We start from the raw sequence: 230,686 nt of genomic DNA on the forward strand, positions 1-230,686 counted from the left end.
GCGTTCGAGTCCGCGCTGCAGCGATCGGAGTTGAACTGGACGACCCTGCGGCCCACCGGATTCTTCTCCAACACATACGCGTGGATCGAGTCGATCCGGGCCGAGCAGGTGATTGCCGCACCCTTCGCCGATACCGCACTGCCCGCCATCGATCCCGAAGATATCGCCGAGGTCGCCGCAACTGTATTGCGTACGGACGGCCATTCCGGACGCACCTATGAACTGACCGGTCCCGCCGCGATCAGTCCGCGCCAGCAGGCCCAAGCCGTCAAAGAGGCGTTGGGAATTTCGCTGCGATTCGTCGAATTGACCCGTGAGCAGGCACGTTCCGGCATGTTGCGATTCATGCCGGAGGATGTGGCGGATGGCACGCTCGATATCCTCGGCACGCCGACGCCGGCCGAGCAGCAGGTCAGCACCGATGTCGAGCGGGTGCTCGGACGGCCCGCGACATCGTATGCCGAATGGGCGCAACGCAATCGCGCCATCTTCGGCTAACCCCTTGCCAGCGACTCGAATCTGGCACTCGCCCTTGCGATCTCGCACATCGACGCCGAGGGAGAGCAGCTTGTCGTCGAGGTAGAGGTGCCGCCGTGAGAGACGATCACCGCCCCTGGCCGCGAGCTGGGCATGACGAGTACTGGCACACCTTGTGCCGATGCGGCCGACAAAGGCGTGTTCAGTGGTGGTGGTCGTGCCTGCCGAGGGTCTGCACGGGGTCGCGCCGGGGCGAGTGCGATACGGGGCGGCTGGCCGGGCCCCACGTGGCGTTCCCGCCCGCGTCCGAGCGCCAGGGCTGTTCCGAGGGGCTGCGTCCTCGGAACAGCCCGCGGGTTTGTCCGCCCACGCCTTGCCGCAGCCGTAGGGCATCATGTCGAGCAGGCCCAAGGGCACGTTGACCCGCTCGTTGCCACAGCCGGTCGTGGAGTAGGTGACAAACACGCGATCCCCGTCGCGCAGGACGTAGGTGAGGTAGCCACGCTGCCGCCGACCGGCTCGTCCATGTCGCGCACCGAGTACCGGGCCTAGGTGTAGCCCATGAACTCGACGTAGGCGGCCACCTCGTCCCAACGGCCCGTGGTCTCAAACCACGGGCGGGCGGCCGGGCAGCGCAGTGGTCGGGTCGTTCGGCGTGGTCGTCATAGTGTCCCTCCGTGGTCCAGTGTCGGGCAGCGTCGTACGACGTCCTAGGACTCTCACCAGAACAGTCGCGCCACCGGCCGAAATTCGTCGCAGCACGGAACGCCCCCGGCCGAGCCTGCACGGACGGCTTACAAGTTCACAGACCGCGCTCTTGCTGTTCGCGCTCGTTCTCTGGGCGAGTTGGGCGTGGTCGTCGGCGACGGTGAGCGCCACGGTCTCGTCGGGGGATCAGCCGATGTCGACAGGGTCGATTTGGACGCGGAGCGGGGCGTCGGAGCGGTGGGTGCTGCGGACGGCCTGGGCGGCCGTGAGGGCGCGGGCCAGAGTGGCGCCGGAGGTGCGGTGTACGCGCAGGAGCATGCGTTCGACTTCGGCGGGGGTATCGCCGCTGTCGAAGGGCTTGCGGGCGCCGGGCGGGAGGGGTACGGGGCCGAGGATGTCGACATGGTCGGGAAGCTTTGCGGCGGAGAGCAATTCGGCGATGGAGTCGGAGGTGCCGTCGATGGCGGCCATGCGGACGGCGGGAGGGAAGCCGACCTCGGCGCGGGCGGCCACCTCGGCGCGGGCGTGGCCGACCGGATCCCAGCGCAGTAGCGCCTGGACGGTAGGTAGCGAAGGTTCGGCCATCACGATGACCTGGCCGTGATTGCGCACCAGGGTGGCCGCCGACATCCAGCGACGCAGGGCGTCCTCGGCGGCGCGCAGGTCCGCGCGGCTCAGCAGCGCCCAACCGTCGAGCAGCAGTGCAACGCCGTAGCCGCCGGGCAGCACCGGTTCGGCGCCGACGGTCGCCACGATCACCTGCGGTCCCGGTTCCACCGTGTCGAGTACGGCGCCGCCGCTGGATCCGCGAATCGGTACGCCGGGAAAGGCCCGACCGAGTTCCTCAGCGGTCCGGGCCGAACCGATCACCACCGCACGTAGCGCTCTGGAAGCACAAGCAGGACAGCGGAAGGCGGCCTCGGTGATACCGCACCAACGACATGCTGGACTGTGCGCGGTCTCGCTGCGATGCCCAGCTCGCCCATCCGGCAAGGAAAGTGGGCCATTGCAGTGCCGACATCGTGCGGGCGTACGGCATTTGGCGCAGGCCAGCGCCGGAATATATCCGCGCCGCGGCACCTGCACCAGCACCGCGGCACCTTCCTTCAGCGCGGATCGCGCGGCAGCGTAACCAACGGCGGGAATGCGGACCGCGCGCGCGACCGGGTCACGCTCCATGGCGATATCGGAGTCACCCGGCGCGCTGATGCGCGGGGAATATTTGCGCACCACAGCACGATCGGCCACCAGGTCGTGCGCCCACCCCGAATCGACCACCGCCTGGATCTCCGCCGTCCGCGCGAATCCGGCCGCGACGAATGCCGCCCCGGTGTCATGTGCCCGCAGCATCGCGACCTCGCGCGCATGCGGATACGGCGCTCGAGGCTCGGCATAGGTGTCGTCGCCGTCGTCCCAGATCGCGATCAACCCGAGATCAATTGCGGGAGCGAACACCGCACTGCGCGTCCCGACAATCACCCGTGCGGTCCCCCGCAATGCCGCCAACCACCGCCGATACCGCGCGGCCGGCCCCAACCCCGCAGCCAACCCGACCGCCGAATCCCCCACCAGCCGAACACATTCCGCCAGCACCCGATCCAGATCCCGCTGATCCGGGACAATCAGAATCACGCTGCGCCCCCGCCCCACGACAACCGCCGCCAATTCCGCCAACCGCCGCGCCCAATCCTCCCCAGGCAGCGCCTGCCACCCCGCCCGCACCCCTTTCCCCTGCCCCAGCGCCGACACAAACGCCGCCCCATGGATGTAGCGCTCCCACGGCCGCAGTTCCACACCGTCCGGCATACCGGCGCCACCCGAATCAGCCAGTACCGCAACAATATTCGCTGATCCAGCAGCAACGTCAGCGCGCTCACCCACCGACGCGTCAGCACCCTCCGGTTCCGCCTCCCCTCGTCCGTCGGCGGCCGCGACACCGTCCTGCCGTGCCGACGTCACGGCACCAGAATCCACCACCGATTCGATCGAATCCGCCGACAGCGACTCCGATCCAACACCAGCAGCCGTCACATGATCGGCCGAGCGCGAGGGCACCGGAGCAGTACCGAACCGATCGCGAACGTCGACCGCCTCGTCCTCGCCAGCCAACGTCGGCGCATCGACGGAATGATCGAGCGCCGCGACCGCATCGTCGGACGCAGCGGATTCGACAGAATCGGCCCCCGTCGCCGAATCACCCCCCGTCGGCAGGTCACGCGAATCCGCCACCGCCGCTGCGGCATTCGAAGTTCCAGCAGGCCCGACAGCGTCAGCAGCCAATGCTGCCGAATCAGTCACCAGCGTGGGATCTGGTGACGGTGAGCCGGGAGAGGACGATACGGCCGCCTTCTTCGAGCCACCGTTCTCGGTGCGCGCATGCCGGGGCGGAATCGCGAGCCGCAGAACATCCGCGCGGGTCCCTGCGTAGCGGGCCGCCACGGCGGTGGCCAGTTTCAGGATTTCCGGGGTCAGGACGCGTTCGGCGGAGACCACGCGTTCGAGTTTGACCATTTTCCCGGTGTGGTCGCTGTGCGATAGGCGGGCCAGCAGATACCCGTCGACGAGACGGCCCGCGAAACGGACGCGGACTCGGACGCCGGGTTGGGCGATTTCGTCCAGCTCAGGGGGAACCAGATAGTCGAAGTCGCGGTCCAGGTGAGCAGGCGACAGCAGCGGGAGTACCCGGGCGATCGGGTGTCCCGCTGCTGTCGAATCGTGCGTTGCCGTGGCTCCCGCCCCTGTGGAAGCCACGGCGGTGAGGTCCGCTGTGGGTTCGTGCACGCGGGCCCCCGATATGCCTACAGGCCGACGGCTGCGCGCAGCTTGTCGGCGCGCATCAGGCAGGGCCTCCCAGGACAGGTCGGCATATCCATATCGGCTACTCCTACAGGCCGACGGCTGCACGCAGCTTGTCGGCGCGCATCCGGCAGGGCCTCCCAGGGCAGGTCGGCATATCCATTTCGGCTACTCCTACAGGCCGACGGCTGCGCGCAGCTTGTCGGCGCGCATCCGGCAGGGCCTCCCAGGGCAGGTCGGCATATCCATTTCGGCTACTCCTACAGGCCGACGGCTGCGCGCAGTTTGTCGGCGCGGTCGGTGTGCTCCCAGGGCAGGTCGACGTCGGTGCGGCCGAAGTGGCCGTAGGCGGCGGTCGGCGCGTAGATCGGGCGCAGCAGGTCGAGGTCGCGGATGATCGCGCCGGGACGCAGATCGAAGACCTCGGTGATGGCCGTGGCGATACGCGCCGGATCGACCTTCTCGGTGCCGAAGGTTTCGACGAACAGACCGACCGGTGCGGCCTTGCCGATGGCGTAGGCGACCTGGACCTCGACCCGTTCGGCGAGTCCGGCCGCGACGACGTTCTTGGCGACCCAGCGCATGGCGTAGGCGGCCGAGCGGTCCACCTTCGACGGATCCTTACCGGAGAACGCGCCGCCACCGTGACGAGCCATGCCGCCGTAGGTGTCGACGATGATCTTGCGGCCGGTCAGGCCGGCATCGCCCATCGGACCACCGAGAACGAACTTGCCGGTCGGGTTCACCAGCAGGCGAATATCGGAGACATCCAGCGGCGCGGGCAGATCAAGATCGGCGAGCACCACGTCGACGACCTTCTCGCGGATATCAGGTGCCAGCAAGTTGTCCAGGTCGATATCGGCGGCGTGCTGCGTGGAGATCACGACCGTATCCAGGCGGACCGGACGGTCGCCGTCGTATTCGATGGTGACCTGGGTCTTACCGTCGGGACGCAGGTACGGCAGCACACCCGACTTGCGAACCTCGGTCAGCCGGCGCGAGAGCCGGTGCGCGAGCGCGATCGGCAGCGGCATCAGCTCGGGAGTGTCGGTGTTGGCGTAGCCGAACATCAGGCCCTGGTCGCCGGCGCCCTGCCGCTCGATCTCGTCATCCGAACCGGCGGTACGCGCCTCGTGCGAGGTGTCGACGCCCTGTGCGATATCCGGCGACTGTGCGCCGATGGCAATATTCACACCGCAGGAATTTCCGTCGAAACCCTTTGCGGACGAGTCGTATCCGATTTCCAGAACCTTTTCGCGGACAATTTTCGGAATATCCGCATAAGCCGACGTGGTTACCTCACCCGCGACGTGCACCTGGCCGGTGGTCACGAGAGTTTCCACCGCGACCCGGCTACGCGGATCCGCCGCGAGCAGGGCGTCGAGGATGGAATCGCTGATGGCGTCACAGATCTTGTCCGGATGACCTTCGGTCACGGACTCACTGGTGAAAAGGCGGCTGCCAGACGTGGGCACAGTTCTTCCCTCTCCCTCAACGGGTTACTCGTATCGGATTGCGACGGTAACGCGATGCGGCCACCGCACAACCCTTCATTCAGACTATTCCAAACCACCGACGCGACGGGGTTGACGACAGGCAACTGTCTCAGACTATTGAAATCCGTCGATATGTCGGGCCGGGGCTCCAGCCTCCAACACATCGACCAGTCCGGGTTGCGGTCGACAACAGCCTAACCATCACGCGGCGGTGTATCCACCGGACATCCTCGATGCACAGCACAAACCAAGCGCCGCAACGGGTCTCAGCGCAGCAGCGGACCGAGTGCGTCCAGCACCCGGCTCGCGAGCAATGCCTTCGATCCGTGGTCGAGCGCCTGTTCGGTGCCGTCGGCACCGAGTAGCCAGCCGTCGTTGGTGTCGACCTCGAAGGCCTTGCCCTCGCCGACCGCGTTGACGACCAGCAGATCACAGCCCTTACGCGCCAGTTTGGCCCGCGCGTGCGTGAGCACATCGCCGTGCTCGTCACCGGTCTCGGCGGCGAACCCGACGATCGCGGTTCCGGGTAGCTGACCATCACGTCGCGACTGAACGAGTCCGGCGAGAATATCGTCGGTCTTGGTCAGCGGGATCACGTCGGGCTCGTGCGCGCCCTTCTTGATCTTGGCCGCGGCCACGGTGGTCGGCCGGAAGTCGGCGACGGCCGCGGCCATGATCACCGCGTCCGCACCGAGCGCATGCTTCTCGACGGCGGTCTTGAGCTGTTCGGCGGTGGTGATGTGCACCAGATCGACGGCGGCGGGTGCGGCCATCTCGATCGTGTTGCCCGCGATCAACGTGACGTGGGCGCCGCGCTGCGCGGCGACCCTGGCCAATGCGTAGCCCTGCTTGCCGGAGCTGCGATTGCCGAGGAAACGCACCGGATCCAGCGGTTCCCTGGTGCCGCCCGCGGTGATCACCACGCGGCGGCCCGCCAGATCACGCGGGATGGCGTCGGCGCGTTCCAGCAGCAGCGTCGCCAGCCCGAAGATCTCCTCGGGCTCGGGCAACCGGCCGGGCCCCGTATCGGTACCGGTCAACCGGCCCGACGCGGGTTCCATGACGATCGCACCGTGCGCGCGCAGCGTCGCGACATTGGCGACGGTGGCCGGATGCTCCCACATCTCGGTATGCATCGCGGGCGCGAACAACACCGGACATCGGGCCGTCAGCAAGGTGGCGGTGAGTAGATCGTCGGCGCGGCCCTGTGCGGCACGCGCCATCAGATCGGCGGTCGCCGGAGCGATGACCACAAGGTCCGCCTCCTGGCCCAATCGCACATGCGGCACCTCGGGGACATCGGTGAACACATCGGTGTGCACCGGATTCCCGGACAGCGCCTCGAAGGTTGCCTTACCGACGAACTGCAGCGCCGACTCGGTGGGGATCACCCGTACCTGGTGCCCGGTCTCGGTGAACCGGCGCACGATCGAACAGGCCTTATAGGCGGCGATCCCTCCGCCGACGCCGACGACGATCCGTGTGGTCACTACGCCTCCGGCCTAGATGTGGTTGTTACTCGCCTTCGGAGTGCTCGAGCAGGTCGGAGTGGATCTCACGCATCGCGACCGACAGCGGCTTCTCCTGCAGACCCGGCTCGACCAGCGGGCCGACGTATTCGAGGATGCCGTCGCCGAGCTGGTTGTAGTAGTCGTTGATCTGACGGGCCCGCTTGGCCGCGTAGATCACCAGCGCGTACTTGGACGACGTGCGCTCGAGCAACTCGTCGATCGGCGGGTTGGTGAGGCCGACCGGAGTGTCGTATGCGGGCGCGGGCTTGATGTCCGTACTGCTCACTGAGAGGGCTCCTGCGGGGATCGGTTCTTCGGGCTGGGTGGTTTTTCCGAGAGTGCGGGTCACGAACTCGAATTTGTGCTAACGAACAACGATACCAACTGCTCACAGGCGCTGGTCACCTCGTCGTTCACTATGACGATGTCGAACTCGTCACAGGCCGCCAATTCCGTCCTGGCGGTCTCCAACCTGCGGGCGATCACCTCGGGTGATTCGGTACCCCGCGCAGTCAGCCGGGAAACCAGTTCCTCCCAGCTGGGCGGGGCGAGAAATACCAGCAGCGCCTCCGACATGGCCTTGCGCACCGACCGCGCGCCCTCGAGGTCCACCTCGACGAGCACCGGCAGGCCGGCGGCGAGCGCGTCACGCACCGGTTTCGCCGGTGTACCCGAGCGCTGCAGTCCCCCGTGGATATCAGCCCACTCGAGGAGTTCGCCCGCCGCGATCATGGCGTCGAACTCCTCCCGGGACACGAACCGGTAGTCGCGGCCGTCGACCTCCCCGGGCCGGGGGGCCCGGGTTGTCGCCGACACGCTGAAGACCAGTCGGGGCAGTCGCTCGCGGACGCAGCGGACCACGGTCGACTTGCCCACGGCCGAGGGGCCGACCAGTACTACCAGTCGACCCTTCCGCGTGTGTTCGACCACCTTGGTGGTCAGGCGAAGTCGAATCGGGCGAGCAGCGCCTTGCGCTGCCGATCACCCAGTCCGCGCAGACGCCGGGTGGGGGCGATCTCCAGCTCGCTCATGATCTCCGCCGCCTTGACCTTGCCCACCTTGGGCAGGGCCTCCAGCAGCGCCGACACCTTCATCTTGCCGAGGATCTCGTCGGTTTCGGCGTCGGTGAGGACCTGCTTCAGGTCGGTGCCGCCACGCTTCAGGCGCTCCTTGAGCTCCGCCCGAGCACGGCGAGCGGCAGCCGCCTTCTCCAAAGCAGCGGCGCGCTGCTCGTCAGTCAGCTGGGGAAGGGCCACGGTTCCTCCGTCTCATCGTTCATTGCATCAACTCCTGCCGGTAACCCAGCAGTCTCAGCGACCGTACCCACGACGTTGCCCGATTGCGAACCCACCCCCCAGGTCAGCGCATGATTCGCCGATGTCGTAAGGGTGGGCCCGGCGGGATGCGCACAGCGCGTCGATCGCTGCGGTGATCCTACCGTCGAAATCTCGAAATGCCCCGCTAGCAGGGCTTTTTCATGCCGAAAGTGGGTTAGCGGAGTGGTTGCGGCGCCAACCTGCATCAGACCAGCAACCCGTCACGTGTCCGACCTGGAATTTTCTAGGATTTTTCCGCGTGTCGCGTTGTTCTTGCGCGTGTCGGAGGCTCGAAATGACCGATTTCAGGCTTCCGTACCTCCCGAACCGACACCGGACTCGCGGATCGCCACAAAATCCTGGCATTCGCCTGGACCACAGCACGGCGGGAGCGAACGGCACTCTGTGCCGGTCCAGTTGGCTCCGTGATCGATCAGGACGCCGCCTCGGCCACCGGTATGCCCGATGGCGGGGAAATCGGCGCAGCAGGCCGCACAGCTGTTCGATATGACACGTCATCCCCGATCAACGTGCCCTCCCCCGCCCGAAACGCGAAATGGACCGACGCCGAAGCGTCGGTCCATCGCAATCGTCACGCGTCATCGCCGCAGGAAGGCGAACTCCTCCTGCAGCGCGCTCGCCTTGGCACGCAGTGCCGACACGGACGGACCGGCGCCGAGCACCTCCCGCGAAACGGTCGGCAACGCTGCGTGCAACAACGGCTCCGGCACCAGCTCACGCACGGTTTCCGGACCACCACCCTGCGCGCCGACGCCCGGCATCAGGATCGGGCCGTTGAGCTCGGTGAGATCCGGCGCTTCGGTGAGGGTGGCGCCGAGCACAATGCCGACCGAGCCGAATTCCTGGCCCGCATTGCACTGCGCCGCAGCATCGACCATGGTCTGCGCGATCGTGCGACCGTCCGCCACCACTGCCCGCTGCACCTGTGCACCTTCGGGATTCGAGGTGGCGGCGAGTACGAAGACACCGCGCCCGTTCGCCTCCGCGAGCGTCAAAGCCGGTGCGAGGGAACCGAATCCAAGATACGGCGACACCGTCACCGCATCCGAGCCGAGCGTGCCGTCGGCGAGCCAGGTCCGCGCGTAGGCATCCATGGTCGAGCCGATATCGCCGCGCTTGGCATCGGCGAGCACCAGGGTGCCCGAGGCGCGCAGCACCTCGATGGTGCGCTCGAGCACCGCGATTCCGCCGGAACCGTAGGCCTCGAAGAATGCGACCTGCGGTTTGATCAGCGCGACCCGGCCGTCGAAGGCCTCGACGCAGATCTCGGCGAAAGCCTCGACACCGTCGACATCGTCGGTGAGACCCCACGATCGGAGCAGGCCGGGATGCGGATCGATGCCGACGCACAGTGGCCCGAGATGCCGCATGGCGTGCTGCAATCGGGCACCGAAGGTCTTCACCGCACCGTCTCCTTCGTCAGCCACGCAGCACCGAATGCAGTTCCTGCAGCGAGCGCACCCCGATGCCGCCGTTGATGCTCGCCTCGATGCCCTGCACGGCCGCGGCCGCACCCTGCACCGTGGTGATGCACGGGATGTTCACCCCGACCGCCGCCGTGCGGATCTCGTAGCCGTCCACGCGCGGCCCGGAGTTGCCGTAGGGGGTGTTGAACACCATGTCGACCTCGCCGTCGCGGATCTGCTCCACGATGGTCGGCTGGTCGGCCGGCCCCTCCTCGGAGTGCTTGCGCACCTGTTCGCACGGAATTCCGTTGCGGCGCAGCATTTCCGCGGTGCCCTCGGTGGCCAGGATGCGGAAGCCGAGGTCGTTGAGGCGCTTGACCGGGAACACCATGGCGCGCTTGTCCCGGTTGGCGATCGAGACGAACACGGTGCCTTCGGTCGGCAGCGAACCGTAGGCTGCGGCCTGGCTCTTGGCGAAGGCAGTGCCGAAGTCCGCATCGATGCCCATGACCTCACCGGTGGACTTCATCTCCGGCGAGAGCAGCGAATCCACACCGCTGCCGTCGGCCTTGCGGAACCGGTGGAACGGTAGCACCGCCTCCTTCACCGCGACGGGCGCGTCGAGCGGCACGTGGCCGCCGTCGCCCTCGGCGGGCAGCATGCCCTCCTTGCGCAGTTCGGCGATGGTGGCGCCCATGGTGATCCGTGCGGCCGCCTTGGCCAGCGGCACCGCGGTGGCCTTGGAGACGAACGGAACCGTGCGGCTCGCCCGCGGATTCGCCTCGAGTACGTAGAGCACATCGTCCTTGAGCGCGTACTGCACATTGAGCAGGCCCTTGACGCCGATGCCCTTGGCCAGCGCGATGGTGGAGCGGCGCACCGCCTCGATATCGCTGCGGCCCAGGGTGATCGGCGGCAGTGCGCAGGCGGAGTCGCCGGAGTGGATACCCGCCTCTTCGATGTGCTCCATCACACCGCCGAGGTAGACCTCGTCACCGTCGCAGAGCGCGTCGACGTCGATCTCGATGGCGTCTTCCAGGAACCGGTCGACCAGCACCGGATGTTCCGGGCTGAGTTCGGTGGCCCGGGAGATGTAACCCTCCAGCGAGTCCTCGTCGTAGACGATCTCCATACCGCGACCGCCGAGCACGTAGGACGGGCGCACCAGCACCGGGTAGCCGATGCCCGCGGCGATCTTCTTGGCCTGCGCGAAGGTGGTCGCGGTGCCGTACTTCGGTGCGGGCAGGCCCGCGGCGACCAGGACGTCGCCGAATTCGCCGCGATCCTCGGCCAAATCGATGGCGGCGGCGCTGGTGCCGACCACCGGCACACCGGCGTCGGTGAGGCGCTGCGCCAGCCCCAGCGGGGTCTGGCCGCCGAGCTGCACGATTACCCCGGCGACGGTGCCGGACTCGGTTTCGGCGTGGTAGACCTCGAGCACATCCTCGAAGGTCAGCGGCTCGAAGTAGAGCCGGTCGGCGGTGTCGTAGTCGGTGGAGACGGTTTCCGGATTGCAGTTGACCATGACGGTCTCGTATCCGGCCTGCGAAAGCGTCTGCGCCGCATGGACACACGAGTAATCGAATTCGATGCCCTGGCCGATCCGGTTCGGGCCGGAACCCAGGATGATCACCTTGTCGCGTTCGCGCTGCGGCGAGACCTCCGACTCGGCGGCGGGATCGAGTTCGTAGGTCGAGTAGTGATACGGGGTTTTGGCCTCGAACTCCGCGGCGCAGGTGTCGACGGTCTTGAAGACCGGACGAATACCGAGCCGATGACGCAGTGCCCGTACGCCGGTCTCACCCGCCAATTCCGGTCGCAGCGCGGCGATCTGGCGATCGGAGAGGCCATAGTGCTTGGCGCGGCGCAGCAGCGGCTCGTCGAGTACGGGGGCGTCGATGACCTCTCGGCGCAGCTCGACCAGTCCGGCCACCTCGGCGACGAACCAGGGGTCGATGCCGGAGGCCGCGGCGACGTCCTCGATGCTCGCGCCCAGCCGCAGCGCCCGCTCGACCTGGTAGATGCGTCCCTCGGTCGGGGTGCGCAGGTCTTCGAGGATGGCTTCGGTATCGGTCCAGTTGCCGTCGCCCTGGGTCCAGAAGCCGGCGGCCTTGGTCTCCAGCGAGCGCAGCACCTTGCCGAGCGCCTCGGCGAAGTTGCGACCCAGCGACATCGCCTCGCCGACCGACTTCATGGTGGTAGTCAGCGTGGCGTCGGCACCGGGGAACTTCTCGAAGGCGAAGCGCGGCGCCTTTACGACCACATAGTCCAGGGTCGGCTCGAAACAGGCCGGGGTTTCCTTGGTGATGTCGTTGACGATCTCGTCCAGGGTGTAGCCGATGGCCAGCTTGGCGGCGATCTTGGCGATCGGGAAACCCGTTGCCTTGGAAGCCAATGCGGACGAGCGCGAGACGCGCGGATTCATCTCGATGACGATCAGGCGTCCGTCGGCCGGGTTCACCGCGAACTGGATATTGCAGCCACCGGTATCGACGCCGACCTCGCGCAGGATGTCGATGCCGAGGTCACGCAGCTTCTGGTATTCGCGGTCGGTGAGGGTCATGGCGGGTGCGACGGTGACCGAATCACCGGTGTGCACACCCATCGGGTCCACATTCTCGATCGAGCAGACCACCACGACATTGTCGCGGCCGTCGCGCATCAGCTCGAGTTCGTATTCCTTCCAACCCAGGATGGATTCCTCGATGAGCACATTGGCGGTCGGCGAGGCGGCCAAGCCGCCGCCGGCGATGCGATCGAGGTCCTCGTCGTTGTAGGCCATGCCGGAGCCGAGGCCGCCCATGGTGAACGACGGCCGCACGACCACCGGAAAGCCCAGTTCCGCAACGGTGTCGCGGACCTCGTCCATGGTGTGGCAGACCCGCGAACGGGCGCTCTCGCCGCCGACCTTGGCGACGATGTCCTTGAACTTCTGCCGGTCCTCACCGCGCTGGATGGCTTCGAAATCGGCGCCGATCAGCTCGACGTTGTATTTCTGCAGCACTCCGCGCTCGTGCAGAGCGACCGCGGTGTTCAGCGCGGTCTGCCCACCGAGAGTGGCGAGAATGGCGTCGGGGCGCTCCTTTTCGATGACCTTCTCGACGAACTCCGGCGTAATCGGCTCCACATAGGTGGAATCGGCGAATTCCGGATCGGTCATGATGGTCGCCGGGTTGGAGTTCACCAGCGATACCCGCAGGCCCTCGGCCCGCAGCACCCGGCACGCCTGGGTGCCGGAGTAGTCGAATTCGCAGGCCTGGCCGATGACGATCGGACCGGAGCCGATCACCAGGATGTGCTTGAGATCCTCGCGGCGAGGCATCAGGCTCCTTCCATGAGACCGGCGAAACGGTCGAAGAGATAGGCGGCGTCATGGGGTCCGGCGGCGGCCTCCGGGTGGTACTGCACCGAGAATGCGCGGCCGTCGACCAGGCGCACGCCCTCGACGGTGCCGTCGTTGGCGCACACATGGCTGACTTCGGCCTTGCCGAACGGGGTGTCGAACTGTTCGCCCTGTTCACCCTCCAGCGCGAAGCCGTGGTTCTGCGCGGTGATCGAGATCCGGCCGGTCTCGTGTTCGACGACCGGGATATTGATGCCGCGGTGGCCGAACTTCATCTTGTAGGTCTTGCGGCCGAAGGCGCGGCCGAGGATCTGATTGCCGAAGCAGATCCCGAACAGCGGCAGCCCCTTCTCCAGCACGCCCTGGGTGATGGCGACCGCGCCGTCCTGGGTTGCCGGGTCGCCTGGACCGTTGGACAGGAAGACGCCGTCCGGCTTCAGCTCCAGGATCTGATCGAGCGAGACGGTCGACGGCACCACATGCACCCGCATGCCACGCTGAGCGAACATGCGCGGGGTGTTGGTCTTGATGCCGAGGTCGACCGCGACGACGGTGAAGCGCGGGTCGCCGTTCGGTTCGATCGTGTACAGCGCGTCGGTGCTGACCTCCTCGGCCAGATCCGCACCCAGCATCGAGGGCTGTCCGTTGACCCGGGCCAGCAGTTCGTCTGCGTCGGCGAGCGCCGAGCCGGAGAAGATGCCTGCTTTCATCGAACCGCGGGTGCGTAGGTGGCGCACCAGGGCGCGGGTGTCGATGCCCGCGATGCCGACGATCTGCTGGCGGTCCAGCTGGTCCTGCAGGGTGCCGGTCGAGCGCCAGTTCGACGCGACGCGCGAGGCGTCGCGGACCGCGTATCCGGCGACCCAGATCTTGCCGGATTCGTCGTCCTCGTCGTTCCAGCCGGTATTGCCGATCTGCGGGGCCGTGGCCACCACGATCTGGCGGTGGTAGCTGGGGTCGGTGAGGGTCTCCTGGTACCCGGTCATCGCGGTGCAGAACACCGCCTCACCGAGTGTTTCGCCCACGGCACCGAAGGCCGTGCCGCGGAAAACCCGGCCGTCCTCCAGCACCAATGCTGCTTCTTTTGTCATCCCTCGTCGTCTCCCGTCATCGCCCTGGCCCACGCCGGGTACACCGTCTTGTCGTCACCTCGGAAACCGGTATCTATCTCGGTTCCGGTCGGCAGCTTCCAGCGAATTACCAGCACACCATCTTCCGTCATCACCTTGCCCGCATGTCCGCGTTCGGTCCGCACGGCGGTAATGGATTCCTGCGGAATCCAGATCACCGTCGCACCGTCGCGCTCGAGCAGAATCCCCCGTTCGAACCGCGTGAGTTCCGCGGTGGCCCGGAAACCCAGGTCGCCCACTGCGATCCGGTCCTGCCAGCTCGGCGCGATGGTGCTGCCGAGATACAGTCCAGTGGTCGGCTCGAGCACCTGAGCGCCGAGATCACCCGGCACATGCGGTAGTTCGCCGATGCGCGCCTCCTGACGCGCGGCTCGGTTCTGCCAGCCCCGGTACATCAGCCAGACGCACAGAACGAACAGTGCGATCAGCCCGACCACCAACAGCACTCTCATCTACGAACCTCCCACCGCCTTGCCCTCACGGGCGGTTACCCGGCCTCGGAGCAACGTCGTTGTCACCCGAGCCGGGAACGTCATGTCCTCGAACGGCGTGTTGTTCGAAATGCTGGCGAGTTCGGCGGCCCGCACCGTCCAGCTCGCGTCCGGATCGACCAGCGTGAGATTGGCCGGTTCGCCGACCTCGATCGGGCGGCCATGACCGTCGAGTCCGACGATTTCGGCCGGACGCTCGCTCATCACGCGGGCGACACCGCGCCAATCCAGCAGGCCGGGTTCGACCATGGTCTGCACGATGATCGACAGCGCGGTCTCCAGGCCGAGCATGCCGGGGCGGGCGGCGGCGAATTCGCAGCACTTGTCCTGTTCGGCGTGCGGGGCGTGGTCGGTGGCGACGCAGTCGAGGGTGCCCTCGGCCAGTGCCTGCCGCAGCGCGATGGTGTCGGAGACCTCGCGCAGCGGCGGGTTCACCTTATTGACCGCGTCGTAAGTCTCCAGGCGCGAGTCGTCGAGCAGCAGGTGGTGCGGAGTGACCTCGGCGGTGATCGAAATACCTTGGGCCTTGGCCCATTTCACCAGCTCGACGGTGCCGGCGGTGGAGGCGTGGCAGATGTGCACGCGGGCATCTGCGTCGCGGGCCAGCAGTGCGTCGCGGGCCACGATCGACTCTTCCGCGGCGCGCGGCCAACCGGCCAGGCCGAGGCGGGCCGCGGTCGGACCTTCATGTGCGACAGCGCCTTTGGTCAGACGCGGCTCTTCGGCATGCTGTGCGATCAAGACGCCGAGGGAGTTCGAGTACTCCAACGCGCGGCGCATGAGCAGCGGATCGTAGACGCAGTGGCCGTCGTCGGAGAACATGCGCACCGCGCCGACTCCGGCGGCCATGGTGCCCATTTCGGCGAGTTGCTTACCTTCCAGACCAACCGTGACCGCACCCACCGGGTACACATCGACCAGGCCGACCTCCTGACCGCGCCGCCACACGTGATCGGTGACGACCACCGAATCGGCGACGGGGTTGGTATTGGCCATGGCGAAGACGGCGGTGTAACCGCCGAGCGCCGCTGCGGCGGAACCGGTTTCGATGGTCTCGGTATCCTCGCGGCCGGGTTCGCGCAGATGAGTGTGCAGATCGACCAAGCCGGGCAGCAGGATCTGGCCCTGCGCGTCGATGACCTCGGCGTCGATAATGCCGAGATCGGTTCCGATGGCGGCGATTACACCGTCGCGCACGAGTACGTCGACCGGCTCGCCCTCGCCGTACGGCCGAACACCTTTGAGCAGCAGGCTCATGCCTTCACCTCGCTGGCGCTCGGCTCCGGCATGCGCCATGCGCACTGGCACATGATTCGCTCACTTCGTTCGCTCATGCGGCAGCCTCCTGGGTACCGACCAGCAGCCGGAACAGCACGGCCATCCGCATATGCACTCCGTTCGTCACCTGTTGCAGGATCGCCGCCTGCGGGGAATCGGCCACCGGCGAGGCGATTTCCATGCCGCGCAGCATCGGCCCCGGATGCAGGACGACCGCGTTCTCGTCGAGCAGTGCCAGCCTGCGCTCGGAAAGTCCGTAGTTGACCGAATATTCGCGCGCAGACGGGAAGAAACCGCCGTTCATCCGCTCCTGCTGCACCCGTAGCATCAGCACCGCATCTGCGCCGGGCAATTCGGCGTCGAGCGAAGGCGAGATCCGAGCGGGCCAGAGGTCCGCACCGACGGGCAGTAGCGTGCGCGGCGCGACCAGCACCACCTCGGCGCCAAGAGTATCGAGCAGAAAGACATTCGAGCGCGCGACCCGGCTGTGCAGGATATCGCCGACGATGACGATCCGCTTGCCCTCGATATCGCCGAGGCGCTGACGCAGGGTCAGGGCGTCCAGCAGCGCCTGCGTCGGATGCTGGTGGGTACCGTCACCGGCGTTGATGATGGCCGGGCCCTGCCGGCCCTCGGCGACCGCCCAGCCATCCATCCAGCGCGCGATCTGATGCGCCGCACCTGAGGCCGGGTGCCGGACGATGAGCGCATCGGCGCCCGCCGCGTGCAGAGTCAGCGCCGTGTCGCGCAGTGATTCGCCCTTGGCGACCGAGGAGCTGCTCGCGCTGACGTTGATCACATCGGCGCTCATCCACTTGCCCGCGACCTCGAACGAGACCCGGGTGCGAGTCGAGTTCTCGTAGAAGACCGTCATCACGGTGCGGCCGCGCAGCGTCGGCAGCTTCTTCACCTCGCGCCCCAGCAGCGCCTGTTCGAAGCGCTCGGCCTCGTCGAGCAATTCGGTGGCGGTGGCACGATCGAGGTCGGTCACCGTCAAGAGATGTCTCACGAGCGCACCTCATACACACTCGCTCCGGCGAGCCGGTTCACTGCGCTTCCTCCTGATGCAAGTAGACGCCGTCGCGGCCGTCGTGTTCGGTGAGCAATACAGAGATGTCCTCGCTGCGGGAGGTCGGCACGTTCTTGCCGACGAAATCCGCGCGGATCGGGAGTTCGCGATGGCCGCGGTCGATGAGCACCGCGAGTTGGACGGCGCGGGGGCGGCCGAGATCGCGCAGACCGTCGAGGGCGGAGCGCACGGTGCGGCCGGAGAAGAGCACGTCGTCGACCAGGACCACGAGTGCGTCCTCGATACCGCCCTCGGGCACCGAGGTGCGCTCGAGCGGGCGGTGCGGGCGGCTGCGTAGATCGTCGCGATAGAGGGTGATGTCGAGCGAGCCGAGTGCCGGGCGGACCCCGGAGAACTCCTCGATCTTGTCGGTGAGCCGCGCGGCCAGCGTGGTGCCGCGGGTGGGAATGCCGATCAGCACCACGCGCGGTGCATCCGGCTCGCCCGCATCGACGGCGGTCTTTTCGATGATCTGATGCGCGATACGCGCGATGGTCCGGCCGACGTCGGAGGGAGACAGCAACTCGCGTCCCGCGCTCACCCACTCCGGGGTGTGTCGCTGCGACGTTTCGGCAGCGCCGGACTTGGCGGCCCGTTCCTCGGGCACGGCCATGCCGACCTCCTTCCCCGCCTCACCGGACGGTCCGTTAAAGGATGTCTTTACGGCATGCAGCCTAGCAGCGCCGTTTGCACCGCTTTAACCAGGCATATCCCGCTGTGAGCGGGGCCACGCATGGTTCGGACACTCCGGGCATTCCGGGCGGTTCACGCTTCGCGGACCGCGATGACGACTCCGATGTCCGGATCGTTCGAAGCGACCGGCCGGTCCAGCGCGGCGACCATATCGTCCCAGCTACGGAATTCGGTATGCCAGCCGTGTTCGTCCAGCCAGGTTCTGGCATCGGCGCCGAGGCCGGTGCGCGGACGATCCGCGCCGTCAGCACCGCCGACCAGGCGTTTGAGTTCGGCGTACGGCCCGGCATTTTCGTCGACGGCGAAGCGGCTGACGCCGAAACGGCTTCCCGGAGCGGATAATTCGGTCAGTGTGGTGACCACGTGCAACGCGTGTTCGTGGGTCAGGTAGCCCAGGACACCCTCGTCTACCCAGTGCGCGGGGAGGTCCGGCCGAAATCCGCACTCCTCGAGCAGCTTTGCCCAGTCTTCGCGCAGATCGATGGCAAGCACCGCGCGGCCGCAGCGAGGTTGCGCACGTGCCGCGGCGAGGACCGGTTCCTTGAATGCGAAGAGCTCCGGCAGATCGATCTCGAATACTCGAACGTCGGCGGGCACAGCCATGCGGAATGCCCTGGTGTCCAAGCCCGCACCGATCAGCACGATCTGGCGTATCCCGTCTTCGACCGCCTCGGCGACCCGGTCATCGACGAGCCGGACACCGACCGTACGACCTTCGTAGAACATGGCCGCCACCTCTTCCAGCCGCGCCCAACGCTCGGTTCCGCCGTCGATCTCGCAGTAGGCGCGGCGGGCGGCATCGACGAACAGCTGCGCGAACGGGTCGTCGTACAAGCGGTCCGTGCGCGCCGATTCCTTCGCCCTGATGACCGCGACACCGATCGCGGTCAATGCGACACCGGCCGTCGGCGCCTTCGGATGCGTTTCGGTCATGGCTGCCTCCCCAATAGATAACTTGTCGCCCGGCTAGTAATTTGGGCACAGCGAAGACGCTAGGCTGCGACTAGCCGGTCGTCAAGCAAAAGAGAAGGACGTAATGGACGGACGTCGCAGCGATACGCGCGAGCGGATTCGTACTGTCGCAATGGAATTGTTCTCCGAACGCGGCTACGAGAAGACCTCCTTGCGCGAGATCGCCGACCGCCTCGGTGTCACCAAGGCCGCGCTGTACTACCACTTCCGCACCAAGGAAGACATCGTCGCGAGCCTCTCCGACGACCTGCGTCGTGGCATCGACGACATCGTGGCATGGGCCGAGAGCGCCCCACCCGACACGGAGCGAGCCAACGAAATCCTCACGCGCTACGGCGCGCTGCTGCACGGCATCGGCCGCAGCATGGTCCGCTTCTGGCACGAGAACCAGCCGGCCTTCCGCCAGCTCGACTTCGGCTCGAGCATGCGCTACCAGTTCCGCGTGCTCGCCGACCTGATGGCCGGTCCGGACCAGCCGCCGCTCGCCGTCTTCCGTGCGCGCGAAGCCCTGCTCGCCATCAGTTGGAGCACCGCCATGATGGGCGATCTTCCGCTCACCGACGACGAGTGCTACGCCGCGGCCGTCGATATCGCGCGAGACATTCTCACCAAGAATTGATGACCGTTTCTCGCTAGCACATATGTTCGACAGCGCGTAGATTCGACGGCATGTCGACACCGCTGCAGGGATCATTGCTCGACGGGTTCGGAGACATCGAGGTGGGCGGGCTCGATGGTGTACGCCGGACGGCGTTGAGTCATGGGGCCTGGGTGGATGTGTTGCCCGGGTGGCTGTCGGGGGCGGATGCGTTGTTCGAAAGATTGGCGGATGGGGTGCCGTGGCAGGCGGAGCGGCGGCCGATGTACGACCGCGTGGTGGATGTGCCGCGGCTGCTGTATTTCTATGAAGAGGGCGCGGAGTTACCGGACCCAGCATTGGACGAGGCACGGGAGACACTGACCGCGCACTACCGCGAGGAACTCGGTGAACCGTTCCGCACGGCCGGGTTGTGCTACTACCGCGACGGACGCGACAGTGTGGCCTGGCACGGCGATACCTTCGGGCGCGGCGCGACCGACGACACGATGGTCGCCATCGTTTCGATCGGTGCGCCGCGAGCGTTGCTGCTGCGCCCGCGCGGTGGCGGCGCAAGTCTTCGATTTCAGGTCGGACATGGCGATCTGCTGGTCATGGGCGGCTCATGCCAGCGCACCTGGGAACACGCCGTACCGAAGACGCGCAGGCCGACCGGGCCGCGAATCAGCATTCAATTTCGACCGCGCGGCGTGCGCTGACTACGCAGCGGCGTGACGGCTTGTTGACCTCAACCACGGTTGAGATAAGAAGCTGATCGCATGAGCGCAACGACAATTCAGCCCGTGGTCGCGGACACCACGGTCGACCACACCGACGACATTGCGGCGATCGAGCAGATCATCGCCAATGTCGAAACCGCGTACAACACCAACGATGCCGAACTCATGACCGCCGACTTCACCGCCAATGCGGCGGTGGTCAATGCGGTGGGTGCGCTCATGGTCGGGAAAGACGCACTGCTGGAGGCGAATCGGCAGGGGCTGGCGGGATTCCTGAAGGATCAGTATGTCCGCTACGAGGTCGCCGACATCGTATTCCTGCGGCCCGATATCGCGATCGCGCACAAGCTCGCCCGCGCGACCACCGCCGAGGGTGAGCTGATCGATATCGATCACGCGATGATCGCGCTGTACGTCCTGGTCAAAGAGAACGGTCGGTGGTGGACCGCGGCGCGGCAGAACACACTGGTCCCGCAGGCGAAGTAGCCGTCGGCTCAGGGCGTGGCGAGCCGTTCCTCGCGCGTCGGGAAACGACGGCGGCGAACGGTCGCACCGTGCGACCAGATGGCCCGCCGGACCTCCTCCGTCGAGGCACATCCGTCGAATCGGACGAGTACTTCGGCACGGGCCTGACGTGCGATATTCACCTTCCGGCGGTATTGCCGGAAAATCTGAACCTCGCCAGTGCGGTCCTCGTCCAGGTATTCGTAATCCATGCCGTAGTAGGCGTAGGTCCCGAGGGGCGCCAGCGAGGTTGCCCAGGATCGCAGCTGATCGCGTGCACCGAAAATCGTGACCATGCCGCCGATGCGGTCGATCCGTTCCCACCCGGTCGGTATATCGGCGAAATTCCAGTCGCGTTCCCCCGGTCCCTTCGCGCGCCACTCCTGCAGCTGGGCCACCGCGGCATCCAGACCGAACGTCTGCCAGCGCACCGTGCCCTGCGAACCGTCGCGGAACGGCAGTTGCCTGCGCAAAGCGACGGCGGCGGCGCGGGTGAAGACGGTCAGGTCGGCGGGAACCAGCACAATCGGATCCGAGGGCGCGGCGTCGAACGGATTGGGATCCAGATGCGCCGGATCGATGACCACGAGCGTGCCCGGGCGCCGCTGATAGGCCAGGCCCCACAGCAGTCGAGCCAGCATGCGCGCACCACGCCAATCGGAGAGCACATGCCAGGTCTCGTGGAAATGGTTGGTGGCGAATCGGAAATCGCTGCCGGGGCGCAGGCTCAGCACCGTATACACCCGCCCGTCGAGCACCATGGTACGTCGATGCAATTTCGCCATATTGTCGGTAGCCGAACCGGGGCGCGGCCGTTTGTTCTGCGCGGCCACGTTCACCTCCAGTTCTGCCTCGCGTGCATTCCAGGAGAACACGGCCGCGACGACGGGGCAACGGATTATTTTCGCGCAGTTGAACAGTGGTCCAGAGCGCAGCGGTGTGCGGCTTCCCCCGATAGATTGGCCATATGAGCAATCCTGGGGCGGGGGTTTTGGCCGTAATGCCGCTGCATACGATCAGCGAGGTCTACGGCGAAAGCGGACTGCGCGAACGACTATTGCTGGAAATCGCCGAACTATCCGATACCGAACGGCTCACCGAGGCATTGGACCTGGCTACCGAACTGCATCGCGAGGATCGTTACGGCCGCGAGCCGTATCTGAGTCACCTACTGCGCGTTGCGATTCGGATCGTCAGCCACTACGAGGTGCGGGACCCGGACGTCGTCGCGGCCGGGCTGCTGCACGATTCGGTCGAGGATCACCCGGAAGAACTGGCCGGAGCGCGTCCCGGTTCGCCGACCGATGCCGCCCTGGCCGAACTCTCGGCCCGGTTCGGCACCCGGGTCGCCGAACTCGTCGCCGCCGTCACCAATCCGGAACCGGATCCGGATATAGATCAGCACACGCAATACCGCGAACATGTGGCGACCAATCTCGATCGGGCGCCGTGGGCCCGCATCGTCAAACTCTCCGACTTCACCGACAATGGCGTCGGCATCCTCTACGCCGACGGACCGGCGATGCGCAGACTCGCCACCAAGTACCGCCCGCTCACCGATGTCTACCGCGACCTCGTCACCCGCTCGGATACCCCGCTCGCCGAGCACGTCAAACGGCATATCCTGCACCAGCTCGATAGCGCCGACGAACGTTTCGACGCCATTCTCGCCAGGGACTAGGGCCCGCGCAGTACCGATTCGACGAGCTCACGAACCGCCGCGAGCAGCCGTTCGGTCTCTCCGGCACGAGCCAGTCGCGGCACCTGTTCGCCACCCAGTGCGCCGAACAGCAGCCTGCCGACCACTTCGGCATCCAGGTCCGGGCGAGCCTCCCGCAACAGCGCAGTGATGTGCGCATCCCAGAATTCGTGGATTTCGGCGGCACGTGGATGCGGCGGGCCCTGCAGGTAGGCGACCGTCACCTCGATGTTGTCGGTCATCATTCGCACGAAGCCGTCGAAGAAGGCCAGCAGTCGCTCCCCGGCCTGCGCCCCTGGCCCCAGCGGCGGCGGTCCGCTCCGGACGGCATCCATCAAGGCGAAGGTGCTCTCGGCGATCATCTCGTGCAGTAATCCGGCGCGATTGCCGAAGCGGTGGAAGATCGTGCCCTTGCCGACACCGGCGGCCGCCGCGACCCGATCCATGGTGAGTGCGTCGGCGCCGTGTTCGGCGAGCAGGGCGGCCGTCGCGGCCAGGATCGCCTGCCGGTTACGCGCGGCATCCGCCCGTTCCCTCGGGCGTTCGTCGGTCATTCCACCACCTTCATTGACAACTTGACCGGCGGTCCATATTGTTCGAGACATCTGGACCGACAGTCAAGTTATGGAGTTAGCAATGAAAGCAATCGTAATGACGGACGTCGGCGGACCCGAGGTCCTGGTCGCCCAGGATGTCGCCGTACCGCATCCGGGCGCCGGCGAACTGGTGATCCGCGCCGAGGCGATTCCGGTGCTGTTCCCGGAGACCAAACTGCGCTCGGGCGAGTTCCCGATGCCGGTCGAAACACCGGTGGTCTTCGGTTTCCAGGCCGCCGGAGTGGTCGTCGAGATCGGGGACGGGGTCGACTCGGCATTGCTGGACCGACGCGTCGCGGTGGCCACCGCAGGCTTCGGTTCCTACGCCGAATTCGTTTGTGCACCAGCCTTTTCCGCGATCACGATCCCGGATGCCCTCTCGTCGGAAGACGCGGCGGCTGTCCTGATGGACGGATCGGTGGCACTGCCTCTGCTCGCGAAGGCGGCGCTCACCAGCACCGAAACCGTCCTGATCGAAGCCGCCGCAACAGGAGTCGGCAGCGCACTCACCCAACTCGCCAAGGAATTCGGCGCCGCGCGCGTCATCGCAACCGCTGGCGGCCCCGAAAAATCCGCGCGGGCACTGGCATTGGGCGCGGACCAGGTCATCGACCACAACGCGCCGGACTGGCCGGCCCGGCTGCGCGAAGCCCTCGACGGCACCACGCTCGACGTCGTCTTCGATTCCATCGGCGGCAGCACCGCTCGAGACCTACTGGAAACCATGACCCCGGTACGCGGCCGAATCCTAAGCTACGGCTGGCTCTCCGGAGCCCCCGCCCAGATATCCACAACAGACTTACTCCCCCACGGCCTCACCCTCACCGCCTGCGCCGGCCCGGCCTGGCTCGCCGAGGTATCGCGCTCCGGTGCCGCCGCCCTCGACCGAGCCACTTCCGGAACACTCACTCCCCGAATCGATTCCGTTCTCCCCCTCGACGAGGCGGCCAAAGCCCACCAGCTCATCGAGCAGCGCTCTCCCATCGGCAAGATCGTCCTGCGTCCCTGATGCACCGCGGATATCCGCCGCGTCGCTGCCTTCATCGAAAGTGAGTATGGTATCGAAATGGATTGTGGCCCTTGTTGTTTCCCGTGGAGCATTCGGTGCGCGGACTGCACAGTTGCACCGAGTGCATCCACCGGCTGCGTCAGGGGCGGCGAGCGAAAGCGGGGACGTGTTCTGGGAGTATCCCTCGGGCGATCAGGAATGGGGGGACGGTGCGCAGGACCGGAATTCGGCGCAGGATGCGTAGCGGCAACGGAGTCGTTGCGGCGTTGGCGATATCGATTCGGCCGGACAGGGCGGGGCGGAATACGGCGGTGTGCAGGATACGTTGCAGGCCCTGGGTGACGGCGGTCGGCAGGGTGCGGCGACGCTGCACCCTGGCCAGGTCGTGGGTGGTCAGGGTGCCCGAAGTCAACGGTGGGGCAAGGATTCTCGCGGTGGCGACGGCGTCCTGGATGGCCAGGTTGATGCCGACTCCGCCGGCGGGTGACATGGCGTGAGCGGCGTCGCCGATACAGAGCAGGCCGTCGGTGTACCACTTGGTCAGGCGGTCCAATTTCACATCGAGTAGCTTCACCTCGTCCCAGTCGCGCAGCGCATCCTCCCGGTCACGCAACCACGGTGCCGAATCGGCCATACTGCACACGATTTCGGTCACCGGACCGCGCCGGGCCGCCGCGTCGCCGCCCTTGGCGATGAGGATTGCGACCTGCCAATAGTCACCACGATCGAACATGACAGCGGCGCGGTGGGCGCTGAGCAGTCCGATCAAACCGGCGGGGTCGATATCGGTGCGCGGCAAACGGAACCACCACACATCCATCGGTGTCGGCCAACTTCGTGAGCCGAGTCCGACCTCGGCCCGCAGCACCGAGTTACGGCCGTCGCAGGCCACGGTCAGATCGGCGCGGATCTCGCTGGTTTCGCCGTCTCTGGTCCGGTAGGCGACACCGGCGACCCGGCCGTCCTCCCAAATCACTGCTGTCGCTTCGGTATTCATGCACAGCCGGAAGCTCGGCTCCCGATCGGCCGCCCCGGCCAACAGGTCCAGCAGATCCCACTGCGGCACCATCGCGATGTATTTGTGCGTACCCGGCAAATGTTCCAGGGTGAATACCGTCTGTACCGACCCGCGGATCGGCAGCTGGATCTGCTGCAGCTTGCGCGCGGGTAGTTTCGCGAACTCCTCGCCGAGACCCAGTTCATCGAGCAGGTCCAGGGTCGTTGGATGTACTGTGTCGCCGCGGAAGTCGCGCAGGAAGTCCTTGTGCTTCTCCAGAACGGTGACATCGATTCCGGCGCGGGCCAGCAGCAGCCCGAGCACCATACCCGCCGGTCCACCACCAACCACCAGGCACGTCGTGTGTTCCATTGCCCCGACCTCCCTCCGTGCGCACGCGCCGGACGGACATTCCGCGGGCGCGGATGTAGCGGTTTCCCTGGCCGACATCAATGGTAGGCCGCTCAGCCGAGCCCAAGGCCGGTAACCGTTGCAGCAGCGATCAGATCAGCGGCGCAGAACGAAAAAGTACGGCTCGGTCATCCCTCGCATATCCATCACCCCGAGCAGCGTATCGATATCCACCCGACGGAAGTGATCGATGATCGGCAGATGGTCGTAAACCATCGCGGTACTCACCGCACCGCGGTATTCGATATCGCGCAAACGTGCTGTCGGCCTGCGAGTTCGGATCGCCGGGGCGAGGAGGGGCAGTAGCTTCCGCACCGTCTGCACGCCCGCGAGCGGCACCCTACCGGCCAGACCGAGCGGCACCCGCCGGGGATCGACCGCGAAGATATTTCCCGATTCGTCGGCGAACAACAGTGGATGCACCGACTCCGGATCATCGAACTGCTTGCCGTACCAGCCGGAGGCAACCAGCACCCCGGCCATCGGATGCCCGGTATCCAGTTCCTCACCCCGCCAGCGGCCGACGGTCACCTCCGCGACCCTGGCCGCGGGCAATCTATCGAACAGCTCCCACGCCCGCTCCGTCGTGCATTCACCATCGAGCAAGTCCGCCAGATCGGACTGCGCGCTCTCATTCTCGGCCATGACCGATCTCCTTCTCGATGGCAACGTTGCGAGAATAAGGCTATCAATCTCTCATTCGGTCGGTTCAGAAGGGCGCGTCGGCTGCCAACTGCCCCACTTCCGCCAGGTAGGGGTCGAGTTCGCCGGATTCGAACCGCGACATGCCGATGACATGCCAGAACCGCCCGGCGATATTGCCCTCGAATTTGTATCGGCCATCGGGTGCGAGGGCCGCCCATCCTTCGGGCAGACCGAGCAGTATCGCGCGAATCGACGGTGCGCCATCCTCCGGCCGCGACCACAGCAGGATGTTGCCGTCATCACCGCCGCTGGCCAGCAGTTTGCCGGACGGGTCGAAGCTGAGCGACCAGACCCGGCGCTTATGCCCTTCGAGGGTATGCAGATGACGTCCGGATGCCATGTCCCACAACCGAACAACCAGGTCATCGCCCGCGGTCGCCAGTGTGCCGGTGCGGGAGTCGACCGCGGCCGTCCAGAGCCTGCCGGTGTGCCGGGTCAGCGTATGCAGTGCATCGCCGGATTCGATATCCCAGATGCGGGCGGTGGTATCCCAGGACACACTGGCGAGCCGGTCCTCGTGAAAGGCCACCGAATACACGCGGTCGCGATGTCCGCGCAGTGCGCGCAGGAATCGTCCGGAGCGCACGTCCCACAGTCGCACCACGGAATCGTCGCAGCCGGTGGCCATCAGCGCACCGTCGGCACTGAATGCGATCGAGCGCACCCGGCCGCGATGTTCGGCGCAGACGGCGTGCAGCGCACCGGTGGTGCGCACCCAGATGATCACCGTGTCGTCGTCATTGGCGGTGGCCACATAGTCACCGGTCGGGTCGAAGGCGGCGGCCCAGATCGGTGCGGATTCGACATTGATATGGCGTTCGTACAGGTCGGCGTCGAGGTTGAACAGGCTGAGCCGACCGTCGTTGACGACAAGGCCGAGCTGATGGCGGCCGAGTTCGCTGAATATCGCCGATTCGAAGGTGAGCAGGCGGTCTTCGCTGCCGATCAGTCGGCGAACCAACCGCCCGGTCACCGGGTCCCACAGTCGAACCACACCGTCGTTACCCACGCCGGAGAGCAGGGTACCGTCGGCATTGAAGCTGACCGTGCGAACCTGGCGGCCGTGGCCGGTGAGCGTATGTTTGCAGGTGCCGGTTAGGGGATCCCAGAGCCGGGTGGTGAATTGGTCGTCGGTAACGGCCAATTGGGTACCGTCCGGGCGAAAGGCGAACGGCCAGATCGAGCCGGTATGCGCGGTGAGCCGGTGTCGTAACTCCCCGGTCTCGCTGTCGCGCAGACACACCAGTCCGGCGCTATCACCGGAGGCGAGCAGTTCACCCGCCGGATCGAAGGCGAGCCAGTAGATGGCCGCGGTGTGTTCGGTGAGCGACTGCCGTTCCGCGCCGGTCTCCGCGTCCCACAGACGCAGTCCCCCATCGGTATCCCCGCTCGCCACGATCGGCAGGCTGGGGTGGAACGTCACGGTATAGACCCGCCCCGTATGACCGGGTAGGTCGCGAATCTTCCGACAACTCAACGGATCCCACAGCGCGAGCGTGCCGTCGACGCCACCGACCGCGAGCAGTTCACCGGTGGGATTGAATGCCACTCGGAATACCGAGCCGGAGGAGCCACTGAATTCGCCGCTCTCCCTGCCACTTTCGATATCCCACAGGCGCACGGCGCCATCCCGATAGGAAGCCGCGACCAGCGGTCCGCGAATATCCAAGCTGTAGATGAGTTCCCGGCCGCCACCCGCGGGACGGCATTCGTGCCGCAGTTCGCCGCTCGGCAACGTCCACAGCCGCAGCACGCCGTCGGCGTCACCGGTGGCCAGCAGATCACCGGCGGGGCTCAGCACCACCGGCCACGGCCAGTTCTTGTGCCCCAGCAGGATTCGGCGCAGTTCACCGGTGGCGGCATCCCAGATGCCGACGGTCCCGTCGCCGGATCCGGTCACCAGCACCGTATCGGTGAACGCCACCGCGAACGTCCGTGCTCGGTGCGTCTGCAAGGTGCGCAGCGGTCTCCCGGTTTCGGCATCGCAGATGAGTACGCCGCCGTCATCGCTGCCGATGGCCAGCGTACCGCCGTCCGGGTTGTAGGCGACCGGCTGCGGCAGCCGGCCGTGCCTGGCGTGGAAGCCGTGCCGGACTCCGATTGCGGCAGGCGCGAATTCGGTCTGCGCCGCGACTCCGGGCACCCACGCCGCACCGTACAGATCGGTGCCGGTCGGGGTGCCGGTGACCTCGATGAGTGCCGCCCGGGACCAGCGGCTACCGCTGGCCCGCGATCCGGTCAGATCGGTATGCACCAGGCGAGCGCGGGTGAGATCGGCCTCGCCCAGATCCGCGCCGACCAGGCTGGCCTCGTCGAGTCGGGCGCCGACCAACCGCGCACCGTGCAGAACGGCACGGTCGAGGTTCGTGCCGACCAACCGGGCACCGGTGAGATCCGCCCCGGTGAGATCGACATCGCGCAGGTCCCGATACGACAGATCCTCCCCCGCCAGACTCGCACCGCGCAGATCCGCGGTCGGTGCGGTGCGCAGCCGCGTCGCCACCCGAATGGCATTGGTGCGCGAGACTTCGTCGGCCGCCTGGTCGGCGAGCACACCTTCGGCCCAGATGCGCAGCGCCCGGTTGTCGGCGAGATCGCAGAGAAAGTCGATCGAGAGCTGGGATAGCAGCGATTGGGTCAGCGGGGCGGGCGCGGGGGTGCCGACCTCGAATTGTCCGGCGATGTGGTTGGCCACCAGCCATTCCATTACCGACGAATGGATGAAGCCGAACAGGTTGTCCTCGGTGCGCACCAGCAGGCTGCCGGAGCCGATGGCGTGCGCCGACTGTTGCACCGACATCCGGCTCGATCCGGTCAGCTCGGCCGAACCCGCTGCCACCTCGGTCAATTCGGACAGCCGCAGATACGGCTCGCCGGTTTCCCAGACGCGCAGCGCGAATGCCGTGACACCGAGCCACAATTCGTGCAGGCGCAGTCCGGGCAGCGCACCGGCCACGCCCGCGGTGCGGTCGGCCTCGTAGGTCAGCCAGGACTCCAAGATCTCCCGGTACAGCCCGGCCGGACCCACCGCCTGTTTCGCACCCGCCGCGGCCCGTAGCCGCCGCTCGTCCAGATCGGCGATGAACCCGAGCATCCTGGGATTCTGCGCCAGTCCGAGCAGATCCTCGATACCGGTGATCAACCCCATTCTGGCGTCCGCGCGGCGGATATCGCCGCCGTAGCGGTTGGTCAGGAAGGCATGGATCTGCGCGGGCGCGAAATCCTCGATGCCCACGATGCGCCGATCCTGCAGCAGACCGACGCGTTCGCCGAGGGCAGTCAGCACCTGGGCGCGGGATTCGAAGTGCTGGGTGCGGCTGGCCACGATGATCTTGGCTTTGCCGACGGCGGCCTGCAGCAGGGTTTCGAGATGGTCGGCGGCGAAGTCGTAGCTGATCCGGGTGACGAGTTCGTCGAAGCCGTCGAACAGCAACACCACCCGGCCCTCGCGCAGCATGTAGTGCAGCGCCTTCAGATCGATCCGATCCTCGCCGTGGTTGGCCAGATGTGCGGCGACCAGACCGTCGACCGAATGGGTTTTGTCCAGGGCCCGCAGGTCGATCAGGATCGGAATCAGCGCGGGCATGGTTTCGGTGATGCGGCGGGCCAACTCGCGCAGCGCGAAGGTTTTCCCACGACCGAAATCACCGAGTATCAGAATGAATCTGCCGTGGTCGGCCGCGATCACCTTCATCAGTTCGCCGACCAGATCGTCGCGGATCTGCTGGTCACCGTGTTCGAGGATCCGGAAGCGCTGCGGCACATACAGATCCGGCGGATAGGTGCGGTCCGCGCGCAATCGCGCGGCCTGGTGCGTGAGGTACTCGTCCAGATCGAGCAGGCCCTGGAATTCGGTGAAGCTGCGCACCCGCAGACCGTGGCTGGCCGCCTCCTCGCGCAGCGAACGCGGCGGCGCCGCACCGCGATACACGAGTTCGGAACCGTATTCCGGATCGTGGCCGAGGAAGTCCTCTACCACCTGCCTGGTCATATCACCGACGTGCACGCCGACGCGCCACTGGGCGATGACCTCGTCATCCTCCCTGGTGATCAGCAGATGCGGCGGCTCCACCTCGACGCGCCGGACTTTCGCACCGGGATAGCGGGTTTCGCACACCTCGGCGACGCGCTCGAGCAGCCGCCCATGCGGATCGACCGCCAGAGTTTCCGGGGGCGGTTCTGGGAGTTCGGGCTCGTCCGGTCCGAGGAGTTCGGGCTGTTTGGCCGTCGGCAGCGCCGCGGTCACCTTCAGCCAATCGAATTCGAGTTGCGCGGTGGACTCACCACCCCCGGAGAACCGGGCCAGTCCTGCGGCGGTGAGCTGGATAATCTCGTCGCGGCCCGGAGCGGCGGCGGGCAGGACGGGCAGCGTGTCGTCGAGCCGGTCCAGATGCGGACCACCGGGTCCCGGACCGTGCAGCAGCAGGTTCAACCGGCCGCCGAGCATCCGGGACAGCGTATCGGCATCGCGCAGCAGGTCCGGGTCATGGGCGGGCGTGCCGGCGCCGGGCAGCGGATCGTGCCGGACGACACCGATGCGCAACCAACCGTTCTCCTCGAACGGGCGTAGCCGCTCGGCGAACCAGGACGCCTGCGGTTCGCCGATCCGGCCGTAATCGTCCTCGGGCAGATGGGTCGCGGCCATGGTCGAATTCAATCCGGCGACCACCACCCGTAATTCGGGAATCGGGAACAGTGTCCATGGCTGTCCGATATCGAAGACGAGGTGATCCAACCCCTGATACAGCGCGCCGAACATCCGCGCGTACTGCTCGAGCTTCGGAAAATACGGCGGCTGCGGTTTACGATCGCGGGCCTCACAGCTCAGGAAGTACGCGTGGCAGGCCGGTTTGGAGACATCATGATTGCCGGGTACCACGACCAGTCGCTCCGGACCGAGGCCGAGCAGCGTACGCAATCCGCTCAGGAAGGTCAGCGCCTCGTCGACCTCGCGCGGACGGCCCGATTCGGTCATATCCCCGGACACCACGATCAAATCCGGTTTGGTCACCCCCTGATTCACCAGATGGGTCACATTGGCGTGGATGCGTGCCTGCAATTCGGCCGCGGTGCCCGGCTCGTCCGGTGCGAGCAGCCCACGGCCGAAGCGCGGACCCGCTACATGCAGCACCGAGACGCTGGTACGTGGTTCCTCACGATCGGTGGCACCCGGGAACGCAGGGGCTGCAACCGGTGTACGCCGCTGCAGCACGGATTCCGGTGTGTCCGTGATGGTTTCGACGGCGAACCGATCCGGGCCATCGTGCGGAAAGCCCGGTTCCGACGGCGGCTTGGCCCGCCCCGCGAGCAGATGTCCGATCCGCTCCAAAAGGATTCGGCGCGCCTCCTCGGCGGTGGACACCCGCACCAGGTCGAGATAGGTGATGGTGGCGAGCAGACCCTCGAGCGTGCATTCGGCGATGCGCACCGGCATCAGCTTCCCCGGATCGGTGCGGTAGGCCGCCTGCCATTCCATGGTTCCGTAATAGGAACCGAGATAGTTCTCCGACAGCACCACCAGCACCACCGCCGAATCACGAACACCGCGATCCATGAAATCGATGAAGTTGGTACCGGGCACGAAATCCCAGGCCTGGATGAGGGTGCTGTACCCCGCGGTCTCCAACTGCCAGGCCAACCATGCGGCCCATCGCTCGTCGGCCGGTGAATAGCTGATGAAGAAGTCCCGCCGCCCGCCCGAAGTCACAGCATCAGTATGCCCCGATGGGTCGCCACGCCAAACGGCAGAAGATCATTACGACGCGCACCGAATGCGGAAGTGCCCCAGCCGATATGCTGCATGATGGGGCATGTGTCCGAACAACAGGTCGATTCCGCTGCGGAGAACCCGCCGTCGAGTGCCCTGGTGTCCGCGCCGCCGAGATGGGGGCTGAGCACGCTGGATCGGGTCCGGCTCGGCCTGTTCGCGGCCGGACTGCTGTGCGTGGCGACCGGATTGCTGCCGCGCGCCGAGGCCGCCGACAATATGCGCCGGATCGGGCCGCTGCTGCTGTTCCTGTGCAGTGTGATCATTCTCGCGGAGCTGACACGGCAGGCGAAGGTGTTCGATGTGATCGCACACCGCCTGGCCATCCTCGGGCGCGGCTACTATCCGGCGTTGTTCCTGCTCTGCGTGCTTTTCGCAGCGGCGACAACGATTCTGCTCAATCTCGATACGACTGCGGTATTGCTGACTCCGGTCATGCTCGCGCTGGCGGTACCGGCTCGCATTCCGCCACTGCCGTTGGCGATGACCACACTCTGGCTGGCCAATACCGCGAGCCTGCTGCTGCCGGTCTCGAATCTCACCAATCTGCTTGCCGCCGACCGGGTTGCGCTGCGCGCCACGGATTTCGCGGCGCGGATGTGGGCGCCGCAACTGGTGTCGATCACGGCGACCATGGTGTGCCTCTGGGTCTGGTATTGGCGGCGCGGTCGACGTGAAACCGATCGGTACGTACCGCCGGAGCCGATTCGTCCGGAGAACGCCAGGGAGCGCACACTGCTCTATACGACGGCAGGCGCGTGTCTGCTGTTCATTCTTGCGATCCCGTTCGTGGGTGATCGGATCGGTATCGCCGCCACCCTGGCCGCCGCCATTGCGGTGGCCGCCTTCGCGATCTTCGACCGTTCATCGCTGCGACTAACGCTGATCCCGTGGCAGTTGCTGGTTTTCGTGGTCGGGTTGTTCCTCGTGGTGCCGACATTGAGCCGGTTCGGGCTCGCCGATGTCATGCATGCGCTGATCGGCCACGACTCCGGAGTAGTCGGGGCGTACCGTGCGGCGGGCGCAGGCGCCGGATTGTCCAATGTGGCCAATAATCTTCCGGCTTACACCGCAGGTGAGGCGGTGGTGTCCGAGGAGAATCGAAATCAGTTGCTGGCCTTGCTCATCGGCACCAACGTCGGGCCGATCGTGACGCCATGGGCGTCGCTGGCGACGCTGCTGTGCCTGGAGTTCTGCCGCACCCATGGTGTTCGGGTGCCGATGCCGCGGTTCGTGCTCACCGGGCTGGGGCTCGCGGTCGTCGCTACGACCGGCGCCGTCGCTGTGCTGCTGGCGACGGGATAGCTGGAATCGCCTCTCAGCCCGGCAGCCCCGTCACACTCACCTCGGCAGCGGCCTTCACCAGCAATGCCAACTCCGGCAGCATCTCGGTGCCTGCGGCAATGAAGTTCACTTCGCCGGCGGGGAGGTCGAGGTGGTCGTCGAGCGGTGCGCCGTCGAAATCGGTGATGTGGATACCGGATTCACGGGCCAGCAGGGTGCCTGCGGGCAGGTCGACCAAACCCGCTCGGTAACCGACGAATCCGTCGATATCGCCGCGGCTCAGCATGACCCAGCACAGCAGCGGAGACCACAGTTGGATCAGGCGACGGGAACCGGATTCCAGGGCCAGGCGCAAGGCGCGTGCAGTGGTGTCGGTGCGAGTCACCGGATAGCCCTGCAGCCAGGCCAGGGTCGGAGCGGATTCGGAGGAACGGTGCGGCGGCCGCCAGAGCGGGCCGTCCGGCCCGCTGGCGCCGGAACCGCGCACGGCGGACCAGGTGCGGTCGGCCAACGGTTCGTGGACGATGCCGAGCATCGGAACTCCGTTGTGGCACAGGGCGATACCGATTGTGCAGACGGGCAGGCCGATGGCGATGTTATTGGTGCCGTCGAGCGGGTCGACGACCCAGCACCAGGAATCGTCGACGCCATGAAGCCCGGATTCCTCGGCGAGGATGCGATGGTGTGGGAAGGCGCGGCGGATATGGCCGACGATGATATGTTCCGCACGCAGGTCCAGGTCGGTGACCAGATCACCGCTGGCGTCCTTGGTGCGGACGGTGACTGATCCGGCCAGACCCTCCCGGATCGCCCGGCCCGCCTCGATCGCCGCCGCCCTGGCCACCTCGGCAGCGGTCGTCAGAACGGTGTCCAGCCGGTCGAAGGCGCTGATCGGATCCGGATCGGCCGGCGTCGGACCATCCGGTGACAGCAATAGGTTCGCTACGTCGCCTGCTCGCATCGGTCCTCCAGTTGTTCCGGCAGGGTGGGCTCCTGCAGGTGGTCCAGCACCGTTTGCGCGGCGCGCCTGGTTTCGCCCGGGGTGCAACCGGTTCGGTGCACCCAGTGGTCGGCGGTGGCGAGAGTGCCGAGGGATCGGTCCGGTCGGCCGCGACGAACCTCGCCGAGCACCACGGTGGCCGCATCGCCCCGCACATCGGAGAGGTGAAATACCCCGTGCGGCAGGGTGTATACCTCGCCTGCACGGAAATGTTCACTGGATCGGATGCGATAGCGGACCAGACGCTCGGTCGCACGCACCACATCACCGTCGGCGCCACTATGGATTTCGAAGATGCGATGGGTTGCCCGGTCCGCAGAGCTCTCCACTTCGAGTATCTCGTTGCCGACCTCGCCGTACAAGACCACGCTGAGCAGATCCCAGCTGTGCGCGTGCATCGCCGAAGTCGTCGGACGCGACCGCAGCCCATCGGTCCAGACATGCACGCAGACGCCGAGTCCGCCGTCGCGCCACGCGGGAAAACACAAGAACCCCAACGGATGCCGGACCGCACCGATGTCGGTGCGACCGTCGAGCACCCCGGTCATGAAATCGCGAGCCCAGCGTCGCACCGCTGGCCCCGCCGCATCGGAGCCGATCAGCGTTCGTAGTCGGGCATAGTCGTTCATTCAGTACGGATTCCTCGGCTGCAGTGCGCGTCGCACGATATCGGCGACATCGCGATCGGTATAGGAAGCCGGTAGCGCGAGACCGAGCAGATCGAACAGCGCACGAGTCTGGTCGACCGACGGTTCGTCGGCGAGCGCGAGTTCCTCGCTCCTGCTCAGCGGCACCTGTCTGGCCTGCTTGAAACTCGCCACGAGTTCGCGGTTGAAGTCCCGGTAGTAGGGCTTGTCCCGTTCGAACATCAGGGCCGGAGTATTCGGATTGTCCTGTGTGACAATGACGCAACTCGACGAGAGGTCCCAGCGGAAGGTCGTCATCACCATCGAGAGTCCGACATCGATGGTCAGGAAGGTGAATCGCTGCCGGTACCAGCACGCCGCGAGCACCGTCGCGAAGGACTCCTTGCGGGTCCGCTCGGTGGTCCACAATTCGCCGGTGCGGTCGGCCTCGGGCACCAGCGAAGAGCGGAACTGCGCGTAGGTCTTGCACAGCTGTTCATTGGTCGGATCCAGCACCTCCACCTGGATCCGCAACGGACGCTGTTCGCGGCGCGCGTTCTCCACGCACTCCCGCAACGTCACCGCGCGCAGGTAGGTTCCGGTACCGCCCTTGAAAAGCCACTGTTCGGTGCCGCGCCGGGCCAGGGTATGCGCATGCCCGATCTCGGGACCGTAGAGCAACTGCACCGAGGTCGTATCGCGAATGGCCTTGGCCGACAGGTGCCGATCACGCAGCAGCGTGGTGGCCAGCAGACCGAGCACCAGCAGGATGACCGCGTTGATCAGATCCGAATCGAAGAAGCCGATATCGATCAGCGAGATCACACCGAAGATGACCGCGAGAACCAGGGCGACGAGACCGTCGATATTGTTCCGCAGCCAGATCAGCACCCGTGCCATAGGTTTTCGGCCTCCCCTAGGGTTTCTACCCAGGATAGGTGCACCTGTGTCGACGCAGCGAGCGAACGGTCAAGTCGCACTGGCGGGTCGGTGTGTGAGGGCGTCCAGTCGAGTGGCGAGGATACGGCGGGCTCGATCGTAGGGCGCCGATTCGCCGAACAGCAGCGCATCCTGGGCCGCGGTGCGTGCGATGGCGTCGAGTTCGAAGGCGAGGTCGGCGGGCTCGTTATCGGAGACGATCTCGCCGAGACCGATGGCCTCGGCAATGGTGGTTTCGTAGAGCCGCAACCAATCTCGGCGCGATGCGGCCACGGCGTCGTGCACACGCCCGGGGCGGGCGTCGAACTCCGCGACGGCGGACAGAAAGAAGCACCCGCCGCTGAAGTACGGCTTCGCGGCATAGTCCAACCAGGACTCACCGAGTGCCCGAACCCGGCGGATACCAACGGGTGCACGTCGCGCGGGTTTCACCACGTGGGCGACGAAGACCTCGACGGCCGCGCGGACGGTCGCGAGCTGGAGTTCCTCCTTGGAGCCGAAGTGCGCGAAAACGCCGCTCTTGCTGAGGTCGAGTTCGGTCGCCAAACGCCGCACGGACAGGCTTTCCAGGCCTTCGACCGAGGCGATATCCATGGCGCGGTCGAGGATGACGCGCCGAGATCGCTCACCGCGCTCCAACCGCTTGTCGACCTTGGTTTCGACGGTCATCGGCACCCACCTTTCGTCCGAGGTCGAGCATATCCGACGGACGGTCGTCCTAATTGTTTCACACTGAATTAGCTTGATCAACCGCTCATTCGGCGGCATTGACAGAACCCAAGGCAAAGAGTGATAGTACGACCGTCCACTTAGTTCGAGACCTGTGTCGCTGATCCACACCGTAATCAGCATCCTCGACGACAACTCGATCGGCGAATCTCGATGCTGAGTCGGCATATAACCAGCGGCTGAGCGCCCCGCTCGTACCTAGGACGAGCGTCCACATTCTTCAGGTGAGAGGACAGATCATGCGCGCTATTCAACAAGAGCAGTGGGGCGGGCCGGACACCATGCGACTCGCGGAGATCGCGCGGCCGACACCGCTACCCACCGAAGTGCTGGTGAAAGTCGTTGCAGCGGGGGTCAATCCGATCGACTATTTCAGCCGGGAAGGTCAGGCGTACGTCCGGGCATTGACGCTGCCCTTCGTCAACGGCTGGGATGTCGCCGGAATCGTCGAGGAGGTCGGCTACGGGGTGACCCGCTTCCGACCCGGCGACCGGGTGTACGGCATGCCGTGGTTTCCGCGCGCGGCGGGGGCCTACGCAGAATATGTGACCGCGCCGTCGCACCAATTCGCGCCCATGCCAACGGGTTCGAGTTTCACCGAGGCCGCGGCCCTGCCATTGGCCGCGCTCACGGCCTGGCAGATGCTTGTCGATATCGGGAAAGTCGCACCTGAACAGCGTGTTCTGGTATCCGCCGCGGCAGGTGGCGTCGGCCATTTCGCCGTGCAGATCGCAAAGTCGTTCGGGGCCTATGTGATCGGTTCCGCACGTGCGGCCAAACACGACTTCCTCGCCGCACTCGGCGCCGACGAGACCATCGACTACACGACGACCGATGTGGCCACGTCCGTCCGCGACGTCGATATCGTGATCCAGATGCACGGCGGCGAACCGGCGCTGCGCATGCTCGAAACCTTGCGTCCCGGTGGCATTCTCGTCAACGCACAGGCGGCATGGACACCTGGAATGGCCAAGCGTGCGTCCGAACTCGGCGTACGCGCCAGCGGCTACCTGGTGGAACCCGACCGCGCCGACCTCGAAGCACTGACCGACCTGATCGAGAAGGGGCAACTGCGCCCACACGTGGAATCGGTCCTGCCGCTGGAGCAGGCAGCCGAAGCGCACCGCTTGATCGAACAGGGCCGAACCACCGGGAAGATCGTCCTCACCGTGAGCGACCAAGACCACATGCCGGAATCTTGACCTCGAGTGCGGTTGAGGAACCAGGATCGACCGTGCCCAGGTTCGCCGAATGCGGTGCACACCATCCGTCGGTGCGCACCACGGAGCCGGGCATACCCGATTCCGCGAGACAGTCCTCGCGGTTCGCTCCCGCTGGGCCAGTACACCCACCAGCGGGAGCTCGGGCGGCTATGGCATCGGATCGCGACAGGCCATGAAACGTCAACAACCGCACACCATTTTCGGCATGCGGCTGGGCCGACGGCAATCAGGCGGAGACGGCGATCTCCCACTCGTACACGGTGAGCTCCGAGGAACCGGTGGTGTGCACCGGATCGGTGAACGCGATTTCCCTTGCGGCTTCCAGACTTTCGGCGTTGATCACATACGCACCGCCGGTGCCGTCGGTGAACCGACCGCTCTCGACCAACTGCCCGCGCTCGAGCAATTCGTTCAGGAACTGCTTGTGCGGCTCGATCACGGCCGGGTCGAACGACGGCTTCCGCATCGCCATGACCAGATACTTGTTGATCACGCCTGCGACTCCGGACGCGGCGCCCTGGTCGCCGCTGCGGCCGCGCGCACCTGCGGGGCGACCAGCACGACCTGGCCGAGCACACCGTTGACGAATCCGGGCGAATCATCAGTGGACAGCTCCTTGGCCAACTCCACCGCCTCGTCGACCGCGACAACCGGCGGAACATCGTTGGCGTGGAACAACTCCCACACCGCGATCCGCAGGATGGCCCGGTCCACGGCGGGCAGCCGGGACAGCTCCCAGTCCTTGAGGTAGGACTCGATGGTACCGTCCACCCGATCCAGATCGTCGGCGACGCCCTCGACCAGGGTGCGGGTGTAGGCATGCACCGGGGCGATCGCCTGATCCTGGGTGGCCAGTTCGGCCCGCTCGGTGAGCAGGTCGGCCGCGTCCACATCGCGGGCCTCCGCCTCGAAGAGCAGATCGACCGCCCGCCGGCGGGCCTTGTGGCGCGCGCCGAGCTTCTTGAATGTGGACTTCTTGTCTATGGGCTGTTCCGCCACAGCACTCATTATCCCTGTTCGCCGCGGCGGGCGATCAGGCGTTCACGCGGCCGAGGTAGCTGCCGTCGCGCGAATCGATACGCAGCTTGTCGCCGGTGTTGATGAACAGCGGGACCTGCACCTCGGCGCCGGTCTCCAGGGTGGCGGGCTTGGTTCCGCCGGTGGAGCGGTCGCCCTGCAGACCGATGTCGGTGTGCTGCACCTCGAGTTCGACGGTGACCGGCAACTCGACATACAGCGGCGCGCCCTCGTGGGTGGCGACCTGAACGACCATGTTCTCCAGCAGGAACCGGGCGCCGGGGCCGATGGTCTCCTCGGAGATGGAGATCTGGTCGAAGGTCTCGCCGTCCATGAAGACGTAATCCGAGCCGTCGTGGTACAGGTAGGTCATATCGCGACGGTCGACGGTGGCGGTCTCCACCTTGACGCCCGCGTTGAAGGTCTTGTCGACGACCTTGCCGGACAGCACGTTCTTCAGCTTGGTCCGCACGAAGGCAGGGCCCTTACCCGGCTTGACGTGCTGGAATTCGATGATCTGCTGGAGCTGACCGTCGATCTTCAGCACGAGGCCGTTCTTGAAGTCGCTGGTGTCCGCCACTGTTCTCGGATCTCCTAGTTCTGGATATGCGGTCTCGGTGACCGGCATCATTCGACGACGGTCAGGCCTTTGCTGGTGTTGGTGAGCAGATCCGGGCCCCCCTCGCGGACCACGAGCGTGTCCTCGATCCGGACGCCGCCGCGGCCGGGGAAGTACACACCTGGTTCGACGGTCACCGCCACGCCAGACAGAAGTGTACCGGTTCCGGTTTTGGCGATTCCCGGCGCTTCGTGGATCTGCAGTCCGACACCGTGTCCGAGACCGTGCACGAACAGCTTCCCGTGCCCGGCCGCCTCGATCACCGCACGCGCGGCCGCATCCACGTCGGTGACCGGCGCGCCGGGCTTCAGCGCCTCGCGTCCGGCCCGCTGCGCCGCCTCGACCAGCGCGTACACCTCCCGGTGCCAGTCGGATGCGGTGCCGAGTACGAAGGTGCGGGTCATATCGGAGTGGTAGCCGCCGACCACGGCGCCGAAGTCGATCTTGACGAAATCGCCGGTGGCCAGGACCGCTCCGGTGGGCCGGTGATGCGGGATGGCGGAGTTCGCGCCGGTCGCCACGATGGTCTCGAAGGCGACCGCATCGGCGCCGTGTTCGAACATCGCCCATTCCAGATCCCTGGCGACCTCGCGCTCGGTACGGCCGGGGCGCAGGCCGCCGCGTTCCAGCAGGGTCGCCAGCCCGGCGTCACCTGCGGCGCAGGCGGCACGCAACTGTTCGATCTCGTAAGCGTCCTTGACCATGCGCAGCTGTTCGACCAGCCCCGGAGTGGCGACGAATTCCAAACCGGTCTTCTGCTCGATGAATCCGCGATGCTGATCGACGGTGACGATATGGCTCTCGTAACCGACCCGGCCCAGCTGCCACTCCCCCGCGAGCTCCACGATGCGCCGGGCGGTGGCCCTGGCGATTTCGGCGCGCAGATCCGGCACCTGTTCGGCGACCTGGCCCTGATAGCGCCCGTCGGTGCCGATCACGGTGCGCTCCTCGGAATTACGCATATCCCAGGAGGTCACCAGCAGTGCGGCATTGGACCCGGTGAAGCCGGTCAGGTACCTGATGTTCACCAGATCGGTGACCAACAGCGCGTCGACCTCGTTCTCCACCAGCAGACTGCGCAGTGCGCCACGGCGCGCCGCGTAGTCGGGCCCAGGACCCGCGTGATCAGCAGACATGTCTCAAAACTACCGCCGACACGCCGCAGATCCCGCATAAAACACAGGTTTACCGGTATTCGAGCGAGGCGATCGATGTTCACATATCGATCGGTTATCCCCAATCCGGAATCGGGGGCTGCATCCGGGACCGGGAGCGGACGAGGCTGAAAGCCATGTCCCCCACCGCTTTTGTCCTGCTGCTGGCTTGGTGCTCGGTGCTCACCGCCATCGATATCCGGCAGCGCCGACTGCCAAATGCGCTCACCGTCTCAGGCGCGCTGATCATCTTCGGATATGCGCTGTTCACAACACAATTCACCGCCGCGGTGGTCGGTTCGATCTTGTTGGCGATGTCATATTTATTGGTGCACTTGATCGCACCGGCCACACTCGGGGCCGGTGATGTGAAACTGGCCGTCGGGCTGGGCGCGGTCGCCGCGCTCGGCGGTGCGCAGGTATGGGTGCGGGCGGCGCTCGCCGCACCCGTGCTGACTGCGGCATTCGGGCTCGCCGTATTGGCCCACTGGCGGATTCGGTCCGGTGCTGATCGGGCCGGACCGCATCCGCTTCCCCATGGGCCCGCCATGTGCGTCGCGACGGTGCTGAGCCTGGCGGCGGCGTATGGCTAGCCGATGCCGCGACGCCGCCGTGCCTGTCATCACGGCGGGCCGCGTACCGGAGCACCCCCGTCGACATGGGAAGATGGACAGCGTGTTGCGCTGGATAACTGCCGGAGAATCCCATGGTCCCGCTCTTGTCACCATCCTCGAGGGGATGGTGGCCGGTGTCGAGGTGACGTCCGACGAGATCTCCGCACAGTTGGCGCGCCGTCGGCTCGGGTACGGGCGCGGCGCCCGAATGAAGTTCGAGGCCGATAAGGTCACCGTCATCGGCGGAGTGCGGCACGGTCGTACCATGGGCGGACCGGTGGCCATCGAGATCGCGAACTCCGAGTGGCCGAAGTGGACGACGGTCATGTCCGCGGATCCGGTGGACGAGAACGAACTCGCCGATCTGGCCCGCAACGCACCGCTGACCCGGCCGCGGCCGGGCCACGCCGACTACTCGGGCATGCTCAAGTACAACTTCGACGACGCCCGCAATGTTTTGGAGCGGGCCAGCGCCCGCGAGACCGCCGCGCGCGTCGCAGCGGGCACGGTCGCCAGGAATTTCCTGCGCCAGGCCTTCGGCGTCGAGGTCATCTCGCATGTCGTCTCGATCGGTACCGCCGCCAATACCACCGGCATCGTGCCGACGGCCGCCGACCTGGCCGCGATCGACGAGAGTCCGGTGCGCGCGTTCGACAAGGACGCCGAGGCCGCGATGATCGCCGAGATCGAGGCCGCCAAGAAGGACGGCGACACCCTCGGTGGTGTGGTCGAGGTGGTCGTGGACGGGCTACCGGTTGGATTGGGTTCGTTCATCAGCGGCGCGGATCGGCTGGATTCGCGCCTCGCGGGCGCACTCATGGGGATTCAGGCGATCAAGGGCGTCGAGGTCGGCGACGGTTTCGAAACCGCACGCCGCCGCGGCAGCCAGGCACATGACGAGATGAAGCCGGGACCGGACGGCGTGCTGCGCTCGACCAACCGTGCCGGTGGTCTCGAGGGCGGTATGACCAATGGCGAGCCGCTGCGCGTGCGCGCCGCGATGAAGCCGATCTCGACGGTGCCGCGCGCGCTGTCCACGGTCGATATGACCACCGGCGAGGAGGCTGTGGCCATCCACCAGCGCTCGGATGTCTGTGCTGTGCCCGCCGCGGGTGTGGTCGCCGAGACCATGGTCGCGCTGGTCGTCGCGCAGGCCGCGCTGGAGAAGTTCGGCGGTGACTCATTGGTCGAGACCGTCGACAACATCACCAGCTACGTCAAGCGCATCGGCACCCGACCACACGTGCCGCAATGATCGTGCAGTCCGATCCGCGCGCACCGCGCGTGGTGCTGGTCGGACCGCCGGGGGCGGGGAAGTCGACGATCGGCCGCAAGCTCGCCAGGGAACTCGGTGTCGAGCTCTACGACACCGATGCCGGAATCGAGCGCGAGACCGGACGCACCATCCCGGAGATCTTCACCGAGGACGGCGAACCGGAATTCCGCCGGATCGAGGAGCAGGTGGTGCGTCGCGCCATCCTCGCCGAACGCGGTGTGGTCTCGCTCGGCGGTGGGGCCGTGCTGTCCGAGGACACCAGGGCACTGCTGCGCAATCGCACCGTGGTGTATCTGGAAATCAGTGTGGCCGAAGGACTTCGGCGCACCGGCGCGAGTACGCAGCGACCGCTGCTCAATGGTGCGGATCCGGGTGCGAAATATCGCGAGCTGATGCGCAAGCGCAGACCGCTGTATCGCGAGGTTGCCACGGTGCGGGTGCGCACCGACGGTCGCAGTCCGGGTCGGGTGGTGCGGATGATCATGGCGAAGCTGGGCATGGAATCAGTGCTTCCGCAAGAAGCGGAGCCCGACTCGAGCGGAACTACGCCGGACGTCGTAGCGCCGAAACCGCAGGGCAGCAATAGATCCCGAGCCCGGCGCGCCGCCAGGGCCCGGGCGGCCGCGCGTCGTCGGGCCGCCGCCGCGCAGGCCGACGGCACCGAATCCGCGGCGACCGAGCGGCTCGAGTCCAGCGGCAAGATCACCGCGGCCGGCCGGATCACGACCGATACCGCAACAGTCGATCGCCCCAAGCCCACCGGCAAAATCGCCAACGGGCGTGCCGGTTCCGAAGGATCCGGTGACCCAGCGACACCCGGAAGCCGGTCCCGCCGCACCCGGGCCCGTCGCGCCCGCGCGCGAGCGCTCAAACAATCAGCACGCACAGAATCGGAGCCGAGTACACGTGAGTGAGCGAAGCGAGCGACCCATCAGCCCAGCTGAGCAGCAGCCGACCAGCCCGACCGAGCCGAGTCGCATCGAGGTCCGCACCGCCGATCCCTATCCGGTGATCATCGGCCGCGGCCTGCTCGGCGAGCTCGTCGAGTCGGTCGTCGGCGCGACCACCGGCGTGCGCACCGTCGCGATCTTCCATCAGCCGCCGCTGGCCGAAACCGCCGAGGTGGTGCGCAAGGCCTTGGCCGACAAGGGTATCGACGCGCACCGCGTCGAAATCCCGGATGCCGAGGCGGGTAAGGATCTGGCCGTGGCCGGCTTCTGCTGGGAGGTGCTCGGCCGCATCGGCCTGACCCGCAATGACGTGGTGGTATCGCTCGGCGGCGGTGCGGCTACCGATCTGGCCGGATTCGTCGCCGCGACCTGGATGCGCGGAGTGCATATCGTGCATGTGCCAACCACGCTGCTGGCCATGGTCGACGCGGCCGTCGGTGGTAAGACCGGTATCAATACCGAGGCGGGTAAGAATCTCGTCGGCAGCTTCCACGAACCGGCCGCGGTGCTGGTAGATCTGGCGACTCTGGAGACAGTGCCGCGCAACGAGATCGTCGCGGGGATGGCCGAGATCATCAAGGCCGGCTTCATCGCCGACCCGGTGATCCTGGACTTGGTCGAGCGTGATCCGGAGGCCGCGCTCGACCCGACCGGTGATGTGCTGCCCGAATTGATCCGCCGCGCCATCCAGGTGAAAGCCGACGTCGTTGCCGCCGACCTCAAGGAAGCCAGCCTGCGCGAGATCCTCAACTACGGCCACACTCTCGGCCACGCCATCGAGCGCCGCGAGCGCTACCGCTGGCGCCACGGTGCGGCCGTGTCGGTGGGTCTGGTCTTCGCCGCCGAACTCGGCCGACTCGCCGGTCGCCTCGACGATGCCACCGCCGACCGCCATCGCAGCGTCTTGGCCAGCGTCGGCCTGCCGACCAGCTACGACGCCGACGCCCTCCCACAACTCCTCGACGCCATGCAGACCGATAAGAAGACCCGCTCCGGTGTGCTGCGTTTCGTGGTCCTCGACGGCCTCGCCAAGCCCGGCCGCCTCGAAGGCCCGGACCCCACCCTGCTGGCCGCCGCCTATTCGGCGATCGCCCGCGAGGACAGCGCCAGCAGCGGCGCGATCCTGCTGTAGTCGCGAACAGCGAAGCGGCACATCCGATTCGGTCGGTTGCGCCGCTTTTGCGTCACGATCTCGGCCGCAGGCACATTGCCGACGGCATCGGCCCGTCCGCTGGATGGGCGAGCTCAGCACCTGAACAGGCTGCGGCACATCCGGAAAAAACGAAGGCGACCCTGGCGGCCGTATCGGCCGATGAAGGTCGCCTCCAATCGAATTCGCCAGCGGCTACGCGGGAGTCGCGGCGGCGCCCGGTGCCTGGGGTGTTGACCGTTTAGCAGACTTGTTGATCTGGCGGTCGGCGATGATACGGCCGATGCCGATGCCGATGAGGCCCGGAATGAAGACCAGCAGAATGATGAAGGACGCGCCCGCCGTCAGTTCGAAGAGCAGGCCGTTATCGCCGAGATCGAAGCGGGGCAGCCAGTCGAGCAGCCACGAAACCACACCGCTGCCCAGACCCGCGGCAGCCGCGGTCTTCAGCCACAGGATGGTGAGGTCGGAGCCGTGCTCCGGATCCGGATGGACCTCACGGTCCTTGCGGCCATCCAGCACACCCCAGAACACCACCGCGGCGAGCAGCACCACCAGGCACAGCGGTCGCATCCAACTGCCCTGGGTCGGCCAGTACACCATCGCGAATCCCAACGCGGCACGCAGGAAAACGACCAGCGCACCGAGCCCGATGGCCCGCAACACCCAACCATTCATGGTCAACACCATAGCCTCGAGTCGGCCGGATCCAAATGAGAACCGGTTACAGATTTATCGCCGCGGCCATTTCCGCGTGCGGAGCCGGGCGGCCGGTGAACTGTTCGACCTGTCCGTAAGCCTGGTTCAGCAGCATCTCCAGCCCGCCCACCACGGTGTGCTCCGCCCGCGCGACCGCAACGGCAAGCGGCGTCGGCCACGGGTTGTAGATCGCGTCGAGCACCACCGGGGCTGCCGCCACCGCCTCGGCGACAACCGCGGCCGCCTCGGCCGGGATCGTGCTCACCACGGCACCGGCATCCGCACACGCCGCGCGCAATGCGTCTTTGTCGAAGCCGATCACGGCGGTGGTCATACCGAGTTGCTCCGCGAGGTCCATTGCGTTGCGCGCCCTTCTCGCATCGCGGGCGACGACGGTGACCACCTTGGCACCGAGTTCGGACAATGCGAGCAGCGCCGGACGTGCGGTTCCACCCGCACCTAGTACTACGGCCTCGGCCAACTCGCCGACACCACCGCCGCGCAACGCGCCGAGCACACCGTCGACGTCGGTGCAGTCGGCACGCCAACCCTGCGAACCGATCCGAACCAAGGTGTTCGCCGAGCCCACCAGCACCGCCCGTTCGGTGCGTTCGCCCGCATATGCCAGCGCGGCCTCTTTACCCGGCATGGTCACCGAAAGCCCGACCCATTCCGGTCCGAGCCCATCGACCAGACCGGGCAAATCCTCGGCCGAACATTCGATCCGCTCATAGGTCCAATCGAGCCCGAGCGCACGGTATGCCGCCAGATGCAGCTGCGGCGACCGCGAATGCGCGATCGGCTTACCGAGCACGGCCGCCTTGCGGGTTTGCGTCATCGCCTCACCGCCCACTGTCGAGAATTCCGCTCTGCCTGGCCTTTTCGATATTGCGCAGATGTTCGCTGTAGCTCTCGGTGAACAAGGTGGTCCCCTGTTTGTCGACTGTCACGAAGTACAACCATGTCCCCGGCTCCGGATTCTCCACGGCGCGCATCGCATTCAACGATGGCGCGGAGATAGGGGTCGCCGGCAGTCCCGGCATGGCGTAGGTGTTCCACGGCGTGCGCTTGGCCCGGTCGGCGTCGGTGGTCGCGACCTCGGTGCGGTCCAGTGCGTAGTTCACCGTCGAGTCGAACTGTAGTGGCTGGTTCTCCGCGAGCCGGTTCACGATCACCCGCGCCACCTTGCCCATATCCTGCGGCAGTGCTTCGCGTTCCACCAGCGAGGCGGCGATCAGGGTCTGGTACGGGTTCAGCTTCGTCTCGGCGCCGGACTGCAGCAAACCGGTCGACTCGTAGCTGCGCGCACTCGCGCTCACCAGCTGCTTCAGAATCTGATCCGGCGTACCACTGGGATCGAAATCCCAGGTGCCCGCGGCGATAAGACCTTCCAGCTGCCTGCTGCGGTCGGGTACGTCACGCACCCGCTGCTCGGCCCAGCTCGGCACGCCGAGGGCGGTCAGATCCGCACCCGAACCGGCGGCATCGAGCTGGTCGTAGGTGAGGCATTTCTGATTCGTACCGGTGCCGACGCAGCTGGCGTCGGCGATCTTGCGGTAGATTCCGTCCTTGCGCGAGCCGGTATTCACGTCCTGCTGATCGTGCAGCTGCCGTCCCTCGGAGACGACCAGATTGCCGACCCGCGAACTCTTGCCGAGCAGTGCCGTCACCGCCTGGGTGGACGGGCTGTGACTCGGGATCGCGTAGTAGCCGGGCTGCACCGAATTCATATTCGAATTGCGCACGGCCGCTTGGAAGAAGGCCTCACTGCTCGCGACGACGCCCTTCTTGTGCATCTCCTCCGCGATCTGGTTCGACGTATCGCCCGGATGGACCTGCACCACCACCAGCGGTCCGACCGGACCCGCGAAGTCCTCGGGCGCGCCGAACATCTTGACCACTTTCATTCCCGCGAATACCGCGGCGCCGGCGAACAGCGCCACGAACAGCGCACCGATCAGCCACAGATTCCGGCGGCGCTTCTTGCGCTCGGCCGCCTTGCGGGAGGCCGCCCGGGACCGTCGGCCGCGTGAGGGCGCACTGCGCCGACGCTCCGAGCGGGACTCCGCACGCTCCTCGTCTGTCCGGCTCCCGCCGCGCTCGGGCCTGGTGCGCCCGGAGCGCGCGGACGCGGCACCGGAGCGTCCACCCAGCCCGTCACCGCGGGCCCGCCGCGGCTCCGCTCCCTCGGTCCGCTGCGGCCGCCCACGCCGCGGTTCCCCGCGCTCGGCCCGCTGGGTCGCACGCCGCGAACGCTCGGCCGCGAGTACCTCGTCGTGATCTTCGTCGGTATAGCGCGGAATGACCGTGGTGTCGTCGTCGTAGTCCTCCCATGCCTGGTCGTTTCGCCGGTAACGCCGCTCAGCCTCGCGCTGACGGAAACGTTCCTCGGCTCGCGCCCATCGATCCGTCATGCACCGTCTCCGGAATCAGACGCCGCTTCGGCCGACTTCAACACCGCACTCCGTTCGTCCAACCATCCCTGCAGGATCGCTACGGCGGCCGCCTGATCGATCACCTGCCGCTGGCCACGCGCGCGAACTCCACTGTCCCGCAATGCACGTGCAGCTGACACCGTAGTCAAACGTTCGTCGGAAAGTCGGATAGGCACGGGGGCTATGACTGCGCGCAAACGCTCCGCGAACGCCATCGCCGCATCGGCTGCGGTCCCTTTTTCCCCGCGCAATGTCCGTGGCAGACCGACGATAACCTCGACGGCCTCGTATTCCCGCACAATTTCGGCAATTCTGGAAATGTCGCTTGCCGGTCCGGACGCGCGCTTATTCGGCTTCGCGCGCGCCACTGTTTCCACGGGCGTGGCGAGCATGCCGTCCGGGTCGCTGGAGGCGACCCCGATCCGGACACTGCCGACATCGATGCCGATCCGCCTGCCGCGGCCAGGATCGGTGTCGGGTGAGGGACGATGACTCTCCGAGTCGCCCATCACTCGGCGAGTTCGGCCACCCGGGCACGGACCGAGGCCAGACCGACTTCGATACCCGAGGGGTCCGAACCGGCGCCCTGCGCCATCTCCGGTTTGCCGCCACCGCGACCGGAAATGCTCGGGCCGAAGCTGGCGACCAGGTCGCCGGCCTTGAAGCCGAGATCCTGCGCGCTCTTGTTGACCGTCACGACGAAAGGCACCTTGCCATCGGCATTGCCGAGCAGCACGACAACCGCAGGTTCGGTGCCGAACCGGCCGCGGATATCGGTGGCGAGGGTGCGCAGGTCACCGGCGGTGACACCTTCGGGCGCGGCCGCGGCCACCAGCAGCACACTGCCGACCCGCTCGGCCTCGTCCACGAACTTGGCCGCCGAAGCGAGCACCGTGGCGATCTTGGTGCGCTCGAGCTCCTTCTCGGCCACCTTCAGCCGCTCCACGAGCTGCTCGACGCGCGCAGGCACCTCCTCCGAAGGCACCTTCAACGAGGACGCGACCCCGGCCAGCAGGGCACGCTCCTTCGCCAGATACTTATATGAGTCCAGGCCGACGAAGGCCTCCACGCGTCGCTTACCGGAACCGATCGCCGATTCGCCGAGCACGGTGATCGGGCCGATCTGTGAGGAATGCTGTACGTGCGTACCACCGCACAGCTCCATCGAGAACGGTCCGCCGATCTCCACCACGCGCACCTCGTCGCCGTAGTTCTCGCCGAACAGCGCGAGCGCGCCCATCTGCTTGGCCTTGGGCAGATCGGTGACGAAGGTGTTCACGGGGAAGTCCGAGCCGACCGCGTCATTGGAGACGGCCTCGATATCGGCCTTCTGCTGTTCGGAGAGCTGGCCCTGCCAGTTGAAGTCGAAGCGCAGATAGCCGGGCTTGTTCAGCGAACCGGCCTGCACGGCGTTCGGGCCGAGCACCTGCCGCAGCGCGGCATGCACCATATGCGTGCCGGAGTGGCCCTGGGTGGCGCCATGTCGCCAGGCCGGATCGGCTTGCGCGAGTACGACATCGCCCTCGGTGACCTGGCCCTGTTCGACGGTGGTCTTGTGCACCCACAGCTTCTTGGCGATCTTCTGCACATCGTTGACGCGCAGTTTGAGGCCCTGCGCCGTAATGGTGCCGCGATCGGCGATCTGACCACCGGACTCCGCGTACAGCGGGCTCCGGTCCAGGATCACCTCGACGTCCTGTCCGATGGTGGCGGTCGGCACCCGGACACCGCCGGCGATCAGCGCGAGAACGTGCGCCTCGGAGGTCAGCTCGTCGAAGCCGGTGAATTCCGTTGCGCCGCGGTCGACCAACTCCTTGTAGATGGACAGGTCGGCATGGCCGTGCTTGCGCGCCTGCGCATCCTCCTTGGCCATCTTCCGCTGCTCGGCCATGAGCGAGCGGAAGCCCTCCTCGTCGACCGACAGTCCGGCCTCCGCCGCCATCTCAAGGGTCAGCTCGATCGGGAAGCCGTAGGTGTCGTGCAGTTTGAAGGCGTCCGAACCCGGAATCGTCTTGCCGCCCTTGGCCGCAACCTCGTCGACGGCATCGGCGAACAACCGGGAGCCGGTATTGAGCGTCTTGAGGAACGCCGTCTCCTCACCCACCGCGACATTCTCGATCCGCGCGAAGTCGGTGGCCAGTTCCGGATACGACGGCGACATCAGCTCGCTGACGACCTTCATGAATTCGCCGATCACCGGCTTGTCCGCGCCGAGCAGCCGGGCCGAGCGCACGATTCGGCGCAGCAGGCGGCGCAGCACATAGCCACGGCCCTCATTGCCCGGGTTGACACCGTCGGCGATCAGCATGGCCGAGGTGCGGGCATGGTCGGCGATGACGCGGAAGCGGCGGTCGTCCTCGTGTTCGACACCGTAGGACCGGCCCGTCAACTCCTCGGCCTTATCAATGATCGGGCGCAGCAGGTCGGTCTCGTAGACGTTGTCGACGCCCTGCAACAGCAGCGCGATGCGCTCGACGCCCATGCCGGTATCGATATTCTTCTTGGGCAGCGATCCGACCGGCGGGTAGCCGAGCTTGGGGCTCTGCTCACCGCGGATGTCCTGCATGAAGACCAGATTCCAGATCTCCAGGTAGCGGTCCTCGTCGGCAACCGGACCGCCGTCCTTACCGTATTCGGGGCCGCGGTCGTAGTAGATCTCCGAACACGGGCCGCCCGGTCCGGGCACGCCCATATCCCAGTAATTGTCCTTGCCGTCGCGGAACTGGATCCGCTCCTTCGGGATGCCCGCGACCCGGTGCCAGATCTCGGCGGCCTCCGGATCGGATTCGTAGGCCGTCACCCAGATCCGCTCGGGATCGAAGCCGTAGCCGCCGTCCTCCTGCGACTTGCTGATCAACTCCCAGGCGAGGGTGATGGCGCCCTCCTTGAAGTAGTCACCGAAGGAGAAGTTGCCCGCCATCTGAAAGAAGGTGTTGTGCCGGGTGGTGACGCCGACCTCTTCGATATCACCGGTGCGGACGCATTTCTGCACACTGGTCGCGCGCGGGAACGGCGGCGCCTCCTGGCCCAAGAAATACGGCTTGAACTGAACCATGCCCGCGTTGACGAACAGCAGGGTCGGGTCGGCCAGGATCAGCGAGGCACTGGGCACCTCGGTGTGTCCGGCACGGACAAAATGGTCCAGGAATCGCCGTCGGATCTCGTGGGTCTGCACAGATATCCAGCCTACCGGTGCCCCGCATCCCCTTTTTCAGCGACCGGGTGGTCCACCTCCGCCGGCGGGAGCGACCCGGACCGGGTCTGCGGCGAAGTGAGCGATTATCGTCCGCGGACGATTCTGCGCAGCTTCTCGACGCGGCGTTGGATATCGCGTTCGACACCGTGATCGGTCGGAGTGTAGTAGTCGCGGCCGACGATTTCGTCGGGCGGATACTGTTGGGCCAGTACGCCGTCCGGGTCGTCGTGCGGGTATTTGTAGCCTTGGGCGTTGCCGAGAGCGGCGGCTCCCGCGTAGTGGCCGTCGCGTAGATGTGCCGGGACCGTACCCGCCTTGCCTGCCGAAATATCGGCGAGCGCGGCGCCGAGCGCGGCGGGCACGGCACCGGATTTGGGGGCCGTGGCCAGGTGGATCGTCGCGTGGGTCAGGGTTAGTTGAGCCTCGGGCATGCCGATCAGCTGCACGACGTGCGCCGCCGCGACCGCGGTCTGCAGCGCCATCGGATCGGCCATGCCGATATCCTCGCTCGCCGAAATGACCAGGCGGCGGGCGATGAAGCGGGGGTCCTCGCCCGCGCTGAGCATGCGAGCCAGGTAGTGCAGTGCCGCATCGACATCCGAGCCGCGAATGGATTTGATGAAGGCGCTCACCACGTCGTAGTGCTGGTCACCGGCACGGTCGTAGCGCACGGCCGCCTTGTCCACGCTGGCCTCGACCAGATCCACATCGACGGTGCCGTCCAACGAGGATTCCGCCGATGCTTCCAGCGCGGTGAGCGCCCGGCGCGCATCACCACCCGCGATCCGCACGATGTGCTCGAGCGCGGCCTCGGTCACCGTGTACGCGCCGCCGTAACCACGCGGGTCCGCGAGCGCCCGATCGAGCACCAGCCGGATATCGGCGTTGGTGAGCGACTGCAATTGCAGTACCAGCGAGCGCGACAGCAATGGCGAGACCACCGAGAACGAGGGATTCTCGGTCGTCGCGCCGACCAGCAGCACGATCCGGTTCTCCACCGCGGCCAGCAACGCGTCCTGCTGCGTCTTGGAGAAACGGTGCACCTCATCGATGAACAGCACAGTCTGCTCGCCCGCGGTGAGACGGCGGCGGGCCACATCGATGACCGCACGCACTTCCTTCACCCCGGCCGACAAGGCCGACAGCGCCTCGAAGCGCCGACCCGTGGCCTGCGAAATCAGCGACGCCAGCGTCGTCTTGCCGGTTCCCGGCGGTCCGTACAGCAGCACCGACGCCGCGCCCGAACCCTCGATCAACCGCCGCAGCGGCGAGCCGGGCCCGAGCAGATGCTGTTGGCCGACCACCTCGTCCAATGTCGCGGGCCGCATCCGCACCGCCAGCGGCGCGCCAGCATCGCGGCGCACCACACTGTCGATGGAGTGTCCGGACGGCACCTCGTCGCCGGGCACGTCGAATAAGCCTTCGCTCACACCGAGCACGTTACCGAGGAGCACCGACAGCTCCGGGTCCTGTGCCGATTTGCCTCGCCGACCATGGATCGGCTGTGATCGCAGCCGTGGCTGAAAACGTCGTCGTTCCGGATTCCGAGCCTTTCGCTCGACGCACTCTGCTGAAGGGTGGTGCCGCGGCGACAGTCGCCGCATTCGCGGTCGCCACGCCCGCACGCGCCGAGGGACCGGTATTCCGTCACGGCGTCGCCTCGGGCGATCCGCTGGCGAACGGTGTGATCATCTGGACTCGTGTCACCGTCTCCGACGACGCGACACCCGGTTCCGGCGTCGGCGAATCCGCGGCGGTGCGCTGGGAACTGGCCGCCGATGAGCGCTTCGCATCCGTGATCGCATCCGGAATGGCCACGGCCACAGCGGATTACGATCACACTGTCAAGATCGATGTGACCGATCTGCAGCCCGGCAGCGCGTACTTCTACCGCTTCACCGCGTTCGGCGTGCACTCCCCCGTCGGCCGCACCCGAACCGCTCCGGCCACGTCTGCCGCGGTCGATCGCCTACGCTTCGGCGTGGTGTCCTGCTCGAACTGGGAGGCGGGATACTTCGGCGCGTACCGGCATCTGGCCAATCGCACCGACCTCGACGCGATCGTGCACCTCGGCGACTACATCTACGAATACGGCCGCGGCAAATACGGCGGGCGCAGCGGCGCGGTGCGTCCACACGAGCCCGCCAATGAGATCGTCACCCTGGCCGACTACCGCATTCGGCACGCGCAGTACAAGACCGATCCGGATCTGCTCACGCTGCACACGCGGGTGCCGTTCATCTGCACCTGGGATGATCACGAATTCGCGGACAACGCGTGGTCCGGCGGTGCGAACAACCATGATCCGGCCACCGAGGGCGACTGGCAGCAGCGCCGCGCCGCCTCGGCCCGCGCCTATCTCGAGTGGATGCCGGTCCGGGCGAGCAGTTCGGGGTCCGACGTCCAGATCTATCGGCGGCTGCGTTTCGGCAACCTCGCCGAGTTGTCCATGCTCGACCTGCGCAGCTACCGCGACCAAGAGGTCGAACCGGTCGCAGGCTGGCGCGAGGTCGACAACCCGGCGCGCACCATCACCGGCAAGGCCCAAATGGATTGGCTCACTGCCGGTTTGGCATCCGCGCCGGTGCAGTGGAAGCTCGTCGGCAATTCGGTGATGATCGCGCCGCTGGTGTTCCCGCCGCTGGAACCGGCGACCACGGAGGCCATCACGACCATGGCTGGTGTGCCGCGATCCGGCGTTCCGGCCAACGCCGACCAGTGGGACGGCTACACCGCGGACCGTCGCACATTGTTCCAGTCGATCGCCGATCAGCAGATCCGCGATGTCGTCTTCCTGACCGGCGATATCCATTCCTCGTGGGCCGCCGACCTGCCCGTCGACCCGGCGGACTATCCGGGCGGGCCGACGGTGGGCGCGGAATTCGTGGTCCCGTCGGTGACTTCATCGAGTCTCGGCGAGCTGCTGAAGGCGCCACCGCGCACAGTCGCGGTCCCGGTAGAGGAGTCCGTCAAGGGGGTGAACCGGCATCTGCGGTACGTCGAGATGGAGTCGCACGGCTACGGCGTCCTGGAGGTCACCCCGGCGCAGGCACAGATGGACTGGTTCTATGTCACCGACGTCGCCGATCCCAATTCCGGCGTGCGTCACGGTGCTTCTTTCGCCGTTCGTTCCGGTGGACGCGTCGAGCCACGCCCAGGACCGGTCGCCTGATTGTCGGAAGGGTCTGCATCGGCACGACTTGCGAGACTCCACGCGATTCCAGTAGCAGAATTTTCTCGCGAAAGGTTGTCGATTTCCGTCGAGCTCGATCGTCGGAACGAATACGACGGCCCGATCGGCGGGCCGGCGCAACCCGAAGGAGCGAGATCATGAGCCAGTACCTGGTGCTGATTTACGAGGACGAAAATGCGTACGCGACCGCATCGGAGCAGGTCATGGGTGAGGTCTACCAGGCGCACGTGACCTTCCAGGAGATCGCGGGCGACGCCGTGCAGGGCGGCAACGCACTCCAGCCGACTGCTACCGCCACCTCCATCCGGCAGAAGGACGACGGCGATTTCACCGTGACCGATGCCCCGTTCGCCGAGGCCAAGGAGGCGCTCGGCGGCTACTACCTGATCGAGGCCGCGGATCTGGACGCCGCGATCGCAGTGGCCAAGCAGGTGCCCGCCCGATTCGGCGGCGTCGAGGTGCGCCCGATCATGACCTTCGACTAGCCCTGTGCCGATCGAGACCGATGCGGCTGCCGCCGTCGACCAGGCGCACCGTCGCGAATGGGCCTTCGTGCTCGCCGCGACGGTGCGGCTTGTCCGCGATTTCGACCTCGCCGAGGAATGCGTGCAGGACGCCTACGCGCGGGCTCTCACCGAGTGGGCCGCGCACGGCGTTCCCGCCAAGCCGGGCGCCTGGCTGACCACCGTCGCCCGCCGCCGCGGCCTCGACCTGCTGCGCCGCGATTCGACCATGCAGCGCGCACTGCCCATGCTGATCACCGACCTGGCCGACGACACCGCCGATCTCGCACTCGCGGAACTGGATTCGGCATCGGCCATTCCAGATGACCGGTTGCGCTTGATCAGTACCTGCTGCCACCCGGCACTGGCCCGCGAGGCCCGGGTGGCGCTGACCCTGCGTCTGGTCTGCGGTGTCACCACCGCCGAGGTCGCCCGCGCCTTCCTCACCAGCGAATCGACCATGGCGGCCCGAATCACGCGCGCCAAGAAGAAGATCGCGGTAGCGCGCATTCCGTATCGGGTGCCGTCGGTGCGCGAACTCCCCGACCGGCTCGATGCCATCTGCGCGGTCATCCACCTACTGTTCACCACCGGTCACACCGCGCCGTCGGGTGACGCGCTGGTTCGTACCGATCTGGTCGAACGTGCGCTCCAACTTGCACGAATGATGCATGCGCTCGTCCCGGACGATCCTTCCGTCACCGGCCTCCTCGCGCTGATCCTGCTCACCGATGCGCGGCGCGCCGCCCGCGTGGATACCGAAGGGCGCCTGTGCACTCTCGAACACCAAGACCGCTCCCGCTGGGATCGCGCGGCCATCGCCGAGGGCATTGCCTTGGTGAAAACCGCTCTGCCACATACGGATCGGTACACACTGCAGGCCGCCATCGCCGCCGTCCACGACGAGGCGCCGTCCTGGGCGGAAACCGACTGGCGTGAGATCACCGGACTGTACGTACTCCTGCTCCGGATCTGGCCCGCACCGGTGGCGCGCCTCAATCACGCGGTAGCAGTGGGCCTTTCCGGCAATCCGAGCCGAGCGCTCGCCCTCCTCGACGCGCTCGCCGCTGAACCGTCCCTCGCCACCTACGGCTACCTCGAAGCCTCCCGCGCGGCCTTTCTCACCCAGTTGGGCCGCATCTACGAAGCCGCCCGGGCCTACGAATCCGCTCTACTCCTGACCGAAAACACCATAGAGCGAGCCCACCTCGAATCCCGCCTTTCCGACCTCACCCGCTGACTCTGCTTGGGACTTCTCGTCGACGGTAGTCAAAGGGTGGTTGCCGTCGGCATGTCGACCCACCATTTCACTACCTTCGATGGCGAGAACCGCCCCACATCGACGCTGGAGTTTGGTTTCCTCGACCCGACCGAGGCGCCCCGGTAGACCCGAAAACCTATTCCGACCAGCGCTCTTCGAGCATCGCCGACACATCCTCGGCGAAATCCCCGACCGCGTCGTCGCCGGTGCAGCGCGCGTCTTCTGCCAGGGCGGCCCAGCGATTGATCAGGGCTTCCGAGCGCGGAACGGAGAGGCCGTGTTCGCGGGCGGCGGCGATGCGGGTGTGGTCGGCGGGCAGGAACCAGTAGGTGGTGAGCCAGACCCAGATGAGGCGGGCTTCCAGGATGCGTTCGGCGAGTACGGCGTCGTCGGCCAGGGCGGGCCAGACGCCGACGACCTCGGCGCGCCACGCTTCGACCATTTGCTTGGCGCGATCGCGGGACAGTTCGAAGTCGCAGAGGCAGCCGGGGAAGGACACCAGCGCGTAGGCGATGTCCAGGGTGGCGTCGCGGAAGCCGCCCCATTCGTAGTCGAGGAAACGTGCGCCCTCCTCGTTGAGGATCACATTGTCCGGGCACAGGTCCGACGGGCTGAATGCGCGAAAGCGACCAGCGGAAAACAGGCGATTGCCTCGAACGATCCGCTCGGCGATCTCACCAGGGACTTCGATGCCGAGTTCGCGCTGCAGCATTCCGGGCACCTCGGAGATGGCGGCCTCGGCCTGTTGCGCGATGCCGTCGACCCGGTGCACCACATCCACCCGGCGCAGCAGCGCGACAAAATCCGCTTCGCGCCCGACGGTTGCCGCATGCATCCGACCCAGCGCCTGCGCGAAGGCCATGAGCGCGTTGCGCGTCGCCGGTTCCGCACCGGATTGCAGCACCTGCGTCATCCGGGCGTTCTCTCCGAGATCACTCAGGACGAGCAGCCGGTCCGGGAGGCTGTGCGCGATCAGGTACGCGCCGGGCCGCTGATCGCGGCTGAGCGCGGTAGTGAACTGATACGACACGGCCTCGCGTAGAAACGCGGAGTCGATGCTGGCGACGCCGGGCGCTAGTCCACCCGTCGTGCGGTCCGCCGCGGATCCGCGAACCTGCTTGACGATGAGCGTCCGGGGCAGGGAGAAGGCGTTCTCTGAAACACGCACGCGTAGGACCGTCGTCCTACCACTACCGCTGAGTTCCATCGGATCGCTCAGCTTTACCGGAGCACCCATTCGCTTTGTGAGCAATTGCTGTGCTGCGGACACGACTTCGGCGGCGCGTTCGGCCAATAGTGCGGTCATCGCTAATCAAGCTACTCGCACCGGGTCACTTCTAGCGAGCGGTTACACAACCTTTCCGCGTCGTTCGGCGTGTCTGCGTCAAGGTTGCGGAACGGGCGCTGGTTGCTTGACACCATTGCGGCTGTCCGGTTTTCTCATCGTCAACTGCCGTGCGCCACACCGCAAACCAGTTGCGTCGAAAGGTCTGCAGACAATGTCCGACTCACCGTCGCCCAAGCCGAACGAACCAACTGGCTCGCCCGAACCGAGCGGCGGCGCGCCCGACGAAGGTGACGGCGAACAGTTCGCCGCGCGTCCGGGTCAGCACGAAAGCCCGAATCCGCACCCGACGGAACCCAGCACCGGACACAGCAAGCACGAGATGGCCGGCCCCGCGGGCTACCCGCAGTTCGAGGGTCCCGGCGCGGCGCAGTACGGCAGTGAACCGGTGGAGCCGCCACCGCCGGTCGGCGCGCCCGGACAACCGGGGCAGCCGAGCTACGGCCCCCCGGGAACCGGTCCCGGCTCGGCGCATCCCGCATCGATGCCCCCTGGCACGATGCCGCCCGGAGTTGCCGCAACGCCTGCTGGAGCGGTCCCGCCGGGCGCAATGCAACCCGGCTTCGATCCGGCAGGCGCATCGGCGCCCGGCCTGGCGAAGCCCGGCGCCATGCCGCCCGGTGCCGTACCTCCTGGTGCAGCGCCGCCCGGCGCAACGCAACCCGGCTTCGAATCGGTCGGCACGATGCCTCCCCCCGGCGCAATGCCTCCGGGCGCTCAGCCCGCCGCGCCGACCTACGGCTACCAATCCGCCCCCGGCGCGCCGACGACCCTCGATGTCGGCAATGCCCTGAGCTACGGCTGGGAGAAGTTCCGCGCGAATTTCGGCCCCTGGCTGGCCGTTACCGCGATCGGCGTGATCATCTATCTCGCCTTCGTGCTCATCGTCCAAGCCGTGCAACCGAATTCGCTGTTCAGTCTGTTGCTGATCTTCCTCGCGGTCATGGTCGCGATCTGGCTGCTGCAGGCCGCCATGATCCGCGGCGCTCTTTATGAAACCGACGGCAACAAACCGACTTTCGCGTCCTACTTTCATTTCGTCAACGCGGGCAATGTCCTCTTGACAGCACTGCTCGCCTTCGCGCTGACCTGGATCGGCGCGGCACTGTGCTTCGTGCCCGGTCTGATCGCCGGATTCCTGTGCATGTTCTCGCTGCACTTCGTCGTCGATCAAGAGCAGGGTCCGTTCGACGCGATCAAGTCCAGCGCGACGCTGGTCATCGCCAATATCGGGCAGGTGCTGCTACTCGGCCTCGCCGTACTGGTCATCACCTTTGTCGCCACCCTGCTGTGCGGCTTCGGCCTGCTGATCGCCGGACCGGTGTGCACGATCGCGGTGACCTACGCCTACCGGGCACTCACCGGCGGCACCGTGTCCGTGTCCTAGCCTCCGGTGCGCTGGGCGCATCCGCTCCCAGCGCACCGGAACATCGGCCCCGCAATAGAATTGGCGGTCACTTCGAGGGTAGAGACCGCATCCACCACCACTGCTTGAACCGGGCGATCGGTCCGCCTTCGCTACCCGCACGCGGGCGCAGCGCCAGCACGAGCACCCCGGCCGTGACGATGCCCGCCAGGTTCACCGCGAGCTGCCCGGCCGACATGAATGCGATATGCCACTCCCCCAGAGTCGCCGCGATTACCGCGAATCCGGCCGCGGGCACGGTGGTCACCGAGATGAACACCCCGACCAGCGCCGCGGATTTCGCGGTGACCACCGCCAACATCCCCGCTGCACCAGCCAACAGCGCGACCACCAGTGAAAACGGCCCGACCTCATAAATGAAGTCGACATTCTCGATGGTTTCCACACCGGTCACCGTGATCCAGCCGAACTGCTCCCACAGCAAGGTCGCCAACAGCGTGATGACCATCGCCACCGGAAATGCCACCAGCAGCGCGACCGCCGACTTGCGAGCGAGCATGAAATCGCGCCGCCACAGCCCCACCGAAAAGGCTGCCAGTGGCCCGAATTCCGGCCCGACCACCATCGCGCCGACGATCGTCACCGGTGAGTCGGTGGCCACGCCGACGGCCGCGAGCAGGCAGGCGATGGTGAGGAAGGCGACGAAGGTCAGCGTCAGCGAGGACTCCTCATGGGTCTGGGCGAGCAGTTCCTCCCACACCACCGCATCGGTCGGATCGCCCGGAGCCTCCTCGATGGCCCGCTCACCAGCATCGGAAATCACCGTCTCGACGGGGCCGAGCGTGATGCCGCCGGTGTGCTTGATGCCGAGCGTGGTCAGATCGGCGAGCACATCATTGGCGGCCTCACGCGCGACATCGGCCTGGATCAGATCACCGACGGGCTCGACGGCGACACCGCGCGCCAGCGTCACATGCGTGACGCCCGGGTCGGCACTCAGCACCGCCATCACCTTGTCGGTGAGTTCGGGCGGGCTGATCATGCGCAAGTGCAGCACTGGAACCCCTTGTGGTCAGCATCGATGAAACTGACCAGAAAGTACCGTTCCAGCCGCAGCCCGCGCTATTCCGAAGCGCGGCCGGCGTCGTCGCCCTCGTCCTTCTTCTTCTTCTCCGGCTTGAAGTCCAGGCCCGCTTCCTTGCGCTGCTGCGCGGTGATCGGCGCGGGCGCATCGGTCAGCGGATCCACACCGCCACCGGTCTTCGGGAAGGCTATGACCTCGCGGATCGAATCCATGCCGGCCAGCAGCGCGGTGATCCGGTCCCAGCCGAAGGCGATGCCGCCGTGCGGCGGGGCGCCGTAGGAGAACGCGTCGAGCAGGAAGCCGAACTTCTCCTGCGCCTCGTCGTGCCCAATGCCCATCACCTTGAAGACGCGCTCCTGCACATCGCGGCGATGGATACGGATGCTGCCGCCGCCGATCTCGTTGCCGTTGCAGACGATGTCGTAGGCGTAGGCCAAGGCCGAGCCCGGGTCGGTGTCGAAGGTGTCCAGCGACTCCGGCTTGGGCGAGGTGAACGCGTGGTGCACCGCGGTCCATGCCGAATGACCAAGTGCCACATCGCCACTCGCGGTCGCCTCGGCGGCGGGTTCGAACATCGGCGCATCCACGATCCACACGAACGCCCACGCGTTCTCATCGATCAGACCGCATTTGCGCGCGATCTCGCCACGAGCCGCACCGAGCAGCGCGCGCTGCGCTTTGGCCGGACCGGCAGCGAAGAACACACAGTCACCCGGTACCGCGCCGACATGCTTGGCCAAGCCCTCGCGCTCGGATTCGCTGAGGTTCTTGGCGACCGGGCCGCCGAGCGTGCCGTCCTCCTGCACCAGCACATACGCCAGCCCCTTGGCGCCGCGCTGCTTGGCCCACTCCTGCCAGGCGTCGAGCTGACGCCGCGGCTGACTCGCGCCACCGGGCATCACGACCGCGCCGACGTACTCCGCCTGGAACACCCGGAACGGGGTCTCCTTGAAGTACTCGGTGCATTCGGTGATCTCGACACCGAAGCGCAGGTCCGGCTTATCGCTACCGAAGCGGCGCATCGCCTCCGCGTAGGTCATATGCGGAATCGGGAACGGAATCTCGTAGCCGACGAGCTTCCACAGCGCCTCCAGGATCTCCTCTGCGACCAGGATCACGTCCTCTTGGCGCACGAAGCTCATCTCGAGGTCGAGCTGGGTGAATTCGGGCTGGCGGTCGGCGCGGAAGTCCTCGTCGCGGTAGCAGCGCGCGATCTGGTAGTACCGCTCGACACCGGCGACCATCAGCAGCTGTTTGAACAGCTGCGGGCTCTGCGGGAGCGCATAGAAGCTGCCCGGCTGCAGGCGCGCGGGCACCAGGAAGTCGCGGGCGCCCTCGGGCGTCGAGCGGGTCATCGTCGGGGTCTCGACCTCGACGAATTCATGATGGGCCAGCACCGCGCGGGCGGCCGCGTTGACCTTCGACCGCAGCCGGATGGCCTTGCCCGGCGCCTCGCGGCGCAGGTCGAGGTAGCGATACTTGAGGCGGGCCTCATCGCCGGGCTGCTCGTCGAGCTGGAACGGCAGCGGCGCGCTCTCGTTGAGCACCTCGAGTTCGCTGACGTTGACCTCGATGGAACCGGTCGGCAACTCTGGGTTCTCGTTGCCGTCGGGCCGCTGCTCGACCACACCGGTGACCCGCACGCAGAATTCGGCGCGCAGTTTGTGCGCCTGCGCCGCTGGCTCGCCCTCGCGGAACACCGCCTGCGCCACACCCGACGCATCGCGCAGATCGATGAAGATCACGCCACCGTGGTCACGACGCCGGGCCACCCAGCCGGTGAGGGTGACGGTCTGACCGGCATGCTCGCTTCGCAGCGAACCAGCCAAGTGGGTGCGCAGCACGGGATTCCTTTCGACGAATGTGACACCGGCAGGGCGATCCGGTGCGGTTGCCATCGTAGTGAGACACATATCCCGAGAGGAAACCGATATCGCCGCCCCGCGTGCGAAGCTGTAGACATCAGGTCGTCGGTCCGCAGGTTTGGGCCGGAACCGGGCAGTACCGCACACTTTCCCACCAGGGTGCGAGTCCTACGAGCGCCGTTCGTGGCCCGTCTCACATCCGAGTGGCCGAAGCGCAGCGCCGCAGGCGCGAGTCTCGGCCGCTCGGATGCGAGACAGCAGGGGGCCGCGAACACGCGGCGCCGCAGGCGCCGCAAATCCAACACAGAAAGCGAAGCAGATGACCTTCAACGAAGGCCTCCAGATCGACCCGGATCGGGCTTCATCCGGCGGTGGGCCCGGGATGGGCGGCAAGCTCGCCCTCGGCGGTGGTGCCGGTGGTCTCATCCTGCTGGTAATCGGCCTCTTGCTCGGCGGGGATCCGAGTTCGCTGCTCGGACAGTTGAACGGCAGCGAGAGCAGCACTGCGCAGCCCGGCACCGCGGGCACGCCCGCGCACTGCAAGACCGGCGCGGACGCCAACAAGTACGTCGACTGCCGGGTGGTGCTCACCGCACAGAGCCTCGACGCGGTGTGGGCGGCACAGCTGCCCCAGCAGACCGGCAAGAAGTATTCGAAGCCGAAATTGGTGTTGTTCTCCGGCGCGGTGTCGACCGGTTGTGGCAATGCGACCAGCGCGGTCGGCCCGTTCTACTGCCCGGCCGACCGGACCGCCTACTTCGACACCGCCTTCTTCCAGGAACTGGTCGACCGCTTCGGTTCCAGCGGCGGCCCGCTCGCCCAGGAGTACGTGGTGGCGCACGAGGTCGGCCACCACATCCAGAATCTGCTCGGCGATATCGGTCGGGCCCAGCAGGATCCGCGCGGACCGGAATCCGGCGCGGTGCGCACCGAACTCCAGGCCGACTGCTACGCAGGCATCTGGGCCCACTTCGCCGACAAGCAACCCGCCCCCGGCAGCGATCAGCCCTTCCTGAAACCTCTGTCCGACAACGATATCCGTGACGCTCTCTCCGCCGCGTCCGCCGTCGGCGACGACCGAATCCAGCGTGCCGCCCAGGGGCGCGTCAACCCGGAGGCCTGGACCCACGGTTCCTCGGACCAACGCCAGAAATGGTTCCTCACCGGCTACAAATCCGGACAGGTCCAAGCATGCGACACGTACTCGGCCTCCGACCTGAACACCCCGTCGGCCTTACGCTGATCGCCTACGGATGATCGATAATCGAATCCAGTTGGACTGTGGCACAGCGTAGATAGGGATTTCATGCGGAGAACGAAGTCGGCACTGCTGTTTCTCGTCGTGGCGCTTGCGGGCGGCTGGGGTGTCGCCTCGGCCGAACCCGCTGCCGATGCACCACAACCGCCCGCCCCGGCACTGCTGACACTCACCACCATCCCGAGCGGTTGGTCCGAGCGGGTCGACCTGCGCCCGGTGCTGCAGATCTACGCCGACGGACACGCGGTCGCACAGCCCGACGCCGCGTCCACCACCCGCGCCGCCGACACCCCACCGCAGCGGCTCACCGGCACCGTCCCCGCCGACGTCCTGAATGCCGCACTGGCGGAAACCAAATCGCTCGCCGCCCTCGACCTCGGCATGCCCAGCGCCACCGACCAGGGCACTCAGATCATCGACCTCATGCCTACGCCGCCCGACCAAGACGTCCATGTCCTCATGTACGCCCCCGACGCGACCGAGAACCTCACCTCCGACCAACAAGCCAACCGCAAGCGCTTCACCGACCTCTATCGCAAACTCGTCGACGCCTTCACCCGAGACCACTGAGCCGGTTGTCGACCTCGGTAGCGATGGCACGAGGAACGTTGCGCGCTTCGGTATCTGCGAGGCCTGAGGTACCGCAACACCGTTCGGACGTATGCCCAGCTGGAACTCCAGTGCCCCCTCTCGAAACCGAGCGGGGGCACTGGAGGACTGTTTCGGACTAGAACTGATCCTGTTCGTAGTCCGAGCTGACCAGTTCATCCGGGTGGGTCGCACCGATCACGTCCGGGGTGGACTCACCGAGTGGCCCGGTGAGGTCGTCGTTGCCCGTGCGGCTCTGGTACGGGTCCACATTGCGCGTGTGCTCGTCGTCGTTGCCGCCGCGTTGGCCGGTGGCGCCGGGGCTGCCGCCCATGAAGGAGCTCCCCGAGCCGGCCGCGCTGGTCGACGTACCTGTGCCCAAGGATGTGCCGGACAAACCCGAGACCCGGCTGATGGGCGAGACGGTGCTGCCCGGCGTGCCGGTCACCTTCTGCGTCGACGGCGAGCCCGATGTGCTCGGCGAACCGGAACGGCTTCCGATGCCGCTCATGCCCGAGATCCCCGAGGTGGTGTGCCCGGTATTGGTCGATGCCGCCATGGTGGACGTGCTCGGCGAACCGGAGGTGCTGGAACCGTCCAACAGGCCGGCGGCATTGGTCGACGCATCCTGTGCGACCGACTGCGCCTGTTCCATGATCGGCTCACCGATGTTCTGCATGACCGCCTGGGCGACCTCCTGCGGCGCAGGCAGACCGCTGGTCCCGAGCAGCTGGTTCACCAGACCGGTCAGCTCGGCGGTCTTCCCGGCCAGGTCACCGCGGGTGGCATTGGCGACCGCGACGGCCGATCCAAGATGTTCGGTCGCGGTCGCGATGAGCGCGGCCTGACCGGGCGGCGTCAGCGCCACCGGTACGAGTGCGGTTGCCTGCGTGGCGAATTCGCTCGCGATCCCGAGCAGCTGCGCATTGCCCTGCTGCACCACCGCGGCGGCCCGCTGGGTGAGTTCGGAGATGTCGATACCGCGCTGACTGGTGTCCTGCCCCTGGGTCTGCGCGGTATTGCTGGCGGCCTGCGCCTCGCGGGACGACTGGCCCTGCCACAGCTGCTCGACGGTCTGCAGACCACCCTTGCCGACCGATACCGCGGCCTCGATGATCTTGGATGACTGACTGAGTATCGCGGTCGGGTCGAAGGCTCCGATGACGCCGGTGCCGAAGCTGTTGAGCAGCTCCAAGATCGGCTGGAACAGCGTGTCGATGCCGGGAATTCCGGGAATCGACAACCCCTGCATCAGCGCCGCGACCGGATCGGACGGAATATTCGTCGCCGCCGCGGCCGCCGCAGCACCCTGGTTGCCCGCCCCGCCGAGGGCACTGCCGACCGCACTCTGCGCCTGTTGCGCCGCGCTCTGTGCCGCCTGCACCACCGGCGCAGCAGCATGGCTGATCGCGGTCTGCGCATCGGTAAGCGCCTGCGACACATCGGGGGGCACCGCACCGGACAGAATCGCGCTCGCGTCGGGGGTCGAGTTGCCGTTGAGCCCCGGCATGCCCGCTGGTATGGTCCCCAGCTGCGGCGAATCCTCGGTGATCTTGCGCGCGAGCACGAATTCGGGCGCCTCGATCGGCGGCAGATCCGCGGGCAACTGCGGCAGCGACAGATCGCTCAATCCCTGCGATACGTTCTGGAGTGCGTCGACGGCGGTGTTCTGCGTCGCGATCACGGCCTCTTCGATCGCCACGCTCTGCTGATCGGGCGCGATCACGCCGGTCGCGCCGGAATCCATCGGTCTCATGCTCCGCCTCCGACCTGGTCGGCGATCGCGTTCAGTACGCTCGCGTTGCCGAAGTCGGTGGTATCGAACGCTGCGGCCGCGGTGAACGCGGACTTCGAGAGCTTGTCGTATTTGGCCGACAGATCATTGATGTCCTTGGCCTGCAACACCTGTGCCGCGGCGAACGCCAACAGATAATCGGCGCCGATCAGACCGAATACCGGCGTGAGCGCCGCAACGTTCTGCACGGCATCGAAATTGCCCGCTCCTGCGATCTCGCCGGCCACCCCGGCATTGGTCGCCGCGAATGCTCGGACCGCATCGGTCTCCACCGAGAGATCAGCCATCGAGTTGCACCCCCCAAATCGTCGTGAACTGTAGTTCCGTGTTCATAGCGTCGATCAACATCTACTCCCTGCCCGCACCGGCAACTCGGCTGCGATCGGGCCCCTGCGCAGCTGCGAGTCGGTACCGGCGCCGCTGCGGTTGCGCTCAATATAGCGGACCCCACCGGCAAGTTTCGAGCCCAACGCAGCCACCGGAAAGGAACTGGAACAGGTTGCAAATTAGAACAAGTTCTATATTCTCGATCGCATGAAGGTCGCAGTGACCGGCGCAGCCGGCTACCTTGGCACGAATCTGCTCAGCCTGCTGGTCGAACGAGGACACGAGGTCACAGCAATCGATCGCGTCGTTCCGGAGCAGCGGACGGACCCGAACGTCACCTGGGTCTCCGGCAATGTGCTCGACCCCGAATCCATGCGCACCGTGCTCGCCGGCGCGGAGATCGTCTACCACCTCGTCGCCGTGATCACCCTGGCCGAGCAGCACGACCTGGCATGGAAGGTCAATACCGAGGGTGTGCGCGTCGTCGCCGAGGCGGCGCTGGATCTGGGCGTGCGCCGCATGGTGCACGCGAGCTCCATCCACGCCTTCAACCAGTACACCTGCGGTGGCCGCATCGATGAGACCTCGGCGCGCTCGACCGATCCCAGCCTGCCCGTCTACGACCGCTCCAAATGGGCTGGCGAAATCGAACTGCGCAAGGTGATCGAGCAGGGCCTGGACGCGGTGATCTGCAATCCCACCGGCGTCTTCGGCCCGCTCGACTACAGCACCCCGCTGTCCAGGATCAATCGCACTCTCAAGGACGCCGCCCGCGGCCGGGTACCGGCGATGATCGGCGGCGGCTTCGATCTGGTCGACGTCCGCGACGTCGCGAAGGGCCTGATCCTGGCCGGGGAGCGGGGCCGGACCGGCGAGAACTACCTGCTCGGCGGTTCGATGATCTCGATGCTCGACCTGTGTCGCACCGCGGCGGAATGCGGCGGCAAGAAGGGACCGAAGTTCTCGATCTCGCCCAAGGTCGTCAACGGCTTGATTCCGGTGCTCGAACCGATCGGCAAACTGCTCAAGACCGACATCGTGTCGAAGGCCGCACTCGGTGCGCTGGTCTCCGCCCCGATCGTCGACCACGGCAAGGCGGAGCGCGAAATCGGTTATCGGCCCAGGCCCATCGAGGAGACGGTGCGCGACCTGGTCACCTTCTTCACCGATCCGAAGCAGCTCACCGCGCCCGACGCCCGACAGATCGCTTGACACTCGTTAGAACACATGTTCGACTGGTGGGGTGCGGTGGCAAAGCCAAACCCTGGATGCCGACGACGGCGCCCTGCCCGGTCTCGACCGGGCGGGTTTCGTACGCACCGTACAGACCCCAGAATTCGAGGGCATCACGTTCCACGAGGTGCTGTGCAAGAGCGCGCTGAACAAGATGCCGGAGGCGTCGAATCTGCCGTTCCATTGGACGATCAATCCGATGCGCGGCTGTTCACACGCCTGCCGCTACTGTTTCGCGCGGCCCACCCACGAGTATCTGGATCTGGACGCGGGCCGGGATTTCGATTCGCAGATCGTGGTGAAGACAAATATCGCCGCGGTGCTGCGCAAGGAACTCGGCCGGCGGTCCTGGCATCACGAACCGGTCGCGCTGGGCACGAATACCGATCCGTATCAACGGGCCGAGGGCCGATATCGGTTGATGCCCGGCATTATTCGCGCGCTTACCGATTCCGGCACACCGTTCTCCATTCTCACCAAGGGCACGCTGCTGCGCCGGGATCTCCCGCTGCTCACGGCGGCGGCTCACCAGGTCCGGGTGAGCATCGCCGTGTCCATCGCGATCCTGGATATGGATCTGCACCGCAGCCTGGAATCCGGTACGCCATCGCCCAGGGCACGATTGGAGATGGTGCGGGCGCTGGCCGATGCCGGGTTCGAGGTTGATGTGATGGTCGCGCCGGTGATTCCATATCTCACCGATAGCCGCGCCCACCTGGACGCACTATTCGCTGCGGTCGCCGAGGCCGGGGCGGTATCGGTGGTCGCATTCCCGATGCATCTGCGCGGCGCCACCCGGGGCTGGTTCCTGAGTTGGCTGGCCGAGGCGCATCCGGCGCTGGTGCGCCGCTATCGCCAGCTCTATGGCCGCGGCGCCTATGTGACGCCAGAGTATGCCTCCTGGCTCCGCGAGCGGGTGCAGCCGCTGCTCCAGCAACACGGCCTCACCCGCGAGCACACCCCGGAGCCGCAGACACAACCCCCGACACCGCTGCCCGGCGACACGCAGCTGGCGCTCTTCGCGTAAAGCATTTCACAAGCAATTCCCGCACACGGCGGAGTAGGTTGGCCAATGGCACCTCCCATCGGACGAGGAAGTGAAGCAGGCATATGGTTTCCGACCAAAGTGATGTCGGCACAGCGAAATTGGAAAAGGTCGTAATTCGGTTCGCCGGGGACTCCGGTGACGGAATGCAGCTCACCGGTGATCGCTTCACGCACGAGGCGGCCGCATTCGGCAACGACCTCGCCACCCAACCCAACTTCCCAGCCGAAATCCGGGCGCCACAGGGCACGCTGCCCGGCGTCTCGTCCTTCCAGATCCAGATTGCCGATTACGACATTCTCACCGCGGGCGACCAGCCCGACGTGCTGGTCGCGATGAATCCCGCGGCGCTGAAGTCCAATCTGGAGGACCTGCCGCGCGGTGCCACCCTCATCGTGAACACGGACGAGTTCACCAAACGCAATCTCGGCAAGGTCGGCTATGCCACCGATCCGCTCGACGACGACACACTGAGCGATTTCGTGATCCACCGCGTGCCGATGACCTCACTCACCCTCGGCGCGACCGAGACGACCGGCGTCGGCAAGAAGGACGCTCAGCGCGCGAAGAATATGTTCGCGCTCGGCCTGCTGTCCTGGATGTACGGACGCCCGATCGGCGGCACCGAACGCTTCCTGCGCGAGAAATTCGCCGCGAAACCCGATATCGCCGAGGCGAATCTGGTCGCCTTCCGCGCGGGCTGGAACTACGGCGAGACCACCGAAAGCTTCGCAACCACCTTCGAGGTGGCCCCGGCCAAGCTCCCGCCGGGCACCTACCGCCAGATCACCGGCAATTCCGCGCTCGCCTACGGCCTCGTCACCGCGGGGCAGTTATCCGGGTTGCCGGTCTTTCTCGGCACCTATCCGATCACACCAGCCTCCGACATCCTGCACGAACTCAGTAAGCACAAGAACTTCGGCGTCACCACCTTCCAGGCCGAAGACGAGATCGCCGGCATCGGCGCGGCCCTCGGCGCTGCGCTGGGCGGCGCGCTCGGCGTCACCAGCACTTCCGGCCCCGGGCTGGCGCTCAAGAGCGAAACCATCGGGCTGGCGGTGATGACGGAACTGCCGTTGGTGATCGTCGACGTGCAGCGCGGCGGACCGTCCACCGGACTGCCGACCAAGACCGAACAGGCCGATCTACTGCAGGCGCTCTACGGCCGCAACGGGGAATCGCCGGTGGCGGTACTCGCGCCCCGCTCCCCCGCCGACTGCTTCGCCACCGCGGTGGAGGCGGCTCGAATCGCCCTCACCTACCGCACGCCGGTGCTGTTGCTGTCCGACGGCTCGATCGCCAATGGCTCTGAGCCGTGGTCGATTCCGCGGGTCACCGAGCTGGAGCCGATCGATCCGCGCTTCGAACCCGAGGCCGAGGAGGGCACGCCGTTCCAGCCCTACTCCCGTGATCCCGATACCCTCGCCAGGCCGCTCGCGGTGCCGGGGACCGCAGGTCGCGCGCATCGGATCGGCGGACTGGAGAAGGCCGACGGCAGCGGCAATATCTCCTATGAGCCCGGCAACCACGAACTGATGGTTCGCCTGCGGCAGGCCAAGATCGATGGCATCACCGTCCCCGATCTCGAGGTCGACGATCCGGACGGGCGGGCCGAACTCCTGCTGATCGGCTGGGGCAGTTCCTTCGGGCCGATCGGCGAGGCGTGTCGGCGCGCCCGCCGTCGCGGCGTCCCGGTCGCACAGGCACATCTGCGACATCTGAATCCATTGCCCGCCAACCTCGACGCCGTGCTGCGGAGCTACCGGACGGTGGTCGCGCCGGAAATGAACGGCGGTCAGCTGGCCATGCTGCTGCGGGCGAAGTATCTGGTGGATGTGCAACCGTGGACGAAGATCGCGGGCACGGCATTCTCCGCACAGGAACTCGTCGGGGTAATCGATGCGGCAGTGGACGGGTCGCTCGAGGATATGGAACACGACAAGGCGTTCGCGGCACGGGCGCGTGCCACGTACTCGACTGGGGGTAACTGATGACCATCGTCGAAACCTCGCTCGTCGGAACCGATCTGGGCCTCACCGGACTCTCGGGAGTGCCGGCCGCGGACCGGCCACAGAAGGTCAAGGACTTCACCTCCGATCAGGAGGTGCGCTGGTGCCCCGGCTGCGGTGACTACGTGATCCTGGCGACCGTGCGCGGCTTCCTCGCCGAACTGGGATTGCGCAGGGAGAACCTGATGTTCGTCTCCGGGATCGGCTGCTCGAGCCGGTTCCCGTACTACCTCGAGGCCTACGGCATCCACTCCATCCACGGTCGCGCGCCCGCCATCGCGACGGGGCTCGCGGTGACCCGGCCGGATCTGTCGGTGTGGGTGGTGACCGGTGACGGTGACGCGCTGTCGATCGGCGGCAACCATCTGATCCATGCCCTGCGCCGCAATGTGAATATGACGATCCTGCTGTTCAACAACCGGATCTATGGACTCACCAAGGGCCAGTACTCCCCGACCTCGGAAGAAGGCAAGATCACCAAGTCGACGCCGATGGGGTCGGTCGACCATCCGTTCAATACGCTGTCGGTCGCGCTCGGCGCGGAAGCCAGCTTCGCCGCGCGCGCTCTGGATTCCGATCGGGCGGGCCTCACCGAGGTGCTGCGTGCCGCCGCCGAACACCGCGGGACCTCGTTCGTGGAGATCCTGCAGGACTGCCCGATCTTCAACGACGGTTCCTTCGATGTGCTGCGCAAGGGCGATGCCGAATCCCGCCTCATCCCGCTGCATCACGGTCAGCCGATCCGTTTCGGCGCCGATGGCGAATTCGCCGTGGTGCGTGCCGGTTTCGGGCTCACGGTGGTGCGCACCGGCGAGGTCGAAGAGTCCGAGATCATCGTGCACGACGCCTACACCGACAATCCGGAGTACGCCTACGCGCTCTCGCGCCTGTCCGACCAGGACCTCGGCCACGTGGTCACCGGCATCTTCCGCGATGTCACCCGGCCCACCTACGACGATGCGGTTCGCACCCAAACCGCCATGGCGCGGGAACGCAAACCGGTACAAGAGGATTCATTGCAGTCCCTGCTCAACGGCTCGGAAACCTGGACCATCAGCTAGGCAGACCGTGCCGATCGGCGAGCTTGCCGAGGATGCGATGTAGGTCGGCACGCTCGGCGGCGCTGAGGTCCGCGGTGGTCTCGGCGTCGATCGCCTGCGCGGCGTCGAGGCATTTGCGCAGTAGTGCACCGCCGTCAGAGGTCAGGCTCAGGTTCTGACGGCGGCGATCCTCCGGGTCCCGTAACCGTTCGATCGCCCCGAGGGATTCGAGGTGGTCGGCCAGCGCGACGACCAGACTCGGCGCGACGCGCAGTATCTGCGCCATCTCCATCTGCGACGTCGGGCCGTTGGCCGCCAACACATTCAGCATCCCGGCATGCTTCGGCTTGAGCCCGAGGCTCGAAACATCGGCGCTGAAGCGGCCGGTCAGGAATGCGCCCAGCAGTCCCAGCCGGAAGGTAACGGTCTCCGGCAGCTTTTCCACCTTGACGTTCTTCATAGCCAGCATAATACTGTCCCTAAACTATTCACGATCTGAACGATTTAGGGAGTGAAAGATGCAGGAACAGAATCTCACCAGATCCGCGATTGTTGTCAATGCGGTCGGCGCGGGCATTGCCGTGGCATTCAGCGTCGCGGCACTTGTCGATCCGTCTCTGGCGATATCCGGCAGCGCGCACTCGCCCGGTGTCGACCCGTATGCACAGGCCTACGCCGCCCGCGCCATCCCCTTGGGCGCCGCGCTACTTTTCAGCCTGGTCAGCCGCCACAAGCGGGCTCTTCTACCGCTGCTGACCGTGTCGGGTGCGGTACAGCTCGGTGATGTCGCCATCGGCGCCACCCAGGGGATTCCGGGCATGATGGTCGGCGGCAGCGTGCTCGCGCTGATTCATCTCGCCACCGCGGGTCAATTGGCCCTCGGCAGGAGTCGCTCTGCCGTAGCCGCAGCCTGAGCTGCGGCTACGGATATGAGTCAGACGTGCTTGGCGAAGCCGAAGTCGATCACGGCGTCGCGTTCCTGTTCGAGTTCCGCGATGCTGGCGTCGATGCGGGCGCGGGAGAATTCGTCGAGCTCCAGGTCCTGGACGATCGAGTATTCCCCGTCCACGCAGGTGACGGGGAACGAGGTGATGAGGCCTTCGGGAATGCCGTAGGAGCCGTCGGAGGGGACGGCCATGGAGGTCCAGTCGTCGGTGTGGGTGCCGAGGGACCAGTCGTGGATGTGGTCGATGGCGGCGCTGGCCGCACTGGCGGCCGATGAGGCGCCGCGGGCCTGGATGATGGCGGTGCCGCGCTGTTGGACGGTAGGGATGAATTCCTCGCGCAGCCAGCCCTGGTCGACGAGTTCGCGGGCGGGGCGGCCCGCGATGGTGGCGTGCGTGATATCCGGATACTGGGTCGCGGAGTGGTTGCCCCAGATGGCGACGCGGGCGATATCGGCGGCGGCCGCGCCGGTCTTCTTGGCCAGCTGAGCGATCGCACGGTTGTGGTCGAGGCGGGTCATCGCGGTGAATCGCTCGGCCGGGACGTCCGGGGCATTGCTCATGGCGATGAAGGCGTTGGTATTGGCCGGATTTCCGACCACGAGCACCTTGACGTCGTCGGCGGCGCTGGCGTTGATCGCCTGGCCCTGTTCGGTGAAGATCGGGCCGTTGGCGGCCAGCAGGTCCGAACGCTCCATCCCCGCGGTGCGCGGCCGGGCACCGACCAGCAGCGCGACATTCGCGCCCTCGAACCCGACCCACGGATCGTCACTGATGTCGATCGACTCGAGCAGCGGGAACGCACCGTCCTCGAGTTCCATCGCCACACCCTCCAGCGACGCCACTGCCGCCGGAATCTCCAGCAACCGTAGCCGTACCGGCGTCTCGGATCCCAGCAGCGCACCGGACGCGATCCGGAACAGCAGGCCGTAGGCGATCTGCCCCGCACCTCCGGTCACGGCGACGGTCACGGGCGCGGTCCGGGCAGCGGTGCTCACGAGAAACTCCTTGCGATAGACGGACACTCGATCCCCACCCTAACCACTCTCACGGCACCCGAACCCCAGTGGTGAGCTACGCGACAATCCCCCCGCCACACCCATCCAACCGCACCAGCTAACGACAAGCACCCACCACGGCCGCGAAATCCGACGGAGTGCGCGCCCTTCAGCGCATGACGCAACCGCGCATCGCATGCGAACTCGCATGGCACGCCGATTCGCGTGTCGCACAACTCAACTCGCGTATCAACACAGTCCCGCGACTTCCTGATCGGTCAGGACGATCGGCGACACATAGTCCTTCGCCCGAGCCAGGCGAACAGCACGGTACAGCGGCCGCTCCTCCAGTCCGGCATCTCGGGCCTCGGCGCGCAGTTGGTGGACGAGCATGGTCGACACCGCTACGGCCGCAGCGAGTTCGCTGGCGGCCAGGGCGTCGGCCAGTTTGCGGAGGCCGAGCAGGTGGAGTTCGCGACCACTGCCCGCATCGGTGTACATCGCGAGCGGCACGACCTGCGACTCGACGCCTGCGGTCACCCGCAGGACGATGCGGCTCAAACGGGCCGGGAAAACGAGGACCTCGACGCCGTTGGCGGCCGCGATATCGACCTGACGCTCCCCGATCACCCGCCGCGCGTGAATCGTGGTCCCGGCCAACCACATCCGCCGACGGCGTAGCGCGATGGCGTATGCGACGGTAGGTGCACCGACGACGAGACCGATCGCGATCGCGATCGACCACGGCACCAGCAGCGCCGCGAGCAATGCTGCACCGATACCCACCCCTATCGCGGCAAGGGCGAGTCGCCGCAGCATGGGTGCGTAGGTCTCGGGCGCGACGAGATCGAGTCCGACCGACGGAACCGGTTGGGCTGCACCAGGATTCGTGGGTTCTACCGGCACGGCTGCCCATTCGTCGGGGTGCGGGTGTACCCCGGCACCGTACTACTCGCCCGAGCGCAGAGCGGTCGCGACGGCGGCCACCGTCTCGTCCAGTGGGATCTGACGCTGTTCACCGGTGGCCATATCCTTCAGGCCGATGGTGTTCTCGGCCAGATCCCGGTCACCGAGGACCAGGGTGAATTTCGCGCCGGACTTGTCCGCGGCCTTCAGCGCCCCTTTGACGCTTCGACCTCCGTAGGCCAGATCGACCCGGATTCCCGCCGCCCGCAACTGTGCCGCGAGCACGACCAACCGCTGCTTGGCCGCATCGCCGAGGGATACGCCGTAGACCTCGCACCGCGCCGGATCGCCCGCCGACTTGCCCTCGGCCCGCAGCGCCAGAATGGTGCGGTCCACACCGAGTCCGAATCCGATGCCGGACAGCGGTTGTCCGCCCAGTTCGGCCATGAGCCCGTCGTAGCGGCCGCCGCCGCCGATACCCGACTGCGCCCCGAGACCGTCGTGCACGAATTCGAAGGTCGTCTTCGTGTAGTAGTCCAGGCCGCGCACCATCCGCGGATTCACCACGTAGGGCACGCCGAGCGCGTCGAGATACCCGAGCACTTGCTCGAAGTGCGTCTTCGCCGACTCCGACAGGTGATCGATCATCAGGGGCGCGTTCGCAGTCATCTCGCGCACCTCGCGCCGCTTGTCGTCGAGCACCCGCAGCGGATTCAACTGTGCTCGCCGCTTGGTCTCCTCGTCCAGCGGCAGCCCGAACAGGAACTCCTGCAACAGCTCTCGATACTGCGGACGACAGGTCTCGTCACCGAGCGAGGTGATCTCCAGCCGGAAGCCATCCAACCCGAGTTCGCGATATCCGGCGTCCGCGATCGCGATCACCTCGGCATCCAGCGCCGGATCATCGATACCGATCGCCTCGACACCGACCTGCTGCAACTGCCGGTACCGACCGGCCTGCGGGCGCTCATACCGGAAGAACGGACCCGAGTACACCAGCTTCACCGGCAATTGTCCCCGGTCGAGCCCGTTTTCGATGACCGCACGCATGACACCCGCGGTACCCTCCGGCCGCAGCGTGACACTGCGCTCGCCGCGGTCGGCGAAGGTGTACATCTCCTTGGTCACCACATCGGTGGATTCACCGACACCCCGCGCGAACAAGGCGGTGTCCTCGAAGATCGGCAGCTCCACATGCCCGTACCCGGCGAGTCGGGCGGCACGGATCAAACCGTCGCGCACCGCGACGAACTCGGCCGAACCGGGTGGCACGTAATCCGGAACCCCCTTCGGGGCGGAGAAGCTGCTGGTCTTGGTCACGATGATCCAGTTTCCACCACTACGGCCCGTCAAGTCCAACCGGTTTGCCACCACCGGTTCATACAGCGTCACGACTGGTCGAAATGGCCTGCTGAGCAGTCTCAGGAATAGATGGCACAATCCTGTGCCGTACGTAACGGATACGGGAGGAACGTGGTAGTGCCGAGCAACGAACAGCGACGGGCAGCGGCGAAACGCAAGCTGGAGCGCCAGCTGGCCAACCGGGCCGACCGGGCGCGCAAGCGCAGGCGACTCACGATCGCCGGATCGGCGCTCGGCGTGGTGGTCGTGGCGGCGGCGGCCGTCGGCGTCTACTTCCTGACCAAGAGTGACGATAAGCCCGCGGCCATCAGCTGCGACTACCGAGACAGTCAGAAGCCCGCGGACAAGCAGGTGAAGAAGCCGCGCACCAGCGGCATCGAGAACACCGGCGACAATGCGAGTCTCAGCGTCAGCATGGACACCACCCAGGGCCCCATCGGCCTGACCCTGGACAACGCCAAGGCACCGTGCACCGTGAACAGCTTCGCCAGCCTGGCCGGTCAGGGTTACTTCGACAACACCACTTGCCACCGCATGACCGCGGACGAGGGCCTGAAGGTGCTGCAGTGCGGTGACCCGACCGGCACTGGCACCGGTGGTCCCGGCTACCAGTTCGACAACGAGTACCCGACCAATCGGTACAACCCCGCCGACCCCGCATTGCAGCAGCCGATGGACTACAAGCGCGGCACGTTGGCCATGGCCAACGCGGGACCAGATCCCGTCACCGGCGGTGGCACCAACGGCAGTCAGTTCTTCATCGTCTACGGCGATTCGAAACTGCCGCCGAATTACACGATCTTCGGCACCGTCGATCCGGACAGCATGGGCACGCTGGACAAGATCGCCGCCGGCGGTCAGGACAACTCCAACGGCCAGGGCGACGGCAAGCCCAACCTCCCCGTCACCATCCAGTCGGTCCGCCTCGACTGAGCTCGCCCTTTCGAGCGACCAACAAGCAGTCGCTAGCGGCCCCTACAAGCGGTCTGCAAGCAGTCGCTACGACACGCCCGATCCGAATGCCCGCTTCGTTCGGACCCGCTGCGCACAATGAGCAGCGGGCCCGACCTACCTCCCTGGACCACCCAGGGTAGGCGACCCTAATCGTTCGGTTAGGGTGTGCTAAAACCGGAGATCCTCCGAAGCTTTCCCCTGCCCGCCGGAATTGTGCGATATATGCTGTTAAGCGGCACGCCCACACGGTTGGCGCCGGGTTTTCTCGGGTAATCTCGAATAAAGGAGAACGCGTAGCGTAGGCATCTCCGGACCGGACGATCCCCAACCGGAATGCCACGCGACAAGTTCTCTGGGTGTCCACGTTTGCAGGCGGGGCACCGGCGCGGCGGACTACAGTTCGACGTGGCGGCGTCCGTGACGAAGCACCACAACATCCATAGTGATCACTGCAGCATCGGGGAGCAGCCATGTCCGAGGAACTGGACGACATCGGCCGGGAAACCGCGGCCATGATGAAGACTATGTTGCAGCTTGCGACCCTGGTCGCGCTGCGGACCCGTGAGCGTGGTCAGAAAGAAGCCGAGGCGCGCGCCAAGCAGACCGAGGCCCGCATCAAGGAGGCCCGGGAAGTCCAGATCCGAGAGGCCCGCGACGCCAAGGCAAAGGACCCACGCAATCTCGAACTGGCCCGAATGGTCGAGAAATCGGTTCCGGCCAAGGGTATTTCATTGGAGAAGGATCGTTTCTCCGCACAGGCAGAGGCCAGCCGGATGGCCGCGACGGCGTCGGCTCAGTCCAAACCACTCGTTCGTTACGACTCCCAGGAGCGTCGGCAGGCCATCGCGGCGCATCTCGCCCGGATCGGCATCGCACCAGAACTCGCGGCGGTGCGGATGCTCATCGAGGTAGGTCAGGGGCAACCGCCCGAAGAGGCCGTACGCATACGCGACGAAGCCGCCCGCGCGGCCGCTGCACGAGGTCGGGAACAGGACGCACGCGGTTTGGAACGCGTCCGACAGTAGCTGGATCCGACGCCGGAAACCGAAAACGCCCGCTGAAATCAGCGGGCGTTTCGACGTTTTCGGCTCCTCAGACGCGGAAATCGCCGATGGTCGGATCGCCGAAAAGCCCCTGGGTGGGCGACTTCAGCGGCAGTGGGCTCAGCATGTCCTTGTGGCCGTTGCGCACACTGCAGTACTTGAACGGTCCGCGGGGATCGAAGAGTTTGGTCATATGCGGATCCGCGTGGTCGAGGAACCAGATGCTCAATCCGGTGCTCGGCTCGAGCCGGTAGTGCTCCCATGCGCGCCAGAGCGCATCTAGTCGGGCCACCGCCTCGGCATGTTTCCACCACTCCGGGCACCACACCGTTTCACTGATGTCGGTGACCTGACGCCGGTACACCAGGCCGAGGTAGTTCTCGACGAAGTCCACCACATTGCTGTAGATCATGGGCTGTTGCTGCTGTTCAGTCACAGCGGCCGAACCTCCTCGATTTGACCGTATTCGGGTGGCGGAGCAGCCTTGGTCAGGTTGGGCGAGCCGAACAGGTCGGCGATCTCGGTCTTACGCCCCGGAAGATGGTGCGAGATCGACTTCTTCACGTCGTCAGCGTAGTCGCCCTCCCACCAGGGCACGGTACGCACGAGCACCGCGGGCTGGCCGGAGGTGAAGACGATCGCGCGGCCCTGTGGCAGGGTAGCCAGCGCGTTCACGGTGAATGTCTTGGACGAACCGAGTGAACGCGAATAGCTCTTGCCGCCTTTGGATTCCGAGACCGAGGACGAGATCGCGTCGTATTCGCCGATCGCCTCGGAGCGGTCGCGCAGGAAGTTCATGTCGTCGACGCCGGGACCGAGCACCTTGATATTGGCCGCCGACCACAGCGCCAGCATGCCGTCGTCGCCCCAGCAGCGCGCACCCTGGGCCCAGGACTGCAACACCGTCATCACCACGATGCCGCGTGAACCGAAGTGGCTGTACTGCTTGGGCAAATCCTTCCAGCGCACCACATTCGCCGCCTCGTCCAGGACCGCGAGCATCGGGATCGGCAACCGTCCGCCGGGCGAATGCGTGGCCTTGCGCATGGCCACATCGACCACGGCCTCGGTGAGTGCACTGACCAGCGGCGCCGCCGAACCTCGGCCCTCGAGCGAGAGGCTGTAGAGCGTGCCATTGTTCTCGATGAATTCGAGTTCGTCGAACTGCATACGGTTGTCGCCCGGCAAGATCCATGGGTGCACATTGGACAGCTGCAGGCAGCGGATCATTTTCTTCGCCGTGCCGAAAATACCGCTCTTGGTGCGCGGGTCGGCGTTGTACTGCATCGCGAGGCCCGAGGCGGTGTAGTGCTTACTCGAATTGCGCAGCAGCTCGATGGGTTCGGAGTCGTTGGGATTGGTCACCCAGTCCCAAACCTGGACGATCGGGCGACCACCGAGCGCGGCCGCCAGGAACAGCCCGGCGAGCAGATCCTCGGCCTCCGGGTCGAAGAACACATCGCCCTTGGCATCGGAACCGCTGTCGGCATCGGCGAAGTGTCCGGCCAGCCGCGCGGCCCGCATCTCCGCACCGTCGTGATATGCGTCCACCCAGGCAAGCGGATCCCAGAACCAGGTCGGCTCCTCCCCCGCGACGCCCTGCGGATCGAAGACGAAGGTGCGACTTCCCTTGGCCTCGCGCACATCTCGGGTCGCATCGACCACATCGCGCTTATTCGAGGTGGACAGCACCGGTCCGATGGCAGTCAGGATGGCGGGAATCACCCGCGAGGTCGATTTGCCCTGGCGCGGACCCCAGATGTCCAGGTGCAGATCCTCATACGAGCCGTAGAGCATCACCCCATCGGCAACACCGATGCCGATCGGCACACCCGGGCTGTCGTTGTAGCCGAGCCGCACACCGAGCATTTCGGCCTTCGACCGCACCCCGGCCTCGGTAAGCGATTTGATGGCGCTGCCGCTCCCCATCACATCGGCCTTGTCGTCCACGGAGAGCCGACCGACCGACCGACGTGCGGCGAGTTGCTTGCGCACCACCACATAGGCAACGATCGCGCCGATGACGAGCAGCACGATCACCGTGGAGGCGCGCGGCCAGTGCAGCTTCCCCTTGACCAGATCTGCGACGATCGCGATCGGGTTGACCGGAATGTCCTGCGGGGTGACAGCCATCGCGTTGCCGAGATGCAGGGCGATCCACAGGGTTCCGAGGGTCGCGAAACCGGCGTAGATCATGTAGAGGGTGATGTCGGGTCCGACGACGGCCGGATCCTGCACCTTCTTCTTTTTCGCCATGTCTGCCTCCTGTTAGGACCTAGCTATGTGGTTGTCGCTGGTGCGGGTTCAGCGGAAGGCGTCGAGCCGCCAACCTTCCGACGTACGCACCACGGTCGCGATGACCGTCGCGGGCGGCAGGGATTCCTTGCGCCCGTTCGGGTAGACGACCGTTTGCTCGATCCCGATCTTGAACTGTTGGACGTTCGGATCGGCGCTCGCGGGCGGACGCTCACCCGATGCAAAGGTGAAGGCTTCGACATGTGCCTGCGCCTTGGCCCAGTCAGCCCATTGCAGCGTCGCTTTCGGTGTCTCGATCCCGGTCGGTGTGCTGTCGAGCATGCGGATCAGGCTGGGGCCCAACCATTTCCGCGCGCGCGACAGCGAGGCGCCCTGGGCCTCGGTGGCGGGCTGCCAGGAGTAGATCTCCTTCAGCGCGGCCACCGCGACGCCGTCGGGCGTCACCGGATCGGGTGCGGGCACACCCTCCAGCAATCGGGTCGTGGACGTGGGCGGCTGCGGCGCACCGGAACCCGACTCCCGATCCGAGCCGGCGCACCCCGCACCCGACATCGCGACGCTCAGCACCAGCATCACCACCAGTTTTACGCGTGCATTGTTATTCAAGGCTAGCTGCCGGGACCGACACTTGTGCGGTCCAATCGCCGCACGTGCTTCGGCGTGTTCGCCGGCCGCGGTATCGGTTGTCGTCACAGCACCCTCCTCCCGCGGCCGTCACCCGGCACCGCGCCCTCGGTCACGCCGCTGGAATGTCCGTATGCGGCGGGCACGGATTGGATCATTCGGCCGTTGCCGGAATAGATTCCGACCTCGGCGGGGCCGCGCGGGCCGAATGAGCTGAAGACCAGATCACCGGGTTGCAGCTTGCTCAGCGGTACTTCGGCGCCCGCCTCCCACTGCTGTTCGGCGGTCCGCGGCAAGGTCACCGCGCCCGACGAGGCCGCGAACACCGCAGCCGAGGTGAGGCCGGGGCCGTCCATGCCGCCGCCGCTCGGGCCCTGCGGGCCACCGCCGCCCCAGACGTACGGCGTGCCGAGCCATTGCTGCGCCGCCTGGACGACCTGAACGCCGCCCGCCCCCTCCTGCGGGGTGAAGCGGCCATTGGAACCCTGCGCGCGGTATTGCGGTTCCATCGCAAGGATATTCGCGACGTACGGCTGGGTTTCGGCGTAGTGCGCGGCCACCTGGTTGGGCACACCGCCGGAGGCGAGTACCGCGCCTTCGCCGGCGTTGTAGGCGGCCAGGGTCAGTGCGACGACATCGCCCTGCACGCGGCCCTGGGACTCCCACGCCGTGATCTTGTGCGCGAGCGCGCACATATAGCGGCCCTGACCGATGATCGCGTCGCCGTCGTCCCAAACGCTCGCGACGCCATTGCCGTCGGCATCGATGACATAAGGCTGACCGTCATCGGGATCGATACTGGCCGCCGTGCCGGGCAGGAACTGGGCCAGCCCCTGCGCGCCTGCGGGAGAGGACGCGCTGCGCCGGAATCCGGACTCCTGCCTGCCCTGTGCGGCCAGCAGCGACGGGGTGATCTGCGGGCAGATGGAACCCGCACGCCGATACCAGATCTCGAGTTCCTGCGGCACCTTGCCCGCGGCCAGCGCACCACCCGCGGTGCCGAAGCCGCGACTACAGCGCGGGTCGGAGGAGAATGCCTGCGCGCCACCCACATCCGGGGTCGGTGCGCCGTCGAGCCAGGGCAGCGGGTCGATTTGCCGACCACCGGTGAAGCGTCCGCCCGGCACGATCTCGAAATGCAGGTGCGGGCCGCTGGACTCACCCGCCGAACCGACCCGCGCGATGGGCTGACCGGCGACGACGGTATCGCCGACGTGCACATGCACCCCGCTGTCCCACATATGGCCGTACACCGCGGAATATGCGCGACCGTTGGTGTCGACGGAATCGACGACGATCCAGTTGCCGAAACCCGAAGCGGGACCGGCCGCTACGACGCGTCCATCGGAGACCGAGTAGATCGTGGTGCCGTCGGCCGCGGCGAAGTCGACGCCCTTATGGGTGCCGCCACGTGCGCCGAATACGTCCGAGACGGTGAAGGTGCCTGCGGCCAGCGGCAGCGTCCGCCGGATCGGGCCGACACCCGCGGCCAGCGACGGCGCACCGGTGGCGGTCGAATGGGCTTGGGTAGCAGTCGGATTGCCGGTCGCACTCGTGGGAGTGGGGGTGCCCGCGACGCGGGAATTACCCGGCGCATATCCGCCGAGCGGCACCAGCATGGTCGACGAGACGAGCACCGAGGTGCCCTCGCAGGAGTCGTCCACGGCTGGCATCACGATGACGACCACCAGTGTCATCAGCCCGAGCACGCTCGCCAGCGCCAAGTAGAGGAGGGTCCGCCCGGTCACCGCATCCCCGGCAGCGCCGAACGGCCGCGGACCGAGCCGAAAAGGTTCACGTCTGCCGCCGAGATTCGTTGAGGGTGTCGGCCAGGGTGCGGTTCATCTCTGCGGCGGCGGCCAATTGTTGTTGTAGCAGTGCGACTTTGCGGCGCAGCGCCGTCGCGTCCAGGCGCTCCAGACTGGGGCCCTCGGCAGCGCGCACCCAGTTGCGCACCGAGTTGGTATGCACGCCGATCTGCTCGGCGACCACCCGGCAGGCCTCCGATTCGCTGCGTAGTTTGCCGGTAAGTGCGATGACCTGCTCGACCGCGGCCTTGCGCACTTCCGGCGACACTCTCCGATAGGACCGGTGCGGCATCATGCGCCCCACCTCCCACAGCCATCCACCGCTCTCGACAACCATGCAAGAAGCCCCCTCATGCGGCACTCCCACTGGGGGAATCGCCACCACGCGAAGTCGACTCGGTGAACTCGGAGAACCGCTGGTTGGTTTCGTGGATCCCACTCTCCTTCTCGGACAAGGTGAATTCCATATGGAACGGGATGCCGGGGCGGCGATCCTCACCGATCTTCAGTAGGAATTTGCCGGTACCCGGCGGCGACGGACGCAGCTGACCAGGTTTGAGCGCCTCGCCCGTCAGCGCTTGCGGTGCGGACCATCCGGTCACCATCTCCTCCTCGGCGGATGTGAACGGAACCACGCTGTCCAAGCGCTTGATCTCCTCGCCGGGCAGCGCGCCGAATATCTTGGCGCGCGCGCGTTCGAGGAAGCCCAGCGCCTTCGCGATGGCGGCTTCCGATCCCAGTGCTTGCAGGTCCTTGATGGTGTGGCTGATCATGATCAGCGCGGTGGCGATGGTGCGCTGCAGACGGGTCAGCTCATCGACCCGGTCGACCATGAAGTCGCCGAGGCCGAGCACCTGCCACAGCTCGTCCATCACCACCTGGAAATAGCGCTGCGGGCCGAGTTTCGCGTCGGCGAGCACATGCGCGGCCTCCACCGAGGCGAAACCGTCGGCCCAGCAGGCCAGCATCACCGCGGCCTTGAGCTTCTTATCGCCGGTAGGGATATGGGATACGTCGATGCAGACCGCGACTGCGCTGGTATCAATCGGGACGGTGGTCTGCCCGTTGAAGATCGCGCCGAACGGGCCCTGGGTCAGGGCGCGCAGCGAGCGGCGCAGGCCCTTGATGGCGACCTGGTATTCGTTCGGATCGTCGGCGCCTGCGTCGAGCTGCAATTCGTCACCGCCGGCGACGATCACCTCGAGCAGGTTCTCCATGATTGGCGGTTGATCGGGGGTATAGCCGCTGCCCGGTCGGTAGAGGATGCGCAGTGCGGTGGCGATCAGCGTCTCCTCGTAGTCGCGCACCCGCGCGCCGCGTACGAGTTCGACCAGACCGGCGATGAGCGTGACCTGGCGGGCGCGCAGGTCCTGTAGCACCTGAAGTTGCAGTGCCGGAAACTCGTCCAGCATCGGCACGACCGAACCGAGCACACCGGCGGCGAGCGGGTTGAGCTTGCCGTGGCCGTAACCGAGGTCGATCACCTGGCCACCGACCAGTTCGACCAACTTACGGTAGTCCGGTTTCACGTCGGCCAGGATCAACGGGGTGATGCCCTGCGCGATACCGCCGAGCACGATCCGGCGCACCAGCGAGGACTTACCGAAACCGTTGAGCCCCAGGACGAAAAGGCTGGGCGCGGTGATGAAGCTGCCACGCAGGAACCAGTTCATCGGATCGAAGCAGACCGGGGCGCCGGTGTGCAGATGCGAACCGAGCGGGGTGCCGATCAACGGCGCACCCGCGCCGACCGACCACGGCCACAGACCCGCCACCTGGGCGGTGGTGGCCCGATATTCGACCGGGCGGCCCACGACGTTCATCCGGCCGCCGCCGGGACCCATATAGCCGCGATCGGTGAGTTGGGCTGTGCTGCGGTCGAATCCGTCTTCGAAGACCTGTTCGGCACGCGCCGCGTAATTGCGGCGGCGGATATCATCGGTGCGGATCCGGAAGGTCGCGAATGCCGCCCGCAGGCCGGTGCCCTCCCGGCTGATCTGCTCGAGTTTGGCCCTGGTCGCATCGTCGAGCAGCGGCGGGCCGGACTGTTTGCGCTTGTCCGACCTCGCCTTTGCGCGACGGGCGGCCTTGTCCATCTGCGGCGTGCCCATGGCGCGGTCCGCGGTGTAGTCGATCTTGGCCGCGCGCTGTGCCTCGCGACTCGTCCGCGATCCATTGCGTTCCGGTCGTGCCACGCGTTCCCCCCGTGCCGTTCGTTGCGGTGCGCCATCGCGCGGGCGAGCGGTCCGAGCGCCGTCGGGACGTCCGCGCTCCGTCGAATTCCGTTCACCGCGGCCATGTTCGGACCTGATGCGACCGCGGTCCGGATGCGGCCGATCGGCACGGCCACCGTCCGCGGCTGCGGCGCCGGGTCGCGCCCGTCGCTCGGCCGCATCGCGCGACGGTCGCCGCTCCCGATCGGACGTTTCGCCGATGCCGGTCCGCTCGCCGCCACTCATCCCCGCCGGGCCTCGCGCTGCCCGCCGATCCCGGTCGGGCATCTCCTCGATGCCCGAGCGCTCGACCCGGCCTCCGGTGGGCCGCTGAGCGCGTTCGTCCGCGGGCCGCTGCAATGCCGCGTCCTCGGGACGCCGCCTGCGCCGCACCGGCGCCTCGTCCCGTTCGCGCACGGGTGGCTCGTACTCACGTGCCATGTAATGCTCACCCCGCCAAGGCTTTCGGAATTGTCGCGTGTTCCGGCAGGATCACCCCGCAACCGAGCGAGGCCGCGAAGGCCGCCGCCTGGTAGCGGTAGCACCGCCGGATCTTCAACCGCGCCTGCGTGGACAGGTCGCGGGTAATGGCTTCGATGCGCGGCAGATCACCGCGCAGGGGCTCGGTGATGGTCACCAGCGCACCGAAGCGGGTCACACCGTGACCCCGGGCTTGTTCCTCACGGGCCTGCTGGGTGGCGCCCACCCGCAAGGTCGCGGCCGCCGAGACGACACCGCGTTCACTCTGCTGGGCCACCAGCGCGTTCTTGAAATCGTCGTCGACGATTTCCGCGGCGTCGGCGGCCGAATGCGGACGGTACACGATGGCGATGCGCTTGCGCGGCACTTCGGGATTCGGCGCCAGCAGCCGTTGCAGCACTCGCTCGTCCACCGCGCCCTCGGGTGCCGCGTCCATCTCCCAGGTGACCGAACGGCCACCGTCGTGCACCAGATGATCCCACTTCTCGTCGTGTGAAACCGGTCCGGCATCGGCCCAATCCAGGCCGTGCCCTTCGGGTTCGCCCGAGGCGACCTCGAGATCGGCCTGCGAGGCCGGATCGTAGCTGCGCCGGATGAACGAAATGACCTCATCGGCCGACATCGGCTGAGCGCGCACACCCGCCTCGGCCAGCGCGGCACAGATTCCGGGGAGCCTGCGCCCGATCTCGACGGCCTCCTCGGCCGGATTCTTGCGGCGCTCGGCGGTGGTCGCCTTGAAGGTGATCGCAACGCGCGGCAGCAACTGCACCCGTTCCTGCGGCAACTCGGTGGCAAGTTCGTACATCACCTGCTGCGCCAGCTCCGGCGCTTCCGGACGGGTGATGGTGGATACCTCGGTGAGCAGCCGGTTACCCGTCTCGGGCACGGTATCGATCACCGGGACGACGGCGACGATGTCGCTGGTCTGGCCGACCGAGGCGAGAAACGTACCCCAGGCCGAGACCCAACGATCGATGACCGGCTGGTCCACGGCCTCGTGCCCCTGCGGCCAAGCCCGCAAAACCACTGTGTACTGGGCGAATTGCGGTAGGTGGATCATGCCGAAGCTGTAGCCGCCCGCGTCGATGCCCTCGTAGAGCTTCGAGGGCGCGAGCAGACCGGGTAGCCGCGTGACACCGCCCGGAATCCGCGAGAACCGGCCGCCGCGATACACGTGCTCGCCGCGGTTGCGTGAGCGCATCCAGTTGAACATCATCAATCCGTTCTCGTATCCGGAGCGGCCCCCAGTCCGCCACACCAGTGGAACCATCACGACAACGCCGGTGCCGCCCACGATCAGACCCCACTTGAAGCCGCCGACCATGGCGCAGATCAGGGCCGTGATCACGACGACGAAGCCGATGACGGTCTCTTCCCAGCGCAGACCGAAAAGGCCTGCGCTGCGCGGCTTCTGCCACAGTCCGTACGAGCGGCGCTCGTAGGTATCGCTCGTCGTCATCGTCATCGCGGAATGGTGCTCCTCCCGAGGTCGGGCGAACGGTTCGCCCAGCGGTCGCCCGCCACATCACCCATGGCTTCATCGGCTCGGTTCAGCGGCGCGGTCGCCGCGCGGGCCACGCCGATCGCACCCGCCGCCCTCGACGCACCGGACGGTACTCCCGCCCCGCCCTGCGGGACGGAGGCGCGCGGAGGTGCTCCGCCGCCACCACCGCCACCACGTGGCGGGGCCGGGCGCGGCGCGCCACCGCCGCCACGCGGACCGCCCGCACCACCCGGTGGACGCGGACCGGTGGAGGTACCGCTGACATAACCCGCCGAACCCGGCGCGGCGCTCTTCGTCGCGACGGCCTTGGTGCCCATCGCACCCAAAGCGCCCACCGCGAGCAAGGTTCCGCCGGTGGCGGTGAGACCGGAACCACCACTACCAACGATCGCGACCGCGGGCGTGACCAACCGCATCAGCGCGGGCAGCACGAACGCGACACTGCACAGCAGCACGATGGCGACCAACATCCGTTGTGCCTGTTCGCCTTCGGGCAGTCCGCCGGTATCGGTCAGCGAATCCACATGGCCCGCAGTAGTGAACGCGATCATGTAGACAATGGCGGCCACCGGCTTCCAGAGCATGAACGCGATGATCCAGCCGATCAGCTTCTGATACGACTGTTTGCCGATATTCATCCCGGATGCGGCCGCGGCCAATGGCAGCACACCGGCCGCGATGATCAGCAGACCCTGACGCACGATGGCGAGCACGATCTGTGCCAGCGCGCCCAGCAGTCCGACGATCGCGATGATCAACACCAGACCCGGCGAGAATGCCTGCAGCTTACTGGTTTTCACCATCAGCTCGGCCAGGTCCTTGGCATTGCCATTGGTCGAATCATTGATGATCCACTCGGAGAAGCGATCCGAGGCCTGAGTGCCCGCGACGATGACGGCACCCAGCATCCAGGAACTGAAAACCACCCGCGTGAACATGCGGAACGATTCGGCCGCCTCATTCATGACGGCGCCGCGTCTGGCCTCGGCCAATCTGGCGCCGGACAATATCACCGAGGCGATGAGCAGCAATATCTGCGCTTGATAGGTGTAGTCGTTGATCTTGACGAACAACGAACCCGAATCGCTGGCCGCCTCGTTGGGGACCTTCATCCAGAACGTCAACGCGAGGATGATGGCCTCACCGAGACCGTTCATCAGCGAATCGACGACCTTGCCGAAGGTCGAATCCCAGGCCTTGTCCTTGACCGCGTTCGCGGCGCTGCCCGGGTGCGAGGCGGCATTGCCCGCCTTGCACGCGGCCGACGCGGCGTCACCGAGCGAGAAGCCGGGCAGACCGACGTTGTCGAGCGTGTCGTGCAATTCGTTGCACGTATCGTCGAATCCGTATGTCTGACCGTACGCCACCGTCGGTGTCGCGATCATGACAGTGAAAATGACCGCGAGGATCGTGACAACGCGCCTCACCATTTTGTCCACCCATCGATCGAGTCGATCGTCTCGAGCGGCTGTACATCACTCGTGGACGACTTGAGTTTCCAACCACCATCGCGCCAGAGCACATTCAGTCTCATGGCTACCCAACTGCGCCCGCCGTGCAGGAAATCACGGGTCTTGCGGGCGATACGTACCACAGCGAAATCGTCACCATAGCTTTCGATTCGGAATGCATCGGAGGCGAACAACAACGGTTTGATGTTGTCGGGCAGTTCATTCGGGACCTTGCCGTCGGCGATCTTTCGGTCGCGATCGGCCTGCTCCTGGTCCGACAGGATCACCAGCTGCCGCCACAGGGCCCGATCGGTCGGACGTGCCACGGTGCGCCAGTAGATCTGCTCGGCCGCGAGCGCTGCGCCCTGCGGGGTCCGGGTGAATCCGATCGGTATGTCGTCGTCGATGCGGGTCGGGCCGTCGGTCGTCGAGAACGGGATCACCGGGCCGCTGTACACCCGCTGCCAACCCCCCTGCTCACCTGTGCCCCCCGGAGCGCCGGACAACCAGTCGGTGTCGGCGGGCTGACGCGGCGTAACCGACTCCGAAAGCGGTTGGCCGGCAGGATTGTTCGGAACATCAAAACGATGGCCGAACGAATCCACGTCGGAGCCGCTGAATCCGGCGGCCCTCCCGGCGGAGGAAGCGCTGACCGGCGCGCTGCCAGAACTCGTGCTGGTCTTCGATACCTGATCACCCCCTGCGGCGTTGTCTCGCATGGCGACCACGGTCACCACGACCGCGACGACCACGGCAAGCACCGCGCCGACGCCGAGCATCGCGAGCGGCGAATGTTTGCCTGCCGGACCGGATCCGGGCCCAGCGGTCACCATTTGGTCCACCCGTTCAACGACTCGACATATTCGGTCTGCGGGTTGTTCGAGGTTGCCGGCTTCAGCCGCCAGTCCCCCGCGTCCCAGATCATCACCAATCGCAGGGCCGCCCACAGCTGCTGGCCATCGACCACCTGGCCACGGGTGGCCAGCTGGATGATCGCGAGATCATCCGCATAGTTCTCGACCTTGAACGCGTCCGAGGCGACAAAATACTTGGTCACCTTCTCCGGCTGCTGCTGCGGGAGTTTGTCCTGGGACAGGGCCTTGTCGTAGGCGGCGATCTGCTGGGCCGAGACGCGGACCTGGCGGACGTAGAGGTCGCGGTCGGCCGGGCGGGCGTTGAGGCGGTAGGTGATCTGGGCGGCCGCGAGCACCGCCCCCTGCGGGGTGTGCGAATACCCGACGGCCAGACCGTCTTCGATGTGGGTCGGTCCGTCGGAGGTGGAGAACGGGACCGATGCGCCGTAGACCCGCTGCCAACCGTGCGGTGCGGTGGTGCCCTCTGGTGCCGCGGTCAGCCAGTCCGCGTCCGACGGCCTGCGCTGCCGGGACGGATCCTGCGGAAGCGGTTGTCCGGCAGGGTTGTTCGGTACATCGACGCGTCTGCCGAGAATATCCACCTCGGGGGTCGCGAAGCCCTCACCGCCGGAATTGGCCGCGGCGGCGGCCTTGTCGCCACCCGAACCCGAATCGTCCCGGCTCACGTACACGAATACGCCGACGACCACGATGAGCACCAGCACGGCAGCGGACGCGATGACACCGAAGGAGACGCGATCGCGCGCGTACGACTCCTTCTCACTCATGACTCCGCCTCGCTAGCGCTCGGCTCCGTCATGAGCGAAGCACGCTGCGACATGATTCGCTCGCTTCGCCCGCTCATGCCGGCGCCTCCAATTTCACTATGTCCGTGGGCAATTCATCGACCGCCTCGATGGGCCGGGCGGTCGCGTCGGGATCCGGCAGTCGTAATCTCCAGTCGTTGCCGAACCATTCGACAGTGGTGTGGTTCACCGCCTTCGAGTTGTCCGAATATTCGGTATAGACGTCGACGGCGGAAGCCGAATCGGTGTAGCCGGTGATCTTGTATCCGAGCACTCTCGGCGCATATTCGGGCGCGGCCGGACCGGTGATCGAAAGCTGCACCCGGTTGACCGACCACTCGTCTCTGGCCTTGTTCGGCACCACCTCTTGGCGCACGATATCGGCCCATTGACTGTCGGCGGCCACCGACAATCGCACCGTGTGCATGATCGCCGCCAACGCGGCACCGATCGGCGAATGCTCGAAACCCGTTGCGGCGCCGTCGGATATCTGCTTGGGCCCCTGGTCGGCACTCGGTAGTGCCACTCCTTGGAACGGCTGCCACCGCACCTGGGTCGGTACGGCCGTCAGGTTCGGGCCGGAATCGCCGTCACCGCCGCCGCAGCCGACCGCCGCCAGGAGCAGGGCAGCACCGAACGCACCCGCGGCGGGCTTGCGAATGCCGCGCCGCCACACGCCGGGTTGCTCCCGCACAACTGTGGAAATCATCCCAGGGCCGTCCCCATCCCCGTTCACGTCGGCAGGAACGCCAACGCGATCCCCGAGGCCGTGCTCGCCACAGCCGCCCCGAGCAGACTCATCAATACGCCGTGCGAGGCGTCGTTCATCGCCAGGTCGCTCCGGAACGCGATCCACAGGCGGCCGGCGGATACGATCATCCACGCCAGGCACACCAGCAGTACGAACCAGAGCAGCCAGTTCAGCAGCTGCATCAGCGGTTGCAGCACTTCGGCGGGCATCTGCTTGTAGGCAAGCAGTTCCGCCGCCGACATTCGCACGGTAGCCATCGCCGACATCAGGTTCCGATGACGGCGTTCATGATGGTGCCCGCGCTCGTCGCGACGACGCCGCCGATCATGGCTCCGGCCACCATCTTCGGCGATTCGAGCCCACCACCGGTCCACTTCTCCCACGCGAATTTGCCACCCGCGTAGGTGATTCCGCAAATACCGGAGAGCAACACGAACCAGGTGAGGTAGCGAACCAGCTGCAGGATCTTCTCCGAGCCGGGAGGCGCTTCCGGGGTCGGGTTACCGACCTGAGCCAGGACAGTGCCGTACGTGTCCTGCACGGCAAGGAGAATCATGCTCATCGGCTGCCTTTCTTGGTAGTGGCGGTCAACGGTGGTCCTCGTCGAAAGATGCACTGGTGTCCAGGTTTTCGCGCACGACCGCAACGATATCGGCTCCGAGCTCCCGGATCTCGAGCGGAACTTCCTCGAGCGGGTCGATTCTTTTCTTCTTCTGCGGTATCTCGTCGCCCGGGGTCCAGATCGGCAGGCTCTCCGGTTCGACGAGGGTCCACTCCTCGTACCACGGGACCTGCCAGACCTGACCGGCCAGGGAGCCGACCACATCGCGGTAGCGGCGGATTTCGGCGGGCATGCGCCCGGGACGAGCCGCGACCGTGATCAGACCGAGGACCTCACAGGAGCCCGCGAAACCCGAATGATGTTGGCGCAGCAGATCATGCGCACGCGTGAGTCCGGCAATGGTCTCGCGAGCCACCAGGACAACGAAGGGCGATTCGCGGTCGAAGACGCCCGGCCAGCGGCGGCCCGAATCCGCCGCGGGCGCAAGCACCCGCGCGAGGCTACTGGCTCCGGCACCGCCGTGCACACCTAGCAGCCACCACAGTGGCGCCCGGCCGACGCCGGGTACGGGACGGTCCCAAATGGGCGCGCGACGGGACTCCGGTGGGGCGACCACACCGGCCTGGGCGGCTTCGGACTGGCGACGAAGTTTCATGGCGGCCGTCATGATGCCACTCCGGCGAGCAGCCGCCCATAAGCCCGGCGCGTCTCCGAAGCCAGCGATGCGTGGCGAACGAGTTCACCGCGCGCCAGATGTGGATCGTAGGGAATCTCCCTGATATCACGAACCCAGCCGGAAAGGTGCTCACGCAAATGATCGGCAACATGTGAGTCCGCGCCGGGGAGCTGATGTGAGACAACGATTGTGGTGTCGCCGACGATGCCGCCGCCCTGCCCCTCAGCCGAAGCGCCGAACTGGTCATCGAGCCATTCCAGGGTCACCCGCAGCCGGTTCGCGGCATCGGCGCGCGCCGGAATGGCAAGTACCAGAGCGACATCCGCGTCATCCAGCAATGGCCGCAGCTGCCGTCCGGCAATCGGGTTGCCGCCGTCATAGACAGCGGTGTACCCGGCGTCATAGATCGCGCGCGCAACTGTGAGATATGTGGCACGCCGACGCAGTGGCGCGGCGTCGCGCCAGAGCAGTCCGATACCCGAACTCGCCTGCGACAGACACTCCTTCAACGGCGCAGGCTCATCGTTGCCGCGCCCGTACAACCACGATTGCAGGCTGATCGGATGCAGGTGCTCATCGGCACCGCGTAGCGCCAGATCACTGCCCGCCGCCGTGGCGTCCACCGCTACCGTCGAGGTGCCCGTCGTGCCGAGTTCACCGGCCAAGCCCAAGGCCGTGGTCGTGGTTCCCGCACCACCACAGCCACCGACCACCAGAATCGAACGCTGCGCCGGTTCCGCGGATTCGCTGTCTCCGCCCTTACGCCGCAGACGCACCACCGGAGCCTTCGAAGGCGCATGCCGGTCCGACGGATCACCCGCATCGGGCGCCTCGTCGAGCCAGCGGCTCCAGTCGTCTCCCATCGCTATCAGCTCTCCCTAATTCATCCGGCCGCGACGCCCGTGATGAGCGTGCGGCCGTCGACCACCACCGTGGTGACGGTCTGCTTGTTGTACGTGGCGGGCGCGCCGCCGGGTCGGTACTCGGTGACCTCGACCGAATACCGGTCATCGGTGATCGTCTGGATCCGCACGCAGTGCGTGGTGCCCAGCGGAATGGTGTCGATGCCGTGCTGGATCACCGCGGCCGAGGAGATATTCGAATCCGGGGCGACCACCGCCCGGACCCGCTCGCCGGAGCGTTCCACGTAGTAGGCGTATTGGAACGCCAGGATCGCGTCCGGTCCGGAGTCGGTGCCGCCGGGTTCGGCACTGCGCACGATGCGGTCGCCGCGTTCGGTCGGACAGTCGGCGATGCCTCGGGATTGGACACTGCCCGCGGTGAATTGCATCGAGGGCACGACCGGCGCGGCGGCGCGATCACCGGACGAGCGCAGAAGCAACACCGCGCCTGCGGCGGCCGCGGCCAACAGCAGCACGACCACGACGAGCACCGCGATCACCCGGGCCCGGCGCGCGGCCGGATGATCGCGCGCCTCCTGGCGCAGTGCGCGCGTCACGCGCGTCGACCGTTCGCGCGGAACGTGGTCGTGGTCGTCGTCCTCCGGCCACGGGAACTGTACAAGTTCGCCATCGCGCGGACCGACGTAGTCGTCGTCGGGACCGGGGGCGCGTCCGGCCACCCAATCCGACCATCCACCGGTGAATTCGCTGCGACTGGAGGCCAGATCGGCGGGCACCTCGTTACGTGCGCGCACCTCGTCGGGATCGTCCTCGCGAATGTAGTGCGGAAACCGGGGCGCACCGTCCTCGTCACCGGGATCCCGCAATCCCGGCTCGTCGGGGTTCGGGGCCGCTACCCCCATCTCCGGCTCCAGCGCGCCGTACCAGCGCGACAGCTGTTTGTACGACTTCAACATTCCCCCATTCCGGCAGAGCGAGGCACATGCATAATCGGACCCTCTCTGCGATCAGTTCGTGGAGAACGGGTAGGTGTTGTTTACGGTGCCGGGTACTACGGTGGGCGGAGTCGACGTCGCGCCGCCGGATGAGGTGCCACCGGCTCCTGTCCCGAACGGAAATTGTCCCGTACCGGACGAATTCGGCGTAGTCGACGCGCCGGAACTTTCTCCGAAGAATCCGGTGGTCGATTTCCTGCTGCCACCGATAGGCACAGATCCGCTGCCATATTTATCGGCCAGATCGTGTGCCGCCGCAGCGAACCAGTCCGCGACGAATCGGGTGGGCGCATCACCGGTCGCGGTGACCGCCGCCGTATTGTAGGCGCCGTGGCGCTGCACGGTATCCCAATAGCGCACCCAGGTCGTCACATTGAGCAGTTCGGTGTTATCGGTGATGTTCTGTACAACCGCGTCGAAGGCCTGAGTTACCAGTCGGGCACCGGTCGTCGGCGGCACCAACTGCGGAATCGCGCCCAGTAATTTCGTGCCGAACAGCAGGATTCCGGAGACCGGATCGGTCAGACCCGCGGTGGCCAGTTGTCTGATATCAGCCGAGTTGATGACCGACCTGACCACCGTCACGACCGCGTTCAGTCCGATCATGCCGACCTTCAGCAATGCCTGCAGTGCCGCAGGGATATTCACCGGTGTGCGCGGATCGGCGGCATCGGCCAGGCGCTGCGAAATCGACTTCTGCGGTGAAATCGACAAATTCGCCAGAGAGTTGCCTTGGACATCCTCATTGACGACTTTGGTGGCGGTTTTGATCGACGTGTATGCCAGCGCCTGGGAAATCGACACCAGTGATGCAATCGGGTCGCCACCACTCAACTCGGACTGGCCCGCAATAGACGCCACTGCCTTCAGAATCGGCGCGCCCTCCGGTGCATCGCACGCGAGATCGCCTGCGGCACAGAAACTCGCGACGCGTCCGGTGAGCGCGGCAAAATTGGGGGCCTTATCGCGCTCCGGCCCGATTCCGCCGCCACTGGCGGGCTCCTGCGGCAGTGCCGCGATGGATGCGATGCGGTCCCCTGATGTGCCCGGTGCCGGATCCGGCGTCGCCTTGCCCGGTGAGCCGGGAAATAGCGGCGCACCGGGATTGCGGGTCGGATCGGCGAACAAGGCGACCGCAGCGACCTTCTCGGGCGGTATCACGCCATGGCCCTGGCCGACCTCCTGAGCGAACATCGAGGCCACGTGCGCGCCTTGCGAATAGCCCACGATCGCGAAGCGGGTCTCGGTGCAGCGGGCCGCGACATCTTGGGCCATCGAGCGCAGCCGGAGCAGTCCGCCGATCACCGACTCCGCATACGACACCGTGCCACCGGCGGTCGCGCCGCCGAAACTGGATTCGTATGGGACATAGGCACGGTCGACCAGACTGGGGTCGGCCTTGGCCAGCATCGGCATGAAGACCGTGGAGAGCATGCCGGTATCGGTGGTCGGCGCGGCATCGGGTGACGATTCGCCTGTGCCCTGAATTCCCAAGGCGTACAGTGCCGGACACGTACCGATGGCGATGTTCGTCGACGGGCCTGCGGAATCGGACGGTTCCGCTACGGCGGTCCCTGCGGTCGCCACAGCAACGGCGAATGCGATCAGCATTCCCGAGATCCGTGCCGTGTAGTCCATCATAGCGATCCACAATCAATTCGTGTTGCCACACTTAACCAAAACGCCATGAAACGCAATAGACCGTAACAGATTCCGACTCTTGCTGCGGCTTCGACGAAAAGTTTGCGCGAACCGCCGAGTGCCGCACGGCAGTTCACGGCGTGCCATTCTGGATTATCCGACAAGTTTCCGACGGCGGACGCCGCCCCGCAACCGGTCGGCGACCCGCCGGGGATTCGAATCATCAACCTGGACTTTGCATTCCAGCGAACGCCGAACCACACCGGGAGGCAACCGCAACTTTCCATGCGGGTACGCCGGCTATGTCCAGCGAGGTTGACGGGTGGGCTCTAGGTGGCCGAGGTCACCCGGTAGACGTCGTAGACGCCCTCCACATTGCGAACCACATTCAGCAAGTGGCCGAGGTGTTTCGGATCGCCCATCTCGAAGGTGAACTTGCTGATCGCGACCCGGTCACCGTGTGTGGCGACCGATGCGGACAGGATGTTCACCTTCTCATCGGCGAGCACCTTGGTCACATCCGAGAGCAGTCGGGTGCGGTCGAGTGCCTCGATCTGGATAGCGACCAGGAAGACCGAGGACGGCGAGGGCGCCCACTCGACGTCGATGATGCGCTCGGCCTGATCGCGCAGCGAACCGGCATTGGTGCAGTCGGTACGGTGCACGCTCACCGCGCCACCGCGGGTCACGAAGCCCATGATCTCGTCACCGGGGACCGGAGTGCAGCATTTGGCCAGCTTCGCCACCGTGCCCGACGCACCGGGAATCAGCACCCCAGCGTCACCGGTCACGCGCTGTCGGCTCGGCGTCGTCGACGGAGTGGAGCGCTCGGCGAGTTCGTTCTCGACATCACCGATGCCACCGAGTTGCGCCATCAACCGCTGCACGACATGGTGCGCGGACACCTGATGCTCACCGACGGCGGTGTAGAGGGTGGAGATGTCGGTGTAGTGCAGTTCGTGCGCGACGGCGGTCATCGCGTCCACGCTCATCAACCGCTGCAGCGGCAGCCCGACGCGGCGGACCTCCTTGGAGATCTGCTCCTTACCGCTTTCCAGGGCCTCTTCGCGGCGTTCCTTGGCGAACCACTGCCGGATCTTGGCCTTGGCGCGCGGAGAGACCACGAAGTTCTGCCAGTCGCGGCTGGGTCCTGCGTTCTGCGCCTTCGAGGTGAATACCTCGACGACCTCACCGTTTTCGAGCTGACGCTCCAGTGCGACCAGCCGGCCGTTGACCCGCGCGCCGATGCAACGGTGCCCGACCTCGGTATGCACTGCGTACGCGAAATCGACCGGAGTCGACTTCTGCGGCAACGTGATCACATCACCCTTCGGGGTGAACACGAAGATCTCGGGCGACTTCAGGTCGAAGCGCAACGACTCCAGGAATTCGGCCGGATCAGCGGCCTCTCGCTGCCAATCGAGCAGTTGACGCATCCACGCCATATCGTCGACTTCGGTGGAGTCGTTGGAATGCTTGCCGCGGGTCTCCTTGTAGCGCCAATGCGCGGCGATGCCGAATTCGGCGGTACGGTGCATGTCCTGGGTGCGGATCTGCACTTCCAGCGGCTTACCGTCGGGCCCGACGACCGTGGTGTGCAGCGACTGGTAGACGCCATAGCGCGGCTGGGCGATGTAGTCCTTGAACCGGCCCGCCATCGGCTGCCACAGCGAATGCACGACACCGACCGCCGCATAGCAGTCGCGCACCTCGTCGCACAGGATGCGGATGCCGACCAGGTCGTGGATGTCGTCGAAGTCCTTACCCTTGACGATCATCTTCTGATAGATCGACCAGTAGTGCTTGGGGCGACCCTCGACGATCGCGTTGATCCGCGATGCCGCAAGCGTATTCACGATTTCCGCGCGCACCCGCGCCAGGTAGGTATCGCGCGACGGCGCGCGGTCGGCGACCAGGCGCACGATCTCGTCGTACTTCTTCGGGTGCAGAATCGCGAACGCGAGGTCCTCGAGCTCCCATTTGACCGTGGCCATACCGAGGCGGTGTGCCAGCGGGGCGATTACCTCGAGGGTTTCCTTGGCCTTCTTCGCCTGCTTCTCCGGCGGCAGGAAGCGCATGGTGCGCATGTTGTGCAGGCGGTCGGCCACCTTGATCACCAGAACGCGCGGGTCGCGCGCCATCGCGATGATCATCTTGCGGATGGTCTCGGCCTCGGCGGCGGCGCCCAGGTTGACCTTGTCGAGTTTGGTGACGCCGTCGACCAGATGCGCGACCTCGGCGCCGAAGTCCTCGGTCAGCTGCTCGAGCGAGTAGCCGGTGTCCTCCACGGTGTCGTGCAGCAGCGCCGCGACCAGTGTGGTGGTGTCCATGCCGAGTTCGGCGAGGATATTGGCGACCGCGAGCGGGTGGGTGATGTAGGGATCACCGGATTTGCGGAACTGGTGGGCGTGGCGCTCGTCGGCGACGTCGAAGGCGCGCTGCAGCAGCGTGAGATTCGCCTTCGGATACAGCTCGCGGTGCACACTGGCCAGCGGTTCGAGTACCGGTTTGACCGCCGCGATACCGCGCTGGCCGGTCATGCGCCGGGCCAGTCGGGCGCGCACCCGCCGCGAGGCGGAGGTCGGAACCGCGGCCGTGGTCCCGGGCTGACGCGCCGGTGTGGCACCGCCGCTCATCTGCGGTTTCGGCGTGGTCACATCCGCGGCGGCCGCACCATTCGATTGCGGGGCGCCTGCCGATTGCTCGACATTCGCCTCGCCCAGATGCTGAGTCATGCCACCACCTCTCCACGCCGCGATCGGACCACAGTATCCGACCGCTGCAACCGCCCAGACCACAACTTTAGTCCGCGCGCAGGTCACCTGCCCGATCCGAGGTTGCCGAGTCGGAAATGCCCCCCGGTTATGCGGGTGAATTGCGGCGCAGGCGATCGTATGCGGCGACAACGAACCGAGCGTGCGAAAGGTGCCCTATCGGCTGGTAAAAGGTTCAACAGGCTGGCGGATGCGCGATTGTCCGTCGAAGTCCGGGTCGAGCGGGGCGTGGAAGATGTCCAGCACGGTGGGGGTGATATCGACCAACGAGAAGCTGGAACTGGTCGCGCCCGCGAGGAAGTCCGGGCCGCGGGCGATGACGAAACTGCTTGTCTCGTCGGGGGTTTGGCCGCCATGGCCGCCCTTGGGCCGGTGGCCGTGGTCGGTGGTGACCAGGACGGTCCAGCGTTCGGCGGGGTTGGCGCGAGCGCGAGCATCCACGGCGGCGACTACGCGGCCGACGAGGGCGTCGATGCGGGTGACGGCGTCGCGGTACTCGCTGGACGCGCCGCCGTGCTGGTGGCCGGCGCGGTCGACCTGGTCGAGGTGGGTGAACAGGAAGTCGGGGGCGTATTTGGTGATGGCGGTGACGACGCTGTCGGTGGTGGCGGCGTCGGTGGCGCTTTCGTTGTCGTCGTCGGGGACGAGCGGGGTGGAGATGACGACGTCGGCGCGCGGATCGCCGCTGGCCGTCATGGTGGCGATCTGATCCCAGGTGGCGATGGACTGGGTTTTGAGGGTCGGATCGTGGCGTTCGAGGCGGGTGAAGACCGTCGGATATTTCGCGAACGGGGTGGCGTCGAAGTTGTTGTCGGTGATGCCGTGTTTGCTGCCCCAGACGCCGGTGAGCACGGTGGCCCAGGAGGGGCCGGAGATGGAGATATGCGGGGCGATGGAGCCGCGGCCCAGGGTGCCTTCGGCGCTGAGCCGCAACAGGTTCGGCGCCCGCACCTCCTCGATCTTGCGGTACATCGTGCCGTCGAGTCCGATGAGGACGACCTTGTCGGCTTGGGGGGCGGCCTGCGCACGCCCGGCGGCGAGGACGGTCGAAACGGCCGCGACGGCAACGGCGCCGGAGAAAAGTTGCCTGCGTGCGAGGGACGTGGTGGCTACGGTTCGCGCGCTCATATCCCGAACGATCCGGTACGACAGTGCTTTTCGGTAGCACACCGAGTGAGTGTTCATGGACGTTTCATCGGTCTCGCCATCGCCGGTCGCCTTGCTGAACAACCACTTAACTAGCGATAGCCAATAGCTATTCGCACTGCTCACGGGCGCGTTTCGGTGAGGTGAACAGCAGAAGCCGGTTGACACGCCGTCCAACGTGTGGCTGGCTGACCGCCATGTGCCCCGCTGCACCCCTTCGGATCGCCGCCGTCGCGGATCTGCATATGCGCGATGCCGTCGCGGGACGTTTCCGCCCGGACTTCCTGCGACTGAACGCCGATGTGCTGCTGCTCGGCGGCGATCTCACCGAGGGCGGTGGGCCGCACGAGACGGATCTGCTGTGCGCCGAGATCGCCGGACTCGCGATGCCGGTGGTCGCGGTGCTCGGCAATCACGATCACGATCGGCGGCTCGAATACCGCATCGCGGCCATGCTCACCGCACTCGGCGTGCATGTGCTCGACGGCGATGCGATCACGCTCGAGCTGCGCGGACGGCAGGTCGGTATCGCCGGTGTGATGGGTGGCAGCGGTGGGTTTCCCGACTACCGCGGCACCCCGACGAAGGCAGCGCCGAGCACCGTGCCCGGATGCGGCGCGGGCCGTTGGACGCACTGCGACTGCGTCAGGCGCTGGATTCGCTGGAGTGCGAAACACGTATCGCCCTGATGCATTTCGCGCCGATCATCGACACGCTGGTGGGTGAACCGCCGAAGATCTACCCGGGGCTGGGCTGTCACGATCTAGGTGCGGCCGTGGACGCGGGCGGTGCGGTGCTGGCTATTCATGGACACGCGCACGGAATCAGGACGCACTGCGGGTGGGGTACCGGTGCGGAATGTGTCCTATCCGATGCTCGGACGCACATACGCCGTTTACGAGGTGTAGAGCGCTCGCCGTAGACCCGGCGGTACGTTCTACCGCATGACGATCGCCCGGTCGCTGTTACTGTTCGCCCTTGCCGCGGTGGCCGAGATCGGCGGCGCCTGGCTGATCTGGCAGGGCTGGCGGGAACATCGCGGGCTGCTCTGGATCGCGGCGGGCGTACTCGCACTCGGCGCCTACGGCTTCGTCGCCACCTTCCAACCGGACCCGAACTTCGGCCGCATCCTGGCCGCCTACGGTGGCGTGTTCGTGGCCGGCTCTCTCGCCTGGGGCATGATCGTCGACAGATTCCGCCCCGACCGCTGGGACTACCTCGGCGCCACCCTCTGCCTCCTCGGCGTCGCCGTCATCATGTACGCCCCTCGCGACTGAACACCGCTACGTGGAAGACGTTGACGCGGTGCGCTATTCGCCGGGAGTGAAGGCCCAGACGGCGGCGGGGCGGCCGGTGGCCTTGACGCGGCGGCGTTCGGTGGTGCGTTCCAGGCCGGAGATGGCGGCCAGGGTGCGGTTCAGGTTCGCCGGGTCGGGGCGGGCGCCGAGGACGGAGGAGCTGAGTTCCACCGCGCGAGTCGCCGGGAATTCGTCGCCGGTCAGCGCTCTGGTGAACGCCATATCCTTCCAGAGCAGACGGGCCAGCAGGCCGCGAGCGGCATCGACGATGCGATTGTGGTCGAAGGCCAATTCGGGCACCGCGTCGAACGAAACCCATTGTGCGGGCCCCTCATGCGGCCCGACCACCGCCCACATGGCAATGGACAGCGTCGGCCCGCGCGGGTCGCGATTGGGTTCGTCGAAGGTCACCAACTGCCCGACCGCCCCGATCGCCGCTTCCGGTACACCCAACTTGGTATGCACCGCCCGCCGCGCCGCCACGACCAACCGCTCCCCCCGCCCGAGCAGGACCCCCGGCAGCGCCAGCTGCCCGGTGAACGGCTCCACCTCCCGCGGCGCGATACCCACGGCCACCCCGGCATCGTCGGCCCAGAACCGCAATGCCACCACATCAACCGAAACCACGGATTGCTCCACGCCACCCCATCCTGCCGCACCACGGCCGGCTTCGACCGAGTGGCACACCAACGACGTTCTAGGCAGCGGCGACGACCCGGGTCGGGATCCGGTTGCGGCGGTCCGGGCCGTCTGCGGTCAGGACTATCGGGGCACCGAGTCGACGCTCCAGCCACGGCACCGGGTCGGCTGGCATGGCCGTCAGCAGTGGATCGGCCGTGGTCAGCAGGGCGGTGAGGTCGCGTTGGTGGTCGAGGTCTTGCCAGCGGCCTGGTTCGAGGCGGTCGATTACCCCGCGCGCAGTCGCGTATCCCGTTGCGGCGTAGCCGGTTCCGCGTGCGTCCAAGTGGGTGAGAGCGAGGCCGTCGATGCCGCCGGAGACCTCGATGGCGTAGCGGAGCAGGATGGGATCGAGGTGGCCGCGTCGGAAATGGCCCTGGTAGGGGCCGGTGGTGTTGTGCGGTTCGGGGATGGACATGGTGGGGTCTTCGGTGGGAAACGGTCCGGCGCCGTGGCGGGTCAGGTAGGTGCGGGTGACGCCGAGTGTGTAAGCGGAGGAGTCGATTTCGGCGAGCAGGGCGCGTGCGTTGCGCGGCTCGACGGTGGACCAGGTGGTGTGCGGGTGGAAGCCGCGCCATTCGTCGAGGAGAACGCCCTGTGCGCCTTCGAAAATCAGGCGGCCGCGTTGCGCTAGGCGGGCGAGTTCGGTGCCGTCGACGATGCGCACGGCGGCGGCGAATTCCCGGTACATATCGACTAGATCGCGAATCGCTTCGTATCGGTGCGCGCTCGGCGCGATCAGCGGCTCGTAGTGTGCCGCCATCGCCTGTAGCTTGGCGTACAGCACGTCGGGGCGCAGGCAGTCCGAGACGGTCGGCGCATCGTATTCGAGTGCGTAACTTGCTGTTTCGCCGATGCCGCGACCGCAGGAACCGTGCCGCGAGGAACCCCTCGCATCCTCGCGCGCACGGTTGGCGGCGATATGGATCGGGGTCGTGAGCAATGCGCGACCATCGATCCGCAAGAGCGACAGCGGATCCCGCACACCGAGCGCCGCAAGCTGCCGCGATTCACCCGCCAGCGCGATCGGCTCGACCAGCATGTGCCGCGAGAGCAGAGTCGGCACACCGGAAAAGGTTCCGGATCCGAACTGCGCGAAGGTGAGATGGCGGCCGTCGGCGATGACATTGTGCGCGGCCTGCGCACCGCCGTTGAATCGCACGACCGCCGAAATATCCAGCCCCGCTATCGGTGAGCACAGCCAATCGACGGTCGCCCCCTTCCCCGCATCTCCGAAGCCGAGGTCGAGCACGATAATGTGCGACGGAATCACCTTTCACCCCGCAACAGGGCACGAAGACTCGGTCCCGCCTTGACGCCCAACGCCTTTCCGACCGAATCGGCCTCCGCCATCGACCCCACATCGCGCAGATCCGCGAGTCCGGCATGCACGTCGATGCGGTCCTCCGCCAGCCCGATGGCGAGTGCGATGAGCTCACAGACCGCGGCTGGATCGTCGAGCTTCATGAAGTTCTGGCCGAGCAACCCCCGCCAGTGTTCGGCGATCTCGGGATCGTCGAAGTAGCTCGACTGGTTCGGCAGGATGTAGTACACGTGCCAGCGCTGGGCCAGTTCCCGATAGATCGATGCGACCTCGATATCGGTGCGCACGTGATCGCCGATGACGCCGCGGATATGGCGCCCCGCCAGCTTCGCTTTGTTCAGCTCGTCGCCGATGATGAACAGGTAGCCGCGCTTACCGCGCCGCTCCAATGCGTCGGTCGCGACATGGGTGGCCATGAAATACGCGGCCAGTTCATAACTTTCGGACTTCTGCCCGCCACCACCACCCTCCAGCAGGATATTGCGCAACTGCTCGTCCATCCGGTTGTCGGATTCGAACTGCCCTACCTGCAGCGGCACGCGGTCGGTATCGGCGTCGCCGATGGCGCCGAACATGATCTGCGGATCCTGCGCATAGCCCTTGCGCTGCAGCAGCCCGTGCAATTTGCCGAGCTTGTCCTGCATGATCCGCGGCACCCGTCCCATCGATCCGGTGACGTCGAACAGCACCGCGATCGGCAGCGAGTTGCCGTGCTCGGCCGAATCCCGGCATTCACGCACGGTGACGCCGAGCGGTTCGAGCGCGGGATGCGCCCGCCAATCCGAATACGGCTGCCCCTGCATCTCCGCGGTGTATCCGAAGTCGTCCAGACCGCGACCGGCACGGAAGGTCTTGGCCGCGCGGTAGGCGGTGTCGTCCCAATGCCCGTATCCCATGTCATCACTTCCTCTCGTGAGCCTAGTTTTAGTGTATGAGACCAAAACTAAGCTCGTCAAGAGTCCGCCGACCAGGACCAAGATCATCGATCCAGCGGGATCGGCTCAGGCGTCCTGCCACTCGCGCTTGCGCGCCTCACGCGCCAGTGCCCGGTCGCGCTGCTCCTCGAACTTGAGCACATCCTTGCCGAGCTGCTCGAGGAATACGCCGAGCTCCTCACGCGCCTGTTCGCCGCGGGCGCCGAAGTCGTTGCGCTCGAAGACATTCCACTTGCGCAGCACCGGTGTGACGACCTCCTCGAGGTGCTGGCGCAGATCGTAGATGCCGTGTTTGGCCATCAGCACGCTGTTGCGACGCCAGTTCGGCATGCCCGCACCCGGCATCTGGAAGTTGCGGATGATCGCGGAGATCGCTACCAGCGCTTGGTCGGCAGCCAGATCTATGGCAGCACCGCAGAGATTGCGGTAGAAGACCATGTGCAGGTTCTCGTCGGCGGAAATGCGCTGCAGCATCCGGTCGGCGATCGCGTCGTTGCAGACCCGGCCGGTATTGCGATGACTGACTCTGGTCGCCAGTTCCTGGAAAGTCACGTAGGCGACGCCGGGCAGGAATCCGTTGTCGTCCACCCCGGTCGGGTGCTGCACCCCGGCTGTCATGCAGACCATCCGCGCATGTTCCAGCGCTACCGGGTCGACCCCGCGGGTGACGACGAGATAGTCACGCATGACGGTCCCGTGCCGGTTCTCCTCGGCGGTCCACCGCCCCACCCAGGTGCCCCAGGCGCCGTCCTGGGAGAAGGATTCGGCGATCAGTCGGTGATAGGACGGCAGATTGTCCTCGGTCAGCAGATTGGTGACCATCGCGGCTTTGGCCAGTTCACTCAACTGGGACTGCGCTGGTTCCCAATCGATTCCGCCCATCTCGGCGAAATTGCGGCCTTGGTCCCACGGCACATAGTCGTGCGGGTGCCAGTTCTTGGCCATCGATAGGTGACGGTTGAGATTTTGTTCGGCAACGGGTTCGAGTTCGGTCAGCAACTCCAGCTGTGTCAAGGTACGTGTCACGATTGGATTCCTGTCATCGGATCAGGGGTCTCTTCCAGAGTGCCCCCATTGCCGGGCCGCCGAAATCCCCTGCGGAGAATTCGTTTCGCCAGAGACACAACGGCTCACTACTGGTTATCGCGAAGACCGGCCGATACGGTATCGCCACAGCGACAAGTCGCCATCGCCGGTGACCTGACAGTCCCGCCCACCCTGCAGGATGAACATCGGTTTCCCAGCGTGGCGGCAACCGCGACCGGGTCGTATTCCGCAGATCCAACCAATACGACGCGGGCAAGTCGACCAATTGTGCCTGCCGAACGATTGCCTCGATCGGCGGTCTGCGCGGCGGCGCCACCATCGGGCTCCCACATCGGGAGATTGCGCGCTACCCGCACCGCGGGCCCAGTGCATCGGCGAGGTATCACCGGCCATGACGATCAGACTCGCCACCGACGGTTCGGCGGCCGCGACCCGTGGCGCGATCCATCTTGTGCCTGAGCACGAAGATCCGATCCGCATCGACGGCTGGGGCTCGCACGGCCGCGGCAGGCCGACGGTGCCGTCAGCGACGAGGGACTCCTGCACCTGCTGAGCCCGATCCTATTTCCGACGGCCCAGGCATCGGAGGGCGGCGGGACGTGACGCAATCGGCTCAGGAGACCGACACCAAGGCCGCTGCTGCAACCGTCTCGACAATGCAATAGAACCAGTTGGGGTAGAAGGCGACACGGTCATCGAGTGCCGCGGATACGATGCGGCCGAATGCCATTCCGCCGAGTGCGACTCCGATGGTGATCATGATTCCGGTGCGCAGGGCTCCGTTGTGGGTCGTCGCGACCGCCAGCATTGCCGCCATCGCCAGACCGAATCCGCCGTAGACGGCACGGATCTCATAGCGCGCCTCGGGTTGCTCGAGGCGAATCCCGAAGGGGCGGGTCAGTGCTGTGGGCCCCGCGAGGGCATAGACACCCATCGCGAGGAAGAACACGCCGACGACGGTGTTGACGACAGTTGCCAAGGGAACCTCCTGTTCGAGTCGCAAGGCCAGCATGCTCGACCGGAGCGGGCACCCGCTTCCACAAACGTGCGGTCAGTCGCCGTTGTACTGCAGCGAGCGCCAGGCCTCGATCGCCCAATCCAGTTGCGTCCCGGGAACACTGATCGTGACCAGCAGCAATTCACCATTGCGACGACTGGCGATCCCCTGCACGCCGACCTCCGCACCGTCCTCCGAGGGCAACCACCATCCGTCACCGGGACCGCCGCTGACCGGTTCGCCGCGATGACCCGCGGTTGCGTTGGCACCGTATTGCAGCATCGCGGCCGGCGGCGGCCCGGTTTTCGGGTCGCCGACGCGCAGGATGGTGATCTCGATCTGGCGGGTGCCGTCCCAGGCCCACCACCGATCGCCATCCCAGCCGTAGGTGAAATCGCCAGGAATGCGCAGGCTCCACCCCGATACCGGTGTGGTGTGCACCGGGCGGCGGCGGTAGCCGAGCGACACCTGGTCCGCAGCGGCGGCCCGCGCGGACAGATCGGCGGGCGCACCCGGCGCGGTGGCGGCCGAATCCCCGAGCAGCAGCCGTAATTCGTGCCAGGCCGACCACGGCAGTTCCAGCGCCGCGTCGAGCCGGTGCGCCTCGGCGAGCAATGCATCGGCCTGGTGCAGTGCGGGCGTGTCATCGGCATCCGATGGTGGCCGCCAACGCACGTCGTTCCACATGATGCCCATTGCGGTATTGCGAATCGTCGGCGCGGTCCAACCGTCCTCCCACCACGGGAAGAACGCGCGCGCGGCCACCTCGTCGCCGTCGCGGACGGCCTGGAACCAGTCCCGATCGCGCGGCCCCAACCAGCTCGCGGCCAGCCCGTCGTAGTCGAAACGGTCACTGCCGAGCGACAATCCGATCGAAACCCAGGCGCCCTCGGCAGGAACTTCGGTCAGGACCGTATCCGCAAGACTGCGGATCCACATCAGATAATCGCGCTCGACCTCGGCGCGGTCATCGCCCAGTCCGAGCGGATCCTCGGTCCCCTCGTCCCATACGATGTCGAATCGCCGACCCATTTCGTGCAGCACCGCCGCGACGTGCCGGTGATAGCCCGGCCCGGCAGACGCACAACCGGCGCTCACCACGACCTGCCCGTGTGCCGCACGAAGATCGACCGGCTCGGCCGCCGGATGCAGCACTGCCAGCAGGCGATCTCCGGAGACCTCCACCGATTTCCGCAGTGGCGCGGACGTGGCGGTCCAGCCGACCCGCGCTCCGGCCGGGCCGGTCAGCAGCCACTCCCCCACCTGATCGAGGAAGTCCGCAGCGGGCGCGCGGCATACCCCCGCCGCGTGCAACTCGATTCCCATGGATACACATCCTCGTGTCCGCGTTCGGGCGGCGAAAGTCAGGACCCTACACCTAGTCTGCGGAGGTGGGACCGAGCGGTTACTGCTCGACGAGCCGCCGACAGCCGTCCCGCCCGCCGGGCAGGCCCACGGTATCGAGCCAGCGTTCGAGTTGGCCGAGCTGCCACAGATCATCGATCTCCACCAGTACCGCGAGGAACGACAGCTGGGCGGCGGACAGCTCCGATCCGACGCCGATGGTATCCGGAAAGGCTCTGTGCAGGAAGGAAATACAGTCGGCGTGCACGGTGCTCGGATTCGCCGCCCACGCTGCTTCGATCGCGGCGGGCAGCAGCGTCTCGAAATCATCGACCCGGCTGACGAGTTCGCGGATGACATCGTGGCGCAGCCAGCCGTCCTGTCCGGGCAGATGGCGATCGAACCACCGGTCGATGACCTCCGGATGCTCCAGTGCGGCAAGCAGTTCGTCGGTGGCACGCTGTTCGGCGGCGAATGCGGGCGCGAGGGCGGCGCAGGTGCGCACACCGGGATGGGCATCGGCGAGCAGTTGCTCCGGCAGGCCACCGTTGAGGCCGGAAATCCGTGCGGCAGTGGCGCGTTCGACCGGATCCGACATGGTCGGCGCGATCTCGTCCAGCCGCTGCAGCAGCGCGGCCCGCTTCTCGGCATAGGCCGGATGCGCGGTGAGTTCGATCAGCGCCCGCAGCGCGGCCATGCGCACCGTCACATCCGGATCGTCGACGAGGGGCTCGACCGCTGCAATCACGCCGGGAACAACTGCGCGACAAGCGATCTCGTCCCTGGCCCGCATCGCCCCGCGGAATTCGTGGTCATCGATGGCGGCCAGCAAGCCCGGTGGCGTAGGAACATGTTCCACCAGAAGGGCATTCGCTGGATCGGGCCCCAATTCCAGTAGCCCGGCGCGCCTATTCGCCTTGACGCGCTGCAGATCCTCTTCGGTACGGCCGGATGGATAGGCCTCGGCATACAACTGCTCATCGGAGATCCCCGAACAACACCCCTGCGCGAAGACCTCGAGATAGTCCAGCAGCGCGACGCGCAACGGCCGCGGACCCGGATCCCACGGCAGTATGTCCTCGACCTTTCTCTCGGTATGCGGACGCGCCAGCAGTTCGGCCACGATCGCGACGAACGGCGCGGTCGCGGAGTACACACTGCCCTGATGCAGTAGCGCGGCGTCGAGATAGCCGACCGCGTCGACGCAGGACTCGGCATCACCGTCCATCAGGGCCCGCAGGTGCGCCGGAGCATCCGCCGCTGGGCCGTAGGCATGTTCCAGCTCGGCCCACTCGACATCGGCTATCGCCCGCAACACCGGATCCATCGGATTGATCATGCTGCAGCCGAGCACGTCGTTCAACTCGAGCGAAACACTTGCGTTACCCGACGTACCTAGGGCGCCGGTTCCAGATGATCGCCGATCAGCATGGTTCCCGGTCCGCGCCGCGCGCCGGGACCATGCCGCCAGTCCACATTGTCGGCGGTGAGCGGCCCGCCGCAGTCACGGCAGACCACCACACCGGAAGTGGGATGTCCGCAATCGCGATGCACGACCAGTGCGGGCGGCCCCGCAGGTCCGGCGAGCCACTTATCGCCCCACGTGATGAGCATGGTGAGCACCGGATACAGATCGCGCCCCTGCTCGGTGAGCACATATTCGTGGCGCACCGGATTCGTCTGATAGGCCCTGGCTTCGACGATCCCGTACTGCCGCAACGCATCCAGACGCGCGGTCAGGACATTGGAGGCGATGCCGAGATCGCGGCGGATGTCCTCGAACCGGTTCACCCCGACGAACAGGTCGCGCAGGATCAGCGGCGTCCACCGCTCCCCGACCACGTCGAGCGTTCGCGCGATCGAGCACACAATGTCGGACATGGCAGCTTTGGGCACCCGCCCATCCTAGTCCATTGCTTTTTGCAAGTGACTCCGTTACGTTGCGAAACAACCAACTGCGAAGGGGTGATCGAGACATGTCCGATGCTGTGGCGCGGTTTCGCGAGGCGACGGAGGCCGGCGATTTCGATGCGCTGATGACGACCCTCGCACCCGATGCCGCGCTGACCTCTCCAGTCTCGGGCAGGTTGGTCTTCCGCGGTCACCTAGATCTGCGCATCCTGCTGGCCGCGGCGTACGGCAGCCTCGGCCGGCTGCGCTGGACCGAGCACATCGGCGAGGGTGCGCGGCGAGTCCTGCTCGCCGAGGCCGCCGTCGGACCGTTCCGGATGACCGAAGCCATGGTCCTCGAATTGGCCGCCGACGGCCGCATCCGCCGACTGGAACCGCACCTGCGGCCCTGGCTCCCACTGACCCTGCTGGCGGTGAAGCTGGCGCCGCGCCTACTTCGTCATCCGGGCGTCATGCGGCGCGCGCTATCACGTTTCGACCAGCCCCGCACCAGTTAGTTCGAGTCGTCTGGTCACCCCGATATCGTCGAGGAAACGGGGGTCGTGGCTGACGACGACCAGTGCGCCCTCGTAGTTGGCCAGGGCCTGGGTGAGATGGTCGAGGCTGGGCAGGTCGAGGTTATTGGTGGGCTCGTCGAGCAGCAGCAGCTTCGGGGCCGGATCGGCGAGCAGGAGCATGGCCAGGGCCGCACGTAGGCGTTCACCGCCGGACAGGGCCGCAGCCGCGACGTCGGCGTCGGCGCCGCGGAACAGGAAGCGGGCCAGTTGGGCTCGGATCTGTTCGGCGGCGGCATGCGGTGCGGTCGCGGCGACATTCTCGAAGACCGTCCGCTGTTCGTCGAAGATGTCGAGGCGCTGCGGCAGTATGCGCCACGGCACCTGCGGCGGTTCGGCGGCGATGCGGTGCAGCAGTGTGGTTTTGCCCGCGCCGTTGCGACCGGTCAGTGCGATCCGCTCCGGCCCGGAGACCCGCAATGTCACGGTCGGGCCGCATGCCAATTCCACCTCCTCGAGATCGATGACGTCCTGGCCCGGGTAGAGCCGGGTGTCCGGCAGGTCGATCCGGATCTGTCGGTCGTCGCGCAACAGGTCCTCGGCCTGCTGCAGCTGCCCCTTCGCGGTGTCCAGCTTCTCGATGTGGTTATTTCGCAGCTTGCCCGCCGACACCTGCGCTGCGCGTTTGCGTTCGCCCATGACGATCTTCGGCTCACGTTTGTTCTCGAACATCTTCTGCCCGTAGCGGGCTCGGCGATCGAGTTTGATCCGGGTCTCGACCAGTTCGCGTGCCTGTTTGCGAACATCGCTGCGTGCGTCCCGGATTGCCGCGCGCGCCACCTCCTGCTCAGCTTCGACGATCCGCTCGTATTCGCTGAAATTGCCGCCGAACAAACGCAATTCACCCTGACGCAGTTCGGCGATGGTGGACATTCGCTCCAGCAGCTCGCGGTCGTGGCTGACCGTGAGGACGGTGCCGGAGAACTGGGCGACGACCTCGTAGAGGCGTTGACGGGCAACGTGATCCAGGTTGTTGGTCGGCTCGTCGAGCAACAACACGTCCGGATCGCGCAACAGCTCGGCGACCAGGCCGAGCAGCACCGTCTCGCCGCCGGAGAGGGTTTCGAGGCGGCGGTCCAGCTGTTCGGTCGAGTCGGCGAGATAGTGCAGGCCCAGTCGGCCGAGCAGAGCGATGGCGCTCTCCTCGACGTCCCACTGCGCGCCGACGATATCGAAGTCGGACTCGTCGCCGATGCCGGATTCGATGCGGTGCAGTGCCTTTCGCGTCTCGGCGATGCCAAGTACCGCGTCGACGCGCTGACCGTCGCCGAGCCCGAGATCCTGGCGCAGGTAGCCCAGCCGCCCGATAACCGAGATCGAACCGCGCGCTGGTGCCAGCTCACCCGCGATCAGCCGCAGCAGGGTGGACTTGCCCGCGCCGTTGCCGCCGACCAGGCCGAGGTGGCCCGGTCCGAGCACTGCGTCCAGACCGTCGAAGACGGGCGTGCCATCGGGCCAGGAGAAAGTGAGATCGGAAAGAGACAGATTGGTCATGTGGACCCCAGAGGTTGCGGCGGGAATGCGGCGCACAGGATGCGGGCCGCCCGAGTGGCTACCTCATGAGAGCAACGACATGACTCCGATCAACGGGGATAAGACCCATCTAGATTAGACACATCCGCGGATGTTGTGCCACTGATATTCCGATCACATTCTGTGTTCGGAACGCCGCGGCGGCGAAATCGGCACCCGAGCCCTCAACGCCAGCCTCGTCGACGAAGTCGCCCTCGCCCTGGTCCCCGTGCCGTTCGGCGCCGGCATCCGCTTCTTCGGCGACATCATTCCCCTCCTCCCGACAAACCCCCGAATCGTCCAGGGCGACCGAGTAACCCACCTCGACTACCCGGTCCGCCACACTGAACGCCGAACTACCCGCCGGTCCCGATCACCGCCGAGATCTCCGCCGACAGCGGATACGGCCGCTCGACCGGAAGCGCATCAGCAGCCTCGGACAACTGCCCGGCGACCACCAGCTCGTGGATCCGCCGCGCCTGAACGGTTACGTCTCGAATCTCGGTGATCCAGGTATCCACATACGCATCGACGGCCTCCCCACCGAGACCGACTTGCAGCGACCGATGGCCGAGCGGCCGGTGGTGCAGATCGCGTTCCGGATCCCATTGGATCCGAACCGGACTCGTCCGCAATCGCTGCGTCCACGCACAGCGATCCGAATACAGTTCCGGCACATAGTGACTCAGGCAGGCTCGCGCCAGTGCCCATTCGAATCCGCTGCGCGTCATGGTGATCGCGAGCACCCGCTCCTGCCCGGGCTTGCGGGCCCATCCGCACCGATACATCATCCACAGGAACGACGGTTTGATCCATGTCATCCGCTCCCGCTTGAACGGACTCACAAAAGTCCTTGCGGCCAGGGCGGGTTCGGCGATCTGCGGTGAATACGCTTGATAGACAACTACTGTCGAGTCGTCGTACGAAGCCCGAACCTGCCGCGTCGGCGCGGAAACATCCACCCCGCGATCCTCGCAGCTCGAATCCGGGCTGGCAAACCCGGCGAACCCGGCCGAACGGCCTAGACCCGCACCACCGAGGTCAACGGGTAATCGCCTTGGCGCTCCCGGCCATTGAGGAAACTCAACTCCAGCACCACTGCGGCCGCGATGATTTCGGCACCGGCGGCCTGGAACAGATCCGCGGCGGCGGCCAATGTGCCACCCGTGGCCAGCACATCGTCGAGCAGCAGAATGCGCCGCCCCTTCAGCTCGACACCGTCGGCCGGAATCTCGAGCGATGCGGTGCCGTACTCGAGGCTGTACTCACGCGAGATGACCGGCGGCGGCAACTTTCCAGCCTTGCGCACCGCCATGACACCGGTTCCCAGCGTCGCGGCAACGCCGGCCCCGATGATGAATCCGCGCGCGTCTACGCCGGCAACCAGGTCGGCATCGGGCGCGCACGCCGCGAGGCAGTCGATGACGGCCCGGAAACCCTCCGGATCGGCAAAGACCGGCGTGAGATCGGCGAAGCGAATGCCGGGAGAGGGGAAATCGTCGCGCCAGCGGGTCAGGCGTTCGACCAGTTCGGCCGCCTTATCTGTCCGCTCGGCTAGGACGTCGTCCGATTCCACCGCCGCATGCTTGCTCATCGACACCTCTCCATGGTTCCTCACCCACCGACACCTGTCACCGCTTCAACACCCAGCGGTCCATGTTCCAGCCGGTGCCCGCCTGGGTGGGCCCGGCTATGCCGTTCTGCAGACCGTTGCCGAACGCGATGGTGCGGGGTGTGACGAACAACGGAATGCTCGGCATCTCCGCCCACAGCAGGTTCTCGGCCTCGGTGCGCAGATTCAGCGTTGTGGTCGAGTTGTCGTCGCCCGCAAGCTGATCGGTGATCGAATCGTAGCGGCCGTTACCGAACCGACCGAAATTGAGCCCGCTACCAGTGCGCAACGCGCTGGTAGCGGCCACACCCGTCTCGGATCCGGCCGGACCCGGGGCCGATGCGGTGCTGCCGAGGACGGCGTCGACTTTGCCCTCGGTGAGCTGGGACGGCGTGAAATCGGCGGATCCGGCATCCACCACATTGATACCGGCCGGTTTGCATGCGTCGGCGATCATCTGCACGGTCTGCGCGCGCCGATCGTCCGGCTTCACATATCCGATCCGGATGGTCGGCTTGGCCGCACCGGCACTCGCGGCCGCCGCGGTCGCATCACCACCGCGGTACTTGTCGGCCGCGCCGATCACGTTCGGGTAATACAGCGAATCCTGCTGTGTGATACGCGAATTCAGCACCGCGGTGCCGAGTCCGGTCTTCGGCGCATCCTTGGCCTTGCCGAGCTTGTCGAACAGGTCCTGGCGCGGCACACAAAATGCGAAACCGCGCCGCGCGTCGGCCGAGGCGAACACTCCAGAAGTGGCGAGCACCAACTGCTCGGCGCCGCGCCCGGGCACGGTCCGCACCGAAAACCCGTCCAGATTGATGTCTTTCACCGATCCCGCGCCGATATCGATGACCCCGACCGCATTGTCGCCGACCTTCGCCTTCAGGTCGGCGGTCTTCGGATACACCACGATCCGCCCGGTCTCGGGCTTATTGCCCCACCAGCGCTCGTTCGCGACCAGCACCAGACCGTCCTTGGCGGAGTAGGAATCGATCCGATACGGCCCTGACGACGGGAACCGCGAGAGATCCACCTTGTCCGCGCCGATCGTCCACCCGTTGTTCCAGAAGTCGGCGATCCGCTGCAACGCGGCCTGATCACCGGACTGCACGGCCGTCACCACATTCGGCACATTCGCCACCCGAGCGGCAACATGCGCGGGCATCAACTCACCCGCGGTGAACAGGTTGCGCCACGGCAGGTAGTGGTGGTCGGCGCGGAACACGACGGTGGCGTCCTTGGATCCCGGCTGACAGTCCACCCGTTCGATATCGGCGTATCCGGCGGTGCTCGCGGCATCGAAGAGCGGAACCTGGCCGCGGTCACCGGGTTTGGTGTAGCGGCCGCTGCGCGCGGCCCAGGAGAGCACCAGATCGTCACATGACGTCGGTACCCCGTCGGAGTACACCCCGTCCGCATTGAGCCGGTACTGCACCGTCTGCGCCTCGCCCGGCACCTCTTTCGCGGTGCCGACATCGGTGTCCGCGACCTGCTGACCGTCCGGTCCGGTGTAGAAGAACCCGGTCAGCACCCGCGCGAACACCGCATCCGAGCCGGTGCTCGCACCGAGCGCGGTACCGCCGTTGTAGGTGACGATCACCGCGTCGACGGCATAGCCGATGGAGGGCACCTGATTCTGGCTGGAACACCCTGCCATCACCGTGGCTGCCACGGTGCCCGCAGCCACCGCTCCGATCAGACGTGCCCCTCGCGACTGCTTCATATATGCAAACCCCTGCCGTCGGCTGTCAGTGCCTGCGCTTGTTCCGCTTTCCGCTCGGCCGTGCGCCCGGACGCGGAGCCTGTCCGGGTTCCCGCACGGGACGCGCCCCCAGCTCGCGGCCGGTCGCCGCGACAGCGCGCCGCTCCGCCTCGGCTCCGGCACGCGCCGATGCAAGTCCGGCCCGCTTGTTGAGCACCTTCCTGGTGTGCGCCGCGACCGGACCCCAGCGCTCCTTGATCGACACCAGCAGCGGCACCGCGAAGAAGATCGACGAATACGCGCCGACGATCATGCCGACCAGCTGCACCAGCGCCAGATCCTTCAGCGTGCCGACGCCGAGCAGCCACACCGCGATCACCAGCATGCCGACAATCGGCAGGATGCCGATGACCGTGGTGTTGATCGACCGCATCAACGTCTGGTTCGCCGCGAGGTTCGCCTGCTCGGCATAGGTGCGCCGAGTCGTATTGACCACACCGCGGGTGTTCTCCTCGACCTTGTCGAAGACGACGACATTGTCGTAGAGCACGTAGCCGAGGATGGTCAACAGACCGATCACCGCGGCGGGTGTCACCTCGAAGCCGACCAGCGAGTAGATGCCCGCCGTGACGATCATGTTGAAGAACAGCGAGGCGATCGCCGCGATCGACATATCCCGTTCGAAGCGGATCGCGATATAGACCATGGTGAGCGCGATGAACACGACCAGCGCGATCAAGGCCTTCTTGGTGATCTGGCTACCCCAGGTCTCGCTGATCTCGGCGATGCTGATCGCATTGCGCGAAACGTTGCCGTCCTTGTCCTTCGGCTGGAAGGCGCTGAACAGTGCGGTCTGCAGCGCGTCGGTCTGGGTGGCGCTCAACGTGTCCGAGCGGACCTGGATGGTCTCCGCCGAGCCGGATCCCACCTTCTGCACCGTGACCGGTGCGTGGCCGATGGTCTGGGAGTAGATGTCCTCGACCTTCTGCGTGGTGGCCGTGCCCGCCGCAGGCAACTGGATACGCGAACCGCCCGCGAAATCGATGCCGAGGGTGAATCCGCGAATTCCGATGCTCAGCAACGAGATCAGCACGAACGCCGCGGTCAGCGCGTAGTAGAAACGCCGCCGACTGACGATCTTGAATCCACCGGTACCGGTATAGAGGCGCTCGAAGATGCTGTGCTTGGGCGCCTCGAAATCGTTCACCTCGTCGGCGAACGGCTCCAGGGTCGAGTTGGTCATCGTGCCGTCTCCTTCACCAGCGCATCGCCGGCCCTACGCTCCCTGGCCACTTCCTGAATCGCACCGAGCCCGTTGACCGACGGCTTCGCCCAGAACGACGAGCGCGAGGCAAGCATCATCAGCGGCGCGGTCACCAGGTACAGCACGATCACATCGAGGACGGTAGTGATACCGAGGGTGAACGCGAAGCCCTTCACCTGACCCGCGGCCAGGATGTAGAGCACCACCGAGGCGATAAGGCTGACGGTCTTACCGGAGAGGTTGGTGCGCTGGGCCCGCTGCCAACCGCGCGGCACCGCCGAACGGAAGCTGCGACCCTCGCGCATTTCATCCTTGATGCGTTCGAAGAACACTACGAAGGAGTCGGCGGTCAGACCGATACCGATGATCAGACCGGCGATACCGGCCAGGTCCAGCGTGAATCCGATCCACCGGCCGAGCAGCACGATGATGCCGTACACCGCCACACCCGAGGCGATCAGCGAGAATCCGGCGAGGAAGCCGAGCATCCGGTAGTAGAGCAGGCAGTACAGCAGCACCACCGCGAGACCGATCGCACCCGCGAGCAGACCCGCGCGCAGCGAGGACAGACCCAGCGTCGCCGAAACCGTCTCGGCCTCGGAGGTCTGGAACGACAGCGGCAACGAACCGTACTTCAGGGTGTTCGCGAGCTCCTTGGCGCTGGCCGCGGTGAAGCTACCGGAGATGGTGGTACGACCGCCCTGCTGCGGACCCGACTGCACGACCGGCGCGCTGACCACCTTCGAGTCGAGTACGAACGCGACACGCTTGTTGATGTATTCACCGGTCAGCGAGGCCCACGCATCGCTACCACCGGATTTGAATTCGAGGTTCACCTCGTGGCGCGCCTGCTGCTGGTTGAGTCCGGAGGTGGCGTCCTTGATCTCCTGGCCGTCGATGCGGCTCTTGTCCAGCAGCAAGATTTCCTTGCCGTCGGTGGAGCAGGCGACCAGCGGCAGATTCGGATCGTCGTTACCGGCCAGGGGGTCGGACTTGGTGCAATCCATCGCGGCCATCGCGGCCTGCTGCACCGTGGGGTCGGTGCTCTGCCTGGTCGCCTTGGCGTCCGCGATCTCCTTCTTCGCCTGCTCCTGCGGCGTCAGGCCGCCAGGCGGGGCCGGCGGCGAAGTCGGGGCCTGCGCGGGAAAGACGCGCGGCTGCGGGGTCGACTCCGCCGCGGGCGCGGACTCTGTGGTCGGCGCCGCCTCGGTGGTGGGCGTGGGCTGGGTCGGCACGGTGCCATCGGGGTTGAGCTGAGTGGTATCCGGCGCAGTGCCCGGCGTCGCCGTCCCCGCCGTCCCCGCGGTACCCGTCTGTGGCGTGGCCTTGCCGCCGACCGCGGGCACCGCCGACAGCACCGGACGGATGTAGAGCTTGGCAGTCGTCGCCAGCGCCTTGGCCTGGCCACCATCGTCACCCGGAACCGTGATCACCAGGTTGTCGCCGTCGATGACGACCTCGGAGCCCGAAACACCGAGACCGTTGACGCGGTTCTCGATAATCGTCTGCGCCCGGCGCAGGCTGTCCTGGTTGGGCTTGCTGCCGTCGGGGGTGCGCGCGGTCAATGTGACGCGAGTACCACCCTGCAGGTCGATGCCGAGCTTGGCGGTCGGGGAATGGTCACCGGTGAAGAACACCAGCGCATAGATCACGGCCAGCAGCACGGCGTAAACGCCGAGCAACCGGAGCGGATGCGCCGATCCCTGGGAAGGTGGCACAGTTCGTCATCTCCTAGGCGGAAGTCGAGGGTGGAACAGGCGGGCACGCACGGCCGGGCACCCGGACGGATGTCCCGCGGCGATCTGCAGCACGCGGGCTGGCCCCTTTCGAGCGACCTGCAAGCAATCGCTACGGGAGCCGGTAAACCGATCAGTCCTTGGTCAGCCGGGTCTCGGTCTGCTCCGCGGACTCCTCGATGAGACCGGCCTCGGCCTCATCGGCCACGGTCTCATCCGTGGTCTCGTCCTCGGTGCGCACATCGCGGATGGCCTGACGCAACCACGTGGTGACGACGTCCTCGGCGATCTCGAGATCGACCGTGGTGTCGTCGAGATCGACCACGGTTCCGTACAGACCCGACGTGGTGGTGACCTGATCGCCGACCTTCAGGCTTTCCTGCATGGACGTGACCTTCTCGGCCTCGCGCTTCTGACGGCGCACACCGAGGAACATGGGCACGAGCAGGGCTACCAGCAGGAGCGGAAACAGAAGTTCCATCGTCGAAGTCAGTCCCTAGTCTGTGGGTGGGAATGGGCTATTACCCCAACAGTCTGCCAGCTCATGTCCTCACCACCACACCGGCACACCCTTGACGACCCGGAATCTGGATCTCGAGCCGTCCGGGACGGCACGCGCCCCGCGACCGAGCGACAGTCGCGGGGCTGCGCAACGGAGCGCTCTAGGCGATCTTGCCGTAGGTGTAGTCGTCGAGCGGGAAGCTGACCGCCTCGCGGTGGGCATTGACGGTGCTGGTCGGACGCAGTAGCGCGGCCTCGCCGTGCTGGTTGAAGTAGTAGCTGCGGGCGGTCGCGCAGTCACCGCCGTAGAACACCGAGGAACCCAACTTCTCGGTGACGCGGTCCAGGAACCGGGTGTTGGCCTGCTCGGTCACCTCGAAGGTGGTCTCGCCGCGCCGGAACATCTCACCGAGCAACCGGCCCATGTGCTTCATCTGGGCCTCGATGGTGGTGAAGTAGGACAAGCCGCTGTAGGAGTAGGGGCTGTTGAGGCTGAGGAAGTTCGGGAACTTCGGCACGGTGATGCCCTCGTAGGCCTGGAAACGGTTGTCGCGCCAGAACTTTCCGAGGTCGACGCCGTCGCGGCCGATGATCTCGATGGCCGGGAAATTCACGTCCCACAGGTTGAAGCCGGTGGCCAGGATCAGGGTGTCGATCTCGGTCTTGTGCCCGTCGGCGGTGACGATGCCATCGGCCTCGATGTGATCGATCGAATTGGTCTCCAACCGCACATTGGGCTGGTTGAACGTCTTGAAGTACTGGTTGGAGAAAGTGGGGCGCTTGCAGCCGAAGTCGTAGTGCGGGGTGAGCTGCTTGCGAATCTCCTTGTCGCGCACCTGGGCACGCAGATGCGCCTTGGCGAGTACGCCCGCGGCCATATTCAGCGGCTTGGCCTGCTTGAAGTGCAGGACACCGACCACCATGAGCGCCTCGAGCATGCTGGTGTTGACCAGGCGCGCGGCCTTCTGAGTGGCGGGCACGCGCGCGAACAGCTTCTGCACCGGCGCGGGAATCGCGGTGTCGATCTTCGGCACGACCCAGATCGGGGTGCGCTGGAACACGGTGAGTTCCTCGGTCTTCTTCGCGGCCTCGGGAATCAGCTGCACGGCGGTGGCGCCGGTGCCGATAATGGCGGCCTTGCGACCCGAGAGGTCGAAATCGTCCTCCCACGCGGTGGTGTGGATGATCTTGCCCGCGAAGGAATCGATGCCGGGAAACGGCGGCGTGTAGGGCTGGGACAGGAAGCCGGTGGCGGTGAGAAGGTAACGGCCGGTGACGGTTTCACCGCCCGCGATGGACACGACCCAGTGCTGGTGCTCCTCGTCCCAGCGGGCGCCGTCCACCACGGTGCCGAAACGCATCCGGCGGCGCAGGCCGTACTTGTCGGCGACGTGGGCGGCGTACTTCTTGAGCTCCCTGCCCGGCGCGAACAGGCGCGTCCAATACGGGTTGGGCTCGAAGGAATACGAGTAGGTCACCGAGGCGATATCGACCGCGAGACCCGGGTAGTGATTGACATGCCAGGTGCCGCCGAGGTCGTCCTCCCGCTCCAGAATGACGAAATTGCTCAGACCCAGACGGTCGAGCTCGATACCCGCTCCCATGCCGCCGAATCCCGCACCGATCACGACCGCGTCGTATTGAGGCGCCACGTCGAACCTCCTGCTTAAACATTCCATCGGGAATGTAGGAACCATTCCTCGCGGAATGACACATCATTCCGTTTGTGAACACCGTATCATCGGACAGGTGACGAAGCCATCCACGCGTGCGCCCCGCCCAGCGGCCGGAAATGCGATCCAGCGACGCAAGGCCGAACTGCGGCAGGAGATCATCGACACCGCCTTCGTCTGCTTCGCCGAGAAGGGCTATCACGCCACCGGCATCGCCGATATCGCCAATGAATTGGGCATCGGCCATGGCACCTTCTACCGGTACTTCAGCAATAAGCGCGAGATCATCGACGTGGTCATCGACGATCTGGCCGCCCGGATCATCGAGGCGCTCGGCACCGACAACGCACCTGACGCCGCCACCTCCCTTGACGAATATCGCGCCCAGATCGACCGCATCGGCGCCGCGCTCACCCGGATCCTCGTGGACGACCGCCGCGTCGCCCAACTGCTGCTGTTCCATGCCACCGGCATCGATGACGAACTCACCGCCCGGCTCTACGGTCTGCTCGATATGGCTGACGCGCTCACCGCGGGCTACCTGTCGCACGGTGTCGAACTCGGTTATCTGCGTGCGGATCTCGACACCAAGTACACCGCAAAGGCGGTGACCGGCATGCTGCTCGCAGGCATCGTGCACGGGCTGCGCAATCCGGACGAGGCCGCGGTGCAGGAGTTGAACGAGGCGATCCGGCGGCTGCTGATCGACGGCGTGCGCAAGGACTGAATCGGCAAATCTCCAGCGGCTCGGTGAGCCGATTCCGGTTAGGGTGGACCCGGATCGACCGGCCAACGGGGGCAATACGTGTTCGGCAGAGACCGTCTAGTTCGAAAAAACCGCATTCGACGCGAGCAGGGCAGCGACCCTGGAACAATGTCGCGAGTGACCCCCGACGACGTGAGCCGAATCCACTTCGCCATGCCACCTTTGGGGCACCGCGGCTACCACGCCGATGAGGTCGACGCGTTCCTGGAGCTGGTCTCGGCGACATTGGCCGGTCAGGGTGTGCTGACCGCTGACGATATCCGGCACGTCGCCTTCGACGCCCCCCGCTTCGGTGGCCGCGGCTATCAGGCCGATCAGGTCGACGAATTCCTGGACCGGGTCCGCGTGGAACTGGAATTCCGCCAGCGCGGCTCCCGCCCTGTCCCCGTCGGCGGCAATGGTTCCGGGCCCGCCGCATTGCTCACTCCCGACGATGTGCACCGCATGCGGTTCACCCAGGCCGCTGTCGGCCGCCGCGGCTACGACACCGAAGAAGTCGATGCCTTCCTCGACCTGGTCGCGGCCACCCTCGCCCACGGCGGTCCCGGCAGCCTGACCGTCACCGACGTCCGCGCCGTCCGCTTCACCGAGGCCCGCCTCGGCACGCGCGGCTACAGCCGTGACGAGGTCGATGCCTTCCTGGATCTGGTCGTCACTGCCCTCGAACACAACCACCGCTAGACCACGGTCAGTCGAAGAGATCGAGGGTGGGGTGGGGTTCGCGGCCGCGGACTTCGATGGAGCCGAAGACGAGATCGGGCGGCGGCACGAGGCCGAGATGTTCCCAGGCGGCGGCGGTGGCGACTCGGCCGCGCGGGGTGCGGGCCACCATGCCGGCCCGGACGAGGAACGGCTCGCAGACCTCTTCGACGGTCGCGGCCTCCTCCCCCACGGCGACCGCGAGGGTCGAAACACCAACGGGCCCACCGCCGAAGCTGCGGACCAGCGCGCCGAGGACGGCGCGGTCGAGGCGGTCCAGGCCCAGGACATCCACGTCGTAGACCTCGAGTGCGGCCTGCGCGATGGGACGGGTGATCACGCCGTCGGCACGGACCTCGGCGTAATCGCGGACGCGGCGCAGCAGGCGGTTTGCGATGCGGGGGGTGCCGCGGGAGCGGCCTGCGACCTCGGCGGCGGCATCGCGGTCGATGGTGACACCGAGAATATGGGCCGAGCGCAGCAGAATGCGCAGGAGTTCTTCGGGATCGTAGAAATCCATATGGCCGGTGAAGCCGAAGCGGTCGCGCAGCGGACCGGTGAGCGCACCGGAGCGGGTGGTCGCGCCGACCAGCGTGAACGGCGCGATGTCCAGCGGAATCGACGTTGCCCCAGGACCTTTCCCGACGACCACGTCGACGCGAAAATCCTCCATGGCGAGGTAGAGCATCTCCTCGGCGGGCCGGGCAATCCGGTGGATCTCATCGATGAACAGCACATCGCCCTCGACCAGATTGCTCAGCATCGCGGCGAGATCGCCCGCGCGTTCCAGCGCCGGACCGGAGGTAATGCGCAGCGCCGTACCGAGTTCGGCGGCAATGATCATCGCCATACTGGTCTTGCCGAGCCCGGGCGGACCGGACAGCAGCACATGGTCCGGGGTACCGCCGCGTTGTTTGGCGCCGCGCAGCACCAACGCGAGCTGTTCACGGACGCGCGGCTGGCCGATGAAATCGTCCAGGGACTTCGGGCGCAGACTGGCCTCGATATCACCATCGGACTTGAGATAGCTTGCGCTGACCTGGGATTCGGCGTCCGGTTCGGGATCGTGATCCATGACGTCTTACCGATTCTTCCCCAGCGAGCCGAGCGCAGCGCGCAGCGCCTTCGACGTATCGGCGGCGGGATTTTCAGCGAGTACCGCATCGACCGCGGGTTCGGCCTGTTTGACCGGGAATCCGAGTCCGACCAGCGCCTCGACAACCTGCTCGCGCACCGGTGTGAGCACCGGCGTCGGCGTACTGCCGGGCGGACCTGCCTGCACCGGAACAAGATTCACCTTGTCGCGCAACTCGACAACCATCCGCTCGGCCCCGCGCTTGCCGATGCCGGGCACCCGGGTCAGCGCCGCGACATTGCTCTCCGCCAGCGCCTTGCGCAACGCCTCGGGCTCGAGCACCGCGAGTACCGCCATGGCCAGCCGGGGCCCGACTCCGGAGACGGTCTGCAAAAGGCCGAACAGGTCACGGGATTCGGTATCGGCGAATCCGAACAGCGTCATCGAATCCTCGCGCACGATCATCGCCGTGAACAGCCGGGATTCCTCCCCGCGGGTCAGGGTGGACAGCGTCGCCGGGGTGACATTGAGCCGGTAGCCCACGCCCGCCGCCTCGATCACCACATGATCGAGCGCGATCTCGAGCACCTCACCGCGTACCGACGCGATCACCCGCGCACCACCTTCCGTTGTTCGGCAAGCCGCTGTGTATACCGCCGTTGTGCCTCGGCGGCGCGCGCCTCCGCCTCCGCCATCCGCGCCATCAGCGGCGCCCGCCAACAATGACAGATCGCCAGGGCCAGCGCATCGGCCGCATCCGCCGGTTTCGGCGCGACCTGGAGGCCGAGGATACGCGTCACCATCGCGGTCACTTGCGCCTTGTCCGCCGTGCCGTTGCCGGTGACGGCGGCCTTCACCTCACTCGGGGTATGGAAGGCCACGGGTATCCCTCGGCGCGCGGCGGCGAGTGCGATCACGCCGCCGGCTTGGGCGGTGCCCATGGCAGTCCGCACATTGTGCTGCGCGAATACCCGCTCGATCGCGACCGCATCGGGTTTGTGCGTATCCATCCAGTGTTCGGCGACGTCGGCGACGCCCATCAGCCGGTGTGCCAGGTCCATATCCGCGGGGGTGCGCACCACGTCGACGTCGAGCGCCGTCACCTTCCGCCCCAGCCCGCCCTCGACGATGCTGAGGCCGCACCGGGTGAGTCCCGGGTCGACGCCCATCACCCGCACACGATCCCCTCTCGAAGGCACGAACAACTGTTCGAGAGTCTAGTGGACGACGCGGGCGGCCTGCACCAACGACACGATGCCCGTCCGGGATTCGGCTAGTCGAACGAGTGGTAGCAGCTCACATACGCGTAGGTGCCGGAGTCCGAATCCTCGACGACCACCTTGCCGTCCTGCAGGATTCGGCAGGTCACCGTGCCGCCACTGGATCCGCTGACAGTCGCCGACACCCGGCCCGTGCGGACGTATCCGGTCACGGTCACGGCCTTGGTCCACGGCAGCGGTGCGTCGTTGGCATTCGCGGTATCGAAATCACCACTGTTGTAGGAGATATCGGCGGTGCCGGAGCCCGAGACCTCGTAGGTGATCGAGGTTTCCTTCTTCGACTCCTTGTCCAGCCGGTAGGCGATGGATCCGAATACCGCGACGCAGCCACCGACGGTGAGCACGATCGCCAGGAAGACACCGCCGAGCACCCACGGCCACACCGGCTTGCCCTTCGGCGGCTGCGGCGGATATCCCGGGTAGCCCGGATACCCCTGCCCCGGATAACCCGGGTACTGCGGCGGTGGTTGATAAGTCATGTGCACCCCTCCTGAATCCTGCACGACCAGCTACTGGACTTTACCGGACAAGAGGTTCGGAGCCCGGGTTCACCTGTGCGGTTATCGACATGCGATCGACCGGCGTTTCAGGGTCGCCCAGGTTCATCGGAGCGAATTCACAGGCTTTCTCGAGGAACGGTCTCGACAATGCCGTAGGTGCCCGTAGTCCGTGCCCCGCTCGCCGCACCCACGACCCCCGTGACACCACCGCCGCCACCACCGCGGCTGCCTTCGGCGAATCTGAATCCGAACTATCAGAACGGCTTTCATCACGGCATATCGCTGCTGCACGGCTGGCTGCCGGTGACCGTCGAACTGGTCGCGGTGGTAGCGTTGATCCTGGCGATCGGCTGGCGGACCCGGCGCTGGCGGCTGGTGCTGCTGCCGATCTGCGTGGTGCTCGGTGCGGCGGCCGCGGTCGCCGCATGGGCGTATGTGAACGATCAGGGGCTGGCCTCGGATCCGGCGCCGGTCGAGTTGTGGGCGTGTGTCGGCGTCGCGGTCGCGGCGATCGCGGTCGCCGGGCTCGGTTGGCGCGGTGCCAGGTGGTGGCGGCGTGGCGTCTCGGTGCTCGCCATACCGCTGGCACTGTTGAGCACCGGCATCGTGCTCAATCAGTGGGTGGGCTACTACCCCACCGTGCAGTCCGCGTGGAGTGCGCTCACCGCGGGTCCGCTGCCGAATCAGACCGATATCGATGCGCTGCCCGGACTGCGCAATACCGATGTCAGCACCGGCAAGATCGTGCCGGTGCAGATTCCGGACGCGGGCAGCGGTTTTCCGCATCGAACCGAATACGTGTACTTGCCACCGGCCTGGTTCGCCGGTCCGACGCCGCCGACACTGCCGGTCGTCATGATGATCGGCGGCGAATTCAACACGCCCGCCGACTGGATCCGCAGCGGTCAGATCATGCCCGAGGTCGACAAGTTCACCGCCGCCAACGGCGGCCGCGCCCCGATCCTCGTCTTCGTCGATTCCAGCGGCAGTTTCAACAATGACACCGAATGCGTGAACGGTCCGCGCGGCGATGCCGCCGACCATCTGACCCGAGATGTGCCCAGCTATCTGGAATCTCGCTTCGGCGCCTCGGCGGATCCGGCGAACTGGGCGGTTGTCGGCTGGTCCATGGGCGGCACCTGTGCGGTCGATCTGGCGGTCATGCACCCGGAATTGGTGCACACCTTCGTCGATATCGCGGGCGATCTCGGCCCGGCCTCGGGCAATAAGGAACAAACGATCCGAAGGCTTTTCGGCGGCGCCGCCGACCGCTGGGCCGCGTTCGATCCGCTCACCGTCATGGCCGAGCACGGTCCCTATACGGGTATGGCGGGTCTGTTCGACGATCTCACCCCGCCCAAATCCGGTCCGGGATCCCGTGGTGCGCGCCAACAATCCGCAGCCGCGGACGACGACAACGTGGGCATGGGCGGTCATGACGGAGTCTTCGACACCGGTGAGGTCGGCGCCGCCGAAAAGCTGTGCGACGCAGGCCACGAGGTCGGCATCGATTGCACCATTCACACCACCCAGGGTGGCCACACCTGGCAATTCGCCTCGGCCGCGTTCACCTCGTCGTTCCCCTGGATCGTCGCCCGCGTCGGTCTCCCCGTACCCGACGCGACCTGAAACCGATTGCGCGGTCGATGAATCGACCCGCGCTCAACCCAGGACTTCGGCCGGGACGACGGACTCGGCGCGGAAGGTTCGGCGATAGGCCAGCGGTGATACGCCGATCGAATCGTGCAGATGTTGGCGTAGTGAGCTCCCGGTGGCAAAGCCGACCTCGCCCGCGATGCGGTCCACGGTCATATCGGTCGATTCGAGGAGCTGGCGGGCGCGGAAGATGCGCTGCTGGATGAGCCAGCGGCCCGGGCTCATGCCGACCTCGTCGCGGAAGCGACGGGCGAAGGTGCGCTTGCTCATTCGGGCCTGGACGGCGAGATCGTCCATGGTCAACGGCAATCGGAGATTCTCGAGGGCCCAGTGCCTGGCGGCGGCGGTGCCCGCCGAGGTCGACGGCGGCACCGGTTGTTCGATGTATTGGGCCTGGCCGCCATCACGCCACGGTGGCACGACGCAGCGCCGCGCCACCGTATTCGCGACGGCACTGCCGTGGTCGCGGCGCACCAGGTGCAGACAGAGATCTATGCCTGCCGCCGCGCCCGCCGAGGTGAGCAGGTCATCGTCGTCGACGTAGAGGACATCGGTATTCAGCAGCACCCGAGGAAAGGTGCGCCGGAACAGTTCGGCCACATTCCAGTGCGTCGTCGCCGGACGACCGTCGAGCAGTCCGGCGGCTGCGGTCACGAATGCGCCGGTACAGATCGACACGATGCGGGTGCCCGGTCGGATGCGTGCGAATGCCGCGGCCACCGGAGGCGGCAGCGTGCCATCGAGCGTCATATCGATATCGCAGGCCGGTATGACCACGGTGTCGGCGGCCGCCAGCGCCCGGCTGTCGTGCTGGACGGCGATGGCGAAATCGGCTCGGCTCGGTACCGCTGCGCCATCGATCGAGCAGGTGCTCACCTCGTACAGATCCGCGGCGGTGGCGAAGACGCGGCTCGGAATGCCGAGTTCGAACGGATACACCCCGTCCAAGGCAAGCACGACCACTCGATGTCGCGCCGAGCGCCCGTCCGTGGTGTCGACCATGGCACGATCATATCGAATATTGGCAATCGTGCCATTTCCCCGCGTCGCCGCCGACGGCAGGCTGAACGACATGAACGACACCACCATGCGCGCGATCAGCCAAGACCTGATCGGCGGCCCCGAGGTCCTGACCGAAGTCGAACTACCCATCCCGACTCCCGGCCCCGGCGAAATCCTGGTCCGGGTGCGGGCAGCCGGTCTCAACCCGACCGATTGGCGGCATCGCGGCGTCTCCGGACTCTTCCTCGGCGAACCGCCGTTCGTGCTGGGTTGGGATGTATCGGGCGAAGTGGTGGCCACGGGTATCGGGGTCACCCTGTTCGAGCCGGGCGACGCCGTCTTCGGCATGCTCCCCTATCCCTACGGACACGGCGCATTCGCCGAATATGTCGTGGGCCCCGCCCGCGCCTTCGCCCCGAAACCGGTGAACCTGGACCACATTCAGGCCGCAGCCGTCCCACTGGCCGCCCTCACCGCCTGGCAGGCCCTCATCGACACCGCGAAACTACGTGCCGGACAACGCATCCTGATCCATGCAGCAGCGGGTGGCGTCGGGCATTTCGCCGTTCAGATCGCCAAGGCGCGCGGCGCGTACGTCATCGGCACCGCCAGCGCGGCCAACCACGAATTCCTGCGCGAAATCGGCGCGGACGAGACGATCGATTACCGCACAACCGACTTCGCCGAGGCGGTCGGAGGTGTCGACGTCGCGCTGGATTCGATCGATGACGAGAACAGCCTGCGCTCGTTGCGCACACTCCGACCCGGCGGCCTACTGGTCTCGCTGCGCGCCTTCGGGGCGACCGAATTGGCCACCGAGGCAAAGCAATTGGGGGTTCGGGCGGTGCGCATGCTGGTCGAGGACGATCACGCCGGAATGATCGCGCTCGCGGAACTCGTCGAATCCGGGTCGCTGCGCCCGGCCATCGCCGGAGTCTTCCCGTTCGAGCAGGCAGCGAAGGCGCACACACTCGGCGAAACCGGCCGCACTGTAGGCAAATTGGTGCTCACAGTGCCGTGAGTCAGCGCTTCTCGCCCGTGGCTGATCAGCATGCCGGCGCCCCACCAAGTCAGGCGTCCGGCGATCGCCACGTATAGGAAGATCGCGAAGTACACCAAGCTCGCACCGTAGTCGGCAGCCCAACCTGGCATCCGATTCACCGTCGCGAATGCGGCGATGAGCAGGATGAGTCCGGTCGCGACCGCGAGCGGGGCGAGGGTGATATTCAGGTCGGTTGAATCGCCGGAACGCTCGTCGGCAAGGGATCGACTCATGATGGCTGGTCTCTTTCCGGGGCGGGACAAGTTCTCGGTGCGCAGAAGCCTGATCGGGCGGCCGCGACGGGCGGCCGCGGCACTCGATTCGCATATCAGCAATCGAGCCGCAATCGTTACACCGCAGATATCGACAGCAGCGATCAGTTGCTCCGAACCGATGGAAGGCAATCAGCCAACTTGTAGCAATCCCAATCGGTTGTATCGGACCCCCTCGGGTGCGGCATCGAAATTCCCCCAGGACAACCCGCACCCTTCGGCCGTGTTTGTGGCATGCATCACATCCGAGACCTACCATCCGAAGGATGAGCAATGTTGTGAAGGCTGTCCTAGAAGGTGGGCCGAAAGACTTGCCCGCTCGCATCGTTCCGATCACGCCGCCCGGCGTCGAGCTCAAAGTCGAATACCGCGGCGGATACGAGCACTTCAAGGTCACCAATCGGGAAGCCGATACGCCCGAGGGGCGGCTGCGGGTCTACGAATGGTCCGATCGGACACGAATCGCGGAATAACCAGTTCACGCCTGGTGCGAAACGCACTCGGGGCGGTCCGCATATTTGCGAACCGCCCCGAGGCACTGGTCGATGACGAGCCGTGTCAGTCCTGTTCCAACTGGGAGCCGACCTCGTCGGAGATGTCCACGTTGGTGTAAACGTTCTGTACGTCGTCGCTGTCCTCGAGCGCGTCGACCAACTTGAACACCTTGCGCGCGCCGTCGACGTCGACGGCGACCGATACCGACGGCTGGAAGCCGGATTCGGCGGAGTCGTAATCGATTCCGGCGTCCTGCAGCGCCTTGCGCACCGGGATCAGATCCGACGGTTCGCTGACGACCTCGAAGGAATCACCGAGGTCGTTGACCTCCTCGGCGCCCGCGTCGAGCACGGCGAGCAGCACATCGTCCTCGGACAGCCCGTTCTTCTCCAGGGTCACGATGCCCTTGCGGTGGAACAGGTAGGAAACCGAACCCGGATCGGCCATATTGCCGCCGTTGCGGGTCATCGCCACGCGCACCTCGCCCGCGGCGCGGTTGCGATTGTCGGTGAGGCATTCGATCAGCACCGCGACACCATTGGGGCCGTAGCCCTCGTACATGATGGTCTGCCAGTCGGCGCCGCCGGCCTCTTCACCGCCGCCGCGCTTGCGGGCACGCTCGATGTTGTCGTTCGGAACCGACGACTTCTTCGCCTTCTGGATAGCGTCGTACAACGTCGGATTGCCCGCCGGGTCACTGCCACCAGTGCGGGCCGCCACCTCGATGTTCTTGATCAACTTGGCGAAGAGCTTGCCGCGCTTCGCGTCGATCCCCGCCTTCTTGTGCTTGGTGGTGGCCCATTTGGAGTGGCCGCTCATTCCCTACTTCCTCCAGTCGACAGCACGTCTGATCGTGCGCACGGTACCCGCACCGGCCGGGTAGACAACTCTCTCAGCCTACTCGTCCGGTTACGGCGCGTTCCTGTGGGCGACTACTCGGCGGCGCGAACCAGATCGACGAACATCCGATGCACCCGCAAATCGCCGGTGACCTCGGGATGGAACGACGTCGCGACCACCTTGCCCTGCCGCGCCGCGACAATGCGCCCGGCGGCCGGGCCACTGGGAACCGTGGCCAGCACCTCGACCCCAGCGCCGACCCGCTCCACCCACGGCGCCCGGATGAACACCGCGCGCACCGGACCGTCGGTCAGGCCCGCGAAGTCCAGATCGGTCTCGAACGAATCGACCTGACGGCCGAAAGCATTGCGCCGCACCGTCATATCGATACCGGACAGATGCTTGGCATCGGGGCGAGTGTCGAGCACTTCGGACGCGAGCAGGATCATTCCGGCGCAGGATCCGAAGGCGGGCATACCTTCCCGCAGCCGCGCGCGCACTGGATCGAGGAGTTCGAAGACCTCCAGCAGCTTGCTGATGGTGGTCGATTCACCGCCGGGCAGCACCAGCGCATCCACCACGGCGAGCTCGGACGCGCGGCGCACCAGCACCGGTTGCGCACCGCATTCCGCGAGTGCCGCGACATGTTCGCGCACGTCACCCTGCAAGGCCAGCACACCGATGGTGGGCCGGTCGGGACTGCGCTGCGCGCCCGTTGCGGGCGAGGCGACCGATGCGTTCACGCCATGAGCTTACGAGGCGCCGCGCTGTGGCCCTGCTCACGGTGGCCGTCAACGTTGCGTCAAGACCGGGTTCATTCGCTCGAAAGCGGTCGACACTCACAGATGTGATTACGGTATTGCCGCGCAAGGCGCCCGCGCCCCGTGCGGCCGACCCGACGCGCCGGGGTTTGACCGTTTCGACCGGCTTGGCGGGGCTATCCCTCGATGCCATGGCATCGGTCGCCTACGGCCCGGAAGCGATCGTGCTGGTGTTGGCCACCGCCGGTGGCGCCGGACTCGGCATGACACTGCCGGTGACCCTTGCGATCGCCGCCTTGCTCGCCGTACTGGTCGCCTCCTACCGGCAGGTGATCGCGGCCTTTCCCGACGGCGGTGGCGCGTACGCGGTGGCGAAGCGCCATCTCGGCCACCGCACCAGCCTGGTGGCCGCGGCCTCGTTGATCATCGACTACATCCTCAATGTCGCGGTCTCGATCGCGGCCGGTGTCGCCGCCCTGACCTCGGCATTCCCGGCGCTGCACGGCTATACGGTATGGATCTGCCTCGCGATCCTGGTCGGGGTGACCGCGCTCAATCTGCTCGGCATCCGAGAAAGCGCGCGCGCCTTCATGATTCCCACGATCGTCTTCGTCGCGGGCATCTTCGCCGTCATCGTCGGCGGCCTGATGCGCTCCGAGCCGTCCGACGTCGCCACCGGGGCGACGGCCGTCGGCGATATTCACACTGTCGGAGTGTTATTGCTGCTCAAGGCATTTTCCAGCGGCTGCGCGGCGCTGACCGGTGTCGAGGCAATCGCGAATGCGGTACCCAGCTTCGACGCGCCGAAGGTCAAACGCGCGCAGCGGGCGGAGGTGGCACTCGGGGCACTGCTCGGTGTCATGTTGATCGGACTCGCCGTGCTCATCGAGAAGTTCTCGGTGCGGCCGACCGAGGGTACGACGGTGCTTTCTCAGCTCACCGAGGCGGCCCTCGGGCACGGAATCGGTTACTACATAGTGCAATTCGCAACGGTCGTACTGCTTGCACTGGCTGCCAACACCTCCTATGGCGGGCTGCCGACGCTCACCCGGGTCCTGGCCGACGACAACTGTCTGCCGCACCGATTCGCGGTCACCTCGCCGCGTCAGGTGTACCGCTACGGCGTGCTCACCCTCGGCGTAACGGCGGGGGTGCTGTTGATCGCGGCGCGCGGCAACATGAACGCACTCGTTCCGTTGTTCGCGATCGGTGTTTTCGTCGGATTCAGCATCGCTCAGGCCGGCATGGTCCGGCACTGGTGGCAGACCAAGACCGCGGCCTGGTGCTGGCGGCTCGCGCTCAACGGCTTCGGTGCACTGCTCACCGGCGTCGCCGCGATCGTCACCACAGCAATGAAATTCACCGACGGTGCGTGGTTGATCGTGCTGGTACTGCCCGCCCTGGTACTCGGTATGGAGCGAATCCGCGGCGCCTACAACAGAATCGGCGGCCGCCGCGGCAGTGGCACGATTCCGGACCAGCCACAAGCCACCGGTACGGCGATCGTGGTGCCGATCTCCGAGGTCTCCGAACTCAGCCGCGAGGCGCTCTCGGCCGCCATGTCGATCGGCAAAGACGTTGTCGCGGTGCATGTTTGCCTGCCGGGTGAATCGGTCAAGGCGTTCACCAAGGCCTGGGAGGCATGGCATCCGGAGGTCAGGCTGGTTCTGCTGGAGGACAGCGACGCCACCGTCGGCGGGCCCGTCGCACGCTATGTCCGCGAGAACTTCTCCGGACGGCGCAAGGTCGTCGTCATCGCCGAGATCGATCCGCCGACCGGCTGGGACCGGGTACTGCCAAGTCACCGCAGCGACGAACTCGAACGCGAACTACGTCGGATGACCGACACGGTGGTGTGCCACCTGCGCGTCCAGGTGGTCTGAGTCCCAGCAGGTCATCCGGTCAGCGTTTGGGCGCTCACTCCTCGCGTAAGGTGCGAATCAAGCCCTCTTGCACGACCGCCGCAACCAACTCGCCCGCACGGTTGAAAATCTTGCCGCCGGTCAGTGCCCGACCGAAACCCGCAGACGGGGAGGACTGGTCGTAGAGCAGCCACTCGTCGGCACGGAACGGGCGCAGGAACCACATGGCGTGATCGAGCGAGGCGTTCTGCGTCGGCTCGTCGGGGTGGGTGACCTTCGAGGAACCGAGCAGCGTCATATCGCTCATGTAGGCGAGGGTGCAGACGTGCACGACCGGGTCGTCGGGCAATGGATGCCGGTAGCGGAACCACACCTGCTGCGGGGAGACGACGCCGTCGCGGCGGGTCACCACATCCTGCGGCACGGTGCGGATATCCCAGTGCTCCCATTCGCGCATGGCCCACAGTCGCTCGGGGCTCATCGCGGTGCTGGCGTCGGGCAGCTCATCCGGACCCTGCACGGGCGGCATCTCGTCCTGATGTTCCGGACCCGAGTCGCCGACGTGGAATGACGCTGACATGGTGAATATCGCGGCGCCGTCCTGTACACCGGTGACCCGCCGAGTGCAGAAGGATCGGCCGTCCCGGATCCGCTCGACGAGGTACACCGTCCGCTCTTCCGGATTTCCCGGCCGCAAGAAGTAGCCGTGCAGCGAATGCACCTGGAACCGCGGCTCCACCGTCCGCACCGCCGATACCAGCGCCTGGCCGGCAACCTGTCCGCCGAATGTGCGTACGAGCTGGGTCTTGGTGGACGCGCCACGGAAGATGTCCCGCTCGAGCCGCTCGATCTCCAGCGCCTCTTCGATTGTCGCCATGAGGCCGAGATTATCCCGAGCGCCGACGCGGCCTGTCGGTGACCTCTCGGCAATGGCCGCGTCCGCCGCCCAGAACGGGGTTCGACAGCGCGGTTTGATGGAATGGATCGGTGCCGCATTTCGATCCGATCACCCAGGACGGCCTCGTCGAACTCGTCACCAACCGCATCCTCGAGCTCGACGGGCGGATGCTGACCGCCGTCGACGGAGCCGACGCGGCCGAGCCCGTGGCGATCGCCCACCGCGTCGCCACCGCACTGCGTGACACCGGACGAGCCGCCGAGGTCGTCTCGCTGCACGACTACATCCGCCCCGCCTCGCTCCGCATGGAATTCGGACGCACCGACGAAATGTCTTATCGCACCGTCTGGTTCGACTACGCCGCACTCGACCGTGAAGTCATCCGGGCGCTGCGCCACGACGCCCGCTGGCTCCCCGCGCTCTGGGACGAGGACCGCGACCGCTCGGCCCGCTCCCCCATCCGCGCCGCCGCACCCGATACGGTCCTGCTCGTGGCGGGTCCCATGCTGTTGGGCCGCGGTCTCGACTTCGATCTGACCGTCCATCTCGACATGTCCGAACCGGCCCTGCGCCGCCGCACACCACCCGACGACCGGTGGACCATCCCGGCCCTTCTCCGTCACGACCGCGACAACCCCAGCACCCCAACCTTTTTCATCCGCTGGGATCACCCCGATCGTCCGGCGCTCCGCATAGACGACACCGCTCGTCGGTAGTCGTACCCTGTCCGAGAACACAGGCCCCTCCTTTGCAATTTTGTTGGGAGACAGACAGTTCCACGTTGGGCACAAAGCATAGTTGAATGCGCATATCCGCGTAGCAACATGCATATAGTTGCTCCGTTAGCGACCCACTTCTCCGAGATCTGTACGGCAGCCCACACCGGACGCGAATCCCCCGAGGAAAGGTGCCGATATTCGCGATATGAGACGCAGCGGGGCGACGAGCACAATGCTCGCCGCCCCGCATCACCCACTCCCCCGGCCGAACCCACTGCGGCCGGGATCAGGGACTAGCCGCAGGCCGTGGACTGCTGACCGAGATTGGTCAACATGGTGCAGGCCCAACTCTTTTCGACCTTCCACTTGCCGTCCTCAGCGACGAAGGGCACATCGACGATGTTCTCTTGACCGTTGATGGTGAACTTCGCCTTGGCATCGAGTGCGTCACCGAAGGCACTCACCTCGGTGACCTCGGATTTGGCGCCCGCTTGCCGATATGCATGCGCGAGACGGGTCCAGCGCGCGGAGCAACTGGGCGTTGAGGTCGGCGACACTCGGGGTCGGCGGGAGGTTCGCATTCGACTTCGTGACGCTGGTCGAGGTCTTGGTCGGTGTGGTCGCGGTCTTCGAGTCATCGCTGCCACATGCCGACAGGCTGAGGGCGGCCACGGCGGCCAGACCCGCGATCGCGACACGTCCGGTCTTACGAAGCTTCAGCATAAGACGACTGTGAGGGCCGCGACAGCTTCTCCCCCATCACCCAGGACGAGCAACGCCCGCGGCAGTGGATCAAGCAATCCCGGTGCCGCGGGCGTCGATTCGATTCAGAGGTAGTGCCGAATCACCAACCGCGCTCGGCCAGCCGGTGATCGACCGGCAGCTCCTCGACATTGATGCCGACCATGGCCTCGCCCAGACCGCGCGAAACCTTGGCGAGCACATCCGGGTCGTCGTAGAACGTAGTCGCCTTGACGATGGCGGCGGCGCGCTCGGCCGGATTGCCAGATTTGAAGATGCCCGAACCGACGAAGACTCCCTCGGCGCCGAGCTGCATCATCATCGCGGCGTCGGCGGGGGTCGCGATACCGCCCGCGGTGAACAGCACGACCGGCAGCTTGCCGGTCTGCGCGACCTCGCGCACCAGCTCGTACGGCGCCTGCAGCTCCTTGGCGGCGACGAACAGCTCGTCCTCGGGCAACGACGACAGCTTGCGGATCTCGGCACGAATCTTGCGCATGTGGGTGGTGGCATTGGAGACGTCACCGGTGCCCGCCTCACCCTTGGAGCGAATCATGGCCGCCCCCTCGGTGATCCGGCGCAGCGCCTCACCGAGGTTGGTGGCACCGCACACGAACGGCACGGTGAAGTTCCACTTGTCGATGTGGTTGGCGTAGTCGGCGGGGGTCAGCACCTCGGACTCATCGATGTAGTCGACGCCGAGGCTCTGCAGGATCTGTGCCTCCACGAAGTGGCCGATACGCGCCTTGGCCATGACCGGAATCGAGACGGCGGAGATGATGCCATCGATCATGTCCGGATCGCTCATCCGGGAGACGCCGCCTTGCGCGCGGATATCGGCCGGAACACGCTCCAGGGCCATCACCGCGACCGCGCCGGCGTCCTCGGCGATCTTGGCCTGCTCGGGGGTGACGACATCCATGATCACCCCGCCCTTGAGCATCTCGGCCATCCCGCGCTTCACGCGGGCGGTGCCGATGGTGTTGGTGGTCTCGGGCGTGGTCACGGCAAACTCCTGAGTCATGTGCGCCAATCGGGTCGCTTGGAACTAACGCCACCGATTCTAGGCGGGCCGATCAGGCCACTTGATAGCCAGTTGGCCACCACTGGCCTTGCCCCGACCAGCGGGTCCGCGTCCGGGCCGCAACCACTGGACCGGTCGCGAGACGGATCCGTCGGGGCCGACGCAAGTCTCGCGCCGTCCCGACGAACACCCGGCAGGAACTACAGCGGGCCGACTACCAGCAACTGGGCCCAATACCCCGCGGCATCGGAACCCAACAACGGCAATAGGAAATCGAACAACAGGTAGGACATGTACTGCTTACCTTCCACACGCCAACGGACCATCTCACTGCAGTGGAAGTACCACCAGAACTCCCGGTAGCGCTCCCCCACCAGCACTACCCAGGCGGCAGCAATCCAGTCGCGACGCTATCACGATCGTGAAACACATCACAGCCGAAAGATCCAGGCGCGCACGCTGTTCACGTTCGAGGCGATCCACCGATCACCGGATAGACCGCACCTCGGGATCGGAGTCACCCGACGCCGCTTTGGCAGCTTCGGGAAGCAGTTGGTCCAGGTGGTAGGGGTAAACGGTCTCGCCGGTGTGGTCCAGGGTGACGATGTCCGCCCCGGTGCACCACTTGTTGCCGGTGATGCTGCGCCGCTCGACCGCGGTGAGATTGCCCGGCTCGGGGTCGAAGGCCGGGACGCGCAGGGCGAAGAACAGCTCCTCGGCCCGGATGAGTTCACCGTCGAAGGGGAATACCGCGACCCGCCGCCAGATGGGACCACGCAGGGCAGTCGGATCCGCGGTGTGCCCCGTCTCCTCCCAGAGTTCCCGCACCGCCGCGCTGCGCAGGGTCTCCCCAGGTTCCACGCCGCCGCCGATGGTGAACCAGAAGGAGACGTCGGGGGTCTTGGGGTCGTTGCCGCGCATGAGCAGCACGCGGTCCTGTTCGTCGAGCAGCACCACGCGCGCCGAGGTGCGGACCGTATCGACGACCAAGCCGGTCGAGGCGGCCGGGGTGGCGCGTTCGCTGATCTCGAAATATGTCGGCAGCGGCGCGGTACCGCCCAGGTGCAGGATGCGGACCGGGCGGCGGGTGCGCAGGGCGAGGGTGTCGCGCACCGCGTCGTTGTGGAAGCGACGCGCGATCAGCACTCGGGCCTCGGCATCGGCGAGTTCGGCGACCTGCTGCGGGCGCAACTGGGCGATATCGATCGCGGAAAGCGCTGCGGAGAGCTGATTTTCGATGGTTTCACGGTCGGCGCGACCCGCCCGCTCGGCCCGATCGGCGAGTGTGGTGAGCCGTTTGGCCTGCTCGACCACCGCGGAATCGGCAGTCGGGCTCGCGATGGCCACGGCGACCGACCTGGCCACCACCGCCCGTCGTGCCAGCGCACCGTCGAGGGCCTGCCAGGACTGATCCGACCGCACATGCAACCGGTCGAGCCGGTTTGCCGTCGAAGCCGCCCACAGACCGATCGCGACGACCACCGCGGCGATGAGCGCGAGTACGAGAACCGTTGTGGCGGAGAACGTAATCATCCAGCAGCCTTCATCGTGCTATCGATCATCCGGCGGCCCGCACGCGCGTATCCCCCACCGTGACGGTTTCGTAGACCCGCAGGATCTGTTCGGCGACCACCGGCCAGTCGTATTCGCCGACCACCTGATCGGCAGTGTGGATCAGGGCTTCGCGGCGCACATCGTCGGTGAGCAGGGTGTCCAGCGCCGCGGCGAGTCGAACCGAATCACCCACCGGGACGAGCATTCCCGCCGTGCCATCGCGCAATACCCGACGGAATGCGTCCAATTCGCTTGCCACCACGGCGGTTCCAGCCGCCATCGCCTCGATCAGGATGATGCCGAAGCTCTCCCCACCGAGATTCGGCGCGACGTACACATCCGCGCTGCGCATCGCCGAGGCCTTTTCCTCGTCCGACACCTGACCGAGGAAACGCAGATGCCGGGCGAGCGGCCCGGCCTCGCGGCGCAGCCGCTCCTCGTCACCGCGACCGACGATGAGGATCTCGACATCCGGATGTCTGCGCACCAATTCGGGCAGCGCACCGAGCAGGACTTCCATCCCCTTGCGCGGTTCGTCGTAGCGACCGAGGAACAGCACCGTTCCGCCCGCGCGCGGATATCCGGGCAGCATCGGGGCCCGCGCGAAGGCAGGCACGGCGACGCCGTTGGGGATCTCGACCGCGTCCGAACCGAGTGCCTCCACCTGCCAGCGCCGCGCCAGCTCGGAGACCGCGATCCGGCCGCTGATCTTCTCGTGATAGGGCCGCAGCACACCCTGAAAGGTGCTCAGCACCAATGATTTCGTGGTCGAGGTGTGGAAGGTGGCCACGATCGGTCCCTCGGCGATCTTCAGCGCGAGCATGGACAGGCTCGGCGCATTCGGTTCGTGGATGTGCAGCACATCGAAGTCGTTGCCGTCGATCCAGCGCCGAATCCTGGTGTAGGCCATGGGTCCGAAGGACAACCGGGCGACCGAACCGTTGTACGGAATCGCCACCGCGCGACCGGCCGAAACCACGAAATCCGGCAGCGGCGTGTCCTCCGATGCGGGCGCGAGCACGCTCACCTTGTGGCCGCGTTCGATGAATACCCGCGCCAATTCCACGACATGGGCCTGCACACCACCGGGGACATCGAACGAATAGGGGCAGACCATGCCGATTTTCATGGTGTCTTCTCCCCTTTGGCGCTGTCCAACCCGGCCTGCGCCGCGGCGATCCTGGCTCGCCGCTCCGCCGAAAGGTCCTGCTCCCATTGTGGCTGCAACATATGCCAATCGGCGGGATGCTCGGCGATATTGGCCGCGAACCGGTCGGCCAGCGCCTGGGTGACCGCCGCGACACCGTCCGAAACATCCAGCGGCGCTTCGGTCTTCATCCCCCAACCCTCGCGACCATCGGCATCTACGGTGAACCAGACGTGCACCGGGATAAGCGCCGCACCGGTCTCGATGGCCAGCTTCGCCGCACCCGCGGGCAGCCACGTGCGCTCGCCGTACATGGTCACCGGGACACCTTTACCGGTCAGGTCCCGCTCGCCCATCAGGCATACGACATTGTTCGCGCGCAGGCGGGCGGCCAGCGCGGTGAACGGCGGCTGCTCACCACCGGTCAGCGGGAATACCTCGAAACCCAGGCTCTCCCGGTAAGCGACGAACCGCTCGAACAGCGATTCCGGCTTCAACCGTTCGGCGACGGTCGCCAACGTGCCGCTGTGGCCGACCAACCAGACCCCGGCCGCATCCCAGTTCCCGGAGTGCGGCAGCGCAAGCACCACACCGCGTCCCCGCGCCAGGGCGGCGTCCAGATTCTCCACGCCCTCCACGAGCGAACCGGTCAGTGCCGAGTGATCCATCGTCGGCAGTCGGAAGGCTTCGCGCCAGTAGCGGGCGTAGGAGCGCATGCTCGCGCGGATCAGTTCGTCTGGGACCTCGGCCGGAGTCACACCGAGCACGCGAGCGAGATTGCGCCGCAACTGATTCGGTTCGCCACCGGCACGGAAGGCGCGATTCGCCTTGTCCGCGATCCGATTACCGCCCCAATCGAAGGCCCGCCGCGCCGTCGATTCGGGCAGCGCGCGCACAACCCGCCAACCCGCCGCATAGGCCCAATCCGTCAGTCCGGACTTGATCCGCGAGCCGACGGCTTCGGACTGGGAACTCACGACTGCGCCTCGCTGGCGCTCGGCTTCGTCGTGCGTTCCGCACGCTGGCACATGGTTCCCTCGCTTCGCTCGCTCACGACTGCGCCTCGCTGGCGCTCGGCTCCGTCGCGCACGAGGGCGCACTGTGCTGATGGTTCACTCGCTGACGCTCGCTCACGAGGGCAACTCCGTCGCGTCCGCTGGATTCTGCGGCGGTGCGGGCGGAATCACGTCCCGCGCGCCCGGCGAATTCCGGACGGCCAGCACCCGCTGGAACACCGTGATAATGCTCAACACCGCCAGAATCCACATCGCTACGTGCACGGCCCAGGTAAGCCATTCGATCCCCCAATACCCGCCGATACCGGTGAATCCGGCGCCGACCAACACAATGATCAGCCGATCCGGCCGCTCGATGAGTCCACCGTCCGCGGACAGGCCACTGGCCTCGGCGCGCGCCTTCGCGTACGAAATCACCTGGGAGGTAATCAGAACCACCAGGGTTGCGAAGAACAGCGGCCTACTGTTCTCGTGATACACCGCCCACCAGGCCAACCCGGCGAAAATGGCGCCGTCGGCGACGCGGTCGCACGTGGCATCGAGCACCGCACCGTATTTCGTGCCGCCGCCGCGCGCTCTCGCCATGGCGCCGTCGAGCATGTCGAACATGACGAACAGCCAGATCACCATGGTCCCCCAGAACAGATGTCCGGTGGGGAACAAGGTGACCGCGGCCGCGATCGAGGCGACGGTGCCGATCACCGTCACCGCGTCAGGGGTGAGTCCGGTACTGACGAGCGCTCTGCCCAGCGGCGCAGTCGCTTTGGAGAACGTCTCGCGGCCGAAGAAGCTGAGCACCCTACTCGACTTCCTTCCACGCCGCCGAAAGCAGCGCCCGAGTTTCCCGCAGCAACTGCGGCATGACCTTCACACCGCCGACGATGGTGATGAAGTTGGCGTCCCCGCCCCAGCGCGGCACGATGTGCTGATGCAGGTGGTCGGCAAGTGAACCACCCGCCACCCCGCCGAGATTCAGGCCGACATTGAAACCGTGCGGCCGCGAGACCCGCTTCATCACCCGAATCGCCTGCTGGGTGAACGACATCAGTTCGGCGCTCTCCTCGAGCGTCAGATCCTCGAGGTTGGCCACCTTGCGGTAGGGCACCACCATCATGTGCCCCGGGTTGTACGGATACAGATTCAGTACCGCGTAGACGTGCTCGCCACGGGCGATGACCAGACCGTCCTCATCCGACATCTTGGGAATATCCGTAAACGGATGGCCCGTGGTGTCTTTCGGATCGGCGGTGGCGGCCTCGGCGATATAGGACATCCGGTACGGAGTCCACAGCCGCTGCAACCGATCCGGCTCACCGGCACCGGTATCCAGGATGCTCCCCTGTTCGTCCGAGTCCGCATTCAAATCCACGAGCCCGTCCGGCACCGTGCGCTCAGTCATGCTCTGTCCGATCTGGTATGTGCGGGGCCCTCCGTGGAACGCCCGCTGCCTCCTCCGGGCCCTGACTGCTCATTCCGGGCCCTTCACCACAAAACCCTCGGCGGTCGGCGAGGCGTTCTCCCGGTTCGCGATCCATTCCACGATCGTGGCCACCGCGGCGGCGACCGGCACGCCGTTGACCTGGGTGCCGTCGCGGAAGCGGAAGCTGACCGCGCCCGCGTTCACATCGCGCTCACCGGCGAGCAGCATGAACGGGATCTTCTGCGCGGTGTTGTTGAAGATCTTCTTCTGCATCCGGTCGTCGCTGCGATCGACCTGCGCGCGGATACCCGCGTCCTGCAGCTGCTCGATGACCGAATCCAGATGCGGCGCAAAGGTTTCCGCGACCGGGATGCCGACAACCTGGACCGGCGAGAGCCAAGCCGGAAAGGCGCCTGCGTAATGTTCGGTGAGCACGCCGAAGAAGCGTTCGATGGAACCGAACAGTGCGCGGTGGATCATTACCGGCCGCTGCTTGGTGCCGTCGGAGGCGGTGTATTCCAGGTTGAAGCGCTCGGGCAGGTTGAAGTCGAGCTGGATGGTCGACATCTGCCAGGTGCGCCCGAGCGCATCCTTGGCCTGTACCGAGATCTTCGGGCCGTAGAAGGCGGCGCCGCCCGGATCCGGGACCAGCTCCAGTCCGGAGTCGGTGGCCACCTTGCGCAGAGTCTCGGTGGCCTCCTCCCACATCTCCTCCGAGCCGACGAACTTCTTCGGATCCTTGGTGGAAAGCTCGAGGTAGAAGTCGTCGAGGCCGTAGTCGGCGAGCAGCCCGAGCACGAATTGCAGTGTGCTGGTCAGCTCGGCGTGCATCTGCTCCTTGGTGCAGTAGATGTGCGCATCGTCCTGGGTCATGCCGCGCACCCTGGTCAGACCGTGCACGACACCGGACTTCTCGTAGCGGTAGACCGAGCCGAATTCGAACATCCGCAGCGGCAGCTCCCGATAGGACCGGCCGCGCGAGCGGAAGATCAGGTTGTGCATCGGGCAGTTCATCGGCTTGACGTAGTAGTCCTGGCCGGGCTTGCGGACGGTGCCGTCCTCGTTGAGTTCGGCGTCCAGGTGCATGGCCGGGAACATGCCGTCCTTGTACCAGTCCAGGTGACCGGAGACCTCGAACAGATGCCCCTTGGTGATGTGCGGTGTATTGACGAACTCATAGCCCGCGGCGACGTGGCGGCGGCGTGAGTACTCCTCGAGTTCCTTGCGGATGATGCCGCCCTTGGGGTGGAACACCGGCAGACCGGAGCCGAGTTCGTCCGGGAAACTGAACAGATCCAGCTCCAGACCGAGTTTGCGGTGGTCGCGGCGCTCGGCCTCCTCGAGCAGGTGCAGATGCTCGTCCAGGGATTCCTGCGATTCCCAGGCGGTGCCGTAGATGCGCTGCAGATCCTCGCGGTTCTGGTCGCCGCGCCAGTAGGCGGCGGAGCTGCGGGTCAGCTTGAAGGCGGGAATGAATTTGGTGGTCGGGATGTGCGGACCGCGGCACAGATCGCCCCAGACCCTTTCGCCGGTGCGCGGGTCCAGGTTGTCGTAGATGGTCAGCTCTTTACCGCCGACCTCCATGACCTCCGGATCGTCGATACCGGACTTATCGCTGATCAGCTCGAGCTTGAACGGCTCCTTCGCCAGTTCGACGCGCGCATCATCGACCTCGACCACTCGGCGCGAAAACCGCTGCGCGCCTTTGACGATCTTCTTCATCCGGGATTCCAGCTTGGCCAGATCCTCGGGGGTGAACGGCCGGTCGACCTGGAAGTCGTAGTAGAAGCCGTCCTTGATGGGCGGGCCGATGCCGAGCTTGGCCTCCGGGAACTCCTGCTGCACGGCCTGGGCCAGCACATGCGCGGCCGAATGCCGGATCACGCTGCGGCCGTCCTCGGTATTGGCGGCGACCGGCTCGACCTCGACATCGGTGTCCGGGGTCCAGGACAGATCCTTGAGCCCCTCCGCATCGCGCACCACGACGATGGTGTCCGGCCCCTTCGTCGGCAGCCCCGCCTCGCGCACCGCGGCACCCGCCGTCGTCCCGGCCGGCACCCGAACGAGGGCGACAGGGCTGATAGGTGCTGAGGTGGTCACGGCGAGAGACTCCTTGGCGTTCGCTGGCGGGCGTGTTCCCGCGCTGGTGCGGGCGGTTGCCCACGGGTCATCGTCGGAGGCGAATTGCTCCGGCGCGACCATGCTATCGGCACCCTGGCGGCCCCGCGTCGATGGACTCGGATCGCCGCGTCGCGGGTGGACCGGTGCCGTTGCGCGAGACCAAAACGTGACATCCGGCAATCGGTTCCGTCATGCGACTGCCGCCGGTTCGATGCGGTGCGTCCGTCGGCGCCGCGGACCGCCTCGTTCGGAACCGACGTCGGGTTCGACGGATTGCGCCGAGTGTGCTCTGCTCGGCCGATCCGGCGATTTCTGCCAGGTCGCGCGAACAGTTTCGCGCCACACAGCCACCATGCCGGGAAAGTGCGCGCACTGCCCATCGCGCACGTTCGGGTACGTCGCGTGGACGCCGAATACCTTGCGGGTGATCAGCTTTCGGCGGCGAGCCGAGCCAGCAGCGCCGTGCGTTCGGCGGCTGGCCGCTTCGGGCAACTGGTGCACATGTCGCAGCCGGGCACCTCGAAGACCAGGCAGCACGAGATCCGGCGGACAAAGGTCCGCCCGTCGACATCCACGAACCGCGGAACCGGCAGCTTCCCACCCACCTCGCCTGCAAGCCGCGCCCCGACCTCGGCATTCCCCGCATCGAGTGCCCGGTTCCCGATGGCATCGGCGGCAATCGCCCAGAGTGACGGCACTCCCGCACCGGAGACCGCCGCTACGGGGCCGATCACGGCGGCCAAGGTCTCCCGCAACGCCTTCGCGCAGGCGTGACCGAGCGCGGCGTCGGACTCGTGCGGTGCACCGCCGTCACCGTCGAGACCATGCCCTACGCCCGCACCCGCGACGGGGTGGAGGTGGACTCGTTCTATGCCGCCGTCGGGGCGGACCTCACAGTCGAGGCGGTCCAGGAACGGCTCCGGCGCGGGTTCCTCGTTCGCGTAGGCGCACGCGAGTTGTTCGACCAGCGCCGATGCGACCATGCACCACCAGAGCGTGCCGGAGACGCGCGGTTCGGCGGTACCCCAGGAGCGGCCCATTTCCGCGATGCGTGCCGACAGCCAGTCCGGTTCGGTCAGGGTGCGGCCGGGGACCGTGTTCACCGTTCCAGGGGACTGTGCAACCACTGCCATTCGACTCCGATCCAGCCGCCGACCAACCCGAATGTTCCCAATACCCAAAGTGTCGCGAGGACCAGCGCGAAGGTCGCCACCGCCGCGAACACCCGCATGGCCGGGCCCCGTGCGGAGTACCACGCCATACCCTGCCGGTACTTGTCACGCAGCCAGCCGAGCGCCCGGCGCGCCCAGGCGAATTCGGTGGCGAGAATGCCAAGTCCGGCGAATACGATCGCCCAGCCGGGGCCGGGATAGGGAATCGCCAAGATTCCGACGACCAGCACCGCGATGCCGATCACCGCGACCCCGACCCGGTAGGCGAGGTTCAGCGTAGGCCGCGCGGCCAGCCGGGCGCGAAAGGCGCGCCATCCGGTGCGCGTGGGTTCGGATTCCAACTCGACAGTCATCTCCATCAGCCTACGAGCGACCTGCGTGGACCCGCCCGAGCGAGGTCGGACGGGTCCAGCTGTCATCGGCTCAGACGAGTTCCGGCGTGACCCGCGCGCCGGTGTCGTCGATATGGGCGAGCCCGTTCACGGTCACCTCGATGACGCGCGCGCTGGCGATATCGAAGAACAGCCCCGACACGGTCACGCCACGCTCGGCCGTCGCCGCACGCACCGCAGGATGCCGGTGCAGCGTTTCCAACTGCACGGCCACATTGACCATGCTCAGCTGGTCGACCTCACCGAATCCGGCGGACGCGGCCGCCTGCGCCACCGGGTGCCCGAGCCGGAACCGCTCCAGGCTCGGATGGGCATGGGCGAGCCACGGTCCGATCCCCGGTCCATCATCGGTGCCGGAATGCAGCGCCTTCATGGCACCACAGGAGGAATGCCCGCACACCACGATGGATCGGACATTCAGCTCGTTGAGCGCGAAGACCAGCGCGGCCTCCACCGACGCGTCACCGCTGTCCGGCACCAGATTGCCCACGTTACGCACCGTGAACATGTCACCGGGACCGCTGTTGGTGATGACGTTCGGAACGACGCGGGAGTCCGCGCAGGTCAGGAAGAAGGTATCGGGATCCTGACGATCACGCAGTTCGTCCAGGTGCGGCCGCACCACATGGGCGTGGCTGCGGTGGTAGGCGGCCACACCCGAGGTCACTCGGTCGGTACTCGCGTCGTCGCCGCGCCAGGGGCCGAGAATCTCATCGAGCACAGCGCGCCCGAATCCGCGGGCCGGCGGACCCGCGGTCGCGTGCGCCATCCGCGCACTGCCGATTTCCACGAAATCGACTGCACCGCCAGTGCTTTCGTGCTGCCGCACCCAATCCTCGATGGCTTCGAAGGCGGCATGGTCGAGGAAGTCGACCGTCATCTCGACGGTGACGTCGACGCCTGCCGGCACTTTCGCGAATTCCGCGGACAGCTTCGGCAGCGCGAGGAAAGTGCAGGAACCATCAATGGTGAGCAGCCAGCGCTGCGAACCGGGAATCTGCTCGGCCGCGACGGAAACTCGAACGACGCGCCACAGCAGCAGCCCGAAAGCCAGTGCCAGACCGATGATCACGCCTTCCAGCAAATTCAGGAAGACCACGCCGAGGATGGTAACGGCATAGATGAGCAGATCGCCGGTGCGCCTGGCCATCTTGATGTGGGCCAGCTTCACCAGCTGGATACCGATGACGATCAGCAGGCCGGCGAGCGCGGACTTCGGAATCTGTTGCACCACCCCGGCCAGGACGACCGAGAACAGCAGAATCCAGCAGCCGTGCAGCACGGCCGAAGCACGACTGCGCGCACCCGCCTGCACGTTGGTGGCGCTGCGCACGATCACGCCGGTGACCGGCAGGCCGCCTAATAGACCCGAGAGCACATTGGCCGAGCCCTGACCGATCAGCTCGCGGTCGAAATTGGTGCGCTTACCGGTGTGCATCTTGTCCACGGCCACCGCAGATAGCAGACTCTCGACGCTGGCGATGAGCGCGATGGTCAGAATCATCAGCGCCACCGCGGACCAGTTGCCGCTGGGGATCTGCGGTAGGCCGATGGCGTCGAACAGCGAGCCGTTCAACACGATTCGCTCGGCCTCGAAGGGCAGCACCAGCGACAACACCGTGCCGACCAAGACCGCCACCAGCGGTCCCGGCACCACCCGCACCTTGGCGGGCACCCGGCGCCAGCCGAGCATGATCGCGATGACCACCGCGCCGATGATCGCGTCATCGCCGTGCAGCGACAGCAGCTGCGACGGCAACTGGGTGATGTTGTTCCAGGCGGAACTGTGCGAGGACCCACCGAGCAGCACGTGAACTTGTTGCAGCGCAATGGTTATGCCGATGCCGGCGAGCATCGCGTGCACCACCACCGGTGCGACGGCCAATGCGGCCCGCGCAATCCGGCTGAGCCCGAATAGGATTTGCAGCACACCGGCCGCGACGACAATGAACGTGGTTGTCCGCCAACCGAATTGGTTGATGGACTCGGCGACAACCACGGTCAGACCCGCAGCGGGCCCGCTGACCTGCAGTATCGAACCGCCGAGTGTGCCCGCGACGATGCCACCGATGACGGCGGCGATGAGTCCGGCGGCCACCGGCGCGCCGGAGGCGACCGCGATGCCGAGGGACAGCGGCAACGCGACCAGGAAGACCACGATAGAGGACGGCAGATCGTGGCGCAGGATCGATGTCAATCGACCGGACAGAGGTTCGGAACTGCGATGGCTCTCGCCCTGTTCAGCGGGCGGTAACGGTGGTGCGGCTACAGCGCTATCAATAGCCATTGACTTCTCCTTCGCCGACTCGGCGCGAACGCCGAGGTCGGTTGACGATCAAAATGTCCAGCAGGGCACAGACCGCGAACCGGCATCTCGCGGTGAAGCAGTTCCCGACACAGCGATGGGTCGAGATGTAAATCGCATCAAGGCTATTAGTAAAGACTTAGCAAAGCCTGAGAAGTGGCCGCAAAATGCTCGAATCCATACCTCCGAATCGGTGTGAAACGCAACACATATGTGCCGAGTTCACCTGTCGGGCCACATCATTCGACCCGACACTCGGCGACTAGACGGGCTCGGCAGCCACGCCGGGCGCCTCGGCCAACTCATCGAACGCTTCGACCGTCAGCTCGTCGTCGAACTCGGCGATACCGTCCATGGTCACCTCGATGACCCGGGCGGTCGCGAGATCGAAGAACAGTCCGGATACCGCCACGCCCCGCTCCTGCACCCCGCGCCGGACCACGGGATGGGCGTGCAACCGCTCCAGTTGCACTGCCACATTCACCATGCCGAGCTGGTCGACCGGGCCGAATCCGGCGAATGCCGCGGCATCGGCGACCGAGTGCCCGAGCCGGAACCGGTCCAGGCTGGGCCGCGCGTACTCGAGCCAGTCGCCCAGCCCCGGCCCCGTGCGAACCTCCCGATGCAGTGCGTCCATCGCCCCGCAACCGGAGTGCCCGCAGACCACCACCGCGCGCACGTCCAGCTTCTCCAGCGCATAGACCAGCGCGGCCTCCACCGAGACATCACTGCCACCGGACGGGACCAGATTGCCCACGTTGCGGACGGTGAACAGATCCCCCGGCCCGCTATTGGTGATGACATTCGGCACGATGCGAGCATCGGCACAGGTCAGGAAGAAAGTGTCGGCGTCGGGCCGGTTCCGCAATCCGTGGAGATGGGGGCGCATCAGATGGGCGTGGCCGCGGTGATAGGCGGCGATACCCGCGGCGATCGGATCCTCCCGATTACCCGTCCGCCGCCACGGCCCGATGACCTCATCGATGACCTGACGCGAGCGTCCACGTTCGGGCGGGCCCGCCACCGCGGTCGCCATCCGCGCGCTGCCGATTTCCACGAAATCGACTGTGCCACCGCCGGCCTCACGCAAACCGGCCCAGTCGGCGATCAGCTCATAGGAGGCGTGGTCGAGGAAGTCGACCGTCATCTCGATGGTCACGTCCACGTCGGCGGGTACCTTCGCCAGTTCCGCGGTCAGCTTGGGCAGCGCGAGGAAGGTGCAGGTGCCATCGATGGTGATCAGCCAGCGGCGAGCATCGGCCACCGGTTCGGCATGGATGCTCACCCGCACCACCCGCCACAGCAGCAGGGCGAAGGCGAGTACGAGCCCGATCACCATGCCTTGCAACAGGTTCAGGAACACCACGCCCAGTACCGTGGCCACGTAGACGAACAGATCGCCGTTGCGCCGAGCCAACCGGATATGGGCCAGCTTCACCAGTTGTACGCCGATGAGGATGAGCAGCCCCGCGAGTGCCGCCTTCGGAATCTGCTGCACCAACCCGGCCAGCGCGACCGCGAACAGCAGGATCCACACGCCGTGCAGCACCGTCGCAGCCCTGGTCCGCGCCCCAGCATGGGCATTGGTAATGCTGCGGACGATCACGGCCGCGATCGGCAGACCACCGAGCAGACCCGACACCACATTCGCCGAGCCCTGCCCGATCAGCTCGCGATCGAAATTGGTTCGATGGTCAGGGCGCGTCTTATCCACGGCGACCGCCGAGAGCAGGCTCTCTATGCTGGCGATCAGCGCGATCGTCACCATGGCGGTCGCGACGGCGAACCAACTGCCGGACGGTATCGCGGGCAAACCGATCGAACCGAGTAGCGAACCGTTCAGCACGACGCGCTCGATATGGGTCGGCAGCATCAGCGACAGGATCGTCGCGACCACCACGGCAACGAGCGGCCCCGGCACGACGCGGATCGCGGGCGGGACGAATTTCCAGCCGATCAGAATGATGATCACCACGAGGCCGACGAACAGATCGCCGCGGTGCACCGACATCAACTGATGCGGCAGCTGGGTGAGGCTGGCGTACGACGAACTCAGCGAGTTGCCGCCGAGCAGAATATGAACCTGTTGCAGCGCGATGATGACGCCGATACCGGCGAGCATCGCATGGACCACCACCGGTGCGATGGCGAGCGCGCCGCGCGCAACGCGACTGAGCCCGAACAGAATCTGCAATAGGCCCGCACCTATGGTGATGAAACAGGTAGCGGCCCAACCGAACTGGTGCACGCTCTCGGCAACGACAACGGTGAGACTGGCCGTCGGCCCGCTGACCTGCACGGCCGAGCCACCTAGTAGCCCGGCGACGACACCGCCGACGACGGCGGCGATGAGTCCAGCGGCAACCGGCGCACCCGAGGCGACCGCGATGCCTAGTGAAAGTGGTAGTGCGACAAGGAAAACCACAACAGAAGCGGGTAGGTCATGGCGGCCGACGGCGGCAAGACTTGCTGGAAGACTTGCGCGAAGCGGCGACGTCCGGGGTACGGGATCGGTGTCGGTGGACATTATTCTCCTTCGCCGAAACGGCGTGGAGCCGATCGGTTCATCGGTCGAACATGTACTGGCATCGAAAGCGAGCGGCGGGCGAAGCTTTCTGAGAACGCTGGGTGCTACATCTGCTCTGCATGGAGCAGCTTCGTGAAGCAGTGACCCATGACGCGAAGGTCAGGCGCAATAGTAAAGACTTCGCAAAGCACATGGAAAGGCTTATGTTGCAAATGGGGCCAACTGCTATCAAAATGTGACCCAAGTCACAGCATGTCAAACGGGATCCCGAGTCGGGGTCGGTCGGAGATGCGGCGGACACTGCGCCGATATGAAAGAAGGCCGGGCACTCGCAGTGCACCGACCTTGTCCAGTGAGTGGTCCCAGCTGGTTTCGAACCAGCGACCTTCCGCGTGTGAGGCGGACGCTCTCCCGCTGAGCTATGGGACCGAACTCGAGGTTCGAGCGGCGGCAGAGCTGCCGTTCGAACGAGATGGAACCTTAGCACGCACTACCGGCGTCCCACCAAATCGCCACCCCGACACGGGCGATCGGCTGTCGAGCTTTGCGGCTGGCGTTGCTGCGAGTTCATGAATTACAAAGTGGCGCAGCAGGTTCCGGAGGGGCCGTGCACACGTATAGCCGCGGGATAACCCATCGGGCTTCGCGGGCTTTGCCATCCGAGCGCGCGAGGTTCGGCTTCGATCCCGCCCGGCGGATTGGTCGGTCAGCACCCACCGCGATACCGCCTGCCGACGCTTCCTGCCTTACGGCGGGTTCGGATGTGGCGCAAGCGAAGGCGCGACTCGGCTGATCCGAGCGCGTTTGCCCGTGAGCGCCCCCGACCCAACCTCGCGAACAACACCTATGTAATTCATCTTCAGGCCCTTCTACCAGCGGATTTGTAGGTTGCACCGAACGTCGGCTAATGTTCTGTCTCGCACCACGGAGGGCCGCAAGCCTCCCGGAGATGCAAATGCGGATGTAGCGCAGCTGGTAGCGCATCACCTTGCCAAGGTGAGGGTCGCGGGTTCGAATCCCGTCATCCGCTCGAGGAGTAGGGCCAGGCAATAGTAAAGCCTTCCCCCTTCGCACGGTGGAGTGGCCGAGTGGTGAGGCAACGGCCTGCAAAGCCGTGCACACGGGTTCGATTCCCGTCTCCACCTCGCGCGATTAGCTCAGCGGGAGAGCGCTTCCCTGACACGGAAGAGGTCACTGGTTCAATCCCAGTATCGCGCACCACCGTTTTCCAGGTCAGGCCCCCTTTTCGAGGGGGCCTTTCTTGTTTTGCACCAGGCCCCTTGACCGACAGCGTGCACGCGGTAGCCGTGCAGCGGATATCAATGAACTAAGTGGTCGGCCCAAGGGGACGGTAGGGCGGCGCTTGATACCTCGGCGATTTCCTGGAGGCGGGGGGTGGGGATTCCTAAGCGGCTCAGTTGAATCAGGCCCTGGGAGATGACAATTATGTGGGCACTGAGGGCCGAGAGGGTGGCGGGGCCGGCTTCGGGCCGGGCGGTTCGCAGGCGGTCGGCTACGCCTTCTTCCATCGCGGTGGTTGTGCGGGCGCTGATGGTGGCGACTTCGGGGATGCGGGTGCCGAGTTGGGCGATGCTGTTGATCATGAGGCAGCCGCGGCGGTCGGGGTGTGCGGCACAGTCGGCGATGACCGCCGCGAAGAGAGCGCGGACGGCGGCGCGCGGTGAGCCGGACGCGGATGTGACGACCTCGCGGACGAAGCGAGCGCGGCGTTCGCAGTAGCGCTCGAAAGCGGTGAGGAACAGGCCGCGTTTATTGCCGTAGGCCGCGTAGATGCTGCCGTTCCCGACACCGGTCGCGCGGGATACGTCCTCCACCGATGTTTCGTCGAAACCCTTCGACCAGAACAGTTCCGTCGCGGCGTCGAGCAGGTTCGATTCATCGAACTGTCGTGGCCGTCCCATGCGCTCACCGTACCAACCGGGTCGTGATGTCGAGCACCTCACTTGTTCTGGAGGTACGCCTCCATAATACTGGTTGACATGTCCCCAAGATTCGGTGGTACGGCCCGCAGGCGGGTGGGTGTGCTGGTTTTCGACGGCGTCAAGATGCTCGATTTCGTCGGTCCCGCCGAGGTATTCGTCGAGGCGAACCAGTCGGTGGCCGGTTACGAGGTGGTACTCGTTTCGGCCAACGGCGAGGACGTGCACACCTCGATCGGTGCGCGCATACAGGTGAGCTGCGCTGCGGCCGATGCGGGTCACTTCGATACGGTCGTGATTCCGGGCAGCGAGTTGCCGGTGGAAAAGTTCGCGACCCCCGACGTTTCGGCGGCGGCGCGGCAGCTGTCGTGGCATACCCGGCGGATGGCGTCGATCTGCAGCGGCGCGTTCGTTCTGGCCCAACTCGGACTGCTCGACGGCAGGCGGGCGACGACACATTGGAAATTCACCGCCGACCTAGCACGCCGGTTTCCGTCGGTAATGGTGGAACCGGACGCGATTTTCGTGCGCGACGGCAATCTCTACAGTTCGGCCGGTGTCGCGGCCGGTGTGGATCTCGCGCTGGCGCTGGTCGAGGAGGATCATGGTGCCGATGTCGCCCGACGGGTGGCACAGTCACTGGTGGTGTACATGCAGCGTGCCGGTGGACAGTCGCAGTTCTCGGCATCACTGAGCGGGCCCGCGCCACGCAGTCCGCTGCTGCGCGGAGTCGTGGATCTGATCTGCGCGGATCCCTCGTATCCGCATACCGTGCAAAGCCTCGCCGCGCACGCGCGGGTCAGCGTCCGGCACCTGACCCGGCTGTTCCGCACGGAGCTCGAACGGTCGCCCGCGGAGTACGTCGCGTTCATTCGGTTCGGTGTGGCTCGGGATATGTTGCACGCTGGACGCAGCGTGACCGAGGCGGCGATGGCCGCCGGATACGGCAGTAGCGAGGCACTGCGGCGGGCGTTCGTAGCGCGGCTCGGCATTTCGCCGCGCAAGTATCAGCAGCGGTTCCGAACGACCGGATCGACCATCGACAGCGAGTTCGCGGCGGCCGTGTCCTGATCGGGGGTATTTAGGGCCGGTGAAGGGGGGCGCGGGGGGCAGGAAGCAGCGGAAACTGCTCTGGACACAGCGTCATTTCGAGAAAGGACCGCGATGTCCCCCGCGTCAACCCCGACCGTTGTACTCGTGCACGGCGCCTTCGCCGACGCGTCGAGTTGGTCGCCGGTCACCCGGCGGCTGCTCGACCAGGGCCACCGGGTGGTGGCGCCGCCGGTGTTCAACCGCAGCCTGTCCGGCGACGCCGCGTACATCCGGTCGGTCGTCGAACAGATCGATGGCCCGGTCTTGCTGGCCGGGCATTCCTACGGAGGCGCGGTCATCACAGTCGCCGGTGTCGCCGAGAATGTCGTCGGTCTCGTCTATGTCTCCGGCTATGCGTTGGAGGAGGGCGAGAGCCTCGGCCAATTGCAGGGCCGTTTCCCGGATTCCGAGCTGGCGGCACATCTGGTCTACACCTCGTACCCGGTCGACGGCGAAACGACCGGAACCGACGTATCCGTCGAAATCGATGCATTCCCAGCCATTTTCGCGGCCGGTGTCGATGCGCCGACGGCGCGGGTGCTCGCGGTGTCGCAGCGGCCGCTGTCGGCAACCGCATTCGGTGAGCCCGCCACCGCCGCGGCCTGGAAGACCAAGCCCGCCTGGGGGATTGTGTCCAGCGCCGACCGCACCATCAATCCGGATGTCGAGCGTTACGGCTATCGACGGGCCGCGCTGCGGGCGGTCGTCGAGATCGACGGACCGCACCTGGTGATGCAGACCCATCCGGACCGGGTCGCGGCCGTCATCACCGACGCGATCGCCGAATTGTCCTGATCCACAACACAAGAGAAAGGCACCACCATGTCAGGTAACCCGTTGGGTATCTCGCTCGAGCAGGCGGCGCAGGAGTTCGTCGACGCCACCTCGCAGCCGCCGTTCCTCTACCAGCTCGCCCCGGAAGAGGGGCGCAAGGCAGTGGATTCGGTGCAGGACGCGCCAATTTTCAAGCCCGAGATCGATGAGGAGTGGGTCACGGTCGAGGGCGGTCCGACCGGTTCGGTGCGGGCGCGCATCGTCAAGCCACAGGGTGTCACCGAGGTGCTGCCCGTGATTATCTACACCCATGGCGCGGGTTGGGTTTTCGGCGATGCGCACACCCACGATCGGCTTGTGCGCGATCTCGCCGTCGGTGCGCACGCGGCCGTTGTCTTCCCTGAATACGACCGCTCGCCGGAGGTACGGTATCCGGTAGCCAACGAGCAGTCCTACCGGGTCGCCCAGTGGATTACGACCAACGGCGCCGACCACGGTCTCGACGCGTCCCGGATCGCGGTCGCGGGCGACTCGGTCGGCGGCAATATGGCCATAGCGCTGACACTCATGGCGAAGGAGCGCGGCGACGTGTCCTTCGCGCAGCAGGTGCTGTTCTACCCGGTGACCGACGCCAACTTCGATACCGGCTCGTACCAGCAGTTCGCCGAGGGCTACTTCCTGACTCGCACAGGGATGCAATGGTTCTGGGATCAGTACACCACCAGCTCCGAAGATCGTGCGCAGATCACCGTGTCGCCGCTGCGGGCCAGCACCGAGCAGTTGACCGGGCTGCCGCCGGCATTGGTCATCACCGCCGAGGCCGATGTGCTGCGCGATGAGGGCGAAGCCTTCGCGGGCAAGCTGCGCGCGGCGGGCGTGCCGGTGACCCAGGTGCGCTACGGGGCGATCATCCACGACTTTGTGATGGTGAACGCGATGCACGACACCCACGCGGCCAAAGCCGCTGTCGCACAGGCGGTTGCGACGCTGAAGGCGGCCCTGCACACAGCGTGATCACGCCTCGTCCGCAATCAGATCAGGAGAAACTATGACCGCTCCAACCATCGTGCTCGTCCACGGCGCGTTCGCCGATTCCTCCAGTTGGAACAGTGTCATCGAACGCATACGCGCACAAGGACATTCCGTCATCGCCGCCGCAAATCCGCTGCGCGGCCTGGGCAGTGACGCGGCGTATATCGCGTCGGTTGTCGACGGTATCGAGGGCCCGTGCGTGCTCGTCGGCCACTCCTACGGTGGCAGCGTCATCACGGTGGCGGCCGAGGGGAAGGCGAACATCACCGCATTGGTCTACATTGCCGCGTTCATTCCCGACGAGAACGAGAGCGCGCTGCAACTGACCGATAAGTTCCCCGGCTCCACATTAGGGCCGACGACCCGTCCCGCGAGCTACCCGCTGCCCGACGGGAGCACGGGCACCGAACTCTATATCCGTCAGGAGGAGTTCCACCGGCAGTTCGCCGCCGACGTCCCCGCGGCAACGGCCGAACTGATGGCCGCGACACAGCGACCGGTCGCCCTTGCCGCACTGCAGGAGACGGCCACCGCGGCCGCGTGGAAGTCGGTGTCGGCATTCGCATTGCTGACCACGGACGATAAGAACATCCCCATCGAGGCACAGCGGTTCATGGCCGAACGTGCCGGGGCCGACACCGTCGAAATCTCCGCTTCGCACGCGGTCTCGGTCGCCGAGCCCGAGGTGGTCGCCGACCTGATCATCCGGTCGGTCGAGCGCTAGTTCACCTCGAACCGACTCGCGCCGCAGCCATTGCGGCGCGAGTCGGACGGCCTGTTCAGCTCGGTGCGGTGCCGGGGGTAGGGGGTTTGGTTAGGCGGGGGCGTGCGGTGTCGACGACGCCTTCCAAAGGGCGGCCCTGGGTGATGGTCAGAACGGTTTGGGCCAGTTGGGTGCAGGTGTCGTCTACGGCTTGGCGGGCGCGGTCGCGTTGGGCGGTGATGGTGGCGTGTATGAGGGCGGTCAGCGCGACCGAGCCGTTGAATGCTTGCAGGGTGATCATTTTGGCGGTCAGGTCGAGGCCGCTGAAGGCGGGGAAGTCGCGGGTCACGGCGACGATGGCGACGGTCGAAGCGATCAGGGCGCACGGCAGGGCCCCGGCCAGGTGGAAGCGCATCGCGGCCCAGGTCACGAAGGGGAAGACCAGGAAGAGCAGGTTTGCCGACACCACGGTGGCCGATACCGCGACGACGAATGTGCCCACCGCGAGCATCGCGGCCTCGATTACCCGCAATGGGCTGAGGGCCTTGGGTATGCGAATACCTTTGCCGACGAGGATGAGCGGTGCGATCAGCAGCACGCCCATGGCGTCGCCGGTCCACCACACCAACCAGGCGCCCCAGAAACCACGTGCGGAAACCACACCGGCCATGAGCAGAGTGACGGTACCGAGCGTTGCGCTGATCAGCATTGCGGCGAGGGCACCGAGGAAGACGAGTTCGAGTACGTCACGGACGCGGACGAAATCGCTGCGGAACCCGACCTTTTTGAGCAGCAGGTACGCGACCACCGGAGCGACCGTGTTGCCGAGGGCGATCATGAGGACGGCAGGAAGCGTCGGCCCGAGCAGGGCATTCACCGCCAACGCGCCCAGCGTGACCCCCGGCCAGGCACGGAGGCCGAATAAGAACAGACATGCGAGGGCGACCCCGGTCGGCGGCCACAGCGGCGTGACTTGATTGCCGACCAAGGCAAAACGCAATCCGACCTCGGCAGCCGCAAAATACGCGACCGCCGCGACAATGATCCACAGCGCCAACTCGGCGTTGCTGCGGAAACGACCCACGACGTGAGCATAGAACCGTTTCCCACGGCGATCAGGAAATATCGACAGCCTGGACAGCAACGCCGAGCCGGCAGGCACCGATGGGCCCGATTCGGCGGCCGATCGGTGGGATGGGCCGGGTTGTCGGTGGTCGGCGTTAGGCTACGGCGCACATATCGAGTGGAGCCGAGTCGTGGTCAGGGGCGCAGGTGACGGCAAGTGAGGCCGATGGGCGGGAGCGGGCTGCCGACTATGCCGATCCCGAGATGCTGGACGATATCGCCGGGGATGTGTCGTTCGATCTCGAGGAGATCAACGAGCTATTGGGGGAATTGATCGAGATGCGGGGGGATCGCAAGCGGCGCGATGCCGACATCGTGGGGTTTCGGCTCGGGGTAAGCGGGGAGGCGCCGGAGACGTTGGCGCGGATCGGGGCTCGATTCGATCTGTCGCGGGATCGGGTTCGACAGTTGCATACCCGGGCGGTGGCGCAGATTCTGCGGGAAGCGCAGCTGAGTGGACATCGGGCGGCCGAGGTATTCGGGACGCGATACCCGGTGGGGGCACGAGATCAGCAGTTGGTACGGGCGCTGTTGGTGGAAACCTATGCGACGGATACCGATCTGGCCGCCAACGAGTTGGCTTATCTGAAGCTGCGGCTGGCAGGGCATGCGGGCGAGGATGCCAAGCGGGTCGCCGGATATGTCATGCAGCGGATTATGGGGTGGCAGAAGAAGACGAACCGGCGGTTGGCGAAACTGCATGAGCCGCTGGCGACGAGTGAGCTGAATTCATGGCTGGGACAGGTCGATTGGCCCGCCTCAGCGCCAGGACCCGCTCCCCTGCCGATCGCCTCGGCGCGCATAGTCGACGGCGACGACGAAGGACGCGGGCGCTTCTATCTCGACAAGGTCGGACGCGATATCGGGTTCGATTCCGGCTTGGAGGCTCGTCTGCTTCAGACGGTGAACGCCAGTGACCTGGTCGAGACATTCCAGGAGCAACCGAGTGCGGTCACCTTCGAAATAGACGGCACGGAACGAAGCTACTACCCCACCATCGCCGCACGACTTGCCGATGGCCGCGTCGTCCTGATCGATGTCGAACCGGTGGGACATGTCGGCTTCCACATCAATCGGATCAAGTCGGCGGCAGGTCGCACCCATGCGCATGCCAACGGCTGGGGCTGGCTGGTGTGGACCGGCAGCAAGATCGGGATCCCAGATCTATTGCGGCGCAAGGTAGCCGCGGAGGCCGAGAGTCGACTGTGGGAGTTGGTCGAGCGCGGACCGGTGTACTGGTCCGCGCTGCGGCAGTTGCGTGCGGAGGTCGAGCTGGATCTGCTCGACCTGATCGCGCTGGTACTGCGCAACGAATGGCGTTGGGACCGTGCGCCGTTCCGGTTGACCGGCAACGACCCAGCCGACCACCTCAGCGCACGAACATCGCTCCCGCGATGAATGTCACGATCAGCATCATCGCGCAGTAGGTGATCAGCTGCCAGTTACCGATCGCCTTCTGCAGACTCACAATTGTGGCACGCAGGCTGGCGTCGACGCGGTGGTGGTTGTCGAGCTTGCGCTTGACCTCGGCCAGCGAGTCCGCGCGCTCCTGTGCGGACTCCTCGGCACGTTCCAGCCGGGTGGTGAGCTTTATGATCTGTTTCTGCTTGTCCCGCACGGATTTTCGAGACAGGGCCAGCGTCGTGCGTTGGTTGACCAACTCCTGGCGCTGCCGAGCGATGACGCTGGCCTGCGTCCTCGTGTGGTGTTCCCAGTCGGTCACGGTGGCCCATCCTCCTGTCATCACATCGCGGTAGCCCCATACGATTTCGCCACGCACCCAGCCGTACAGGAAATCGCGCAGTTCATAGGGTTCACGGCGCGGCAGGACGACCGCGCTGTTCGAAGTGTCCAACATGCCCTCTTCGGCCCGGTAATCGCAGGCGGGCGGCGCGAAGTCGGCGATGCCGAGCGCGGGCAGATGCCCGACCCAATAGCCCGGCGGGCACAGCCACAGCACCCCGTCACATCCGGAGGTGCGCAGCCGCGTCGTGTGGAGCTGCGCCGATTCCCGATCGAGCGGGCCGGTACGGACCTCGATGGCGTACTGCCGATCACCGCTGCGCCAGAGCACGTCCACCGGAACGTCACCCACCCGGCGGTCCACCTCCGCCACCTCGGCACCGTAGGACGCGAGCCGACCGCACAGCCAATACTTCAGCCGCTGGATATCCCATTGCGCGGCGGCACATTCCGGGCATGTGCAGCCGTATCCCCCTGCCCCAACCGCTCCGCCGACGGGTGCGCGACCATCCGGCACCCGGGTGTCCGCGACGCGACCGTCCGACAACCCCAATTCGGCGAGCATCGCCCGACGCCCGCACGCCCGCTCGACGCGCTGCTTCGTTCTCACGCGACCTCACCCCTGCCCAAAACCACCGCAGGTCAGGTACGACCTACGCCATAGATCAAGAGTGCGTCAGCTTTGGCCCGCCCGCCAGCCCCCTATACCCCGCGCTCGGGTGCGCCACAACCCGCGAATACGCTCCGACCAGCCGATGTGCGCTGTCTCACAAGCGATTTCATTGCGACACGCGAGAGCATTGCCACAGTTATTCCAGTGATTGACAGTTGCGGCCATTCCTTGGACACGGCCGATGCCGCCGAACGAGCGAACGAGAGCCGCCGCGTAACCGGACGAAAGGTGCACGGCGCGGCCGCGGCCGGTCCTCGAACCACGTCGGTACCGATCGACAGATAGAATCGGCCGGCCACGAGCGGAGTTTCGGGCGATACGGGGAAGAAGGTATGGGATGGACCACGACGAGCGGAGTGGCGAATCGATCGGCGCACTCTTGTCGAGTCTCGCGACGACCCTGCGCGAGGTGAGCAATAAACTCGACGCGGTCGCCGCCCACGTGGATGACGACCGTAACCTGGCCGGTCGCCTGGCCAAGTTGGAGGCGTGGGCTTTCCGTACCGGGGAGGATGTTTCGAAGATCGGGTCACGGTTGGAACAGGTCGTCACCGTCGAGCCCGGTGACGAACCGGCCGAACCCGCACTGCGGGGCCGCCCGGAGCCCGCCCCCGCGACCAGGGAACGGCGCGAACCGATTCCGTCACGTCGCGACCGCCTCGATGCCGTCAACGGGCGAGCCGACACCACGAGCGCGCACACCGAGGCCGGCCGCAACAGCCTCTCGGACATCACCACCGTGCTCAGCCAAACGCCGACCGGACACAACAACCGCCCCGACACCACCGGAACCAACGAGCGCCTCGAGCCCAAGACCGGCCGCAACGAGCTGGTCACGCCGACGACCGGAACCAACGGGCGCCTAGCGACCCCGACCGGACCTCTGGACGCCACGACCGGGCGCAACGAGCGGCTGAAAGCGCCCGAAGACAGCGCGCCCCGCCCCGCACGGACCGAATTCACCGCGCCGATCACCCGCACCGAACACCTCGAACCCTTCGGCCCCGCAACGCCCAACGACTCCCTGTCCCTCCCCTCGCGGACGCCGCAACCCGTGCCGCCCGCAGTTCCCCCGACCTACCGCAGCGAGCCGCTCTCCGCACCCACCGCGCGCCCCGAATGGCTCGACTCGGCTACACCCGCCGGCACCGAACCTTCCGCGCCGACCTACACCAACTCCCAACCCGCGACCACCGGCGACCGGCTCGACTACGGCTCGATCGGCTCGAGTAACGGACGTCTGGAGCCGCTCACCTCCCCGCCCCGCAACGGCTACGAATCCCCAACGCCCACAACCCGTCCCGACACCGGTATGACCGCACCACGCACCGAGGACAGCGGCGCACTGACCCCAGGCGCGCACCGCGCGGGCACCGGCGAGGACACCTCGCACGTCGACAAGCTGCAGGCCATGCTCGACGAACTCAAGCGCAACCCGCACGGCCCCTTCGGTCGCCCGGAACCCTCAGCGCCGAACGAACTACCCGGCGTGGATCCGAACTTCGCGATCCGCACCGAGGGCTGAGCGACTCACCGGCCGGACGAGTCCAGCCCGGTAAGGGTGCCGCGGATCAATTCGCGTAGCCATCGGTGGGCGTTGTCGGCGGTATTACGGGGGTGCCACGCCATGGCGATGGCGATTTCGGGGAGGGGCAGGGGAATTTCGAAGGCGCACAAGCCGAGTGCGGTGCGCGTTGTCGCGGTGAGGGCGGCGGGGACGGGGCAGATCAGATCGCCGGAGCGGACCGCTAGCAGGGCGCTGGTGAGGTCGGGGACGGTGGCCACGACGCGGCGAGTGCGGCCGTGCAGGGCCAGCCGGTCATCGATGGGTCCGCGGGCGCGACCCCGGCGGGAGATGCCGAGGTGGGCGGCAGCGGCGAACCGCGCCACCGTCACACGGTCGGTGATCAGCGGATGTTCCGGTGCGGCAACGCCGATCACGCGGTCGCGCAATACCCGCTGCACGGTGGTCTCCGGATCGGTGTGCTCGATGACGCCGACCTCGATATCGACGCGGCCGTCGCGCAGTGCGGCGGTGCTCTCGTCGCGATCCGGGAGCAGGTGCAATGTCACGCCGGGCGCCTGTGCGCGGACGGCGGCGAGCAGCGGCGTCGCCAATTCCCCGAGGACCATATCGCCCGCCTGCACGGCGAAGTCGCGCTTCAGCGTGGTCGGGTCGAGTGCGCCGCGCGGGGTGAGCAGCGTTCGTCCCCGCTCCACCAGAACGCTTACCTCGTAACGCAATTCGAGTGCGCGCGGCGTCGGCACCAGATTGCGGCCCGCGCGCACCAGCAGCGGATCGCCGAGCACATGACGCAGCCGGGACAGCGTTCGGCTCATCGCGGGCGCCGAAGTGTGTAGCCGCTCGGCGGCTTGGGTGACGCTGTTGGTCTCCAGCAGCGCATCCAGAGCAACCAGCAGATTCATGTCGAGGGCATCCACTCCTGGATTATCCAGAATGGAAAGACTGGTAACCAACATTGCATTGGCGATAATCCGTCGTGTCGACCTCGACAGCGCCCTCGGGCCCGATTGTCGACTCCGGCCGCGATGACCGCACGTCCATGCGACGCCGGTCACACTTTGAGCTTCTTCTACTCGAAACCCACGGTCGTACTGGGTAAATCGATGGGCTCCGCAGAGGGAACGGACTCTGTTCCGATCCCGCATCCGCCAGCGGCAACCATTGCCGGGGCCATTGGCCGACGAGAGCCGAGAGATCCCCGCCCCGGTGATCCTCGACGTCGATCGAACCTGTACGCGCTCCATACGCAACGCCGTGTCCGACCTACGCACGTGAGCACCGAGGAGAACCCCGGCAATCCGCAGGCGCACTCCCGGCAATCGGCCTACGGCGTGCGCTGTTCGGCGGGAACCTGAGGCGCCATTTCCGGCGCCGCTGTCACCACCGGCCCCTTCGACCGCTCGGCGAGCCCACGATACGAAGACGGCTTGATCATCCGGAACCATTGTGCCGCACGGGTTCTGCGCGGCAGCCGGAATTTCAGGTCGGCGAGCATCTCGTCGATATTGTGGATCGAGAACGGGGTGATGGCGCCGCCGTGCGCGTGGTGGCCACCCGTGCGTTCGGCCATCCAGCTCAGCCGCTCATCGACGTGCGCGGTCATCTCTTCCTGCGTCGGCAGCGCGAGGCGGCCGCGGAGCAGGGCGGCAGTCCAATGTGCGCCGACCTCGGCGCTGAGCGTGCTGATAACCGACGAGTTGTATCCGACGAAGCTAAGATTCGGCACGCCGATCGGCAGGATCTGCCGGTACAGGCGGAAATTGCCCTCGTCGTCGGTGAGCTGACGCTGCACGTACGGGGTCAGGAACGGCACCCGCTGGTGGAATCCGGTGGCGCAGATGACGATATCGGCCTGCAGGGTCGTGCCGTTGGACAGTCGCACCTGGTTCGCGGCCATCTCGGTGATGGTGCTGTCGCGGTGCACCGCGATCAGTCCCATCCCCACCCGCTCGAAGAAGTCCTCGGTGACCAGGCTGACCGTGCTCTCCGCGATGTCCTCGAAGCGCCCCTCCGGCACCAGCCCCAGCTCGCGCAGATGCGACTTCTTGGTGGCGAGTTCCTGGATCACATCGAGGTTGCTGTCGCGGAAGCTGTGCCCGGAACCATGTAGGAACCGTTCGATCCGCCCGAGCTCCTGATAGCGGAAGTGCGCCTCCCCCAGTCTGGTCAGCATCAGCCGTTCGTAGTCGACCAGTCCGCGCGCCAACTTGCGCGGCATTTTCCACAGCAGTCGGCGGGCGACCACATTCGTCGAGGCCGCGACGTGACTGACCGCCTCGGCCATATCGCAGGCCGACTTGCCATAGCCGACCACCACGACCGATTTGCCGCGCGCCCACTCGACATCCAGGAACTCCGAGGCGTGCCCGATCTGCCCGCCCGCCTGCCGGAATCGCTCGACGCCCGGAAAATCGGGCACCGACGGCTCACTGAATATTCCGTTGGCGATGACCAGATGGTCGCAGGAGGTGCGGTGGACACCGACGTGGTCGCGGATCTCCAGCAACCAACCACTGTCGACCGGATCGGCCGCGACCACCTCGGTGCCGAGGCGCAGGCTCTCGCCGAAGCCGAAGTGCCGCACGTACCCGTCGAGGTACTGCTGCATCTGCTGCCCGTCGGGCACGCGCGGATAGTCGTCGGGCATCGGGAAGTCGGAGAAGTGATATGTGTGTTTGCTGTTCTGTGCGCGCAGGCCGGGATACCGGCGCGTCGCACTCCACACTCCGCCGACGTCCGGGGTCCGATCGAATACCTCGACCGGAAAACCCTCTTGGCGCAACACCTTCGCGCAGGCGAGGCCTGCGATGCCCGCACCTACGATTGCGATGCGGTTCCCGCTCGTCATGGCACGGAGATTACGTCGCTCGCGCGAATGCGGCAAAGCCTCGGTGCGATTTCACGAAGTTGAACGGGGAGTGACTACAATCCTGGCCTTGTCGCGCGGCACGGTGGTGATATTGCGCACCCGTCCGCGCTCGCGTTTCGCCCCCTCGGGCGGGGCGAGGGTGTAACGGGAGAGGATCTCGCGCAGCACCGTGGTGCCCTCCATCAGCGAGAATCCGGCGCCGAGGCAGCGGCGTACGCCGCCGCCGAAGGGTAGCCAGGTATTCGGTTCGACCTCGCCGTCGAGGAAGCGCGACGGACGGAAGGCCCAGGTGTCGGGATAGTTGGCCGGGCTGCGGTGCGCCAGCAGGATCGAACAGCTGACCACGGTGCCCGCGGGCAGCTCCCAGCCGCCGATGGTCATATCCCTGGTGAGTTTGCGGACCGCGCCGGGGATGACGGTGCGCATCCGCATCGCCTCCTTCATGACCGCCTCGAGCGCCTTGTCGTCATCGATGCGGATCGCTTCGTGAGCGTCGCGTTGTACCTGTGGGTTGACCGAGAGTTCGTGCAGCGCCCAGGACAGCGCAGCCGCGGTGGTTTCGTGACCGGCGAGCAGCAGGGTGATGAGTTGATCGCGCAGTTCGGGGTCGGTGAGCGGCGGATCGGACTCGGTATCGCCGCCCGCCTGCAATAGCCGGGACAGGACGTCGGTGCGTTCGGCCAGGTCGGGGGCGGTGCGCCGGGCCGTGATCTCGGCGTACAGCAGATCATTGACAGCGGCCATATTGCCGTGAAAGGACTTCCACGGCGGATACTTCTGCAGCAGCGGTTTCATCAGGCCGATGTACTGCAGCGGCCCGATATCGACGATGCGACCCAGGCGCGGCGCGAGTGCGGCCCGAGTGCGCTCATCGGTGACGCCGAAGACCACCCGCATGATCACCTCGAGGGTGAGCGCGTTCATCCGGTCGAGGGTGATGACCGTCGAACCGGGCGGCCAGCGGTCGACCTCCGCGGCCGCGATCTCGGCGACCAGATCCCGATAGCCGCGCAGGGCCGCGCCATTGAATGCGGGCATGAGCAATCGGCGGGCTCTGGCGTGTTCGGCCTCGTCGGTCATCAGCACCGAATGCTCGCCCATCACCGGGCCGAGGATCTGATTGCCTTCGCCCGCGTGCAGGTCGCGTGGATCGCCCGCGAAGACCTCCTTGATATGTTCGGGGCGGGTGAATACGACGAGGTTCTGTGCGAACGGCGGCACATGCAGCGAGAAGACATCGCCGTAGCGCCGCCGCAGCGGCGGCAGCATCTGGGCCCGGTTACGGATGTACAGCAAGCCCTGCAGAAATGCGGGGATCGGCGGACCGGGTGGATACGCCGCAGTCATCGCTTCCCTCCGCATCCGGCGCCGGACGCATCGTTACGCCCGCTTCTCTGCACTGTTCCACAGTTGTCCGGGATGACGGAAGCCCCTGGGGCACAACGCCTGATCAGCAGGGCAGTCCGCCGTTCTGCGCACCACCCCGAACGCCGGAATCAACGTAGGGCGGGTGCTCCTGCCAATTCGACCGGCAGATCCTGCAACCCCCGGATGAGCATGCTCTCCCGCCAACGCAATTCCCCACCGGCGGCCGCCAAGCGCAGATCCGGATACTGCTCGACCAACCTCGTGATCGCGATGCGCGCCTCCAGCCGAGCCAGGCCGGCACCGAGGCAGAAGTGGATGCCGTGGCCGAACGCCAAGTGGCCCGATGCGGAGCGCTGCGGGTCGAACTCTGCGGCGTCGCCGAAGTGCCGTTCGTCGTGGTTGGCCGAACCCAATGCGACGAGCACCATCTCGCCGGCCGGAATCTCGGTTCCGCCCAGCGTGATCGGTTCGGTGGTGTAGCGCAAGGTCGCGACATTCACCGGACCGTCGTAGCGCAGCATCTCCTCGATCAGGGCAGGCACCGCCTCGGTATTCCCGTGCAGCGCACGGTAGCGCGCCGGATCCGACAGCAGGGTGAGCACGGTATTGCCGATCAGATTGACCGTGGTCTCGTGGCCCGCGACGAGGATGAGGAACACCATGGAGATCAGCTCGTCGTCGGTGAGACGGTCGCCGTCGGCACTGGCGGTGATCAGGTCCGAGACGAGATCCTCCCCCGCCCCCTCGGCCCGCCGCCGCGTGATCAGCTGCTCGAAGTAGTCGGCGATCGCGTCGGTCGCGTGCCGGACCTCCTCGGGAGTCACGGTCGATATCTCGACGATGATGCGCGACCACTCCCGGAAATCCGCGCGATCGGCCACCGGCACACCGAGTAGCTCGCAGATGACGGTGATGGGCAGCGGAAACGCATACTCCGACAACAGATCCACCGGGCCCGCGCCGTCTACGGCGATCCGGTCCAGGAGCTCATCGGCGATCGCCAGCACGCGCGGGGCCAGCGCCTCGATCCGAGCGGGTGCGAATGCGGGGGCGACCAGTCGGCGCAGTCGGGCGTGCGCCGGCGGATCGGTATTCAGCAGGTGGTAGCTGATCCGGGCATTTACCGCCCCGACGCCGGTGTCACCGGTGGGCAGACCACGGGCCTTGCGGCTGGCGTCGGTGCGCGGGTCCTTGCGGATGGCCGGATGACGCAGCACCTCGCGCGCAACGTCCAGATCCACCACCAGCCAAGCGCGAACGCCGCTATTCAACTCGATGGGGTGCACGGGGCCTTCGGCGCGCAACTCCTCGTAGAAGGCATACGGTGTACGAAAGAAATCCTGCGGCAGCTTTCTCATTCGACGGCCCTTCCCCGTTCGCGAGTTGTCTTGCGCCCCTTCGATAGTGGCACGCGATAGCGATCTCGACCACCCGCGCGTCGACCGCGGCGACCGAATCTGACGAAAGGATGACCGTCGCGCGCGCCGCATCCACCAAAAGGATGACCGCGACCGTCTGCCGGGGCACGACCACGGCCGGGCCGATACTCTCCGCAGATGGGATCGATTTCTCCCGTCCTGCGCGGAGCCCGGATCGCGAATTCGTTCGCCTTCGGCTTGCAGGGCTTTTTCTTCGCGGTGGTGCTCACCGAACTGCCCCAGCAGAAGGATCGCTTCGACCTGTCCGATGGCCTGATCGTCGGTACGGTGGTGCTGGTTTCGATCCTCGCCGGCGTCGGCAGCGTGGCGGCCGAGCAGGTGGCCACGCGGTGGTCCAGCCGGGTCACGGTGCGGATCGGACTGTTGGGCATCACGGTCACCGGATGCGCCATCGCGCTGGCCCCGAATATCCCTGTGCTGGCGATCGCCCTCGGATGCTACGGAATCGCGGTCGGCATTGTCGATGCGAGCACGAATATGCAGGGTGTATTCATTCAGCACGGGTACGGGAAATTCATCCTGTCCTCGTTTTACGGGGTGTGGAGTGCCGGATCGATCCTCGGCGCGCTGTTCGTATCCGCCTGTGAGGCATTGGACGTCACGCTGCGCGAATCGCTCTTGGCGGCGGCGGGCGTAGTTCTCGTGGTCGGGTTGGTGACCGGCCCACACCTGCTCGGCGCCGCGGAGGCCGAGTCCGGCCCGGCGGAGGTGACCGACAGCGAACCCTCAGCATCCCAGATGATTCCGCTGCGCATGTATCTCGCCTTCGGCATTGCGGCATCGCTCGTTTTCGCGATCGATCTCGCCGTCAGCAACTGGTCGGCGTTGTATCTGAAGGAGGATCTGCTCGCCAGTTCGTCCACCGCGGCGTTGGCGTTGGCGGTCTATCAGTGCGCGTCGCTGGCCGCCAGGCTGAGTGGGGATCTGTGGGTGCAGCGGCTCGGCGGACGCCAGGCGGTGCGCATCGCAGGGGCGATCGGCGTGCTCGGACTGGCCGTCGCGGTGGTCGCGCCCGGGCCCGTGGTCGCGATCGTCGGCTTCCTGATCGGCGGTTTCGGAACCGGCGTCGTCGCACCGCTGTGCTTCAGCGAGGCCGGACAACTGACCAGCGGACGGCAACTCGACGCACTGATCGCGCGCCTGAATCTGTTCAACTACGTCGGCACCCTTGTCGGCGGCGGGCTGGTCGGCGCAATTGCCGCCGGGTTCGGCCATCGGATCGGTTTCGCGATCCCCGTCCTGTTCATGGCAATCGTTATCGGACTCGCACGTGTATTCCGTTCCCGTTCCGAACCGGATGAGCTTTCCGCTTCCAACGGCGGCCGTGCTGTACTGGACACATGAGCACCATCCCAGTCACCGTCGACCGGGCCGGATTATGGGACGCCGAGGCCCTCAGTGACGTTGCGGCCGCGACCTTTCCACTCGCCTGTCCACCGCACGCCACCGCGGACGATATCGAGATCTTCATCGCCGAGGTGCTCTCCGGTGAACGCTTCGGCGAGTATCTGACCGACCCCGCCCGGATCGTGCTCAAGGCGGTCGCGGGCGGCGATATCGTCGGCTACGCGATGTTGCACTACGGTGACCCGGCCGATCCCGACGTCGCCAGGGCCGTCGATCTGCGCCCAGCCGTCGAGATCAGCAAGATGTATGTACTGCCCGGTCACCATGGCGCCGGTGTATCGAAGGCACTGATGAACGCATCGCTGGAGCAGGCTCGCGAGGAGGCGGTTGCCGGGGTATGGCTCGGGGTCAACGAGGAGAATGAACGGGCCCAGCGGTTCTATCTCAAGCACGGGTTCGAGCGGGTCGGCACCAAGACCTTCATTGTGGGTAGCCAGGTGCATCACGATTTCGTGATGCGCCGAGTTTTCTGACCGGCTCGGGCCACGAACTCGACCAACGCCGCATGGAAGCTCGGATCCACGACGGCCATCAGGTGATCGCCGGGCACGATCCGCAATGTCGCGTCGGGCAGTGCGGCCGCGAGTCGATCGGGCTCGGCGGCGAACGGATCCTTATCGCCCGCCAGTACCAGGCTCGGCATGGTGATCTCGGTCAGGGTCTTTATCGGCTCGTCGTCCAGGCCGGTCGCGACGGCCTCGATGGCATCGCGGTCGGCGCGCACCGCGTCGGAGAGGATCCGGAACATCATCGCGATCGCTGGTGTGCCGGCGCCGTCACCGCGCATGGCGGCGCGCAGATCGTCGATATCGATGACGCGCCGGTCGACGCCGCCGCAATCGAGCACACCGGAGCCGATGCCGCCCACTGCCAGCTTGCACACCCGCTCATCCGCTCCCGCCACCAGCAGCGAGATGATCGCGCCCATCGAATAGCCCACCTGCACAACGTCATCGAAGCCCAGCTCGTCGTAGAGCGCGGTGACGTCACGCGCCATCCCCGCCCATGAATACCGCGCCGGATCATGGGGCTTCTCGGAACGACCGTGTCCGCGCGCATCCAGTGACACCACGGTGTGCCCGGCCGCCCGCAAGGCGCCGACCACCCCGGTGGCCATCCAGTTGGCATTCGTATCGGCGACAACCCCGTGCTGCAGTACGACCGGGGTGCCTTCGCCCTCCCACACCCGGTAGTTGAGCTCCAGTCCGTCCCAGGTCTTGAACGTCGTCATGACCGGATCGTAGCCCGACCCACAGATTGACAAGTTCTGCATGTTCAGTCTTTACTGAACATATCAGTCTTTGCGGAACATGCAGGAACTTAAGGAGCATCATGACCACCGCCGCGATCCGCACCGAGGGCCTGACCAAGCACTATGGCAAGCATGTCGCACTCACCGATCTGAACCTCGAGGTCGGCCAAGGCGAGGTGTTCGGGTTTCTCGGGCCCAACGGTGCGGGAAAGTCCACCACCATCCGCATCCTGCTGGATCTGATCCGACCGACTTCGGGCCGTGTCGAGGTGTTCGGCATCGAGCCACGCGTCGGCGGTGCGCAATTGCGCAGGCGCATCGGTTACCTGCCGGGCGAACTTCAGATCGAGGGTCGCAATACCGCTCGTGACCTACTCGCCTTCCTCGCCGATCTGCACCGCGATGTCGCACCGAATCGGATCACCGACCTGGCCGATCTGCTAGATCTGGACCTGTCCAAGAAGGTCGGCGCGATGTCCAAGGGCAATAAGCAGAAGGTCGGCATTATCGCCGCCTTCATGCACAACCCGGACCTGCTGATTCTCGACGAACCCACTTCCGGACTGGATCCGCTACTGCAGCAACGCTTTCTGGATCTCGTCGGGGCGGCCAAACGCAACGGGCAGACGGTGTTCATGTCCTCGCACGTTCTCAGCGAGGTGCAGCAGACCGCCGATCGGGCGGTCATCATGCGCGCCGGCCACCTGCTCGGCACCGAGAATGTCGAGGATCTGCGCAGGCGTTCGCCGCGCTCGGTCGAATTGGTCTTCGGCGAGGACATTTTCGGCGACGACTTCGCCAGACTGCCCGGTGTGCGCGATCTGACCGTCGACGGAAAAACCTTGCGCTGCACCACCGAAGGCGAGGTCGACGGGCTGTTCAAGACGGCCGCGAAATACCAACTGGTGAGCGTGCTTTCCAGCGAGCCGGATCTCGAACAGATCTTCTTCAGCCTCTACGGCCGTTGATCAACCCTCCCCGAATCATTTATCGCACAGGAGAATTCGTCATGACTCGATCGGTCTTCACGCAGACCTTGACGGAACAGCGGCGCGGCCTGATCGGCTGGTCGATCGGCTTCGGCGTCATCCCGATGATGTATCTGCCGTCCTACCAGTCGCTGAAGGAGCAGGGCTCGCTCGATATCAAGCAGAACACGATGTACGAGGCCATGGGCGTCAGCGACTTCGCCAGCGCCAGTGGATATTTGAACGCGACGGTGTACTCGTTGATGGGGCTGTTGCTGATGCTGATCTTCACGGTCACCTTCGCGAGCCGTTCGGTGGCGCAGGAGGAGAACGGGATGCTGGATCTGCTTCTCGCGCAACCGATCAACCGGATGAACCTGCTGCTGCAGCGAATCGCCGCACTGGCCGTGCAGACCGCGACCGCCACCACCGTGCTCACCCTGAGCGTTATCGCCGGGGCCGAGCAGGGTGGGCTGGAGGTACCCACCGGCAATATCGTGGCCGCCAGCGCGGGGCTCGGATTGCTGGCACTGGCCGTCGGTGCGATCACGCTGCTGATCGGCGCGGCCACCGGAAAGCGTTCGGTGACACTGGGTTCGGCGTCGCTGATCGCAGTGGCGGGCTATCTGGCCAATAACCTCGGCGGTGATTTCGTGCGCAAGCTGTCGCCCTTCTACTGGGCCAATGGGGGCGCGCCGCTGGTACACGGCTGGAACGGTATCCACCTGGTGGTGCTGGTCGTCGCGGCCGCAGTCGCCCTGGTGCCGGCGCTGGCCGCCTTCGATCGCCGCGATCTGGCGGTCTGATCGACCGATACGGGGCGGGCCGACACGGTCCGCCCCGTATACCGCTCTCCGCAATCTGGAAGGGATACTTCTCCGATGGGCACCACCGACAACGAGCAGACAACCGGACCGACTCCGGAAAAGTTGGCATTCGTCGAGGATTTCGCGCTCGTACTGGAGCGGATGGGCCTGGTCCGGATGACGGGTCGGGCCGCGGGGTGGTTGCTGGTCAGCGATCCGCCGGAGCAGACCTTCGGCCAGATCGCCGATGCGCTGCAGGCGTCCAAGGGTTCCATCTCGTCGGCATTGAAGACGCTGGTCACCATGCGCTGGGTGGACAAGATCTCCAAGCCGGGCGATCGCAAGGACTACTACTCGATCCGGCCCGGAATTCTGCCGGAGCTGACCCGTCAGCAGAGCGGCATGTACACCGACCTCACCAATATGACCGCACGCGGGCTCGCACTATTCGACGATCCGAATGGTGCTGACGCCGAACGGGTTCGGGATATGCACGAGTTCTTCGTGTGGATGGGCAAGGAACTGCCCGCGCTGATCGATCGGTGGTATGCCGAGCATCGCGGCTGAATCAGGCCAGCAGCTTCGCCTTCAGGGCCACGACATCGGCGCCCGACAGCTTCAACCCCGCACGGACATAATTGTCGAAACTGCCGTAGCTCTGGTTCGCCTGGTCGAACGCGGCATCCAGCCATGCGGCCGAGACGCCGTTGAGCGGATCGTTCGGGTCGGCATTGCGGTACTGGTTGGACAGCAGGTAATCCTGCGTGACGGTGTCGCGGTCCACGCCGAGGATGGTCAGCAGGACCGCGGCGGTCCAGCCGGTGCGGTCCTTGCCCGCGGTGCAGTGGAAGAGTACGGCGCCGTCGGTGTCGATGATGTCGCGTAGCACCGAGGCGAAGGCCTCGTTCGCGCCCGGCGCGGTGATGAATGCGCGGTACAGGTCGTTGCCGCCGGTCAGGGTGGTGACCAGGGTCTGCGGCGGCGCCTGACCGACGACGTCGTTCCAGTTCGCGACTGCATCAGCGGGCACGCGGTCGGCCGCAATGGTCCGCTCGTAGACGGTGCGCAGATCGTCGACCACGCGCACCTGACGATCGGTCAGCACGGCCAGATCGGCCGGAGTCGCATTGTTGAGCTGACCGGTGCGGTAGACCAAACCGGTGCGCACCCAGTGTCCGTCGGTGGTGCGATAGCCGCCCGCGTCACGGCCGTTCTGCACACCCTGCAGATTCAGTGCGCGGTCGAAGGCGACCGGATCGGCGACGCTGACCGGATCGGCCAGTGCGACGCCCGACACCGGCCCGAAGGCGACGGTCAGAGCGGCAGCCAGTGCGACCGGAACTCGAACGGAACGACGGACTACGACTGCTCCGATCACGCGGCAACCTCGAAGCGCGAAAGCGCCAGCAGACGCGAAATCGCACGCAGGTACTTCTTGCGGTAACCACCGTCGAGCATCTCCTTGGAGAAGATCTCGTCCAGCTTCGCACCCGAAACCGTCACCGGCACGCTCGCGTCGTACAGCCGGTCGGCCAGCACGACGATCCGCAGCGCGACCGCCTGATCGGTCACCGGATGCACATTCGAAATGAAGACCGACGACACCCCCGAGATCAGCGCACCGTACTTCGACGGGTGCAGTGTGCTCAGATGCTTCAGCAACGCGTCGAATTCATCGAGCGTGGAACCTGTTGTGGCACAAGCGCGTTCGGTGAGCAGCTCCGGTGAGGTGGGTTCGGGAGCGGGCGGCAGATCGCGGTGCCGGTAGTCCGGACCGTCGACGCGCACCGGCTCGAAGATCGAACCGAGCTTCTTGATCTCGCGCAGGAAGTCCTGGGCAGCGAAGCGGCCCTCCCCCAGCTGACCGGGCAGGGTGTTGGAGGTGGCGGCGATGGAGACGCCGCGCGCCGACAGCTCGGACAGCAGCCGCGAGACCAGCATGGTGTCGCCGGGATCGTCGAGTTCGAATTCGTCGATGCACAGCACGCTGTTCGCCGCGAGCCGCTCGACGGCATTGTTGAAGCCGAGTGCGCCAACGAGATTGGTGAGTTCACCGAAGGTGCCGAAGGATTTCGGTGCCGGCGCGCTGTGGAAGATGGAGGCCAGCAGGTGGGTCTTGCCGACGCCGAAGCCGCCGTCGAGGTAGAGCCCGGCGCCGCTGATCGGTTTCTTCTTCCCGAACAGGCTCTTCTTGTTCGCCGCCTGATGGATCTTGGCAACCTGACCCGCGAAATCCTCGGCCTTGCGAACCGCGGCCGCCTGGGTCGGCTCCTTGGGATCGGGAATGTAGGAGGCGAAACTGACCTCGTCGAACATGGGCGGTGGCACCATCTGGGCGACCAACTGGTCCGCCGGAACCTCCGGATGGCGATCGACAAGGCGCTCTTGCATGCTGGAAGCCTAATGACGTGGTGTGATCTTTCTTCATGCAGCGTATCCACAATGCGATCCAGCTCACAGGACTGAGCCGGGACGAGCTCGCCGACCTGTACGCCTACCCCACCGAACTCGAGGCACCTTGGGTCCGCGCCAATTTCGTCTCCAGCATCGACGGCTCCGCCACCAGCGGCAATGCCTCCGAAGGCCTCGGCACCCCGGCCGACAAAACCGTCTTCATGCTGTTGCGCCAATTGGCCGATGTGATCGTCGTCGGCGCGGGTACCGCACGGGCGGAGAACTACGGCGGCGCCGGCACCGACCCGGTCTTCCGGCGCGCACTGTACGACCGCGGCATCGGCGGACATCGCGACGGGGTACCGCCACCGATCGCCGTGGTCACCGCGAGCGCTTCGCTGGAGCCGGGCGCGCGGCTGTTCACCGAGACCAAAGTTCCGACGCTGATCATTACGACCAGCACCGCGCCGGAGGATCGCAAACAGCAACTCGCCGATGCGGGCGCGCACGTCATCGAGGCGGGCGGTGTCGCGATCACCCCGCAGGGCCTGCTCGACACACTCGCCGAGCTCGGGCTGCGGCGCGTGCTGTGCGAGGGTGGCCCGCATCTGTTCGGTGAGCTGCTGGAGGCGGATGCGGTCGACGAACTGTGCACCACCACCGCACCGATCCTGGTGGGCGGTACCGCGCGCCGAATCTCGCTGTCGGCACACGAGTTCCGGGTACCGATGGTGCGCAGGCATATCCTGCTCGACGATGACGGCACCGTGCTGACCCGCTGGACCCGTTCATGAACAAACCGCACGAACCTGGCAGGCTGTAGCGCATGCGCTGGACTCGGGCCGTCGTGCTGGCATCGACACTCTCGATCATGATCGCCGGATGCGGTGCGGGACCTTCCGATCGCCCCGGCGTCGCCGTCGAGCGCGCGCCGCAGGGCGGAGCGGGGCCGCACCCGACCACGGTCATCGCGCCGCCGCCGGATGCCGGTGTCCCCAAGACCGATTTGACCTGGCGCGATTGCACCACACCCACACTCGACCTACTCGGCCTCGGCCCCGCGCCGTCCGGCCTGGTCCTGGACTGCGCCGAATACACCACCCCGATCGATTCGACCGGCGGCGTGCTCGGCAACTTCCGCACCGGCGCCATGCGGGCCCGGCTGCCGCAGACCCCGCCCGATGTCGCGCCGCTGGTCATCACCTCCGGCGCGGACCGCTCCTCCACCGCGACACTGGCCGGCCTCGCCGTCGGCGCGGGCAACGGGCTGCTGGCCAGCCGCCCGATCGTCGCCGTGGACCGGCGCGGTCTCGGCACCTCGCAACCGATCGACTGCATGACCGCCGAGTCCCGCCGCGGCCTGGCCGATAACGGGCAATTCGGGCCGGGCGCAAACGATCCCGTCGAAGCGGTGACCGGATTCAGCCAGGACGCCACCATCGCCTGCCGCGACTTCCTGCAGCCCTATGAGGGCACCTTCGACGCACCGCACGCCGCCGACGACATCGAGCAGCTGCGCAAGCAGTGGCAGGTCGACCGGATCGACTTGCTCGGTTCGGGCAATGGCGCGAAGGTCGCGCTCAGCTACGCGCGCAAATTCGGCGACCACCTGGCGCGGCTGGTGCTGGACTCGCCGGAGGCCGTCGGCGCCGATGCCGTAACCCGCACCGAACAGCGCGTCCAGGGCGCGGAGGCGGCGGTGACCGCATTCGCTCAGCGTTGTACCGGCGTCGGCTGCTCACTCGGTGCCGACCCACGCGCGGCGATCATCGATCTGGTGCGCAAGGCGAGCAGTGGCGGACTCGGCGATATCTCCGCGAATGCGCTGCTGACCGGGTTGTCGGGTTTCCTGGCCGCTCCGCGCGACCAAGCCGCGCATATCGCCGAACTCGCCGACGCGCTCTCGGCCGCCGGGCGCGGCGATCGCGGCCCGCTCGGGACGCTGATCCAGCGCGAAACCGCCGCCACCGCGGCCGACGGCCAGTTCGTCAACCGCTGCACCGACAACCAGCTGCCGCCGAGCCCCACCAAGGCCAAGGAGCTCGCGGACACCTGGGGCACCAAATATCCGGTCTTCGGCAGATCTGCCGCGATCGGGATGATGGAATGCGTCGCCTGGCCGGTCAGCGCCGCACCGCCGCTGCCGGAGAAGCTGGACCTGCCGGTTCTCGTGCTCGGCGGGATCGCGGATCCGTTGGTCGGCGACGGCGGTCAAGCCTCGGTGACTGGTGCGCTCGGCGCCGCCGGCGCGCGCAAGGCCGCGATCACCTGGCAGGGTTGGGGACATCCGGTTTTCGCCCATTCCGGTTGTGCGCAGCGGGCTCTGATCGACTACCTGAAAGACGCCAAGCTGCCTGCTGATGGCACCGCTTGCCCCGCATAAGCGAGCGCATCGAAGGCACAGCCCCCTTAGGGGATATGACGGAGCCGAGCACCAGCAAGGCGCGGTCATTTCCCCTAACCTCGGCGCGCCAGGTAGGTCCAGGCAACCGTCGTGTGCGGATCCGGTGTACCGTGCCCCAGTGTTACTTCGACAGCTCGAGCCTCGCACTGCTCGCACCACCGCCGAGGTGATCAAGTTCGCACTCTGGCCGCTCGCGGTCATGACTGTGCTCAACCGGGTCTTCATCAAGGCAGTCAACGGGTTCATCACCGATGACTTCAAACCGGTCTACAACGCGTCGCTGGCGTTCCTCAACCACCGACCGGTGTACACCGCGAATTACAATCTGGTGGATCCGCACTACTTGTATCCCCCGAGCGGCACGCTGCTGATCGCGCCTCTGGCGCTGATCGATCCGGAGAAGTCGCGCTGGTGCTTCATCCTGTTGAATGCCGCCGCCATCATCCTGGCCTGGTACCTGCTGCTCAAGCTGTTCAAGTTCACGGTGTCGTCGGTGGCGGCGCCGGCCCTGCTGCTGGCCATGTTCAGCTCCGAAACCGTCATCAACACACTGGTTTTCACCAATGTGAACGGATGCGTGCTGCTGGCTGAGGTGGCCTTCATCATGCTGCTGCTCGGCCGGCGGGATCTGTGGGCCGGTGCGATATTGGGTTTGAGTATCGCGGTGAAACCGACGCTCGCACCGCTGGTGCTGATCGCGGCGGCGCGCGGGCAATGGAAGGTGTTCTACACCGCTATCGGTGTACCGGTCGCGCTCACCGCTGTCGCGTGGCCGCTGTCGAAGGACGCGGATAAATTCTTCACCCGTACCATGCGCTATCTCTTCGAATCCCGGGACTACTTCAACAGCGCGATCGTCGGAAATGCGGCGTATTACGGTCTGCCGCTGTGGCTGACCTGGGGCATTCGCATCGTGATGGGCGTGGCGGTGGCCATCTCGCTGTGGCTGCTGTACCGGTACTACCGCGAGGACGAACTGTTCTTCGTGACGACATCCTCCGGTGTGCTGATGACTGCGTCGTTCCTGCTGTCCTCACTGGGGCAGATGTACTACTCGATGATGCTGTTCCCGCTGCTGATGTCGGTGGTGCTGCGCAATTCGGTGCTGCGGAACTGGCCGGCGTGGCTGGCGGTCTTCGGATTCATGTCCTACGACAAGTGGCTCTCGGATCGCTGGCAGGGCCTCGGGCGCAATCTGGAGTATCTGCGCATCACCTTCGGCTGGGGTCTGCTGCTGATCGTCATCGCGTGTGTGCTCGGCGATCGGTATCTGGCGGCGCGACGGGAAGGTCGGCTGCAGTTCGGTATCGATCCGGAGTGGATGCGCTCGGCGCCGGATCCGCGGGCTGCCGCCGTGGATGCGCCGCTGGTGGTCGAGCCGGAGGAGGCATACGAAAGCACTCCCGGCGAGGCGACGAACGGCAGCGAATTGCTCGATGACCCGCGGGCGAGTGCACTCAAGTAGCGACTGGACAGTCGGCACGGGCCTCGAAAACCTATTAGCGTGGAGCAATGAGTTCTGACGCCGACACGTCCCTACCCGTGCCCAGGATCCAGCTGACCCCACAGGAGTGGAAGGCCAAGCTGAATCCGGAGGAATACGCGGTGCTGCGACAGGCCGCGACCGAACGCCCGTTCACCGGCGAGTACACCGACACCAAGACCGAGGGTGTCTATGTGTGCCGGGCGTGCGGGGCCGAATTGTTCCGCAGCGCCGAGAAATTCGATTCCCATTGCGGTTGGCCGTCGTTCTTCGACCCGGCGAAGTCGGAGGCGGTCATTCTGCGTTCCGACGACACACTGGGCATGCACCGGGTCGAAGTGCTGTGCGCGAACTGCCACAGCCACCTCGGCCACGTCTTCGAGGGCGAGGGATACAACACGCCCACCGATAAGCGCTATTGCATCAACTCCATCGCCCTGCAACTGCACCCCTCGGGCAGTGCAGCGCAGTAGAACGACTTGCGGCGCTGAGCGAAAGATACAGACCGACCGGCTTGTTGCGCATGCCCCGAAAAACTGGGGCATGCGCCATCGGTCAGTAGCTCAGGGCAGCGCGGCGATGAGTTTTTCGACTTCGACGCGGGGGCCGGTGAAGAAGGGGACCTCTTCGCGTACGTGCAGGCGGGCCTCGGTGGCGCGCAGGTCACGCATGAGGTCGACTATGCGATGCAATTCCGGGGCCTCGAACGCGAGGATCCACTCGTAGTCGCCGAGAGCGAAGGAGCTGACGGTGTTGGCGCGCACATCCGGGTAGCCACGTGCGGCCTTGCCGTGGTCGGCGAGCATCTTGCGGCGCTCGTCGTCGGGCAGCAGATACCACTCGTAGGAGCGCACGAACGGGTAGACGCAGATGTAGTTGCCCGGATCCTCACCGGCCAGGAACGCCGGAATATGGCTCTTGTTGAATTCGGCGGGCCGATGCAGCGCCACATTGCTCCAGACCGGGGCGCTGGCCCGGCCCAGTTCGGTGGTGCGCCGGAAATCCGCGTACGCCGATTGCAGATCCTCGACCCGCTCGGCATGCGACCAGATCATGAAATCGGCATCGGCGCGCATACCCGCGACGTCGTAGATACCGCGAACCACGACATCACGCTCGGCGAGCCCATCGAAGAACGCCCGCGCCTCCTTGATGGCGGCCTCACGGTCGTCCCCCAGCACACCCGGCTGCACCTGGAACACCGAGAACATCAGGTAGCGGATGGTGGAATTGAGTGCTTGATAGTCGAGTCGCGCCATGATTCCTATCGTGCCACTGCGCCGAATCAATGCATCCGTGCGGGCCGTTCCCGACGCGGACGCGCGCGCCGTATCTCCGCGATTACACCGCGGTGGGCAGCGCGCGCCCCAGTGCCGATCAGGGCGCCGTGGCTCAGGTCAGGGCGCTACAACCCGGTCGCAGCACGCGCAGGCGCAACGCCGATCTGGACGCCGCAGGTCGGGCCCTGACCACCCGGAAGTCGCACTGCGCGGCGCGGCGCCGATCACGATGCCGGAGCTCAGATCCAGCGCTGGCCAGCCCACAGTCGCGGTCTGTGGCACAGCTGCCGCGGCTCAGGTCATGGCGCTGCCGACCCGGTAGTCGCATTGCGCCGCGCAGCGCCATCAAGACATCACAGCTCGAGATGCTGCCCGCCCGGCAGCCGAACTGGGTGGCTCTGCGCGGATCAGGCGGCGGTGTGGGTCAGGGTGGTGGCTATGCGGTGGGCGGCGGCGGTGCCGGAGGCTACGCAGGCGGGGACGCCGACGCCGTGGAGGTAGGCGCCCGCTATCGCGAGGCCCTCGAAATCGGCTGTGCTGGATTCGATTTCGGCTATGCGGTCGAGGTGACCGGGGGCGTATTGGGCGAGACCGCCGGGCCAGCGTTGAACCACAGCTGAGATCGGTTCGATGGTGGCACCGCTGACGGTGGCGAGGTCTTCGGTGGCGGCGGTAATGAGTTCGGCGTCGGACCAAGTCTGGGTGGAGTCGTCGCCGAATTTGCCGAATGAGGCTCGGACGGCGGCGGTTTCGCGTTGGGCGAGGTGGGTCCACTTGCGGCTCGACAGGGTGAAGGCCTTGGCGCGCAGAGGTTCTCCGGTGGCGACCAGAATGCCGGAGTTCTGCGGCAGCGCGGTGTCACGCGGAAGGGCCAGGGCCACAACGACAGACGAGGACAATTCGATGCCACCGGCGGCCGATGCGGCGGCGGGCGCGAACGGGCGCAGCAGGTTCGCGGTCACCGGGGCGGGGGTGGCAAGCACCACCGCGTCCACCGCGCCGATCGGTTCGACTACCCAGCCGTGGGTCGCGCGGGTCAGGTGGGTGGCCGAGGTCGCGGTGCTGAATTCCGCCTCGGACTTGGCGGCCAATGCGTCGAGGAGCACCCGGTAACCGTCGCGAAGGGCGCCGAAAACCGGCGTGTTCGAGGGCGGCGGCATCGCAGCGGCGACCGCCTGGGTGAGACTCGACGCGCCGTTGTCGAGTGCGGCGGCCAGCGTCGGCAGTGCGGCGCGCACCCCGATGGAGCGCGAACTGCCCGCGTAGACGCCACCGAGCAGCGGGTCGACGCTGCGCTCGGCGACCTGTGCGCCGAACCGGTCGGCGACCAGGCTGTATACATCGATGTCGGCGTCCGGATACCATGCCAGCGGCCGTCGCGTCTCCGCGTCGATCCGCTCGAGCGTCTCGGCATCGACCAACCCGCGCATCGACTCGGCATCCGACGGAATGCCCATCAACGTGCGTTCCGGTAGCGGATGCGCGCTGCCCTGTGCCCAGACCAGCGGCCGCAACCCGGCGGGCACCACCAACTCCGATTCCAGCCCGAGCTCGCGCAGCAGCGCGGGTACCTCCGGCCGCCGCCCTACGAACGCCTCCGCCCCGAGATCCAATGGCTCCCCGGCCAATTCGCCGGTATAGAGAATCCCGCCCAGCCGCGCGCCGCGATCGACGACCACGATCTCCGCCTGCGTCCCCAGCAGCCCACGTAACCTGTACGCCGCGACAAGCCCGCTGATCCCGCCACCGACCACCGCGATTCTCATGTCGCGACCGTAGCCCGCCGGCGGATCCGCACCGACCACACCCCTGAACTTCGTGACCGAGCACACGGTCGGCGCCCCGAATCCGAGGACCGGGCGGGTGTTTTCAACAGTCGCCGCGCAGTTGCGCCCGGATCTCGGGCTTGAGCACTTTGCCGATTTTCGAGCGCGGCAGATCGGGCCAGATCTCCACCTGCTTGGGAGTTTTCACCCCGCCGAGTCGCGCCTTGGTGTGCTCGCGCAGCTCGTCGACGGTCACGGTATGGCCGAGGTTCAATTGCACGACGGCGGTGACCCGCTCACCCCACTTATCGTCGGGAAGTCCGATGACCGCGCAGTCCTGGACCGCCGGATGCGTCAGCATCGCCTGTTCGACCTCGGCGGAGTACACGTTGAATCCGCCGGTGATGATCATGTCCTTGGCCCGGTCGACGATGTAGAGGTAGTTGTCAGCATCGAGGTAACCGATGTCTCCGGTGTGATGCCAGCCGTACCGCGACACCTCGGCGGTCGCATCCGGATTCTTGTGGTACCCGGCCATCACCAGCGGACCCCTGACCACGATTTCGCCGCGCTCACCCGCGGGAAGCAGGTGGCCCTCGGGATCCATGATGGCCACCTGGGTGAGCGGGGTAGGCCGTCCGGCCGATGACAGTCGTTCGGTGGCGATCGAGCCGTCGGGACGGAAGTGATCTTTCGGCGCCAGCGTAGCAACCATCATGGGCGCTTCGGACTGTCCGAACAGCTGGCCCATAACCGGGCCGATCCGATCCAGCGCCGCGGCCAGCCGGGCCGTCGACATCGGCGCGGCGCCGTACCAAAGACACTGCAGCGAACCGAGATTCGCTTCCGACAGCGCCGGATGATCCAGGAGCATGTAGATCAGTGTCGGCGGCAGGAAGGTGTGGGTGATCCGGTGCCGCTCGATCAACGTGAGAAATTCACCGAGATCCAGGGCGGGCATCACCACGATCTCACCGCCGAGGGTCAGGATCGGAAAGCACAGCACGCCCGCCGCGTGGGTCAGGGGTGCCAGCGCCAGGTAGCGGGGCCGAAGTTCGAATGGATAACTCATCAGGGTCAGTGCGGTCATCGCCTCGATATTGTGGCCGGTGAGCCGGACACCCTTCGGCCGTCCGGTCGTGCCACCGGTGCCGACCAGCATGGCGAGTTCGTCGATCGGCTCGACCTGCGTTGGATCGGCCGGACATTCGCGCACCCAGTCCTCGAAACTTGTTGCGTCGGCGGCATTTCCATCCAAACAGACCAGAGTCCGCAAACCGGGTAGTTGCGGTGCGATGGTCGAAACGAGTGGCGCGAAGGCGGATTGGAATATCAGGCAGGTGCAGTCGAAAAGGTCGAGCAGTTCCCGATTCTCCGCCGCCTCGTTGCGTGGATTGATCGGACACCACACCGCGCCTGCGCGGGCGATGCCGAAAACGCAGGCGAAGGCCAGCGTGTCGTTCGCCGACAGGATCGCGACCCGCTCGCCGGGCCGGATGCCGGATCGTGCCAGTGCCCCGGCGATGCGCCACGACAACTGTTGCACCTGCGCATAGGTCAGCGTGCGCCCGTTCATGGTCAGGCAGGGCGCGGCGGCGCCGAGTGAAGCGCCCTTGTCGAGATAGTCGGTCAAACGCACGGTAATCCTCTGCGGAAGCTGTTGTGGAAGTGGCCGATTCGGGCCACGGGCAGCGCTGTGCACCCGTGGCCCGAGGCCGCGATCAACGGTGCACGTTCAGGACCGGTTCACTGACCAATCCGAAACCGCGCAGCACTCCGAGCAGTTCCCGATGACCGAAAGCCTGGCACGCCGAGGCGAACCCGGTTCGTTTCGGCGGCGTCTGCAGCAGAGCATTCGCGGCAAACGCCTGCATCAGGCCGGTCTGCTTATAGTTGCAGTTCCCATAGATCACACAGTGGGCGCGCGCCAGCGGTCCGGACGCGTGCACGGAATCGAGCGAGGTGTTGATGCGCGGATTCTCCCGCGGCGGCATCTCGTCGCGCACCAGTGCGGCCTGTTCGGCCAGGACGCGGTATTTCTCCTGCACCGGAAGGTCTTTGACCTGCTCGACGACCGCCTGCACGATCTGCGGCACGCCCTGCATCAACGGCCGGTTGAAAACGCCGCCGAGCACCTTCACATTCGCGACCCGCGGATCGCGCTTGAACCACACCGGATGTGAGGTACCACCCCAGGGCAGTGCGAGCCCGATCTCGTGCTGGCCCGGTACCACCACGTCGTAGAGCCCGGCGTCCGCGGGCCACTCCACATACTGGTTCTGTTCGAGGTAGTAGGCCTTGGACAGCGCGGCATTGACCAGGATCGTCTTCGTGGACGCGACCGTCGGGAAGCCCTTCCAGAAGACCTGGATATCGAGGGTGTCCAGACCGGGGGTTTCCAGGCAGATATTCGCCGCGATCTCGCCGGTGGTGTACATCTGCGCCACGCCCGGCGCGAGCAGCAGACCGCGCGCGGCCATCTCGGCGCCGTACTGCTCATCGCAGTCGATCAGCCAATCCTGTTCGCCGGTGGTGTCGAGGTAGTGGGTCCCCGCTGCCACGCAGGCCTGTACCACCTCGTGGCCGTATTGTGCGAACGGGCCGACAGTGTTGCAGACAACCCCGGCGCCACGAAACAGCTCGGTCAACGTTGCGACCTCGTGGGCAACCTCGACGACCTCGTGCTCCACGGTTTCGATACCGGGGATCTTGTCGATCGCCTCCTGCAGCCGGGTTTTGTCCCGGCCCGCGGCTACGAACGGAATATTGAATTCGCGAAGGTATTCACAGACCAGACGGCCGGTGTATCCAGATGCGCCGTAGACGACGACGGGCTTATCGGTGCTCATGAAATCTCGAACCTTTCGTTGTCGCAGTGCTCACATGCCCATGCCGCCATCGACCGGTAGACCAGCACCGGTGATGAAGCGCGCGGCATCGGAGGCGAGGAACACCACTGCGTCGGCCATATCGGCAACCTCGCCGAGCCGTCCCTGCGGCGTCTGTTCGATGACGGCGCCGACGGCGGCTTCCGCAGTGGGGAACAAGCCGATCCGGGCGACGTCGTCGGCCAACTGGGCACCCATCTCGGTCGGGACGAGTCCGGGGTATACGCAATTCACCCGCACGCCGTAGCCGAGTTTCCCGGACTCCATCGCCGCGACCCTGGTGAGCCGATCCACCGCGGACTTGGTCGCCGAATACACCGAAATGCCGGGAAAGGCGATGGTCGCGGCGACCGAGGCGATATTCACGATGGCGCCACCGCGGCCCGCCGCGCCGCCCGGTCGCATCGCGCGTAACGCGTGTTTGATGCCCAATGCGGTGCCGAGCACATTCACCTCGAGCATCCGGCGTACTTCTTCCGGATCCAGATCGACCATGAGGCCGGTGATTTCGACGCCGGCATTGTTCACCACGATGTCCAGGCCACCGAGCGTCGCGACGGTATCGGTGACCGCCTGCGTCCATTGCGCGTCATCGGTGATATCGAGCGGCACGTATTCGGCCGTCGCGCCGCCGGCCCGCAGCGCTTCCACGGTCTCCTTACCGAGATCCTCGCGCACATCGCCGATCGCGACCACCGCTCCGGCGCGGGCCAGCGCCTCGGCCATACCCGCGCCGAGTCCTCGCGCACCACCGGTTACCAGGGCCGTGCGCCCGGTCAGGTCGTACCCACTCATCCGGCATCTCCTCCTCGAGATCGTCCATTCGGATTTCGCATTCGACTGATCGGATGCGACGTGGATCACAGTGTGCGCGCATGCTTGACGGTCGTCAAGACTTTTTTTGACAGTCGTCAAGCATTTCTTGCACGGTCGTCAAACCTGCCGGTCGCCCATTGCCGATACCGCGATACACTGGGCGAATTCACACGAGCGGTGACGGAGAGAAGCCACGATGACCGAAATCGTCGAGACCAGGCGGGATCGAATCGCGCGCCGACAGGTCGACAAGTTCGGCGAGCGACGCGCACAGCTGGCCGCCGCCGCACTGCACACCCTCGCCGAACTCGGCTATGCCCGGACCAGCCTGCGGGAGATCGCGCAGAAATCCGAGTTCACCCACGGAGTGCTGCACTACTACTTCAACGACAAGGTCGAGCTGATCACCCACGCGGTGCGGCAATACGAGCAGGTGTGCGTCACCCGTTACGACGACATCGTCGCCGCAGCGGCAACGGCCGACCAGCTCCGGCGCGACTTCGGCGCCGCAATGGCGGCCACCCTGGATGCCGACGCCCCACTGCACCGGCTTTGGTACGACTTGCGCAACCAGAGTCTGTTCGAGGAGTCCTTCCGCGATGACGTGCTCGAAATCGACGGCCATCGCGAGGAGATGATCCGCAACGTCGTCGACCGCTTCGCCGAGCTGTCGGGTCGACCGCTCCTGATCCCCTCCGCCACGGCATACGCCATCTTCGACGGCCTCTTCCAACAGGCGCTGCTGCGCAAACTCGCCGGACACAGCGATGCCGTCGACGCACTCGCCATCGAAGCCGCCGCCCTGCTCGACGTGGTGATCGGACAGCGCAAGCCCTAGTCGGCCTCCGGAATTGCACTGTCGCACAGCCATTTACGGCCGCACATAAGGCGTGATCTGCGCGACGGGTCCGTTACGCCATTCGTCTGGGTGGTCAAGGCGCACCGGGGATGATCAGGTCCACATGGTCGCGCGTGTTGTCGGTGGCGAAGTGCTCGTCTTCAGTAGCCATCCACTGCTCCCATAAGGGCAGGGTATGGGCACCGTCGCGTTCGAGACCGCGTGACAGACGCACCGCACGTGGAGTGTCGATCCATACCGCGAGCGATAGCCGATCGCGGACGGCGGCGCGGGCCGAGGAGACGCCTTCGAGAATGAGCACTCCCCCCGGCCTGACATCGTGCCATTCGGCCAAATCCCGCTCGTCCCAGTCGTATCGCTGATATCGACCGACACGGCCCTGGGCGATCGGCACCAGCACCTGCTGTTCGAGCCGCGGCCACCAGGGGAGTTCGTTGTTTCCAGCCGCGAAGTCGTCGGCGTGTACCACCTGCGCATCGCACAGTGCCGCCAAAGACGCTGCGAACGTCGACTTTCCGGCTCCAGCCGGACCGTCCACCGCTACCAGGCGGGTCGAACCGAGTCGCGGCGCGCGGGCGGCGACCCGGCCCGCGATCTCCTCGACCACCGGACTCCTACCCAGCAGCATCGGCCGACCGGTCGGTCACAGTTCGTGGACGAGTTGCACCAGGGCGGTCAGCACGCCCGGATCGGTATCGGGCAGCACACCGTGCCCGAGGTTGAAGATATGACCGGCCGCACCCATGGTGATCGCCTCATCGGCCTCGTGTGCGATGCGCCGCGCCTCGGCCTCGACGGCAGCGGATCCGGCGAACAGCACGGCGGGATCCAGGTTGCCCTGCAACGCTTTTCCGGGTCCGACCCGACGCACCGCCTCGGTCAGCGGCACCCGCCAATCGACGCCGACGACATCGGCGCCCGCCTCCCCCATCGCACCGAGCAACTCACCGGTCCCGACCCCGAAGTGGATCCGCGGCACCCCGGCCGCGGCGACCTCCGCGAATACCCGCTCCGAATGCGGCAGCACGAATTCGCGATAGTCGGCCAACGAGAGCGCACCGGCCCACGAATCGAACAACTGCACGGCGTCCACACCGGCGGCCAACTGTGCCTGCAGGAAGGCGATGGTGATATCGGTCAGGACGCCGAGCAGCTCGTGCCAGGTCGTCGGGTCGGCGTGCATCATCGCCTTGGTGCGCTCGTGGTTCTTGCTCGGCCCACCCTCGACCAGATATGACGCGAGCGTGAACGGCGCACCGGCGAATCCGATCAGCGGCGTATCGCCGAGTGCGTCCGTCAGCAGCTTCACCCCGTCGGTCACCGCGCCCACCTCTTCGGGTCGCAGCCGCGGCAGTGCGCGCACGTCCGCGATGGTGCGCACCGGCGAGGCGATCACCGGCCCGACGCCGGCCACGATATCGAGATCGATACCGGCGGCCTTCAGCGGAACGACGATGTCGGAGAACAAGATCGCCGCATCGACACCGTGGCGCCGGATCGGCTGCATGGTGATCTCACACACCAGCTCCGGGTCGAAGCACGACTCCAGCATGCCGATGCCCTTGCGCAGTTCGCGGTATTCGGGCAGCGACCGTCCGGCCTGCCGCATGAACCACACCGGACGACGGCTCGGTGCGGCGCCGGTGGCGGCGGCCAGGAACGGGGCATCGGTCAACCGGCGACGGGTTTGAGTGCTCATCACCGCCTATCGTATGCGGCCCGCAAGGCCCTCTAGCGGCGCGCCTCCGACTGCGCCGGGCACGCAAGGTCTACCGTCGCTTCCGTGACACCGCTCGACTTCCGCGACGGAGCCGCACCGACCGAAGGACCCAACGGCGAGCCAGCTCAGTTTCGCGCCGCGGTCGATGCGATGGGCACCGCAACCGTGCACCCTCGAATCGAGCTGGCACCGATCCGGCCCCCACAACGCCTGGCACCCTTTTCGTACGCACTAGGCGCGGAAGTCAAACACCCCGAAACCAATGTGGTGCCGGTCGACTCCGAGGGCGATGCCTTCGGCAGGCTGATCCTGCTGCACGATCCCGAGGGCGGCGAGGCCTGGCACGGTGTCTTCCGCTTGGTTGCCTACATCCAGGCCGATATCGATGCGGCACTGGCCACCGACCCGCTGCTTCCCGAGGTCGCCTGGAGCTGGCTGGTCGACGCGCTCGAAACCCGCGGCGAACCGTTTACCGCGCTCGGCGGCACCGTGACCTCCACCAGTTCGGTGCGCTACGGCGATATCGCGGGACCGCCGCGCGCACACCAATTGGAGCTGCGCGCCTCCTGGACCGCGATGACCACCGATATGCGTCCGCACGTGGAAGGCTTCTGCGAAGTGCTGGCCTACGCGGCCGGTTTACCGCCCGCCGGAATCACCCATCTGCGACCGGAGTCGTATACCAGCAACGACCACACCTGATCGCCACGTAAAGTTCAGGTTTATGTCGGTAGCAGACGAGTCCGAGCAAAGCAACACGCCACCAGAAAGCACGGCGGAGCCGCTGCTCGTGCCTGCCGACGGTGTGCCCCCCGTGCTCGTTACCGCAGCAGAGGTCGCCGACGCCGCTGCTCGGCTCGCGGCGGGCACCGGTCCACTGGCCGTCGATGCCGAGCGCGCCTCCGGTTTCCGGTATTCGGCGCGTGCCTACCTGATCCAGTTGCGGCGCGCGGGTTCGGGCAGTTTCCTGATCGATCCGATTCCGGTCGCCGAAGCGCTCGAACCGCTGGCGGCCGCGATCAACGATCTCGAGTGGGTGCTGCATTCGGCGGATCAGGATCTACCCGGACTCGCCGAACTCGGCCTGCGCCCCGCGCGACTGTTCGACACCGAATTGGGTGGCAGGCTGGCCGGTTTCGAGCGCGTCGGACTGGCAGCCATGGTGGAGCGGCTGTTGGGTCGTGCGCTGCGCAAGGGTCACGGTGCGGCCGACTGGTCGACCCGGCCGCTGCCCGACGATTGGCTGAACTACGCGGCACTCGATGTCGAATTGCTGCTCGAGCTGCGCGACGAGGTGGCCGTTTCGCTCGACGCCCAGCACAAGACCGATTGGGCCGCACAGGAATTCGAGCATGTCCGGATCACCGAACCCGGCACGCCGAAGGCCGACCGCTGGCGGCGTACCTCCGGCATCCACACCCTGCGCCGCACCCGCCAGCTGGCCATCGTGCGCGAACTGTGGACCACCAGGGATACCCTCGCGCGCACCCGCGATGTCGCCCCAGCCCGCATCCTTCCGGATGCCGCGATCATCGCCGCCGCGAATGCCGAACCGCGCACCATCGCCCAACTGCGCACCCTGCCGGTCTTCGGCGGGCCACGCCAACGCCGCTACTCCCGCGACTGGCTCGCCGCCGTCGACCGCGGCCGCGCCCTCCCCGACACCGACCTACCACCCCTGACCCAACCGTTCGAGGGACCGCCCCCGGTGAACCGCTGGGAGCGCCGCGATCCGGCTGCCGCCGCCCGACTGGTTCGAGCACGCGCGGCGATGGGTGAACTGTCCATCGAGTACGCGATTCCGGTGGAGAATCTGCTCTCCCCCGACCTGGTGCGCCGCTTGTGCTGGGACGGACTCCCCGATTACGACCGTGTGGGCGAGCTCGACGACCTATCCGCCGCGATCGACGGATTCCTCAAGTCGGGCGGCGCCCGACCCTGGCAGCGCGAACTCGCAGTCCCCCGACTCGCCGCCGCCCTGACCCCCGAGTAGGCCGAACTCGCCGTTCACGACGAGGTCGCGACGGACTGCTTGAAGACCTGCAGGCCGTGCTCCATGGAGGCACCGAATGCGTCCGCGAGTTCGTGCGGCAGAGTGTCGTGGATCCAGACGAAGCGGCTGCCGTCGGCATGCGGGAAAACCTGCATGGACGAGCTGTCGTGCTCCGGGGTGACGCTCCCGCCGACGATGGAGAACACGATCCGGCGTTCGGCTTCGTCGAGCGCGATGAACCGTTCGTGCAGCACTGTGCCGTTCGCGAAGGTGACGATGCGCAGGTCCGGGCCGTCGAGGGTGCTGTCGGTGACAAATCCGGGTGCCATTCGGACCGGGCCCTGTGCGAAGTCGCCGATGATCGCCCACAGTTCCTCGGCGGGCGCCTCGACGATGATCTCCTTCTTGACCGATCCCATTACTGATCCTCCTGTGCCGGAGCGGAGTCTTCGCTCTGGATAACTTCTGTTCGTTGAACGGTAGTTAAGTAACCAGCTATCGTCAATGGAGGGTTACTATTGGTTTCATGTCCGATACAGTCGATGCCGCACCTGCGGCGCTCGCTCGTCTGGTGGAATTCGTCAACACCCGCCGCGCGGACGGCGACGCCATCGGCACACCCGAGCAATTGACGAATTGGCTCCGCACACACGAATTGCTGCCCGAGGGCTCAGCCGATACGGCCGCACAACAGCGAACCGTCCGAGTCCGCGAGGGGCTGCGCGCCCTACTTGCCACGAACAACGCCGAACCCGTCACCAGCCCCCGTCCGGACGGTCTGAACCCAGCGGCCCGCGCCGAACTCGCCGCGCTCACCGTGGCGCTGCCGCTGACTCTGGACGTGACCAGCACCCCGCCCCGCTTGGTCCCGCACACCAACGACCACGTCGACCACGCCCTGGCCACCCTGCTCGCCGACGTCGCCACCGCGGTCGCGGCGGGCACCTGGTCACGCCTCAAGACCTGCCGGGAACCGAGCTGCCGCTGGGCCTTCTACGATCATTCCCGCAACCGCGGCCGCACCTGGTGCTCGATGGACGTCTGCGGCAATCGCGTGAAAGTCCGTGCCTCCCACCGGCGTAACGCAGCACGGTAGGCGAAAGCACCAATGACGGTGCCGCCCAGCGCCGGTCGGCACCGGAGCGACAAACCCTTACTCAGCGTGCGTCGAGCCAGCCCGAGATGCGGCGGGCGATATCGGTAGCGGTCAATCCGAGCTCTTCGTGCATCTCGTTGCGAGACGCATGGTCCAGGAAGTGTTGTGGCACACCGAGATCGCGGGTCGGCACATCCAAGCCCGCACCGCGCAAGCGCGCGGATACGGTGGATCCGATGCCGCCGTGCAGACCGCCATCTTCCAAAGTCACTACGAGACGGTAGTTTTCGGCGAGTTTGACGACAGTATCGGAAACCGGCAGCACCCACCGCGGATCGATCACCGTGACCGAAATACCTTCCGGCTCCAGCAGATCCGCGACCGCGACCGCGGCCGATGCGAACGGTCCGACCGTGACCAGCAGTACATCACCGCGCTGGGCTCGAGCAGAGCCGCCCTCACGCTCGGGCAGCCGCAGCACATCGACCCCATCGAGCCGCTCGACGGCCGAAATATCCTCGGCCACACTGCCCTTCGGGAAGCGGATGGCGGTCGGTCCGTCGCTCACCGCGAGCGCCTCGGCCAACTCCTCACGCAATGTCGCCGCATCGCGCGGGGCCGCAACGCGCATGCCCGGAATGATGCCGAGCACCGACAGATCCCACATGCCGTTGTGCGAGGCGCCGTCCGGACCGGTGATCCCGGCGCGATCCAGCACCACCGTCACCGGCTGCTTCAGCAGCGCGACATCCATCAGCAACTGGTCGAAGGCGCGGTTGAGGAACGTGGAGTAGATCGCCACCACCGGATGCATGCCGCCGAGGGCGAGTCCGGCCGCCGAGGCCATCGCGTGCTGTTCGGCGATGCCGACATCGAACATCCGCTCCGGGAACCGCTCCCCGAATGCCGCCAGACCGGTCGGTCCGGGCATGGCCGCGGTGATCGCGACGATGTCGTCGCGCTTCTCCGCATGCGCGATCAGCTCCTGGGAGAACACCGAGGTCCAGCCGAGCGCTTTGGGGCCGCCGAGCGGTCGGCCGGTGAGCGGGTCGATCGGATCACAGGCGTGCATCTGATCGGCGACGTGGTTCTCGGCGTGCGAGTAGCCGCGGCCCTTCTGCGTCACCACGTGCACGACCACCGGCCCGCCGAAATCCTTCGCGCGACGCAGCGCCGCTTCCAATGCGACGGTGTCGTGGCCGTCCACCGGCCCGACGTACTTCAGCCCGAGATCGCTGAACAGCTCCTGCGGACTCACCGCATCCTTGATCCCGGCCTTCACCGCGTGCACCATCGAGTACGCGGATTCACCGACGCGCGGAATGCTCTTGAGGATCCGCTTACCCGCATCCAGCGCATGCTCGTAGGCGGGCTGGGTGCGCAGCGCGGTCAACCGGTCGGCGAGGCCGCCGATGGTCGGCGCATAGGAGCGGCCGTTGTCGTTGACCACCACGACGACCGGCCGGTCCGGCGCGGCGGCGATATTGTTCAGCGCCTCCCAGCACATGCCACCGGTGAGCGCGCCGTCGCCGACCACCGCGACCACATGCCGGTTCTGCCCGGTCAGCGCGAAGGCCTTCGCCAGACCGTCGGCATAGGACAGCGAGGCCGAGGCGTGCGAGGACTCGACCCAGTCGTGGGCACTCTCGGATCGGCTCGGGTAGCCGGACAATCCACCCTGCTTGCGCAGCGTGTCGAACTGATCCTTGCGACCGGTGAGGATCTTGTGCACGTAGGCCTGATGCCCGGTGTCGAAGATCAACGGATCGGCCGGCGAGTCGAAGATCCGGTGTAGTGCGATGGTCAGCTCGACCACGCCGAGATTGGGGCCGAGGTGCCCGCCGGTGACGGCGACCTTCTGCACCAGGAACTCGCGAATCTCCTCCGCAAGTTCACCCAATTCGGCAACGGTCAGCCGTCGCAGGTCTTCGGGCGTATCGACCCGGGAAAGCACTCCCACCTGAACTCGCTCCCTCCGGATAGCGCATCTGATCCGATCAGTCTACGGAGCCGCGCCAGTGGCTCCGCACGACAATGCCCCGCCACCAGCCGACTTCGCGTGGAAGTGTGAGCCTCCACACGAATCGCCGCCCATTCGCAGACACGCTCGGGCGGGCGAGTTCGCCGGTCAACCTAACGTTACCCAGCTTAGAGTGGACCCGTGGCCCTGCCCGAGCAGAAGGTTCCGCAAACGGTCGACCCCGGCGTCGTGGCACGCATCGTCACCGATGTCTACGAATTGTGCCGCGCCGACGATTCCGGGGAACTCGCCGATTACATCCCCGAACTGGCTGCCGTACAACCCGATTCGTTCGGACTGTGCCTGGCCACCGCGGACGGACGGGTCTACGGTACCGGCGACGTCACCACCGAGTTCACCATCCAGTCGATCGCCAAACCCGTCACCTACGCACTCGCACTGGCCGATCGGGGCATCGCGACCGTCGTCGAGCACATCGATGTCGAACCATCCGGCGACGCGTTCAATGAGATCAGCCAGGATCCGGTGACCGAACGCCCCCGCAATCCGATGATCAATGCGGGCGCCATCACAGCGGCCGCACTCATCAACGGCCGTGACCCGACCGAGCGCTTCGAGCGCATCCGGCGGTCCTACTCCCGCTTCGCCGGGCGCATGCTCACCATGAACGAGGCGGTGTACGCATCAGAGGCGTGCACCGGATTCCGCAATCACGCCATCGGCGACATGCAGCGCTCCTTCGGCATCATCGAATCCGATCCGGACGAGGCGGTCGACCGGTACTTCCGGCAGTGCTCGATCGATGTCACCTGCCGCGACCTCGCGCTGATGGCCGCGACGCTGACACGGCAACAGCGCGCGCGGTGTCGCAGCGTGCCGGGCGCTGTCGCAGCGGCTCGAATTGCACTTCCTGCACGTCACCCAGTTGCGCACCACGATCCGCGCCGCGTACACGGTGGCCGAGGTGCCCTCACGGCTGCGACGCACCAAGGACATCGTCCTCGACCACCATCGGCCCGCGGAGGAACCGGCGTGCACGTTCCTGCCGATCGAGGACCATCCCGCACTCGCGGCTCTCGCTTCGGACGATCGCAGCCGGCTGGCGAAGGATTTCGAGGTGCGCACCGTTGCCCGCGGCGCGGTCATCGCCGAGCGCGGCAGCAGTCGCACCGGGCTGTATCCGATTCTCGAAGGCCGGGTCCGGATCACCTTCGAGGGCGCCGATGCCCGGACCCATCGGCTGGTATCACATTCGGCGGGAATGTCTTTCGGCGAGGCCCCGATGTTGGTCGGGACACCGTTCGGGAACGAGGCACGTGCGGAACGCGCGGTGCGCGTTGCGGTTCTGCGTCCGGAGCGGTTCGACATGCTCACCGAGCAAGCGCCGGACCTCGAGCTCGCGCTGCTCGAGCGACTCGCCGCGGGGGCGTATGCGCGGATGGATGCGGCGGGACGGGCGATCGCCGTGCGCGGCGGCGACTGTTGACCGGCTTTGCCCGGGTCAAGGGGACATTTCCGAACGACCGTTGCGTCTGAAACCGATGAAGTCAGGAGAGCGCCGTGAGCAAGAAGAAGTCCCACGACACCGCCGGCACGGTCACCACCCTCGGGGCCGGCAGCGCCCGCGCCACCCCGGATCTGATGCGCGTCACCATTTCCATCGAAACCCGGGCCGGCAAGGTTGCGCTCGCCTACGGCCAAGCCGGTGAGCGCGTCGCCGCCGTCACCGAATCGCTGCGCTCCGATGGCGTTCCCGGCACCGATATCGCCACCAGCGGGCTGTCGGTGCGCACCGAAACCGTCTGGCTCGAAGGCGGTGGCTCCAAGATCACCGGTTACGTCGCGACCACCGAGCTCACCGTCGTGCTGCGCGATATCGGCGAAACTGCGGATCCGGGCCCCGCAACAATCATCGCCAACTGTGTCGACGCCGGTGGTGACGATGTCCGCCTCGGCGGCCTCGATCTCGGTTTCGCCGATCAGGAGAGCCTGCTGATCCGCGCCCGCGATGCCGCTTGGGACAACGCGCTCGCAAAGGCTGAGCAGTATGCGGGCCGTGCTCGGCGGTCCCTGGGCCCGGTTCTCGAAATCACCGAGAACGCCACCTCCACTCCGGCCGCCACGCCCCGGCTCATGGCCATGTCGGCCCCGATGAACGAGTCCTACGGTGGCGCTCCGGTTCCGGTCGAACTCGGCGAATCCGAAATCTCGGCGACCATCCGCGCGACCTGGCAGCTCGACTGATTCCATCTGACCTAACGCTTGCTTGGGTATAGTGAGGGCCTCATCGCGTCTGAAGGGGTCCGCATGTCGTTCGTGCTCATCGAGAAACCGCGACCGCAGGTCGCGCTGGTCACGCTCAATCGGCCGGAACGGATGAACGCGATGGCCTTCGATGTGATGATCCCGCTGCGCGAGGCCCTTGAAACGGTCAGTGCCGATAACGAAGTGCGGGTCGTGGTGCTGACCGGCGCGGGCGAGGGCTTCTGCTCCGGCGCGGATCTGCAGAACGCGGGCCGGATTCCCAATACCGAAGGTCTCACCAAGACCAGCGTTGCGCGGCGCTCGATGGATCTGCTCAACGATGTGATGATCACGCTGCGGCGGATGAACCAGCCGGTCATCGGCGCGATCAACGGTGCGGCGATCGGCGGTGGCTTCTGTCTCAGTGTCGCCACCGATATCCGAATCGCCGGCGAGGACGCCTACTTTCGCGCGGCGGGCATCAATAACGGCCTCACCTCGGCGGAATTAGGCATCAGCTATCTGCTGCCGCGCGCCATCGGCGCCTCGCGCGCCTTCGAAATCATGTTGTCGGGCCGGGATGTCGACGCGGTCGAGGCCGAACGGATCGGCCTCGTCTCGCGCGTCGTGCCCACCGTCAAACTGCTGGACACCTGCTACGACCTGGCCGAACGCATCATCAGCTTCAGCCGCGTCGGTACCGAGCTCACCAAACGCATGCTGTGGAGCGGTATGGAGGCCGGCGGTTTCGAATCCCATATGCAGCACGAGGGCATGTCCCAGCTCTACGTCCGACTCACCACCGAGAATTTCGACGAGGCCATCCGGGCGCGGCGCGACCGGCGGCCACCGGTATTTGAAGACTGACCGTCACGAGCGTCGGTCTATGCCATTGATCAGCAAGGTCACCGTATCCGCGCCCGCGTGGCGGTCCTTCGAGATCTCCTGGTACTCAGGGGAATCCGCCCACTCGCGGAATGAAGGCTCGTCCGGGAACGACATCAGTACGACCTTCTCGTGATCCGAATCGCCCTCGATCACCCGCGGGGATTCATCGGAGGCCAGCAGGGTGCCGGAGTAGCGGGTGAACACCTCGAGGAAGCGCGCACGGTAACGATCGTAGGCGGTGCGATCGGTGAACTTCAGTTGTGCGACGACATACACGGTCATGGTTGACTGTAAGCCGCGCTGCCACAACAGCGATCGAGGGCACCGGATAGTTCGCCGGGGTCGCCTTCGGGCCGGCCTGGGTGTGGCCGGTTCGCACCGTGGATCGATGGACAGGGGCTGAAGTCCGGCCGGTGGCTGCATACCGGGGTGCCGCTGATGATGCTGACTCCGACGCCCGGGGCTGGCGGTATGGCGCTATCGCGGGCGGTCCTGCTCTGCGCCAGGCGTTACAGGTCTCAACGCTCCAGTAGGGCGAGGCATTCGACGTGGTGGGTGGCTGGGAAGGCGTCGAAGGCGCGTAGCTCAGCGAGGTGGTAGCCCGCCGATCGGTAGAGGCCGAGGTCGCGGGCGAATGAGGCCGGATCGCAACCGATGTGGATGATGCGGGACGGGCCGCTGGTGGTCACGGCGGTGACGACCTCCTTGCCCGCGCCCGCGCGGGGTGGATCCAGGACGACCACATCCGGGGCGGCGCTGCTGGCGTGTTCGGCCAGCCAGTGTTCGACACGCTGGGCGCGCAGGTCCAACCAGGGCAGATCGCGCAGCGCGGCACTACCGTCGGCGACCGCGGACCGCGTCGATTCCACCGCGAGCACCGAACCGGTCCGGCCGACCTGTCCGGCCAGTCGGGCCGCGAAAACCCCTACGCCGCTGTACAGGTCCCATGCCCGCTCCCCGTGACCGAGCCCAGCCCAGCCGGCGACCACATCCGAATAACATTGCGCCGCACCATGATGCGCCTGCCAGAACCCGGTTGCCGCTAGCTCCCACCGCCGCCCGGCCACATACTCGACCGTCCGACCGCTACCGCCCATCACCCACTCGTCCCGAGCCGCGTGCGTCGCCGCCCGCCGCGCCGCCGCCCGCCGCCGAACCCCCTCTCCCCCAGCCGATCCGGACCGATCGCTGCCTCGCGAGCCTTCGCCACCGAACTCGTCACGACGAGACCGATCCCGACGCCTGCCCCGATCCCACTCGCCATCGTGCCCCGGTTCGGCACGACGACTGCGACCATCCGCATCGCCGGGCAGGGCTTCAGGGCCGTCTCCGTCATCGATACGCCGCCATTCCGATCCGCCCCGACGGCCTTCGTCGCCGTGTCCGCGTGCACCGGTCCGCGGCGACTCGCTGCCGGGCCCCCGCTCAGCGGCGCGACGCTTTCCGGAACGCCGGTCTGTGTCCCGCCTGCCACGCCGATCCGCACCTCGCCTCGAAGGCCGTTCGGACTCAGCACGTCCCGCAACTGCCGACGGAGCCAACTCGACGATGTGCCGCATCCCATCGCCGTCGACCGCGACTACCAGATCCGCGCCGGGAGTCCATATTCGATCCGCAATACCCGCCATCGCACCCGGAACCGGCTGGGGGCAGCGCAGATCGGTGATCACCTCGGTGCTGCGGTACCCGTGCACTCCGGGTCGCCCCTCGCCGTCAACGGCCAAGCGGACGCGGGTGCGCCAGCCGCCGGTGGCGTCGGCCGGATAACCGGCGATCGGCTCCACGGTGATATCTCGTTCGATTCCGGCGATGCGATGCAGTTGCTCCGCCACAACCGCCGCCTTCAGCGCCCGCTGCGCGGCGGGGGTGGCGAAGGAGAAATCGCAGCAGCCCGCGCCACCGGGACCGGAGACGGGACAGGTGGCGGGAACGCGATCCGGGGATGCCTCCAGGATTTCGATCGCATCGGCACGGCAGAACGAACCCCCGCGATCCTCGGTGACCCGCACTCGAACCAGTTCATCGGGCAGTCCGTGCCGCACGAAGACCACCCGGCCCTCGTGCCGCGCGACACAGAATCCGCCATGTCCGGGCGGCCCGAGCCGCACCTGGAAAGTGTTCGATCGCCAGTCGGTCACCCTCGGTCCCCGTACCCGCGCCGCACCGCACCGGGCGCACTCACCACACCGGCCTGCCTGGCCTTCGCGGACGACGTCAACTGCCACGGCACACTCGTCACCATGACACCCGGTTCGAACAGCAACCTGCCCTTGAGCCGCAACGCGCTCTGGTTGTGCAGAATCTGCTCCCACCAGTGTCCGACAACGTATTCCGGAATGAATACGGTCACCACATCGCGCGGCGAATCGCGCCGCACCCGCTTGACGTAATCCAGTACCGGCTTGGTGATTTCGCGATAGGGCGATTCGATCACCTTGAGCGGCACCGTGATATCGCTGCGCTCCCACTCCCGCACCAGCGCCCTGGTGTCGGCCTCGTCGACGTTCACCGTCACCGCCTCCAAAGTATCGGGGCGGGTCGCGCGCGCATAGGCCAGCGCCCGGCGCGTCGGCAGATGCAGTTTGGACACCAGCACGATCGAATGCGACCGACTCGGCAGCACGCCGTCCCATTCCTGCTCATCGAGTTCGCGGGAAACCGAATCGTAATGCCGCCGAATGAGTTTCATCACAACGAAGATCGACACCATGGTGCAGATCGCGATCCAGGCACCGGCGAAGAACTTGGTGATCAACACGATGACCAGCACCGTCCCGGTGGCACTGAGCCCGATCGCGTTGATCACCCGCGAACGCTTCATCCGCGCCCGCTGCGACGGATCGGTTTCGGTGCGCAACAACCGGGTCCAGTGCCGCAGCATGCCGGTCTGGCTGAGCACGAACGAGACGAATACCCCGACGATGTACAGCTGGATGAGCTTGGTCACCTCGGCGCCGAACACCACGACGAATGCGACGGCCGCACCCGAGAGGAACAGAATGCCGTTGCTGAACGCCAGTCGGTCGCCACGGGTGTGCAACTGCCGTGGCAGGTAACGGTCCTGCGCCAGAATCGAACCCAGCACCGGGAACCCGTTGAACGCGGTATTCGCGGCGAGCACCAGGATCAGCGCGGTCACCGTGGTGATGAAGAAGAAGCCGATCGGGAAGCCGTGGAAGACGGTCTCGGCCAGCTGGGCGATGAGCGTCTTCTGGTGGTAGTCCGCAGGCGCGCCGATCAACTCGGATTCATTGTGCGCGTAGACGATCCCGATCTTCTGGGCCAGGATGATGATGCCCATCAGCAGTGCGATCGCGATGCTGCCGAGCATCAGCAACGTGGTCGCGGCATTGCGCGACTTGGGTTTCCGGAATGCGGGCACACCATTGCTGATCGCCTCGACACCGGTGAGCGCGGCACAGCCGGAGGAGAACGCCCGCGCGATCAGGAAGGTGAACGCGAGTCCGTATAGGTGCTCCTCCTCGGCATTGAGCTGGAAGCCCGCCGATTCGGCGCGCAGGTCGTCGCCGAGTATGAAGATGCGGAACAGCCCCCACCCCAGCATCGCGAACATGCCGAAAATGAAGGCGTAGGTCGGAATCGCGAAGGCGACACCGGATTCCCGGATGCCGCGCAGATTGATCGATGTCAGCACGACGATGGCGACGACCGCGAACAACACCTTGTGCGTGGCGACGAACGGAATCGCGGACCCGATATTCGACGCCGCCGAAGAGATGGATACCGCCACCGTGAGCACATAGTCGACGAGCAACGCACTACCGACGGTGAGCCCGGCGTTGGGCCCGAGATTCGTGGTGGCGACCTCGTAGTCACCGCCGCCGGAGGGGTAGGCGTGCACATTCTGCCGATAGCTGGCGACCACCACGGCCATCACGAATGAGACGGCCAGACCAACCCAGGGCGCATAGACGTAGGCAGAAATGCCTGCCACCGAAAGAACGAGGAAGATTTCCTCCGGAGCGTAGGCCACCGAGGACATGGCATCGGAGGCGAACACCGGAAGCGCGATTCGCTTCGGCAGCAGGGTATGGCCCAGCGCATCGCTACGGAAAGGCCTGCCCAGCAGCAAACGTTTGGCTGCCGTCGTCAACTTGGACACTGGAGCGAGCATAGATCCCCGCAGGATGCAGCGCTCCCTCGGCTGGTTCGCGTCGTATGTTTGGTTGACAGGTGGAGGGGAAATTGGGCCATGGAAACATCTGGCGGGTACGGTTCGATGCCGAGGTAAGCAAACCGAACGCCCTGCGGCGCGAGCTCACCGCCCGGAGGCGGTAGCTTGCGTAACCACGTAGGGCCTGCGAGTGCCGCCAATTGAACACAGTTTCCAGGAACGAGGTTGCGGTGTACGTAGTGATCATGGGTTGCGGACGAGTCGGCTCATCGCTGGCACGCGCCCTGGTCCGGGTCGGCCATGAGGTCACCGTGATCGACCGGGACCACAGCGCCTTCCTGCGCCTCGGCGAGGACTTTCCGGGCGAGCGGGTGGTCGGTGTCGGCTTCGACCGGGATGTGCTGACCCGCGCGGGAATCGAGCGGGCCGACGCCTTCGCCGCAGTCTCCTCCGGCGATAACTCCAACATCATCTCCGCGCGGGTGGCCCGGGAAATGTTCGGTGTGCAGCGCGTGGTCGCGCGCATCTACGACGCCAAACGCGCCGCCGTCTACGAGCGCCTCGGCATTCCGACCATCGCCACCGTGCCGTGGACCACCGACCGCTTCCTCACCACGCTGATCGGGGACGGCGGCACCACGACCTGGCGGGATCCGACGGGCACCGTTGCGGTAGCCCAGTTGACACTGCACGAGGAGTGGTATGGGCGCACCGTGCGCGATCTGGAGCGCAGCGTGGGCGCCAGGGTCGCCTTCATCATCCGGTTCGGTCAAGGCCTGCTCCCCGAGAGCAAGACCGTGGTCCAGGCCGACGACGTCGTCTATGTCGCAGCCACCTCCGGCTCCGTCGGCGAGGCCGTCGCCTTGGCCGGTAAGCCCCCAGCAAGCGAGGACTGAACATGAAAGTGGCGATCGCCGGAGCCGGCGCCGTCGGCCGATCGATAGCCAGGGAGCTACTGCGCGGCGGCCATCGGGTGATGCTGCTCGAGCGCCAGCTCGACCACATCGACCCCGCCGCCATCCCGGATGCCATCTGGGTCCATGCCGACGCGTGCGAACTCGCACTGCTGGAGGACGCGGGTATGCAGACCTACGAGGTCGTCATCGCCGCCACCGGCGACGATAAGACGAATCTGGTGCACAGCCTGCTCGCCAAGACCGAATTCGGCGTGCGCCGGGTGGTGGCGCGGGTCAACGACCCACGCAATGAATGGCTCTTCGACGCGTCCTGGGGCGTCGATGTCGCAGTGTCGACGCCGCGGCTGCTGGCCTCGCTGGTGGAAGAGGCGGTCTCGGTCGGCGATCTGGTCCGGTTGATGACGCTGCGGCAGGGTCAGGCCAATTTGGTCGAGATCACCCTGCCCAGCGATACCGCCTTGGCGGGCAAGCCGGTCCGCACGCTCACCCTGCCGCGCGACGCCGCCCTGGTGACGATTCTGCGCGGCGGCCGCGTGATCGTGCCGCAGCCCGACGACCCCTTCGAGGGCGATGACGAGCTGTTGTTCGTGACCTCCGTGGAGGCCGAGGAAGACCTGCGGGTGGCGCTGGCCACGCACGGTATCAAACCCTGACTCCCCGACAAGGCTGATATGGATCAGCGCCTGTCCGAGCTCAGGATGCGGCCGCGAGCTGCGCGCGCAGCTTGTTCAGCGCGCGATGCTGCATAACCCGGACCACGCCGGGACTGGTGCCGATGGCCTCGGCGGTCTGCGCTGCGGTCCAGCCGAGCACGATCCGCATCACCAGCACCTCGCGGTGCGCGGGGGCCAGGATCTTCATCAATTCCCGGGTGGCCTCGCGACGTTCGGACGCGATCGCCCACTCCTCCGGGCCTGCCGCGGTCGATGCCGTATCGGGCACCTGGTCGACCGGGTACATCGGGTGCAGCTGCGAACGCCGGAACGCGTCGGCCACCTTATTGGCCGCGATGCCGTAGACGAACGCCAGGAACGACTTGCCCTGATCGCGGTAGCGCGGAATGGCGTTGACGGTGGCCAGCAGGATCTCCTGCACCACATCGTCGGCCGTGACGTGCAGATGTGCGGTATTGCCAAGGCGCGCACCGCAATACCGGCGCACGAGCGGGTGGACCAGCCGGATGATCTCGGTGACCGCCGCACGGTCGCCCGCTGCCGCCGAACCGATCAACTTATCCAGTTCGGCCGATACCCGGCGGCTCTCCGACAGGGCCGGATTGTGGTGGGCCTGGTTTTTCGACAGTGTCGCAATGCTGTGCTCGGTAGCCAACTTCCGAGTCCTTCCTCGCCGATCGTGCTTTTTTGCTTGCACTGATCGTCTGATGAACTCGGTCGCCCAACCAGGCACCCCAGGGTGGATACTCCCCCACCTCCGGCGGCGATTCGTTAACACCCCAGCGGAATTCGGGGCGGGAATTCCTAGGCCGTTTCGGCGGCCGTACCCCGGCGCACCGGCAGATGTCCGGCCCGGCGCACCGCCCACACGGTCACGGCCAGCGCGACGGCGGTCAGCGGCCAGCCCATCGCGATGCGCGCGAAGGCCAGCCAGCCGGTGCGATCGGTGTCGTAGAGCTGTGACTGCACCAGATAACGCGCGCCGAACACGATCACCCAGGTGGTGGTCGCCAGGTCGTAGAGGCGCACGACTCGGCGGTCGGACCGCCATTCGGTGCCGTGGCCGTTGAGCACACCCCAGATCACGCCGACCAGCGGCCAGCGCACCAGCATCGACACAAGGAACACCCCGGCATAGACCAGGCTGGTGTAGATGCCGAACAGGAAGAAGCCTTTCGCCTCACCCATGCGGTAGGCGATGAACGCGCAGATGCCCACCCCGAGGAAGCCCGAGATCGCGGGCTGGATGGGGCTGCGCCGCACGAGCCGCCACACCAGAATCGCGGCAGCCACGCCGAGTGCCGACCAGATCGCCGCAGTGAGCCCGGCAAAGGTGTTCACGGGCACGAAGACCAGTACCGGCAGCGTCGAGTAGATCAGGCCGCTGAAGCCGCCCAACTGCTCGAGGAGGGTTTGTTCGGCCTCTTCGGTTTCGGCGTCTACAGAGCGATCTACGGCGTCGGACGGGCCCGCGTCGATCGGCTCACGACCTCGGGTGTGGATCTCCGCGGCGTTCTCGTTGCTCGATGGCATACGTCAGCTGTTCTCACGCAATTCGTAGTAGGGGTTGTAGATCACCTTACGACCATCCCGGTCACCCACACGACCGCGGACAAGGATCTTGCGTCCCGGTTCGATACCGGGAATACGGCGGCGACCGATCCACACCAGACTGATGGCGTCGGTGCCGTCGAAGAATTCTGCCTGAACACTGGCGCCGACGGACTTCGGACACGCCTCGACACTGCGTAGTCGGCCGAGCATGGTCGCCTCGTCACCGCGCTGACAGTCCGAGGCCCGGCAGGCACCCGACGCATCGGCCGATTCGGCGAGTTCCTCGGCGTCCAACTGATCGAGATCCTCGGTCAGCCTGCGGCTCAGTCGGCGAAAATAACCTGAGGCGGCGGATGACATTTGACGCTCTCCTGCGTGGAGCAAGACGACGTGGGTCCCACGCCATCATGGTTGTTCCGGTGACGACCGGCTTAAGGCCGTATACCCGCCACTGTAGATGGGCAACCCTCACCCCGCTACGCTCGGACCGGTGTTCGACTCCCCACATTTCGCGCCGGACCGCAGCGGCCGCGCCTCGATCGCCGTGGCGTTGCCGGGAACCGGTTCGGATGCCGACTTCGCCCGCCGCGCCTTCGGACCGGCTTGCGCGGCACGCGGAATCGAATTCATCGCCGTCGAACCAGACCCGCGCGGAGTGGTTGCCGGGTACCGGGCGGCGCTCGATGGGGCCGCGAGGCGCGGGCCGGTCCTGGCCACCGGGATCTCCCTCGGCGCGGCGGTCGCACTCGAATGGGCGGCTGAACATCCCGGGGCAGCAACCGGCGTAGTGGCGGCGCTACCGGCCTGGACCGGTCCCGATACCGCCGCGTGCCCGGCCGCACTCAGCGCTGCCGCCACCGCGGCCCAGCTGCGTGCGGACGGGCTCGACGCGGTGGTCGAACGCATGCGCGCGAGCAGCCCGCGCTGGCTCGCCGACGCGCTCACCCAGTCCTGGCATTCGCAGTGGCCGCGGCTGCCCGAGGCGCTGCAGGAGGCCGCCGACTACAAGTGGCCCGATGCGGAACGACTCGGCACCGTCGAGGTGCCCGTCACCATCGTCACCGCCGTCGACGATCCGGTACACCCGCTGTCGGTCGCCGAGGAATGGGCCGAGCTGATCACGCGCGCCGAGCTGATCCGGATCACCCTGGATGAACTCGGCGCGGATCCCGCGATTCTCGGAAACGCGGGACTCGCGGCGTTCTAGTTGAGCCCGAGCTGCTGCATGGCGGAGCCGTCCGCACCGCGGCGCGGTTCATTCGGCATGCGCGGCGGGACCAGCGGCTGGGGTGTGGGCTGGACCGCGGCCTGCTGTGCGGCCATTGCCTGCTGCTGTGCGTCCACCTGCGCCTGATGCGCGGCGGCCAGCTGCTCGGCCAGCTCCGGTGGCAGCACGACGGCCAGCGGCTCGCGCACCGGCATCGGATCGTCGCCGCGCCGAATCACGGTCTCGGTCAAGATCGCTCGCGCGGCCCGCACCAGCGGCCCACCGTCATCGGCGGCGCCCTGCGGACCCGCGGCCACCAGCCGCACCATCCATCTCGGACCATCCACCCCGATGAAGCGCAGGTCCGCGCCCTCGGTGATGGCGAGCAGTTCCCGGCCCCACGGTCCGGTCTCCACCGCGACCCTGGCGCCGTCCTTGCGTAGCGATTCGGCCAGATCCGCTGCCACCGAACGCCATTGGCCCGCCGACTTGGGCGCGGCATAGGCCGCGACCGTGATCCGACCGTGTTCGGTCGCCAGGTGCACCGCCTGCGGCGCGCCGTCCGGGGTCATCTCGACCTGCAATTGGCCGCCCGGCGGCACCGGCAGGATCACCGAACCCAGATCGAGGCGCTGATCGGACACATTGTCCAGCAGCTCGGCCACCTCGTCGTAGTCGTACGGGCCGGATTTCGGCATATCCACGACATCGTCATCGTCGTAGTCGTGCTCGTCGTACTCGGATTCGTCGTACTCGGGTTCGTCGTCGTAGTGCGCGGCGGCATAAGCGGCTGGGACGATCGGATTCTCGTCGGTGATCGGATCGATGATGGGGTTCTCGTCGGTGATCGGCTCATCGTCGTAACCCGCGTCGCCGTAAGCGGCGTACTCGCCGTATTCGTCGGCGTATTCGTCGTCGTACCGGTCCTCGGCGTATTCCTCACGTCCGCCGGACTTGCGTCTCTTCCCGAACATGCCGGTCATGCCTCCTTGCCGAGAGTGGCCACCTCGTCGGCCGACGCGGCCAGACTGGCGTGGCCACCGCTCGACCCGTAACCGCCCGCTCCCCGCGTGGTGTCGTCGAGTACGTCGACCTCCACGAAATCGACCAGTTCCACCCGCTGCACCAGCAGCTGCGCGATCCGATCGCCACGACGCAATTCGATCGGGGTGCGCGAATCGTGATTGATCAGGCACACCTTGATTTCGCCCCGATAGCCCGCATCGACGGTGCCCGGCGTATTCACCACGGACAGACCGGTTTTCGCGGCGAGTCCGGACCTGGGATGGATCAGGCCGACCGTGCCGACCGGCAGTGCGACCGCGACACCGGTGCCGACCAGCACGCGCTCCCCCGGTTCGATGATGACGTCCTCTGTAGTGCACAGGTCCACGCCCGCGTCTCCGTGGTGGGCACGCGTTGGCACGGGGATGCCGGGATCAAGCCGCAGCAAAGGTATGGGTGAAAGGGCGCTCACGTTGTCCGAGCCTACGCGTACGCCCTCGACCTCAGTGAATTAGTGTTGAGTCGTGTCGGACCAGCCCAACCCAGTGACTATGGACGATCAACAGCGAAGCTTCGAGCCTTACCGCGAGCGCCTGTGGGTGCCGCTGTGGTGGTGGCCGATCGCGTTCGCCATCGCCGGCTTGCTGGCCGCCGAAATCCATATGGGCGCACCGGGTCTGCGCGCCTGGTTGCCCTACGCGTTACTGTTTCCGGTGCCGGTGTGGGTGCTGTTGTGGCTGAGCCGTCATCGGGTGGAGGTCGCCCAGGACGGTTCCGGCATCCGCGAACTCCGCGCCGATCGCGCGCATTTGCCGGTGAACTTCGTGGCCAGATCGGCCACGGTGGCCCCCACCGCCAAGAGTGCGGCGCTGGGCCGCCAGCTCGACCCCGCCGCCTATGTCCAACATCGGCCATGGGTGGGGCCGATGGTGCTACTTGTACTCGATGACCCAGACGATCCGACGCCGTACTGGTTGATCAGTACGCGACGGCCGGACCGGGTCTTGGCCGCGCTTGGCATACCTGGCTGAGGCCGGGCGTGCCGAGCGCGGGCTGACCGTTGATCTCGGCTGGAGATCAGATCTCGCGCCGGAAATCAGGCTGCACAGTCCATGCAGATCAGCTGACCGCCACTCTCACTGGCCAGCCTGCTCCGGTGATGGACCAGGAAACAGCTGGAACAGGTGAACTCGTCGGCCTGCTTCGGGATCACCCGAACTGTCAGGACTTCCTCGGACAAGTCCGCGCCGGGAAGCTCGAACGACTCCGCGGTATCGGATTCGTCGATATCCACGACGGCGGACTGTGCCTCGTTGCGACGAGCCTTCAGCTCCTCCAGCGAATCTTCCGACACTTCGTCGGTTTCAGTGCGCCTCGGTGCGTCATAGTCGGTTGCCATGTCGTCTTCCCCTCGTCCTTACTCCGTATATCCCGGACCGGGCCACTCACACCGATTCCTCGGAATCGGAATGACCAGCTCCGCCCCGCCGGTGGTGCACGTCACACGTACACCGGTCCCCTATCAGGGCGGATCATGCGGACCCACCTTTGATAGCGCTCGGTAAACGCGGGACATGCCCTTCTTGTTCCCGCGACCGACCACCGTTTTGGGCTGCGATGTTTCGATCTGGGCCGCCAGACAATAGCGGACGCCACAGCAAAAGTCGCAATCAAAACACAGACGATTCGAAACTGAGGGGTAATCGACACCAACCGTGAACTCGCCGAGACCTTACGCACTGCCGCGGACACATTTTCGTAGAGTATGCACGTGGTTTCACTCATCACCGAAGGCAGCGCAACGGATCGAACGGGTCAACCCTTCCTCCGGCGACGCAACCAGCCATGGTTGATCCTGGTCGGCGTCCTACTCCTGATCTGCACCGTGGTGTGGATCAAGGCCCTGACCACCGAGGACAGCAGCGGAACCGCGATGGCGTGCAATTCGCCGAGCCCGGCCACCGACGCGAAATCGCCCCAACCGGCCCCGATGGGTCAGCGGGTAGGTCAATCGCGGCTGACCGACGTCGAACCGGCGGCGCTGGCCTCGTCGAAGGTCCGCGTGCTGAACGCGAACAACAAGAGCGGTCAGGCCTCGCACATCGCCTCGGCGCTGGGCGATCTGGGCTTCGCGAGCGCGCCAGGACAGCAATTCGGTAACGATCCGGTTTATGTCAACGGCGATCTGAACTGCACCGGCCAGATCCGCTTCGGCGTGAACGGCCGACCGGCCGCCGCTTCGGTCCAGTTGGTCGCGCCGTGCGCCGAGCTGATCGAGGATCAGCGCAACGACGACACCGTGGACCTGGTGCTCGGTTCGGTATTCGGCGAATCGCTGCGGCCCAGCCCCGACGCCGAGGAAGTGCTGAAATCGCTGAAGAATCCGGCACCGGGCGGATCCACGTCCATCGACCCCAAACTGCTTTCCGCAGCGCGCACGGCACGCTGCTGACCTTTCCTGAACCGACCTTCATCGCCCCGGTCTGCCGCTTCGGCAGACCGGGGCGATCCGTTTTCAGGCGTCCGGGATCGCGGTGGTCGCGCCGACACGCTCGAACAGTTCGGTCAATTCGTTCGCTACGCCCGGTGCGGCGGCAACGACCAACTCACCTGCCGCACCCGGGCTGGTCGCCGCGGGCAAGCGCAGCGCCGCACCCGCCTCCGCGGCGATCAAAGCGCCCGCCGCCCAGTCCCACGCATTGAGTCCGTGTTCGTAGTACGCGTCGACGCGGCCCTCGGCGACGAAGCACAGATCCAGTGCCGCCGCGCCGAGACGGCGGATATCGCGGATCTCCGGCAGGATCTGCGCGATCAACTCCGCCTGCCTGGCCCTGCGGTGTTTGCCGTACGCGAATCCGGTGGCCACCAAGGCCATCGCCGCCGATCGCACCGGTGTGCAGCGCAGGTGTTCCACGGTGCCGTCACCGGTCACCTTCGTGGCTCCCATCCGCAGTCCGGCGCTGTAGGTGGCCGCCCGCGCGACATCGACCACCGCGCCGGCGACGGGTTGTCCGTCGCGCATCGCCGCCACCGAAATCGCATAGCCGGGAATGCCGTACAGGAAGTTCACGGTGCCGTCGATCGGGTCCACGACCCAGTGCACGGTGTCCCCGTCACCGTCGGCCAGGCTGCCGCCGCCCTCCTCACCGAGGATCGGATCGCCGGGGCGCACTTCGTCGAGCAGGCGACGGATCAGATCCTCGGTCTCGGTATCGACGATCGTCACCGGATCGGTGGGGTGGCCCTTGGCCTGCACGACCCCGTCGCGCGCACCCTCCGGACCGAATACCTCGGGCCGGCGCGAGCGCACATGCGCGGCCGCGGTTTCGGCGAGTTGGACCGCGATCCGGCGCAATTCGGCAACATCCTCGGATGGCATCGCGGTCGGTCGGGCGGTAACTGACGCTGTGGTCTCCGGCATGCCCCCATGCCATCACACATCCTCGGCGAACGGGAACCGATGCCCGCCCATTACTCTTGTCGTGCACGACACAACGCCGTCGTCGGGCACATCACCGCATGCTCCGCGACCAGCCGGTGGTGAGTTCCTGTGCGGCGGCGCGTTCATCACATCGGCCAGCACAGGGAACGAGGGAACGTCATGTCCGCTCGGGGGCACGCATTCGGTATCGATATCGGTGGCAGCGGCGTCAAGGGCGCCGCGGTGGATCTGGCCACCGGAGCATTGGTCCATGAGCGGATAAAGATCCTGACACCGCATCCCTCGACACCGCAGGCGGTCGCCGACGCGGTCGCCAAATTGGTCGCCCAGGCCGATTGGGACGGCCCGGTCGGCATCACGCTGCCCTCGGTCGTGCTGCAAGGCGTCGCGCAGACAGCCGCCAATATCGACAAGGCGTGGATCGGCACCGACGCGCGGGCGCTGTTCTCCGCGGCACTCGACGGCCGCGCCGTTACCGTGCTCAACGACGCCGACGCGGCCGGTCTGGCCGAAGATCGCCACGGCGCGGCAAAGGAATTCGACGGTCTGGTGGTGCTGCTGACCTTCGGCACCGGCATCGGCTCGGCGCTGCTGTTGCACGGCACGCTGGTGCCCAATACCGAACTCGGCCATCTCGAGGTCGGCGGCATGGAGACCGAACACCGCGCCGCCGCCTCGATCAAGGATCGCGACGGCCTGACCTACGAGCAGTGGGCCGCCCAGGTCAGTATTGTGCTCGGCGGCCTGGAGAATTTGTTCTGGCCGAAGGTCTTCGTCGCAGGTGGCGGCATCAGCCGCGATGCCGAACAATGGATTCCATTGCTCACCAACCGAACCCCGGTGATTCCCGCCCGGCTGGAGAACACCGCGGGCATCGTGGGTGCGGCCATGGCCATCGATGCGGGCATCGCACCGTAGACGCGCGGAGGGTGCGGCATTAGCCGTTGCCGGGATCGTGCCGTAGGTACCCTGGTTCGATCGTTACAATGGAACGTACTCCGGCCGCGAGCCGGAAACCCCAGACCCGGCGCTCAGCCGGTGAAACCCGACAGACCGCTCCGCCGGAACACCACTCTGGCGTGACGCCGCACGAGACCGTCACGAAAGGGCGTACGTGGTAGCCACGACCCGTCAGACCGCCGAATCGGCCGATGCCGACTCCGCAGATGTAACCGAAGCACGGCCGGTCCGCAAGGCTGCCGCGAAGAAGGCCCCGGCCAAGAAGGCCGCTGCCAAGAAGGCTCCGGCCAAGAAGGCCGCCGCCGCGAAGGCGACGAAGGGCCCGGCCAAGAAGGCCGGACCGAAGAAGGCCGGACCCGACGGCGAACCCGGCGGCGACGAGAACCTCGAGACCGAGGATCTCGACATCGAGGATCTCGGCGATCTCGAGGTTTCCGAGGACGATCTCGCCGACGAGGCCGAGGAACTGGTCGAAGACGTCGCCGAGGAAGTCGAGGAAGGCGAGACCGAGGAACCGTCCGCCGCGGACAAGGCCTCCGGCGACTTCGTCTGGGACGAGGAGGAATCCGAGGCGCTGCGCCAGGCCCGCAAGGATGCCGAACTCACCGCATCGGCCGACTCGGTGCGCGCCTACCTCAAGCAGATCGGCAAGGTCGCACTGCTCAACGCCGAGGAGGAGGTCGAACTCGCCAAGCGGATCGAGGCCGGTCTCTACGCGGCGGAGAAGGTGCGCGAATTCGCCGAGCAGGGTGAGAAGCTGCCGGTCGCGATGCGGCGCGACTACACCTGGATCGTGCGCGACGGCAACCGCGCCAAGAACCACCTACTGGAAGCCAACCTGCGTCTGGTGGTCTCGCTTGCCAAGCGCTACACCGGCCGCGGCATGGCATTCCTGGACCTGATCCAGGAGGGCAACCTCGGCCTGATCCGCGCGGTGGAGAAGTTCGACTACACCAAGGGCTACAAGTTCTCCACGTACGCCACCTGGTGGATCCGGCAGGCCATCACCCGCGCCATGGCCGATCAGGCCCGCACCATCCGCATCCCGGTGCATATGGTCGAGGTCATCAACAAGCTCGGCCGCATCCAGCGCGAGCTGCTCCAGGATCTGGGCCGCGAGCCCACCCCGGAGGAGCTGGCCAAGGAAATGGACATCACGCCGGAGAAGGTCCTCGAGATCCAGCAGTACGCGCGTGAGCCCATCTCGCTGGACCAGACCATCGGCGATGAGGGCGACAGCCAACTCGGCGACTTCATCGAGGACTCTGAGGCCGTCGTCGCAGTGGACGCGGTGAGCTTCACGCTGCTGCAGGATCAGCTGCAGTCGGTGCTGGAGACGCTGTCCGAGCGCGAGGCGGGCGTGGTCCGGCTGCGCTTCGGCCTGACCGACGGCCAGCCGCGCACCCTCGACGAGATCGGCCAGGTCTACGGGGTCACCCGTGAGCGCATCCGCCAGATCGAGTCGAAGACCATGAGCAAACTGCGCCACCCGAGCCGCTCGCAGGTGCTGCGCGACTACCTCGACTAGTTCGTTCTGCTCGATTTTTCCGAAGCGCCCGCGCCTGACAGCGCGGGCGCTTCGTTTTTTCGCAACCGGCCTTCTCGTCGTTCGGTCGACCGGCAACTCTGCCCGCATTCGCTCCGCCTACGGTCCCGCTATCGTCGAATCCGGCTGCACCCATTGGGGTTTTCAACCGTATTGCGCCGAATCTCTTCTGCAACAGTCACTTTCGGCGTTATGCCGCGCAACCGATCAGCCACAGGGTGGCAACCGAGACAGCGTCCGGTCCGCTAACCAATTCGGGTTTCAATCAAACCTAAAAGTGACCGAAACCACTTCTGCGAAACCAGATTTCGACTCCTATCGGGCCGACGGCTGTCGTATCGTCTGACCCGCTGTTATTTCAATCGCCGATCCTTTCTTCGGCAGTGGGGGCGTTGCGTGCTCGACATCTACCATTTCAGCTACGGTCTGCTGACCCCGCTGCTGGCCTACACCATGTCGGTCACCGGATGCCTGCTCGGCTTGCAGTGCGCCGCACGCGCCCGCAGCGGCAAGGATCGAATCGGCTGGCTGCTCGGCGCAGCCGTCGCCATCGGCGGCACCGGCATCTGGGTCATGCATTTTATTGCGATGCTGGGCTTTTCGATCCGCGGCACCGAGATCCGGTACGACATTCCGCTCACTCTGCTCAGCGCGATCACCGCGATAGCCGTGGTCGGCATCGGGCTGTTCATCGTGGTCAAACCCGAACCGTCGCTGCGCGGCCTGCTGGCCGGGGGCACGATCACCGGCCTCGGCGTCGGGGCCATGCATTACATGGGCATGTATGCGATGAAGTCGAATGCGATGATCAGCTATGACGCGCGGCGGGTCGGGCTGTCGATGGTCATCGCGGTGGTGGCGGCGACGGTTGCGCTCTGGTTCACGTTGCGGGTCAAGGGATTTTTCGCAACCATCGGTGCCGGACTGATCATGGGTGTGGCCGTATGCGGCATGCATTACACCGGGATGTCTGCGATGCATGCGCACAGCGGAGATATGCATAACCCCGAAGGGACCGGTGCCATGGAGCTGATCGCGCCGATCATCGTCGTGATCAGCGTGGTGACGATGCTGCTGCTCATCAGCGTCAGCCTGACCGAGATCGATCGCAGCGTAGAACTGCCGCCGCTGCGCATCGCACCGCGTGCCAAAACCGATCCGCTACCGCCGCTGCCACCGGTGGAACCGCAGATAATGCCGACCGCGTACTGGCCGACGCGGACCGAGGTACCGCGCCACTGAACCCATCGAAATCGCCTGTGCGACAAGCTCCCAGGGCGATCTCACCGGGCGATGCGACTCAGTCCCTGGTCGGCCAGTAGCGCGCCGGACGCGGTCTGCGCGCACCGTCGTAGGCCGGATCCTCGACATCGGTGATGCCGATATGCAGTAGCAGCATCATGGTGACCATGCCGACGCCGACCGTCAGCGGAGTCAGCAGTTGTATCGCGCCCGCGCCCGCGGGTGGGTGCATGTGATGGCCGTTCTGCACATGCATCGCGAACATACCGGTGTAGTGCATGCCGCAGACCGCGACGCCCATCACCAGCGCCGCACCGATGGTGGCCAGGGTGCCGCGGATATGCAACGCGAACCAGAGCGCCGCGGTCGCGGCGATCACCGCGATCACCATGGACAGCAACACTATTCGTCCGTCGTATTCGATGACCGCGTCGGATTTCATCGCATACATGCCGGAATAGTGCATGGCGCCGACACCGACGCCGGTGATCGCACCGCCGATGTACAGCGCCACCGGCTCCAATCCCGGCAGCTGCGCGATCCGTAATCCGATCCACACCACCACCATCGCGATCACCGCGCTGAGCAGAGTGATCGGCACGTCATAGCGGATCGAAGCGCCGTGGATCGAAAAGCCCAGCATGGCAATGAAATGCATGACCCAGATACCGGTGCCGCCGATCGCGACGGCCGCGGCGACGAGCCATCCGGCGTGGCCGCTACCGGCCCGCGCCCGAACCACGCACCGCAGCCCCAGCAATGATCCGGTGAATGACATCAGATAAGCGACAACCGGCGTGAGCAACCCGTGGCTGAAGTGATCGATTTCCAGCACGCGAACTCCCTCGTTGGGCGGACGTCGACCGTCATCGCGACAGTGCGAGCCCGCCCGCTTCTAAAGAACCAGCAGGTAGGCGATTTACAGTACTACCGTCCGCTAAATTTGTCATGGGATGAATCCAATCAGTGAGACAGTGCCCGCTATCTGTCGGCGACCACCCGTGCCCGATACATACCGAACAGTCCCCCGCCGTCGAATCCTGCCGATCGTCACCGCCGGCAATCGATCAGCACCGATATTGCTGGGCCGCAATGGATCTCATGAATTCGCCGGTCGACACCAGGCGTTCGCACATTTGCAAGAACACAACGGCAATTCCGGTACGCATGCCGAATCTCATTGCGGCCCAGCGCCACCGAGCTGGATCAGGCTCGGTCGCCAACCGGACTTGACCGGCGTCGTGCCCTCGCGCCGGTGCTGCAGTATTCGCGTCGAACTGACAGAGGTTGCCCTCTTGGTCGGCGGACCAATTCTGCGGAGCCGACGTTGCCCCGGGTGTGAATCGACGTTAGGGCGGAAAGGCCAGCTCAGTGAGCCAGGACACAGACCGGGCGGGTCTGCGCGCAGAAGCGCCTCGGAACCGGCAGACTTGTCCATGTGGTTGCCCCCACTTTGCGCCGAATCCACTCCCCCTGGACGCAGACCGTCGACCTCGGTGACGAGTTGCGCGCGGTCTGGTCGTGGGCGCGTCGGCCCCGATTGGTGCGCCGACTACTGCCCGAACTGCGCCAGCACCTGTCCGGCGCACCGGCCAGCACGGCCTACGCGTTCACCTTGTTCGTCACCTGGTGGACGCTGCGCGGGGTCGGCGATTCGGTGGAGCGCAGGCTGATCTTCTCGGCCTCCACCAACCTCTACAACATGCAGCACAACCCGATCCAAGTGCTGGTGGCCTCGGCGTTCTGGACCCAGGGGCAATTTCCGTGGGTCACCATCGCGGAGATTCTGGTGGTCATGGGCTTCGCCGAACGCTGGCTCGGCACCAGTCGCTGGATTCTGCTGTTCGCGACCGGACATATCGGCGCGACGCTGCTCACCGTCACCGCCATCGACCATGCCATCGACCACCACGTCATCCCGGTTCGGGTGCAGTATGCGGCGGATGTGGGCACCAGCTACGGGTTCACCGCGGTTCTGGCGGCCATGGCGTTCCACTTCCGCGGTGTGGTCCGCGCAGTGTGGGCGGGTGTCATCGTCGTATTCCTCGGCTCGGCGCTGCTGATCGGACCGACCTTCACCGACTACGGGCATATGTGCGCGGCCCTGATCGGTTTGGCGGTCGGATTCGTCGCGTCGACCTTCTGGCGGCGCATCGAACGCCTGCGTGCCGAACGTGAGGCAAATTCCGCAGCGCCGACACCAGTGTCGACGAATCCGCTTGCGGCGCCTCGGATTCCCGCGGCCGCCGCCGATACCAGGACGAGTTCCGTGGCGGCGCAGCCGCTATCCAGTGCTGACGGCGGGGCTGAAGCGGCGCTGCACCATGCCGATGACCGGTTCGACGACGCGGGCCGCGATCGGGCCGAGCACCGCCATCAGTAGCACATAGGCCGAGGCGAGTGCGGCGAGTTGGACGTCGACCGCACCCATGCCCACCGCCAAACCCGCAATAACAATGGAGAATTCACCGTGCGCGACCAGTGCCGCGCCCGCGCGCGCCCGGCCCGTCCGGCGGATACCCTGCCGACTCGCCGCCCACCAGCCGGTGGCGACCTTGGTGAGCACGGTGACCACCGCGAGCAGGATCGCCCAGCCGAGTACCGGGGGAATGGCCCGCGGATCGGTGCTGAATCCGAATGCCACGAAGAAGATGGCCGCGAACAGATCCCGGATCGGTTCCAGCAGTTTGGTCGCCTCGCGCGCGGTGGAACCGGAGATCGCGATGCCGAGCAGGAATGCGCCGACCGCCGCCGAAACATTCAGCGCCGATGCCAGCCCGGCGACCAGCAACGCCGCGCCGAGCAGCTTCAACAGGAATACCTCGCGGTCGGCGCTGTCCACGATCGCCGAGACGTACCGGCCGTAGCGCAGCGCGACGACCAAGACGACGGTGACAGTGGCCAGGGCCAGCCCGAGCACGGTCAGCCCGCTCAGCAAGCTCGTACCGGCCAGGATCGCGGTGAGGATCGGCAGATACATCGCCATCGCGAGATCCTCGAAGACCAGGATCGACAGGATCACCGGGGTTTCCCGGTTACCGAGGCGGCCGAGGTCGTTCAGCACCTTGGCGACAATGCCCGATGACGAGATGTAGGTGACCCCGGCCATTGTGATCGCTCCGGTCATCCCCCAGCCGAGTATCAGGGCGACCACCACGCCGGGCGTCGCGTTCGCGACGAGATCGACCAGACCTGCGGCCCAGGAGCGACGCAATCCGGTCACCAATTCTGCCGCGGTGTATTCGAGGCCGAGCAGTAGCAACAGCAGTACGACGCCGATTTCGCCTGCGATATGGCCGAATTCGTTCGCGGCGCCCAGTTCTACCAAGCCACCCTGGCCGAAGGCCAGCCCGCCGAGCAGGTATAGCGGAATCGGGGACATGCCGAAGCGTGCCGCCACTCTCCCGAGCATGCCGAGGGTGAATAACACCGCCCCGAGCTCGATGAGGGCGAGCGCGGTTTCGTTCACGCTCTCACCCGTGCGTCAGGATCTTCGCGGCCGTGTCCAGACCGTCGGGGGTACCGACGACCACGAGTATGTCATCGGCGGTGAAAGTGAAATCCGGTCCGGGCGAGGGATGCAGCTGCCCCGCACGCATTACCGCGACGATGGAAGCCTTGGTGCGCGTGCGCATTCCGGTCTCGCCGAGGGTGCGGCCCTCGTATGGCGAATCCTCGGCGATGGGCAGCTGGCGGGTAGTGATCCCGGGTAGGTCGCGGTGATCCTCGCGTAGCTTCGCAACCAACTGCGGCGAGCCGAGTAGGTTTGCGAGCACCGCGGCCTCGTCGGGAGTCAGCGGCACTTGCGCGGCGCAGGAGTCCGGGTCATCAGGTTTGGAGACGATCAGATCGATGCCGCCGTCGCGGTGATCGACCACACCGATCCGGCGGCCCGACCGCAGCTGGAAGTCTTTCCGTACCCCGATCCCGGGTAGGGCGGTGACATCGACGTTCACACCTCCACCCTAACCGGCAAAAGCGGCTGACCGCCCAACAGCCCAGCGACCGCACCACGCGACGCCCGCGATCACCAGGGCCTGGGTCATCAAACCGACCCGGCCTCATTCCTTCGGCGGACCCGGGGACGCGGGGCATGTGCTGTGATGGGGCGATGCGACGGCAGTGGGATGCTTTGTCGGCGACCGTGCAGGACGCGCTGGTCGCCGCCTTCGCGCTCGTCCTCGGCGCCGCGCTCTATCTGACCGGCCTGTTCGAGATGGCCAGTGACCTGAGCCGCCATCCGTCACTGCCGGTGCGGTTCGGGGTGCTCGCGCTGATCTGTGTGGCGAGCTTCCTGCGGCGTCGCATGCCGATGTCGGCGCTCGGTATCGGGCTGATCCCGTTCGCCATCGATTTCGCGCTCGGTCCGACGGTGCCGGTCTGGCTCATCTATTCGGATCTGATCTATGCGGGTGTGCTGTATGCCGCGCCCGCGAGTTCGCGCTGGCTGGTCACGGTTTGCGGGGTCGTCTCGGCGATACTGACCGTGCTGGCGCTCGTGCTCGGCGACTGGCGGATCGCGGTGATCACCATCGCCGCGCTGTTCGCGTTCGTCGCGACGCCGCTGTGGTGGGCGCTGTCGGTGCGCGGGCACAAGGAGATCGCCGAGGCCGAACGCAAACGCGCGCAGGCGATGACACTGGTCGCCGAATTGGATCGGCGCGCTGCCATCGCCGACGAACGCAAGACGATGGCGCGCGATTTGCACGATGTGATCGCCGGACACCTGTCGGCCATCGCCATCCAGTCCGAAGCGGCGCTCGGGGTGCTGGCCCGGCAGGAAACCGATCCCACTGTGGCCGGGATCATTTCGTCGATCCGGTCCAATAGTGTCAGCGCGCTGCAGGAGATGCGCACCATGATCGGTCTGCTGCGCCGCGACGACGGCGCCGAGGACGATGCGGCCGCGCCGCGCAAACTGGCTCAGCTGCCGATTCTCGTCGATGCGGCCCGTGCCGCCGGAATCACCGTGCGCGTGCGGGATTCGCTGAACGGAACGGCGTTGCCGAGCGCGGTCGACCAGGCCGCGTACCGAATCGTCCAGGAAGCACTGACGAATGCCATGAAACACGCACCGGGACAGGAGGTCGATATCGACGTGCATACGGAGGCAACGGATCTGGCCCTCTCGGTGCGCAATCCCACGGTACCGGTGCGCAATCGACCACCCGACGACGCGCGCCACAGTGGTCTGATGAATATGCGGGAACGAGCCACAGCGCTCGGCGGCACCTTCACCGCCGGACCCGGCGCCGGTGGCTGGGAAGTCCTTGCGCGACTACCGATCTCGACGACGGAGGTGTCATGATCCGGGTACTGATCGCCGATGACCACGGCGCGATCCGGGCCGGACTGCGGATGATCCTGGAAACCGCCGAGGGCATCGAAGTGGTCGGTGAGGCCGCCGACGGCGATATCGCGGTGGCACAGGCCAAGGTACTGCGCCCGGATGTGGTGCTGATGGATGTGCGCATGCCGGGCGTCGACGGCATCACCGCAACCGGCCGGATCACCGACGACGGCCTGGCCAGGGTGCTCATCCTGACGACCTTCGACCTGGACGAGTACGTCTTCCGGACATTGCGCGCCGGCGCGTCCGGGTTCGTGCTGAAATCCGCTTCGGGACAAGCACTTGTCGATGCGGTGCGCGCGGTGGCCGCCGGTGACGGTGTGCTGGCGCCCGAGGTGACCGCCGCGGTGATCAATGCGTTCGCCTCGACCGACGGCGAACCGAGCAGGCCCGCGCCGGACGGCCTGGACGAGCTGACCGAACGCGAACGCGAGGTACTCGACTGTCTCGGCGACGGTCTGTCCAATGCGCAGATCGCCGCGCGGCTGTTCATCGGTGAGACAACAGTCAAAACACATGTCTCGCGCGTGCTCACCAAACTCGGTGTGCGGTCTCGCGTTCAGGCCGCCATCGTGGCGCGCGAGGCCAGGGAGCGGTAGGTCAGGACGCCGGAAAGTTCGGGTCGAGCGCGGCGAAGGTGCCGTCCGCCCCGGGCTGGTACTCGACCACTGCGGTGACCGCGCCCACCGGCAGCGGACCGTACAGATGTGGGAACAGCATCGATTCCGGATCGGTGGGCACGCCCGGTTCCCATTTCACCGGCGCGCCGACGCGGGCCGGATCGATACGCAGCAGCACCATGTCCCGCCGTCCGGCGAACAATCGGTTGGCGGGCAGATGCGCCTGCTGTGGCGTGGAGAGATGGATGAACCCGATCTCCTCGAACGACTCGGGGCGGTACTCGCCGGTTTGCCGGGCGGTCAGCCAATCGGCGAGTGTGCAAATGTGAACGAGCGTGTGAGTGTCATGGATCACGGGTAATCTCCCGGTAGACAACTGGATAGGCCTGTTCGTGATCGTGGTCGAGTGGAGTTCGATACGTAACCAGTGATGTTCGCCAGTAGCGAAATCCCAGGTGGTGTTATCGAAAACACACAGAATCACTTCCGGGAACAAAGCCCCCGTCCCGAACGTCTGACAGAGTAGTCATACCCCTGCTGGGAAGTAGCGGTAGCGAGCCCGCGGAGTGACCACGGGCCCCACACCAGGTGAACGGACTGTAGTGCCGGGAGCCAGGACGGAGGAGTCATGCCAGGAACCCTGACAAGCACCCCACTGACCGCGGTCGATCGTTGCGACCGCTGCGGTGCTGCCGCACGAGTTCGTGCCGTATTGCCCGCAGGTGGCGAGTTGCTCTTCTGCCAGCACCACGCGAATGAACACATGGATCGCTTGCGTGAGCTCGAAGCCGTGATCGATACGGAATCGGCTCCCGCGCTCTGACCAGTCCTCGCGTCCCGACACAACAGCATCGAACAACAGAACATCGCTGATAGACGACAGCGGGCGACCTACAGGTCGCCCGCTGTCGGCGTTTGCGGTCCCGCTACTCCGGACAGGATGCCGTCGAGCAGTTTCCCGAGACCGAAGGCGAAGTCGCCCGACGGGTCCGAGGGCGCTTGATAGCGTTCGCCTACCGCCGCACCGACCCGCGAGGCGATCGGGAACTCGTCAATCGACATAACCTCGGTCAGCAGCGGGCCGTGCTGCTCCCACCACTGCGCGTCGGTCAGCTCCGCGGTACTGCGGATTCCGGCGATCGCCATCCGCGCATTGCCGGTCGCGAATTCCGACAGCACCGCGATCACCCGATCCATAGCCAGATCGGATAACCCGATCCCCTCGATCGCAGCCAGCTGCCGTTCGTATCGGCGCATCCGGCCCGGACCGAGTACGAGCCGCCACGGTGGCACCTCGAGCAGCCACGGGTGCGCAATCAGTTCCGCACGGACCTGTTCGGCGATCGCGGACATTCGGTCACGGACCGGGAGATCGGCCGGGATGGGTACGTCCTCCAGTGCGACCGTGTCGACCATCAACACGGTCAAAGCCTCCTTGCTCGGCACATAGGTGTAGAGGCTCATCGGGCGCAGGCCGAGTTCGGCGGCGACCGCGCGGATCGACACCTTCTCGTACCCCTCCCGATCGGCGAGTGCGATCGCGGCGACGACGACCTCATCGACACTCATCGTCTGCTTCGGGCCGCGCCCACCGGATCGCGGTGGCACAGCATGTCGCCAGAGCAGGCTCATCAACTGTTTCGCCTGGTCGGTCACGTGGCCCTCTCGGAATTAATTCAGTACGCTGTACGTTGTTATAATACTCCGTACACCATACGACGAACTAGGGGACCGCTCTGCCCAGCACACAGGCCACCTACCTACCCGACCGCCACATGTTCGCGCTGTGGACTTGGAACGGATCCGCGCCCGGCCCCGCGCCCGAGGGCGATCGGGAAGCGCTCTCCCTGGCAGTGCCGACGGGTCCGGACGGCGCGATCGAGGTCACCGATGTCGATTGCGCACTCGTTGATCCGGACGAGCTGTTGAATCTGGACCTCGGTGACGCGGGCCCGTCCGTACATACTTGGCGCGCAGTACTGCAGGACGGAGCCGAACCGTGCGATGCGCAGACGGTGCCGCTGCCCGTTGCGGCGCACGCTGTCCCTGACGCTGCCGGAACATCGATCGTGTCCGCCGAGCGTGCGATGCGGGTGTTGCGTGAAACACGGTGCATCGGGGCGGAATTGCGGGCAGGGCTGAAAGCGGAGTTGCGGCCGTATCAGGTGCGCGGGGCGGGGTGGTTGCACGAGACCATCGCGGCGCACGGCGGGGCGGTCTTGGCCGATGAGATGGGGCTCGGGAAAACGGTGCAGACCATCGGGTTTCTGCTCGGGCCTGCCGAGAGCGGAGCGCAGCTCGTGGTTTGTCCGACGTCGTTGGTCGGGAACTGGGCGCATGAGATCACGCGGTTCGCGCCGGGGCTGCGGGCGGTGGTGTGGCGTGGGGGTGAGATCGCGAACGAGGCCGGGACAATTGTGGTGACGGGGTATCCGATACTGCGGTTGCACGGTGGTGTGCTGACCGATCGGTCCTGGGCGACAGTAGTTTTCGATGAGGCGCAGGCGTTGAAGAATCCGCGCACCCAGGTGTCCAAGGCGGCGCGGGCATTGACGGCGGAGGCGAAGGTCGCGCTGACGGGTACGCCGGTGGAGAACCATCTCGAGGAGCTGTGGGCGCTGCTGAATCTGGTGGCGCCGCGGCTGTTCGGGCATCGCACCCAGTTCCGCCGTCGATTCGTCCGGCCGATCCACGAGGGTTCGGCGGCCGCAGCGGGCCGACTGCGGGATGCGCTCGAACCGGTGCTGTTGGCCCGCAAGAAGGCTCAGGTCGCCGCATCGCTGCCCGCCAAGATCCACAGCGATCTGCTCTGCGATCTGACCACCGAACAAGAAGGGCTCTACGACCAGCTGCTCGACAAGGCGATCGATGACGGCTTCGGCCACGGCGCGCAACGGCAGAGCCGAGTGCTCGCGGCGCTCACCGCTCTCAAGCAGGTCTGCAACCACCCGGGACTGATCACCGGTGAGCTCGGTGAATTGGCGGGCCGGTCCGGGAAGCTGGATCTGTGCGCCGATATCGTGGCCAACAATCTCGAAACCGGCGACCCGACACTGATATTCACCCAGTATCGCGCCACCGGCGACCTGCTGGTCCGCCACCTGCACGAGCAATTCGGGGTGCGGGCGCCGTTCTTCCACGGCGGACTGAATCAGGCCGAGCGGGCCGAGATCGTTTCGGCCTTCCAGGCCGAAGACGGTGCGCCCGTGTTGATCCTGAGTCTGCGCGCCGCAGGCACCGGTCTCACCCTGACGCGTGCCGCCGATGTCATCCACTTCGACCGCTGGTGGAATCCGGCCGTCGAAGCCCAGGCCTCCGACCGGGTGCATCGCATCGGCCAGACCCGCACCGTCACCATTACCACCCTGACCTCGGGCACCACCGTCGAGGAACACATCGCGGGCATGCACGACCGCAAATCCGCCCTCGCGGACCTCAACGATTCGGCCGGGATCGCCGCGCTGGCCCGCCTCGACGACGACCAGCTCATCGAAATCCTGCGCCGCAAGAGGGAGAACTGATGGCGGACAACGAATTCGGATACACGGCATGGGGCATGGACTGGGTCCGGCTCGCCGAACCACTGCGCCAGACCCGACCCGACCCGCTGCTCCCCCGTGCCCGCAGCATTGCCCGCAACAACGGTGTCCAGGCGACCATCGACGGGCGCATCGTGCGCGCCGCAATCCACCGCGGTGGGCAGGCCTCGGTAACCCACATCGAAGTCGCGCCACTTTCCCGTTCGGCCATCACCGCGATCGCCGAAATCATCCCGGATACAACAGTTCTCACCGACGAAATGCACCGAGCGCTGGTCGATGCCGGCATCAGCCCGGCACCTGGCCCGGCCGGGACGGACTGCTCCTGTTCGGCGCGCACCGCCCGCTGCGTGCACGTCCTCGCGGTGTTGTACGACATGGCGCGCCGCGTGGACGAGAACCCTCGCCTGGCGCTGGAGATCCAGGGCTATTTCCAAGCGGCACCGCAGGATTCGACAGCGCCGGTCGAGTCTCCCCGCTGGACCCCGATCAATGCACTCGATCCTGCGGACTACTTCGATGCCGCAAGAGCGGTGCGCTGAGAGGATTCACTCGGGACGGCGGGCGCGGAAGCGGAAACTGCGGTCGCCGGTTTCGATCTCGACATCGGTGAAACCGGCTCGGGCGAGCCGGTCGGCGGCGTGCTCCGGCGGTACCGGCAGGCAGATGTCGCCGACGTGCAGCAGGCGGAATACGCGGCCGTCGAGGCCATCGCTGCCTGCGAATACACCGCCGGGGCGCAGGACGCGCAGGGCTTCGCCGAAAAGCGCGTCCTGTGCTCCGACAGTGGGTACGTGGTGCAGCATCGTGAAGCACACGACCGAGTCGAATTGCCCTGGGGGCAAGGGCATATCCGCGCCGTCGCCCGCGATCACCGTCATCGCGGCTCCGTGCCGAGTGCGCAGCCGATCGACGAGCACCGGATCGATCTCGACACCGGTCAGCTTGTCGGTGCGTTCTCGCAAGGCGCGGATATTGGCACCGTAGCCGGGGCCGATCTCGAGTGCGGACGCACCGAGGTCGAGACCGGACAGCGCCCACGGGACGATCCGCGTCGTACTCGTACGCTCCCACGCCGCCGATCGGCACATCAATTTGTGGACGTAGTTCATCGCCATGCGATTCACGCTAGAAGCGGCCGACTGTGACCACGAGAGGCTACGGTGACAAGTTGTGTCGCGAAACGGCCAATCCCTGGGGCACGGTCAACCCGGGACATCCCTGCCGAACGACGGATCCATGGTATTTCCGGCCGCGATCGGTGATACCGCTATGGTATTCGGCGCGGGCGTCATTTCCGCCGGCTACTGGTTCGACACTCATGAACATCCGCAGCACCAGATCGCCTGGGCGGCAAGGGGTGTTATCGCCGTCGAAATCGGTGACGGGTACTGGGTGCTGCCGCCGAGCCGCGCTCTATGGATCCCCGGCGGCACCCGACACCGAACCGGAACCGCCAACGGCGCGATCATGCGCGGCATCTTCGTAGCACCCGATCGATGCCCGGTCTCATGGACCACCCCGACGATGCTGCGCGTATCGCCACTACTGCGCGAACTGTTCGACCATCTCACCGGCCCCGACACTGCCCTCGCGCGTGCAGAGGACGAGGAGCGAATCGAGTCCGTCGACGAGCCCCCTCTCAGCGCCCACCCGCCCACGGCCACCCGAGCCGATCCGGTCGCCGCGCCGACTCGCATTCCCGCCGGCGACAGCCCCTCCGCACGACGCGAACGCACCAAGGCTCAACTCGAGCACTTCGACGAAAGTCCCATCAGCGCCCGCCCGCTCACGAACTCCCGTGCCGAAGAGAATGCGACGCCGAGTCGTAATCCTGAGGTCGCCGCCGGACGACGCGAACACTTCGAGCACGCGGAAGCGGTTCGAGTCGAGACTCCGGTCAGCGACCGCCCGCTCATGGACGCTCGTGCCGAAGAGAGGGCCGCCGCGCCGACTCGAGATCCCGCCGACGACATCGCAACACGCGAACGCGCGGAGGCGGTGGTCTTCGATCTGCTCGTGCCGGTCGACGTGATTCCAGTCGGCGCCCGCCGACCGGTCGATGCCCGAGCCGGACAGGTCGCCGACGTCCTGACCCGAGACCCTGCAGACTCCCGCACCCTCGCCGAATTCGCTGCCGACGCCGCGACCAGCCCGCGCACCCTGGCCCGTCTGTTCCTCGCCGAAACCGGAATCTCCTTCGGCCAGTGGCGAACCCAGATCCGCCTGGCGGCCTCACTGCCTCTGCTCGCCGAGGGCCTGCCGATCGCCCGCATCGCGGGCCGCGTCGGTTACGCCACGCCGAGCGCCTATGTCGCCGCCTTCCGCCGCACCGTCGGCGTCTCTCCCGGCCGCTACTTCGCCGGGTAATCGCGGTGGAGTCAGGCGTTGGTGCCGCCGTCGACGGTGAACGTCGCGCCGGTGATGCTGCGGCCGGAGGGACCGGCCAGGAAGGTTACGGTCGCGGCGATGTCATCGGTGGTGCCGAAGCGGCCGAGGGCAGTCAGATCGATTTGGTGCGGGGCGTGGTCGCCGTCGGCGGGGTTCATATCGGTGTCGGTGGAGCCGGGCTGCACCAGGTTGACCGTGATGTTGCGCGGACCGAGTTCGCGCGCAAGGGCTTTCGTGAATCCGTTGAGCGCGGATTTGCTCAGGTTGTACAGCGCGAGTCCGCCGAATGCGGCGCGCTCGGACAGGTTGCTGCCGATGCTGATGATCCGTCCACCCTCGGTCATATGTTCGACCGCCGCCTGCGCACCGACGAATGCCGCCCGCGCGTGGATATCCAGGGCGCGGTCGATCTCCTCGACGGTGAACTCCTCGAACGGCTTGGCCGAGAAGATGCCCGCGTTATTGACCAGCACATCGAGCCCGTCGAGTTCGGCCGCGCCCCGATGCACCGCCGCGACGACCGCGCCCGCGTCGGCGCTGTCCGCCTGGATGGCGATCGCGCGCCGCCCCAACGCTTCCGCGTCGGCGACCACAGATTTCGCCTGCGACTCATTGCGCTGGTAGGTCAGCGCCACGTCCGCGCCCGCGGCGGCCAGGTGCCGGACGATCGCCGCCCCGATCCCCCGGCTGCCGCCGGTCACCAGTGCCACTTTGCCCGTCAGATCCATCATCGCAACTGCCCCTAATTCTGTGTCGATCAATACATAAATAGCTAAGCGCATGGGCGGCGTAGGCGTCAAGAGGTATATTTAACGATCGACACAGAAAGGTATGGGCCATGGCCGAACGTGGACGCCCACGCGCATTCGACCGCGAAGTCGCGTTGCGTCGCGCCATGGAAGTGTTCTGGGAGCACGGCTACGAGGGCTCGTCCATGAGCGATCTCACCGCGGCTATGGGCATCAACTCACCGAGCCTGTATGCCGCGTTCGGCGGGAAGGAAGAGCTGTTCCGCGCGGCTGTAGGGCTGTACGGCGAGACCGAAGGCGGCTACACCGCACGCGCCTTGCGCGAGGAACCCACCGCTCGCGCGAGCATCGAAGCCATGCTGCGCGACAACGCCATGGCCTACACCCACGAGGACAAACCACACGGATGCATGGTTGTGCTTGCGGGTTCCACCTACACCACCCGCAGCGAAACCATCCGCGACTTCCTGGTCGAAAAGCGCCGCCAGACAACCGAGGACATCCACGAACGCCTGGATCGCGGTGTCGCGGACGGTGATCTACCGCCCGACACCGATACCGCGGCACTCGCCGGTTTCTACACCACGGTGCTGTACGGCCTGTCGATCCGAGCCCGCGACGGGGCGTCACACGCCGAACTCACCCAATCCATCGACTGCGCCATGGCTGCGTGGCCCGCATCGGCCATCGCACGCCGATAGCCAGGCCCTGTTGGCCCCGAGCGATCGCACATGCGCAGTCACAAAGCCATGTGCCGTACACAACGGCGCCTCGGTTACTTCCGGCGCAGGGCGGCGATGCGCTCACCAAGTTGGTCAGCGGTGGCCAATGCCGTTGGCGGACCACCGCATTCGCGGCGCAACTCACCGTGTATCACACCGTGCGGCTTGCCGGTCCGATGGTGGTGCATGGCGACCAGGCTGTTGAGCTCGCGGCGCAACTCACCGAGCTTATCCGCGGTCGCGACCCGCTCGGCGGCCGAGGCGACCTGCGGACCAGGATCGGGCGTCGCGGCCTCACCGCGTTCGGCGAGTTGCTTGGACTGACGTTCACGCAGCAGCGCCCGCATCTGCTCCGCGTCCAATAGCCCGGGAATCCCGAGGTAGTCCGCCTCCTCCGCACTGCCCGCGAAAGTGGCTGTGCCGAAGGAGGATCCGTCGTAGATCACCTGGTCGAGTTCGGCGTCCGCGGCGAGTGCGACGAAGGGCTTCTCGTCCTCGCCCGGCTCGTCCTTCTGCTTGTTCGCGTCGATCAGGAGTTCGTCTTCGAGACCGTTCTGCTCGCGGTGCGGCTTACCGATGACATGATCGCGCTGCAGTTCCAGCTGCGCGGCCAGATCGAGCAGCACCGGCACCGACGGCAGGAACACGCTGGCGGTCTCGCCTGGCTTGCGCGCACGCACGAACCGGCCGATCGCCTGGGCGAAGTACAGCGGAGTCGAGGCGCTGGTCGCATAGACGCCGACCGCGAGGCGCGGCACGTCGACGCCCTCGGACACCATGCGGACCGCGACCATCCACGGCTGGGTGTTCTTGCTGAATTCGGCGATCCGGTTCGAGGAGGACGGATCATCCGAGAGCACCACCGCGGGCCGCTCGCCCGAGATGTGTTCCAGCAGTTCGGCGTAATCGCGGGCCCGCTCCTGATCGGTGGCGATCACCAGACCACCGGCATCGGGCATACCGGTCGCCCGCAGCTGGCGCAGCCGGGTGTCGGCAGCCACGAGCACCTTGGACATCCAGTCGCCTGCCGGATCCAAGGCGGTGCGCCACGCACGGGCGGTGTGTTCGGCGCTCAGCGGCTCACCGAGGCGGGCCGAATACTCCTCACCCGCGCTGTCGCGCCAGTGCGCCTCACCGGAATACGCCAGGAAGACGACGGGCCGTACCACGCCGTCGGCCAATGCCTCCGCATAGCCGTAGGAGTGGTCGGCGCGCGAGCGCGGGAAACCGGCCTCATCGGGTTCGTAGATGACGAACGGGATCTGGCTGTCATCGCTGCGGAACGGGGTACCGGTCAGCGCGAGCCGGCGGGTGGCGTCACCGAATGCCTCGGCGGTCGCCTCACCCCAGGACTTCGCATCGCCCGCATGGTGGATCTCATCGAGAATCACCAGCGTTCTGCGTCTTTCGGTGCGGACACGGTGCCGCGCGGGGTGCGAGGCGATCTGCGCGTATGTGACCACCACGCCGTGATAGTCGCCGGAAGTCGCACCGGTCGCGTTGGAGAAGCGCGAATCCAGCTGAATGCCCACGCGGGCCGCGGATTGGGCCCACTGATGTTTGAGGTGTTCGGTCGGAGCGACCACCGTGACCTGGTCGACGGTGCGGTCGGCCAGCAGTTCGGCCGCGACCCGCAGTGCGAAGGTGGTCTTACCCGCACCCGGCGTCGCCACCGCGAGGAAGTCCCTCGGCTTGGTCGACAAGTACTTCATCAAGGCCCGGCGCTGCCAGGCGCGTAGCGAACCACCTGTGGAACCCGCGGCGCTCGATTTTTGCGAATCGCCCGGTGTTTCCGCTTCTCCCGCCACAGCGGCGCCACCCGACACAGTCACGAAGACGACCCTAGCTGTCCCCCATGGCGTGTCGCCAAACCGACGCGGCGTGGGCGACGGGCGTCACACGCCGAACCCTGCGCCACGCCGTGTTCATCTGCTCCCCATCGACTCGATGCCACGGCAAACCGGAACAATGTGCTCGGATGCGCGATGCTGGTAAGCATCATGACCGACGAAAGCGCTCTACCGCGCCACAGCCCGGGGGTCGGCGACCAGCCGATCCACAGCGGCGGAGGCGGCGCGGAACCCACGGTGGCGACCTATGCCCGCAACGCCGCAACGCGGGCTGCGCATGCCGCGCGACATGGTGGCAAACTCGTCGTGCGGGTGGCGGTGAAGTCATGGGACGATTCGATTTTCGCCAAATCCGCGGCCGCGGCGTTCTGGCAGACGATGTCGCTGGCACCGCTGCTGCTCGGGGTGCTCGGCAGCCTCGGTTACGTCGGGGAATGGTTCGGACCCGATACCGTGCAGATCGTCCAGCAGAAGATCATCGCGTTCAGCCGGGACCTGTTCAGCACCAGTGTGGTGAGCGATCTGATCGAACCGACCGTCACCGACGTGCTCAGTCGCGGACGCGCCGCCTTCGTCTCGGTGGGTTTCGTAATGTCGCTGTGGGCGGGATCCTCGGCCATGTCGACCTTCGTGGATTCGATCGTCGAGGCGCACGGACAGAAGGATGCCCGGCATCCGGTGTGGCAGCGCATCTTCGCGTTGCTGCTGTATGTGCTGTTCCTGGTGGTCGCGGTATTCCTGCTACCGCTGATCGCGCTGGGTCCGACACTGATCGGACGAGTGCTGCCGGATTCGTGGCGGGAACCCGGGTTGCGGATGATCGACTCGTTCTATTACCCGGGCGTCGGCCTGGTGCTGATCATCGGGCTCACCACGCTGTACAAGCTGGCACTGCACAAATCGCTGCCGTGGCATCGCTTGTTCGGCGGTGCGCTGGTCGCAGGCGTGTTCTTCATGGCCGCCAGCGAGGGACTGCGCCGCTATCTTTCGTGGGTCACCAGGACCGGTGTCAGCTACGGCGCGCTCGCAACGCCGATCGCGTTCCTGCTGTTCACGTTCTTCTTGGGCTTCGCGGTCATCCTCGGCGCGGAGTTCAATGCCGCGGTGCAGGAATTCTGGCCCGCCCGCAGCACCCGCATCGATCAGGTGAAGGAATGGTTGTCCAATCAGTTGGGCGGGGACGACTCCGGCACCGAGCAGGATGATCCGGGCACAGCTGAGGCCCCGAACCCACAGGAGGTTCGGGGGCCGATCGAGCGGACAGACGACAACGACGCCGACCGGGCACGACTCAGCGCGCGCGGCGATACGTCACCGGCGTCGGCTCAGTCGCCGCCCTTGCGCAAGCCGTCGTAGACCTTCTTGCAGTCCGGGCAGACCGGCGAGCCGGGCTTCGGCGAGCGCGTCACCGGGAAGACCTCACCGCAGAGGGCGACCACATGGGTGCCCATGACGGCGCTCTCGGCGATCTTGTCCTTCTTCACGTAGTGGAAGAACTTCGGGGTGTCGTCGCCCGTCGTCTCGTCGGTGGTCGTATCCGGGCGAACCAGAGTGTCGGTACTCACGGATTCCATGATGCCGCATACTCGCGAGCTCGGCTGATATCGGTCGGTGTTCGTCGAGCTGACCAGGCCATGTGCGGTGCGCCCTCGACAGTGGAAGACTCAGGGTATGCAGCAGTACGGCGACACCCCCGACGCCGACGACATCGGCAGCGGTGATCGCCCGGACGTCGCAATGCCGACGCCACCGCGCAAGTCCACCGGCTACTTCCCCGGCAATGACGAGAAGCATCCGGTGCTGATCACCGAGGCCGCGCCGTCACTGGAGGATCAGCACCGCGCCAGGGTTCGCCGCTACACCATCATCATGGCGTTCCGCATCCCTTGCCTGATCCTGGCCGCGGTCGCCTACAGCGTCTTCAGCAACGCCCTGCTCTCGATCCTGATCATCACCGCCTCGATCCCTCTCCCCTGGATCGCCGTCCTCATCGCCAACGACCGTCCGCCGCGCCGCAAGGACGAACCCAGTCGCTGGGACCGCCCCCGCACCGCCATCGAATCCCGGCCACACCGCGCCATCGATTCCTGAGGCGCCGACACGCCGACGGTCAAGCTGGACGGGTGATCACCATGCAACGGTGTAGGCAAACGTTGAGAACGGCCCGCCACCAGCGCATTCTCGGTGTCAGGGGTGGCGGCGGATGGTGGCGGACATGAGGGCTGCGGCGGCGCAGAGGGCGCCGGCGATGTACCAGGCCAGGTTGTAGGAGCCTTGGACGTCGCGGATGATGCCGGCACCGGTGGCGGCTATAGCGGAGCCGATCTGGTGGGAGGCGAAGACCCAGCCGAAGGCGACGGGGCCGTCGGCGCCGAAGAGTTCGCGGCAGAGCATGACCGTGGGTGGGACGGTGGCGATCCAGTCCAGGCCGTAGAAGATGATGAACACCCACATGCTCGGCTGGGTGTCCGGCGCGAACAGCGACGGCAGGATCAGCAGCGACAGTCCGCGCAGCGTGTAGTAGCCGACCAGCAGGTAGCGGGGGTCGGCGCGGTCGGTGAGCCAGCCGGAGAAGATGGTGCCCGCAACATCGAAGATGCCGACCAGTGCCAGCAGACCGGCGGCGGTGGTCGGCGGCATGCCGTGATCGTGTGCGGCACTGACGAAGTGGGTCCCGACCAGGCCGTTCGTCGATGCGCCGCAGATCGCGAATCCGCCCGCGAGCAGCCAGAATCCGGGACTGCGCGCGATCGTGGTCAAGACCGTCAGCGCGCGGGTCGCACCGCCGGTCGCCTGCACGCGCAGCCCAACTGTGCTGCCGGGTTCGGCACCGTACGCGCGAACGCCTGCGTCACTGGGGAAGTCGCGGATGAACAGCAGGACCAGCGGCACCACCGCCAGTGCGACACCCGCGACGATCAGCGAGGGCACTCGCCAGCCGTGCTCATGCGCGACAGCGGACACTACCGGCAGGAAGATCAGCTGCCCGGTCGCACCCGCCGCGGTGAGCACGCCGGTCACCAATCCGCGCTGGCGCACGAACCAGCGACCGGTGATCGTCGCCACGAACGGCATGGACATCGATCCGACGCCGACTCCGACCAATAGCCCCCAGGTCGCCACCAAATGCCAAGGCTGGGTCATGAATACGGTGAGGCCGCTACCCGCCGCGACGAGCACCAGTGCGCACGCCACCACCCGGCGGATACCGAATCGGTCCATCAGAGCCGCCGCGAACGGCGAAATCAGCCCATACAGCAGCAGATTCAGCGAGACCGCGGCACCGATGGTGCCGTGGGACCAACCGAACTCCTCGTGCAGCGGATCCAACAGCACACTCGGCACCGACCGGAACGCCGCCGCGCCCAAGAGTGCGATGAATCCCACACCGGCGACGATCCAGGCGGGGTGCAGCCGCCTCGGCACGGAATCAACAGGTACCCGAGGCGTCTGCAGTTCAGTCACCCGCTGAGCGTGCCGGAATTTCGCGCATCGAACGAGTGGCCGGAATGCCACAAACCGCCAAGATCATGCCACTTACGGCCGAGCCGAAACCGGCTCGACAGCATCGCGGTCGACACCTACTGTGTGGCGGGGGTAAACGACGGGAACTCTCTCAGCGCCAGTGATGTGCGACACATCCGCGCCAACCGGGCGCGGCCGCCGCCGAATCACCGGAAGATGCGACAACTGCACGCCGGCTGCGGCGCGGGAACTTCCGCCAGGAAACAGGAGAAAGCATGATTCGGTGGGTCTGGGCCTTCCTCGACCGCCCGACGCAACGTTTCGACGAATGCGCGACATTCTGGTCGACGATCACCGACACCCAACTCTCGCCGCGACGCGGCGAGAACGACGAATTCCTCACGCTCCTACCGGAGCCCGCACTCTTCGCCGATGCGGGCGTCAAGATGCAGGCGGTGACCGGACTCGGCCGGGTACACCTCGATTTCGACGTCGACGATGTCACCGCCGCGGTCCGCATCGCACTCGACCTCGACGCCGAACTGGTCGCCAACCACAAGAGCTACGCCGTGTTGCGCTCACCGGGCGGTCAGATCTTCTGCTTCACCCCAAGCGTCCGCGCGAAGGGCACTCCCGCCCCGGCCGTGCGCGCCCCAGACGGCACCCTCACCCGCCTCGACCAGGTCTGCCTCGATATCGGCCCGACCGACCACGCCGCCGAATCCCGCTTTTGGACCACCCTCACCAATTGGGACCTGACGCAGGGCCGCCTGCCCGAATTCGCCCGGCTGCGCGCGAAAGAGCCGATGCCGGTACAGCTTCTGCTGCAGCGCCTCGGCGAGGATCGACCCGCCGGCGCGCACATCGACCTCGCCTCCGTGGATATCGACGCCACCGCCGCCTGGCACGAGTCCCTCGGCGCGACACTGGTCGAGCGCCATGAGCACTGGATCGTCATGTCCGATCCGGCCGACGCGCCCTACTGCATTACCGGTCGCGACCCGAACGGCGTCTGAAATCGCACGCTGTCCAAGTGACACGACGAGCACGTTTCTGTTGCTGGCGTGTCGCGGTGGCAGAGTACCGGTGTGGCTACCAACCAGACGACCACCGGATCGCTGCTCACCGCGCTGTGCCCCGATCTGCGGGCCGCGCTGACCCGCGTCGGCTACGACGCCGACACGCTGCTGGAAGTGCTCGGCGCCGACGCGCACGCCGCACTGGGCCGGTCCGAACCGGTACCGGTGCGCCGCGCCGCTCGCCGAGCGGGCGCACTCGGAACCCTGATCCGCCTGTTGCTGCTCGGTGACGCACTGCCCGAACGCGAGGTCGCGGCCGCACTGGCACCGGTGGAGATCGACCGCGCGGTAGCCGCCGGCCTGCTCGCCCGCGACGGTGACGATGTGCGCGCAGCCCTGGACCTGCGTCCGCTCGACGCGGGCGAAGGCACCCGCTGGATCCTGTCCGACCTCGACGATTCGATGTTCCGGCGCACCCTGACCGAGGATCACGTGCTCGGCGTCGGCCACGCCTCCCTGTCGCTGTTGCGCGCCACCCCCACCCGCCGCGTTGGTTCGGTCCTCGACCTGGGCACCGGCTGCGGCGTCCAGGCCGTCCACGCCGCCGCGTACGCGGACCGGGTGACCGCGACCGACGTGAACCCGCGCGCCCTGTGGCTGGCCGAGGCGACGGCCGCACTCAACGGACTCGATATCGAACTTCTGGCCGGTTCCTGGTTCGAGCCGGTGGCCGGTCGCCGCTTCGACCAGGTGGTGGCCAATCCGCCGTTCGTCGTCGGCCCCGCTCGCATCGAACACACCTACCGCGACTCCGGGCTCGCCCTCGACGGCGCAAGCGAATTGGTGATCTCGCAAGCCCCCGCCCTGCTTGCCCCCGGCGGCACCGCCGCGATGCTGGCGGCGTGGGTGCATGTGGACGGCGAGGACTGGCGCCAGCGCGTCTCGTCCTGGCTGCCCGCGCACGGCGTCGATGCTTGGGTGGTCCAACGCGATGTCGCCGATCCGGCCCTCTATGTCGGAACATGGCTGCGTGACGCGGGTTTGGATCCGCGCGACCCGGCCGCACAGGAGCGCGCCGAACAGTGGCTCGACGCGTTCACCGCCGCGGGTGTCGAGGGCATCGGCTTCGGCTTCGTCTACCTGCACGCCATCGACGGTCCCACCGAGCTGCTCGCCGAGGACCTGACGCACGGCTTCGAAGATCCGCTCGGCGCCGAGGCCACCGCGTATTTCGCGCGCTCGGCCTGGTTGCGCCGCGCCGCCGCCGAGGAAAACCTCGCCTGGTCAACACGTTTCGTGGTCGATCCGGCAACCGCGCTGGAACGGGTCTATCTGCACAGCGAACTCGGTTGGGAGCAGCAGGTCGCGCGGCTGCACCGCGGCGACGGTCCGCGCTGGCAGCACGAAGTGGACGAGTCCACCATCGCACTCGTCGCGGGAATGCGCGCCGAGGGTTTGCCGTTACAAGAACTGCTGGAACTGCTCGCGCTCGCCGACGGATCGGGCGAAGTGACCGAGGAGTTCGCGGCCGACGCATTATCCGTGGTAGCCGGATTGGTCCGCCACGGTTTGGTGCGGCCCGTGTAACGAAGCGGCAACCGCTCGCATCCCTCCGGACGCTTCGCGCAAGGGCTGTTCCGACAGGGTGGGGTTCTCAGGAACTTCTCAGACGCGAGTGATGGAAACCGCAGTTCAGAGCGGTTTATCGGAGCAGTAGCGGGGAACTTTCTACCTGTCGGGTCCGTTGTTCGGAGTGAGACACCACCGACAGGAGGCAAGTCATGACAAGCCCCGCCACCACTCGTGTGCGCACCAGCGATTCGGACCTCGACGCCCAGAGCCCTGCCGCCGACCTGGTACGTGTGTACCTGAACGGGATCGGCCGTACCGCACTGCTCACGGCAGCCGACGAGGTCGAGCTGGCCAAGCGCATCGAGGCGGGCCTCTATGCGCAGCATCTGCTGGAGACCGGCAAGCGACTGTCGGCCACCCGCAAACGCGATCTGGCCGCCGTCGTTCGTGAAGGCCAAGCCGCGCGCTCGCATCTGCTCGAAGCCAACCTCCGGCTCGTGGTCTCCCTCGCCAAGCGCTACACCGGCCGCGGTATGCCGCTGCTGGACCTGATCCAGGAGGGCAACCTCGGCCTGATCAGGGCAATGGAAAAGTTCGACTACGCCAAGGGATTCAAGTTCTCCACCTATGCCACCTGGTGGATTCGGCAGGCCATCACCCGCGGTATGGCTGATCA

The 230,686-nt window shown here is 66.3% G+C and carries 216 protein-coding genes, 4 tRNA genes and 2 pseudogenes (2 of these 222 only partly in view); 83 read left to right on the plus strand and 139 right to left on the minus strand.

Annotated elements, in window-relative coordinates; all coding sequences use genetic code 11:
• A protein-coding gene (locus tag ACFYOW_RS04800) for an NAD(P)H-binding protein (RefSeq protein WP_387284557.1) crosses the window boundary here: on the plus strand, positions 1-498 show its 3' portion. Its footprint begins 348 nt before the window's first position; only the last 498 of its 846 coding nucleotides appear in the window; its start codon lies beyond the left edge, outside the window; it ends in the stop codon at positions 496-498.
• Between the two features lie 873 nt (positions 499-1,371).
• On the opposite strand, the gene ACFYOW_RS04805 is transcribed toward ACFYOW_RS04800, so the two are convergent.
• From ACFYOW_RS04805 to ACFYOW_RS04870, 14 genes are all read right to left on the minus strand, one after another.
• Positions 1,372-3,936: a primosomal protein N' gene (locus ACFYOW_RS04805; RefSeq protein WP_387286009.1), complete on the minus strand. Its 2,565-nt coding sequence runs from the start codon at positions 3,934-3,936 to the stop codon at positions 1,372-1,374.
• A gap of 305 nt (positions 3,937-4,241) precedes the next feature.
• On the minus strand, positions 4,242-5,456 hold the full coding sequence (gene metK / locus ACFYOW_RS04810) for a methionine adenosyltransferase (RefSeq protein ID WP_387284559.1): 1,215 nt from the start codon (positions 5,454-5,456) through the stop codon (positions 4,242-4,244).
• A 287-nt stretch (positions 5,457-5,743) separates the two neighbouring features.
• Positions 5,744-6,967 carry a bifunctional phosphopantothenoylcysteine decarboxylase/phosphopantothenate--cysteine ligase CoaBC gene (gene coaBC, locus ACFYOW_RS04815; protein WP_063043186.1) on the minus strand — a complete coding sequence of 408 codons (1,224 nt, stop codon included), beginning with the start codon at positions 6,965-6,967 and terminating at the stop codon, positions 5,744-5,746.
• A gap of 25 nt (positions 6,968-6,992) precedes the next feature.
• Positions 6,993-7,274 carry a DNA-directed RNA polymerase subunit omega gene (gene rpoZ, locus ACFYOW_RS04820; RefSeq protein WP_040692158.1) on the minus strand — a complete coding sequence of 94 codons (282 nt, stop codon included), beginning with the start codon at positions 7,272-7,274 and terminating at the stop codon, positions 6,993-6,995.
• Positions 7,275-7,333: 59 nt separating this feature from the next.
• Positions 7,334-7,918, minus strand: a complete 585-nt coding sequence (gene gmk, locus ACFYOW_RS04825; RefSeq protein ID WP_387284561.1) for a guanylate kinase — start codon at positions 7,916-7,918, stop codon at positions 7,334-7,336.
• Positions 7,919-7,926: 8 nt separating this feature from the next.
• Positions 7,927-8,244, minus strand: coding sequence for an integration host factor, actinobacterial type (gene mihF, locus ACFYOW_RS04830; RefSeq protein ID WP_062993489.1), 318 nt, complete (start codon positions 8,242-8,244; stop codon positions 7,927-7,929).
• 659 nt (positions 8,245-8,903) lie between these two features.
• Positions 8,904-9,728, minus strand: a complete 825-nt coding sequence (gene pyrF / locus ACFYOW_RS04835; protein ID WP_387286010.1) for an orotidine-5'-phosphate decarboxylase — start codon at positions 9,726-9,728, stop codon at positions 8,904-8,906.
• A gap of 16 nt (positions 9,729-9,744) precedes the next feature.
• On the minus strand, positions 9,745-13,053 hold the full coding sequence (gene carB, locus ACFYOW_RS04840; protein WP_387284563.1) for a carbamoyl-phosphate synthase large subunit: 3,309 nt from the start codon (positions 13,051-13,053) through the stop codon (positions 9,745-9,747).
• Positions 13,053-14,165, minus strand: coding sequence for a glutamine-hydrolyzing carbamoyl-phosphate synthase small subunit (gene carA / locus ACFYOW_RS04845; protein ID WP_387284565.1), 1,113 nt, complete (start codon positions 14,163-14,165; stop codon positions 13,053-13,055). Before carA ends, carB begins: the two co-directional genes overlap by 1 nt.
• A complete protein-coding gene (locus ACFYOW_RS04850) occupies positions 14,162-14,656 on the minus strand; it encodes a transporter (RefSeq protein WP_387284567.1) in 495 nt (164 codons plus the stop codon). Before ACFYOW_RS04850 ends, carA begins: the two co-directional genes overlap by 4 nt.
• Positions 14,657-15,952 (minus strand): dihydroorotase, encoded by a 1,296-nt coding sequence (locus ACFYOW_RS04855; protein ID WP_387284569.1) that lies wholly within the window; start codon positions 15,950-15,952, stop codon positions 14,657-14,659. It abuts the gene before it with no gap.
• A 73-nt stretch (positions 15,953-16,025) separates the two neighbouring features.
• A complete protein-coding gene (locus ACFYOW_RS04860) occupies positions 16,026-16,982 on the minus strand; it encodes an aspartate carbamoyltransferase catalytic subunit (protein WP_364475022.1) in 957 nt (318 codons plus the stop codon).
• Between the two features lie 37 nt (positions 16,983-17,019).
• Complete coding sequence (gene pyrR, locus ACFYOW_RS04865; protein WP_327099935.1) at positions 17,020-17,655, minus strand: bifunctional pyr operon transcriptional regulator/uracil phosphoribosyltransferase PyrR; 636 nt, start codon at positions 17,653-17,655, stop codon at positions 17,020-17,022.
• Between the two features lie 152 nt (positions 17,656-17,807).
• Positions 17,808-18,668, minus strand: coding sequence for an SAM-dependent methyltransferase (locus tag ACFYOW_RS04870; RefSeq protein WP_387284571.1), 861 nt, complete (start codon positions 18,666-18,668; stop codon positions 17,808-17,810).
• 103 nt (positions 18,669-18,771) lie between these two features.
• Between ACFYOW_RS04870 and ACFYOW_RS04875 the strand changes: the two genes are divergently transcribed.
• Genes ACFYOW_RS04875 through ACFYOW_RS04885 form a run of 3 tightly spaced genes read left to right on the plus strand, consistent with a single transcriptional unit; the run spans position 18,772 to position 20,510 of the window.
• Positions 18,772-19,326, plus strand: coding sequence for a TetR/AcrR family transcriptional regulator (locus tag ACFYOW_RS04875; RefSeq protein ID WP_387284573.1), 555 nt, complete (start codon positions 18,772-18,774; stop codon positions 19,324-19,326).
• A 50-nt stretch (positions 19,327-19,376) separates the two neighbouring features.
• The gene (locus ACFYOW_RS04880; protein ID WP_387284574.1) at positions 19,377-20,003 is read left to right on the plus strand and encodes an alpha-ketoglutarate-dependent dioxygenase AlkB; all 627 of its coding nucleotides are present in this window, start codon (positions 19,377-19,379) and stop codon (positions 20,001-20,003) included.
• A 60-nt stretch (positions 20,004-20,063) separates the two neighbouring features.
• Entirely contained in the window at positions 20,064-20,510 is a 447-nt protein-coding gene (locus tag ACFYOW_RS04885; RefSeq protein WP_387284576.1) for an SgcJ/EcaC family oxidoreductase, read from the plus strand.
• Positions 20,511-20,518: 8 nt separating this feature from the next.
• On the opposite strand, the gene ACFYOW_RS04890 is transcribed toward ACFYOW_RS04885, so the two are convergent.
• The gene (locus tag ACFYOW_RS04890) at positions 20,519-21,361 is read right to left on the minus strand and encodes a hypothetical protein (RefSeq protein WP_387284578.1); all 843 of its coding nucleotides are present in this window, start codon (positions 21,359-21,361) and stop codon (positions 20,519-20,521) included.
• A gap of 134 nt (positions 21,362-21,495) precedes the next feature.
• Between ACFYOW_RS04890 and ACFYOW_RS04895 the strand changes: the two genes are divergently transcribed.
• A complete protein-coding gene (locus ACFYOW_RS04895) occupies positions 21,496-22,209 on the plus strand; it encodes an HD domain-containing protein (RefSeq protein WP_387284580.1) in 714 nt (237 codons plus the stop codon).
• Here ACFYOW_RS04895 and ACFYOW_RS04900 read toward each other — a convergent pair.
• On the minus strand, positions 22,206-22,781 hold the full coding sequence (locus tag ACFYOW_RS04900) for a TetR/AcrR family transcriptional regulator (RefSeq protein WP_387284582.1): 576 nt from the start codon (positions 22,779-22,781) through the stop codon (positions 22,206-22,208). The genes ACFYOW_RS04895 and ACFYOW_RS04900 overlap by 4 nt on opposite strands.
• Before the next feature lie 82 nt (positions 22,782-22,863).
• On the opposite strand from ACFYOW_RS04900, the gene ACFYOW_RS04905 reads away from it, so the two are divergent.
• On the plus strand, positions 22,864-23,832 hold the full coding sequence (locus ACFYOW_RS04905; protein ID WP_387284584.1) for a zinc-binding alcohol dehydrogenase family protein: 969 nt from the start codon (positions 22,864-22,866) through the stop codon (positions 23,830-23,832).
• Positions 23,833-23,971: 139 nt separating this feature from the next.
• Here the strand turns inward: ACFYOW_RS04905 and ACFYOW_RS04910 are convergent, their stop codons facing one another.
• The 3 genes from ACFYOW_RS04910 to ACFYOW_RS04920 all read right to left on the minus strand — a co-directional run bounded on the left by ACFYOW_RS04910 (position 23,972) and on the right by ACFYOW_RS04920 (position 31,652).
• Entirely contained in the window at positions 23,972-25,201 is a 1,230-nt protein-coding gene (locus ACFYOW_RS04910) for an FAD-dependent oxidoreductase (RefSeq protein ID WP_387284586.1), read from the minus strand.
• Positions 25,202-25,336: 135 nt separating this feature from the next.
• Positions 25,337-25,885, minus strand: a complete 549-nt coding sequence (locus ACFYOW_RS04915) for a DUF4334 domain-containing protein (protein WP_387284588.1) — start codon at positions 25,883-25,885, stop codon at positions 25,337-25,339.
• Between the two features lie 64 nt (positions 25,886-25,949).
• Complete coding sequence (locus ACFYOW_RS04920) at positions 25,950-31,652, minus strand: TIR domain-containing protein (protein WP_387284589.1); 5,703 nt, start codon at positions 31,650-31,652, stop codon at positions 25,950-25,952.
• 96 nt (positions 31,653-31,748) lie between these two features.
• Here ACFYOW_RS04920 and ACFYOW_RS04925 point away from each other — a divergent pair, with 96 nt between their 5' ends.
• Positions 31,749-33,017: an SLC13 family permease gene (locus tag ACFYOW_RS04925; RefSeq protein ID WP_387286012.1), complete on the plus strand. Its 1,269-nt coding sequence runs from the start codon at positions 31,749-31,751 to the stop codon at positions 33,015-33,017.
• A 13-nt stretch (positions 33,018-33,030) separates the two neighbouring features.
• Here the strand turns inward: ACFYOW_RS04925 and ACFYOW_RS04930 are convergent, their stop codons facing one another.
• From ACFYOW_RS04930 to ACFYOW_RS04945, 4 genes are all read right to left on the minus strand, one after another.
• Positions 33,031-33,957, minus strand: a complete 927-nt coding sequence (locus ACFYOW_RS04930; RefSeq protein WP_387284590.1) for an inositol monophosphatase family protein — start codon at positions 33,955-33,957, stop codon at positions 33,031-33,033.
• Positions 33,939-34,625 carry a hypothetical protein gene (locus ACFYOW_RS04935; protein WP_387284592.1) on the minus strand — a complete coding sequence of 229 codons (687 nt, stop codon included), beginning with the start codon at positions 34,623-34,625 and terminating at the stop codon, positions 33,939-33,941. Before ACFYOW_RS04935 ends, ACFYOW_RS04930 begins: the two co-directional genes overlap by 19 nt.
• Positions 34,626-35,522: a hypothetical protein gene (locus ACFYOW_RS04940; protein ID WP_063043165.1), complete on the minus strand. Its 897-nt coding sequence runs from the start codon at positions 35,520-35,522 to the stop codon at positions 34,626-34,628. It lies immediately after the preceding gene.
• 69 nt (positions 35,523-35,591) lie between these two features.
• Positions 35,592-36,230 (minus strand): TetR/AcrR family transcriptional regulator, encoded by a 639-nt coding sequence (locus ACFYOW_RS04945; RefSeq protein WP_387284594.1) that lies wholly within the window; start codon positions 36,228-36,230, stop codon positions 35,592-35,594.
• A 299-nt stretch (positions 36,231-36,529) separates the two neighbouring features.
• Here ACFYOW_RS04945 and ACFYOW_RS04950 point away from each other — a divergent pair, with 299 nt between their 5' ends.
• Complete coding sequence (locus ACFYOW_RS04950; RefSeq protein ID WP_387284596.1) at positions 36,530-37,492, plus strand: NADP-dependent oxidoreductase; 963 nt, start codon at positions 36,530-36,532, stop codon at positions 37,490-37,492.
• 247 nt (positions 37,493-37,739) lie between these two features.
• Here the strand turns inward: ACFYOW_RS04950 and ACFYOW_RS04955 are convergent, their stop codons facing one another.
• From ACFYOW_RS04955 to ACFYOW_RS04970, 4 genes are read right to left on the minus strand one after another with little or no spacing between them, the layout of a single operon-like run.
• Positions 37,740-38,006, minus strand: a complete 267-nt coding sequence (locus tag ACFYOW_RS04955; RefSeq protein WP_327099951.1) for a YciI family protein — start codon at positions 38,004-38,006, stop codon at positions 37,740-37,742.
• The gene (gene nusB / locus ACFYOW_RS04960) at positions 38,003-38,512 is read right to left on the minus strand and encodes a transcription antitermination factor NusB (RefSeq protein WP_387284598.1); all 510 of its coding nucleotides are present in this window, start codon (positions 38,510-38,512) and stop codon (positions 38,003-38,005) included. The genes ACFYOW_RS04955 and nusB overlap by 4 nt, the downstream gene beginning before the upstream one ends.
• 34 nt (positions 38,513-38,546) lie before the next feature.
• Entirely contained in the window at positions 38,547-39,110 is a 564-nt protein-coding gene (efp, locus tag ACFYOW_RS04965; protein WP_387284600.1) for an elongation factor P, read from the minus strand.
• A 47-nt stretch (positions 39,111-39,157) separates the two neighbouring features.
• The gene (locus ACFYOW_RS04970) at positions 39,158-40,285 is read right to left on the minus strand and encodes a M24 family metallopeptidase (protein WP_387284601.1); all 1,128 of its coding nucleotides are present in this window, start codon (positions 40,283-40,285) and stop codon (positions 39,158-39,160) included.
• Between the two features lie 155 nt (positions 40,286-40,440).
• On the opposite strand from ACFYOW_RS04970, the gene ACFYOW_RS04975 reads away from it, so the two are divergent.
• The 4 genes and pseudogenes from ACFYOW_RS04975 (at position 40,441) to aroB (ending at position 44,275) form a co-directional block, all read left to right on the plus strand.
• Positions 40,441-40,896, plus strand: coding sequence for a prepilin peptidase (locus ACFYOW_RS04975; RefSeq protein ID WP_387284603.1), 456 nt, complete (start codon positions 40,441-40,443; stop codon positions 40,894-40,896).
• A gap of 82 nt (positions 40,897-40,978) precedes the next feature.
• Positions 40,979-42,172, plus strand: coding sequence for a chorismate synthase (gene aroC / locus ACFYOW_RS04980; RefSeq protein ID WP_063043190.1), 1,194 nt, complete (start codon positions 40,979-40,981; stop codon positions 42,170-42,172).
• Positions 42,169-42,687, plus strand: a pseudogene (locus ACFYOW_RS04985) (shikimate kinase); the annotation flags it as partial. The gene aroC and the pseudogene ACFYOW_RS04985, both read left to right, overlap by 4 nt.
• A gap of 412 nt (positions 42,688-43,099) precedes the next feature.
• On the plus strand, positions 43,100-44,275 hold the full coding sequence (gene aroB, locus ACFYOW_RS04990) for a 3-dehydroquinate synthase (RefSeq protein WP_387284605.1): 1,176 nt from the start codon (positions 43,100-43,102) through the stop codon (positions 44,273-44,275).
• A gap of 213 nt (positions 44,276-44,488) precedes the next feature.
• On the opposite strand, the gene ACFYOW_RS04995 is transcribed toward aroB, so the two are convergent.
• The 6 genes from ACFYOW_RS04995 to ACFYOW_RS05020 form a co-directional block, all read right to left on the minus strand.
• Positions 44,489-44,971 carry a B-4DMT family transporter gene (locus ACFYOW_RS04995; RefSeq protein ID WP_245721038.1) on the minus strand — a complete coding sequence of 161 codons (483 nt, stop codon included), beginning with the start codon at positions 44,969-44,971 and terminating at the stop codon, positions 44,489-44,491.
• A gap of 46 nt (positions 44,972-45,017) precedes the next feature.
• The gene (locus tag ACFYOW_RS05000; protein WP_387284607.1) at positions 45,018-45,830 is read right to left on the minus strand and encodes a shikimate dehydrogenase; all 813 of its coding nucleotides are present in this window, start codon (positions 45,828-45,830) and stop codon (positions 45,018-45,020) included.
• Between the two features lie 4 nt (positions 45,831-45,834).
• Entirely contained in the window at positions 45,835-47,406 is a 1,572-nt protein-coding gene (locus ACFYOW_RS05005) for an endolytic transglycosylase MltG (protein WP_387284609.1), read from the minus strand.
• Complete coding sequence (ruvX, locus tag ACFYOW_RS05010) at positions 47,403-47,936, minus strand: Holliday junction resolvase RuvX (protein ID WP_387284610.1); 534 nt, start codon at positions 47,934-47,936, stop codon at positions 47,403-47,405. The genes ACFYOW_RS05005 and ruvX overlap by 4 nt, the downstream gene beginning before the upstream one ends.
• Positions 47,936-50,602 carry an alanine--tRNA ligase gene (gene alaS / locus ACFYOW_RS05015; protein ID WP_387284611.1) on the minus strand — a complete coding sequence of 889 codons (2,667 nt, stop codon included), beginning with the start codon at positions 50,600-50,602 and terminating at the stop codon, positions 47,936-47,938. The genes ruvX and alaS overlap by 1 nt, the downstream gene beginning before the upstream one ends.
• A 104-nt stretch (positions 50,603-50,706) precedes the next feature.
• A complete protein-coding gene (locus ACFYOW_RS05020; RefSeq protein WP_387284613.1) occupies positions 50,707-52,053 on the minus strand; it encodes a replication-associated recombination protein A in 1,347 nt (448 codons plus the stop codon).
• A gap of 74 nt (positions 52,054-52,127) precedes the next feature.
• Between ACFYOW_RS05020 and ACFYOW_RS05025 the strand changes: the two genes are divergently transcribed.
• From ACFYOW_RS05025 to ACFYOW_RS05035, 3 genes are all read left to right on the plus strand, one after another.
• The gene (locus tag ACFYOW_RS05025) at positions 52,128-53,795 is read left to right on the plus strand and encodes an alkaline phosphatase D family protein (RefSeq protein ID WP_387284614.1); all 1,668 of its coding nucleotides are present in this window, start codon (positions 52,128-52,130) and stop codon (positions 53,793-53,795) included.
• A gap of 158 nt (positions 53,796-53,953) precedes the next feature.
• Positions 53,954-54,301 (plus strand): YciI family protein, encoded by a 348-nt coding sequence (locus tag ACFYOW_RS05030; RefSeq protein ID WP_327099960.1) that lies wholly within the window; start codon positions 53,954-53,956, stop codon positions 54,299-54,301.
• A gap of 4 nt (positions 54,302-54,305) precedes the next feature.
• Positions 54,306-55,559 (plus strand): RNA polymerase sigma factor, encoded by a 1,254-nt coding sequence (locus tag ACFYOW_RS05035; RefSeq protein WP_387284616.1) that lies wholly within the window; start codon positions 54,306-54,308, stop codon positions 55,557-55,559.
• A 157-nt stretch (positions 55,560-55,716) separates the two neighbouring features.
• Here the strand turns inward: ACFYOW_RS05035 and ACFYOW_RS05040 are convergent, their stop codons facing one another.
• On the minus strand, positions 55,717-56,886 hold the full coding sequence (locus ACFYOW_RS05040) for a phosphotransferase family protein (protein WP_387284618.1): 1,170 nt from the start codon (positions 56,884-56,886) through the stop codon (positions 55,717-55,719).
• Positions 56,887-57,079: 193 nt separating this feature from the next.
• Between ACFYOW_RS05040 and ACFYOW_RS05045 the strand changes: the two genes are divergently transcribed.
• Positions 57,080-58,312: a hypothetical protein gene (locus ACFYOW_RS05045; RefSeq protein ID WP_387284620.1), complete on the plus strand. Its 1,233-nt coding sequence runs from the start codon at positions 57,080-57,082 to the stop codon at positions 58,310-58,312.
• A gap of 67 nt (positions 58,313-58,379) precedes the next feature.
• Here ACFYOW_RS05045 and ACFYOW_RS05050 read toward each other — a convergent pair whose 3' ends face one another.
• Together ACFYOW_RS05050 and aspS are read right to left on the minus strand one after the other, a co-directional pair.
• Positions 58,380-59,348: a DUF389 domain-containing protein gene (locus tag ACFYOW_RS05050; RefSeq protein WP_387284622.1), complete on the minus strand. Its 969-nt coding sequence runs from the start codon at positions 59,346-59,348 to the stop codon at positions 58,380-58,382.
• A gap of 65 nt (positions 59,349-59,413) precedes the next feature.
• The gene (gene aspS, locus ACFYOW_RS05055; protein WP_387284623.1) at positions 59,414-61,219 is read right to left on the minus strand and encodes an aspartate--tRNA ligase; all 1,806 of its coding nucleotides are present in this window, start codon (positions 61,217-61,219) and stop codon (positions 59,414-59,416) included.
• Positions 61,220-61,559: 340 nt separating this feature from the next.
• Here aspS and ACFYOW_RS05060 point away from each other — a divergent pair, with 340 nt between their 5' ends.
• Both ACFYOW_RS05060 and ACFYOW_RS05065 read left to right on the plus strand, forming a co-directional pair.
• Complete coding sequence (locus ACFYOW_RS05060) at positions 61,560-62,483, plus strand: neutral zinc metallopeptidase (RefSeq protein ID WP_387284625.1); 924 nt, start codon at positions 61,560-61,562, stop codon at positions 62,481-62,483.
• Positions 62,484-62,546: 63 nt separating this feature from the next.
• A complete protein-coding gene (locus ACFYOW_RS05065; protein WP_387284627.1) occupies positions 62,547-63,068 on the plus strand; it encodes a hypothetical protein in 522 nt (173 codons plus the stop codon).
• Between the two features lie 157 nt (positions 63,069-63,225).
• Here the strand turns inward: ACFYOW_RS05065 and ACFYOW_RS05070 are convergent, their stop codons facing one another.
• The gene (locus tag ACFYOW_RS05070) at positions 63,226-64,842 is read right to left on the minus strand and encodes a hypothetical protein (protein WP_387284629.1); all 1,617 of its coding nucleotides are present in this window, start codon (positions 64,840-64,842) and stop codon (positions 63,226-63,228) included.
• Positions 64,839-65,168, minus strand: a complete 330-nt coding sequence (locus tag ACFYOW_RS05075) for a type VII secretion target (protein ID WP_387284631.1) — start codon at positions 65,166-65,168, stop codon at positions 64,839-64,841. The genes ACFYOW_RS05070 and ACFYOW_RS05075 overlap by 4 nt, the downstream gene beginning before the upstream one ends.
• Before the next feature lie 247 nt (positions 65,169-65,415).
• On the opposite strand from ACFYOW_RS05075, the gene ACFYOW_RS05080 reads away from it, so the two are divergent.
• The 4 genes from ACFYOW_RS05080 (at position 65,416) to ACFYOW_RS05095 (ending at position 70,556) form a co-directional block, all read left to right on the plus strand.
• Positions 65,416-66,420 (plus strand): NAD-dependent epimerase/dehydratase family protein, encoded by a 1,005-nt coding sequence (locus tag ACFYOW_RS05080; protein WP_387284633.1) that lies wholly within the window; start codon positions 65,416-65,418, stop codon positions 66,418-66,420.
• A gap of 31 nt (positions 66,421-66,451) precedes the next feature.
• On the plus strand, positions 66,452-67,468 hold the full coding sequence (locus ACFYOW_RS05085) for an Rv2578c family radical SAM protein (RefSeq protein ID WP_387284635.1): 1,017 nt from the start codon (positions 66,452-66,454) through the stop codon (positions 67,466-67,468).
• Between the two features lie 83 nt (positions 67,469-67,551).
• Entirely contained in the window at positions 67,552-69,477 is a 1,926-nt protein-coding gene (locus ACFYOW_RS05090) for a 2-oxoacid:acceptor oxidoreductase subunit alpha (RefSeq protein WP_387284637.1), read from the plus strand.
• Positions 69,477-70,556 (plus strand): 2-oxoacid:ferredoxin oxidoreductase subunit beta, encoded by a 1,080-nt coding sequence (locus ACFYOW_RS05095; RefSeq protein ID WP_387284639.1) that lies wholly within the window; start codon positions 69,477-69,479, stop codon positions 70,554-70,556. Before ACFYOW_RS05090 ends, ACFYOW_RS05095 begins: the two co-directional genes overlap by 1 nt.
• Here ACFYOW_RS05095 and ACFYOW_RS05100 read toward each other — a convergent pair.
• On the minus strand, positions 70,549-70,995 hold the full coding sequence (locus tag ACFYOW_RS05100) for a MarR family winged helix-turn-helix transcriptional regulator (protein WP_387284640.1): 447 nt from the start codon (positions 70,993-70,995) through the stop codon (positions 70,549-70,551). The genes ACFYOW_RS05095 and ACFYOW_RS05100 overlap by 8 nt on opposite strands.
• A gap of 58 nt (positions 70,996-71,053) precedes the next feature.
• Between ACFYOW_RS05100 and ACFYOW_RS05105 the strand changes: the two genes are divergently transcribed.
• Positions 71,054-71,449, plus strand: coding sequence for a DUF4267 domain-containing protein (locus ACFYOW_RS05105; RefSeq protein ID WP_387284642.1), 396 nt, complete (start codon positions 71,054-71,056; stop codon positions 71,447-71,449).
• 20 nt (positions 71,450-71,469) lie between these two features.
• On the opposite strand, the gene ACFYOW_RS05110 is transcribed toward ACFYOW_RS05105, so the two are convergent.
• From ACFYOW_RS05110 to hisS, 3 genes are all read right to left on the minus strand, one after another.
• Complete coding sequence (locus ACFYOW_RS05110; RefSeq protein ID WP_387284644.1) at positions 71,470-72,477, minus strand: malate dehydrogenase; 1,008 nt, start codon at positions 72,475-72,477, stop codon at positions 71,470-71,472.
• Between the two features lie 249 nt (positions 72,478-72,726).
• A complete protein-coding gene (locus tag ACFYOW_RS05115) occupies positions 72,727-73,296 on the minus strand; it encodes a hypothetical protein (RefSeq protein WP_387286014.1) in 570 nt (189 codons plus the stop codon).
• A gap of 129 nt (positions 73,297-73,425) precedes the next feature.
• Entirely contained in the window at positions 73,426-74,703 is a 1,278-nt protein-coding gene (gene hisS, locus ACFYOW_RS05120) for a histidine--tRNA ligase (RefSeq protein ID WP_387284646.1), read from the minus strand.
• A gap of 159 nt (positions 74,704-74,862) precedes the next feature.
• Between hisS and ACFYOW_RS05125 the strand changes: the two genes are divergently transcribed.
• Both ACFYOW_RS05125 and ACFYOW_RS05130 read left to right on the plus strand, forming a co-directional pair.
• Positions 74,863-75,678 (plus strand): peptidylprolyl isomerase, encoded by an 816-nt coding sequence (locus ACFYOW_RS05125; RefSeq protein WP_387284648.1) that lies wholly within the window; start codon positions 74,863-74,865, stop codon positions 75,676-75,678.
• A 491-nt stretch (positions 75,679-76,169) separates the two neighbouring features.
• Positions 76,170-76,724, plus strand: coding sequence for a hypothetical protein (locus ACFYOW_RS05130; RefSeq protein WP_387284650.1), 555 nt, complete (start codon positions 76,170-76,172; stop codon positions 76,722-76,724).
• 67 nt (positions 76,725-76,791) lie between these two features.
• On the opposite strand, the gene ACFYOW_RS05135 is transcribed toward ACFYOW_RS05130, so the two are convergent.
• The 19 genes from ACFYOW_RS05135 to ACFYOW_RS05225 form a co-directional block, all read right to left on the minus strand.
• A complete protein-coding gene (locus ACFYOW_RS05135; protein ID WP_245567240.1) occupies positions 76,792-77,178 on the minus strand; it encodes a DUF4913 domain-containing protein in 387 nt (128 codons plus the stop codon).
• Entirely contained in the window at positions 77,175-78,998 is a 1,824-nt protein-coding gene (locus tag ACFYOW_RS05140; protein ID WP_387284652.1) for a type IV secretory system conjugative DNA transfer family protein, read from the minus strand. Before ACFYOW_RS05140 ends, ACFYOW_RS05135 begins: the two co-directional genes overlap by 4 nt.
• A 48-nt stretch (positions 78,999-79,046) precedes the next feature.
• A complete protein-coding gene (locus ACFYOW_RS05145) occupies positions 79,047-79,691 on the minus strand; it encodes a hypothetical protein (protein ID WP_387284654.1) in 645 nt (214 codons plus the stop codon).
• A complete protein-coding gene (locus ACFYOW_RS05150) occupies positions 79,688-81,370 on the minus strand; it encodes a peptidoglycan DD-metalloendopeptidase family protein (protein ID WP_387284656.1) in 1,683 nt (560 codons plus the stop codon). Before ACFYOW_RS05150 ends, ACFYOW_RS05145 begins: the two co-directional genes overlap by 4 nt.
• 46 nt (positions 81,371-81,416) lie before the next feature.
• Positions 81,417-81,767, minus strand: coding sequence for a transposase (locus ACFYOW_RS05155; protein ID WP_387284658.1), 351 nt, complete (start codon positions 81,765-81,767; stop codon positions 81,417-81,419).
• A 13-nt stretch (positions 81,768-81,780) separates the two neighbouring features.
• Complete coding sequence (locus ACFYOW_RS05160; RefSeq protein ID WP_387284659.1) at positions 81,781-84,084, minus strand: hypothetical protein; 2,304 nt, start codon at positions 84,082-84,084, stop codon at positions 81,781-81,783.
• Positions 84,085-84,091: 7 nt separating this feature from the next.
• Positions 84,092-85,582 carry an SCO6880 family protein gene (locus tag ACFYOW_RS05165; RefSeq protein WP_387286015.1) on the minus strand — a complete coding sequence of 497 codons (1,491 nt, stop codon included), beginning with the start codon at positions 85,580-85,582 and terminating at the stop codon, positions 84,092-84,094.
• 2 nt (positions 85,583-85,584) lie between these two features.
• Positions 85,585-87,057, minus strand: coding sequence for a hypothetical protein (locus ACFYOW_RS05170; RefSeq protein ID WP_387284661.1), 1,473 nt, complete (start codon positions 87,055-87,057; stop codon positions 85,585-85,587).
• Positions 87,051-87,911 (minus strand): hypothetical protein, encoded by an 861-nt coding sequence (locus tag ACFYOW_RS05175; protein ID WP_387284663.1) that lies wholly within the window; start codon positions 87,909-87,911, stop codon positions 87,051-87,053. Before ACFYOW_RS05175 ends, ACFYOW_RS05170 begins: the two co-directional genes overlap by 7 nt.
• Positions 87,905-88,720 carry a hypothetical protein gene (locus tag ACFYOW_RS05180; RefSeq protein ID WP_387284664.1) on the minus strand — a complete coding sequence of 272 codons (816 nt, stop codon included), beginning with the start codon at positions 88,718-88,720 and terminating at the stop codon, positions 87,905-87,907. The genes ACFYOW_RS05175 and ACFYOW_RS05180 overlap by 7 nt, the downstream gene beginning before the upstream one ends.
• Before the next feature lie 73 nt (positions 88,721-88,793).
• Positions 88,794-89,447, minus strand: coding sequence for a hypothetical protein (locus ACFYOW_RS05185; protein WP_387284665.1), 654 nt, complete (start codon positions 89,445-89,447; stop codon positions 88,794-88,796).
• Positions 89,448-89,470: 23 nt separating this feature from the next.
• Positions 89,471-89,746 (minus strand): hypothetical protein, encoded by a 276-nt coding sequence (locus tag ACFYOW_RS05190; protein ID WP_245567243.1) that lies wholly within the window; start codon positions 89,744-89,746, stop codon positions 89,471-89,473.
• 8 nt (positions 89,747-89,754) lie between these two features.
• On the minus strand, positions 89,755-90,051 hold the full coding sequence (locus tag ACFYOW_RS05195) for a hypothetical protein (protein WP_040692318.1): 297 nt from the start codon (positions 90,049-90,051) through the stop codon (positions 89,755-89,757).
• 25 nt (positions 90,052-90,076) lie between these two features.
• Complete coding sequence (locus tag ACFYOW_RS05200) at positions 90,077-90,718, minus strand: hypothetical protein (RefSeq protein ID WP_387284667.1); 642 nt, start codon at positions 90,716-90,718, stop codon at positions 90,077-90,079.
• Complete coding sequence (locus ACFYOW_RS05205; protein ID WP_387284668.1) at positions 90,715-91,590, minus strand: MinD/ParA family protein; 876 nt, start codon at positions 91,588-91,590, stop codon at positions 90,715-90,717. The genes ACFYOW_RS05200 and ACFYOW_RS05205 overlap by 4 nt, the downstream gene beginning before the upstream one ends.
• Positions 91,591-91,610: 20 nt before the next feature.
• Entirely contained in the window at positions 91,611-92,546 is a 936-nt protein-coding gene (locus tag ACFYOW_RS05210) for a hypothetical protein (protein WP_387284669.1), read from the minus strand.
• 51 nt (positions 92,547-92,597) lie between these two features.
• Positions 92,598-94,226, minus strand: a complete 1,629-nt coding sequence (locus tag ACFYOW_RS05215; RefSeq protein WP_387284670.1) for a cutinase family protein — start codon at positions 94,224-94,226, stop codon at positions 92,598-92,600.
• 329 nt (positions 94,227-94,555) lie between these two features.
• A complete protein-coding gene (locus tag ACFYOW_RS05220) occupies positions 94,556-96,862 on the minus strand; it encodes a RelA/SpoT family protein (protein WP_387286017.1) in 2,307 nt (768 codons plus the stop codon).
• 294 nt (positions 96,863-97,156) lie between these two features.
• The gene (locus ACFYOW_RS05225; protein WP_387284672.1) at positions 97,157-98,128 is read right to left on the minus strand and encodes an alkaline phosphatase family protein; all 972 of its coding nucleotides are present in this window, start codon (positions 98,126-98,128) and stop codon (positions 97,157-97,159) included.
• Positions 98,129-98,343: 215 nt separating this feature from the next.
• On the opposite strand from ACFYOW_RS05225, the gene ACFYOW_RS05230 reads away from it, so the two are divergent.
• Both ACFYOW_RS05230 and ACFYOW_RS05235 read left to right on the plus strand, forming a co-directional pair.
• The gene (locus ACFYOW_RS05230; RefSeq protein ID WP_387284673.1) at positions 98,344-98,835 is read left to right on the plus strand and encodes a metallophosphoesterase; all 492 of its coding nucleotides are present in this window, start codon (positions 98,344-98,346) and stop codon (positions 98,833-98,835) included.
• A 255-nt stretch (positions 98,836-99,090) separates the two neighbouring features.
• Complete coding sequence (locus ACFYOW_RS05235; protein ID WP_387284675.1) at positions 99,091-99,423, plus strand: YnfA family protein; 333 nt, start codon at positions 99,091-99,093, stop codon at positions 99,421-99,423.
• Positions 99,424-99,456: 33 nt separating this feature from the next.
• On the opposite strand, the gene ACFYOW_RS05240 is transcribed toward ACFYOW_RS05235, so the two are convergent.
• The 4 genes from ACFYOW_RS05240 to ACFYOW_RS05255 form a co-directional block, all read right to left on the minus strand.
• A complete protein-coding gene (locus ACFYOW_RS05240; protein WP_387284677.1) occupies positions 99,457-100,083 on the minus strand; it encodes an NUDIX hydrolase in 627 nt (208 codons plus the stop codon).
• A 58-nt stretch (positions 100,084-100,141) separates the two neighbouring features.
• The gene (locus ACFYOW_RS05245; protein WP_387284679.1) at positions 100,142-101,395 is read right to left on the minus strand and encodes an adenylosuccinate synthetase; all 1,254 of its coding nucleotides are present in this window, start codon (positions 101,393-101,395) and stop codon (positions 100,142-100,144) included.
• A complete protein-coding gene (locus tag ACFYOW_RS05250; protein ID WP_387284681.1) occupies positions 101,392-102,342 on the minus strand; it encodes a hypothetical protein in 951 nt (316 codons plus the stop codon). The genes ACFYOW_RS05245 and ACFYOW_RS05250 overlap by 4 nt, the downstream gene beginning before the upstream one ends.
• Positions 102,343-102,447: 105 nt before the next feature.
• Positions 102,448-103,407: an acyl-ACP desaturase gene (locus ACFYOW_RS05255; protein ID WP_387284683.1), complete on the minus strand. Its 960-nt coding sequence runs from the start codon at positions 103,405-103,407 to the stop codon at positions 102,448-102,450.
• A 412-nt stretch (positions 103,408-103,819) separates the two neighbouring features.
• Here ACFYOW_RS05255 and ACFYOW_RS05260 point away from each other — a divergent pair, with 412 nt between their 5' ends.
• Positions 103,820-103,981 carry a hypothetical protein gene (locus ACFYOW_RS05260; protein ID WP_387284685.1) on the plus strand — a complete coding sequence of 54 codons (162 nt, stop codon included), beginning with the start codon at positions 103,820-103,822 and terminating at the stop codon, positions 103,979-103,981.
• A 60-nt stretch (positions 103,982-104,041) separates the two neighbouring features.
• Here ACFYOW_RS05260 and ACFYOW_RS05265 read toward each other — a convergent pair whose 3' ends face one another.
• The 4 genes from ACFYOW_RS05265 to ACFYOW_RS05280 form a co-directional block, all read right to left on the minus strand.
• Positions 104,042-104,407 (minus strand): DUF4345 domain-containing protein, encoded by a 366-nt coding sequence (locus tag ACFYOW_RS05265; RefSeq protein ID WP_387284686.1) that lies wholly within the window; start codon positions 104,405-104,407, stop codon positions 104,042-104,044.
• A gap of 72 nt (positions 104,408-104,479) precedes the next feature.
• On the minus strand, positions 104,480-105,751 hold the full coding sequence (locus tag ACFYOW_RS05270; RefSeq protein ID WP_387284688.1) for a hypothetical protein: 1,272 nt from the start codon (positions 105,749-105,751) through the stop codon (positions 104,480-104,482).
• A gap of 79 nt (positions 105,752-105,830) precedes the next feature.
• Positions 105,831-107,108 carry a hypothetical protein gene (locus ACFYOW_RS05275; RefSeq protein ID WP_387284690.1) on the minus strand — a complete coding sequence of 426 codons (1,278 nt, stop codon included), beginning with the start codon at positions 107,106-107,108 and terminating at the stop codon, positions 105,831-105,833.
• A 56-nt stretch (positions 107,109-107,164) separates the two neighbouring features.
• Positions 107,165-107,665, minus strand: a complete 501-nt coding sequence (locus ACFYOW_RS05280; protein WP_364474884.1) for a helix-turn-helix domain-containing protein — start codon at positions 107,663-107,665, stop codon at positions 107,165-107,167.
• An 80-nt stretch (positions 107,666-107,745) separates the two neighbouring features.
• On the opposite strand from ACFYOW_RS05280, the gene ACFYOW_RS05285 reads away from it, so the two are divergent.
• Entirely contained in the window at positions 107,746-108,177 is a 432-nt protein-coding gene (locus ACFYOW_RS05285; RefSeq protein ID WP_387284692.1) for a nuclear transport factor 2 family protein, read from the plus strand.
• On the opposite strand, the gene ACFYOW_RS05290 is transcribed toward ACFYOW_RS05285, so the two are convergent.
• The 8 genes from ACFYOW_RS05290 to ACFYOW_RS05325 form a co-directional block, all read right to left on the minus strand.
• Entirely contained in the window at positions 108,148-109,728 is a 1,581-nt protein-coding gene (locus tag ACFYOW_RS05290) for an ABC-F family ATP-binding cassette domain-containing protein (RefSeq protein ID WP_387284694.1), read from the minus strand. The genes ACFYOW_RS05285 and ACFYOW_RS05290 overlap by 30 nt on opposite strands.
• Before the next feature lie 374 nt (positions 109,729-110,102).
• The gene (locus tag ACFYOW_RS05295) at positions 110,103-110,708 is read right to left on the minus strand and encodes a DUF4291 domain-containing protein (RefSeq protein ID WP_387284696.1); all 606 of its coding nucleotides are present in this window, start codon (positions 110,706-110,708) and stop codon (positions 110,103-110,105) included.
• 59 nt (positions 110,709-110,767) lie between these two features.
• A complete protein-coding gene (locus ACFYOW_RS05300) occupies positions 110,768-111,340 on the minus strand; it encodes an adenine phosphoribosyltransferase (protein ID WP_387284697.1) in 573 nt (190 codons plus the stop codon).
• A gap of 37 nt (positions 111,341-111,377) precedes the next feature.
• On the minus strand, positions 111,378-113,084 hold the full coding sequence (locus ACFYOW_RS05305) for an ABC transporter substrate-binding protein (RefSeq protein WP_387284698.1): 1,707 nt from the start codon (positions 113,082-113,084) through the stop codon (positions 111,378-111,380).
• Between the two features lie 25 nt (positions 113,085-113,109).
• Positions 113,110-114,306 (minus strand): protein translocase subunit SecF, encoded by a 1,197-nt coding sequence (gene secF, locus ACFYOW_RS05310; RefSeq protein ID WP_387284700.1) that lies wholly within the window; start codon positions 114,304-114,306, stop codon positions 113,110-113,112.
• Positions 114,303-116,045: a protein translocase subunit SecD gene (gene secD, locus ACFYOW_RS05315; protein WP_387284702.1), complete on the minus strand. Its 1,743-nt coding sequence runs from the start codon at positions 116,043-116,045 to the stop codon at positions 114,303-114,305. Before secD ends, secF begins: the two co-directional genes overlap by 4 nt.
• 151 nt (positions 116,046-116,196) lie before the next feature.
• Positions 116,197-116,544 carry a preprotein translocase subunit YajC gene (gene yajC, locus ACFYOW_RS05320; RefSeq protein WP_387284704.1) on the minus strand — a complete coding sequence of 116 codons (348 nt, stop codon included), beginning with the start codon at positions 116,542-116,544 and terminating at the stop codon, positions 116,197-116,199.
• 181 nt (positions 116,545-116,725) lie between these two features.
• Positions 116,726-118,216: a flavin-containing monooxygenase gene (locus ACFYOW_RS05325; protein WP_387284705.1), complete on the minus strand. Its 1,491-nt coding sequence runs from the start codon at positions 118,214-118,216 to the stop codon at positions 116,726-116,728.
• A 97-nt stretch (positions 118,217-118,313) separates the two neighbouring features.
• Between ACFYOW_RS05325 and ACFYOW_RS05330 the strand changes: the two genes are divergently transcribed.
• A complete protein-coding gene (locus ACFYOW_RS05330; protein WP_245721073.1) occupies positions 118,314-118,964 on the plus strand; it encodes a TetR/AcrR family transcriptional regulator in 651 nt (216 codons plus the stop codon).
• 147 nt (positions 118,965-119,111) lie between these two features.
• Complete coding sequence (locus ACFYOW_RS05335) at positions 119,112-119,684, plus strand: DivIVA domain-containing protein (protein ID WP_387284707.1); 573 nt, start codon at positions 119,112-119,114, stop codon at positions 119,682-119,684.
• Positions 119,685-119,691: 7 nt separating this feature from the next.
• Here ACFYOW_RS05335 and ruvB read toward each other — a convergent pair whose 3' ends face one another.
• From ruvB to ACFYOW_RS05355, 4 genes are all read right to left on the minus strand, one after another.
• A complete protein-coding gene (ruvB, locus tag ACFYOW_RS05340) occupies positions 119,692-120,777 on the minus strand; it encodes a Holliday junction branch migration DNA helicase RuvB (protein ID WP_387284708.1) in 1,086 nt (361 codons plus the stop codon).
• Between the two features lie 6 nt (positions 120,778-120,783).
• Positions 120,784-121,389 carry a Holliday junction branch migration protein RuvA gene (gene ruvA / locus ACFYOW_RS05345; protein WP_040692392.1) on the minus strand — a complete coding sequence of 202 codons (606 nt, stop codon included), beginning with the start codon at positions 121,387-121,389 and terminating at the stop codon, positions 120,784-120,786.
• On the minus strand, positions 121,386-121,955 hold the full coding sequence (ruvC, locus tag ACFYOW_RS05350; protein ID WP_040692394.1) for a crossover junction endodeoxyribonuclease RuvC: 570 nt from the start codon (positions 121,953-121,955) through the stop codon (positions 121,386-121,388). The genes ruvA and ruvC overlap by 4 nt, the downstream gene beginning before the upstream one ends.
• Positions 121,956-122,050: 95 nt before the next feature.
• A complete protein-coding gene (locus ACFYOW_RS05355; protein WP_387284711.1) occupies positions 122,051-122,536 on the minus strand; it encodes an MmpS family transport accessory protein in 486 nt (161 codons plus the stop codon).
• A 177-nt stretch (positions 122,537-122,713) separates the two neighbouring features.
• Here ACFYOW_RS05355 and ACFYOW_RS05360 point away from each other — a divergent pair, with 177 nt between their 5' ends.
• Positions 122,714-124,186, plus strand: coding sequence for an alpha/beta hydrolase (locus tag ACFYOW_RS05360; RefSeq protein ID WP_387284713.1), 1,473 nt, complete (start codon positions 122,714-122,716; stop codon positions 124,184-124,186).
• A gap of 33 nt (positions 124,187-124,219) precedes the next feature.
• Here the strand turns inward: ACFYOW_RS05360 and ACFYOW_RS05365 are convergent, their stop codons facing one another.
• Positions 124,220-125,215, minus strand: coding sequence for a GlxA family transcriptional regulator (locus ACFYOW_RS05365; protein WP_387284715.1), 996 nt, complete (start codon positions 125,213-125,215; stop codon positions 124,220-124,222).
• Positions 125,216-125,300: 85 nt separating this feature from the next.
• Here ACFYOW_RS05365 and ACFYOW_RS05370 point away from each other — a divergent pair, with 85 nt between their 5' ends.
• Both ACFYOW_RS05370 and ACFYOW_RS05375 read left to right on the plus strand, forming a co-directional pair.
• Positions 125,301-126,236, plus strand: coding sequence for an NADP-dependent oxidoreductase (locus ACFYOW_RS05370; protein WP_387286019.1), 936 nt, complete (start codon positions 125,301-125,303; stop codon positions 126,234-126,236).
• A 559-nt stretch (positions 126,237-126,795) separates the two neighbouring features.
• Positions 126,796-127,002, plus strand: a complete 207-nt coding sequence (locus tag ACFYOW_RS05375) for a DUF5988 family protein (RefSeq protein WP_040692396.1) — start codon at positions 126,796-126,798, stop codon at positions 127,000-127,002.
• 85 nt (positions 127,003-127,087) lie between these two features.
• Here ACFYOW_RS05375 and ACFYOW_RS05380 read toward each other — a convergent pair whose 3' ends face one another.
• Positions 127,088-127,843 carry a YebC/PmpR family DNA-binding transcriptional regulator gene (locus tag ACFYOW_RS05380; RefSeq protein WP_387284717.1) on the minus strand — a complete coding sequence of 252 codons (756 nt, stop codon included), beginning with the start codon at positions 127,841-127,843 and terminating at the stop codon, positions 127,088-127,090.
• Between the two features lie 113 nt (positions 127,844-127,956).
• Positions 127,957-128,607, minus strand: a complete 651-nt coding sequence (gene pdxT / locus ACFYOW_RS05385; protein ID WP_387284719.1) for a pyridoxal 5'-phosphate synthase glutaminase subunit PdxT — start codon at positions 128,605-128,607, stop codon at positions 127,957-127,959.
• A gap of 209 nt (positions 128,608-128,816) precedes the next feature.
• On the opposite strand from pdxT, the gene ACFYOW_RS05390 reads away from it, so the two are divergent.
• Positions 128,817-130,508 (plus strand): APC family permease, encoded by a 1,692-nt coding sequence (locus ACFYOW_RS05390; RefSeq protein ID WP_387286021.1) that lies wholly within the window; start codon positions 128,817-128,819, stop codon positions 130,506-130,508.
• Positions 130,509-130,542: 34 nt separating this feature from the next.
• Here ACFYOW_RS05390 and ACFYOW_RS05395 read toward each other — a convergent pair whose 3' ends face one another.
• The gene (locus ACFYOW_RS05395; RefSeq protein ID WP_387284720.1) at positions 130,543-131,364 is read right to left on the minus strand and encodes an acyl-CoA thioesterase; all 822 of its coding nucleotides are present in this window, start codon (positions 131,362-131,364) and stop codon (positions 130,543-130,545) included.
• Positions 131,365-131,474: 110 nt separating this feature from the next.
• Between ACFYOW_RS05395 and ACFYOW_RS05400 the strand changes: the two genes are divergently transcribed.
• Positions 131,475-132,101 (plus strand): hypothetical protein, encoded by a 627-nt coding sequence (locus tag ACFYOW_RS05400; protein ID WP_387284722.1) that lies wholly within the window; start codon positions 131,475-131,477, stop codon positions 132,099-132,101.
• A 296-nt stretch (positions 132,102-132,397) separates the two neighbouring features.
• Here the strand turns inward: ACFYOW_RS05400 and ACFYOW_RS05405 are convergent, their stop codons facing one another.
• The 15 genes from ACFYOW_RS05405 to ACFYOW_RS05475 form a co-directional block, all read right to left on the minus strand.
• Positions 132,398-132,568 carry a hypothetical protein gene (locus tag ACFYOW_RS05405; protein WP_387284724.1) on the minus strand — a complete coding sequence of 57 codons (171 nt, stop codon included), beginning with the start codon at positions 132,566-132,568 and terminating at the stop codon, positions 132,398-132,400.
• A complete protein-coding gene (locus tag ACFYOW_RS05410; protein ID WP_387284726.1) occupies positions 132,552-132,827 on the minus strand; it encodes a hypothetical protein in 276 nt (91 codons plus the stop codon). Before ACFYOW_RS05410 ends, ACFYOW_RS05405 begins: the two co-directional genes overlap by 17 nt.
• Before the next feature lie 121 nt (positions 132,828-132,948).
• Positions 132,949-133,851, minus strand: coding sequence for a pyridoxal 5'-phosphate synthase lyase subunit PdxS (gene pdxS, locus ACFYOW_RS05415; protein WP_040692437.1), 903 nt, complete (start codon positions 133,849-133,851; stop codon positions 132,949-132,951).
• Positions 133,852-134,069: 218 nt separating this feature from the next.
• The gene (locus ACFYOW_RS05420; protein ID WP_157124470.1) at positions 134,070-134,243 is read right to left on the minus strand and encodes a hypothetical protein; all 174 of its coding nucleotides are present in this window, start codon (positions 134,241-134,243) and stop codon (positions 134,070-134,072) included.
• Positions 134,244-134,355: 112 nt separating this feature from the next.
• A complete protein-coding gene (locus ACFYOW_RS05425) occupies positions 134,356-135,399 on the minus strand; it encodes an NUDIX domain-containing protein (protein WP_387286023.1) in 1,044 nt (347 codons plus the stop codon).
• Between the two features lie 28 nt (positions 135,400-135,427).
• Entirely contained in the window at positions 135,428-136,552 is a 1,125-nt protein-coding gene (locus ACFYOW_RS05430; protein ID WP_387284728.1) for a glycosyltransferase family 4 protein, read from the minus strand.
• Positions 136,549-137,547: a phosphatidylinositol mannoside acyltransferase gene (locus ACFYOW_RS05435; RefSeq protein WP_387284730.1), complete on the minus strand. Its 999-nt coding sequence runs from the start codon at positions 137,545-137,547 to the stop codon at positions 136,549-136,551. The genes ACFYOW_RS05430 and ACFYOW_RS05435 overlap by 4 nt, the downstream gene beginning before the upstream one ends.
• Before the next feature lie 153 nt (positions 137,548-137,700).
• Positions 137,701-138,384 carry a phosphatidylinositol phosphate synthase gene (pgsA, locus tag ACFYOW_RS05440; protein ID WP_387284732.1) on the minus strand — a complete coding sequence of 228 codons (684 nt, stop codon included), beginning with the start codon at positions 138,382-138,384 and terminating at the stop codon, positions 137,701-137,703.
• A gap of 1 nt (position 138,385) precedes the next feature.
• The gene (locus tag ACFYOW_RS05445) at positions 138,386-138,985 is read right to left on the minus strand and encodes an HIT family protein (protein WP_387284733.1); all 600 of its coding nucleotides are present in this window, start codon (positions 138,983-138,985) and stop codon (positions 138,386-138,388) included.
• A 69-nt stretch (positions 138,986-139,054) separates the two neighbouring features.
• Positions 139,055-141,106, minus strand: coding sequence for a threonine--tRNA ligase (gene thrS, locus ACFYOW_RS05450; RefSeq protein ID WP_387284734.1), 2,052 nt, complete (start codon positions 141,104-141,106; stop codon positions 139,055-139,057).
• 449 nt (positions 141,107-141,555) lie between these two features.
• Positions 141,556-142,230 (minus strand): (2Fe-2S)-binding protein, encoded by a 675-nt coding sequence (locus ACFYOW_RS05455; RefSeq protein ID WP_387284736.1) that lies wholly within the window; start codon positions 142,228-142,230, stop codon positions 141,556-141,558.
• Positions 142,227-142,652 (minus strand): TIGR02611 family protein, encoded by a 426-nt coding sequence (locus ACFYOW_RS05460; RefSeq protein ID WP_387284738.1) that lies wholly within the window; start codon positions 142,650-142,652, stop codon positions 142,227-142,229. The genes ACFYOW_RS05455 and ACFYOW_RS05460 overlap by 4 nt, the downstream gene beginning before the upstream one ends.
• Before the next feature lie 70 nt (positions 142,653-142,722).
• Complete coding sequence (locus ACFYOW_RS05465) at positions 142,723-144,978, minus strand: solute carrier family 23 protein (protein WP_387284740.1); 2,256 nt, start codon at positions 144,976-144,978, stop codon at positions 142,723-142,725.
• A 280-nt stretch (positions 144,979-145,258) separates the two neighbouring features.
• Entirely contained in the window at positions 145,259-147,523 is a 2,265-nt protein-coding gene (locus ACFYOW_RS05470; protein WP_387284741.1) for a SulP family inorganic anion transporter, read from the minus strand.
• A 357-nt stretch (positions 147,524-147,880) separates the two neighbouring features.
• Positions 147,881-147,952: transfer RNA gene (locus ACFYOW_RS05475), tRNA-Val, on the minus strand.
• Positions 147,953-148,480: 528 nt separating this feature from the next.
• Between ACFYOW_RS05475 and ACFYOW_RS05480 the strand changes: the two genes are divergently transcribed.
• The 3 genes from ACFYOW_RS05480 to ACFYOW_RS05490 all read left to right on the plus strand — a co-directional run bounded on the left by ACFYOW_RS05480 (position 148,481) and on the right by ACFYOW_RS05490 (position 148,744).
• A tRNA-Gly gene (locus ACFYOW_RS05480) sits at positions 148,481-148,553 on the plus strand.
• A gap of 44 nt (positions 148,554-148,597) precedes the next feature.
• A tRNA-Cys gene (locus ACFYOW_RS05485) sits at positions 148,598-148,668 on the plus strand.
• Position 148,669: 1 nt separating this feature from the next.
• Positions 148,670-148,744: transfer RNA gene (locus ACFYOW_RS05490), tRNA-Val, on the plus strand.
• A 98-nt stretch (positions 148,745-148,842) separates the two neighbouring features.
• On the opposite strand, the gene ACFYOW_RS05495 is transcribed toward ACFYOW_RS05490, so the two are convergent.
• Positions 148,843-149,445: a TetR/AcrR family transcriptional regulator gene (locus ACFYOW_RS05495; RefSeq protein WP_387284743.1), complete on the minus strand. Its 603-nt coding sequence runs from the start codon at positions 149,443-149,445 to the stop codon at positions 148,843-148,845.
• Between the two features lie 78 nt (positions 149,446-149,523).
• Between ACFYOW_RS05495 and ACFYOW_RS05500 the strand changes: the two genes are divergently transcribed.
• From ACFYOW_RS05500 to ACFYOW_RS05515, 4 genes are all read left to right on the plus strand, one after another.
• Entirely contained in the window at positions 149,524-150,534 is a 1,011-nt protein-coding gene (locus ACFYOW_RS05500) for a GlxA family transcriptional regulator (protein WP_387284745.1), read from the plus strand.
• 93 nt (positions 150,535-150,627) lie between these two features.
• Entirely contained in the window at positions 150,628-151,350 is a 723-nt protein-coding gene (locus ACFYOW_RS05505; protein ID WP_387284747.1) for an alpha/beta fold hydrolase, read from the plus strand.
• Positions 151,351-151,377: 27 nt separating this feature from the next.
• Entirely contained in the window at positions 151,378-152,343 is a 966-nt protein-coding gene (locus ACFYOW_RS05510) for an alpha/beta hydrolase (RefSeq protein WP_387284748.1), read from the plus strand.
• Positions 152,344-152,377: 34 nt separating this feature from the next.
• Positions 152,378-153,085 (plus strand): alpha/beta fold hydrolase, encoded by a 708-nt coding sequence (locus ACFYOW_RS05515; protein ID WP_387284749.1) that lies wholly within the window; start codon positions 152,378-152,380, stop codon positions 153,083-153,085.
• Positions 153,086-153,140: 55 nt separating this feature from the next.
• Here ACFYOW_RS05515 and ACFYOW_RS05520 read toward each other — a convergent pair whose 3' ends face one another.
• Complete coding sequence (locus ACFYOW_RS05520; protein ID WP_387284750.1) at positions 153,141-154,148, minus strand: MASE1 domain-containing protein; 1,008 nt, start codon at positions 154,146-154,148, stop codon at positions 153,141-153,143.
• Positions 154,149-154,336: 188 nt separating this feature from the next.
• Between ACFYOW_RS05520 and ACFYOW_RS05525 the strand changes: the two genes are divergently transcribed.
• A complete protein-coding gene (locus ACFYOW_RS05525; protein ID WP_387284752.1) occupies positions 154,337-155,587 on the plus strand; it encodes a sigma factor-like helix-turn-helix DNA-binding protein in 1,251 nt (416 codons plus the stop codon).
• On the opposite strand, the gene ACFYOW_RS05530 is transcribed toward ACFYOW_RS05525, so the two are convergent.
• Entirely contained in the window at positions 155,559-156,542 is a 984-nt protein-coding gene (locus ACFYOW_RS05530; RefSeq protein WP_387284754.1) for a hypothetical protein, read from the minus strand. The two genes, ACFYOW_RS05525 and ACFYOW_RS05530, sit on opposite strands and share 29 nt — an antisense overlap.
• 400 nt (positions 156,543-156,942) lie before the next feature.
• Between ACFYOW_RS05530 and ACFYOW_RS05535 the strand changes: the two genes are divergently transcribed.
• On the plus strand, positions 156,943-158,130 hold the full coding sequence (locus ACFYOW_RS05535; RefSeq protein ID WP_387284755.1) for a hypothetical protein: 1,188 nt from the start codon (positions 156,943-156,945) through the stop codon (positions 158,128-158,130).
• Between the two features lie 5 nt (positions 158,131-158,135).
• Here the strand turns inward: ACFYOW_RS05535 and ACFYOW_RS05540 are convergent, their stop codons facing one another.
• The 4 genes from ACFYOW_RS05540 to ACFYOW_RS05555 form a co-directional block, all read right to left on the minus strand.
• Positions 158,136-159,086: a LysR family transcriptional regulator gene (locus ACFYOW_RS05540; protein ID WP_387284757.1), complete on the minus strand. Its 951-nt coding sequence runs from the start codon at positions 159,084-159,086 to the stop codon at positions 158,136-158,138.
• 368 nt (positions 159,087-159,454) lie between these two features.
• Positions 159,455-160,978: a flavin-containing monooxygenase gene (locus ACFYOW_RS05545; protein WP_387284758.1), complete on the minus strand. Its 1,524-nt coding sequence runs from the start codon at positions 160,976-160,978 to the stop codon at positions 159,455-159,457.
• Positions 160,979-161,029: 51 nt separating this feature from the next.
• Positions 161,030-162,346 carry a cytochrome P450 gene (locus ACFYOW_RS05550; RefSeq protein WP_387284760.1) on the minus strand — a complete coding sequence of 439 codons (1,317 nt, stop codon included), beginning with the start codon at positions 162,344-162,346 and terminating at the stop codon, positions 161,030-161,032.
• Positions 162,347-162,495: 149 nt separating this feature from the next.
• The gene (locus tag ACFYOW_RS05555) at positions 162,496-163,725 is read right to left on the minus strand and encodes a cytochrome P450 (protein WP_387284761.1); all 1,230 of its coding nucleotides are present in this window, start codon (positions 163,723-163,725) and stop codon (positions 162,496-162,498) included.
• A gap of 198 nt (positions 163,726-163,923) precedes the next feature.
• Between ACFYOW_RS05555 and ACFYOW_RS05560 the strand changes: the two genes are divergently transcribed.
• Together ACFYOW_RS05560 and ACFYOW_RS05565 are read left to right on the plus strand one after the other, a co-directional pair.
• Entirely contained in the window at positions 163,924-165,150 is a 1,227-nt protein-coding gene (locus tag ACFYOW_RS05560) for an MFS transporter (RefSeq protein WP_387284763.1), read from the plus strand.
• Positions 165,147-165,686: a GNAT family N-acetyltransferase gene (locus tag ACFYOW_RS05565; RefSeq protein WP_387284764.1), complete on the plus strand. Its 540-nt coding sequence runs from the start codon at positions 165,147-165,149 to the stop codon at positions 165,684-165,686. Before ACFYOW_RS05560 ends, ACFYOW_RS05565 begins: the two co-directional genes overlap by 4 nt.
• Here the strand turns inward: ACFYOW_RS05565 and ACFYOW_RS05570 are convergent.
• Positions 165,656-166,444, minus strand: coding sequence for an alpha/beta fold hydrolase (locus ACFYOW_RS05570; RefSeq protein ID WP_387284765.1), 789 nt, complete (start codon positions 166,442-166,444; stop codon positions 165,656-165,658). The two genes, ACFYOW_RS05565 and ACFYOW_RS05570, sit on opposite strands and share 31 nt — an antisense overlap.
• Before the next feature lie 101 nt (positions 166,445-166,545).
• On the opposite strand from ACFYOW_RS05570, the gene ACFYOW_RS05575 reads away from it, so the two are divergent.
• The 3 genes from ACFYOW_RS05575 to ACFYOW_RS05585 all read left to right on the plus strand — a co-directional run bounded on the left by ACFYOW_RS05575 (position 166,546) and on the right by ACFYOW_RS05585 (position 168,806).
• Positions 166,546-167,433: an ABC transporter ATP-binding protein gene (locus ACFYOW_RS05575; RefSeq protein WP_387284767.1), complete on the plus strand. Its 888-nt coding sequence runs from the start codon at positions 166,546-166,548 to the stop codon at positions 167,431-167,433.
• A 41-nt stretch (positions 167,434-167,474) separates the two neighbouring features.
• Positions 167,475-168,239 (plus strand): ABC transporter permease subunit, encoded by a 765-nt coding sequence (locus ACFYOW_RS05580; protein WP_387284769.1) that lies wholly within the window; start codon positions 167,475-167,477, stop codon positions 168,237-168,239.
• Between the two features lie 75 nt (positions 168,240-168,314).
• Complete coding sequence (locus ACFYOW_RS05585; protein WP_387284771.1) at positions 168,315-168,806, plus strand: GbsR/MarR family transcriptional regulator; 492 nt, start codon at positions 168,315-168,317, stop codon at positions 168,804-168,806.
• A 1-nt stretch (position 168,807) separates the two neighbouring features.
• Here ACFYOW_RS05585 and ACFYOW_RS05590 read toward each other — a convergent pair whose 3' ends face one another.
• Both ACFYOW_RS05590 and zapE read right to left on the minus strand, forming a co-directional pair.
• Positions 168,808-169,617, minus strand: a complete 810-nt coding sequence (locus ACFYOW_RS05590) for a tyrosine-protein phosphatase (protein ID WP_387284772.1) — start codon at positions 169,615-169,617, stop codon at positions 168,808-168,810.
• The gene (gene zapE, locus ACFYOW_RS05595; RefSeq protein ID WP_387284774.1) at positions 169,614-170,630 is read right to left on the minus strand and encodes a cell division protein ZapE; all 1,017 of its coding nucleotides are present in this window, start codon (positions 170,628-170,630) and stop codon (positions 169,614-169,616) included. Before zapE ends, ACFYOW_RS05590 begins: the two co-directional genes overlap by 4 nt.
• A gap of 35 nt (positions 170,631-170,665) precedes the next feature.
• Here zapE and ACFYOW_RS05600 point away from each other — a divergent pair, with 35 nt between their 5' ends.
• From ACFYOW_RS05600 to msrB, 4 genes are all read left to right on the plus strand, one after another.
• On the plus strand, positions 170,666-171,427 hold the full coding sequence (locus tag ACFYOW_RS05600; RefSeq protein ID WP_387284776.1) for a pyrimidine reductase family protein: 762 nt from the start codon (positions 170,666-170,668) through the stop codon (positions 171,425-171,427).
• A gap of 32 nt (positions 171,428-171,459) precedes the next feature.
• Complete coding sequence (locus tag ACFYOW_RS05605; RefSeq protein WP_387284778.1) at positions 171,460-173,016, plus strand: alpha/beta hydrolase; 1,557 nt, start codon at positions 171,460-171,462, stop codon at positions 173,014-173,016.
• A 139-nt stretch (positions 173,017-173,155) separates the two neighbouring features.
• Positions 173,156-174,502: a glycosyltransferase family 87 protein gene (locus ACFYOW_RS05610; protein WP_387284779.1), complete on the plus strand. Its 1,347-nt coding sequence runs from the start codon at positions 173,156-173,158 to the stop codon at positions 174,500-174,502.
• Positions 174,503-174,549: 47 nt separating this feature from the next.
• On the plus strand, positions 174,550-174,993 hold the full coding sequence (msrB, locus tag ACFYOW_RS05615) for a peptide-methionine (R)-S-oxide reductase MsrB (protein ID WP_387284780.1): 444 nt from the start codon (positions 174,550-174,552) through the stop codon (positions 174,991-174,993).
• 90 nt (positions 174,994-175,083) lie between these two features.
• Here the strand turns inward: msrB and hemQ are convergent, their stop codons facing one another.
• The 5 genes from hemQ to ACFYOW_RS05640 all read right to left on the minus strand — a co-directional run bounded on the left by hemQ (position 175,084) and on the right by ACFYOW_RS05640 (position 181,249).
• The gene (gene hemQ, locus ACFYOW_RS05620; RefSeq protein WP_387284782.1) at positions 175,084-175,779 is read right to left on the minus strand and encodes a hydrogen peroxide-dependent heme synthase; all 696 of its coding nucleotides are present in this window, start codon (positions 175,777-175,779) and stop codon (positions 175,084-175,086) included.
• A gap of 428 nt (positions 175,780-176,207) precedes the next feature.
• Positions 176,208-177,566 (minus strand): protoporphyrinogen oxidase, encoded by a 1,359-nt coding sequence (locus tag ACFYOW_RS05625; protein WP_387284784.1) that lies wholly within the window; start codon positions 177,564-177,566, stop codon positions 176,208-176,210.
• 103 nt (positions 177,567-177,669) lie between these two features.
• Positions 177,670-179,205: a long-chain fatty acid--CoA ligase gene (locus ACFYOW_RS05630; RefSeq protein ID WP_387284785.1), complete on the minus strand. Its 1,536-nt coding sequence runs from the start codon at positions 179,203-179,205 to the stop codon at positions 177,670-177,672.
• A gap of 82 nt (positions 179,206-179,287) precedes the next feature.
• Complete coding sequence (locus ACFYOW_RS05635; RefSeq protein ID WP_387284787.1) at positions 179,288-180,415, minus strand: DUF5938 domain-containing protein; 1,128 nt, start codon at positions 180,413-180,415, stop codon at positions 179,288-179,290.
• 30 nt (positions 180,416-180,445) lie between these two features.
• Positions 180,446-181,249 (minus strand): SDR family NAD(P)-dependent oxidoreductase, encoded by an 804-nt coding sequence (locus ACFYOW_RS05640; protein WP_387284789.1) that lies wholly within the window; start codon positions 181,247-181,249, stop codon positions 180,446-180,448.
• A 217-nt stretch (positions 181,250-181,466) separates the two neighbouring features.
• On the opposite strand from ACFYOW_RS05640, the gene ACFYOW_RS05645 reads away from it, so the two are divergent.
• A complete protein-coding gene (locus ACFYOW_RS05645) occupies positions 181,467-182,108 on the plus strand; it encodes a TetR/AcrR family transcriptional regulator (protein WP_387284791.1) in 642 nt (213 codons plus the stop codon).
• A 94-nt stretch (positions 182,109-182,202) separates the two neighbouring features.
• Here the strand turns inward: ACFYOW_RS05645 and ACFYOW_RS05650 are convergent, their stop codons facing one another.
• Positions 182,203-182,736, minus strand: a complete 534-nt coding sequence (locus tag ACFYOW_RS05650; RefSeq protein ID WP_387284792.1) for a uridine kinase — start codon at positions 182,734-182,736, stop codon at positions 182,203-182,205.
• A gap of 36 nt (positions 182,737-182,772) precedes the next feature.
• Positions 182,773-183,828, minus strand: a complete 1,056-nt coding sequence (hemE, locus tag ACFYOW_RS05655) for a uroporphyrinogen decarboxylase (protein WP_387284794.1) — start codon at positions 183,826-183,828, stop codon at positions 182,773-182,775.
• Positions 183,829-183,999: 171 nt separating this feature from the next.
• Between hemE and ACFYOW_RS05660 the strand changes: the two genes are divergently transcribed.
• Both ACFYOW_RS05660 and ACFYOW_RS05665 read left to right on the plus strand, forming a co-directional pair.
• Positions 184,000-184,551, plus strand: coding sequence for a DUF3000 domain-containing protein (locus ACFYOW_RS05660; protein WP_387286025.1), 552 nt, complete (start codon positions 184,000-184,002; stop codon positions 184,549-184,551).
• A gap of 22 nt (positions 184,552-184,573) precedes the next feature.
• Positions 184,574-185,842, plus strand: coding sequence for an HRDC domain-containing protein (locus ACFYOW_RS05665; RefSeq protein ID WP_387284796.1), 1,269 nt, complete (start codon positions 184,574-184,576; stop codon positions 185,840-185,842).
• Between the two features lie 14 nt (positions 185,843-185,856).
• On the opposite strand, the gene ACFYOW_RS05670 is transcribed toward ACFYOW_RS05665, so the two are convergent.
• Positions 185,857-186,261 carry an SRPBCC family protein gene (locus ACFYOW_RS05670; protein WP_387284798.1) on the minus strand — a complete coding sequence of 135 codons (405 nt, stop codon included), beginning with the start codon at positions 186,259-186,261 and terminating at the stop codon, positions 185,857-185,859.
• A gap of 107 nt (positions 186,262-186,368) precedes the next feature.
• Here ACFYOW_RS05670 and ACFYOW_RS05675 point away from each other — a divergent pair, with 107 nt between their 5' ends.
• The gene (locus tag ACFYOW_RS05675; protein WP_387284800.1) at positions 186,369-186,938 is read left to right on the plus strand and encodes a CGNR zinc finger domain-containing protein; all 570 of its coding nucleotides are present in this window, start codon (positions 186,369-186,371) and stop codon (positions 186,936-186,938) included.
• A 61-nt stretch (positions 186,939-186,999) separates the two neighbouring features.
• Here ACFYOW_RS05675 and dxs read toward each other — a convergent pair whose 3' ends face one another.
• Complete coding sequence (gene dxs, locus ACFYOW_RS05680) at positions 187,000-188,898, minus strand: 1-deoxy-D-xylulose-5-phosphate synthase (RefSeq protein WP_387284802.1); 1,899 nt, start codon at positions 188,896-188,898, stop codon at positions 187,000-187,002.
• 249 nt (positions 188,899-189,147) lie between these two features.
• Here dxs and ACFYOW_RS05685 point away from each other — a divergent pair.
• The 4 genes and pseudogenes from ACFYOW_RS05685 to ACFYOW_RS05700 all read left to right on the plus strand — a co-directional run.
• A pseudogene (locus ACFYOW_RS05685) lies at positions 189,148-189,714 on the plus strand (glutaminase); the annotation flags it as partial.
• 106 nt (positions 189,715-189,820) lie between these two features.
• Entirely contained in the window at positions 189,821-190,405 is a 585-nt protein-coding gene (locus ACFYOW_RS05690) for a cyclic nucleotide-binding domain-containing protein (protein WP_387284804.1), read from the plus strand.
• A gap of 74 nt (positions 190,406-190,479) precedes the next feature.
• Positions 190,480-191,163 (plus strand): SIMPL domain-containing protein, encoded by a 684-nt coding sequence (locus ACFYOW_RS05695; RefSeq protein ID WP_387284806.1) that lies wholly within the window; start codon positions 190,480-190,482, stop codon positions 191,161-191,163.
• Between the two features lie 63 nt (positions 191,164-191,226).
• Complete coding sequence (locus tag ACFYOW_RS05700) at positions 191,227-192,030, plus strand: enoyl-CoA hydratase (protein WP_387284808.1); 804 nt, start codon at positions 191,227-191,229, stop codon at positions 192,028-192,030.
• Between the two features lie 3 nt (positions 192,031-192,033).
• Here the strand turns inward: ACFYOW_RS05700 and ACFYOW_RS05705 are convergent, their stop codons facing one another.
• The 3 genes from ACFYOW_RS05705 to ACFYOW_RS05715 all read right to left on the minus strand — a co-directional run bounded on the left by ACFYOW_RS05705 (position 192,034) and on the right by ACFYOW_RS05715 (position 196,174).
• Positions 192,034-192,333 carry a DUF1330 domain-containing protein gene (locus ACFYOW_RS05705; RefSeq protein WP_387284810.1) on the minus strand — a complete coding sequence of 100 codons (300 nt, stop codon included), beginning with the start codon at positions 192,331-192,333 and terminating at the stop codon, positions 192,034-192,036.
• 236 nt (positions 192,334-192,569) lie between these two features.
• Positions 192,570-194,189 carry a class I SAM-dependent RNA methyltransferase gene (locus ACFYOW_RS05710; protein ID WP_387284812.1) on the minus strand — a complete coding sequence of 540 codons (1,620 nt, stop codon included), beginning with the start codon at positions 194,187-194,189 and terminating at the stop codon, positions 192,570-192,572.
• On the minus strand, positions 194,186-196,174 hold the full coding sequence (locus ACFYOW_RS05715; protein WP_387284814.1) for an APC family permease: 1,989 nt from the start codon (positions 196,172-196,174) through the stop codon (positions 194,186-194,188). Before ACFYOW_RS05715 ends, ACFYOW_RS05710 begins: the two co-directional genes overlap by 4 nt.
• A gap of 242 nt (positions 196,175-196,416) precedes the next feature.
• Here ACFYOW_RS05715 and ACFYOW_RS05720 point away from each other — a divergent pair, with 242 nt between their 5' ends.
• Together ACFYOW_RS05720 and ACFYOW_RS05725 are read left to right on the plus strand one after the other, a co-directional pair.
• Positions 196,417-197,082, plus strand: a complete 666-nt coding sequence (locus ACFYOW_RS05720) for a potassium channel family protein (RefSeq protein ID WP_387284815.1) — start codon at positions 196,417-196,419, stop codon at positions 197,080-197,082.
• A gap of 2 nt (positions 197,083-197,084) precedes the next feature.
• Positions 197,085-197,756 (plus strand): potassium channel family protein, encoded by a 672-nt coding sequence (locus tag ACFYOW_RS05725; protein WP_387284817.1) that lies wholly within the window; start codon positions 197,085-197,087, stop codon positions 197,754-197,756.
• A gap of 40 nt (positions 197,757-197,796) precedes the next feature.
• On the opposite strand, the gene ACFYOW_RS05730 is transcribed toward ACFYOW_RS05725, so the two are convergent.
• From ACFYOW_RS05730 to ACFYOW_RS05740, 3 genes are all read right to left on the minus strand, one after another.
• Entirely contained in the window at positions 197,797-198,432 is a 636-nt protein-coding gene (locus ACFYOW_RS05730) for a sigma-70 family RNA polymerase sigma factor (RefSeq protein ID WP_387284819.1), read from the minus strand.
• 149 nt (positions 198,433-198,581) lie between these two features.
• Positions 198,582-199,310 (minus strand): DUF3159 domain-containing protein, encoded by a 729-nt coding sequence (locus ACFYOW_RS05735; RefSeq protein WP_387284821.1) that lies wholly within the window; start codon positions 199,308-199,310, stop codon positions 198,582-198,584.
• Positions 199,311-199,313: 3 nt separating this feature from the next.
• On the minus strand, positions 199,314-199,691 hold the full coding sequence (locus ACFYOW_RS05740) for an OB-fold nucleic acid binding domain-containing protein (protein ID WP_063043609.1): 378 nt from the start codon (positions 199,689-199,691) through the stop codon (positions 199,314-199,316).
• A 130-nt stretch (positions 199,692-199,821) separates the two neighbouring features.
• Between ACFYOW_RS05740 and ACFYOW_RS05745 the strand changes: the two genes are divergently transcribed.
• The gene (locus ACFYOW_RS05745; protein ID WP_387284823.1) at positions 199,822-200,538 is read left to right on the plus strand and encodes an alpha/beta fold hydrolase; all 717 of its coding nucleotides are present in this window, start codon (positions 199,822-199,824) and stop codon (positions 200,536-200,538) included.
• On the opposite strand, the gene ACFYOW_RS05750 is transcribed toward ACFYOW_RS05745, so the two are convergent.
• The gene (locus tag ACFYOW_RS05750) at positions 200,535-201,512 is read right to left on the minus strand and encodes a DUF3710 domain-containing protein (RefSeq protein ID WP_387286027.1); all 978 of its coding nucleotides are present in this window, start codon (positions 201,510-201,512) and stop codon (positions 200,535-200,537) included. The genes ACFYOW_RS05745 and ACFYOW_RS05750 overlap by 4 nt on opposite strands.
• 5 nt (positions 201,513-201,517) lie before the next feature.
• On the minus strand, positions 201,518-202,015 hold the full coding sequence (dut, locus tag ACFYOW_RS05755) for a dUTP diphosphatase (protein ID WP_387284825.1): 498 nt from the start codon (positions 202,013-202,015) through the stop codon (positions 201,518-201,520).
• A 79-nt stretch (positions 202,016-202,094) separates the two neighbouring features.
• Here dut and ACFYOW_RS05760 point away from each other — a divergent pair, with 79 nt between their 5' ends.
• Positions 202,095-202,574 (plus strand): DUF3093 domain-containing protein, encoded by a 480-nt coding sequence (locus tag ACFYOW_RS05760; protein ID WP_387286029.1) that lies wholly within the window; start codon positions 202,095-202,097, stop codon positions 202,572-202,574.
• A gap of 65 nt (positions 202,575-202,639) precedes the next feature.
• Here the strand turns inward: ACFYOW_RS05760 and ACFYOW_RS05765 are convergent, their stop codons facing one another.
• Positions 202,640-202,942, minus strand: coding sequence for a DUF4193 domain-containing protein (locus tag ACFYOW_RS05765; protein WP_062988999.1), 303 nt, complete (start codon positions 202,940-202,942; stop codon positions 202,640-202,642).
• Positions 202,943-203,314: 372 nt separating this feature from the next.
• Here ACFYOW_RS05765 and cei point away from each other — a divergent pair, with 372 nt between their 5' ends.
• Positions 203,315-203,995, plus strand: coding sequence for an envelope integrity protein Cei (gene cei, locus ACFYOW_RS05770; protein WP_040692557.1), 681 nt, complete (start codon positions 203,315-203,317; stop codon positions 203,993-203,995).
• Between the two features lie 63 nt (positions 203,996-204,058).
• Here the strand turns inward: cei and ACFYOW_RS05775 are convergent, their stop codons facing one another.
• The gene (locus ACFYOW_RS05775; RefSeq protein WP_387284827.1) at positions 204,059-204,964 is read right to left on the minus strand and encodes an inositol monophosphatase family protein; all 906 of its coding nucleotides are present in this window, start codon (positions 204,962-204,964) and stop codon (positions 204,059-204,061) included.
• Between the two features lie 180 nt (positions 204,965-205,144).
• Here ACFYOW_RS05775 and ppgK point away from each other — a divergent pair, with 180 nt between their 5' ends.
• The 3 genes from ppgK (at position 205,145) to ACFYOW_RS05790 (ending at position 208,733) form a co-directional block, all read left to right on the plus strand.
• On the plus strand, positions 205,145-205,903 hold the full coding sequence (ppgK, locus tag ACFYOW_RS05780; protein ID WP_387284828.1) for a polyphosphate--glucose phosphotransferase: 759 nt from the start codon (positions 205,145-205,147) through the stop codon (positions 205,901-205,903).
• Between the two features lie 196 nt (positions 205,904-206,099).
• Complete coding sequence (locus ACFYOW_RS05785) at positions 206,100-207,473, plus strand: RNA polymerase sigma factor (protein WP_387284830.1); 1,374 nt, start codon at positions 206,100-206,102, stop codon at positions 207,471-207,473.
• A 414-nt stretch (positions 207,474-207,887) separates the two neighbouring features.
• A complete protein-coding gene (locus tag ACFYOW_RS05790) occupies positions 207,888-208,733 on the plus strand; it encodes an MHYT domain-containing protein (protein WP_387284832.1) in 846 nt (281 codons plus the stop codon).
• Between the two features lie 58 nt (positions 208,734-208,791).
• On the opposite strand, the gene ACFYOW_RS05795 is transcribed toward ACFYOW_RS05790, so the two are convergent.
• On the minus strand, positions 208,792-209,568 hold the full coding sequence (locus ACFYOW_RS05795) for an MHYT domain-containing protein (RefSeq protein ID WP_387284834.1): 777 nt from the start codon (positions 209,566-209,568) through the stop codon (positions 208,792-208,794).
• A gap of 603 nt (positions 209,569-210,171) precedes the next feature.
• Here ACFYOW_RS05795 and ACFYOW_RS05800 point away from each other — a divergent pair.
• Positions 210,172-211,116, plus strand: coding sequence for a rhomboid-like protein (locus ACFYOW_RS05800; protein WP_387284836.1), 945 nt, complete (start codon positions 210,172-210,174; stop codon positions 211,114-211,116).
• On the opposite strand, the gene ACFYOW_RS05805 is transcribed toward ACFYOW_RS05800, so the two are convergent.
• Positions 211,018-212,202 carry a cation:proton antiporter gene (locus ACFYOW_RS05805; protein ID WP_387284838.1) on the minus strand — a complete coding sequence of 395 codons (1,185 nt, stop codon included), beginning with the start codon at positions 212,200-212,202 and terminating at the stop codon, positions 211,018-211,020. The two genes, ACFYOW_RS05800 and ACFYOW_RS05805, sit on opposite strands and share 99 nt — an antisense overlap.
• Before the next feature lie 4 nt (positions 212,203-212,206).
• Positions 212,207-212,689, minus strand: a complete 483-nt coding sequence (locus tag ACFYOW_RS05810; RefSeq protein WP_387284840.1) for a cation:proton antiporter regulatory subunit — start codon at positions 212,687-212,689, stop codon at positions 212,207-212,209.
• 155 nt (positions 212,690-212,844) lie between these two features.
• Between ACFYOW_RS05810 and ACFYOW_RS05815 the strand changes: the two genes are divergently transcribed.
• Both ACFYOW_RS05815 and ACFYOW_RS05820 read left to right on the plus strand, forming a co-directional pair.
• On the plus strand, positions 212,845-214,041 hold the full coding sequence (locus ACFYOW_RS05815) for a sensor histidine kinase (protein WP_387284842.1): 1,197 nt from the start codon (positions 212,845-212,847) through the stop codon (positions 214,039-214,041).
• A complete protein-coding gene (locus ACFYOW_RS05820; RefSeq protein ID WP_387284844.1) occupies positions 214,038-214,682 on the plus strand; it encodes a response regulator in 645 nt (214 codons plus the stop codon). The genes ACFYOW_RS05815 and ACFYOW_RS05820 overlap by 4 nt, the downstream gene beginning before the upstream one ends.
• Before the next feature lies 1 nt (position 214,683).
• Here ACFYOW_RS05820 and ACFYOW_RS05825 read toward each other — a convergent pair whose 3' ends face one another.
• A complete protein-coding gene (locus ACFYOW_RS05825) occupies positions 214,684-215,058 on the minus strand; it encodes a DUF952 domain-containing protein (RefSeq protein ID WP_387284846.1) in 375 nt (124 codons plus the stop codon).
• Positions 215,059-215,331: 273 nt separating this feature from the next.
• Between ACFYOW_RS05825 and ACFYOW_RS05830 the strand changes: the two genes are divergently transcribed.
• The gene (locus ACFYOW_RS05830; protein ID WP_029903635.1) at positions 215,332-215,526 is read left to right on the plus strand and encodes a hypothetical protein; all 195 of its coding nucleotides are present in this window, start codon (positions 215,332-215,334) and stop codon (positions 215,524-215,526) included.
• A 68-nt stretch (positions 215,527-215,594) separates the two neighbouring features.
• On the opposite strand, the gene ACFYOW_RS05835 is transcribed toward ACFYOW_RS05830, so the two are convergent.
• Entirely contained in the window at positions 215,595-216,335 is a 741-nt protein-coding gene (locus ACFYOW_RS05835) for a TetR/AcrR family transcriptional regulator (protein WP_387286031.1), read from the minus strand.
• A 143-nt stretch (positions 216,336-216,478) separates the two neighbouring features.
• On the opposite strand from ACFYOW_RS05835, the gene ACFYOW_RS05840 reads away from it, so the two are divergent.
• Entirely contained in the window at positions 216,479-218,224 is a 1,746-nt protein-coding gene (locus tag ACFYOW_RS05840) for a DEAD/DEAH box helicase (RefSeq protein ID WP_387284848.1), read from the plus strand.
• Positions 218,224-218,784 carry a hypothetical protein gene (locus ACFYOW_RS05845; RefSeq protein WP_387284850.1) on the plus strand — a complete coding sequence of 187 codons (561 nt, stop codon included), beginning with the start codon at positions 218,224-218,226 and terminating at the stop codon, positions 218,782-218,784. Before ACFYOW_RS05840 ends, ACFYOW_RS05845 begins: the two co-directional genes overlap by 1 nt.
• Before the next feature lie 6 nt (positions 218,785-218,790).
• Here ACFYOW_RS05845 and ACFYOW_RS05850 read toward each other — a convergent pair whose 3' ends face one another.
• Positions 218,791-219,360 (minus strand): class I SAM-dependent methyltransferase, encoded by a 570-nt coding sequence (locus ACFYOW_RS05850; RefSeq protein WP_387284852.1) that lies wholly within the window; start codon positions 219,358-219,360, stop codon positions 218,791-218,793.
• A gap of 121 nt (positions 219,361-219,481) precedes the next feature.
• Between ACFYOW_RS05850 and ACFYOW_RS05855 the strand changes: the two genes are divergently transcribed.
• Positions 219,482-220,612 (plus strand): AraC family transcriptional regulator, encoded by a 1,131-nt coding sequence (locus ACFYOW_RS05855; RefSeq protein WP_387284854.1) that lies wholly within the window; start codon positions 219,482-219,484, stop codon positions 220,610-220,612.
• A gap of 11 nt (positions 220,613-220,623) precedes the next feature.
• On the opposite strand, the gene ACFYOW_RS05860 is transcribed toward ACFYOW_RS05855, so the two are convergent.
• Positions 220,624-221,364, minus strand: a complete 741-nt coding sequence (locus tag ACFYOW_RS05860; RefSeq protein WP_387284856.1) for an SDR family NAD(P)-dependent oxidoreductase — start codon at positions 221,362-221,364, stop codon at positions 220,624-220,626.
• A gap of 107 nt (positions 221,365-221,471) precedes the next feature.
• Here ACFYOW_RS05860 and ACFYOW_RS05865 point away from each other — a divergent pair, with 107 nt between their 5' ends.
• The gene (locus tag ACFYOW_RS05865) at positions 221,472-222,083 is read left to right on the plus strand and encodes a TetR/AcrR family transcriptional regulator (protein ID WP_387284858.1); all 612 of its coding nucleotides are present in this window, start codon (positions 221,472-221,474) and stop codon (positions 222,081-222,083) included.
• Positions 222,084-222,157: 74 nt separating this feature from the next.
• Here the strand turns inward: ACFYOW_RS05865 and ACFYOW_RS05870 are convergent, their stop codons facing one another.
• Positions 222,158-223,816 (minus strand): DEAD/DEAH box helicase, encoded by a 1,659-nt coding sequence (locus ACFYOW_RS05870; RefSeq protein ID WP_387286032.1) that lies wholly within the window; start codon positions 223,814-223,816, stop codon positions 222,158-222,160.
• A 288-nt stretch (positions 223,817-224,104) separates the two neighbouring features.
• On the opposite strand from ACFYOW_RS05870, the gene ACFYOW_RS05875 reads away from it, so the two are divergent.
• Positions 224,105-225,310, plus strand: a complete 1,206-nt coding sequence (locus ACFYOW_RS05875; RefSeq protein ID WP_387284860.1) for a YihY/virulence factor BrkB family protein — start codon at positions 224,105-224,107, stop codon at positions 225,308-225,310.
• Here ACFYOW_RS05875 and ACFYOW_RS05880 read toward each other — a convergent pair.
• The gene (locus tag ACFYOW_RS05880) at positions 225,280-225,519 is read right to left on the minus strand and encodes a DUF3039 domain-containing protein (RefSeq protein WP_387284862.1); all 240 of its coding nucleotides are present in this window, start codon (positions 225,517-225,519) and stop codon (positions 225,280-225,282) included. The genes ACFYOW_RS05875 and ACFYOW_RS05880 overlap by 31 nt on opposite strands.
• A gap of 106 nt (positions 225,520-225,625) precedes the next feature.
• Between ACFYOW_RS05880 and ACFYOW_RS05885 the strand changes: the two genes are divergently transcribed.
• Complete coding sequence (locus tag ACFYOW_RS05885) at positions 225,626-226,045, plus strand: DUF3099 domain-containing protein (RefSeq protein ID WP_387284864.1); 420 nt, start codon at positions 225,626-225,628, stop codon at positions 226,043-226,045.
• Positions 226,046-226,141: 96 nt separating this feature from the next.
• Here the strand turns inward: ACFYOW_RS05885 and ACFYOW_RS05890 are convergent, their stop codons facing one another.
• Positions 226,142-227,419: an MFS transporter gene (locus ACFYOW_RS05890; protein ID WP_387284866.1), complete on the minus strand. Its 1,278-nt coding sequence runs from the start codon at positions 227,417-227,419 to the stop codon at positions 226,142-226,144.
• A 275-nt stretch (positions 227,420-227,694) separates the two neighbouring features.
• Between ACFYOW_RS05890 and ACFYOW_RS05895 the strand changes: the two genes are divergently transcribed.
• The 3 genes from ACFYOW_RS05895 to ACFYOW_RS05905 form a co-directional block, all read left to right on the plus strand.
• Complete coding sequence (locus tag ACFYOW_RS05895; protein WP_387284868.1) at positions 227,695-228,435, plus strand: VOC family protein; 741 nt, start codon at positions 227,695-227,697, stop codon at positions 228,433-228,435.
• Positions 228,436-228,507: 72 nt separating this feature from the next.
• A complete protein-coding gene (locus tag ACFYOW_RS05900; RefSeq protein WP_387284870.1) occupies positions 228,508-230,025 on the plus strand; it encodes a methyltransferase in 1,518 nt (505 codons plus the stop codon).
• Between the two features lie 194 nt (positions 230,026-230,219).
• Positions 230,220-230,686: the start of a sigma-70 family RNA polymerase sigma factor gene (locus ACFYOW_RS05905; RefSeq protein WP_063043586.1), read on the plus strand. The gene runs 502 nt beyond the window's last position; only the first 467 of its 969 coding nucleotides appear in the window; the start codon lies at positions 230,220-230,222; its stop codon lies off the right edge, out of view.

The sequence above is a fragment of the Nocardia sp. NPDC006982 genome (assembly GCF_042869435.1).
In the GTDB taxonomy this organism is placed as follows: domain Bacteria; phylum Actinomycetota; class Actinomycetes; order Mycobacteriales; family Mycobacteriaceae; genus Nocardia.

Bases quoted from the DNA above. Each gene is read 5' to 3' on its own strand.
- carB (WP_387284563.1), bottom strand. From the start codon at position 13,053: ATGCCTCGCCGCGAGGATCTCAAGCACATCCTGGTGATCGGCTCCGGT.
- carA (WP_387284565.1), bottom strand. From the start codon at position 14,165: ATGACAAAAGAAGCAGCATTGGTGCTGGAGGACGGCCGGGTTTTCCGC.
- ACFYOW_RS04850 (WP_387284567.1), bottom strand. From the start codon at position 14,656: ATGAGAGTGCTGTTGGTGGTCGGGCTGATCGCACTGTTCGTTCTGTGC.
- ACFYOW_RS04855 (WP_387284569.1), bottom strand. From the start codon at position 15,952: ATGAGCCTGCTGCTCAAAGGTGTTCGGCCGTACGGCGAGGGCGAGCCG.
- pyrR (WP_327099935.1), bottom strand. From the start codon at position 17,655: ATGGCCGTGCCCGAGGAACGGGCCGCCAAGTCCGGCGCTGCCGAAACG.
- ACFYOW_RS04870 (WP_387284571.1), bottom strand. From the start codon at position 18,668: ATGACCGAAACGCATCCGAAGGCGCCGACGGCCGGTGTCGCATTGACC.
- ACFYOW_RS04875 (WP_387284573.1), top strand. From the start codon at position 18,772: ATGGACGGACGTCGCAGCGATACGCGCGAGCGGATTCGTACTGTCGCA.
- ACFYOW_RS04880 (WP_387284574.1), top strand. From the start codon at position 19,377: ATGTCGACACCGCTGCAGGGATCATTGCTCGACGGGTTCGGAGACATC.
- ACFYOW_RS04885 (WP_387284576.1), top strand. From the start codon at position 20,064: ATGAGCGCAACGACAATTCAGCCCGTGGTCGCGGACACCACGGTCGAC.
- ACFYOW_RS04895 (WP_387284580.1), top strand. From the start codon at position 21,496: ATGAGCAATCCTGGGGCGGGGGTTTTGGCCGTAATGCCGCTGCATACG.
- ACFYOW_RS04900 (WP_387284582.1), bottom strand. From the start codon at position 22,781: ATGACCGACGAACGCCCGAGGGAACGGGCGGATGCCGCGCGTAACCGG.
- ACFYOW_RS04905 (WP_387284584.1), top strand. From the start codon at position 22,864: ATGAAAGCAATCGTAATGACGGACGTCGGCGGACCCGAGGTCCTGGTC.
- ACFYOW_RS04910 (WP_387284586.1), bottom strand. From the start codon at position 25,201: ATGGAACACACGACGTGCCTGGTGGTTGGTGGTGGACCGGCGGGTATG.
- ACFYOW_RS04915 (WP_387284588.1), bottom strand. From the start codon at position 25,885: ATGGCCGAGAATGAGAGCGCGCAGTCCGATCTGGCGGACTTGCTCGAT.
- ACFYOW_RS04925 (WP_387286012.1), top strand. From the start codon at position 31,749: ATGGGGCATGTGTCCGAACAACAGGTCGATTCCGCTGCGGAGAACCCG.
- ACFYOW_RS04930 (WP_387284590.1), bottom strand. From the start codon at position 33,957: ATGCGAGCAGGCGACGTAGCGAACCTATTGCTGTCACCGGATGGTCCG.
- ACFYOW_RS04935 (WP_387284592.1), bottom strand. From the start codon at position 34,625: ATGAACGACTATGCCCGACTACGAACGCTGATCGGCTCCGATGCGGCG.
- ACFYOW_RS04940 (WP_063043165.1), bottom strand. From the start codon at position 35,522: ATGGCACGGGTGCTGATCTGGCTGCGGAACAATATCGACGGTCTCGTC.
- ACFYOW_RS04945 (WP_387284594.1), bottom strand. From the start codon at position 36,230: ATGACCGTCGAAACCAAGGTCGACAAGCGGTTGGAGCGCGGTGAGCGA.
- ACFYOW_RS04950 (WP_387284596.1), top strand. From the start codon at position 36,530: ATGCGCGCTATTCAACAAGAGCAGTGGGGCGGGCCGGACACCATGCGA.
- ACFYOW_RS04970 (WP_387284601.1), bottom strand. From the start codon at position 40,285: ATGTCTGCTGATCACGCGGGTCCTGGGCCCGACTACGCGGCGCGCCGT.
- ACFYOW_RS04975 (WP_387284603.1), top strand. From the start codon at position 40,441: ATGTCCCCCACCGCTTTTGTCCTGCTGCTGGCTTGGTGCTCGGTGCTC.
- ACFYOW_RS04995 (WP_245721038.1), bottom strand. From the start codon at position 44,971: ATGAATGGTTGGGTGTTGCGGGCCATCGGGCTCGGTGCGCTGGTCGTT.
- ACFYOW_RS05000 (WP_387284607.1), bottom strand. From the start codon at position 45,830: ATGACGCAAACCCGCAAGGCGGCCGTGCTCGGTAAGCCGATCGCGCAT.
- ACFYOW_RS05005 (WP_387284609.1), bottom strand. From the start codon at position 47,406: ATGACGGATCGATGGGCGCGAGCCGAGGAACGTTTCCGTCAGCGCGAG.
- ruvX (WP_387284610.1), bottom strand. From the start codon at position 47,936: ATGGGCGACTCGGAGAGTCATCGTCCCTCACCCGACACCGATCCTGGC.
- ACFYOW_RS05030 (WP_327099960.1), top strand. From the start codon at position 53,954: ATGAGCCAGTACCTGGTGCTGATTTACGAGGACGAAAATGCGTACGCG.
- ACFYOW_RS05040 (WP_387284618.1), bottom strand. From the start codon at position 56,886: ATGACCGCACTATTGGCCGAACGCGCCGCCGAAGTCGTGTCCGCAGCA.
- ACFYOW_RS05045 (WP_387284620.1), top strand. From the start codon at position 57,080: ATGTCCGACTCACCGTCGCCCAAGCCGAACGAACCAACTGGCTCGCCC.
- ACFYOW_RS05060 (WP_387284625.1), top strand. From the start codon at position 61,560: ATGACCTTCAACGAAGGCCTCCAGATCGACCCGGATCGGGCTTCATCC.
- ACFYOW_RS05065 (WP_387284627.1), top strand. From the start codon at position 62,547: ATGCGGAGAACGAAGTCGGCACTGCTGTTTCTCGTCGTGGCGCTTGCG.
- ACFYOW_RS05070 (WP_387284629.1), bottom strand. From the start codon at position 64,842: ATGAGACCGATGGATTCCGGCGCGACCGGCGTGATCGCGCCCGATCAG.
- ACFYOW_RS05075 (WP_387284631.1), bottom strand. From the start codon at position 65,168: ATGGCTGATCTCTCGGTGGAGACCGATGCGGTCCGAGCATTCGCGGCG.
- ACFYOW_RS05080 (WP_387284633.1), top strand. From the start codon at position 65,416: ATGAAGGTCGCAGTGACCGGCGCAGCCGGCTACCTTGGCACGAATCTG.
- ACFYOW_RS05090 (WP_387284637.1), top strand. From the start codon at position 67,552: ATGGTTTCCGACCAAAGTGATGTCGGCACAGCGAAATTGGAAAAGGTC.
- ACFYOW_RS05095 (WP_387284639.1), top strand. From the start codon at position 69,477: ATGACCATCGTCGAAACCTCGCTCGTCGGAACCGATCTGGGCCTCACC.
- ACFYOW_RS05100 (WP_387284640.1), bottom strand. From the start codon at position 70,995: ATGAAGAACGTCAAGGTGGAAAAGCTGCCGGAGACCGTTACCTTCCGG.
- ACFYOW_RS05105 (WP_387284642.1), top strand. From the start codon at position 71,054: ATGCAGGAACAGAATCTCACCAGATCCGCGATTGTTGTCAATGCGGTC.
- ACFYOW_RS05115 (WP_387286014.1), bottom strand. From the start codon at position 73,296: ATGCTGCGGCGACTCGCCCTTGCCGCGATAGGGGTGGGTATCGGTGCA.
- ACFYOW_RS05130 (WP_387284650.1), top strand. From the start codon at position 76,170: ATGTCCGAGGAACTGGACGACATCGGCCGGGAAACCGCGGCCATGATG.
- ACFYOW_RS05140 (WP_387284652.1), bottom strand. From the start codon at position 78,998: ATGGCGAAAAAGAAGAAGGTGCAGGATCCGGCCGTCGTCGGACCCGAC.
- ACFYOW_RS05155 (WP_387284658.1), bottom strand. From the start codon at position 81,767: ATGGTTGTCGAGAGCGGTGGATGGCTGTGGGAGGTGGGGCGCATGATG.
- ACFYOW_RS05160 (WP_387284659.1), bottom strand. From the start codon at position 84,084: ATGGCACGTGAGTACGAGCCACCCGTGCGCGAACGGGACGAGGCGCCG.
- ACFYOW_RS05165 (WP_387286015.1), bottom strand. From the start codon at position 85,582: ATGACGACGAGCGATACCTACGAGCGCCGCTCGTACGGACTGTGGCAG.
- ACFYOW_RS05170 (WP_387284661.1), bottom strand. From the start codon at position 87,057: ATGGTGAGGCGCGTTGTCACGATCCTCGCGGTCATTTTCACTGTCATG.
- ACFYOW_RS05175 (WP_387284663.1), bottom strand. From the start codon at position 87,911: ATGGTGACCGCTGGGCCCGGATCCGGTCCGGCAGGCAAACATTCGCCG.
- ACFYOW_RS05180 (WP_387284664.1), bottom strand. From the start codon at position 88,720: ATGAGTGAGAAGGAGTCGTACGCGCGCGATCGCGTCTCCTTCGGTGTC.
- ACFYOW_RS05185 (WP_387284665.1), bottom strand. From the start codon at position 89,447: ATGATTTCCACAGTTGTGCGGGAGCAACCCGGCGTGTGGCGGCGCGGC.
- ACFYOW_RS05190 (WP_245567243.1), bottom strand. From the start codon at position 89,746: ATGGCTACCGTGCGAATGTCGGCGGCGGAACTGCTTGCCTACAAGCAG.
- ACFYOW_RS05195 (WP_040692318.1), bottom strand. From the start codon at position 90,051: ATGAGCATGATTCTCCTTGCCGTGCAGGACACGTACGGCACTGTCCTG.
- ACFYOW_RS05200 (WP_387284667.1), bottom strand. From the start codon at position 90,718: ATGACGGCCGCCATGAAACTTCGTCGCCAGTCCGAAGCCGCCCAGGCC.
- ACFYOW_RS05205 (WP_387284668.1), bottom strand. From the start codon at position 91,590: ATGGGAGACGACTGGAGCCGCTGGCTCGACGAGGCGCCCGATGCGGGT.
- ACFYOW_RS05210 (WP_387284669.1), bottom strand. From the start codon at position 92,546: ATGTTGAAGTCGTACAAACAGCTGTCGCGCTGGTACGGCGCGCTGGAG.
- ACFYOW_RS05215 (WP_387284670.1), bottom strand. From the start codon at position 94,226: ATGATGGACTACACGGCACGGATCTCGGGAATGCTGATCGCATTCGCC.
- ACFYOW_RS05220 (WP_387286017.1), bottom strand. From the start codon at position 96,862: ATGAGCGGCGGTGCCACACCGGCGCGTCAGCCCGGGACCACGGCCGCG.
- ACFYOW_RS05225 (WP_387284672.1), bottom strand. From the start codon at position 98,128: ATGAGCGCGCGAACCGTAGCCACCACGTCCCTCGCACGCAGGCAACTT.
- ACFYOW_RS05230 (WP_387284673.1), top strand. From the start codon at position 98,344: ATGTGCCCCGCTGCACCCCTTCGGATCGCCGCCGTCGCGGATCTGCAT.
- ACFYOW_RS05235 (WP_387284675.1), top strand. From the start codon at position 99,091: ATGACGATCGCCCGGTCGCTGTTACTGTTCGCCCTTGCCGCGGTGGCC.
- ACFYOW_RS05250 (WP_387284681.1), bottom strand. From the start codon at position 102,342: ATGGGATACGGGCATTGGGACGACACCGCCTACCGCGCGGCCAAGACC.
- ACFYOW_RS05260 (WP_387284685.1), top strand. From the start codon at position 103,820: ATGACGATCAGACTCGCCACCGACGGTTCGGCGGCCGCGACCCGTGGC.
- ACFYOW_RS05270 (WP_387284688.1), bottom strand. From the start codon at position 105,751: ATGGGAATCGAGTTGCACGCGGCGGGGGTATGCCGCGCGCCCGCTGCG.
- ACFYOW_RS05275 (WP_387284690.1), bottom strand. From the start codon at position 107,108: ATGATCAATCCGATGGATCCGGTGTTGCGGGCGATAGCCGATGTCGAG.
- ACFYOW_RS05285 (WP_387284692.1), top strand. From the start codon at position 107,746: ATGTCCGATGCTGTGGCGCGGTTTCGCGAGGCGACGGAGGCCGGCGAT.
- ACFYOW_RS05290 (WP_387284694.1), bottom strand. From the start codon at position 109,728: ATGACCAATCTGTCTCTTTCCGATCTCACTTTCTCCTGGCCCGATGGC.
- ACFYOW_RS05300 (WP_387284697.1), bottom strand. From the start codon at position 111,340: ATGAGCAAGCATGCGGCGGTGGAATCGGACGACGTCCTAGCCGAGCGG.
- ACFYOW_RS05305 (WP_387284698.1), bottom strand. From the start codon at position 113,084: ATGAAGCAGTCGCGAGGGGCACGTCTGATCGGAGCGGTGGCTGCGGGC.
- secF (WP_387284700.1), bottom strand. From the start codon at position 114,306: ATGACCAACTCGACCCTGGAGCCGTTCGCCGACGAGGTGAACGATTTC.
- yajC (WP_387284704.1), bottom strand. From the start codon at position 116,544: ATGGAACTTCTGTTTCCGCTCCTGCTGGTAGCCCTGCTCGTGCCCATG.
- ACFYOW_RS05335 (WP_387284707.1), top strand. From the start codon at position 119,112: ATGTCGCGAGTGACCCCCGACGACGTGAGCCGAATCCACTTCGCCATG.
- ruvB (WP_387284708.1), bottom strand. From the start codon at position 120,777: ATGGATCACGATCCCGAACCGGACGCCGAATCCCAGGTCAGCGCAAGC.
- ACFYOW_RS05355 (WP_387284711.1), bottom strand. From the start codon at position 122,536: ATGACTTATCAACCACCGCCGCAGTACCCGGGTTATCCGGGGCAGGGG.
- ACFYOW_RS05365 (WP_387284715.1), bottom strand. From the start codon at position 125,215: ATGGTCGACACCACGGACGGGCGCTCGGCGCGACATCGAGTGGTCGTG.
- ACFYOW_RS05370 (WP_387286019.1), top strand. From the start codon at position 125,301: ATGCGCGCGATCAGCCAAGACCTGATCGGCGGCCCCGAGGTCCTGACC.
- ACFYOW_RS05375 (WP_040692396.1), top strand. From the start codon at position 126,796: ATGAGCAATGTTGTGAAGGCTGTCCTAGAAGGTGGGCCGAAAGACTTG.
- ACFYOW_RS05380 (WP_387284717.1), bottom strand. From the start codon at position 127,843: ATGAGCGGCCACTCCAAATGGGCCACCACCAAGCACAAGAAGGCGGGG.
- ACFYOW_RS05390 (WP_387286021.1), top strand. From the start codon at position 128,817: ATGGCATCGGTCGCCTACGGCCCGGAAGCGATCGTGCTGGTGTTGGCC.
- ACFYOW_RS05395 (WP_387284720.1), bottom strand. From the start codon at position 131,364: ATGGCGACAATCGAAGAGGCGCTGGAGATCGAGCGGCTCGAGCGGGAC.
- ACFYOW_RS05410 (WP_387284726.1), bottom strand. From the start codon at position 132,827: ATGCTGAAGCTTCGTAAGACCGGACGTGTCGCGATCGCGGGTCTGGCC.
- ACFYOW_RS05430 (WP_387284728.1), bottom strand. From the start codon at position 136,552: ATGAAAATCGGCATGGTCTGCCCCTATTCGTTCGATGTCCCCGGTGGT.
- ACFYOW_RS05445 (WP_387284733.1), bottom strand. From the start codon at position 138,985: ATGACTGAGCGCACGGTGCCGGACGGGCTCGTGGATTTGAATGCGGAC.
- ACFYOW_RS05460 (WP_387284738.1), bottom strand. From the start codon at position 142,652: ATGACTGTCGAGTTGGAATCCGAACCCACGCGCACCGGATGGCGCGCC.
- ACFYOW_RS05465 (WP_387284740.1), bottom strand. From the start codon at position 144,978: ATGGCTATTGATAGCGCTGTAGCCGCACCACCGTTACCGCCCGCTGAA.
- ACFYOW_RS05470 (WP_387284741.1), bottom strand. From the start codon at position 147,523: ATGTCCACCGACACCGATCCCGTACCCCGGACGTCGCCGCTTCGCGCA.
- ACFYOW_RS05495 (WP_387284743.1), bottom strand. From the start codon at position 149,445: ATGGGACGGCCACGACAGTTCGATGAATCGAACCTGCTCGACGCCGCG.
- ACFYOW_RS05500 (WP_387284745.1), top strand. From the start codon at position 149,524: ATGTCCCCAAGATTCGGTGGTACGGCCCGCAGGCGGGTGGGTGTGCTG.
- ACFYOW_RS05505 (WP_387284747.1), top strand. From the start codon at position 150,628: ATGTCCCCCGCGTCAACCCCGACCGTTGTACTCGTGCACGGCGCCTTC.
- ACFYOW_RS05510 (WP_387284748.1), top strand. From the start codon at position 151,378: ATGTCAGGTAACCCGTTGGGTATCTCGCTCGAGCAGGCGGCGCAGGAG.
- ACFYOW_RS05515 (WP_387284749.1), top strand. From the start codon at position 152,378: ATGACCGCTCCAACCATCGTGCTCGTCCACGGCGCGTTCGCCGATTCC.
- ACFYOW_RS05535 (WP_387284755.1), top strand. From the start codon at position 156,943: ATGGACCACGACGAGCGGAGTGGCGAATCGATCGGCGCACTCTTGTCG.
- ACFYOW_RS05540 (WP_387284757.1), bottom strand. From the start codon at position 159,086: ATGTTGGTTACCAGTCTTTCCATTCTGGATAATCCAGGAGTGGATGCC.
- ACFYOW_RS05545 (WP_387284758.1), bottom strand. From the start codon at position 160,978: ATGACGAGCGGGAACCGCATCGCAATCGTAGGTGCGGGCATCGCAGGC.
- ACFYOW_RS05550 (WP_387284760.1), bottom strand. From the start codon at position 162,346: ATGACTGCGGCGTATCCACCCGGTCCGCCGATCCCCGCATTTCTGCAG.
- ACFYOW_RS05555 (WP_387284761.1), bottom strand. From the start codon at position 163,725: ATGAGAAAGCTGCCGCAGGATTTCTTTCGTACACCGTATGCCTTCTAC.
- ACFYOW_RS05560 (WP_387284763.1), top strand. From the start codon at position 163,924: ATGGGATCGATTTCTCCCGTCCTGCGCGGAGCCCGGATCGCGAATTCG.
- ACFYOW_RS05565 (WP_387284764.1), top strand. From the start codon at position 165,147: ATGAGCACCATCCCAGTCACCGTCGACCGGGCCGGATTATGGGACGCC.
- ACFYOW_RS05570 (WP_387284765.1), bottom strand. From the start codon at position 166,444: ATGACGACGTTCAAGACCTGGGACGGACTGGAGCTCAACTACCGGGTG.
- ACFYOW_RS05575 (WP_387284767.1), top strand. From the start codon at position 166,546: ATGACCACCGCCGCGATCCGCACCGAGGGCCTGACCAAGCACTATGGC.
- ACFYOW_RS05580 (WP_387284769.1), top strand. From the start codon at position 167,475: ATGACTCGATCGGTCTTCACGCAGACCTTGACGGAACAGCGGCGCGGC.
- ACFYOW_RS05585 (WP_387284771.1), top strand. From the start codon at position 168,315: ATGGGCACCACCGACAACGAGCAGACAACCGGACCGACTCCGGAAAAG.
- zapE (WP_387284774.1), bottom strand. From the start codon at position 170,630: ATGCAAGAGCGCCTTGTCGATCGCCATCCGGAGGTTCCGGCGGACCAG.
- ACFYOW_RS05600 (WP_387284776.1), top strand. From the start codon at position 170,666: ATGCAGCGTATCCACAATGCGATCCAGCTCACAGGACTGAGCCGGGAC.
- ACFYOW_RS05605 (WP_387284778.1), top strand. From the start codon at position 171,460: ATGCGCTGGACTCGGGCCGTCGTGCTGGCATCGACACTCTCGATCATG.
- msrB (WP_387284780.1), top strand. From the start codon at position 174,550: ATGAGTTCTGACGCCGACACGTCCCTACCCGTGCCCAGGATCCAGCTG.
- hemQ (WP_387284782.1), bottom strand. From the start codon at position 175,779: ATGGCGCGACTCGACTATCAAGCACTCAATTCCACCATCCGCTACCTG.
- ACFYOW_RS05625 (WP_387284784.1), bottom strand. From the start codon at position 177,566: ATGAGAATCGCGGTGGTCGGTGGCGGGATCAGCGGGCTTGTCGCGGCG.
- ACFYOW_RS05635 (WP_387284787.1), bottom strand. From the start codon at position 180,415: ATGAGCACCGATAAGCCCGTCGTCGTCTACGGCGCATCTGGATACACC.
- ACFYOW_RS05640 (WP_387284789.1), bottom strand. From the start codon at position 181,249: ATGAGTGGGTACGACCTGACCGGGCGCACGGCCCTGGTAACCGGTGGT.
- ACFYOW_RS05645 (WP_387284791.1), top strand. From the start codon at position 181,467: ATGACCGAAATCGTCGAGACCAGGCGGGATCGAATCGCGCGCCGACAG.
- hemE (WP_387284794.1), bottom strand. From the start codon at position 183,828: ATGAGCACTCAAACCCGTCGCCGGTTGACCGATGCCCCGTTCCTGGCC.
- ACFYOW_RS05660 (WP_387286025.1), top strand. From the start codon at position 184,000: ATGGGCACCGCAACCGTGCACCCTCGAATCGAGCTGGCACCGATCCGG.
- ACFYOW_RS05665 (WP_387284796.1), top strand. From the start codon at position 184,574: ATGTCGGTAGCAGACGAGTCCGAGCAAAGCAACACGCCACCAGAAAGC.
- ACFYOW_RS05670 (WP_387284798.1), bottom strand. From the start codon at position 186,261: ATGGGATCGGTCAAGAAGGAGATCATCGTCGAGGCGCCCGCCGAGGAA.
- ACFYOW_RS05675 (WP_387284800.1), top strand. From the start codon at position 186,369: ATGTCCGATACAGTCGATGCCGCACCTGCGGCGCTCGCTCGTCTGGTG.
- ACFYOW_RS05700 (WP_387284808.1), top strand. From the start codon at position 191,227: ATGTCGTTCGTGCTCATCGAGAAACCGCGACCGCAGGTCGCGCTGGTC.
- ACFYOW_RS05705 (WP_387284810.1), bottom strand. From the start codon at position 192,333: ATGACCGTGTATGTCGTCGCACAACTGAAGTTCACCGATCGCACCGCC.
- ACFYOW_RS05725 (WP_387284817.1), top strand. From the start codon at position 197,085: ATGAAAGTGGCGATCGCCGGAGCCGGCGCCGTCGGCCGATCGATAGCC.
- ACFYOW_RS05735 (WP_387284821.1), bottom strand. From the start codon at position 199,310: ATGCCATCGAGCAACGAGAACGCCGCGGAGATCCACACCCGAGGTCGT.
- ACFYOW_RS05740 (WP_063043609.1), bottom strand. From the start codon at position 199,691: ATGTCATCCGCCGCCTCAGGTTATTTTCGCCGACTGAGCCGCAGGCTG.
- ACFYOW_RS05750 (WP_387286027.1), bottom strand. From the start codon at position 201,512: ATGTTCGGGAAGAGACGCAAGTCCGGCGGACGTGAGGAATACGCCGAG.
- ACFYOW_RS05760 (WP_387286029.1), top strand. From the start codon at position 202,095: ATGGACGATCAACAGCGAAGCTTCGAGCCTTACCGCGAGCGCCTGTGG.
- ACFYOW_RS05765 (WP_062988999.1), bottom strand. From the start codon at position 202,942: ATGGCAACCGACTATGACGCACCGAGGCGCACTGAAACCGACGAAGTG.
- ACFYOW_RS05775 (WP_387284827.1), bottom strand. From the start codon at position 204,964: ATGCCGGAGACCACAGCGTCAGTTACCGCCCGACCGACCGCGATGCCA.
- ppgK (WP_387284828.1), top strand. From the start codon at position 205,145: ATGTCCGCTCGGGGGCACGCATTCGGTATCGATATCGGTGGCAGCGGC.
- ACFYOW_RS05815 (WP_387284842.1), top strand. From the start codon at position 212,845: ATGCGACGGCAGTGGGATGCTTTGTCGGCGACCGTGCAGGACGCGCTG.
- ACFYOW_RS05820 (WP_387284844.1), top strand. From the start codon at position 214,038: ATGATCCGGGTACTGATCGCCGATGACCACGGCGCGATCCGGGCCGGA.
- ACFYOW_RS05830 (WP_029903635.1), top strand. From the start codon at position 215,332: ATGCCAGGAACCCTGACAAGCACCCCACTGACCGCGGTCGATCGTTGC.
- ACFYOW_RS05835 (WP_387286031.1), bottom strand. From the start codon at position 216,335: ATGAGCCTGCTCTGGCGACATGCTGTGCCACCGCGATCCGGTGGGCGC.
- ACFYOW_RS05840 (WP_387284848.1), top strand. From the start codon at position 216,479: ATGTTCGCGCTGTGGACTTGGAACGGATCCGCGCCCGGCCCCGCGCCC.
- ACFYOW_RS05845 (WP_387284850.1), top strand. From the start codon at position 218,224: ATGGCGGACAACGAATTCGGATACACGGCATGGGGCATGGACTGGGTC.
- ACFYOW_RS05850 (WP_387284852.1), bottom strand. From the start codon at position 219,360: ATGGCGATGAACTACGTCCACAAATTGATGTGCCGATCGGCGGCGTGG.
- ACFYOW_RS05855 (WP_387284854.1), top strand. From the start codon at position 219,482: ATGGTATTTCCGGCCGCGATCGGTGATACCGCTATGGTATTCGGCGCG.
- ACFYOW_RS05860 (WP_387284856.1), bottom strand. From the start codon at position 221,364: ATGATGGATCTGACGGGCAAAGTGGCACTGGTGACCGGCGGCAGCCGG.
- ACFYOW_RS05865 (WP_387284858.1), top strand. From the start codon at position 221,472: ATGGCCGAACGTGGACGCCCACGCGCATTCGACCGCGAAGTCGCGTTG.
- ACFYOW_RS05870 (WP_387286032.1), bottom strand. From the start codon at position 223,816: ATGAAGTACTTGTCGACCAAGCCGAGGGACTTCCTCGCGGTGGCGACG.
- ACFYOW_RS05875 (WP_387284860.1), top strand. From the start codon at position 224,105: ATGACCGACGAAAGCGCTCTACCGCGCCACAGCCCGGGGGTCGGCGAC.
- ACFYOW_RS05885 (WP_387284864.1), top strand. From the start codon at position 225,626: ATGCAGCAGTACGGCGACACCCCCGACGCCGACGACATCGGCAGCGGT.
- ACFYOW_RS05895 (WP_387284868.1), top strand. From the start codon at position 227,695: ATGATTCGGTGGGTCTGGGCCTTCCTCGACCGCCCGACGCAACGTTTC.